At 36.8% G+C, this 230,686-nt stretch carries 194 protein-coding genes, 1 tRNA gene, 1 pseudogene and 1 riboswitch (2 of these 197 cut by a window edge); of the genes and pseudogenes, 108 read left to right on the top strand and 88 right to left on the bottom strand.

What is annotated here, in order from left to right:
* On the bottom strand, window positions 1-1,215 hold the 5' portion of the coding sequence (locus AC0L6O_RS14410; protein WP_473303318.1) for a sulfatase family protein. 270 nt of this gene lie to the left of the window's left edge; the window shows 1,215 of its 1,485 coding nt (coding positions 1-1,215); the start codon lies at window positions 1,213-1,215; its stop codon lies off the left edge, out of view.
* Between the two features lie 261 nt (window positions 1,216-1,476).
* Between AC0L6O_RS14410 and AC0L6O_RS14405 the strand changes: the two genes are divergently transcribed.
* Window positions 1,477-1,827 (top strand): DUF6970 domain-containing protein, encoded by a 351-nt coding sequence (locus tag AC0L6O_RS14405; protein WP_473303316.1) that lies wholly within the window; start codon window positions 1,477-1,479, stop codon window positions 1,825-1,827.
* 35 nt (window positions 1,828-1,862) lie between these two features.
* Here the strand turns inward: AC0L6O_RS14405 and uvrC are convergent, their stop codons facing one another.
* From uvrC to AC0L6O_RS14370, 7 genes are all read right to left on the bottom strand, one after another.
* On the bottom strand, window positions 1,863-3,677 hold the full coding sequence (gene uvrC, locus AC0L6O_RS14400; protein ID WP_473303314.1) for an excinuclease ABC subunit UvrC: 1,815 nt from the start codon (window positions 3,675-3,677) through the stop codon (window positions 1,863-1,865).
* A 2-nt stretch (window positions 3,678-3,679) separates the two neighbouring features.
* Window positions 3,680-4,822 carry a nucleotidyltransferase family protein gene (locus tag AC0L6O_RS14395; protein WP_473303313.1) on the bottom strand — a complete coding sequence of 381 codons (1,143 nt, stop codon included), beginning with the start codon at window positions 4,820-4,822 and terminating at the stop codon, window positions 3,680-3,682.
* Window positions 4,809-5,705: a serine kinase gene (locus tag AC0L6O_RS14390; RefSeq protein ID WP_473303312.1), complete on the bottom strand. Its 897-nt coding sequence runs from the start codon at window positions 5,703-5,705 to the stop codon at window positions 4,809-4,811. Before AC0L6O_RS14390 ends, AC0L6O_RS14395 begins: the two co-directional genes overlap by 14 nt.
* Window positions 5,706-5,719: 14 nt before the next feature.
* Window positions 5,720-6,136, bottom strand: a complete 417-nt coding sequence (locus AC0L6O_RS14385) for a lasso peptide biosynthesis B2 protein (protein ID WP_473303310.1) — start codon at window positions 6,134-6,136, stop codon at window positions 5,720-5,722.
* On the bottom strand, window positions 6,108-6,380 hold the full coding sequence (locus AC0L6O_RS14380) for a PqqD family protein (RefSeq protein WP_341224748.1): 273 nt from the start codon (window positions 6,378-6,380) through the stop codon (window positions 6,108-6,110). The genes AC0L6O_RS14385 and AC0L6O_RS14380 overlap by 29 nt, the downstream gene beginning before the upstream one ends.
* A 193-nt stretch (window positions 6,381-6,573) precedes the next feature.
* Window positions 6,574-7,356 (bottom strand): DUF3822 family protein, encoded by a 783-nt coding sequence (locus AC0L6O_RS14375; RefSeq protein WP_473303309.1) that lies wholly within the window; start codon window positions 7,354-7,356, stop codon window positions 6,574-6,576.
* A complete protein-coding gene (locus AC0L6O_RS14370; RefSeq protein ID WP_473303308.1) occupies window positions 7,349-7,798 on the bottom strand; it encodes an NUDIX domain-containing protein in 450 nt (149 codons plus the stop codon). The genes AC0L6O_RS14375 and AC0L6O_RS14370 overlap by 8 nt, the downstream gene beginning before the upstream one ends.
* Before the next feature lie 96 nt (window positions 7,799-7,894).
* Here AC0L6O_RS14370 and AC0L6O_RS14365 point away from each other — a divergent pair, with 96 nt between their 5' ends.
* Window positions 7,895-9,310: an ATP-dependent DNA helicase gene (locus AC0L6O_RS14365; RefSeq protein ID WP_473303306.1), complete on the top strand. Its 1,416-nt coding sequence runs from the start codon at window positions 7,895-7,897 to the stop codon at window positions 9,308-9,310.
* Here the strand turns inward: AC0L6O_RS14365 and AC0L6O_RS14360 are convergent.
* From AC0L6O_RS14360 to AC0L6O_RS14315, 10 genes and pseudogenes are all read right to left on the bottom strand, one after another.
* Window positions 9,307-9,837, bottom strand: coding sequence for a pentapeptide repeat-containing protein (locus tag AC0L6O_RS14360; RefSeq protein ID WP_473303304.1), 531 nt, complete (start codon window positions 9,835-9,837; stop codon window positions 9,307-9,309). The two genes, AC0L6O_RS14365 and AC0L6O_RS14360, sit on opposite strands and share 4 nt — an antisense overlap.
* Window positions 9,818-10,447: a hypothetical protein gene (locus tag AC0L6O_RS14355; protein ID WP_473303302.1), complete on the bottom strand. Its 630-nt coding sequence runs from the start codon at window positions 10,445-10,447 to the stop codon at window positions 9,818-9,820. The genes AC0L6O_RS14360 and AC0L6O_RS14355 overlap by 20 nt, the downstream gene beginning before the upstream one ends.
* A gap of 66 nt (window positions 10,448-10,513) precedes the next feature.
* Window positions 10,514-11,848: pseudogene (locus AC0L6O_RS14350) on the bottom strand (sugar porter family MFS transporter); the annotation flags it as partial.
* A 73-nt stretch (window positions 11,849-11,921) separates the two neighbouring features.
* Window positions 11,922-12,803 carry a S1 family peptidase gene (locus AC0L6O_RS14345; RefSeq protein WP_473303301.1) on the bottom strand — a complete coding sequence of 294 codons (882 nt, stop codon included), beginning with the start codon at window positions 12,801-12,803 and terminating at the stop codon, window positions 11,922-11,924.
* Between the two features lie 68 nt (window positions 12,804-12,871).
* Complete coding sequence (locus AC0L6O_RS14340; protein ID WP_473303299.1) at window positions 12,872-13,408, bottom strand: hypothetical protein; 537 nt, start codon at window positions 13,406-13,408, stop codon at window positions 12,872-12,874.
* The gene (locus AC0L6O_RS14335; protein WP_473303297.1) at window positions 13,405-13,941 is read right to left on the bottom strand and encodes a hypothetical protein; all 537 of its coding nucleotides are present in this window, start codon (window positions 13,939-13,941) and stop codon (window positions 13,405-13,407) included. The genes AC0L6O_RS14340 and AC0L6O_RS14335 overlap by 4 nt, the downstream gene beginning before the upstream one ends.
* On the bottom strand, window positions 13,938-16,625 hold the full coding sequence (locus tag AC0L6O_RS14330) for a TonB-dependent receptor (RefSeq protein WP_473303296.1): 2,688 nt from the start codon (window positions 16,623-16,625) through the stop codon (window positions 13,938-13,940). Before AC0L6O_RS14330 ends, AC0L6O_RS14335 begins: the two co-directional genes overlap by 4 nt.
* Before the next feature lie 6 nt (window positions 16,626-16,631).
* Window positions 16,632-17,420: a hypothetical protein gene (locus AC0L6O_RS14325; RefSeq protein WP_473303294.1), complete on the bottom strand. Its 789-nt coding sequence runs from the start codon at window positions 17,418-17,420 to the stop codon at window positions 16,632-16,634.
* A gap of 68 nt (window positions 17,421-17,488) precedes the next feature.
* The gene (locus tag AC0L6O_RS14320) at window positions 17,489-18,103 is read right to left on the bottom strand and encodes a hypothetical protein (RefSeq protein ID WP_473303293.1); all 615 of its coding nucleotides are present in this window, start codon (window positions 18,101-18,103) and stop codon (window positions 17,489-17,491) included.
* A 266-nt stretch (window positions 18,104-18,369) separates the two neighbouring features.
* Complete coding sequence (locus tag AC0L6O_RS14315; RefSeq protein WP_473303291.1) at window positions 18,370-18,564, bottom strand: YwbE family protein; 195 nt, start codon at window positions 18,562-18,564, stop codon at window positions 18,370-18,372.
* Window positions 18,565-18,798: 234 nt separating this feature from the next.
* On the opposite strand from AC0L6O_RS14315, the gene AC0L6O_RS14310 reads away from it, so the two are divergent.
* From AC0L6O_RS14310 to AC0L6O_RS14300, 3 genes are all read left to right on the top strand, one after another.
* A complete protein-coding gene (locus AC0L6O_RS14310; protein WP_473303289.1) occupies window positions 18,799-19,122 on the top strand; it encodes a DUF6660 family protein in 324 nt (107 codons plus the stop codon).
* 62 nt (window positions 19,123-19,184) lie between these two features.
* A complete protein-coding gene (locus AC0L6O_RS14305; RefSeq protein ID WP_473303287.1) occupies window positions 19,185-23,495 on the top strand; it encodes a CusA/CzcA family heavy metal efflux RND transporter in 4,311 nt (1,436 codons plus the stop codon).
* A 4-nt stretch (window positions 23,496-23,499) separates the two neighbouring features.
* The gene (locus AC0L6O_RS14300; protein WP_473303286.1) at window positions 23,500-24,693 is read left to right on the top strand and encodes an efflux RND transporter periplasmic adaptor subunit; all 1,194 of its coding nucleotides are present in this window, start codon (window positions 23,500-23,502) and stop codon (window positions 24,691-24,693) included.
* Window positions 24,694-24,780: 87 nt separating this feature from the next.
* On the opposite strand, the gene AC0L6O_RS14295 is transcribed toward AC0L6O_RS14300, so the two are convergent.
* Genes AC0L6O_RS14295 through AC0L6O_RS14260 form a run of 8 tightly spaced genes read right to left on the bottom strand, consistent with a single transcriptional unit; the run spans window position 24,781 to window position 34,281 of the window.
* The gene (locus AC0L6O_RS14295) at window positions 24,781-25,233 is read right to left on the bottom strand and encodes a DUF4920 domain-containing protein (protein ID WP_473303284.1); all 453 of its coding nucleotides are present in this window, start codon (window positions 25,231-25,233) and stop codon (window positions 24,781-24,783) included.
* A gap of 13 nt (window positions 25,234-25,246) precedes the next feature.
* Complete coding sequence (locus tag AC0L6O_RS14290) at window positions 25,247-25,660, bottom strand: DUF6157 family protein (protein WP_473303283.1); 414 nt, start codon at window positions 25,658-25,660, stop codon at window positions 25,247-25,249.
* Window positions 25,657-29,163 (bottom strand): gliding motility-associated C-terminal domain-containing protein, encoded by a 3,507-nt coding sequence (locus AC0L6O_RS14285; protein WP_473303282.1) that lies wholly within the window; start codon window positions 29,161-29,163, stop codon window positions 25,657-25,659. The genes AC0L6O_RS14290 and AC0L6O_RS14285 overlap by 4 nt, the downstream gene beginning before the upstream one ends.
* Entirely contained in the window at window positions 29,144-29,767 is a 624-nt protein-coding gene (locus tag AC0L6O_RS14280; protein WP_473303281.1) for an ABC transporter ATP-binding protein, read from the bottom strand. Before AC0L6O_RS14280 ends, AC0L6O_RS14285 begins: the two co-directional genes overlap by 20 nt.
* Before the next feature lie 6 nt (window positions 29,768-29,773).
* Window positions 29,774-30,568, bottom strand: coding sequence for an acyl-ACP--UDP-N-acetylglucosamine O-acyltransferase (lpxA, locus tag AC0L6O_RS14275; protein ID WP_473303279.1), 795 nt, complete (start codon window positions 30,566-30,568; stop codon window positions 29,774-29,776).
* A 9-nt stretch (window positions 30,569-30,577) separates the two neighbouring features.
* Window positions 30,578-31,972, bottom strand: coding sequence for a bifunctional UDP-3-O-[3-hydroxymyristoyl] N-acetylglucosamine deacetylase/3-hydroxyacyl-ACP dehydratase (locus AC0L6O_RS14270; RefSeq protein ID WP_473303278.1), 1,395 nt, complete (start codon window positions 31,970-31,972; stop codon window positions 30,578-30,580).
* Complete coding sequence (gene lpxD, locus AC0L6O_RS14265; protein WP_473303277.1) at window positions 31,973-33,001, bottom strand: UDP-3-O-(3-hydroxymyristoyl)glucosamine N-acyltransferase; 1,029 nt, start codon at window positions 32,999-33,001, stop codon at window positions 31,973-31,975.
* A 38-nt stretch (window positions 33,002-33,039) separates the two neighbouring features.
* Entirely contained in the window at window positions 33,040-34,281 is a 1,242-nt protein-coding gene (locus AC0L6O_RS14260) for an HD domain-containing protein (RefSeq protein ID WP_473303275.1), read from the bottom strand.
* Window positions 34,282-34,620: 339 nt separating this feature from the next.
* Between AC0L6O_RS14260 and AC0L6O_RS14255 the strand changes: the two genes are divergently transcribed.
* From AC0L6O_RS14255 to AC0L6O_RS14215, 9 genes are all read left to right on the top strand, one after another.
* Window positions 34,621-34,694, top strand: a tRNA-Ile gene (locus AC0L6O_RS14255).
* Between the two features lie 211 nt (window positions 34,695-34,905).
* A complete protein-coding gene (locus AC0L6O_RS14250; RefSeq protein WP_473303273.1) occupies window positions 34,906-35,820 on the top strand; it encodes a hypothetical protein in 915 nt (304 codons plus the stop codon).
* A gap of 128 nt (window positions 35,821-35,948) precedes the next feature.
* The gene (locus AC0L6O_RS14245; RefSeq protein ID WP_473303272.1) at window positions 35,949-36,245 is read left to right on the top strand and encodes a helix-turn-helix domain-containing protein; all 297 of its coding nucleotides are present in this window, start codon (window positions 35,949-35,951) and stop codon (window positions 36,243-36,245) included.
* Window positions 36,246-36,359: 114 nt separating this feature from the next.
* On the top strand, window positions 36,360-38,150 hold the full coding sequence (locus AC0L6O_RS14240; RefSeq protein WP_473303271.1) for a hypothetical protein: 1,791 nt from the start codon (window positions 36,360-36,362) through the stop codon (window positions 38,148-38,150).
* The gene (locus tag AC0L6O_RS14235) at window positions 38,134-38,403 is read left to right on the top strand and encodes a hypothetical protein (protein ID WP_473303270.1); all 270 of its coding nucleotides are present in this window, start codon (window positions 38,134-38,136) and stop codon (window positions 38,401-38,403) included. The genes AC0L6O_RS14240 and AC0L6O_RS14235 overlap by 17 nt, the downstream gene beginning before the upstream one ends.
* Entirely contained in the window at window positions 38,400-38,645 is a 246-nt protein-coding gene (locus AC0L6O_RS14230) for a hypothetical protein (RefSeq protein WP_473303268.1), read from the top strand. Before AC0L6O_RS14235 ends, AC0L6O_RS14230 begins: the two co-directional genes overlap by 4 nt.
* 303 nt (window positions 38,646-38,948) lie before the next feature.
* Window positions 38,949-39,071: a hypothetical protein gene (locus tag AC0L6O_RS14225; protein WP_473303267.1), complete on the top strand. Its 123-nt coding sequence runs from the start codon at window positions 38,949-38,951 to the stop codon at window positions 39,069-39,071.
* Between the two features lie 86 nt (window positions 39,072-39,157).
* Window positions 39,158-39,976 carry a hypothetical protein gene (locus tag AC0L6O_RS14220; protein WP_473303266.1) on the top strand — a complete coding sequence of 273 codons (819 nt, stop codon included), beginning with the start codon at window positions 39,158-39,160 and terminating at the stop codon, window positions 39,974-39,976.
* 114 nt (window positions 39,977-40,090) lie between these two features.
* Window positions 40,091-41,215 carry a hypothetical protein gene (locus tag AC0L6O_RS14215; protein ID WP_473303265.1) on the top strand — a complete coding sequence of 375 codons (1,125 nt, stop codon included), beginning with the start codon at window positions 40,091-40,093 and terminating at the stop codon, window positions 41,213-41,215.
* Window positions 41,216-41,292: 77 nt separating this feature from the next.
* On the opposite strand, the gene AC0L6O_RS14210 is transcribed toward AC0L6O_RS14215, so the two are convergent.
* Window positions 41,293-42,969, bottom strand: coding sequence for a hypothetical protein (locus AC0L6O_RS14210; protein WP_473303263.1), 1,677 nt, complete (start codon window positions 42,967-42,969; stop codon window positions 41,293-41,295).
* Window positions 42,970-43,598: 629 nt separating this feature from the next.
* On the opposite strand from AC0L6O_RS14210, the gene AC0L6O_RS14205 reads away from it, so the two are divergent.
* From AC0L6O_RS14205 to AC0L6O_RS14135, 15 genes are all read left to right on the top strand, one after another.
* On the top strand, window positions 43,599-48,545 hold the full coding sequence (locus AC0L6O_RS14205; protein WP_473303262.1) for a DEAD/DEAH box helicase: 4,947 nt from the start codon (window positions 43,599-43,601) through the stop codon (window positions 48,543-48,545).
* A 4-nt stretch (window positions 48,546-48,549) separates the two neighbouring features.
* Window positions 48,550-49,695, top strand: coding sequence for a hypothetical protein (locus AC0L6O_RS14200; protein WP_473303261.1), 1,146 nt, complete (start codon window positions 48,550-48,552; stop codon window positions 49,693-49,695).
* 92 nt (window positions 49,696-49,787) lie between these two features.
* Window positions 49,788-51,749, top strand: a complete 1,962-nt coding sequence (locus AC0L6O_RS14195; RefSeq protein ID WP_473303259.1) for a DUF2779 domain-containing protein — start codon at window positions 49,788-49,790, stop codon at window positions 51,747-51,749.
* Between the two features lie 13 nt (window positions 51,750-51,762).
* Window positions 51,763-52,461 carry a hypothetical protein gene (locus AC0L6O_RS14190; RefSeq protein WP_473303257.1) on the top strand — a complete coding sequence of 233 codons (699 nt, stop codon included), beginning with the start codon at window positions 51,763-51,765 and terminating at the stop codon, window positions 52,459-52,461.
* A 67-nt stretch (window positions 52,462-52,528) separates the two neighbouring features.
* A complete protein-coding gene (locus AC0L6O_RS14185) occupies window positions 52,529-54,928 on the top strand; it encodes an AAA domain-containing protein (protein WP_473303255.1) in 2,400 nt (799 codons plus the stop codon).
* A gap of 1 nt (window position 54,929) precedes the next feature.
* The gene (locus AC0L6O_RS14180; RefSeq protein WP_473303254.1) at window positions 54,930-57,044 is read left to right on the top strand and encodes an McrB family protein; all 2,115 of its coding nucleotides are present in this window, start codon (window positions 54,930-54,932) and stop codon (window positions 57,042-57,044) included.
* Window positions 57,041-58,354, top strand: coding sequence for an McrC family protein (locus AC0L6O_RS14175; RefSeq protein ID WP_473303253.1), 1,314 nt, complete (start codon window positions 57,041-57,043; stop codon window positions 58,352-58,354). The genes AC0L6O_RS14180 and AC0L6O_RS14175 overlap by 4 nt, the downstream gene beginning before the upstream one ends.
* Window positions 58,355-58,699: 345 nt before the next feature.
* Window positions 58,700-59,041, top strand: coding sequence for a hypothetical protein (locus AC0L6O_RS14170; RefSeq protein WP_473303251.1), 342 nt, complete (start codon window positions 58,700-58,702; stop codon window positions 59,039-59,041).
* Between the two features lie 253 nt (window positions 59,042-59,294).
* Window positions 59,295-59,762, top strand: a complete 468-nt coding sequence (locus tag AC0L6O_RS14165; RefSeq protein WP_473303250.1) for a hypothetical protein — start codon at window positions 59,295-59,297, stop codon at window positions 59,760-59,762.
* 5 nt (window positions 59,763-59,767) lie between these two features.
* Window positions 59,768-60,271 (top strand): hypothetical protein, encoded by a 504-nt coding sequence (locus AC0L6O_RS14160; protein ID WP_473303248.1) that lies wholly within the window; start codon window positions 59,768-59,770, stop codon window positions 60,269-60,271.
* Between the two features lie 82 nt (window positions 60,272-60,353).
* A complete protein-coding gene (locus tag AC0L6O_RS14155; RefSeq protein ID WP_473303246.1) occupies window positions 60,354-60,869 on the top strand; it encodes a hypothetical protein in 516 nt (171 codons plus the stop codon).
* Window positions 60,847-61,923, top strand: a complete 1,077-nt coding sequence (locus tag AC0L6O_RS14150) for a hypothetical protein (protein ID WP_473303244.1) — start codon at window positions 60,847-60,849, stop codon at window positions 61,921-61,923. The genes AC0L6O_RS14155 and AC0L6O_RS14150 overlap by 23 nt, the downstream gene beginning before the upstream one ends.
* Window positions 61,913-62,863, top strand: coding sequence for a radical SAM protein (locus AC0L6O_RS14145; RefSeq protein ID WP_473303243.1), 951 nt, complete (start codon window positions 61,913-61,915; stop codon window positions 62,861-62,863). The genes AC0L6O_RS14150 and AC0L6O_RS14145 overlap by 11 nt, the downstream gene beginning before the upstream one ends.
* Before the next feature lie 2 nt (window positions 62,864-62,865).
* Window positions 62,866-65,103 carry a glycosyltransferase family 4 protein gene (locus tag AC0L6O_RS14140; RefSeq protein WP_473303241.1) on the top strand — a complete coding sequence of 746 codons (2,238 nt, stop codon included), beginning with the start codon at window positions 62,866-62,868 and terminating at the stop codon, window positions 65,101-65,103.
* Window positions 65,104-65,137: 34 nt separating this feature from the next.
* Entirely contained in the window at window positions 65,138-65,761 is a 624-nt protein-coding gene (locus tag AC0L6O_RS14135; RefSeq protein WP_473303240.1) for a methyltransferase, read from the top strand.
* A gap of 123 nt (window positions 65,762-65,884) precedes the next feature.
* Here the strand turns inward: AC0L6O_RS14135 and AC0L6O_RS14130 are convergent, their stop codons facing one another.
* The 4 genes from AC0L6O_RS14130 to AC0L6O_RS14115 all read right to left on the bottom strand — a co-directional run bounded on the left by AC0L6O_RS14130 (window position 65,885) and on the right by AC0L6O_RS14115 (window position 68,451).
* Entirely contained in the window at window positions 65,885-66,430 is a 546-nt protein-coding gene (locus tag AC0L6O_RS14130; RefSeq protein ID WP_473303239.1) for an integrase core domain-containing protein, read from the bottom strand.
* Window positions 66,431-66,457: 27 nt separating this feature from the next.
* Window positions 66,458-66,652 carry a hypothetical protein gene (locus tag AC0L6O_RS14125; protein WP_473303237.1) on the bottom strand — a complete coding sequence of 65 codons (195 nt, stop codon included), beginning with the start codon at window positions 66,650-66,652 and terminating at the stop codon, window positions 66,458-66,460.
* Between the two features lie 119 nt (window positions 66,653-66,771).
* Entirely contained in the window at window positions 66,772-67,008 is a 237-nt protein-coding gene (locus AC0L6O_RS14120; RefSeq protein WP_473308527.1) for a transposase, read from the bottom strand.
* Window positions 67,009-67,221: 213 nt separating this feature from the next.
* Window positions 67,222-68,451, bottom strand: a complete 1,230-nt coding sequence (locus AC0L6O_RS14115; protein ID WP_473303236.1) for a tyrosine-type recombinase/integrase — start codon at window positions 68,449-68,451, stop codon at window positions 67,222-67,224.
* Between the two features lie 177 nt (window positions 68,452-68,628).
* On the opposite strand from AC0L6O_RS14115, the gene AC0L6O_RS14110 reads away from it, so the two are divergent.
* The gene (locus tag AC0L6O_RS14110) at window positions 68,629-68,976 is read left to right on the top strand and encodes a GIY-YIG nuclease family protein (protein ID WP_473303234.1); all 348 of its coding nucleotides are present in this window, start codon (window positions 68,629-68,631) and stop codon (window positions 68,974-68,976) included.
* Window positions 68,977-69,324: 348 nt separating this feature from the next.
* Here the strand turns inward: AC0L6O_RS14110 and AC0L6O_RS14105 are convergent, their stop codons facing one another.
* The 6 genes from AC0L6O_RS14105 to AC0L6O_RS14080 all read right to left on the bottom strand — a co-directional run bounded on the left by AC0L6O_RS14105 (window position 69,325) and on the right by AC0L6O_RS14080 (window position 79,397).
* Window positions 69,325-70,770, bottom strand: coding sequence for a carbon starvation CstA family protein (locus AC0L6O_RS14105; protein ID WP_473303232.1), 1,446 nt, complete (start codon window positions 70,768-70,770; stop codon window positions 69,325-69,327).
* Between the two features lie 274 nt (window positions 70,771-71,044).
* Entirely contained in the window at window positions 71,045-72,304 is a 1,260-nt protein-coding gene (locus AC0L6O_RS14100) for a polysaccharide pyruvyl transferase family protein (protein ID WP_473303230.1), read from the bottom strand.
* A gap of 127 nt (window positions 72,305-72,431) precedes the next feature.
* Window positions 72,432-74,132, bottom strand: a complete 1,701-nt coding sequence (locus AC0L6O_RS14095; protein ID WP_473303228.1) for a RagB/SusD family nutrient uptake outer membrane protein — start codon at window positions 74,130-74,132, stop codon at window positions 72,432-72,434.
* A 12-nt stretch (window positions 74,133-74,144) separates the two neighbouring features.
* Window positions 74,145-77,426: a SusC/RagA family TonB-linked outer membrane protein gene (locus tag AC0L6O_RS14090; RefSeq protein WP_473303227.1), complete on the bottom strand. Its 3,282-nt coding sequence runs from the start codon at window positions 77,424-77,426 to the stop codon at window positions 74,145-74,147.
* A gap of 177 nt (window positions 77,427-77,603) precedes the next feature.
* A complete protein-coding gene (locus tag AC0L6O_RS14085) occupies window positions 77,604-78,704 on the bottom strand; it encodes a FecR family protein (protein WP_473303225.1) in 1,101 nt (366 codons plus the stop codon).
* An 84-nt stretch (window positions 78,705-78,788) separates the two neighbouring features.
* A complete protein-coding gene (locus AC0L6O_RS14080) occupies window positions 78,789-79,397 on the bottom strand; it encodes an RNA polymerase sigma factor (protein WP_473303223.1) in 609 nt (202 codons plus the stop codon).
* An 853-nt stretch (window positions 79,398-80,250) separates the two neighbouring features.
* Here AC0L6O_RS14080 and AC0L6O_RS14075 point away from each other — a divergent pair.
* A complete protein-coding gene (locus AC0L6O_RS14075; RefSeq protein ID WP_473303221.1) occupies window positions 80,251-80,883 on the top strand; it encodes an SDR family oxidoreductase in 633 nt (210 codons plus the stop codon).
* Between the two features lie 63 nt (window positions 80,884-80,946).
* Window positions 80,947-82,686, top strand: a complete 1,740-nt coding sequence (locus AC0L6O_RS14070) for a thiamine pyrophosphate-dependent enzyme (protein ID WP_473303219.1) — start codon at window positions 80,947-80,949, stop codon at window positions 82,684-82,686.
* Between the two features lie 55 nt (window positions 82,687-82,741).
* Here the strand turns inward: AC0L6O_RS14070 and AC0L6O_RS14065 are convergent, their stop codons facing one another.
* From AC0L6O_RS14065 to AC0L6O_RS14055, 3 genes are all read right to left on the bottom strand, one after another.
* Window positions 82,742-83,134 carry a DUF302 domain-containing protein gene (locus AC0L6O_RS14065; protein WP_473303217.1) on the bottom strand — a complete coding sequence of 131 codons (393 nt, stop codon included), beginning with the start codon at window positions 83,132-83,134 and terminating at the stop codon, window positions 82,742-82,744.
* A gap of 12 nt (window positions 83,135-83,146) precedes the next feature.
* Complete coding sequence (locus AC0L6O_RS14060; RefSeq protein ID WP_473303215.1) at window positions 83,147-84,109, bottom strand: ROK family protein; 963 nt, start codon at window positions 84,107-84,109, stop codon at window positions 83,147-83,149.
* A 229-nt stretch (window positions 84,110-84,338) separates the two neighbouring features.
* Window positions 84,339-85,316 carry a hypothetical protein gene (locus AC0L6O_RS14055; RefSeq protein ID WP_473303213.1) on the bottom strand — a complete coding sequence of 326 codons (978 nt, stop codon included), beginning with the start codon at window positions 85,314-85,316 and terminating at the stop codon, window positions 84,339-84,341.
* Window positions 85,317-85,556: 240 nt separating this feature from the next.
* Between AC0L6O_RS14055 and mgtE the strand changes: the two genes are divergently transcribed.
* Window positions 85,557-86,903 (top strand): magnesium transporter, encoded by a 1,347-nt coding sequence (gene mgtE / locus AC0L6O_RS14050; RefSeq protein WP_473303212.1) that lies wholly within the window; start codon window positions 85,557-85,559, stop codon window positions 86,901-86,903.
* Window positions 86,904-86,913: 10 nt separating this feature from the next.
* A complete protein-coding gene (gene dtd / locus AC0L6O_RS14045) occupies window positions 86,914-87,366 on the top strand; it encodes a D-aminoacyl-tRNA deacylase (RefSeq protein WP_473303210.1) in 453 nt (150 codons plus the stop codon).
* Between the two features lie 3 nt (window positions 87,367-87,369).
* Here the strand turns inward: dtd and AC0L6O_RS14040 are convergent, their stop codons facing one another.
* The 3 genes from AC0L6O_RS14040 to AC0L6O_RS14030 all read right to left on the bottom strand — a co-directional run bounded on the left by AC0L6O_RS14040 (window position 87,370) and on the right by AC0L6O_RS14030 (window position 89,140).
* A complete protein-coding gene (locus tag AC0L6O_RS14040; RefSeq protein WP_341224809.1) occupies window positions 87,370-87,675 on the bottom strand; it encodes a rhodanese-like domain-containing protein in 306 nt (101 codons plus the stop codon).
* A 9-nt stretch (window positions 87,676-87,684) separates the two neighbouring features.
* Window positions 87,685-88,458 carry a PASTA domain-containing protein gene (locus AC0L6O_RS14035; protein ID WP_473303209.1) on the bottom strand — a complete coding sequence of 258 codons (774 nt, stop codon included), beginning with the start codon at window positions 88,456-88,458 and terminating at the stop codon, window positions 87,685-87,687.
* Window positions 88,459-88,537: 79 nt separating this feature from the next.
* Window positions 88,538-89,140, bottom strand: a complete 603-nt coding sequence (locus AC0L6O_RS14030; RefSeq protein WP_473303208.1) for a riboflavin synthase — start codon at window positions 89,138-89,140, stop codon at window positions 88,538-88,540.
* A 78-nt stretch (window positions 89,141-89,218) separates the two neighbouring features.
* Here AC0L6O_RS14030 and AC0L6O_RS14025 point away from each other — a divergent pair, with 78 nt between their 5' ends.
* Complete coding sequence (locus AC0L6O_RS14025) at window positions 89,219-89,812, top strand: DUF1684 domain-containing protein (protein ID WP_473303206.1); 594 nt, start codon at window positions 89,219-89,221, stop codon at window positions 89,810-89,812.
* Between the two features lie 19 nt (window positions 89,813-89,831).
* Window positions 89,832-90,623, top strand: coding sequence for an alpha/beta fold hydrolase (locus tag AC0L6O_RS14020; protein ID WP_473303204.1), 792 nt, complete (start codon window positions 89,832-89,834; stop codon window positions 90,621-90,623).
* A 36-nt stretch (window positions 90,624-90,659) separates the two neighbouring features.
* Here AC0L6O_RS14020 and AC0L6O_RS14015 read toward each other — a convergent pair whose 3' ends face one another.
* The gene (locus AC0L6O_RS14015; RefSeq protein WP_473303203.1) at window positions 90,660-91,112 is read right to left on the bottom strand and encodes an Lrp/AsnC family transcriptional regulator; all 453 of its coding nucleotides are present in this window, start codon (window positions 91,110-91,112) and stop codon (window positions 90,660-90,662) included.
* 199 nt (window positions 91,113-91,311) lie between these two features.
* Here AC0L6O_RS14015 and ald point away from each other — a divergent pair, with 199 nt between their 5' ends.
* Complete coding sequence (ald, locus tag AC0L6O_RS14010; protein WP_473303202.1) at window positions 91,312-92,394, top strand: alanine dehydrogenase; 1,083 nt, start codon at window positions 91,312-91,314, stop codon at window positions 92,392-92,394.
* Between the two features lie 175 nt (window positions 92,395-92,569).
* Window positions 92,570-93,853, top strand: coding sequence for a Gfo/Idh/MocA family protein (locus AC0L6O_RS14005; RefSeq protein ID WP_473303201.1), 1,284 nt, complete (start codon window positions 92,570-92,572; stop codon window positions 93,851-93,853).
* 121 nt (window positions 93,854-93,974) lie between these two features.
* Here AC0L6O_RS14005 and AC0L6O_RS14000 read toward each other — a convergent pair whose 3' ends face one another.
* Window positions 93,975-94,262, bottom strand: coding sequence for a hypothetical protein (locus tag AC0L6O_RS14000; RefSeq protein WP_473303199.1), 288 nt, complete (start codon window positions 94,260-94,262; stop codon window positions 93,975-93,977).
* A 115-nt stretch (window positions 94,263-94,377) separates the two neighbouring features.
* Window positions 94,378-94,917, bottom strand: a complete 540-nt coding sequence (gene hemJ, locus AC0L6O_RS13995; protein WP_473303197.1) for a protoporphyrinogen oxidase HemJ — start codon at window positions 94,915-94,917, stop codon at window positions 94,378-94,380.
* A gap of 68 nt (window positions 94,918-94,985) precedes the next feature.
* On the opposite strand from hemJ, the gene AC0L6O_RS13990 reads away from it, so the two are divergent.
* On the top strand, window positions 94,986-96,866 hold the full coding sequence (locus AC0L6O_RS13990; RefSeq protein WP_473303196.1) for an OmpA family protein: 1,881 nt from the start codon (window positions 94,986-94,988) through the stop codon (window positions 96,864-96,866).
* Window positions 96,867-97,040: 174 nt separating this feature from the next.
* Here the strand turns inward: AC0L6O_RS13990 and AC0L6O_RS13985 are convergent, their stop codons facing one another.
* The 6 genes from AC0L6O_RS13985 to AC0L6O_RS13960 form a co-directional block, all read right to left on the bottom strand.
* A complete protein-coding gene (locus AC0L6O_RS13985) occupies window positions 97,041-97,316 on the bottom strand; it encodes a Trm112 family protein (RefSeq protein ID WP_473303194.1) in 276 nt (91 codons plus the stop codon).
* Window position 97,317: 1 nt separating this feature from the next.
* On the bottom strand, window positions 97,318-97,941 hold the full coding sequence (locus AC0L6O_RS13980) for a thiamine phosphate synthase (protein ID WP_473303193.1): 624 nt from the start codon (window positions 97,939-97,941) through the stop codon (window positions 97,318-97,320).
* Complete coding sequence (locus tag AC0L6O_RS13975; protein WP_473303192.1) at window positions 97,938-98,993, bottom strand: AIR synthase family protein; 1,056 nt, start codon at window positions 98,991-98,993, stop codon at window positions 97,938-97,940. Before AC0L6O_RS13975 ends, AC0L6O_RS13980 begins: the two co-directional genes overlap by 4 nt.
* Before the next feature lie 4 nt (window positions 98,994-98,997).
* Complete coding sequence (locus tag AC0L6O_RS13970) at window positions 98,998-99,714, bottom strand: class I SAM-dependent methyltransferase (RefSeq protein ID WP_096192035.1); 717 nt, start codon at window positions 99,712-99,714, stop codon at window positions 98,998-99,000.
* Between the two features lie 68 nt (window positions 99,715-99,782).
* Window positions 99,783-99,878, bottom strand: a riboswitch (TPP riboswitch).
* Between the two features lie 54 nt (window positions 99,879-99,932).
* The gene (locus tag AC0L6O_RS13965) at window positions 99,933-101,162 is read right to left on the bottom strand and encodes a glucuronyl esterase domain-containing protein (protein WP_473303191.1); all 1,230 of its coding nucleotides are present in this window, start codon (window positions 101,160-101,162) and stop codon (window positions 99,933-99,935) included.
* Between the two features lie 577 nt (window positions 101,163-101,739).
* Window positions 101,740-102,768, bottom strand: coding sequence for an OmpA family protein (locus tag AC0L6O_RS13960; RefSeq protein ID WP_473303190.1), 1,029 nt, complete (start codon window positions 102,766-102,768; stop codon window positions 101,740-101,742).
* A gap of 333 nt (window positions 102,769-103,101) precedes the next feature.
* Between AC0L6O_RS13960 and AC0L6O_RS13955 the strand changes: the two genes are divergently transcribed.
* Together AC0L6O_RS13955 and AC0L6O_RS13950 are read left to right on the top strand one after the other, a co-directional pair.
* Window positions 103,102-103,707, top strand: coding sequence for a 3'-5' exonuclease (locus AC0L6O_RS13955; RefSeq protein WP_473303189.1), 606 nt, complete (start codon window positions 103,102-103,104; stop codon window positions 103,705-103,707).
* A 340-nt stretch (window positions 103,708-104,047) separates the two neighbouring features.
* Window positions 104,048-104,800 carry a YoaK family protein gene (locus tag AC0L6O_RS13950; RefSeq protein ID WP_473303187.1) on the top strand — a complete coding sequence of 251 codons (753 nt, stop codon included), beginning with the start codon at window positions 104,048-104,050 and terminating at the stop codon, window positions 104,798-104,800.
* A 125-nt stretch (window positions 104,801-104,925) separates the two neighbouring features.
* Here AC0L6O_RS13950 and AC0L6O_RS13945 read toward each other — a convergent pair whose 3' ends face one another.
* From AC0L6O_RS13945 to AC0L6O_RS13935, 3 genes are read right to left on the bottom strand one after another with little or no spacing between them, the layout of a single operon-like run.
* Window positions 104,926-105,420: a hypothetical protein gene (locus tag AC0L6O_RS13945; RefSeq protein WP_473303185.1), complete on the bottom strand. Its 495-nt coding sequence runs from the start codon at window positions 105,418-105,420 to the stop codon at window positions 104,926-104,928.
* A gap of 31 nt (window positions 105,421-105,451) precedes the next feature.
* Complete coding sequence (locus AC0L6O_RS13940; RefSeq protein WP_473303184.1) at window positions 105,452-105,862, bottom strand: hypothetical protein; 411 nt, start codon at window positions 105,860-105,862, stop codon at window positions 105,452-105,454.
* Window positions 105,852-106,358, bottom strand: a complete 507-nt coding sequence (locus tag AC0L6O_RS13935; protein ID WP_473303182.1) for an RNA polymerase sigma factor — start codon at window positions 106,356-106,358, stop codon at window positions 105,852-105,854. The genes AC0L6O_RS13940 and AC0L6O_RS13935 overlap by 11 nt, the downstream gene beginning before the upstream one ends.
* 267 nt (window positions 106,359-106,625) lie before the next feature.
* Between AC0L6O_RS13935 and AC0L6O_RS13930 the strand changes: the two genes are divergently transcribed.
* A complete protein-coding gene (locus AC0L6O_RS13930) occupies window positions 106,626-108,293 on the top strand; it encodes a hypothetical protein (protein ID WP_473303180.1) in 1,668 nt (555 codons plus the stop codon).
* A 158-nt stretch (window positions 108,294-108,451) separates the two neighbouring features.
* Here the strand turns inward: AC0L6O_RS13930 and AC0L6O_RS13925 are convergent, their stop codons facing one another.
* The 8 genes from AC0L6O_RS13925 to AC0L6O_RS13890 all read right to left on the bottom strand — a co-directional run bounded on the left by AC0L6O_RS13925 (window position 108,452) and on the right by AC0L6O_RS13890 (window position 116,387).
* Window positions 108,452-108,820 (bottom strand): DUF1304 domain-containing protein, encoded by a 369-nt coding sequence (locus AC0L6O_RS13925; protein WP_473303179.1) that lies wholly within the window; start codon window positions 108,818-108,820, stop codon window positions 108,452-108,454.
* Window positions 108,821-108,875: 55 nt separating this feature from the next.
* Window positions 108,876-109,325: a DUF3592 domain-containing protein gene (locus AC0L6O_RS13920; RefSeq protein WP_473303178.1), complete on the bottom strand. Its 450-nt coding sequence runs from the start codon at window positions 109,323-109,325 to the stop codon at window positions 108,876-108,878.
* 220 nt (window positions 109,326-109,545) lie between these two features.
* Window positions 109,546-111,234 (bottom strand): LamG domain-containing protein, encoded by a 1,689-nt coding sequence (locus tag AC0L6O_RS13915; RefSeq protein ID WP_473303176.1) that lies wholly within the window; start codon window positions 111,232-111,234, stop codon window positions 109,546-109,548.
* Between the two features lie 380 nt (window positions 111,235-111,614).
* Window positions 111,615-112,724, bottom strand: a complete 1,110-nt coding sequence (locus tag AC0L6O_RS13910) for a DEAD/DEAH box helicase (RefSeq protein WP_473303175.1) — start codon at window positions 112,722-112,724, stop codon at window positions 111,615-111,617.
* 254 nt (window positions 112,725-112,978) lie between these two features.
* Window positions 112,979-113,350 (bottom strand): hypothetical protein, encoded by a 372-nt coding sequence (locus AC0L6O_RS13905; RefSeq protein WP_473303174.1) that lies wholly within the window; start codon window positions 113,348-113,350, stop codon window positions 112,979-112,981.
* A gap of 72 nt (window positions 113,351-113,422) precedes the next feature.
* Window positions 113,423-114,115, bottom strand: a complete 693-nt coding sequence (locus AC0L6O_RS13900) for an ABC transporter ATP-binding protein (protein WP_341224842.1) — start codon at window positions 114,113-114,115, stop codon at window positions 113,423-113,425.
* 2 nt (window positions 114,116-114,117) lie between these two features.
* Window positions 114,118-115,377 (bottom strand): ABC transporter permease, encoded by a 1,260-nt coding sequence (locus tag AC0L6O_RS13895; RefSeq protein WP_473303171.1) that lies wholly within the window; start codon window positions 115,375-115,377, stop codon window positions 114,118-114,120.
* Complete coding sequence (locus AC0L6O_RS13890) at window positions 115,374-116,387, bottom strand: efflux RND transporter periplasmic adaptor subunit (protein ID WP_473303169.1); 1,014 nt, start codon at window positions 116,385-116,387, stop codon at window positions 115,374-115,376. The genes AC0L6O_RS13895 and AC0L6O_RS13890 overlap by 4 nt, the downstream gene beginning before the upstream one ends.
* Before the next feature lie 570 nt (window positions 116,388-116,957).
* Between AC0L6O_RS13890 and trxB the strand changes: the two genes are divergently transcribed.
* Genes trxB through bshB1 form a run of 3 tightly spaced genes read left to right on the top strand, consistent with a single transcriptional unit; the run spans window position 116,958 to window position 119,896 of the window.
* The gene (trxB, locus tag AC0L6O_RS13885; protein ID WP_473303167.1) at window positions 116,958-117,893 is read left to right on the top strand and encodes a thioredoxin-disulfide reductase; all 936 of its coding nucleotides are present in this window, start codon (window positions 116,958-116,960) and stop codon (window positions 117,891-117,893) included.
* 6 nt (window positions 117,894-117,899) lie between these two features.
* The gene (locus AC0L6O_RS13880) at window positions 117,900-119,168 is read left to right on the top strand and encodes a peptidoglycan DD-metalloendopeptidase family protein (protein WP_473303165.1); all 1,269 of its coding nucleotides are present in this window, start codon (window positions 117,900-117,902) and stop codon (window positions 119,166-119,168) included.
* 2 nt (window positions 119,169-119,170) lie between these two features.
* Complete coding sequence (bshB1, locus tag AC0L6O_RS13875; RefSeq protein ID WP_473303163.1) at window positions 119,171-119,896, top strand: bacillithiol biosynthesis deacetylase BshB1; 726 nt, start codon at window positions 119,171-119,173, stop codon at window positions 119,894-119,896.
* Here the strand turns inward: bshB1 and AC0L6O_RS13870 are convergent, their stop codons facing one another.
* The 4 genes from AC0L6O_RS13870 to AC0L6O_RS13855 all read right to left on the bottom strand — a co-directional run bounded on the left by AC0L6O_RS13870 (window position 119,897) and on the right by AC0L6O_RS13855 (window position 126,508).
* On the bottom strand, window positions 119,897-120,655 hold the full coding sequence (locus tag AC0L6O_RS13870; RefSeq protein WP_473303161.1) for a glycosyltransferase family 2 protein: 759 nt from the start codon (window positions 120,653-120,655) through the stop codon (window positions 119,897-119,899).
* Entirely contained in the window at window positions 120,655-122,934 is a 2,280-nt protein-coding gene (locus AC0L6O_RS13865; protein WP_473303159.1) for an NADP-dependent malic enzyme, read from the bottom strand. The genes AC0L6O_RS13870 and AC0L6O_RS13865 overlap by 1 nt, the downstream gene beginning before the upstream one ends.
* Window positions 122,935-123,157: 223 nt before the next feature.
* The gene (locus AC0L6O_RS13860; RefSeq protein WP_473303158.1) at window positions 123,158-124,882 is read right to left on the bottom strand and encodes an FAD/NAD(P)-binding protein; all 1,725 of its coding nucleotides are present in this window, start codon (window positions 124,880-124,882) and stop codon (window positions 123,158-123,160) included.
* Window positions 124,883-124,993: 111 nt separating this feature from the next.
* Window positions 124,994-126,508, bottom strand: a complete 1,515-nt coding sequence (locus tag AC0L6O_RS13855; RefSeq protein WP_473303156.1) for a BCCT family transporter — start codon at window positions 126,506-126,508, stop codon at window positions 124,994-124,996.
* Window positions 126,509-127,147: 639 nt separating this feature from the next.
* Here AC0L6O_RS13855 and AC0L6O_RS13850 point away from each other — a divergent pair.
* Window positions 127,148-127,447: an RNA recognition motif domain-containing protein gene (locus AC0L6O_RS13850; protein WP_111370490.1), complete on the top strand. Its 300-nt coding sequence runs from the start codon at window positions 127,148-127,150 to the stop codon at window positions 127,445-127,447.
* A 58-nt stretch (window positions 127,448-127,505) separates the two neighbouring features.
* On the opposite strand, the gene AC0L6O_RS13845 is transcribed toward AC0L6O_RS13850, so the two are convergent.
* From AC0L6O_RS13845 to AC0L6O_RS13835, 3 genes are all read right to left on the bottom strand, one after another.
* Complete coding sequence (locus AC0L6O_RS13845) at window positions 127,506-128,039, bottom strand: dihydrofolate reductase family protein (RefSeq protein WP_473303155.1); 534 nt, start codon at window positions 128,037-128,039, stop codon at window positions 127,506-127,508.
* Between the two features lie 160 nt (window positions 128,040-128,199).
* Window positions 128,200-128,664 carry a GtrA family protein gene (locus AC0L6O_RS13840; RefSeq protein ID WP_473303153.1) on the bottom strand — a complete coding sequence of 155 codons (465 nt, stop codon included), beginning with the start codon at window positions 128,662-128,664 and terminating at the stop codon, window positions 128,200-128,202.
* 131 nt (window positions 128,665-128,795) lie between these two features.
* Window positions 128,796-130,451, bottom strand: a complete 1,656-nt coding sequence (locus AC0L6O_RS13835) for an FAD-dependent oxidoreductase (protein WP_473303151.1) — start codon at window positions 130,449-130,451, stop codon at window positions 128,796-128,798.
* Window positions 130,452-130,584: 133 nt separating this feature from the next.
* Between AC0L6O_RS13835 and AC0L6O_RS13830 the strand changes: the two genes are divergently transcribed.
* Entirely contained in the window at window positions 130,585-131,178 is a 594-nt protein-coding gene (locus AC0L6O_RS13830) for a 2OG-Fe(II) oxygenase (protein WP_473303150.1), read from the top strand.
* A gap of 16 nt (window positions 131,179-131,194) precedes the next feature.
* Here AC0L6O_RS13830 and AC0L6O_RS13825 read toward each other — a convergent pair whose 3' ends face one another.
* From AC0L6O_RS13825 to AC0L6O_RS13805, 5 genes are all read right to left on the bottom strand, one after another.
* Complete coding sequence (locus AC0L6O_RS13825) at window positions 131,195-131,587, bottom strand: hypothetical protein (protein WP_473303148.1); 393 nt, start codon at window positions 131,585-131,587, stop codon at window positions 131,195-131,197.
* A 21-nt stretch (window positions 131,588-131,608) separates the two neighbouring features.
* A complete protein-coding gene (locus AC0L6O_RS13820; protein ID WP_473303146.1) occupies window positions 131,609-132,595 on the bottom strand; it encodes a glycosyltransferase in 987 nt (328 codons plus the stop codon).
* Window positions 132,596-132,662: 67 nt separating this feature from the next.
* Window positions 132,663-133,241 (bottom strand): DUF975 family protein, encoded by a 579-nt coding sequence (locus tag AC0L6O_RS13815; protein WP_473303144.1) that lies wholly within the window; start codon window positions 133,239-133,241, stop codon window positions 132,663-132,665.
* Between the two features lie 11 nt (window positions 133,242-133,252).
* Window positions 133,253-133,735 (bottom strand): hypothetical protein, encoded by a 483-nt coding sequence (locus AC0L6O_RS13810; RefSeq protein WP_473303142.1) that lies wholly within the window; start codon window positions 133,733-133,735, stop codon window positions 133,253-133,255.
* 247 nt (window positions 133,736-133,982) lie between these two features.
* Entirely contained in the window at window positions 133,983-134,396 is a 414-nt protein-coding gene (locus AC0L6O_RS13805) for an RrF2 family transcriptional regulator (protein ID WP_473303140.1), read from the bottom strand.
* A gap of 117 nt (window positions 134,397-134,513) precedes the next feature.
* On the opposite strand from AC0L6O_RS13805, the gene AC0L6O_RS13800 reads away from it, so the two are divergent.
* The 5 genes from AC0L6O_RS13800 (at window position 134,514) to AC0L6O_RS13780 (ending at window position 140,851) form a co-directional block, all read left to right on the top strand.
* On the top strand, window positions 134,514-135,722 hold the full coding sequence (locus AC0L6O_RS13800) for an RsmB/NOP family class I SAM-dependent RNA methyltransferase (protein WP_473303138.1): 1,209 nt from the start codon (window positions 134,514-134,516) through the stop codon (window positions 135,720-135,722).
* A 449-nt stretch (window positions 135,723-136,171) separates the two neighbouring features.
* Complete coding sequence (locus tag AC0L6O_RS13795) at window positions 136,172-136,699, top strand: hypothetical protein (RefSeq protein WP_473303136.1); 528 nt, start codon at window positions 136,172-136,174, stop codon at window positions 136,697-136,699.
* A 287-nt stretch (window positions 136,700-136,986) separates the two neighbouring features.
* The gene (locus AC0L6O_RS13790) at window positions 136,987-138,357 is read left to right on the top strand and encodes a Gfo/Idh/MocA family oxidoreductase (protein ID WP_473303135.1); all 1,371 of its coding nucleotides are present in this window, start codon (window positions 136,987-136,989) and stop codon (window positions 138,355-138,357) included.
* A gap of 179 nt (window positions 138,358-138,536) precedes the next feature.
* The gene (locus AC0L6O_RS13785; protein ID WP_473303133.1) at window positions 138,537-139,910 is read left to right on the top strand and encodes a Gfo/Idh/MocA family oxidoreductase; all 1,374 of its coding nucleotides are present in this window, start codon (window positions 138,537-138,539) and stop codon (window positions 139,908-139,910) included.
* An 89-nt stretch (window positions 139,911-139,999) separates the two neighbouring features.
* Complete coding sequence (locus AC0L6O_RS13780) at window positions 140,000-140,851, top strand: alpha/beta hydrolase (protein WP_473303132.1); 852 nt, start codon at window positions 140,000-140,002, stop codon at window positions 140,849-140,851.
* 2 nt (window positions 140,852-140,853) lie between these two features.
* On the opposite strand, the gene AC0L6O_RS13775 is transcribed toward AC0L6O_RS13780, so the two are convergent.
* Window positions 140,854-141,774: a hypothetical protein gene (locus AC0L6O_RS13775; protein ID WP_473303131.1), complete on the bottom strand. Its 921-nt coding sequence runs from the start codon at window positions 141,772-141,774 to the stop codon at window positions 140,854-140,856.
* Window positions 141,775-141,825: 51 nt separating this feature from the next.
* Here AC0L6O_RS13775 and AC0L6O_RS13770 point away from each other — a divergent pair, with 51 nt between their 5' ends.
* The 8 genes from AC0L6O_RS13770 (at window position 141,826) to AC0L6O_RS13735 (ending at window position 150,370) form a co-directional block, all read left to right on the top strand.
* Window positions 141,826-142,074, top strand: coding sequence for a hypothetical protein (locus AC0L6O_RS13770; RefSeq protein ID WP_473303130.1), 249 nt, complete (start codon window positions 141,826-141,828; stop codon window positions 142,072-142,074).
* A gap of 11 nt (window positions 142,075-142,085) precedes the next feature.
* On the top strand, window positions 142,086-142,670 hold the full coding sequence (locus AC0L6O_RS13765; RefSeq protein WP_473303128.1) for a DUF4202 domain-containing protein: 585 nt from the start codon (window positions 142,086-142,088) through the stop codon (window positions 142,668-142,670).
* A gap of 158 nt (window positions 142,671-142,828) precedes the next feature.
* Window positions 142,829-145,609 carry a PQQ-dependent sugar dehydrogenase gene (locus AC0L6O_RS13760; protein ID WP_473303127.1) on the top strand — a complete coding sequence of 927 codons (2,781 nt, stop codon included), beginning with the start codon at window positions 142,829-142,831 and terminating at the stop codon, window positions 145,607-145,609.
* Window positions 145,610-145,860: 251 nt separating this feature from the next.
* Window positions 145,861-146,703: a hypothetical protein gene (locus AC0L6O_RS13755; protein WP_473303125.1), complete on the top strand. Its 843-nt coding sequence runs from the start codon at window positions 145,861-145,863 to the stop codon at window positions 146,701-146,703.
* A gap of 205 nt (window positions 146,704-146,908) precedes the next feature.
* Entirely contained in the window at window positions 146,909-147,127 is a 219-nt protein-coding gene (locus AC0L6O_RS13750; protein WP_473303124.1) for a hypothetical protein, read from the top strand.
* 298 nt (window positions 147,128-147,425) lie between these two features.
* Window positions 147,426-148,259, top strand: a complete 834-nt coding sequence (locus tag AC0L6O_RS13745) for a hypothetical protein (RefSeq protein WP_473303123.1) — start codon at window positions 147,426-147,428, stop codon at window positions 148,257-148,259.
* 286 nt (window positions 148,260-148,545) lie between these two features.
* On the top strand, window positions 148,546-149,370 hold the full coding sequence (locus tag AC0L6O_RS13740; protein WP_473303122.1) for a hypothetical protein: 825 nt from the start codon (window positions 148,546-148,548) through the stop codon (window positions 149,368-149,370).
* A 154-nt stretch (window positions 149,371-149,524) separates the two neighbouring features.
* Window positions 149,525-150,370, top strand: a complete 846-nt coding sequence (locus tag AC0L6O_RS13735; RefSeq protein ID WP_473303120.1) for a hypothetical protein — start codon at window positions 149,525-149,527, stop codon at window positions 150,368-150,370.
* 5 nt (window positions 150,371-150,375) lie between these two features.
* Here AC0L6O_RS13735 and rlmN read toward each other — a convergent pair whose 3' ends face one another.
* Window positions 150,376-151,419, bottom strand: a complete 1,044-nt coding sequence (gene rlmN / locus AC0L6O_RS13730) for a dual-specificity RNA methyltransferase RlmN (protein ID WP_473303119.1) — start codon at window positions 151,417-151,419, stop codon at window positions 150,376-150,378.
* A 117-nt stretch (window positions 151,420-151,536) separates the two neighbouring features.
* On the opposite strand from rlmN, the gene AC0L6O_RS13725 reads away from it, so the two are divergent.
* Genes AC0L6O_RS13725 through AC0L6O_RS13715 form a run of 3 tightly spaced genes read left to right on the top strand, consistent with a single transcriptional unit; the run spans window position 151,537 to window position 154,371 of the window.
* Complete coding sequence (locus AC0L6O_RS13725; RefSeq protein WP_473303117.1) at window positions 151,537-152,820, top strand: aspartyl protease family protein; 1,284 nt, start codon at window positions 151,537-151,539, stop codon at window positions 152,818-152,820.
* A gap of 55 nt (window positions 152,821-152,875) precedes the next feature.
* Window positions 152,876-153,742 (top strand): DNA/RNA non-specific endonuclease, encoded by an 867-nt coding sequence (locus tag AC0L6O_RS13720; protein ID WP_473303115.1) that lies wholly within the window; start codon window positions 152,876-152,878, stop codon window positions 153,740-153,742.
* Complete coding sequence (locus AC0L6O_RS13715; protein ID WP_473303113.1) at window positions 153,742-154,371, top strand: class I SAM-dependent methyltransferase; 630 nt, start codon at window positions 153,742-153,744, stop codon at window positions 154,369-154,371. The genes AC0L6O_RS13720 and AC0L6O_RS13715 overlap by 1 nt, the downstream gene beginning before the upstream one ends.
* Window positions 154,372-154,495: 124 nt before the next feature.
* On the opposite strand, the gene AC0L6O_RS13710 is transcribed toward AC0L6O_RS13715, so the two are convergent.
* The gene (locus AC0L6O_RS13710; RefSeq protein WP_473303112.1) at window positions 154,496-156,670 is read right to left on the bottom strand and encodes an FdhF/YdeP family oxidoreductase; all 2,175 of its coding nucleotides are present in this window, start codon (window positions 156,668-156,670) and stop codon (window positions 154,496-154,498) included.
* A 113-nt stretch (window positions 156,671-156,783) separates the two neighbouring features.
* Here AC0L6O_RS13710 and AC0L6O_RS13705 point away from each other — a divergent pair, with 113 nt between their 5' ends.
* Together AC0L6O_RS13705 and gpmI are read left to right on the top strand one after the other, a co-directional pair.
* Window positions 156,784-158,022 carry a M16 family metallopeptidase gene (locus AC0L6O_RS13705; RefSeq protein ID WP_473303111.1) on the top strand — a complete coding sequence of 413 codons (1,239 nt, stop codon included), beginning with the start codon at window positions 156,784-156,786 and terminating at the stop codon, window positions 158,020-158,022.
* 69 nt (window positions 158,023-158,091) lie between these two features.
* Window positions 158,092-159,627: a 2,3-bisphosphoglycerate-independent phosphoglycerate mutase gene (gene gpmI / locus AC0L6O_RS13700; RefSeq protein WP_473303110.1), complete on the top strand. Its 1,536-nt coding sequence runs from the start codon at window positions 158,092-158,094 to the stop codon at window positions 159,625-159,627.
* 330 nt (window positions 159,628-159,957) lie between these two features.
* Here gpmI and AC0L6O_RS13695 read toward each other — a convergent pair whose 3' ends face one another.
* From AC0L6O_RS13695 to AC0L6O_RS13680, 4 genes are all read right to left on the bottom strand, one after another.
* Window positions 159,958-160,896 carry a nuclear transport factor 2-like protein gene (locus AC0L6O_RS13695; RefSeq protein WP_473303108.1) on the bottom strand — a complete coding sequence of 313 codons (939 nt, stop codon included), beginning with the start codon at window positions 160,894-160,896 and terminating at the stop codon, window positions 159,958-159,960.
* Window positions 160,897-161,128: 232 nt separating this feature from the next.
* Window positions 161,129-162,811: a glycoside hydrolase family 28 protein gene (locus tag AC0L6O_RS13690; RefSeq protein WP_473303107.1), complete on the bottom strand. Its 1,683-nt coding sequence runs from the start codon at window positions 162,809-162,811 to the stop codon at window positions 161,129-161,131.
* Window positions 162,812-162,877: 66 nt separating this feature from the next.
* Window positions 162,878-164,962 (bottom strand): aceric acid hydrolase, encoded by a 2,085-nt coding sequence (locus AC0L6O_RS13685; RefSeq protein WP_473303105.1) that lies wholly within the window; start codon window positions 164,960-164,962, stop codon window positions 162,878-162,880.
* 53 nt (window positions 164,963-165,015) lie between these two features.
* Window positions 165,016-166,326 carry a nucleoside hydrolase-like domain-containing protein gene (locus tag AC0L6O_RS13680; protein ID WP_473303103.1) on the bottom strand — a complete coding sequence of 437 codons (1,311 nt, stop codon included), beginning with the start codon at window positions 166,324-166,326 and terminating at the stop codon, window positions 165,016-165,018.
* A gap of 409 nt (window positions 166,327-166,735) precedes the next feature.
* Between AC0L6O_RS13680 and AC0L6O_RS13675 the strand changes: the two genes are divergently transcribed.
* The 29 genes from AC0L6O_RS13675 to AC0L6O_RS13535 all read left to right on the top strand — a co-directional run bounded on the left by AC0L6O_RS13675 (window position 166,736) and on the right by AC0L6O_RS13535 (window position 207,102).
* Window positions 166,736-168,079: a DUF1593 domain-containing protein gene (locus AC0L6O_RS13675; RefSeq protein ID WP_473303101.1), complete on the top strand. Its 1,344-nt coding sequence runs from the start codon at window positions 166,736-166,738 to the stop codon at window positions 168,077-168,079.
* A 1-nt stretch (window position 168,080) separates the two neighbouring features.
* Window positions 168,081-168,929: an alpha/beta fold hydrolase gene (locus tag AC0L6O_RS13670; protein WP_473303099.1), complete on the top strand. Its 849-nt coding sequence runs from the start codon at window positions 168,081-168,083 to the stop codon at window positions 168,927-168,929.
* Window positions 168,930-168,945: 16 nt separating this feature from the next.
* On the top strand, window positions 168,946-170,463 hold the full coding sequence (locus AC0L6O_RS13665; protein ID WP_473303097.1) for a glycoside hydrolase family 140 protein: 1,518 nt from the start codon (window positions 168,946-168,948) through the stop codon (window positions 170,461-170,463).
* Window positions 170,464-170,470: 7 nt separating this feature from the next.
* Window positions 170,471-171,148 (top strand): response regulator transcription factor, encoded by a 678-nt coding sequence (locus AC0L6O_RS13660; RefSeq protein ID WP_473303095.1) that lies wholly within the window; start codon window positions 170,471-170,473, stop codon window positions 171,146-171,148.
* Window positions 171,145-172,416 (top strand): PorY family sensor histidine kinase, encoded by a 1,272-nt coding sequence (porY, locus tag AC0L6O_RS13655; protein ID WP_473303094.1) that lies wholly within the window; start codon window positions 171,145-171,147, stop codon window positions 172,414-172,416. The genes AC0L6O_RS13660 and porY overlap by 4 nt, the downstream gene beginning before the upstream one ends.
* Window positions 172,417-172,538: 122 nt before the next feature.
* A complete protein-coding gene (locus AC0L6O_RS13650) occupies window positions 172,539-173,354 on the top strand; it encodes a PepSY-like domain-containing protein (protein ID WP_473303093.1) in 816 nt (271 codons plus the stop codon).
* A 1-nt stretch (window position 173,355) separates the two neighbouring features.
* The gene (locus AC0L6O_RS13645; protein ID WP_473303092.1) at window positions 173,356-174,627 is read left to right on the top strand and encodes a hypothetical protein; all 1,272 of its coding nucleotides are present in this window, start codon (window positions 173,356-173,358) and stop codon (window positions 174,625-174,627) included.
* Between the two features lie 29 nt (window positions 174,628-174,656).
* The gene (locus AC0L6O_RS13640; RefSeq protein ID WP_473303090.1) at window positions 174,657-176,003 is read left to right on the top strand and encodes a pectate lyase family protein; all 1,347 of its coding nucleotides are present in this window, start codon (window positions 174,657-174,659) and stop codon (window positions 176,001-176,003) included.
* A 40-nt stretch (window positions 176,004-176,043) separates the two neighbouring features.
* Window positions 176,044-176,886: an aldo/keto reductase gene (locus tag AC0L6O_RS13635; RefSeq protein WP_473303088.1), complete on the top strand. Its 843-nt coding sequence runs from the start codon at window positions 176,044-176,046 to the stop codon at window positions 176,884-176,886.
* A 27-nt stretch (window positions 176,887-176,913) separates the two neighbouring features.
* The gene (locus tag AC0L6O_RS13630; protein ID WP_473303086.1) at window positions 176,914-178,341 is read left to right on the top strand and encodes a pectate lyase family protein; all 1,428 of its coding nucleotides are present in this window, start codon (window positions 176,914-176,916) and stop codon (window positions 178,339-178,341) included.
* On the top strand, window positions 178,341-179,735 hold the full coding sequence (locus tag AC0L6O_RS13625) for a pectate lyase (RefSeq protein WP_473303084.1): 1,395 nt from the start codon (window positions 178,341-178,343) through the stop codon (window positions 179,733-179,735). Before AC0L6O_RS13630 ends, AC0L6O_RS13625 begins: the two co-directional genes overlap by 1 nt.
* An 86-nt stretch (window positions 179,736-179,821) precedes the next feature.
* Window positions 179,822-181,264, top strand: a complete 1,443-nt coding sequence (locus AC0L6O_RS13620; protein WP_473303082.1) for a nucleoside hydrolase-like domain-containing protein — start codon at window positions 179,822-179,824, stop codon at window positions 181,262-181,264.
* Between the two features lie 673 nt (window positions 181,265-181,937).
* Window positions 181,938-185,117, top strand: coding sequence for a SusC/RagA family TonB-linked outer membrane protein (locus AC0L6O_RS13615; protein ID WP_473303081.1), 3,180 nt, complete (start codon window positions 181,938-181,940; stop codon window positions 185,115-185,117).
* A gap of 22 nt (window positions 185,118-185,139) precedes the next feature.
* Window positions 185,140-186,705 carry a RagB/SusD family nutrient uptake outer membrane protein gene (locus AC0L6O_RS13610; protein ID WP_473303079.1) on the top strand — a complete coding sequence of 522 codons (1,566 nt, stop codon included), beginning with the start codon at window positions 185,140-185,142 and terminating at the stop codon, window positions 186,703-186,705.
* 178 nt (window positions 186,706-186,883) lie between these two features.
* Window positions 186,884-188,443 carry an FG-GAP repeat domain-containing protein gene (locus tag AC0L6O_RS13605; RefSeq protein WP_473303077.1) on the top strand — a complete coding sequence of 520 codons (1,560 nt, stop codon included), beginning with the start codon at window positions 186,884-186,886 and terminating at the stop codon, window positions 188,441-188,443.
* A gap of 124 nt (window positions 188,444-188,567) precedes the next feature.
* Entirely contained in the window at window positions 188,568-190,019 is a 1,452-nt protein-coding gene (locus AC0L6O_RS13600) for a DUF1593 domain-containing protein (protein ID WP_473303075.1), read from the top strand.
* 470 nt (window positions 190,020-190,489) lie between these two features.
* The gene (locus AC0L6O_RS13595) at window positions 190,490-193,495 is read left to right on the top strand and encodes a SusC/RagA family TonB-linked outer membrane protein (protein WP_473303074.1); all 3,006 of its coding nucleotides are present in this window, start codon (window positions 190,490-190,492) and stop codon (window positions 193,493-193,495) included.
* A gap of 18 nt (window positions 193,496-193,513) precedes the next feature.
* Window positions 193,514-195,136 carry a RagB/SusD family nutrient uptake outer membrane protein gene (locus tag AC0L6O_RS13590; protein WP_473303072.1) on the top strand — a complete coding sequence of 541 codons (1,623 nt, stop codon included), beginning with the start codon at window positions 193,514-193,516 and terminating at the stop codon, window positions 195,134-195,136.
* A gap of 377 nt (window positions 195,137-195,513) precedes the next feature.
* A complete protein-coding gene (locus AC0L6O_RS13585) occupies window positions 195,514-196,284 on the top strand; it encodes a DeoR/GlpR family DNA-binding transcription regulator (protein ID WP_473308525.1) in 771 nt (256 codons plus the stop codon).
* 29 nt (window positions 196,285-196,313) lie between these two features.
* Complete coding sequence (locus tag AC0L6O_RS13580) at window positions 196,314-197,708, top strand: L-fucose/L-arabinose isomerase family protein (protein WP_473303071.1); 1,395 nt, start codon at window positions 196,314-196,316, stop codon at window positions 197,706-197,708.
* Between the two features lie 56 nt (window positions 197,709-197,764).
* Window positions 197,765-198,163, top strand: a complete 399-nt coding sequence (locus AC0L6O_RS13575; RefSeq protein ID WP_473303070.1) for a GxxExxY protein — start codon at window positions 197,765-197,767, stop codon at window positions 198,161-198,163.
* A gap of 57 nt (window positions 198,164-198,220) precedes the next feature.
* Window positions 198,221-199,033 (top strand): transketolase, encoded by an 813-nt coding sequence (locus AC0L6O_RS13570; RefSeq protein ID WP_473303068.1) that lies wholly within the window; start codon window positions 198,221-198,223, stop codon window positions 199,031-199,033.
* Between the two features lie 4 nt (window positions 199,034-199,037).
* A complete protein-coding gene (locus AC0L6O_RS13565) occupies window positions 199,038-200,006 on the top strand; it encodes a transketolase family protein (RefSeq protein WP_473303067.1) in 969 nt (322 codons plus the stop codon).
* Between the two features lie 18 nt (window positions 200,007-200,024).
* Window positions 200,025-201,452 (top strand): DUF1593 domain-containing protein, encoded by a 1,428-nt coding sequence (locus AC0L6O_RS13560; RefSeq protein ID WP_473303065.1) that lies wholly within the window; start codon window positions 200,025-200,027, stop codon window positions 201,450-201,452.
* Between the two features lie 46 nt (window positions 201,453-201,498).
* Window positions 201,499-202,419: a substrate-binding domain-containing protein gene (locus AC0L6O_RS13555; protein ID WP_473303064.1), complete on the top strand. Its 921-nt coding sequence runs from the start codon at window positions 201,499-201,501 to the stop codon at window positions 202,417-202,419.
* Window positions 202,420-202,422: 3 nt separating this feature from the next.
* A complete protein-coding gene (locus tag AC0L6O_RS13550) occupies window positions 202,423-203,031 on the top strand; it encodes a DUF2291 family protein (RefSeq protein WP_473303062.1) in 609 nt (202 codons plus the stop codon).
* Window positions 203,032-204,516, top strand: a complete 1,485-nt coding sequence (locus AC0L6O_RS13545; protein WP_473303060.1) for a sugar ABC transporter ATP-binding protein — start codon at window positions 203,032-203,034, stop codon at window positions 204,514-204,516. It abuts the gene before it with no gap.
* Window positions 204,513-205,475: an ABC transporter permease gene (locus tag AC0L6O_RS13540; RefSeq protein ID WP_473303058.1), complete on the top strand. Its 963-nt coding sequence runs from the start codon at window positions 204,513-204,515 to the stop codon at window positions 205,473-205,475. The genes AC0L6O_RS13545 and AC0L6O_RS13540 overlap by 4 nt, the downstream gene beginning before the upstream one ends.
* A 91-nt stretch (window positions 205,476-205,566) precedes the next feature.
* Window positions 205,567-207,102, top strand: a complete 1,536-nt coding sequence (locus tag AC0L6O_RS13535; protein ID WP_473303057.1) for an FGGY family carbohydrate kinase — start codon at window positions 205,567-205,569, stop codon at window positions 207,100-207,102.
* Here the strand turns inward: AC0L6O_RS13535 and AC0L6O_RS13530 are convergent.
* Window positions 207,092-207,973, bottom strand: a complete 882-nt coding sequence (locus AC0L6O_RS13530; protein ID WP_473303055.1) for an AraC family transcriptional regulator — start codon at window positions 207,971-207,973, stop codon at window positions 207,092-207,094. The genes AC0L6O_RS13535 and AC0L6O_RS13530 overlap by 11 nt on opposite strands.
* A gap of 148 nt (window positions 207,974-208,121) precedes the next feature.
* On the opposite strand from AC0L6O_RS13530, the gene AC0L6O_RS13525 reads away from it, so the two are divergent.
* From AC0L6O_RS13525 to AC0L6O_RS13515, 3 genes are all read left to right on the top strand, one after another.
* Window positions 208,122-211,721, top strand: coding sequence for a family 78 glycoside hydrolase catalytic domain (locus AC0L6O_RS13525; RefSeq protein WP_473303053.1), 3,600 nt, complete (start codon window positions 208,122-208,124; stop codon window positions 211,719-211,721).
* 35 nt (window positions 211,722-211,756) lie between these two features.
* Window positions 211,757-213,874 carry a bifunctional aldolase/short-chain dehydrogenase gene (locus AC0L6O_RS13520; RefSeq protein WP_473303051.1) on the top strand — a complete coding sequence of 706 codons (2,118 nt, stop codon included), beginning with the start codon at window positions 211,757-211,759 and terminating at the stop codon, window positions 213,872-213,874.
* 205 nt (window positions 213,875-214,079) lie between these two features.
* Window positions 214,080-215,354, top strand: a complete 1,275-nt coding sequence (locus tag AC0L6O_RS13515; RefSeq protein ID WP_473303050.1) for a sugar isomerase — start codon at window positions 214,080-214,082, stop codon at window positions 215,352-215,354.
* 162 nt (window positions 215,355-215,516) lie between these two features.
* Here AC0L6O_RS13515 and AC0L6O_RS13510 read toward each other — a convergent pair whose 3' ends face one another.
* Complete coding sequence (locus tag AC0L6O_RS13510) at window positions 215,517-216,668, bottom strand: FAD-dependent oxidoreductase (RefSeq protein ID WP_473303048.1); 1,152 nt, start codon at window positions 216,666-216,668, stop codon at window positions 215,517-215,519.
* A gap of 121 nt (window positions 216,669-216,789) precedes the next feature.
* Between AC0L6O_RS13510 and AC0L6O_RS13505 the strand changes: the two genes are divergently transcribed.
* The 5 genes from AC0L6O_RS13505 (at window position 216,790) to AC0L6O_RS13485 (ending at window position 220,483) form a co-directional block, all read left to right on the top strand.
* On the top strand, window positions 216,790-217,293 hold the full coding sequence (locus AC0L6O_RS13505; protein WP_473303046.1) for a Rid family hydrolase: 504 nt from the start codon (window positions 216,790-216,792) through the stop codon (window positions 217,291-217,293).
* A gap of 86 nt (window positions 217,294-217,379) precedes the next feature.
* Window positions 217,380-219,032, top strand: coding sequence for a DNA repair protein RecN (recN, locus tag AC0L6O_RS13500; protein WP_473303045.1), 1,653 nt, complete (start codon window positions 217,380-217,382; stop codon window positions 219,030-219,032).
* An 11-nt stretch (window positions 219,033-219,043) separates the two neighbouring features.
* Window positions 219,044-219,460, top strand: a complete 417-nt coding sequence (locus AC0L6O_RS13495; RefSeq protein ID WP_473303043.1) for a hypothetical protein — start codon at window positions 219,044-219,046, stop codon at window positions 219,458-219,460.
* The gene (locus AC0L6O_RS13490; protein WP_473303041.1) at window positions 219,453-220,079 is read left to right on the top strand and encodes an SCO family protein; all 627 of its coding nucleotides are present in this window, start codon (window positions 219,453-219,455) and stop codon (window positions 220,077-220,079) included. Before AC0L6O_RS13495 ends, AC0L6O_RS13490 begins: the two co-directional genes overlap by 8 nt.
* Entirely contained in the window at window positions 220,076-220,483 is a 408-nt protein-coding gene (locus tag AC0L6O_RS13485; RefSeq protein ID WP_473303039.1) for a c-type cytochrome, read from the top strand. The genes AC0L6O_RS13490 and AC0L6O_RS13485 overlap by 4 nt, the downstream gene beginning before the upstream one ends.
* Before the next feature lie 33 nt (window positions 220,484-220,516).
* Here the strand turns inward: AC0L6O_RS13485 and lptC are convergent, their stop codons facing one another.
* The 4 genes from lptC to AC0L6O_RS13465 form a co-directional block, all read right to left on the bottom strand.
* The gene (lptC, locus tag AC0L6O_RS13480) at window positions 220,517-221,083 is read right to left on the bottom strand and encodes an LPS export ABC transporter periplasmic protein LptC (protein WP_473303037.1); all 567 of its coding nucleotides are present in this window, start codon (window positions 221,081-221,083) and stop codon (window positions 220,517-220,519) included.
* Complete coding sequence (locus AC0L6O_RS13475) at window positions 221,083-222,378, bottom strand: hypothetical protein (protein ID WP_473303036.1); 1,296 nt, start codon at window positions 222,376-222,378, stop codon at window positions 221,083-221,085. Before AC0L6O_RS13475 ends, lptC begins: the two co-directional genes overlap by 1 nt.
* Entirely contained in the window at window positions 222,350-223,081 is a 732-nt protein-coding gene (locus tag AC0L6O_RS13470) for a type III pantothenate kinase (RefSeq protein ID WP_473303034.1), read from the bottom strand. The genes AC0L6O_RS13475 and AC0L6O_RS13470 overlap by 29 nt, the downstream gene beginning before the upstream one ends.
* Window positions 223,082-223,160: 79 nt before the next feature.
* On the bottom strand, window positions 223,161-224,384 hold the full coding sequence (locus AC0L6O_RS13465) for an MFS transporter (protein ID WP_473303033.1): 1,224 nt from the start codon (window positions 224,382-224,384) through the stop codon (window positions 223,161-223,163).
* Between the two features lie 313 nt (window positions 224,385-224,697).
* Between AC0L6O_RS13465 and AC0L6O_RS13460 the strand changes: the two genes are divergently transcribed.
* The 6 genes from AC0L6O_RS13460 to AC0L6O_RS13435 all read left to right on the top strand — a co-directional run.
* Window positions 224,698-225,906, top strand: coding sequence for a Gfo/Idh/MocA family protein (locus AC0L6O_RS13460; RefSeq protein ID WP_473303031.1), 1,209 nt, complete (start codon window positions 224,698-224,700; stop codon window positions 225,904-225,906).
* A gap of 29 nt (window positions 225,907-225,935) precedes the next feature.
* Complete coding sequence (locus AC0L6O_RS13455) at window positions 225,936-226,421, top strand: GNAT family N-acetyltransferase (RefSeq protein ID WP_473303030.1); 486 nt, start codon at window positions 225,936-225,938, stop codon at window positions 226,419-226,421.
* A 33-nt stretch (window positions 226,422-226,454) separates the two neighbouring features.
* Window positions 226,455-227,600: a Gfo/Idh/MocA family protein gene (locus AC0L6O_RS13450; protein WP_473303029.1), complete on the top strand. Its 1,146-nt coding sequence runs from the start codon at window positions 226,455-226,457 to the stop codon at window positions 227,598-227,600.
* A gap of 44 nt (window positions 227,601-227,644) precedes the next feature.
* A complete protein-coding gene (locus AC0L6O_RS13445; RefSeq protein WP_473303027.1) occupies window positions 227,645-228,700 on the top strand; it encodes a sugar phosphate isomerase/epimerase family protein in 1,056 nt (351 codons plus the stop codon).
* 478 nt (window positions 228,701-229,178) lie between these two features.
* Window positions 229,179-229,517 (top strand): P-II family nitrogen regulator, encoded by a 339-nt coding sequence (locus AC0L6O_RS13440; RefSeq protein WP_341224932.1) that lies wholly within the window; start codon window positions 229,179-229,181, stop codon window positions 229,515-229,517.
* Between the two features lie 430 nt (window positions 229,518-229,947).
* On the top strand, window positions 229,948-230,686 hold the 5' portion of the coding sequence (locus tag AC0L6O_RS13435; protein ID WP_473303026.1) for an ammonium transporter. It continues 482 nt past the right edge of the window; 739 of the gene's 1,221 nt are visible here — the first part of the coding sequence; it begins with the start codon at window positions 229,948-229,950; the stop codon falls past the right edge of the window.

Raw genomic sequence — 230,686 nt, 5'->3', positions numbered from 1 at the left:
AGCTAAAGGAATTAGACTATTAAACTCTACAAAGTCAGAGTTTTGTACGCCAGCTACTTCTAATGCAGACGCCATGATGTCTTGTAAGAAAACGTCTTGGTCAAGTGATGCTCCTTTAGGTATTGATGGTCCTTTGACCAATAAAGGTACCCTCATACTATGGTCGTACATGTTTTGTTTCCCCATAAGTCCATGGCTTCCTATTGCTAAGCCGTGGTCTGCCGTGAAAAAGACATAAGTATTTTCATCTAATCCTTTGGTTTTTAGCTCAGAAAGTATGCCGCCTATTTGCTCATCAAGGTGTGTTATGAGGGCGTAGTACTCTCTTAAATGGGTTTTTATTGCTAATTCCGTTCTAGGGAATGGAGCTAGAGCTTCGTCTCTTAATTTATAGCCAAGGCCAATTTCCTCATGAAAGTCATAGTCGGTTCTGAAGTTTTCAGGCAGTTCAATATCCTCTACAGGATACATGTCAAGGTATTTTTGTGGCGACTGGCGTGGGTCATGCGGAGCATTGAAGGCAAGGTACATAAAGAAAGGATTATCTTTCTTAGAAGCTTTCTCAATGAAACTTAGTGCATCATCTTTTAATACTTCTGACCAGTGTTTTCCCCCTTCCCAAAAACCACTTCTTCCTTTATCTGTTGGGTTCCATGATGTGTCGGTAGCACTTAAAGGGCGGTTATAGCCTGCAGGCATAATGGCAGGATATTTAGCATCACCTTCTTTATACTCTTTCATTAGCTGAGGATGATTTGCGGCATCGTTTGGCATTCCTGGTCTAATGTGTAGGGTATTTTGAAAAATATCATCGGCAGGAACATCAACATGCCATTTACCAGTCATATAAGTGTCATAACCGGCACTTTCCATTAGTTTTGGCCATGTGTTAGCTATTGAAAGGGAGTCTTTAGCATGCCATTTTTTTCTATTTTGATTTGCATTCCAAACCGACATGCCTGATATCAGCATTGACCGCGAAGCGGTACAAACAGCACCACTCCAGGAGCCCATATTATAGGCATGAGTAAATGAAGTTCCTTCAGAATAAAGTTGGTCAATGTTCGGCGTCTTAACTTGATGATTGCCTAAAGCACCAATGGCCTTATATGTTTGGTCGTCTGTAAATATTAGAACAACGTTTGGTTTCTTTTCTTTTTGACAAGAACCAAAGAGGAGGGCTAAGCTCAATAGTTTTAGTATAGGGTATTTCATGTAATAGGTTTTATGTGTTTTAAAAATAGTGATAAGTTTTTCCTGAACAATTAGAAGAGCGTGTAGAACCTATTTTATGGCATAAAGTTGCCAGAATAATACCAGAGCGTGATGAGTGTCAAAGCAAAGGCATAGCTTGTGAGGTGGATTTGAGCAATAAGAAAAGATGTGGAATCTAGTTTTCTTTTGATACCTATTTTTAAAATTCAACCAACCTATTTGTGGGAGAATTCATTTTAAAGACATAAGTTTTAGTGAAATATGAAAAAGTACCTATTGCTATTGCCTTTACTGGCGTTTGGCTGCGAAAAACTGACGGTTGAAGATGAAGTTATCACAGACCCACTTATGAGTAGCTGCTTATCTGAGAAAGTAGAGAATTTCTCAAAAGACCAAAGCTGTGAGAGCAATGTGAGTATTAAGTCTTATGAATTTCAAGGGGAGTTTGTAATTGTTTTTGACCCAGGAAACTGCGGTGCTGATATGGCAGCAGAGGTTTTTGATATAGACTGTGAGCGTATTGGTCTCTTGGGAGGAATAACTGGTAATACGGAAATTAATGGAGAAGAATTTTCAAATGCCGTTTTTAAGGAAACGGTTTGGGAGAAATAGTGCAATAAGTTGCCAAGTTTTCTTGGTATCTCATTCTATGAATCTTTCTCAAAGAAATCTCTAATTCTTCGGGTCTTATCTTTTCCTACTAGCGTAATTAGCTCTTCTTCTGTAGCTTTTCTTAAGTTTGAAATGCTTTTGAAATGATTAAGAACCTTGGTGGCTGTAGGTTTTCCTATGCCTTCAATAGATTCTAAGCTGCTATTAATAAAAGCTTTACTTCTTCTGTTTCTATGATGTGTGATACTGAAACGGTGAGCTTCGTCTCTACAGCGTTGAATTAACTTAAGCGATTCTGACTTTTTGTCAATATAGAGGGGCAAGCTGTCTTCTGGGAAGTAAATTTCTTCCAACCTTTTCGCAATACCAACTATTGGGATTTTTCCATAAATGCCCAAATCTTTAAGTGCAGAAACTGAAGCTGAAAGTTGACCTTTTCCGCCATCAATAACTATAAGGTTTGGCAAGTCTTCCTTCTCTTCCAGCAGTCTTTTATACCTTCTGTAAACCACCTCACGCATGGTACCGAAATCATCAGGTCCTACTATGGTTTTAGGAATATAATGACGGTATTCTTTTGTGCTAGGTTGCCCATTCCTGAATAGTACCATGGCCGATACAGGGTTAGTGCCTTGAATATTAGAGTTATCAAAACACTCAATATGCCTAGGAAGCTCTTTAAGCTGTAAGTCTTGTTTTAGCTTTATTAAAACTCGGTCACGCCTGTTAGTAGCTCCACTTTTGGCAATAGCCTCTCTTTCGGCTTTTTCGTGACGATAATACATCACGTTTCTTAAGCCCATCTTAATAAGCTTCTTTTTGTCGCCAATTTTAGGGACAACTACTTCAGCCTTAAGGTCGGTGTCAACTTCTATATTACTGAAAATCTCTTTGGCTTGACTGTCATATTTAAGCCGTATTTCAAACATGACTTTCTCTAAAACTTCATCATCGGGCTCTTCTAGCTTTTTCTTTACCTCTAAAGTTTGAGTTTGGATAATGGTTCCATTACTTATTTTTAGATAACAGATATAGGACGCATCGGCATCCGACTGAATCACAAAAACGTCAGCATCTTTTATAGACGGATTTACCACTGTAGCTTTAGCCTGATAGTTACTCAGAAAATCTTGTTTTTGTTTGTATTCATGAGCTTTTTCGAACTCTTGATTCACAGCAGCCTCTTGCATTTTTCTTAGAAAATACTCTTTAGCGGGAGCAAGGTTACCTTTAAGGATGTTATGAATTTGGTCTATCTCATGCATGTAATCAGCCTCTGCCTGTAAGTCTTCGCAAGGACCAAGGCAGTTGCCAATATGGTATTCTAAACAGAGCTTATACTTTCTGGCAGCTACGTTTTCTTTTGACAGATTATACTTGCAGGTTCTTATGGTGTAAAGCTGGGTAAACATGTCTAAAAGAGCATGCATGGCTTTTACATTAACGTAAGGCCCGTACATTTTTCCGCGTTGTTTATCTTCTATTCGTCTCGTTTTAATGAGTCTTGGAAAGCGTTCGCGGGTGACACAAATATAAGGATACGTTTTATCGTCTTTTAGTAAGATATTGAACTTTGGCTGAAGTTCCTTTATCATGTTATTCTCTAATAAAAGAGCTTCCCATTCTGAAAGCACTACGGTGTATTCTAACTTTCGGATAGTTAAAACGAGCCTTTTTGTTTTTCTATCTGCACTGTCAAAATTGTAGAAATAGCTACTTATTCTATTTTTGAGATTTTTGGCTTTGCCAACATAAATTATGGTGTCGTTTTCATCAAAGTACTTATAAATCCCTGGCTCATTAGGTAATAGCGGAATTCTAGTCTTATAATCAAATTTGATGTTTGCCATACTTACTTAATACCAAAAGTTTTCTTAATAAGATAAGAGAAAACCTTGCTTAAAAAGTTCAAAAAGTGGAAACGTTCTGGGAAGTATAGATAACGTTTAGGCTCAATTGGGTTTGGTTTGGTATAGGTTTGATAGATGTTTTTAAAGTACACCCATTTGTTGAAGCCTGAATCTTGAGATAACAATAAAATTTGTTCGTAATGAAGCCTCGGAAGTGTGGTTGCCCAAGTTTTGCCTATGTTCCAATATCTTATGGTTTTGGGATATGCTTTATATTCGTAATCTATTAAGAGTTCTTTAATGTACGGGGGGAGCTCTACATTCAGTTTGTTAGATATAAGGAAAAAGCCATTCAAAAAGACTGTAGACATTTTTGTTTGACATGCTATTGTATATGCTTTGGGCCAGTCAAAATTGTCTCCATATTTCTCGAGAAATGCTGCCAAATCAATTAAGTGTTTTAATCTTAACCAGAATTCTTTGGCTCCATGATGATTTACTAATGTCCAGAAAATTTGTTCCGTATCTGTTTCTAGGCTTTGAATGAAATCAACAGGGAGCTTGTAGGGTAAAAAACTATGATGAATGTCCCAATGGAGGTCTACATGGAGATTTTTTTTTATTAAGGGAGTTTCACATTGTTCGGGTGCCTTCTCAAAAAGACTAATATAGTCTTCAATACTGCTAAAAATTTGAGGTATACTGAAAGTATAGCCATCAGTCCAAAGCAATACCAAGGCTGAGGGAAGTTGTTCTTTATTGACAAGTATATCCATATCTCCAGCTTCCCTGAGCCCTGTGGTGTAAAGAGCTTTTTGATAAGCCACTCCCTTAAAAGAAATCATAGGAATAGAAGCTTTTTGAAAGACTGATTCTAACCTTTTAAGTTCCAAAGAGTTACTTAAATGAGATACTGCTTGAGCAGTAGAGAATATCTCAAGATTTTTCAGGAGCTTATTTGGTACTTCAATCTTGGAGTCTTTAAGTATATCATAAACAATAGGTCGAATTGCATGAAACTCAAGTGCTTTCTCAAACTTTTTCCAATTGACTTTTGAAAACAGTGCTTGGTCAAGTTCCTTTTCGGTATGAAAATAGACATTAATGATGTTTAGAAATGCTGCAACTTCATTACTTAGCTTCATACTCACTTGTCATGTTTTGAACAAAAGTACCCAATGCGTCAAAGCCATTTGGCCTGTTGAATTTCACTATTTTACTGGTAAGAGAAAGTTTAACAGCAGATTTGAAATGATTTGCATGAACAAGACCTCTTAATATTTGATGCGGTAGAGGAAAATGTTTTAGTAGTTCAATGGGAACATTTAGCATATTGAGAGGCTCTGAGTTTTCCTCTAAAGTAAGAATGTTAATACTTTTTAATTCGCAGGGTTTGGTAGGGAAACTGTCAAAGTCTTGAGAGATTAAGTATTTTTTATTCCCCTCAAAAGATGGTCGGAGTAGAGAGGGCTCTACATTTAAACCTTCTACCGTGTTGTCCCATATTTTAAACTGTGGAAAGGCAGGAATAAGCATAGGCCTGTCTTTTTCTAAGTCAATAGCTACCAAATCATCTGTTAGAATAGTTTGGTTAATTTTCCAAAAAGCAGCTGCAGTTGTTGATTTACCGGCTCCTGGTTCTCCCACAAAAACATGTGCCTGTTTACCAATTAAAACAGCACTGCCATGAAGTAGGAATATATTTCTTTGAAGTAATAGAATTCCAATGGCTTCGCTAAGAAGGAACAATTTTAAAGTTTGTTGGTCGTCGCCTAAATCCTGGTAAAGAAGTTCCTTTCCTGCACTAATTTGACACCTTACTATGCCCTCCCAGTTAAGTATTACGGTTTTATCTTTAAATGCAATAGAAGCCTGAACTCCTTTTCTAAAAACATTAGTGAATTCAAAATCTTCTTCGGGAATAACAGCTTTCTTTATGGTAACATTAGCACTTTCGCTGCTAGGCTGAAGCATGTCAGAAAAGTCAATATCAGCGTTTATGTTTAGTCCAAAAGCTAAATAATTCAATTTTGTTACGGTTTTTATTCCCAAATCCAGAGTGGCAGGTAATCAAAGTTAGGAATTTCTCCAATAAGAAACTCACCTTTTCGCTCTACCCATGCATGAGCATCTAAATTTGTGGTGGAGCTTGGTTGAATACCTATAATTAATTTACTGTCTTGAAATTGTTTCTTAAAGCACAATGCTTGAGGTAAACAACTGAATGTTTGAGGTCGGATAGTAGCGAAACGTTTTATTGCTAATTTGTAAATTTCTTCTGAAAATATGGTTTTTGGATTGCTACTGATAGTTTTGTAGTAGTTTTTGAAACTTTGGAATTTGAGAACCCTTAAGGCTACGGTAATACGCAGCATATTCCAAGCTGCATGATATAAAGCCCTTTTCTCTTCTGATGGAAGTGCGACCAGTTTATTTAACTTCTTCCACAAGTCCTTCATTAATTAGGTCATCTAAAAGGGTATTTAAATCGGAACTACATTCTTCTTTAGCTACATCAAAGTTCTCTAAGACTTCACTAATTAATAGTTCTTTGCTGGCTTCTTTCTCTTCTAAGATTTTCCAAACGAAGGTACCTACTTCATTTAAGGAGTAATAGCTTCCTTTTTCATGATTAAGGATAACAGACTCTCCTGATAAAGAAGTGGAGACTTGTTTTTCTGTTAGCTTATATGTTTTATTCATTTAGTGTTTTTGCTTAAGATTCGCAGTTTATAACTCCCTTTGTTATCAAATATGGTAAAAGAACGTATAAGGTCAAACCCTTTACTAAAAAAAAGAAAAAACCAGCCCAACCTAGCTTTTTGAGAGACATAAACCATTTCTTGTTTTCTATATTTTTAAACATATTGTATTTTCAGAATTTACTGAAAGTTGACTATGAGTTGAAAATTATGAAATATCTAAATTCTGCTATTTGAGAAAATTCTGCTGAAAGCCTAATGTTAGGTGTTAATAGAGCCTTTTTAGCGTGATTTATTTCGTTTGTTAATTGATTAAATTCTGTGGCATATTCCGTTATTTCACCTATTAAAAGTACATTTTGATGTAGCCTACTTTTATCTATTTTTTTCCAATCTATTGCATAATAGCAATTTAATTGGGGTGTATTGTATGTCAAATGACAGCCTTTGCCATCAAAAAGTAAATAAGTTTCTTGCTCATCACCCAATGGAAGAAGGCTTTCCGCTAGTTTAATAGTGATTTTCTTTTCACTGTAAAATTTAAAAAGGAAATCAAGTTGTTCTTTATTAGCTTGAAATATAATTGAGTTTTGGTCAGTTCTGGCATAAAGAATACTCGAACCTTTTTCAGGCGTTCCATAAAGCGTTTCCCAAACTTGACTTGCCAGGTCGGCATCTATTTCACCAGGTACCACAGTTTTCTTGGTAGAGTGTAGAATGACCTTTATAGTCTTCCAAAATCTAGCTGCTAGATAAGGGTGTTCGTTAAAAATGGATTTAATAAATTCATTTTGGGTTTGATTTACTGGGTACTGAAAATCTTCTAAACTAATGAAGGTGCCTTCAGCCTTAATAGCAAACCTGAAATAGGTAGCTCCAATTTCAATACAGAGGTCATACTGTTCTATATTTTCTATCGAAAACTTCTCAGGTTTTATGAGCAAAACTGGTTCTATATATCCTATGTCTTCAATCAAAATTCAAATACTTTAAAAGGAAATTTGGTTTGCAATCCTTGTCTAAATTTTCAAAGTCGCTTCTACTAAACCAGCTTAATTGGCTCAAAACCAAAATTTCTTCTGGGTCATGACCTAGTTCAGCATTTCCTGTGATTTTTTCTACTTCAAAGTAGTACTCAATGGCATGTAATGGAGATACAATGTATTGATTCAAATATAAGAGTTTTTTGACTTTTATTTTTAAACCAGTTTCTTCCTGAAATTCACGTTTGAGGCCTGAAATTAGGCTTTCTCCTTTTTCTAATCCGCCGCCAGGTACATTCCAAAAATAGTCTTTTTTGCCTATTCCGTCATGCTTTAGCATTAAAATTTTACCGTCCTGAATTATAACGCCACAGGTTCGTACTCTTATCTTATTTCCGTAGTGTTGATGGACTTGCTCTTTGATATTTGAGGGCATTTAGTCTTAACTTTTGCTCAAAATTAGCGTATTTCGTGCCTACATCAATGAGCAAATGTCAATAAAGAGGCACTAGGCTTTAATTAAGAAACGCTTATGGCTGAAGAAATACCAAAACCGTCGGAATTACTACAAAAGAAATTTAAGTTTGAACCTACCCAAGGACAGTTAAGACTGTTTGAATTAATGGATACTTTCTTGGTGGAGGAAGATAAAGATCGGTCAATTTTTGTACTAAGAGGCTATGCAGGTACGGGTAAAACTACCTTTCTTAGTTCTTTAATGAAGGTTTTACCAAAATTTGGATGGAAGTCGATATTGATGGCTCCTACGGGTAGGGCGGCTAAAGTAATGGCAAGCTACTCTAAACGCCAAGCTCAAACTATTCACAAGAAAATATACAAACAGAAAGAGGATTCTTATACTGGAAATTTTGCTTTTGAGTTGCAAAAAAACAATGCCGAAGGAGTCCTTTATATTGTAGATGAGGCATCTATGATAGGTGATAAGCGTGAGTTTGGAAAAGACAGCTTATTGAGTGATTTAATAAAGTATGTTTTTGATGGAGCTGGAAATAAATTGCTCCTGATTGGTGACGAGGCTCAGTTGCCACCTATTGGTATGGAGTACAGCCCGGCATTGAACGCCGAGCATCTTGAAAATCAATATTTTGCTGATGTGATGGGAGTCTCTTTGACCGAGGTTACGAGGCAGCAGGAGGGCTCTGGTATTTTGGTGAATGCCACTAAAATTAGAGAAAATATTGGAGAGCAAAATCCATCTATGAAATTTGAAACTAAGGCTTTCAAAGATATTTTCAGGATGACTAGTGAGCGTATTGAAGATGGATTGCGATACGCTTATGAAAAGTATGGGCAGCAGAATACTATTGTTATTACACGGTCAAATAAAAACGCGGTTCAGTATAATCAGTACATCAGAAATAGAATTCATGGCTACGAAAGTGAGTTAGAGAATGGTGATATGCTAATGGTGGTTAGAAATAATTATACTGTTTTAGGCGAAGAGTCAGAAGCTGGTTTTATAGCAAACGGAGAGTTTGCGGAAGTAAAACGTTTAGTTAGGGAGGAAGAAATGCATGGTTTTAGATTTCAGCATGTTACATTACAGTTGGTAGATTACCCTAACGACCCTGAGTTTGACACCATGATACTTTTAGACACATTAAACTCTAATTCGCCTACACTCAGTAGAGAAGAAAATAAAGAGCTTTATGAGTCTGTTCTCAAAGATTATTACTGGGTAAAAACCAAAAAAGAAAGGTCTGAGCTATTAGCTGCAGACCCTTATTTAAATGCTCTTCAAGTAAAATATGCCTACGCTTTAACTTGTCATAAATCTCAGGGTGGTCAGTGGGATGCGGTCTTTGTAGACCAAGGTTATATTCCTAATAACCAGATTGACTCAGATTATCTTAGATGGCTTTATACCGGACTTACTCGTGGTGTAAAGGAGGTTTTCTTAGTGAATTTTAATGGAATGTTTTACTAGGATATTTTTAACTGAAATTGCGATAAAAAACTCAAAACATCTGGGTAAGAGAATTTAGCACCTTTTACTTTGTTTTGAGTGAGTTCAAAGTAATAGTTGCTAGCGGTCTTAAAGTCGGCTTGACGTAGGTCACATTTAGTAAATGTAGTGCCAGAAAGTTCCGTATCTTTGAAAGATACTTTCTGCAGGTCACAAGTCTCAAAATCACATTCTTTAACCGCACAAGATTTAAAACTAATGTTTTGAAGCTTTTGGTTTCGGAAACTGCAGACTTGTAAAACACTTTTGTCAAAATGCATTTCTGTTAAGAATATACTCAAAGAAGAAAAATCAACGCCAGTAAATTTACAATCGATAAATAAGACATTCTGAAGCTTGGTCCCGTAAAAATTTACATTGGTGAATTTGCATGAGCGAAAAACACAATCTTCAAAATTAGAATCTAGGATTTGGGTTCTGTCAAATTCTAATTTTTCAAATTCTTCTTCTTCAAAAGTTCTCTGCGTACTATTCCTGAAACGTTCCATCTCTTAAGTTAAAAGTAAATGTTTGCTTATTTTCTTCAATGATTTTATCGCCCATCTCTTCCATTTCTATTTGTTTCTGCTTCAAAGAAATATGAATTTGGTTCTCTTCCTGTTTAGACTCTAAAATAGACTCAAAAGCCATAGGAGGGTCTGCTACAGTATAATTTGAGCCAATTTGAATAGTTCTTTTTAAGGTATTCTTTTCGAAAAAAGAAACAAAAACGTCAATGCCATGGTAATAAGGACAGGCCTCATAAGAACTATATTTTATGAGCCATAGTTCAGCTTTTTGTATTGAATTTAGCGGGATTTTCTTAAGCAGATATGCCTCAGCGTTTTGCAAAAATCCAATGTCCATTTTTGTTAAATAATCTTCATAAAGACCATTCCTTTTTAATGAATCTATTCTCAAGAATTCAGGAATGACCTTATAAAAATGTCCATTAATCTTAAGAGGGATTAATTTTGAAGAAAGAAATTCTACAGTTTCTCCTGATAATCCTGATTCAAATTCAAGCTGCTCGGAAAGCTCATGAAGTAAAACAGAATCTATCTTCGGAATAGCATTTGATACAGGTTCTTCGTTTTCAATCTCATTTTTTTCTAACATCTTGTTTTCTGAATAACAAGATGTTAGACATAGACCAACTAACAGTGTGAGCAGCCCTTTCAATGCTTACTTTTTTACTAGTTTCTTTTGCAATTCCTCTAAAGAAATACCTTTGGTTTCAGGCATCATTTTCCAAACAAAGAGAAGCTGTAATATCATCATGAAAGTGAAAATAAAGAACACAGCTGATGCTCCAATACTCCCGAATAAAAATGGAATCATGGAAGGTATGGCTGCCGCCAAAATCCAGTGAACACTACTTCCAAAAGCTTGTCCATCTGCTCTCAAATGGTTAGGGAAAATTTCCGCAATAAATACCCAAATAACGGTTCCTTGACCAATACCATGAGCGGCAATGAAAAGGAAAAAGAATATAGGAATAGAAAGTCCTTGCCAACCTTGCATAAAGGCTATGGCAACTAAAGAAAGGGAAATAATATAGCCAAAAGAACCCCAATACATGAGTTGTCTTCTACCTGATTTATCAATAAGGGATAAACCAAGGTAAGTGAAAATAATATTGACAACACCTATTCCTACACTGCTTAAAAGTGCTGAATCTTCACCTAAACCAGCTAATTCAAAAATTCTTGGGGCAAAGTATAAGAAGGCGTTAATACCAGAGAACTGATTGAAAAAAGCCATCAGGAAGGCCAGTATTAATGGGAAACGGTATTTTGAACCATAAATGCTTTCCGATTTTGAAGACGAAGCCATGTCGTCTTTTATAGCTTTTATTTGTGCTGTGGTTTCTTCTTCAGTTAAAGTGACTCTAAGTATCTCTGCGGCTGCGGCCTCATCATTTTTATGGCTAATTAGCCATCTAGGGCTCTTTGGGACACCAAAAACTAAAAGAGAATAAATAAGAGCGGGAACTGCTTCTATACCTATCATCCATCGCCATGCTTCATGCTCAATGCCGCTAAGTAGGAAGTTTGATAAGTAGGCCACCATGATTCCAAAAACGATATTGAACTGGTAAAGAGCAACCAGTTTTCCTCTTTTCTTTGCAGGTGCTATTTCTGCAATATAGGTTGGGGCTGCTACGGTAGAAGCTCCTACTCCTAAACCACCAATTAGTCTAAAAGCTGCAAATACCCAAGGGTCTGTAGCAAAAGCTGAGCCTAAAGCGGAGACTAAAAAAAAGACTCCGATAAGAATCAATGTCTGTTTTCTACCTAGTTTTTCAGTAGGAATGCCACCAAAGATGGCTCCTATTACGGTTCCCCACAGTGCTGATGAGATAATTACAAAGCCATGAAAAATGTCTCCTTTGTTCCAAAGTTCTTGTAAAGATTGGTCGGCTCCAGAAATTACTACGGTGTCAAAACCAAAAAGGAAACCAGCCATGGCCACGGTTATGGACCAGTAAAAGAGTTTGTTAGAATTCATTATTGATAGAAGTAGGGTTAAAAAATTAGACTCTCACAAATAGGAGAGAGGTTTTTAATAGCACTAATATAGTATTTAAACCTTAATCAGCTTCCAGAAAACTCACCTTATGTAGACGAAGGAAGTCTTTTATGACATTGACATGAACGCATTCTCCTAAATGAAGAAAAGAATAATTGTTTACCAATTTGTCTTCTCCATCTACTTGGATGGGCTTGTTTTCGAGGTCAAAACCAAGGTGCAAATGTTTGGTACGAGACTGCATGCCGTAAATTGTCCCGTTTTGGTCAAATAAAGGGCCACCGCTTTGCCCTCTAAGGCCAGGTGTGCTGAGTTCAATACCTGCTATTTCGCCCTTATTATCTCCTATAAAACGGGTTACCATGCCATCAATAGGAAATTGGGGGGACTTACTAACGCCTTTCTTTGTCCACTCTATTTCATCCTTTGTTTTATTAAATCTGAAATTTGAAAATTCAGGAAAGGGGTAGCCTAAGCGGCAAAGGCTTTTGCCCTGCTTTATATCTTCAGATGTTTTTTTGAAAACAGGGAATGTGTTTACGTTGAGCTTTGAAAAACCATTGAACTTCAAAATGGCTAAGTCGTGCTCTGAATGAGTATGAATGGTTAAGTTTTGAATGTTATCCGCACAATTGATAAACTTGGTTTTGAAATCAATCAGGCTTTTGGTGTGGTAACCAAATTTCTTTTGAAGTTCGTTTTGAAGGCCTCTTGAGGTAGGGCTTTGAGCTAGTTCGCCCTTGTACTTTTTATAGGTTTGATTTACATTATTGGCATTTATCAAAACATCTGCCACATGTTTGCAGGTAAGTGCATAGCCCTCATCATTCACAAAAAATAAGGTAGCAGCACCAGGGATAATTTTATCAGAACCATAGTTTCTTACAATGGTATGCAGGGCTCTAGTAAATCCAGAAGCAGTTTCTATGGCATTAATGAACATAGGAAATGTGTTTATATTTTTGGGAATATAAGTAGTTCAAATTCAAATGTTGTTAAAAGAGTGTTTTCTTAAAGACCGATGAAAGTATAAAGCACTTCGGTCGAATAAGTTTTAGTCGGAATTAAGACGCTTAAGCCACTTATTTTATATTGAATAGGGACATCTTGGTAACTTGCTGAGCCAGTAAAAAAAGTTGTAGGAGCTAGGGTGACATTTTGGTAGTTTTGGCCTCCATTTATACTAGCTGAGGCCAGCGTGATATTGACAATCCCTACCTTTTGAATTATAGCCGTACCTGTACCGTCACCAGAACGTCTAACAGATAATTTTAAATCATTATGCCAGTTAGCAATGGAAGTCATACTTACGTTAACACGCCAATTAAACAGAGGTACTATTCCTCCAAGCAAAGGGCTAGCGTCTATCTCACTTTGAGCAACATCGCTTTCAATACTATAACCAGTAGCATAGTCAGTGCCTGCTTCGGTCACTACACTAGCATCAATAATTGGAACCCAGTCATTTCCAGTTACTGTAATCTGAGCTTCTGTATTGAAAAATGCTACATTTAAGAAGGAAATTAGTAGGAATTTAACTTTCTTCATAGGTTTTCAATTATAGTAAAAGTGATACCTATATTTTCTGAATTGCTAGATTTTAATGAGGCCATATTGGTTACTTCTAGTTTATAATCAATTGCATGTCCAGCCTCAGAGCCAGTGCCTGTAAAGGATGAACCAATATTTGAAATTATGTCAACCTGGCCAGTCTCTGGAATTTCAATTTCTCCTGAACCAGTTCCTAATGCCCCACTTCCTGTGCTACTATTATATACCACTAAGTAGAATTTTGTGCCGGCGGGAATGGTTCCATAAGTTTTTTCGGCAGTTATTTTTCTAGTAGCAAGTAGTGGTAAAGCTGAAGTATAAATTATTCTTTTGGCCGTAGGTAGTACTTTGGATAAATTCATAGTACCAGCCTCACCAGGTAGGTCAAGGCTGAGGGTAACATCAGAATTATCTGGCTCTATTCGTATAAGGGCTATTTCAGGTAATGCAAATTGCCCTGAAAATTGACCTTGGGTAAATCCAATATTCTGATTTAACAGAAATAGGTATATAATTATTAACTTTTTCATATTTCTGAAAGCAATATTGTCCCTTCTTGGAATCGAATTTTCTTCTTTTTTTCAGCCAATTGAAATGTGTAGGCCGCATCTTCTCCAATTTTTACAGCTACGGTGGATGTATGATTTTTAATGCTAAAGTTTCGGCTTATCTGTTTTGAGATAATCCTTATCGCATATTCTTCTTCTTTGAGGCGAGCAAAATGAAAGTTACCTTTTGCGTCTGTTGTAGTAAGTTTTGAGAAATGGTCGTTATAAAGTTCAATGAGGACATTTTCTAGGTTTATTTTTTTTGTGCTGTTCTCGTCTTTAAGGACAATAGAACCAGATAATTGACCTGTTTTAATTGACTTCATCACTAGTCTTTTGGTAGTGTCTGGAAGTACCTCTACTATTAAAGGCCACTTGGTGTCAATGGTGTTACTTAAACCCATTGATGATTTATCTAGAGCTAGGTTATACAGCCCAGCTACTACATCATTTAATTTGAATTCACCATTTCTATCTGTAACTACTTTCTGACCATTAAAATTAAATACTACACCTTCTTTTCTATCTCCATGAATTTGTCCTATCAGACTTCCTAATCCTTTCTTTTTTGAGATTGGCGTATTTAGCCGAATTGTATATTTGGCTGATACTAGAAGGTTTTTATTAAAATTGAAGGCTGAGTTTAAACTGTAAATTCCCGTTATAGCTAGCGATTGATTTTTAAAGTTAAATTTTAGCCTTGCATTAAGTAAATCTCGACTAGTGTATAATTCTTCCAAATTGTAATTATTCCTATAATTTAATCGGAAGTTAATGTAGTTTCTAAAGTTATAGGACACATTACCACCATAATAAATATATTGACTTTCATTATTAGAGCTCGTTTGATACTTGGTAGTACTTAAATATTCAGCAAATCCTCCAATGGTCAAGGTGTTTTTTAAATTATAGTCAAGACTTAAGCTACCTCTGTACAGTGCGTCGTAAATTTTGCTGTCATCAGTGGTCAATAGTTGGTTTTGAGTCTCTCCTATGTCACCATCAAAACGCAGGTTTAAATTTTTAATATTGCTTTTATATCGTAGTCTTATTATCTGTTCTTTAAAGTGGTAAGACTTTAAATTTTGTCTGTCTTCTCGTTCTGTTATTATACCAAAGAGGTTTACGCTATTATTTTTATTAATGCTATAAGAAATTAAGGCAATGTTATTATCAGAATAGGGTGACGTAGTAAATAATATGCTATCTAAGCTAGGGTTGGTTTGATTAATAGACTTGGTGAAAGAGATTCCCAGTTTTTTTGAAAATTGGTAGTTTATGGCATTGGATGTTAAGTAACCGTCATTGTAAAAACCATAATATTTTTTTTCAGCTCTTATAAATGTAGAGCTAAGTACAAGTCTGTTCAGCCTTAAGTATCCTGAATTTTGGAAACCATAAGAAAGGTTACCCGCAGTTACAGAAATGCTACCTTCGGTATCTAATGTGAAGTTTTCCTTTACTATCTGGCTCTTAAGGTTATAAAAATCTGTATTTAAGTTTTCATTAAAGTATATGTGTTCTTTTCTTAAAAAGAGAGCACTCAGGTTGTAAGCAGGATTAAACTCTCTTTTTAACGCTAATCCATATTCTTTTTTAGTACTGGCGTAAAAGCGGGGTTCTAGATAAAAGGTTTTTAGTTCTGTTTTACCAAATTTTTGGGATACATTAATTCCTCTTCCAAATCTTGAATTCTCTGTTAGTAATGAGAGGTTAAAAGATTGGTCACCAAGTTGAATTTTGAATTTATCATTATTATAACTCACATAATATTGGTCTGTTAGTCCATAGCTCGTTAGCTTATAATTGTTAGGTCCTCGTGCAATGAATTCAAGTCGATGCTTTCGTTTTTGGTCTAGAAATCCGTTTCCATTTATATCATAAGACATTTGACCAAATTTCTTAGACGAGGTGGAAAACTGATTATAAAGAATACTCGCTGTTATGGGGAATCTTAAAAAAGGGTCATTCCTTTTGTTGGTATTTATAAGGTAAGGAACACTAAAGGATGAGGTCTTTGGAATTGGATTTTGACCTAGATAAGCACTTAGGTCAAAGGATAGGTATTTAAGGCCATTTGTAGAAACGGGCAAAGTATTGGAAACTAAAACAGTTTTGCTTTCACCTACGCCCAATTTGAAATTTCTCTCTCCTTGGATATCACCGCTTCGGCTTTTTAGCCATATTGTTTCCTGAGTGTTACCATTGTTTTTTAAGACGTAAGATATACCTTTCTTTATAGCTGCATCTACGTATTCAGGTTTGTTTACAGTGAAGATTTCAACATTTGAATATTTCAACAGTTTTAAGGATGCCTTAGTACTAGCTATAATTGTGCTTTTGTCTAATAAATAAATGCCAAATTCGTAAATAGCACTCTCGGCAGTATCATCATTTTGTAGAGCAAAAAAGAATTGATTATCAACACCTTCGGTCAAAGATGTTGGGTTTGATTTAGTGATAATTTTAAAACCAGGCGGAACATCAATTTTTATAGAAACATTATTATAGTCTTTTGCAACATCCGTGATTTTTACGAAAAACACCTTTTTAGTAAAATTTTCTATTTCTGCAATTTTATTGTTTCCATTTAATACATGGATCTTTTGTCCCAATACTGGAACATTCAAAAGAAATAGGAGTAATATTTTAAGTTGTGTTTTCAATTAGAATTATAGTTCTAAATCAAGATTGACGCCAATAGCTTCGTCTTCAAATTCTGCGAATAATACCGCCTTGTAATTCCCCTTAGGTAAACTGTTCAGATCTATGCTTACCGTTTGGCAATTTCTTGGGTAAACATTTCTAGGTGAAATATTGACCTTTTTTGCTTCATTTCCATTTTCATCAAAAACCTGCAACTCCATTTTTGGGAAAACTAAAAAGTCTCCATCGTTGCTCAAAGTAACCTTTACTACTCTATTCTGATTTTCATCTTTCCCAAGTTTTATATTAGTGAATTTTAATCCATTTGAGTTACTAATTCCCACGTTTCCAATAATTTGAATGGCGTACCTTATTTTAGAGCCAATCTCAAGCCCAGGTGTTTTTTTATCAATGGCAATAGGCTCTTCCACTTCCACCATGATTAGTGACCACAATGAGCCGGCCTGTACATTTTTTTTAGAAACGTCTATTTCATAAATGATTTCATATTCTTGATGAGCATCCAGAGTAATGTCTCTATTATCCACTTTTATGTAAGGGTATAGCGAACCAAAGTTTTCACCTGGTTCTGTATAATTAACAGTTCCAGTACACTCTATTGATAAATCATTAAAATAGATTTTAACACGCTGTACTTTATTACCAGTATTAGCTATGATAATAGAGCCTTTTTGTATGCCCGTACTATTAATATAATGTAAATGTGTAAGACCATTTTTTATAATTACCGCTGCTTCACTGTATGTAAGTGTTAGAAGTAGAAATGCAGCTATTAGGAAAAGTTGTTTTTTCATAAGACTATTAGGAAAAAATAAACCTTCTTTCTTTGTAGCTACTTAGAAAGAAGGCTCAATTGGAATAATTAAAGAATAGTATCGTCAGATAATGTATAAGTTACTACAACGGTTTCCGTTCCATATCTCAAAGCAGCGTAGGTACTACCCGTTTTTTGAGTAGCAGTGTAAGTAAGTTGATGTCCTTTGTCTACACCATCATCTGTATATGCTGAGCCAATTCCCGTAATCAAGTTTTGGTCTAGTAGAGAAAGCGTGACACCACCACTTACAGGCGTTCCTAAAGTTCCATCTCCAGTGTTACATGCTCCAGCTGTTACCTTAAGATCTGCTGGAAAAGTAGCAAGAGCGGCAGATGCTTTTACTGTTACTTTTCGGGAAGTGGTTAAAAAGCTACCCACATTTTCCAAATCTGCAACTTCGCCTACAATAGAAGAATAATTTAACCATACCTCATCATTACTGATACTGCTAAAGTCCAAGGCGTCTCCGGCAGAGGTGGGAGAGCTAGGAGAAAGAGAAATATCCGTGCTTACATTTCTTTCTAAACTTAGAAGGGCTACTTCTGGAATTACAAAACCCACGTTATGACTCGCTATATCTGAGTCTGCCTGGGCAAATGCTTTTTGGCTAACAGTGCCAAGGAGCATTATAGATAGTGCTGATAATAGTGTCTTTTTCATTTTTATATTTTTTTAGATTCGAAATATAGACTACTAAATCAGGTACAATTTATATGCCCAATCAGCTTTCAATTGGGGGATTTGAAGAATTTCGTATTTTCATAAGTACTTTATTTACAGGGTATTGTGTACGTATATTAGTAAAGGTTCGTCTACGGAAAGTGCTAGATGATAGACAGAATTCAGGTACTAATGAGTGTTTTCGCTATACAAACGTGGTATATTTATTGTATATACGAAGGTTTAATTGGTTTTATGCCAAAATATCATGAATATACCTTCTTAACCCTACCCACTTCACCAGTTTCTAGCAATACTTTTATACCATGTGTGTGTTTAGGGGCTTTTGTTAGAAGTCTTTCTACAAAACCAGTTGTGAGTTCGCCGGTTCTTTGATGGTGTTTTTGAACTATATCTACTTCGCTTCCAACAGTTATATTGCTTCTTATTTGACCTTCCATTAGTTTTTTGTTGAGGTAGGAGTACCTACTTTGATAAGTTTAAACTCGTTTATTTACTCAAAAGTAATAATCTTAAAACACCCAGTGCCATGGTTTTTATTAAAAATAAGGGTCTGGATTTAGAAAATTATGTAGCTCTATGATAAATGACTTAGTAAGACTAATTCTAATTTATAAATCAAAATGGCTTTGCAAACCTGTTGCAAAGTTTTTTAATTTACTTTTACTGCATAAATGAGGCTAACCACTTTCATATTGTCTATTTCGGTGCTTTTAATGGCTATTATGCCATGCGGAGACGACTTTCTACTATCTGTAAAAGGTAATGTGGAAGGAGCTAGGCTAGTGGACAGAACACATCAACATCAGGATGGTGAAGAAGATGATTGTAGTCCTTTTTGTCTTTGTCAATGCTGCGGCTCTTCATTTGCCTTTGATTTAAGTTTGGTGCCCCATAAGCTTTGGGAGTTTACCACGTATTCTTATAGCTTTCATTATTCTTTTAATTACACCGGCGATTTCTCTGTTGGTGTTTGGCATCCGCCGACCCAGTCCTAAAGTATCATGGGCTCACTACGCCCAAACATTTCTTTTTAGGATTTTTATAATTAATCACATTTATGTTCGATAAGATAATTGCTTATTCGGTTCAGAATAAGTTTGTAATAGGGCTGTTTATGCTTGCCCTGAGTGTTTGGGGTGTTTACTCCATTCGCCAAATCCCCATTGATGCCGTACCAGACATCACTAATAATCAGGTGATGATTATTACCACTTCGCCTACTTTGGCTACACAAGAGGTGGAACAGTTTATAACCACACCTATAGAGCTGTCGCTCCAAAATCTTCAAAACACAGAAGAAATTCGGTCAATCTCAAGATTCGGATTATCTGTTATTACCGTGGTTTTTGAAGAAGATTATGACATCTATTTGGCCAGACAGTTAGTAGGGGAGAGTATAAAAGAGGCTCAGCAAAACATTCCAGAAAGTCTTGGTACACCAGAATTAGCACCTATTTCTACTGGTTTAGGAGAAATATATCAATATGTGGTCATACCTGAACCTGGTTTTGAAGAGAAGTATTCGCTATCAGAGTTACGTAGTATTCAAGATTGGATAGTGAAAAGGCAACTTTCAGGTATTCCTGGTGTGGCGGAGATAAACTCGGCCGGAGGTTTTTTGAAACAGTATGAAGTAGCCGTAAACCCTAACCTTTTAAAGGCCATGGGCATTAATATTTCTGATGTTTTTAAAGCTTTAGAAAGCAGTAATGAAAACACAGGAGGAGGTTATATTGAGAAAAATCAAAGTACTTATTATATCCGTACTAATGGTGTCGCAGGCTCTTTGGACGATATAGCCAACATAGTGCTGTCTGAAAAGAATCACATACCCATTTTGATAAAAGATGTAGCCAAAGTTCAGTTTGGCAAAGCACTTAGGTATGGTGCTATGGTAAGAGATGGCGAAGAAGTGGTGGGAGGAAAAGTGATGATGTTTAAAGGGGCAAATGCTGCCGAAGTAACAGAACTTGTCAAAGAGCGTGTACTTCAAATTCAAAAGTCGCTGCCTGAAGGAGTAATCATAGAACCTTATTTGGTTAGGGATAAATTGGTGAGTACCGCCATCGGAACTGTAGAGAAAAACCTGATTGAAGGTGGTTTGATAGTCATCTTTATCTTGGTCATTTTATTAGGAAACTGGCGAGCTGGGCTTATTGTAGCGTCTGTTATTCCTTTTGCCATGCTTTTCGCTATTTCCATGATGAATTTGCTGGGCATCTCTGCCAATTTGATGAGTTTAGGAGCCATTGATTTTGGTTTGATAGTAGATGGGGCGGTTATTATTGTGGAGTCCATTGTCCATCGTTTGCACGTTGGTTTTGGGAATAAGCGACTCACCCAAGCTCAGATGGATAGTGAGGTAATATCTTCTTCTCAGAAAATAAGAAGCTCAGCCGCCTTTGGCGAAATCATTATTCTAATGGTTTACATACCTATTTTGGCTTTAGTGGGTATAGAGGGTAAAATGTTTAAACCTATGGCACAGGCCGTCATGCTGGCCATTACAGGAGCATTAATACTTTCACTAACCTATGTGCCTATGATGTCGGCACTTTTTCTGAGTAAACAAGTAAGTACCAAAAGAACACTGGCAGATAGAATTATAGATTTCTTTCAAAAGCTATATGCTCCAATTTTAGATTTAGCATTACGTTTCAAAACGCTCTTCGTTGGCTTCACTGTAGTCTTGTTTTTAGGAAGTTTGTTTATGTTCTCTAGAATGGGTGGAGAGTTTATTCCAACATTAGAAGAAGGTGATTTAGCTCTTCAACAAATTTTACCACCAGGTAGCTCATTGACACAGAGCGTTGAAACCGCTAAAATTATTCAGTCAAAATTATTGACGGAATTCCCAGAAATAGAAGATGTGGTGCTGACCATTGGCTCTTCAGAAATACCCACGGACCCAATGCCCGTGGAAGTGGGAGATTATACGCTTGTGATGAAACCAAAATCGGAATGGACGTCGGCTAGTAGTAGGAAAGAAATGTTTGAGAAAATTGACGCTTCATTGATGGATATTCCGGGTGTAGCCTACGAGTATTCACAGCCTATTCAGCTTCGTTTTAATGAACTCATGACTGGTACCAAGGCCGATATTGCGATAAAACTCTTTGGAGATGACCTGGATGTGCTTTACAGCAATGCCAAGGAAGCAGAAAAACTTATTACGAATTTAGAAGGAGTAGGAACAGTCAATGTGGAACAAACGGTGGGTATGCCGCAAATAATTATAGATTATGATTATGCTAAAATGGCACAGTATGGTCTCACTATTAAAAACGTAAATCAGGTTATTAGGACTGCTTTTGCAGGAGAAAAGGCAGGTGTGATATATGAAGGCGAAAAAAGGTTTGACTTAGTGTTAAGGTTTGACCAAGAAAACAGAACGGGTATAGAAGACGTTTTGAATCTCTTTATCACACTAGATAATGGAAATCAAATACCGTTAAGTGCTGTAGCGGGTATCTCGTTGAAAGATTCACCGATGCAAATTTCCAGAGAAAACACGAATAGAAGAATTGTGATTGGCGTAAATGTAGGTGACACCGATGTAGAAACACTAGTTGGCAGGATTCAAAGCAGTTTAGATGCCAATTTGAAATTGCCGTCAGGCTATTATTTTACTTATGGAGGGCAGTTTGAAAACCTAAAAGAGGCTAATGCCAGACTTGCGGTAGCTTTGCCTTTGGCTCTAGCCATGATTTTTGTTCTCTTGTATTTTACGTTTGGTTCCATGGCTCAGGCGGGGTTGATTTTTACGGCTATTCCCCTGTCGGCTATTGGTGGCGTATGGGCCTTGCAGTTAAGAGGTTTGCCTTTTAGTATTTCTGCAGGCATTGGCTTTATTGCTCTTTTTGGTGTGGCGGTACTTAACGGAATAGTGCTGTTAGGTTACTTTAATCAGCTTAAAAAAGAAGGTATGACCAACGTTTTAGACAGAATCATAGAAGGTACTAAAGTAAGGCTAAGACCAGTTTTGATGACTGCTGCGGTTGCGTCTTTTGGTTTTTTGCCTATGGCAATTTCTACTTCTGGCGGTGCTGAAGTGCAGCGTCCTTTAGCCACGGTGGTTATTGGTGGCTTAATTACGGCAACTTTCTTAACCCTGATTATTTTGCCAATTCTCTACTTCTGGTTAGAGAAATGGAATGATAAAAAACTAAAGGTTTCACCTTCAAAATTGACAATGGTTCTTGTTTTGTTTTTGGGTACTTCTTTGGCCAGTATGGCTCAAAAAAGAGAAGTAGACTTAGAAGCAGCTATCAATATGGTTATTCAAAATCATCCAGAAATACGAGCGGCAAATTTGGCCATAGAGCAGGGTAAGTCTTTGCAGCATTTGAAGTATAATCCTGGTAATACAGATTTTAACTTTCAGGCAGATGCCATCAATGAAAAGGCTTTTGGTCAGCAAGTGAATCAGTTGGTGCTGAAGCAAAACTTTCAGAACCCAAGTGTATTTAAAGCAAATAATAAACTGTACGATGAACTGGCCGCTCAAGACGTTTTGAATAAAGAGCTCACCCTAGCTTCTTTAAAAAGAAATGTGCGTGTGCTTTTTTACCAAATTCAGTTTAAAAAGAACCTGCTTGGTCTTTATGACAACCAAATAAGAATTTATGAAGCCTATCAAAAAGTAGCTAATGCAAGGTTAGAGGCTGGTGCATCAAATCCTATGGAGTCTTTAAATTTAAAGGCAAAAAGTGCAGAGTATACTTTACTTCAAAATCAGACAGTGTTAGAAATTGAAAATTTGGAAAAGGCCTTACAGCTTCAGTTAAACAGCGAAGAATCAATAAGGACTATTACAGAGAATGAGGTTTTGACATACAGCACTTTTGACTTAGAAAGTATTCCAAGACTTCAAATTAGGAAACAGGAAGCTTTGATAGTGGAAACGCAAACCGACTTGTTAAAGTCAAGTTTGAAACCTGATTTTCATGTAGGTTATGCGGTACAAAACTATTTTCAGGGCGGATGGCTGAGTGGGGCACAGGCAGGAATTAGTTTGCCAATTTTTAACTCGGCTACCAAGAAGAAAATTGAAGCGAATAAGATAGCTGTCAAACGTGCCGAACAGCATGTCTCAAGTGAAACTCTCAAATTACAAATAGAAATAAATGCTGCTCAGCGAGCTATTCAAGTGTACGAAAAGGGAAGGGCTTTCTATAAAGAACAGTTAGAAACGCTCAATCCAGAAATGATTAGGGTGACCCAATTAAACTATGAAGCTGGCGAGCTTCCATATTTAGAACTTTTGAATACGCTGCAAGTTTCTGCAAACACCCAAAAGGCTTACTTAGAGCAAATTTGGGCTTTAAATCAGGCGGTTGCCAATTATCAATACCTTACAAATCAATAAGAAAATGACGAACTATATAAAATATTTATTGCTGGCTAGTGGTGCTATTTTGACTGCTTGCAGCACAGAAAAAAAAGAGACAGAAACGGAAGGTTTAAACACCGAACTTGAAAAAGTTTCGGAGCCTGTGCAGCATGGTATTGCCTTAACCGCCATTCAGATGAAAACCATCGGTTTGGAAACTGGCGGACTTACTAGTATGAAAGTAAACGGTTTTGTGAAAGCATCGGGTATGCTTGGTTTACCGCCAAATGCTTATTCGTCTGTTACGGCGAAAGCGGCTGGAATTATCAAAGGGAATAATAAATACGTGGAGGGAAATTACCTAAAGAAAGGGGTGGTGATAGCTTATATAGAGAATCCAGATTTTATTATCAAACAGCAGGAATACCTAGAAGCTAAGGCTCAGCTAAAACTTAAAGAGCAGGAAAAAGAAAGGCAGCAGTCTCTCTTTGATGCCGCAGCAGGTGTCACTAAAACCTTAGAAAATGCTGAAGCCGAAAGAGCTGTTTTAGAAGCTAAGTTTATGAGTTTAGGGAAACAGCTATCCTATTTGGGTATTCCTGTAGAAAAACTCACGCCAAGTAGCATCAGTCAAAGAATACCACTGATAGCTCCAATGAGTGGCTATATCACTAAGATTAACATGCATAATGGCATGTATGCCGATGCCACAGCTTCATTAATGGAAATAGTGGCAGACGACCACCTTCATCTTGAATTAGACGTTTTTGAAAAGGATATAGCTTCTATAAAAGTAGGGCAGGAGATAAGCTATTATGTACCTGCCATAGGAAATAAGAAGTATGAAGGTGAGGTGAGCGTGATAGGAAAAGAGTTTGACCAAGAAACTAAAACCGTGCGTGTTCATGGCCATTTACATGGAGATAAGCCGCCATTTTTAAAAGACCTTTTTATCAATGCTAAAATCTGGCTAAATGATATGACGGTAGAAGTGCTACCAGAAGAAGCGGTTTTAAAAGAAGGTAATGAGTCTTTTATTTATCTGGTAGCATCCAGAAATGAGGAAGGCAAGGCCGAGTTTAAAAGGTTCTCTGTGGTTCCCGGTGCTGTAAATGAAGGAAGTATAGCGGTGAGTTTTATAGAACCACTGCCAGAAAATGCCGAGATAGTTACTAAGGGAGCTTACTATGTGCTAGCTCAGTCTAAAGCTGGTGAAATAGGGGATGAGCATTAGCGGAACTGGTACGAAATAACTAGGCAAAGAAAAGAGACCGTCGATGTGGCGGTCTCTTTCTTTTAAATGCTATTTCAGGAATAAGTTTTAATTCACCTTAGGAACTAGAACACCGTCCGCCACAAAAGTCAGGGCTATTTCTGGTTCTGTAATAGCCATAATCTCAGCCTTAGTTTTGCCTGCATCAGCAGCGTAATGTCTTAGCTCAGAAACCGAAGTTTCTGTAACTTCTGGCTTACCTTTAAACACCACTTTAGTGCCTGCTAGGTTTTTTGGTACAAAGAACCCGTAGTCTTTAAAAGTCACACGCATGGTTTCTCCATTTTCTAGATTTACGGTCATCCAGCAGCCTTTCGCTTGACAAACTGCGTTTACTTCACCTTCCACTTCTAAGTTGGCTGTATTTGACAAGTCAAGCTTTTTTAAGGCCACAGCTTCCGTAGGCGATGTTTTAACAAATGCCTCTCCGTATGTTTTAAAGTCCTGAGCGAAAACGCTCAATGAACTACAAAATGCTATTACTAGTACTAATTTTCTCATATCTATTTAATTTTTACGCCCTTTTAGAACGCATTGCTTTTTTCTTTATTACTGAATCATTGTTTACAAAATCTTGGTATTTTTTTGAGCCTTTTTCAAAGAGGGCAATTTTACCTTCTTCATTGCTATGAAGTCCCCATCCATACCTTTTGGTCAATGGCGAAGCCCGAAAACAAGGCTGACCTTTTGAAAAGAAAACCAGTTTTTGCTCTTCTTGTTCGCCTTTGGGTATTTCTTTTCTTAAGGCATGAATGGCGTAAAAAACTTGGTCAGAGGTATATTTATACGGGTTATCATAAACCATGTCAAACTGTAAACTAGCTACAGATTTCTTATTTCCCTTTAAAGGAGGAATCTCAGAAGTATCCGTAGGGCAGTCCTCTGCTATTTCTATGAATGTGTTATAATAGTTTGTTGAATGTATCATTTAAAAACTTCTATCCAGCCTTTGCATAATTCGCCATTTGGCAGTTTCAATTCATAAAAATAGGTGCCCGTTGCTACGTCTGCTCCCCAAGAATTGTCATAGCTGGCATTTTCATAATCTAATTTACCCCATCTATTATAAACATTCAAACTTGCATTAGGAATTGCAATCACAAATGTATCATTTTTACCATCTCCATTTGGGGAAATAGCATTAGGAATCAAGTCTGCATTTTCAGGAATATTGAGTTCTTTTTGAATCTGTAATGCACAGCCAATTTCATTGGTGGCCTTTAATTTTATCATATAAGTGCCGGCATTTGCAAAAGTATATGCTACTGGAGCGAATGCATTTAAGCTATCTTCATTATCCAAGTTCCAAACAAAATTACTTGCTTGAGGTGATTTATTATCGAAAATTAAATCAAAGCTTTGGTCGCAATGGTAATCTAAAAGATAATCAAAATCAGGAGCGAAGCTTTGGTCAACTTTTAATGTCACGGCATTAGTCAACTCACAGCCATCTGGATAAAAAGCTTTGACTGTATAAGTGCTGCTTTCATTTGGCTGAACTAAAATAACGCTGTCTCTTATTTCTCCTATGTCTGGGTGACTCCAAGTAAAATGGTCTGCAAATCCCTTTGCCCATATTTTGGTTTCTTTACCAGTACAAACTTCTAAATCAGGAGCTACCTGAAAATCACTTTTGTCTTCTACTATTAAATCCACCGTTTTACGCACGGTACATTGCTCATTTGTAATTTCTACTTCAAACGTTGTAGTCTCAGAAACAGTGGCAATGGGTGAGGCGGAATTACTGTTTTCTAGAAACTCACTGGGCGACCATGAATAGCTTTCACCACCACTGGCAAATATCTGGTTGATTGAGAGTGGACATACGGTGGTATCTGCACTAATTCCTGTTTCATAATAAATCACTTTAATTTCACGAATAAGAGAATCGGAAGTAGCACAGCTGACTCTGTTAAATGCTTCTAGTTTGATTTCATAAACACCCCCTTCTTCAAAAACGTGTTTCTCATTTTCAATTCGAGAGAGCACCTCACCATTAATAGACCATTGATAGGTCAAGGCTCCTTTACTATTATTGCGGAGGTCAATTTCTGTTCCTGCACAAACTACATCAGGATTAATATTAGTACCATCCACTATGTCAAAAACGGCAGCTAAGTCGTCTATATCAAACTTAAATGCTGCCATGTTGCAATTGGAATTATTGTGATTTTTTTCAAATCCATTATCGGTCGGAAAACCGACGAATCCTTCATTTCTAGTTCTACAAACGCAGGCAGAGTGATAAATTACACCATTTTTGTCAAACCTGCAGGTTCCGCCATCTAGGTGGTCACCTCTTTCATCAAAAGGGTTTTCAGGTCCATCAGAGCCAAAGTACGTAGCATATAGCAAAGACTTAGCATTTGCTTCAAAAATGGCAAAGTAGTAATTGCTGCCAGTGGTTTCTTTTCGATATGCTCTGGAACTAACAGGTAAGCCAAAAGTAGTACTCTCTTGATTATAGCCATTATTTGAATTGACTACACCTCCCCAACCAGCCAAATACATGTTTCCACAGTCATTGACTAGGAAAGCTGTTGGCACTAAATCAACATTTCCTATTCCCCTTCCCGAACCAAAAACGGTAGAGAAGCGAGTTTTGGATAAAGAAGGATTTAAACTATGAATGAATTGACCACTTTCTGGATTTCTGTAAACTGTACCTTCAATAGGATATGCTCCTTCGGTTAAGCCAAAAATATAAACATTGCCCTCATTGTCTAGATCAAGAAGATTGCCCACCTCTTCTTCTTCCGTGCCTAAATAGGTCAACTCTGTGAGTGCTTTGTTTTTATAAAGAGCCACAAAAGCATCTGCCTTACCACTTAAGTCAGAGTTGAGAGCATTGGGTGTTCCTCCCAAATCTTCACTAAGAGTAGTACCTAAAACGTACACCTCTTTTTCTTTATTTACCCTTATGGCATAGGCAGCATCGTAGGCACTTCCACCTATATAGGTACTCCATTTTAAATCAGAAACCTCTCTGTTTAGCTGAAAAACGACTCCATCATGTAATGAAGACAAACTTGTTTGTGAAAAAGCCATAGGGAAATCTGCGGAAGTAGTTATAGAAGCTACATAAATATCGTCAGCCTCATCCACATAAACTTCTCCCCGAAACTCGTCGCCATAATTTCTTATTGACAATTCCCTGTTATCATGTATGCCATCATTTGAGCTTCCGCCCATATAGGTACTGCCTACCATTTTAGAACCGTCGGAACTTAAAACGGAGACAAAAAGGTCTGTACCATAAATAAAGCCAATTCCTGTAGTTATGGGGCTGCCATTGAGGCCTGTTCCGCCTTTAAACTCTTTTTGCACGGCATCTGGTGAAACCGGAAAGTCAGGGGAGGAGGTAGTTCCAAAAATCACGAGTTCTCCTTTAGAATTACATATCAAACTGTGGGGTACCTCAGACTGTTCTCCACCAAAAAAAGTGGAATACAGTAATTCGGAGCCGTCAGAGCTGTATTTCATAATGACCATATCTGTAGAACGAATCACGCCAATAGCACTGGTAGCACCCCCTAAAACTGGCTGAATGGCATTGTCCGTTACAGCGAAGTTAGCTCCAAAAACGGTTCCACCAGCGTATAGATTTCCTTCGTCATCAAAAGTTGCAGTATGACTCCAGTTGTCAGCAAAAGAACCGCTGTAGGTAGAAAAGACTAGTTCTGGGTCAATAATCAAGTCCTTCGTTTTGTCATACTCACCAAGGTCAAAGGAAATTTCAGTTTGGTTTAAAACAAACTTTGCGTCTACGGCTACTCTGGTGTTTGCTTTTTCTTGAAATGTAAAAGGTTGAAATTCTTTGAATGCATTGACGCTAGTTTTTAATTTCAATTCTCCGTTCTCAATACTTATGTCGTTTTGCCCTGAATATTCCATGTTAATATCATCAGGGTTGCCATTGGGATGAACTACATATTCGTATTTCAAAGCTGTTCCAATTCCATAAAGTCTAAAATCAATGTTTGGGTAAATATTTCTTAGCCACACTTCATTAAACGCTTGGGCATTTGAAACCCATTTTGAAGGGGCATTTCCGTAATAATAATTGAACTTTTGAGAAACGGGATTTGTAACCTCAGCTCGAGCTGACTTATTGGTATTGTTTAAAACTAGAGAAACTCGCTGAACCTCTATTTTTTCAATAGCTTTTTTTAGGTTGTGGGTATTGGTACCTGCAAAGTGCATGGAGGCAAGCTGCTCAGTATTGTAGAATATGTATTCTAAGCCGCTGTTTTTGACAAAAAGAAAGCCACCGGGTATGCTTGCTTTAAATAATATGTCGGAGTGCCATTGACCCTTATTTTCAATAAAGATATATTGACCGGAAGGTTTATTAGAATAAGAGGCAAAGGAGAAAATAAAGAGAATACAGAATAAAAGGGTAGTTTTTAAATTAATTAACCTTATAATCATTGACCGCCAAAATTTCATCACAAAACCCGTACTCTCTGTCATCATTTGAGGAAATAATAACCAATTTAGTTGGTTCTAGTTTAGAAACCATAGTTAAATACCATTGAATACCTTGTTCGTCAAGATTAGTAGTAGGCTCATCCAAAAAAATGGCATCAGATTCAGAACAAAAAGCTAATCCGAGCTTTAATCGCTGTTTCATGCCTGAAGAGAATTGCTTAATAAGCTTGTGGGCTTCTTTTTCCATGTAGATTAAGCCAAGAAAGTCTTCTTTGCTCAATCCACTTTTGAAAGGTTTGAACTTGATATGAAAGTCTATTGCTTCAGAAAGTGTGTATTCTTCTATTAATTCAATGTAAGGGGCAGTGATGTAAACATGCCTATAAACAGTGTCTTCTGCGATAACTTCACCATTTATTTGGTAATGAATCTTACCTAAATTAGAAGGGACAAGTCCTGATGTAACCTGTAGTAAGGTAGATTTGCCAGAACCGTTAAAGCCGGTTACGGCATACTTTTTACCACCTTTAAAAGTAAAGCTCAGGTTCTTGAAAATCCATTCATTGCTAAACTTCTTTCCAATATTTTCAAGCTTGATATCCACTGCTATTTACTTATCGTCTGATTTAAGATTACCATTTTTAATGATACCTCTCTCAGAACTTTTAAGGAAAAACAGTATTTCATCACGCTCTGGCGTAGCATCCATTTCTAGTTCTATAGCTCTTCTGGCATCCGCCATGTTTAAGCCTTTTAAGAATAGAAAACGATAAATTTCCTGAATCTCAGCAATTTTCTCGTTGCTGTAATTTCTTCTTCTAAGACCTATGGAGTTTACTCCACCAAAACCTAAAGGTTCTCTGGCAGCCTTAATGAAAGGAGGAACGTCTTTTCTTACCAGTGAGCCTCCAGCTATCATGGCATGAGCTCCTATTTTGACAAATTGATGCACCGCAGTGGTACCACCAATAAAAACAAAATCTTCGATAGTAATATGACCAGCAAGCTGAACACTGTTAGCCAATATTACATTATCTCCAATGATACAATCATGGGCAATATGTACATAAGCCATCACCAAGCAGTTTTTGCCCACTACGGTTTTGTATTTATCTACTGTACCTCTATTAATGGTAACACATTCTCTAATAGTGGAGTTATCTCCAATCTCAACAGTTGTGTATTCTCCTTGAAACTTTAGGTCTTGTGGAACGGCTGAAATAACGGCTCCTGGAAAAATTTTGCAATTTTTACCAATTCGAGCACCTTCCATAATAGTAACGTTTGGTCCTATCCAAGTTCCCTCTTCAATTACAACGTCCTTAGAAATTGATGTGAATGGTTCTATAACTACGTTTTGAGCTATTTTTGCTTCAGGATGAACATAAGCCAGTGGCTGATTCATATATATTCTCTAATCGTTTTTTTTCTTAACTAACCTTGCCGTCATCTGAACACTGCACACCAGATTACTGCCTACCCAAGCTTCTCCTTGCATCTTTGCCACGCCCATTCTAATAGGCATTAGCAACGAACATCGAATGACTAACGCATCTCCTGGCAAAACATTTCTAAAAAACCTACATTTATCAATCCCTACTAAGTAAGGCCAATAGGCTTCAGGTTCTCCAGTCGATGTTAAAACCAATACGCCACCAGTTTGAGCGATAGCTTCTACTTGTAATACACCAGGCATTACAGGGTTTTCAGGAAAATGTCCCATAAACTGCGGCTCGTTCATGGTTATATTTTTAACTCCTACTACTGTGCTACCATCTAGACTCATTATTTTGTCAACTAGTTGGAAAGGGTACCTATGTGGTAACAATTTCGCTATACCGTTAACATCAAAAACAGGCTCAGCATCAACATCAAAAGTTGGTGGTGCTTTTGCAGCATCTGCTATAACTTTGGTGATTTTCTTAGCCAAAGCTACATTAGAAGCATGTCCAGGTCTTGCTGCTAGAATATGAGCTTTTAGTGGTCTTCCGACTAACACTAAATCACCTATTAAATCTAACAATTTATGTCTTGCTGGCTCATTATTGAATTTAAGAGGTTGATCATTCACAATGCCAGACTTACCAATGGTAAGTTTATTTTTACCTAGCATTTTTGCCAATTCAGCTACTCGCTCTTCACTAACCTCGTCTTCAGCTATTAAAATGGCATTATTAATATCGCCACCTTTTATTAAACCTGCGTTATATAGTGCTTCTAACTCATGAACGAACACAAAAGTTCTACATGAGGCAATATGTTCTTTAAAATTTCCTATCTCATGTAGCTGAGCATGCTGAGAGTTAAGCACTTTAGAATTATAATCTACCATGACAGTAAGCTTATAATCGTCTAAAGGAAGTGCTGCTAATTCTACAGAATGGTCTGGGTTGTTTAATTGAACAGCCTCCGTTATGGTGAAATAGTTTCTAAGGGCATTTTGCTCTACTAAACCAGCTTTTTCCAAAAGTTCTACAAAAGGCATAGCACTTCCATCCATTATAGGGATTTCTGGGCCGTCTAGTTTGATAAGAATATTATCTACTTGTAGGCCACCTATAGCTGCCAAAACATGCTCGGTGGTTTGAACCTTAGCCCCGTCTTTTTCTAAGACTGTTCCTCTTGCAGTGTCAACCACATACTCTACTAAAGCAGGTACTTTAGGGCTGTTTTCAATATCAATCCTTTGAAATACAATACCTTCATTTATTCCAGCAGGACAAAGGGTTAGCGTAACCACCTCTCCTGAATGAAGACCTACTCCTTTAACAGAAACTTCGCTACCAATGGTAGATTGTTTAGTATTCATTTAATTATTGTTTTGCTTTTCTAAGTCGCTAATACGTTTATCAAATTCTGGTAACTTTCTAAAAAATACCAATGAACGTTGATGTTGTCTTAAATCCATAAATGGTGTTCCGTTTAGAGATAAATTTTCTTTCACCACATTTCTGTTTATTCCAGATTGTGCTCCAATTTTAGTGCCATTAGCCACTTGTACGTGGCCTGCAAATCCTACTTGCCCGCCTATCACACAATTGTCTCCTATTTTTGTAGAACCAGCTATGCCTGTTTGTGAAGCTATTACTGTATTCCTTCCTATGGTAACATTATGACCAACTTGAACTAAATTATCAATTTTGGAACCATTACCTATTAAAGTACTTCCTATGGTAGCTCTGTCAATAGAGGTATTTGCCCCTATAGATACGTTATCACCCAAAACTACATTTCCAGTTTGGGGAACGTTTTTATATGTTCCATCTTTTTGCGGAGCAAAACCAAAACCATCGCAGCCTATTATAGCACCGCCATGTATAGTTGTATTGTCTCCAATGACAGTATCGGCAAAGATTTTTACACCTGCATATAAAATGCAATTTTTACCAATGGTCACATTGTCATCAATGAATACTTGAGGGTATATAACCGTTCCTTCTCCAATTTTGACATGTTCAGAAACTTGGGAAAAGTTTCCTAAATAAATATCTTTTGAAAGTTCAGCAGTTGGGTCTACAAAGGCAAGTTCTGAAATACCTACTTTGCTTTTTTTAGTTAGTTTCTCATACTCGCTTAACAAAGTAGCAAATGAACTGTAAGGGTCTTTAACTTTAATTAAAGATGAATTTATTGACTCTTTGGCTACGAATGAATCAGCAACAATAACTGCTGAAGAATCTGTTTTATAGATAAATGGTTCGTATTTGGGGTTCCCTAGGAACGATATCCCACCCTTTTGGCCTTCTTCAATTTTGTAAAACTGGTCAATCTCCAAACTATCATCTCCCTCTACTTCTCCTCCTATTAGTTGGGCTATTTGACGCACCGTGAATTTCATATTAGCTTCTTTTTTATGGCCACCTTTTATGATAAGCGTTAAAAATGCAAATATACATCTTTGGACCAACATAGGTAGTGTTTTTTGACGATCTTCCCTAAAGCCTTGATAGTCGGTAAATCGGAAGCCTCCACTATATCCTGAACTTCTCCTGATTTTTTTAAAATATTGATTTTACTATTTTCTAAAACATAGCCAGCATTACTAATGCTGCCAACATGAAAGAAGTATTTTAAGTCTTTAGGATTAACACCATTCTCTAAAAGGTGTTCCTTTACCTTGTTAATTTCTTTGTCAGAAGGACTTTCGTCCGACAATCTGATTTTATAGAGTTTTCTATTTAAAAAGGATTGTGCTAAAAATGAAAGTACCTTGTCTTCATGGTTTACCCACGTTTTTATGCAATAGAGAATGTCGGTATCGTCTATTTTTAAGAAACTTTCTAAAGTCTCTTTTTCTTCCATGAAAGCAGCCAGTCCTATTTTACGACTTAAAAACTTTTCTAAATCTTTAGGGCAATCGACCTGAATTCCTTCACCCTTTAACTCTCTGGCTCGCTCTAAGGCTTTTATTAAAATCACCTCGCCGCTTATTGCTGTTTTGTGAAGGTAAACCTGCCAATACATGGTTCTTCTAGCGTTTAGGAAGGTTTCAACGCTTAAAAGTCCTTTTTCTTCCACGACCAAACTTTCTTCATGAATGTCTAGCATTTTAATAATACGGTCTACACCTATACTTCCTTCTGCCACGCCAGTGAAAAAGCTATCTCGATTAATATAATCAAGGCGATCCATATCAAGCTGGCTAGAAATTAACTGATTGAAAAACTTCCTATGGTAGGTGTTTTTGAACATTTCGATAGCTAAATTTAGCTTTCCACCGAAGGCTATATTTAACTTCTCCATAATCATTTCTGTAATTTTCTCATGATTTACACCTTCCAAAAGTGTATACTCTAATACATGAGAAAAGGGGCCGTGACCAATGTCATGGAGTAAAATGGCTATTTGTGCGGCCTCACGCTCCACCTCCATGATGAGGTTTCCTTTAGCCTCAAGGCTATTTAGTACTTGTCCCATGAGGTGCATAGCACCAATGGCATGCTGAAACCGCGAATGAAGAGCTCCTGGGTAAACAAAGTCTGTTAAACCTAATTGCTTTACTCTACGGAGTCTTTGAAAGTAAGGGTGCTCTATTAAATCATAAACGAGTTCGCTAGGCAATGTCACAAAGCCGTAAACGGGGTCGTTTAGTATTTTTCTTTTGTTTTGTATGTACATATTCCAATTGCAAAAGTAGGCAATGCCACAGTGAAAAAATATGAGATTTATTCAAAAGAACATTAAAGAATCAAGAAGATAAAAAGGATAAGGCTTAAAAATGAAATACTTATGTGTTAAATGGTGATTTATTTTAATAATCTATTGGATAAGCTTTGCTATAAAAAATAAATCCTTTTACATTTGCACTCGCTTTAGGAAAACAAAACCTGTTTTTGGCTAATTTCAAAGATAGGGGAGTTGTTTAAAAGCATGGCCTATAGCTCACAACGCGGTTGCCGGTTGATTAGAGCATCTGACTTCCTTAAAAAGAATCAGTTTGGTTTTGTTTAAAATAAAGGGCCTATAGCTCAGTTGGTTAGAGCACCTGACTCATAATCAGGTGGTCCATGGTTCGAATCCATGTGGGCCCACTTAATACTCAAGGAGTTACAGAAATGTAACTCCTTTTTTTATGTTCACTTGCATACAATTTGCATACAATTGTTCGCTAACTAACTTCTATTCCTCGTACAAATCAAAAGGTTATTCGAGTTTTAATAATGGACTAAACTGAATGATTTGAGAGAATTATTAAAAGTTGAAAAGCTTTCGAAAAGAACAACTCCACTTAAAAGCACTAGCATGAATTATCAATTAAAAATTGAACAGGAAACACGGGACGCCATATCTCATTTTGAAAGAGTAAATCGTGTAACATTCCCCATGAGACATTTTGACGAGGCCGCAGAATTTGTGGGTACTTTAGACAGGTGGTCATCATTAAGTGATGTGAAGATTCGTGCATCGCAAAAACTAGGATATCCGCACCCTAAAAGTCTAGATGCGAACTTTCCAAAAGTAATTGAAGATATTTTCAGTGTAAACTATGAAGATGAAGGGTTAGCAAGGAAGGACCTTCTTAACGAAGTACTTTGGTTTATTCATGATAATGCAAGAATTAAAGAAACCTTAAAGAAGCTTCCAAGTCAAGACTCAGACACTAATCAAGAAAGAAAAATTAGATTAATGCTTGCCCTAACTACAAAATTTAAAGGAATTCGAAGGAATGTCATAGAACATCCTTCCTATTTAGAAGATAAATTTTCTGATGAATTTCTGCAAAAGAAATTAATACATCTAGATTACCTAATAGAAATCGAAAGCTTTGTCAATGCTCAGCCTTTAAATATAGCTTTAAAGGTACTTAACACTATGGTATTTAAATCTAAAATGGGCATTGATAAAAAGAAAGCAGAAAAGTTATTCCTGTACTTTCGAAAACAAAATCATTTAACCTATGATGTAGATTTAGGGGACTTTCTAATGGCTTTTGGATTTGAAAAGATGAATTCTGATTTTAATAAGATTGAATGGAAACAGCCTACTTATTTGGCAGTATTTATCAGGGCATATTGTAAAAATACTAAGATTTGGAATGATTTAGCCCCCCTTTTCTACTGTTCCCCAAATATGGCTAAACTTGCCAGCGAGAGTATTGACAAAAAACTATATGAAAATTTTTTAAATGACATTCGACTTGAACTATTAACAGAATAGTGGATAGTTATTACATATCTACAACTATCTAGCAAAACACATTTTCCTATACTACACCTTTGTAAGGTAATTACACTCGAAAGAGGCCACCGGTGGTTCATTTATTAATCTTTAAACAAAAGATCGTGATGAACGAAAACCAAAAAACAATTCTTGATTTGCTTAAAGAGCAATCAGCAAAGATTGAGAAGATTGAGCTATTTAGCTTGATTTCACAAAAGTCTGTCCTTACTATGGAAGAAATGTGCCTATATACAGGCCTTTCTAAATCCTATGCTTACAAATTAACGAGTAAGCGACTAATCCCCCATTCTAACCCTAGCGGAAAATGTCTCTATTTTTCTAAACCAGAAATAGAAGAATGGCTGCTTCGAAATCCCGTAAAAACTATTTCTCAAATCCAAAAGGGGATGACCGCTCTTTAAGCGGCATCGGGCAAGAATCGTGGTTTACCTTATTGGTTTATCTTAACGTCGATTCTAGCTGAATAAGGATTCGACATCAATAAAAGGTTTAAGAAATTTAGAATTATTGAAAGAATGAGTACTAGAATTACCCAAACAGGATTATTCGGAACAGAGAAAACTATCGCAGCTCAAAGAAAGACAGCGGCAGAAGAAAATGTACCGGAGAAAACATACGAAGATGCCACAGATTCCGCAATAAGAGAGTTAGGCACTTTCGAGACCACAGTCAAGTTTAAAGTTAAAAGCATTACCCAAGTAGATATTTATCGCAGGAATGGCCATAGACCCTTGTCTAACCCAAATTCTATAGATAATCTGCTTCATCAGAATGACGGAGAAAACGCATACAACGGATATTTGTCTCCAGCTACTAAAAGAAACTTAGAGCAAATGCTTCAAGTATGGCTCACAGCCATTGAAATGAACATTGACTTGAAAAATCAAAAAAGACAAGTGGACGAAAACGAGGTTTTACCAACCTTCGTAACGCTATCACTTCCTTCCTATCAAGTTCATGGAGATAACGAGATAAAAGCTCACATGCTTCATCCATTTATTGACTGGTTAAAGATGTCAGCCGATGATTATTACAAAAGAGGTGGTTTAAGAGGACAGCAGAAAGGTTTTGGAATTAAAGGTTATTTCTGGAGAGCAGAGACACAAAAAAACGGAAACATCCATTTTCACATTTTGGTAGACCGTTTTGTCCCTTGGGAAAGAATTCGTCAAAAGTGGAATGAGATAGTGGAAAAACATGGTTACATAACTAGATATAGGTATTTCAATGAAAACTTGCACAAAAATGGCTTTACTTTTAATAAGGCAACTTTTAAGGAAGACAAAGCTAACCTTATCAAGATAGTCCAAAAGGTACAGAAGACGAGAGAATTGCCAACTAAATGCCATCCTGTCTTCAAATCATATCTAGAGGTTGTAGTAAAGACTGGAAAGACATTAAGTAAAAAGATGATTAATGCCGCTGCTAAAGAAAAACAGTTTAAAGCCTATGAAAAAGGTGTAGCATGTGGATGGACAGACCCAAACACCACAGACATACATAGTGTTCAAAATTTGGAATCTGTAGCCGCTTACGTGGTTAAATACGTTACAAAGAAACCAACGGAGCTACCTGTCATGGATAATCAAGAGGTGAAGTACAATGAAGACTTTAGAAGAGACTGCATTAGTACTTATGAGTACCGTGTAAACGAGCTTACTGGCGAAGAAGAGAAAGTTGAGGTTGATTTACAGTTCTATAATCCTGCCTTTGAAGAGCGTCGAATTAACGGACGTTTATGGGGGTGTGCCGATGTGTTAAGAGGAATGAAACTTGAAGAAAAACAAGAAGTAAATGAAGGTGAAAACGGTTTTAGGTTTGTGTATGAAGACTTGCCTCAAGAAGAAAAGCCGATAGAATTTGTGTCATTGCCTGGTCAGGAAGAAGAGCGTGCCCAAGAACCAGTACTTCGTATCAAGAAAACCTTCTTCCAGCTTAAATATTTCACCAAAATAGTAGCTGAAAGCTTAGTTATCGCTCCGTCTGACCGCGACCAGTCACCTATTTACACCGACAAGGAGGTAGTATGTCAAATGACTCGAAACTACTTAGACCTTGTAATAGGCAGAGTAGGTCAAAAAGTGGTGGACTCATGTAGTTTGCGAGTGGGGCCTTCTTTTGAGCGTATGAATGGGAAGATTATTCCACTGAATCCTGAGAAATTTGGTTTTAAATCAAGAGAAGAAGGGAAGACCGCACATGTACCTCATGCTAAAATAATGAAAAGGTTTGCCCCAGACCTTTATAAAGAATATTTCAACTATCACAACCACATTTTTAATTGTATCTATGGAAAAGCAGCATAATAACAACGACCCATTTCAATATCCAGGTTTATGGGATGATTCAGAAAACTTGGATTTAGTCTACAACTTCACTGAAAAAGTATCGAAAGGAGTAATACAACCTAAAATTGAAAAATCAAATTTAGGTGCAGAAACTCATTATTTATTTTTTAAGTCAAACCCTAATATTAAACTAAATGATTTCTTGCCAAAATGGATTGAAGCATGTTCAAAAGCTGGTCTAAAAGAGCTAGTAATCAAATTACAACCGTGAGCGAACCTAAATCTAAAAAGATAAGCTTTAGAGTTTCAGAGGAGCTTTTTACCGCCTTAAAACTTGAAGCCGAAGAGGAAAAGCTTACACTCTCTAAACGGATAATAAAAATCCTTGAAAATAGACCACAAAAGGAGAAAGAGAAAACGCCAGATAACACAAAATGGACAACAGTATTAATTTCTATTTCCTTAGTTCTATTCTTTTATATTTTCATTAAAGCCCGAAGAGCATTGGTATAAACCTTTGCTCTTTTATTCTCCTCAATAGATGTCTCTTATCAACATTTGGGTCATGTCTGACAAATACTTCTATTTACAGAAACGAATATGCGTTTCTCTACATAGCCGTTTCTCTAAAGAAACGGCTCACAGCTAAAGAAACGGCAGAAACGGTCTCCGTTTCACTGTTCGTTTCTCCGCCGTTTCTCTGTCGTTTCTCCGCCGTTTCTTTGTTCGTTTCTTAGAGAAACGACATTTGTTTTTTCAAGAAACGCTTAATAAAGACGATTTCCGAAATGCTTGTCGGACATTCATAATAAGATAATGAAAGCTTTAAGGGTTGACTTGGTATGTCATCCTGACATTCTTGAAAAGCACTACCATCGAGAATTAAAAGGTGGCGTAGATTCAAATAAACTACATTCAGAAGAGATAAGAGCCTATTAATTTTAGCCTGCATAGAAAAAGGGTATTTTTCACGTGGTTTATGCTTTTCATGTAAGCTAGTTTTACTCCAACCAAAGCATATAGCCATGAAAAATTTATTATTCGTTCTAATGTTTATTTTCAGTTTAAGCTCCATGGCTCAGGATTCAATTGAGTGGAAGGATGACGAAGTACAAACTATTGTTGATGAAGAAAAGTCCAAAGACGATTTAGCTGAAGAAATAGAAAAACTAGTGATAGATACAGTCCTTAATTTGAAGACTGAAGAAAAAAACTCAGAAATTAGAGATAGAACCAAAATACCGAATGAAGATTTTGAAAGGCCATTCAATTTCTTTGCCGCAGCAGGAGCTGGATTGCGATTTGGTAATATCACGGATGTTGCAATATCTCCAGTAGATTATTCTGTTCAATTTGAGCATGTGTCACACCTTCAAACAAGGTTTTCAATGGGGCTGGTTTGGAATCCTCTTCAAAATAACTCTGAAGAAAACACAAAACAATTTTTCAACAAGCTTGATTTATTTGAGGAAAATAAGCTTTTGAATGAAGAATCTATAGAAGCAGCTAGAAGAGATTTTGCTGTTGCTTTGCTAGTTAACATAGCCGACCTTTCATTTTCATCAAGTACAGTTAATTCATCTTCTCCAATAGATGTTGGATTTGGTTTAGGATATAGAAACGATAAGTTTTTAATTCTAGGTACTATTGAATTTACACCTATGAGAGCACCAAGAAGATACTTTGTCGAGGAATATAAAGGTAAAAACCTTCCTCTAAAGTTATTTGGTGCAGAAGAGCCAGCTAGAAGTATAAGCAGTGATGAAAATTCTCTTTTTCATAGCAAAATATATGCAGCTATTGGTTTAAAAATCGCCTATTCTTTTACTGCCGATAAAGAATGAGAATACTTCCAAAAGAATATATAAAGTATTCATTTAAAGACCAATAAGTGCCTTTTGTACATACGGGTTGCCATTTGTTTAGAAAAAAATATGAAAGTCTAAAATGTTGTATTTATGAAAAAGTTATTGTGTTTAATAATACTTATATCTGGCAATCTATTTAGTCAGGAATACCTTCATGAAATGATAAATAGCAACGTAAATACTGAAAAGCCTATTTCGTATATAGGACTAGTAAATAATTTCAATTCTTTAGTCGATAATAGAATTCTACCTCTTCAAGACGGTGAGGGTGCAAGTGGATATGTAATTGAGCCAAATGTAACTTTTAGGTATGCATTACTTTCGAAAAGGAAAACGGGTAATGACAAACGTGATAGAAGAATAACTCCATTTTTCGGCTATAGTAGGGTCTATTTAGATTATTCTTTTCACACTAGAGTAGTTAAAGGAGAATCTAGCCCTATTTTACCACCAACTAATAGGTTTGGTATTGGATATGAAAAAAACTTTGGACTTCGAGAAGGAGGGGAAAAAGTCAACTTTTCATTATTTAGCTTTAAAGAGGATTTGATTTCAAATCATAAAATAGATACTACCGCCACATATTCCTTTTTTAAATTTGATTTGCATTGGCATCATTTTTCTAATGGTCAAGGACCTGGTACCTATATCCGAGATGATTTGCCTGGCTCACTAAATCGAAACAATTATCTTACTGGTGATTTTTCAACTAACTTCTGGCGAGTTGGATTTAGCCATCATTATTATTTGCCCGACTTGTTTCATCATGGACTAGTGGTGAGTTTTCAAAAAGAAACTGGGGATGATTTTGGTTTTTTGTCTTTTAGGAAAGAACAGGAGAGCCGATATGGAAGGAATAGGATAAATTTAACATCTATTTCAAGCATTGCAATTCCACATAAAAATGAGGACGATTTCCACCTTTTCAATCAAGTAGATATTAGGCTTGAAATGTCCACTATTTTGGACGGAAATAATAAACTAGTTGAATTTCCCTATGAGAAAAAGTTTCGAACTAATTTTCACTTCTTTGCCCAAGTTCCTATTGCACCAGCTCCAACTTTTAGTATCCTATTTCACTATTATAGAGGGAGAGATTATCTAAATGTAAGATATGATGACCCCATCAGTGCATTCCAGCTAGGTCTTAGTATTGAAGTATTTAGAAACTCTTTGAGGTTTGGAGATGATGAGTCTATTCTAGCACCTCTATGAACTACAAAGCTTACAATGAACTTATTAAACTATTAGATAGCTTTTAATTGAGTTTATATACTCGTTATCTAAAAAAATTATTTAATTAACGAAAAAATAGTTTTACGAATGCGTTTCTGTTCATCAGGATCTTTCAACACCTCACTTATTTTACTTTCATTTTCAAATGCTATCGTCGTTAAATATCTATAGTTCCTTACAATATTTGGGATTAAATATAAGTAGGAGTTATTCACTAAAATAACAACTTTCTTTCTGAGGCCAATGGCGGCTCCTAATTCTGGCCAACAACTACTAAAATGATGCGTTTTATTAGAAAAATTTAGAGAGCAAGGTTTAGGTAGAATTAGTACGAAAATATCACTCAGAGAGATTGCTTCTTCCGTTTCAATATATTTATCAGCGTCTAAATATGCGTTTTTAAAGGACTGCAAAGAATCATAATTCTGACAGGCCAAAAAGCCATCGGTTAAATGGTAAATTTCCTTAAAACAATCTTTAACTTCAATTGCTATTTCCCTATTAGTAGAATATTCCTGATTGTTATCATTTGATGTTAGTGGGATTGAGATAAAGAACTCATAATCGTTCATTCTATGAAAGTGAGTGAATTTATCTTTCAGGATATCATAATTTTCTAAAAGAGAGTCAATCTGAGAGTCGAACCTTTTTGTCGGTGGTTTAATATATGCTTGTCCCCGATTGCGGAGTAATTTCAAAGCGATGGAATGTTTCTCGGGTATTTTTTTTAATTCCAATATTTTTTTCCTTGAACTTTCATGTCGCTTAGAAGAATAAAGACTGTTATCTGGTTGCGGTTTTTTATAAAGAATGCAGCCATTTTTTTTAATAAAATCGTCATCCCCACTTATTGAGTTATCAATTACTAAAAATGTCCCAGCGTAGATAGAATTGGTTCTAAGCTTCCCATAAACCCCAAAAAAGTAATCCTGTAAATTTCCTTTCCCTAGATAACCGAGTAAATGAAAAACTAGCGACTTACTTATTACTTTAGAACTCTCCTTTCCTCTCTTTTTTTCTAACAAGTTTGAAGTTCTGATATAGTAATTATCATCCTTGAAGCCAATTGAATAACCTGCTGTATAGGTAAATTCATCTCCACTTTGATAATTAAAGTTTTTTATAGTGACCTCACCATGAGAACTAAATTCATTAGAAGTTTTGAATTCGATTAAACAACGTTTTAATCCGTAGCGATAGGTAATGAGATGAATATCTTTAGGTTTACCCTTATCCTCCCAAAAAACGTAAAATGACCAAGACTTTGAAATAAGTAAAGTTTGAATTTCTTTATTAACGGATGGATTTATTCCATCGAAACCTTTTGATTTAGAAAAGTAGTGCTTGCCATTAGTTATATAATACTTAGGAAATAGCGATGTGAAAATTAACTTGATAGTAGTATTATATCGAAAAGGTTCGCTTTCCCCGTCTGGCCTATTCCTTCTTGCAACTTGGCTTAGAGCGTCACGTCTTGATAGAAATGCCTCTTTATAAAGGTTCTCAGAAAGAAAAACTATTTCTTTAGCACTATAATGGTCTTCGTAAGGACTAATGTAACTTGGCTGTAATTTTAAAGAGTTAGGAATTAAATTCTTTTCTTTTATTATGTCAATTACCTTTAATTCTGATAATTGGTCGGGGAACATTTCTTTTAGGTAACAGCAAATAACTAATCGTATAAATTCGTGGTATAGCGTATAGCTGTGGAATGTAAACTCTTTGGGGTTCATTTGAAGAAATTATTAGTGAATAGTTCTCATAGTTTTGCTAAGATTTTACTGAAATCTTAGCAAAATCATTAAAAAAGAGTAAATATAAAAGCAAAAATTAAACATTTTCAAGAATTATTTGGCTATAGCTAAGAATATTTCTTGATCCTCTGGGAAAGAATCCGATAAAAGATCCTGTGAATTGTCCGAAATATAATGTATGTTATTTATACTTTTATTGACATAAAAACGAGTGTAAGGCCTAGTGTGCAGAACTTTGTATTGAACAAACAAAGTAATGCATATGGAAAATATAATAATCTATCTATCAGGTCATGAGCCGCTGATGATTTTAACAGAAATAGGCTCTGAATTAGTTAAGCATATAATCTTTCATAGAATTATTGTCTACTTAGGATACTTTTTTATTCGAAAAAATAATGGCAAGAAAGAACCTTAAGGAACTTTTTAAGATGACTTGGAAATAAATGAAATGTTCTCCTTAGCTGTGTTTATTAATGAACAGGTTCCTTATGAGGTTTTTTAGAATGAGGTGTAGTCATAATTTAGGAAACAGAATACAATGTTAGTCTGATATCTATTTACCCAATATTTATATCTTTACAGATATCTGAATTTAATCCTATCAAATGTTATCTAATCCATTCCAAAAAGTCTTAACCAAATACAGAGCAGATTCCACCTCAGAACGTAACAAAGGAGACCGCTTTGAGAATCTAATTCAAGCCTATTTACAAACTGACCCTAAGTACGCTTTTCAACTAGTTAATGTTTGGTTATGGAATGATTTTCCGTTTAAAGACGATTTTGGTGGAAAGGATACTGGAATTGACTTAGTAGCCAAAACAGATAATGACGACTATTGGGCTATACAGTGTAAATGTTATCAAGAATCTGCTATTATTGGCAAACCTGAAGTAGATACTTTTCTTTCAACCTCCGGTAAAAAGTTTGAAAATGAGAAGGGAGAACTAATAGGTTTCTCTAATCGTTTTTGGGTTTCTACAACCAATAATTGGGGTACAAATGCGGAAGAGACTATACGCAATCAAGAACCTGCTGTTACACGAATTAATTTAACCGATTTAGAAGAAGCAGCAGTAGACTGGGATAAGCTTAATCAGGGCATTTATGGCGAAGAGGCTAAGGCTAAGAAGTTCCCACCTAGGAAACATCAGAAAAAGGCTATTGAGCTGACTCATGAGCACTTTAAAACAGCTGACCGTGGTAAGCTTATTATGGCTTGTGGTACGGGTAAAACTTTTACATCTCTAAAAATTGCGGAAAATGAAACTGAAGGGAAAGGGCTAATTCTTTTCCTAGTACCTTCCATAGCTCTTTTAGGTCAGACACTTCGTGAATGGTACGCCCAAGCAGATGAAAAACTCAATGCCATATGCATCTGTTCCGATTCAGAAGTCAGTAAAAAGAAAACAAAGAATGAAGATTCAGATGGTTTTAGTACTATAGATTTGGCATTACCAGCATCTACTAAGGTTTTTGAGAATGTAAAACAGCTAAAACATTTCTTTGAGCAAGAATCTAATGGCATGACTGTGGTCTTTTCCACTTATCAGTCCATCGAAGTTATAGCCAAAACTCAGAAAGCACTTTTAGAGCAATTTCCAGAGAAAGGAGTCTTTGATTTGATTATATGTGATGAGGCTCATCGTACCACTGGGGTAACGCTGTCAGGTGATGATGAATCTGCTTTTGTTAAGGTTCATGACAATTCTTTTATAAAAGCCCGTAAAAGGCTTTATATGACTGCAACCCCAAGGCTTTTTGATGATAATACCAAGTCAAAAGCGGCATCAAGAGAGGCTGAACTATGTTCTATGGACGATGTGGCTTTATACGGAGAAGAAATGTACCGTATTGGATTTGGCGAAGCTGTAGAAGATGGTCTTTTAACTGATTATAAAGTCCTTATTTTGACTTTGAGCGATATGGATGTGCCACCAGCCGTTCAAAAGATGATAGCTGATGGGAGCAATGAAATAACTTCGGACGATATGTCGAAGTTGATTGGTTGTATAAACGCTTTGTCTAAAAAATTAGTGGGCGACAATGAGATTATAAAAGTAAGTGACCCAAATCCTATGAAAAGGGCTGTGGCTTTTTGCAGAACAATTGATGACTCAAAATCTATAACAGGAACCTTTAATAATACCTCAGATGTCTATGTAAATTCATTAAACCCAAAAGACCAAGAGGCTATGGTTAGCATGAATTCTCAGCACATAGATGGAACTATGTCTGCCCCAAAACGTGATGAACTTATTTCTTGGCTGAAAAATGCAGATGAAAGCACAGATGAATGTAGAGTCTTAACCAATGTACGATGTTTAAGCGAAGGGGTTGATGTACCTTCTTTAGATGCCGTGCTTTTCCTATCAGCAAGAAACTCACAAGTTGATGTTGTACAGTCCGTTGGGCGTGTCATGCGAAAATCGCCTGGTAAAAACTATGGCTATATTATCATTCCTGTAATCATTCCTTCTGATGTTAAACCAGAACATGCACTCGATGATAATGACAGGTATAAGGTAGTTTGGAGTGTTTTAAATGCACTTAGGGCACATGATGATAGGTTTAATGCCACTATTAATAAAATTGACCTTAATAAAAAAAGACCGAATCAGATTATTGTAGGAAGACCGGATGTTAATCATGATGGTCAATCAGCTAACAGTCCAAATAATCTAACCAAGGAAGATTATGAAGCTGCTACCAAGCAAATAAACCAGCAATTAGCCATTCAGTTTGAGCAATTACAAGGAGTAGTATTTGCTAAAATGGTGGAAAAGGTAGGCGATAGAGGCTATTGGGAGCAATGGGCAAAAGACGTCGCTAAAATAGCTGAAAGACAGATAGCTAGAATTATACGCCTTATAGAGGTGGATGAAGACCATAAGAAGGCATTTGAGAAATTCTTGGTGGGATTACAGAAAAACCTTAACCCAAGTATTAATGAATCTCAAGCCATAGAAATGTTGGCTCAGCACATAATTACTAAGCCAATCTTTGAAGCCTTATTTGAGGGTTATTCTTTTATAAAAAACAATCCAGTTTCTTCGGCCATGCAGACGATGCTCGAGCTATTGGAAGAAGAGCAAACCATTGAAGAAGAATCTGAAACACTACAGCGTTTTTACGACTCAGTAAGAAAGCGAGCCGCTGGAATTGACAATGCAGAGGGCAAGCAAAGAATTATAATTGAGTTATATGACAAATTCTTTGCTACAGCTTTTCCTAAAATGGTCCAGCAGTTAGGAATCGTTTATACTCCTATTGAAGTGGTAGATTTTATCATTCATTCAGTAAACGATATTCTTATCAAGGAATTTGGCAGAACCATATCGGATGAAAATATACATATCCTTGACCCATTCACGGGTACAGGTACTTTTATCACTCGTTTATTGCAAAGTGGTTTAATCAATAAAGATGATTTACTCCGCAAATACACTAATGAAATCCACTGTAATGAAATAGTCTTATTGGCTTATTACATAGCAGCTGTGAATATTGAGAATGCCTTCCATGACCTTTTAGAAGAGGATGCCGAATACAAGTCGTTTGAAGGAATCTGTCTAACTGATACTTTCCAACTAGGAGAAACAAAAGAGGGTGAAGAACTTTTTTCTGAAATGTTTCCACAAAATTCAAAACGAGTACAAGAACAACAGAATGCTCCCTTACGTATAATTATGGGGAATCCACCTTATTCTATAGGTCAAAAGTCCGCTAATGACAACGCTGCGAATCAATCCTATCCAATCTTGGATGGTAAAATATCTGATACCTATGCAAAGTTATCCAACGCTGGTCTAAGCAAGTCTTTGTATGACGCTTACATAAAATCTTTTAGATGGAGCACTGACCGTTTAGATAAGAATGGCGGGATTATTTGCTTTGTTTCTAATGGTGCATGGTTGGATGGTAATAGTACTGATGGTTTTAGACTATCCTTAGAAAAAGAATTTAGCTCAATTTATGTTTTCAATTTAAGAGGGAACCAAAGAACTAGTGGTGAGTTAAGTAGAAAAGAAGGCGGTAAAATATTTGGAAGTGGTTCGAGGACACCTATTTCTATTACTCTACTAGTAAAGAATCCAAAAGTAAAAGGAGAAAAAGCGACTATTCATTACCATGATATTGGAGACTATTTAGACCAAAAAGAAAAGCTTAAAATTATTGATTCGTACAAATCCTTTGTAAACGACAAATTAAAACTTAGAACTCTTAAACCAAACGATCAAGGAGATTGGATCAATAAACGCAATGAAGCTTTTGATAACTTCATCTCGTTAGAACCTGCCAAGAAGTTTAGGCAAAATACTCAATCTTTTTTTAATACCTATGCAGTCGGTGTTGCAACGGCGAGGGATGCATGGGTTTATAACTACTCAAGAATAAAAATAGTGAAGAATATTTCTCAGTCGATAAACTTTTATAACCAGCAAGTAGATTCTTTTGCAAGCATAAAACAATCTAATCCTGAAGTTAAAGTTGAAGATTTTATAGATAATGATTCTAATAAAATTAGTTGGTCAAGAGCACTTAGAAATAATGTTGGTAAGGGAACTCATTTTGAATTCAATGATAATTATTTAAAAGTTGGTATGTATCGGCCATTTATGAGACAGGCCTTCTATTTTGATAGAAATCTTATAGAAAGCCCTGGACTAAATTCAATGTTCTTTCCTTCTAATATTTATCCCAATGTTGTGATAAGTTTGACAGGTGCTGGTAACCTCGGTTTTTCACATTTTATTTCATCAGAGATTCCCGACTACTGCCTTTCTAAAACAGGTAATGGTGGATGTCAGACATTTCCATTGTATTATTACGAAAAGCGTGAACAGAAAACCCCTGGACTCTTTGACTCTAAGGGAGATAACGAATATGTTCGTAGAGATGGAGTTAGCGATTTTATCCTAGATAGTGTCTTAAGAACCTATGGATTAGCCTCAAAAGGTTCTAGTTTAGGTAAAGAAGATATATTCTATTATGTATACGGTTTCCTTCATGGCCTCGAATACAGAGAGACTTTTGCCAATGATTTAAAGAAGATGCTACCTCGTTTGCCTTTGGTAGAGGATGTAAGAGACTTTTGGAAATTTAGTAAAGCCGGTCGTCAATTAGCTGATTTGCACCTTAATTATGAAAGTATACAGCCATATAAGGACGCTGATGTGACAGGTGATGATGGAACGTCATATAAGGTTACAAAAATGCGTTTTGGAAAGAAGGAGGGTGAAGTAAAAGGCAAAAAGAAGAACGTGGATGACAAGTCTGTCATTTACTACAACAATAAGATAACTGTCGCTAATATACCTGAAAAGGCATACGAATATCAGGTTAACGGGAAATCTGCCATCGAGTGGATTATGGAGCGATACCAAGTCAAAATTGATAAAAAGAGCGGCATCAAAAATGACCCTAATGATTGGTCAGAAGAAGTAGGTAATCCTAGATATATTTTAGACTTACTTCTTAGTATTATAAATGTTAGCGTGCAGACTGTGGACATTGTTAATAGTTTGCCTAAAATTGAGTTTGAATCCTGAAATTATGGAAGAAAAAGAAATTCAAAAATTAACTGTCTGGAATTGGTTTTCAATCCTTTGCATTTTTGTAGCTGTAATTTTAGTCATTTTTTCATTTTTTGCACCTTCATATCTTGTTGATCCAGCGAAAGATATTCGTTATGATTTTTCGCAGACAGGCCAAATTGGTGACACAATAGGTGGAATAATGAACCCATTTATTGCCCTCGCAGGTGTTATTATTACTTTTCTTGCTTTTTGGATTCAGTTCAAGGCAAATAGGTTACAATATTTGCAAAATGTAAAAAACCGCAAGGATGATGAAGAATTAAGAAGAGCTGAAGCTGATAAATACTTGAAAGATAATTTAAGGCTTGTTCATTTTGACTTAAAAGAGATTATTAGAGATGTTAAAACTAACTCAGGTTTACTAAAAAAATATTACGAGATAGAGCGTTCAAAACCAGTACAAACTAATATTCTTAGACGTACCCCTAATAGTGGGAATATTGACAAGATTTTAAAGATGAATAGGTTAGCGGTTTTTAACTCCTTTCAGAAATTTATTTCGCATGATTCGGGGACTGTATTTGGTAGATATCAAAACTCCATGGAATATGTGTCTTCAATGTTTAAAAATCTATATTCCGTTCAAGACAATCATGGTTCAAAAAGGTATAAAGAGGTAAAGAAAATAAATTCGGTATGTAAAAATGCTCTTGATTTAGCTAGTGAAATTCTTGATAATACCACCAGCCAGCCTGTTTCTGTTGAGGTGAAAAATCTACTTGATAAACTTATTGTAGAATATTATGAAGTTATTGACGAACATAAGGACAAAAAAGGCAATTTGACTAGTCAACCGGACCTAATAAAGATTTCCGAAAATGCGTTATTTAATTTTTTGAAGACTTCTAGAGAAATAAAAGAAAAAAGTCCCAATAAGTATGACAATAGATTATCAAAAATTGAAAATATAATTAGTAAAACTCGTAAACAAATATGGGTAGTAAAACAAGATAGTCTGTCAATAGCCAAAGATGTTGAGGATCAATATGAATTATTGGTTAATGGTATCAGGAATGATGAGGATGGAAGTAAAAGCCAGAAGAGCATAATTGAACTATTAGAATCAGTTGAAAAGGAAATTAGAATTGCATTGGATGAATAGATTCAAAAAAATCAATAAGAAATTAAAGCCTATGCATCAAAATAAATAGAGTTTTATATAGATTTTAGAATATTGTAAGTATAATTTTAGCCATGAAATTACTAACTAAATCCCGCTTTAAACTAGGTTTAGAATGCCCAAATAAAAATTTTTATACTAAGAAGTCAGAATACGCTAATACTAAAAACGAGGACACTTTTCTATTGGCTCTGGCTCAAGGTGGCTTTCAGGTAGAAGAATATGCTAGGATGCATTATCCAGATGGCGTGTTGATAGAGGAAGATTCTGAGGCCTATGATTATGAAGAACTCTGGCTAAAAACTCAAGAACTGCTTGAGCAAGAAAATGTAATTATTTATGAGGCAGCTTTTAAGTATAATAACCTATTTATCCGAGTTGATATCTTGAAAAAGACAGGCAAACACATAGAGTTAATCGAAGTTAAAGCAAAGTCTTGCAACGGAACTAATGAAGCTTTCCTAAAAGCTAATGGTGATTTGATTTCCAAATGGGAACCGTACTTATTTGATGTTGCATTTCAGAAATATGTTATGCAGTTGTGTTACCCAAATTTCATAATTGATTCCAATTTGTTCTTAACTGACAAAACCAAGCAAGCATCAATAAATGGCTTAAACCAAATGTTTAGGATTACCAAAACAGAAGGTAATCGGACTGGGATAAGAAAGCTAGTAGAGAACTTTTCAGATACTGGAGATTCTATTTTGATAAAAGTCCTACTTACAGACATAGTAGAAAATATCATAAACGGTAGGCACTTATGCTTGGATGATAAAACTTTTGAAGAAGCAGTTCAATTACTCTCATATAACTATGAGAATGATATTTTTAGCCAGTGGCCTATTTCATCAACATGTAAAAAGTGCGAATTCAAAGCCAATGTCCTAGCAAAGAGTAATGGTTTAAAATCTGGTTTTGAAGAGTGTTTTACAAAAGTTGAAGGATGGACAGCTAAAGAGTTTGAAAGACCTAATATCTTAGACATTTGGGATTTGAGAGACAAAATACTCTTTACCGAGAACTTGCTTTTTAAAGACCAGTTAGACGAGCAGACACTCAAGCTTAAAGAAGAACCTGATAAGATTACTCGTACTTATAGACAATGGTTACAAATACAAAAGGAGTTGAATTCGGATAGCAGTTATGAGGTTTTTAATGATGAATTGAAGAACCAGATAGATTCATTGATATACCCGCTTCATTTTATTGACTTTGAGACATCAACAGTAGCTTTACCTTTTACAGTAGGCCAAAGACCGTATGAACAAATAGCATTTCAGTTCTCACATCACGTTTATTATGAAGACGGAAAAATTGAACATAAAGACCAGTATATCAATGCTGAAAAAGGAGTGTTTCCAAACTTTGATTTCGTAAGGAAACTAAAGGCCGCTTTATGTACTGATGACGGCTCTATTTTTCGATACAGTAATCATGAAAATACAGTACTAAATCAAATAAGAGTTCAATTAATCGATTCTTCATTAGATGATAAACTAGAACTGATTGAATTTATAGAGAGTATTACTCACCCTACTGGTAAAGTTAGTGCTCCTTGGAAGTCTGGACCAAGAGATATGATCGACCTATGGGTTTGGATAAAGAACTACTATTACAATCCTCTTACAAAAGGCTCAAATTCAATTAAAAGCTATTTACCTGCTTCACTAGAAACAAGTAGCTTTCTGAAAGAAAAATACTCCCAACCAATATCGGAGATAGAAGTATCAAGTTTAAATCTTCCTTTAAATCATAGGTGGCTTGAATTTGATGAAGATAAACCAATAGATCCATACAAGAGTCTCCCACCTGTCTTTCAAGAGTGGTCTGGCGAAGATTTAGATACTACACTATCTGAGATTGAAGACATTGCAGATGGAGGTGCTGCTCTAATTGCTTATGCGAAGTTACAATATACTGATATGTCAAATGAGGAGTCAGAAGCTATACAAAATGCATTATATAAGTATTGTGAATTAGATACCCTTGCAATGGTAATGATATTTGAACATCTGAAAGAGATAGTAGATTAACAAAGAGCTAAATATGAAAAGTATTTCTGATTTGCTGGAGTATCTCGACTTTACCTCTCAAAAGCCATTATTGTTTATTCATTATCTGTGTAATATGAGTTTTGGCTACATGTTTTATACTTCTGTTTTCAATGGAGTAGTAGTAATCCCAGATAGCATAGATTTAAAAACAATATTTGACTTTTTTGAAAGCCGCCAGTTCATAATTCCGATAATACTGTATTTTCTTTTTTGGCTATTGTTTTCTGCTCTTCTGCCATCTATTCTAGGTTTAATTTCTAGAGGTAGCTTTGAATTTTGGTATCAAAAGAAATTTCATATGAATTTCCATGAAAGCCTAGAAAAGGCGAGCTATAAGGATATACAAAAAATGATTTCAACCCTAAATAACATTCTTAAAAGAATAGGTAAACAAGAAGTTGATGATGTTCAATTAACGGAAATGGTGAATGAAGCAGCTCCAGAAAGTATGGAAAATAGAAATGATGCCTTTGAATCAAACATTTTAGTTTTGACCCTTATTGTGCAGATATTTTTTCTATACCTTTTTAGCGATATTCATTTCTTTAAAAGCGTATGGATTGGCATTTTAATGATGTTCTTTTTTCAGTTTCTCTTAGTTCGAATAGTTTTCACTCTTTTTCTGAACAGGATATATGATGTTATTAGGACATATGCCAGTAAAAAAGTAGATAAACCGTCCAATCAGTAAGGCATTGCTGGTATCTGGACATATATAGAATTTCAAAAAGACCACTTATAAAAACTTATCAAACTCTATGGAATTAGACGAAATTACACAACTCGCCTTAATTGGTTCGAAACAATACTTAAGTTTCCTTGAAAAAAAGAATAAAGGAATTCAAGAAGTTCGAGTTAACTCAATAAAAGCTGCAGGAGACACAAAAGACAACTTTATACTTAATCTTTCAGCTAAGTTATTTGATACGGAGACACTAGAGTTTAAACTAATAAGAACTGGCCAAATCTATAGGAACGAGAGTATTAAGGTTGTTGAATACGATGCTGATAAAAGGAATTTAGTCATAAAGCCAATTCCAACATTATTGTCAAAGTTTCATTCTTTAAATAAGGAGGATATATTAGTTATTTCCAACTTGAGGTTTCTAGTCCAAAGGGTAATTGATTTCTATAAAATTAAAGGAGATAATTTAAAGCTTCCTATTGCGAAATCCGATTTGTTACACGAAGATGCTACCAACTTCCTCCCTGGGATTCCAGAACCTGACGAACATCAAAGAAATGCTCTTAAAGTAATTTTTGAAAATTCTTTTTCATATATCTGGGGGGCACCTGGGACTGGAAAAACCCAATACGTATTGTCCTATGCCTTGTTGGCCTATGTAAGGAAAAAGCAAAAGGTAATAATTTTAGCACCCACTAATAATGCCATTGAGCAGGTTTTAAAAGGCGTTATCAATATGACCGATAAAGCTGGTATTTCAAGGGAAAAGATTTTAAGACTGGGAACTCCAACCTCAGAATTTGCTGAAAAATATCCTGAAGTATGTGAAGAGAAAGGTATTCAGAAAAAGATAAAAGGAATTGAGAAACAAATTGTACTAGCTAAAAAAATCAAAACTTATAACGAGGATTGTAGACAGTTGGAAAACTTTAAGTCTGCAGTTGCTTCTCTAGATTCTATCCTAATCAATAAAGATAAATGTAAAGAGTTAGAAACAATTATAGAGATTAATGAAGAGAAATTAGATGATACCCGTCATACCATTAATATTCTAAAGGGCCATATTAGTACTTTAGAGCGGGATAAAAGAAACTTGGTAGAGCAAAAAAATGGCCTTTTCCGAAAAATTTCAAGAATATTTGAATCAAAGAATGACCCATTAGAAGAAGAGATACAAAATCTGTTTAAGAAACTAAAAGTGGCTTCAACAGAATTATTAGGGCTCAGAGATGAGGAGAAGGCTAAAAAATCTCAGATAATTTTACTTAAGGATGATGTGAAAAAATATAGTGCTCTAAATGTTTCGATTATTAATGATGCTAAGAAAAGACTGAAGCATGATGAGATATTGAAGGAGATGTCGAAGAAGCTTCGTGATTCTAATGTAATAAAGCTAAAGAGCGACCTTTTGGGAAGGGTGAATGAAATGAGTAATAACATCGCAATTACTTCGGCCTTGAGCCAAGACTATCAAAATGCAAACCCTGACGAAATTATAAAAGAATTAAATGAGCAGAAAGAAGATATTGAATCTAGAGGCACTAAGTTTAGGTTACAAAATACGTTGATAACAGCTTGTACATTAGATTATTACATTGGAGTGTATAAAGAAGAGCAGAACAGTTTAGATGCCTCACATATTTTTTTAGATGAGGCAGGTTACGCTAATATAGCGAAGACATTGCCACTTTTTATTAATGATGTGCCTATAACTTTTTTAGGTGATCACAAGCAGTTGCCTCCAGTAAGTGAAATTAATGACGGTGATATCAGGAATAAGCCTGAAGACTATGGAGATTCATTCATTTGGTCTCAAACATGTATTTATTTGGAATCTCTTTTTGAAAAAAATAAGCAAGAAACACAAGAAATATATCTTAAAGGTCATGAGTATAGTGGGCAAACTATGGTCAAAACAAATCTAAAGTATACGCATAGGTTTGGGGCTAATCTCAGTAAAATACTTGAGACTCATGTTTATTCAGATGGGTTTGAATCAAGAAGTCAAAATGGTAATACAACAATAAGCTTTATTCAGGCCAAGAGTAGTAATACTGATACCAGAAGGACTTCTTTAAATGAAGCTTATTTAATACGAGAGTTCGTGTCTAAATTAAAAAGTGAGCAAGTAAATCCGGAGTATACCATATTGACACCTTACACAAAGCAACGAAGTAAACTAGGGGAGGTGATGCCTAACGAAAGGGGAGATTTAAATATATTGACGGTTCATGGGTCTCAAGGAAGAGAATGGGATACTGTAATTTTAAGTGTGGCTGACCCATTTTCTGACAAATGGTTTACTGATTCTAAAAATAACATTTCCCGTGGTCTAAATCTCATAAACACAGCTGTAAGTAGGGCTAAAAAGAACCTTGTAATCGTCTGTGACCCTAGCTGGTGTCATGGCGAAAGGCAATTACTTTCAGATTTAATAAAAGAAGGTCAGGAAATAAGATTAACCCTATTGTAATATGGAAATAACCTTTAACACTTTTGAAAGATTCGTTTTTGATAAGTTATATTTCAACTACAAAACAAATGGCACTCCCTTTCTCTCACGAAAAAGCTGGGGTCTGAAAAACTTCAACCGTTATTTTCAAGGATCAGAAAATTCAAAATATTTCGGTTATTCATATTGGGAACAAAACTATCAAATTAGAGTCCCTTTTAACCCAGCTAGTTTCATTTTTACTATTAATTCTCCAACTGAGATTTATTTCGGATTTCAACATTACTTGGATTATAAAGGAGATGTAAAAGTTGTAGAAGATTTAGAATTGTTTAAAACAGCTTTTTTAGCGACTGTTAAAGCAAAACTTACAGGGGATTTTAAAATTAAGCAATCTAAAAAAGCATCTGTTCAAAAATACTTTACTGTTGATTGCATTACAGCTTTCGATTCACTCGAACAACTTTGGACAAGTTTCTCAAAATTCGAAGATTTGATAAAGACAAATTTTAACGAAACCTTAAGGACAACAGAGGCGAATTTCAAGAACCTTGAAATTCGCCAAGTTAAAAATAAAGAATGTGAGTATTGTATTGAAGGAATTAAAAAGAATACTGAGTTTTTCAGGTTAACGAATTTAAAGCCTGATATATCTAATTTTCACGACATGGATGACAAAATGAAAAACTTGAATAAAATTCTTTACGGTCCTCCTGGTACAGGTAAAACATATAATACTATAAATATTGCATTAGAGGCTTTAGAAGAAGATTTGAGCAACTTGACTCGAGACCAAGTAAATGACCTCTTTGAAAAGAAAATAGAAGCTGGTCGAATTGTATTTACCACTTTCCATCAAAGCATGAGTTATGAAGACTTTATTGAAGGGATAAAACCTATAGAACCATCTCAGGAAGGTGATCCTGTTATTTACCGCGTGGTAGATGGTATTTTTAAAATGCTATGTATTGAAGCCTCTTTTTCATTAGCCAAAGAGGAAGAGTCTGTTGCTACTGAAAATGTACTCGACTTTTCATTAGCCTTTGACAACTTCGTTCAGGAGATTGAAGAAAACTTAGCCTCAGAAGAAACGATTGAATTGGCCACGAAAAATGGTGGTAAAGTGGTTGTGGATGGTATCTCACAACAAGGTAATATCATTATTAAACATCCGGGTAAGGACAATACCTATCCTGTTTCTAAACAGAGACTTTCAAAGCTTCATGCTGCATTTTCCGATTTAGCAGATATAAACAATATTGACCAAGAATTCAGGTCAATAATAGGTGGAAGTAATTCCACTGCAAATTGGTCGGTACTAAACGCTATTAGAAAGAATAACTTAGTATCTAAAGAAGTACCAAAAGAGATTAGAAAATATTCTTGGGATGATAAAGTGCAAGTTGTTAAGTCCTTGAAAAAGGAAGACTACAAGAGAAAGATTGGAGAGCCTTACGTGCTTATTGTTGATGAAATAAACCGAGGTAATGTATCGCAAATATTCGGAGAATTAATCACCTTAATCGAAGAAGACAAGCGATTGGGTAATCCAGAAGCGATTCGGGTACAATTGCCATATAGCAAAGATTGGTTTGGAGTGCCTCCAAATGTTTATATTATAGGAACAATGAATACCGCAGACCGAAGTGTTGAGGCATTAGATATGGCACTCAGAAGAAGATTCAGCTTTACTGAAATGCCTCCAAAACCAGAATTAATAAGAACAGAAGGTAAAGCAGAAAACGGTATGGTTGATGGTATTGAACTATCAGCTCTTTTAGAAAATATCAATAAACGAATTGAGAAGTTACTAGACAAAGACCACATGATAGGTCATAGTTACTTCCTATCTGTAGAAGGTTTAAAGGGCTTGAAAGCGGCTTTCCAAAATAAGATAGTTCCTTTACTACAAGAATATTTTTTTGGTGATTACGGTAAAATCGGATTGGTTATCGGATCCAAATTCTTTGACATCAAAGACAATTATTTAGACGAAGACTTCTTTGCTCCATTTGAAGACTATGATAGCAGTCCTTTGGTTGAAAGAAAAGTTTATCACCTTAAAAACATACAAGAAATGAGTGATGAGCTATTTGTAGAAGCATTGAATAACCTACAACGCAAAACAACTAATTGAACAAGGGGAAAAAACATATCACGGTATTTGAACACGAGAGCCTTCGCACAGACCGAGGTGAGCAAAGACTTACTGATGAGCAATTAAAAACCTTGCAGTTGTTCTATGGAGAAATTGGCGTTCCTTACTATTCCTTGATACATCATGGAGTTCGCTTCAATGAGTTCGTTGGAGTTATTCAAGTTGGTAAAACGGTTATTGAAGTACTACCTAAAGCTGACAGGGCTAATTCTTCTGATGAAGAAGTGAAGAAATCTTGGAGAAATGTGCTTATTTCCATGCTACATGTAGTAGGAATGTTTGATATCCATGCTTCTAGTAACAGTAATTTAAGTTTACGCTCTAATTCTATCCTTGAACTTTACTTTGAACTTTTTATTAAAGAAGTTGAGTATTTGTTTCATAGAGGATTGGTGAAAAAATACCGAAAAACGGAAGGTAATAAAACAGCTTTAAAAGGGAGTATTCAATTTGCCAAACATATTAGTCAAAACTTGGTACATCAAGAGCGATTTTATGTAAGGCATAGTGCATACAACAAAGAGCATGATCTTCATGCTATTCTTTACAAAGCCTTGAAGTTATTGAGCTATATAAATACCAATGTGCAATTGAATAGCAGACTAGGTGCTTTATTACTTGATTTCCCTGAAATGTACGATATCAAAATAACTGAATCAGTTTTTGATAAAATAGTATTTGACCGTAAAACGGAATTATACAGAAATGCACTGGAAATAGCCAAGCTCATTCTTCTGAATTATCACCCGGATCTGAACCGAGGGGCTAATAATGTATTGGCGTTGATGTTTGACATGAATGTACTATGGGAGAAGTTTGTTTATGTGAGTTTACGAAAAGACAAAGCAAATATCACCAGTATTGCAGCTCAAAACGTAAAGAATTTTTGGAAACCGATATCTGGATACACCAGTAAAATGAAGCCCGACATTGTCCTGAATAAAGGAAAGGAAGATTGTGTTGTATTAGATACCAAATGGAAAAGCTTAAATGGGTATAATCCAGCATCCGAAGATTTAAGACAAATGTTTGTGTACATGAAATACTATGGGGCAAAGAAAGTAGCTCTAGTATATCCTGGAACAGAAAATAGAAACCAATCTGGACAATATTATGATCATATCTCTAATGATTCAAAGGGCTTGAGCAATGAGGAATGCAGCGTTATCTCTATTGGAGTTGTAAAGGATGTTAAGGTATGGCAGAAAACAATTTGTGAAAATATCAATGCATGGAAGGAAAATAAAAATGTAATACATCAAAGAGATTTGAATGCAGCAGAGAAGTAAGGCTTCGGTTTATATTATATTTTGTTAAGCTCAAAACCTCACTATTGCTAATCAGGATACTTTAAAGGGGGAAGAAGTTATGATAATTGTAACGTTTGATACGGTATCTTTTATTTACTTCTTCCACTCCATCCTCTTCTAGGTCAAATTTAAATGAACTCCATCCAAAATGTTAGTGAAGCATTTCTTTCAGCTTTTTCTATTCCTATCGTTTGCTGTTTGATTTTAAGGAAGGCTACAATATTTAAGCTGTTAGGCCTTATGGAAAATTACAAGTACAAGTAATGGTTAAGTTCTTAGCATTTTTTGCATAGGACCTTTTTGAGCTTCAGTTTTGCAATAAAAATGGCAAAACAGACTCCAATAACAATTAGTGTTTACTATACCGTTTTTGATTCTATGGGGCCGAAAAAAGCCATCAAGTATTTCGAGAATTGTGTACTGGTAAAGGGCAAGGTAGCTCAAAAGATTGGAGATAGATTTAAACCGCTAATGTTCCATGCTAGGGGCGAAAAAGAAAATGAGTTAATATGTATACTGCTTAAAAGTTGTGGCTCACTTAATAGAGATAATTATCATCACTTTTTACCCTATATGCTAAGTCTAGATTCAAATAAAGGCTCTTTCATAGTGACTATTTTGGAGCCAGCTGACTATGCAATAATTAAGGGGATGAAGTGTAGTTAGCATATGAGGAATTGGTTCTTGTTTAAAGGTAAATCTGCTCAATAGGTGTGTTATATTAGCTATAATGTTTTATCAGATATAGGCAAAGCTAAAATGACCGAATAATAAATAAACCATTTATTTTCTCGGTGGTATTTGATGCTCTCAATGAATTGGAATAACTTCCATTCTCAAACTTATAAAGTCCACAAGGTTAGTAACCTTTACTTTAATAATTGAGAGCCTGAAATTTACCAACCCTATAAAACTGATTATGGATCACATCTATGGCCTAACTGTTCAAGGCATTCAATCCTACATTTTTGATACAAATAATCTTCGTGAAATAATTGGAGCAAGTGAAATAGTAGAGGCTGTATGTACGGATTGGTTTACAGATTTTTTAATCCTAAATGGTTTAAATGATGGAATTCATATTCAAAATGCAGCAGGCAATATTAAGTATCTGACAACCGAAAAAACTGCTAAATTAATATATAGAGATTTTGGTGAATTAATTAATAAAAAGGCACCCGGACTCCCTTTTAGTCAGGCAGTTGTAAAAGGAATGGATCTGAAAGAGTTGGATAAACGCTTAAGTGCACAGCGAAACCAGCCTTTAAATTACTTTGACTCAGGGCATATGGGGCGTTTCCTTGCTAGAACTACTGGTGATATGGCCGTTAAAATGGAAACATCTGCTGTAAGACCTGAGGTGTTGGGATTATATAAAAAAAAATGACGAAAATGAATGTAAAAAAAACTACAATAATTTTATCAATAGTAATATTCATTCTATGGTTAGCAAATTGGTTTGTTGCTCCATTTCTTATTACAGACGCAACCATTAGAGGCCAGTTTGGTGACCAATTTGGCTTTATAAATTCATTATTTTCTGGTTTTGGTTTGGCAGGAGTTGTTTATTCGATTTATTTGCAAATCAACGAAAATAGAGAAGTAAACAAAATCCTTATTCATAGAGATTTTCAAAAAGAGTTACATCAAATATTTCATAGGTTTGAGAATAGCTTTAAAACAACAGGCTGGATTCCTGACCAAAAAGAAGACAGGTTAGTTTCTTCATATTGGTATCTTGTATTAGATTGTTGGTTTGTTTGCAACAAACAAGGCGACAAATCATTAAAAAGTCTTTGGAGTGATTATTATATTCACGGTGCAGAAGCAATGCTAAAAATACCTGCATTTAGAAAAAATTTTGTTTTGAAATTAGAAAAAAACATTCGTTTCTAGGAAATGGAGAAGATTTCAAAATTGAAATAATGAAGTTGTTAGTAAAATTAGATTCAGAAGACAAAGCCTTACATATACCATTATGATTTATATAGAACCAAGCCAAAGCAAGCTGGGTATTAAAATAAATACCTTAGAAGTATACGCAAATACAAAAGGTGTATTGCAAGTTGCATTTAGATATAATCCATCTGACCTAAGCAAAATGGCAAATGGTATGCAGGTGCAACATGAAAACATTTTAGAAAACCAGTTTAGGGGCAATCATTATCACTACCCAGACTTTGCAGGCGAAGAGTTTTTTTTACTAAAAGGCTACGCCTTACTTATAACTTGCGACGTGAACTCTGAAAATTTTGAGCTTTATTTATTGAAAGAAAGAGTATCCTATTTTATTCCGGCATTCGTAGCACATAAGGTTATAAATATTGGCAGTAAATTCGGTAGTAAAGAAGATGTTGAATTTATCATATCGAAACATTATAATCATTCTATAGAAAGCTTACAAACTCCTTTTGAAATTTTTCATAAAGATTTGGAGGCAGCAATTGATAAATTAATAACCAAGTCTAAAAATGAAAAATTACAATCCAATTAATGCAAATACTCTATTGTTTGAATGTTTGGAATTGGAGGAATTCCAAACATTAAGAAATTTTTGTCTTAACAATACTAAGTCAATATCAGCAACAGACGTAATAATTGGCGATTCGAATTATAGTATTTCGGTTAGATTACTTACTAACTATCCTCATTTAAAAGAATTTTGGAAGCTAAATTTTAAAAGTAGCGAATCAAATTCTACTCCACAGGGTGGAGAGATAATATTTTTTGAAAATCACAATAATGACAGCATTTTAAAAAAATATGACTTTGAACAGTACAGGTATTACAATAAAGATTTAAACTCAATAATTTCATTAAACAATGATTTTTATGGAAATGTAAAAATCTCGTACCGTGCAATTTGTGCTAACGCACTCATCAAAAAAGATATTTTAACTTTACATAGTGGCTGTCTTCGTATTCAAAATAAAAATATTGCCCTTACAGGTGATTCAGGTGCAGGTAAATCTACTTTATTTGATTTACTTGATAAATATTTTGATGGTATATTAATTTGGGAAGACTTTGGTTTTATTAATTCTACTAATTCTCAAATAATTGTACCTAATGAAATATTTAACCAGCTTAATCATAGAACAGTAAAATCAATGTTTCCTTCATTTGAAGAAAATTCAGAAATATTTTATTCGGAATTTTATGAAAAGGACAATCCTTTTTATAATCAAAGGAGGCTAATGGTAGATTTTTCCGAATACAGAAAAACAATACAAAATACACCAATCAATTTTTCAATTGTTTTAGACGCATTAATAATTATCACAAACGATATTGATTTACCATTTAGCATAAAACGAGTTTCACCAGATGAAGCGATTAAAATATTCTCGAAATTAAATTTTAGTAAAGCACACCAAGCAAATATTAGATATGCAAATGGTTCTTTAATATTAAGCGAAGAACAAAATGAAATTTACTATCAAGCTTTTTTAGCACTGTTTAAAGTAATCAAAAATTTGATAATTTTAAATAATGTTTACACCCCCATCAATCCTAACGAAATTATTGATTTGATAAATGAGAATTAAAGAAATAAGTCATATTGACAATTCCCAAGTGTTTTATGAAATACATTGGCTGATTACGAGAAGATGCTCTTTTTCTTGCTCTTATTGTCCTCCACACAGGCATAACCCCAAATCATTTCAAGCAACCAATTATTCGTTATTACAAGCATTATTAAAATTAGAAAGCATAGTTCCTAACGAGAATATAAGATTAAACCTTACAGGAGGCGAACCAACTATACACCCTAATTTTCAAGAATTCATTGCCAATGCAATTAAACTTGAAAAGGTAAAATCAATTCGTATAGTTACCAATCTATCAAGTAATCAAAAAAAATATTCCAATCTTGCAAATGAAGCCAACAATAGTGATACAAAATTTTATTTAGTAGCTTCTTTTCATTGGGAAAGTGCTTCACCCCAAAGATTTATAAATAATTTGAAAGTGCTTTTAGATTCTAAGGTAGAAGTACAGGTGAAAATTATGCTTGATGAAAAAGGCAGTGAAAAAATATTAAGTGTTTTATCTAGTTTAAAGGAATTAAATGCAAAAAATAAAAATATAGCAGTTGCAGTTCAAAGAATTCGTAATACAAAAAATTTAGAAATTGATTTAATAGATTTTGAAACAAAATATTTTGATCAAGTTAATAATTGGGGCGATTTAAGAGAATTTATTTTAGAAACAGACAATAATGAAGTAGTTAAAAAGAAAATTTCAAATATTGATTTGATAATTAAAAATAAACTTAATTCTTTTTATAATTGGACTTGTTTTACAGGAGCAAATACACTTTTCATTGACAATGATGGTCGTGTATATTCAGCCTTATGCAAACCAGACTTAGGTAGTATTGGGAATATTTTCGACACTACACTTTTTCAAATTCCTCAATCCGTTTTATGTCCTCATAAATTATGTGAGTGTGGTTCTACCGTGAGAATTCCCAAAATTAAATAATCATGAAGATTTGCATAGTAAAAAGTAAAAGGGTTCCACATGACCTCTTAACGCCATCAGACGGAGGTAGTATAAATTTTATTGAAATTTTAAAAGCTATTGAGAATAATAGTAAATATTTTATTACAGTTATTACAAGAAATGAAAATGATAACTTCTCATTTCTTGAAACTACAATTAGAAATATTAAGGTTGTATTTCTACCTTTCAATTATTCAAGCAGTAACGATGTAATGATTAGAGATTATGAAGAAGGAGTTTCATTTACAAATTCTCTAAGTGAATATTTATCAATCAACTCTTTTGATATATTACATACGCATCATTGGACATCAGGCATAGGCTTACAAAACATTAAATCGCATTGGGTACATACGCCTCATTTACTTGCTTTTGCGAAATTTAAATATGTTGATTTTGTTTGCCCTGATTACATTCTAGAACAAGAACAGATTTTATTAAATAGTTGTACTAAAATAATTGCCCTAAGTTGTGCAGAGAAGAATGATATTATTGAAAAATATAAAATTGAAACGAAAAAAATTATTGTAATTCCAAATGGAGTAAACGAAATATTTTTTAATACACAACTCAATGCAAATATTGCTTCGAACAAATTTATAATTTCAACAGTTGCAAGAATAACTAAACAAAAACGGTTAGACATAATAATTCAAGCAATAAGAAATCTAATTGATTCAGGGTTTAATGTAAATCTAAAAATAATTGGAGGAGATTATTATGACGATACTTATTTTAGATTTATTCAAGAACAAATTCAAAAATATAAAGTTGAAAATAATATTGAAATAATTGGTTTTATTTCCCAAGAAGAAATTAACTCAATTTATCAAAATTCAACAATCTATGTTCAATCTTCATATTACGAAAGTCAAGGAATTGCTATTATCGAAGCAATGGCAACAGGTTTGCCAATAGTTACAACACACCAAGACGCCTTGAATGAATATTTTGTAAATGGTGAAAATGGTTATTTCTATAATGGCGAAAATGTACAAGAGCTTACAAACAAATTGGAAACACTATTATTAAATGAAGATTTAAGAAATAAAATTTCAAATCAAAACATAAAAAAAACTACATTTTTTAAGTGGGCAACTACGATTAGCAAAACATTAATGGTATTGAATCCCAATGAAAAAAAATACAGAAATAATGAATTGCTAAAATTAGCTTATAAAATTGGCGGAGAAGTAAGCAAATCTAACAATACAAAAAATGTTGCAATTGCTGGTAGTATTGCAAAAGGCAATTCTTGGTCTGGTAGCGATATTGATTTTTTATGTATTGGTGATACCGACAAAAAGGAGGAATTTTATTCTTATTCAAATATAAATGTCAATATTCACTATATAAATAACTTAAAAGCAAATGCTATTCTAAATTCTGAAAGCATCGCTAATCAAACTGAATTACTTTTTGAAAATTATTTGAGTGAATATTTTTGGAAGGCAATACCACTTTATGAATCAGATTCATTGATAAGTTCTATTATTAATTTAAACGAATCATCAAGGCAGACAGAAGAAGTTAAAGCGATTTTAATAAAAAAGTATATAAACCAAGCAAACACATATCTTGAAAAATCCAAGGAGTTAATAATTGAAAAGTATTTCATTCAAGCTACAATTGAATTACGAAGTGCTATTTTGTTTTTAGTTATTGCTTTTAAAATTAAAAAGAATTGGATAGTGCAGGGGTCTAAAAAAAGACCTGAGCAATTTATAAAACTTTGTGAAAATCAAAATGATTTCAATTTTTATGATTTCTTCATAAACTCAAATAAATTAAATATTGACATCTCTCAAATTTTGAAGTTTACAAATATTAGACAAGAACTTCGTATTCAATATATCGACATACTATTAAAAGACTTGGAGGCAGAAACCAGCAATACGGCAAAGAGAGTTTTTATTGAAAATGAAATAAAACATAACGAAAATTTAGATAATTATTACCTACAAAATTTATACAATGGTTATGAAATTGGTGCTATTTACCACATAAGACAAATTTCCAGTTTCAAAACTCTTCTAAATAAAGTTCATTACATAAAATCCGATAATCAAGAACCAATAGTTGACAAAATAATTGGCACAATAGATAAAATTTTATTTGAGAAATGGATTGATGTAATGGGTTTGTCAAATGTTAAAAAAGAACTAAAAAATACAATTCCAATCATTGAGAATTACATTGAAAAATATGCAGAATTATAGTCTTGAAAGTCCTGTTACGAAAATTTTGACAAATATGTTATCAGTGGTAAATGGTGAACTTTTCAAATATCAAGATATAGAAATTGAAAATAACAATAATGTTTTTTCGCCAGAATTTACAAATTGTTCAATATTTTTTGCGAAGAATTTAAAAGCAAAAGACAATGCAAATTGTATTGAAATGGGTGTCGGGTCAGCATTCAATATAATCTATTTATCAAAAAAATATAATAACTTAAATTTATTTGGATGCGACATAAATTCAACTGCTGTAGAACTTTCAAAAAAGAATTTAGATAGAAACGGGGTAACAAATTATTCTATATTTAAGAGCAATTTATTTGAAAGCGTTCCAAATATTTTATTTGACTTTATCTATTTCAATCCGCCGTTAATTTTTCAGCAACCTGACACTATTCTTCAAAAATCAATATTTGACAAAAATGGTGAAACCATAACTGAGTTTATCAAACAATGTAAAAAATTCACTCATCCTAAAAGTAAAATATATATCTTATATACCACAAAAAATAAAAACTTCATTGAAACCTTAATTAATGAAAATGAAATGACCTTCAAAATCATTGCTAAAAACAATGTCTCTTATGAAACTTATAATGTTTACGAGGTTAGAAGCACTTTGAACAAATCGAAGTAAAAAAAAACATACAACACACAGCTATATGCCAGCCCGCCTATCGGCAGGTCCGATCGCATAGCTTCGTTGTTGCCAGAAATACGGACTAAACAACCTGTAGCCTTCCCTTTTTTCAGACAGAGTTTAAATTAACAAATAATCTTTTAATCTTCCTTTTTCCTCGGGAGCTAGCTCCCGAGGAACTCGATTTCTAAATTGGCATGGAGCTCTCCCATCCAATGATTTATGTGGATGATTGTTGTTATGGTCTTGACGCCACTTTTCTGATAAAATTCTTAAATGCTGATAATCTTCAAACCAATACGCATCTAGAATATCTTCTCTAAAAAATCTATTAAACCTCTCAATATATCCATTTTGCATAGGCTTGCCTGGCTGGATGTACTGAATCGTTATTTGCTTTTGCTTGCACCAGTTTTTAAATGAGTGAGCAATGAATTCAGGTCCGTTATCACATCTGATTATTTTTGGGAGACCTATTTCTTCCTCTAGTTGACTTAAAACTCTTATAACTCTAAAGGCGGGAAAACTGACACCCGCTCCAATTGCCAAAGCCTCGCGATTACAATCGTCAATGACGTTAAAAACACGAACTCTTCTTCCGTCAAATAGTGAGTCACTCATAAAGTCCATGCTCCACGTTTGATTTAGGCTAATTGGTTGTACCAACGGCTGTTTTGTTCGTGTAGGAAGCCTTTACTTACGTTTTCTACGCAATCCTAGTTTCATTGCTCGATATACCCTTAAAACTCGTTTTCTGTTCCATTTTAAGCCCTGCTGCCAAATCCTACCAAAGTATTCATCAAAACCTCTGGTTGGATGTGATTCAGCTAATTGATTGAGTTTTTCAATTACCTCTGAATCATCTTTCTTGCTTCGATAGTACCACATTGAACGGTGAAGTTTTATCACCTTACAGCTTCTTTCGATACTGATTTTATAGTGAGTTCTCAGATAAGTTACTATCTCTTTTTTAGCAGAGAGCTCTACCACTTTTTTGCGATAACATCCTATAGCATAACATTATCTAAACTTAAATCAGCATACATCTGCTTCAACTTCCGATTCTCCTCTTCTAGCTCTTTGAGCCTTTTGAATTGACTGGCTTCCATCCCTGCATATTTCTTTCGCCAATTGTAAAATGTAGCTTTATTAATCCCCAATTCTCTGCTGATTTCTTCAGCAGAACGGCCATTCTGATTTTCTTTGATGGCCTTTACCATTTGACTTTCCGTAAACTTTTTTATTTCATATCAGTTTAAATTTAGTTACTTTTTCTATTTTTAAACTGTCTGGTTTTTAGGGAAGGCTACATTTTTAGGGAAGGCTACACTTGCTTCGGACTAAATACGGACTAAAATGCAAATAAAAAACCTCAACTACTTAGTAATAAGTTGTTTGAGGTCTTATCTCGAGGAGCTGCAGGGATTTGAAGTTATTCAAGAAGATGTACCAAACTTTTAAAAATCCAGCAACATATTCTGATACTTCTGCTTCACATCATCCTCAAAGCTGTCTAAATAATTCTCAGTGGTGCGTAGGTCTTTATGCCCAAGGCTCTCTGATATTAATTCCATCGGGGCACCAGACCTTTTAAGAACCGTAGCAAAGGTATGTCTTGCTGAATAGGTCGTTAGTTTTAAATCAAACTTAAGCTCTATTCCTATCCTTTTCATATGCAAATTTGTAGTTTTCACGAATTGACGAATCTTTTTAAACTCCTCTTCCGCTCCATCACCAATATTTAAAACACCAAAAATAAACTCGGCCTGATTCTTAGATGGTATACCCCATTTATTAATAATTTCCTCTATTTTGGGAATAAGCATAACCGTTATTGGCTTTGTACTTTGCTTGGTGGTTCTAGCAGTCTTCGCCCGTACAAAAGTTATCTTATTTGAATCTAAATCATGCCATTTAAGCCGTGCTATATCTTTCATGTTAGCCCCGTTACATAAATAACTAAACAACCACATGCCTATAGCCTTTTCTTCATCCATGCTTGTGGTTTCGAAATCAACTATCCTTTTGACTTCTGCTAATTTCAAAGCTTTTTTAATATTTTGCCCAGCTGGTATTACATATCTTCGTTTTGTAAAAGGATAACCTTCCTTAGTAACTACTCCCTCTTCAATTGCATTGTTAAAGATTGCCCGAAGACTACGAAGATAAATACCAACGGTTGTGATACTTTTCCCGTTTTCTAACATCCAGTTTTCATAGTTATGAAGCCATTCTGAATCAATATTCGAAAATGGCAAGTACTTGCTTCTTTTCGAATTAAAGAAAGTACGAATGCTTCTATAGGCACATTGATAACTCTCAGCTGTATTAATTCTTTTTTGACTTCTAAGCTGTTCTATATAAGTTTCAAAAAAATGGAAAACATCTTGTTGGTTTGAAGGCTTACTGTTAAATTTCTTTTCAAAAATTTTAATGTCGAATGAGTCCATTCCAGCAAGAACTTTATTTGCTTTTTGCTCAAAAAGTCTAAAGTTTAATTGAAGTTCCTTAATTCTTCCTCGTGGCTTTTCGGACAGAGTTTTCTCCCAATCCTCTTCAGTAAGCGATATGTTAATCGGGTAAAGTTTCTGTTTTCTATTATAGGTCAATCGAAGCTTTACGGCATATGTCAAATCTTGTTTCCGAAACCTTTTGTCTAGAATAACCTGAGTAACTATATTGTGCATCTTGTGTTTGGGTTAAATATCATTTGCATACCATTTGCATACATTTTGATATGTAAAGCTATAAACAAAAGAAACAATCAGAAAATAAATTTACATAAAACATTGATAATAAGAAGAAAAGAAAATAAAAGGATAACAAAGGAAAGTAAATAAATATGACTCATAATCAGGTGGTCCATGGTTCGAATCCATGTGGGCCCACAAAACCTCAACTATTTACGGTTGAGGTTTTTTTATGCCTTTTTTATAGTTTTATTTTCAATGGATATTTGCTGTTACATCTTGTTTTCGCCTAAACTTAAAAGGTTCTACACCGGTGCCTGCCAAGAAAATCTCATAGAAAGAATTATGAAACATAATGAACACACATATGGAAAAGACAAATACACTTCAGCAACTAACGACTGGGAACTGTTTTTAAAGATAGATGTAACGAATTACGCCCACGCCATTAGATTAGAGAGAAAAATAAAAACCCGAAAAACTCAAAATATATTCGTAATCTGGCTAAATATAATGAGCTGATAGATAGAATTAAACTTGAAACTAGATAGTACTTGACTCTCCCGATACCTATCGGGACAGGTGGTCCATGGTTCGAATCCATGTGGTGAACGAATAAAAAAATGGACAACATCTGCATACTTTCGTTTCAAAGAAGTAAATTTTTTTATTCCGGAGCTATTCAGGTGTTTTTGAATAATTATATAAAGTGATATACAGGACGAGACATCACTCAAAAGGCTTTAGTGATTTTGCCTCAAGAGTACATAGTTTATTCTTTTGGTCGTTTTTTTTTACCACGAACAGTCGTTCGTTTTATTTTTTAACTACAATTAGATTAAGGAAGTTAGCGTAATTATAATTTATTATTTAACCATTCCTCCCATCACTAGATTCCTTTATTTTTTTGCTGGAAACCACAAACCAAACCAATACAAGCAAGGTAAAAACTGCAGCAACGGTGAAGGCCAGGGAAGAATCCAGCGAAAACCCCTCAGGAGCTATTAAGATATAAGAGGAACACACCGCTGTCATAAATACTGCTGGAATTAGAGCCACCCAATAGTTCTTAGAGCTTTTGACTAGGTAAACTGTAATGGTCCAGAGCACAATGGTTGCTAAAGTTTGATTACTCCATGCAAAATATCGCCATATAATTCCGAACTCAATTTGAGTTAAGGCAACTGCTACTGCAAATAAGGGAAGACTTAATAAGAGCCTTTTTGAGAATTTGATTTGAGAAACATTAAACACATCAGCAATGATAAGTCTTGCTGAGCGGAAGGCGGTGTCTCCTGATGTTATAGGAGCTGCAACAATGCCTAATAAGGCCAAAACTCCACCAAATGAACCAAGCATCTGTAAAGAGATTTCGTTCGCAGCCCAAGCTGCATTGTTTCCATTTAAAGCCATCGCCCCATTCAATTCCTCTACCGAACCAAAGAAGGTCATAGATACGGCTGCCCAAATTAAGGCAACTATCCCCTCCGTTATCATGGTTCCTGCAAAAATCACTTTACCCGATTTTTCATTTCCCATGCAGCGTGCCATGAGAGGAGACTGTGTTGAATGAAATCCAGAAATAGCTCCACAGGCAATGGTCACAAAGAGTATCGGAAATATTGGCGTTTCAGCTGGCTTAGAGCTCATATTTCTAAGGTTGTCATATGTTAGCTCAGGAATATGGTAATCACCAACGAGTAATACGCCTAACAAACCCACCGCCATTAAAAGCATAGCTACACCAAAAACTGGGTAAACCTTACTAATAACCTTATCAATAGGCAGTAAAGTGGATAAGAAATAATAAACCAAAATAATAGCGACCCAGCCCCAGATTGACAGGAAACCATCCGTCATACCATCTAATATTTTTGCAGGACCAACCAAAAATACGGTTCCAACAAATATTAACAACAATACAGTGAAGACTCTCATGAGCTGTTGGGTATTTCTTCCTAAGTAAATTCCAACAACCTCACTTATACTTTTTCCTCCGTGCCTTAGCGATAGCATTCCTGAAAAATAGTCATGCACAGCCCCAGCAAAGATACTTCCGAAAACAATCCAGAGGAAAGCTACGGGACCAAACATAGCTCCTGATATAGCTCCAAAAATGGGACCTAAGCCAGCTATATTTAAAAACTGAATCAAAAACACTTTCCAGTTTGGTAAAACCACAAAGTCGACTCCATCGGCAAGGCTGCTGCCAGGTGTTTCATTGTTTTCATTGACACCAAAGATTCTTTCCAGCATATTGCCGTAAAGAAAATAGCCTAAAATTAGTACTGCTATAGATATTAAGAAGCTTAACATGAGGGTTGAATATATTTAAAATTAATTAGCTAATAGACAAACAGTTTTCTTGCCACAGACTCCATGGCACAAAAAATTAACATCTTGGCTAAGGGAAACAAGTAAAACTCAAGAATTCCTATGCTGGCTGCTGCAAGCAAAACCTCTACTAAGGTAGGCTGAACTGTTCAAAATTAGCTGTGATTATCTAAAAGAAGCTCAAGCCTAAAGCAAAGTTTCTTTCAATACTTCTTTTTAACAAAGTTACATGCTAAGCTCTAGCTTAAGCATTACTTCAGGCTAGCTTTTCTATTTCAGATTCTAATAGTTTTAAGTTTTCTTTTTGATAACTTTCTACTACCATTTTAGCCTTCAAAGCTTTGGCTTTGGCTTCTTCATTATTTTGAGCAATAGCTAAAACTGCAGGTACAATACCAGCGACTTCAGCCTCATTATCCATATCAAAAAGCCAGTCACCCAAACCTATGTCTCGCCACATTATTCCTTTGCTTGTTTGCTGTTCCCATCTGCAGACTATGGCAGGAATGCCCATTCCAATACACATGATAGGGGAGTGCTGCTCATTCCCAAATATCCCAGCAGATTGTGCGTAAGTACTCAATGCTTCATCAGTTAGCCAATATTTATTACGCCAGACTACATTTTTTTTAATGTTTTCTGGAAGGGGATCGTAAAGCATTTCTTTCCCAATAGCCACCTGAGTTTCATCTTCAGGAACAATCAAAACTTTCATTTCTGTTTGCTCTACCAAAGCTATTATGGCCTTTCTTAATTGCAGATGGTCGTGCTCTTTATTTGCTTGGTTTACGGCGTCTCTTTCCTCATCAAGGGCTTTGTTTTTAGATGGAATTAACCAATATGGTGTATATCGATATTTAGGAATCACGCACATAAATTTACCTTTTTCTAAACCATGACTTGACAAAAAGGCATCCGCGGCTTCGTCATTCTTAACATCAGCAGCAAAGGCTCCATCTGGGCCAAAAGACATGACTTTAGAACTGACTCCAATTTCCTTAGCATATCCTAAAGAAAATGAGTCTCTAAACAAGACAAATTCTGCATTGCTTAGCAGAATGTTAACCTTTGGAGACATGTTTCCTTCATTATAAGTAATGCCGAATACTCCGTAAGGTTTCCCCGTTTTTTCTGCCCAATCTTCCACATCATTAGCCACTACCAAATAAGGACCAGAGCCATGTAAGAAGAAATCACACTCTTTATAAGCTCTTTCTAGCGAAACCTCATCTTCTCGTGTAAAAATTTCCAAGCCAGGAAAACGATTTAAGAGCATTTCTTTTACACCATTACCTACATCACTTGCCCATAATCTGACCTCTACATCTGGGAGGTGTTTTTCTAGCAAAGCCAATACACCAGGAGTGTGTCCGATGTCGCCGATGTTGACAGTTTGCCAAGATGAACGAAGCAAAATCCTTTTCTTAGCCTTATCATCAAAAGTACAGGCATTAATCCCTAATATTAAACCAATTATGGAGGGCGTTTGTATTATAAAATCTCTACGTGTTTGCATATTTTTTTATTTCATACAAGGCTTAAAAGTTGATTAGGCATTGATGGTTAAATACATCTTTTTTCAAAGACGGAATTGCCAAAGAAGACCTTCAACTTTTAAGCTATTTGTATTATTAAGGATTAATTTAGTATCCAGGGTTTTGCTCTAGTGCCGCTCCTGTATTTGCGTCAATTACTTTTTGAGGAATTGGCCAAAACCTGTTAAAATCCTGAATGGTTTCGCCTGAAGACGGACCATTTGGTACTGAAGGAGCTGAATTGTATTTTCTAACCCTATCCACCAACCTGCCCATGCGGATAAGCGTACGCAGGCGTGGCTCTTCTACTATTAATTCACGTGTACGCTCATCTAAAATAAAGTCTTCGGTAACATCTGAACTACTTATTTGTGAAGCTTCGGCTCTCGCTCTTACCACATTGATATCTTTGGCAGCATTGGCTAAATCACCTTTTCTGAAATAAGCTTCAGCACGGAGTAAATAGGTTTCTGCCACCCTCATTCTGCTAAAATCTTTTGATGTGTTCCCTGAAAGTATATTTCCATTCATTGCAGGGCCTTCAATTTTTCTAAAATATGGATAATATTGTCTTAAAGTATCAACGGTAATATCGGTTAATGTCCCATCAGATTTAGTAACATACAGCTTTTGATTAGCACCAATTTTTGTTAGCACGGGTTTTCCATAGTATTCGGTATCTGCTGGATTATTATAATAAAACGTACGTCTGATATTGAAGGAGGAGTTTCTCATATCTTCAGGATCTAGGGCCCACACTTCATACTTGGCATAGTTTGTAGGTGAGTTAACACCAATACCTCTTCCCAAGCTATCTGAAGACTGATTGATAACTTCGTTTGGCGTTTGAAGCCTATCGTATTCCGGTGCCCAGTAGCGAATACTATTATTGGCAGTTTTGACCGAAAATCCACCACCTAAAGTGGTACTTTCAAATTGCCAAGCCCAAAGTACTTCTTTGTTGCCTGAGGATCTATTGATTTGTCCAGCAGCAAAAACATCAGAGAAAACGTCGCCTGGGCTATTTGCCGCAGGTCCAAAACGGTTTGTCATAATCTCATAATCACCGGCTTCTTTGCTAATAACCTTACTAGCAGCATTTATAGATTTGTCATAATAAGAAGCATCACTAGTTTCCATTCCTAAAGAAATATAAACCTCACTTAAAAGGTGAAAAGCAGCGGCTCGTGGTATTCTTCCATCGTTTACTTCTGTAGGTAAAAGTGACACAGCAGCTTCTAAATCTTTAGCTGAGAAACCAAGAACCTCCGCTCTTGAATTACGTATAAAATCAAATTTAGGCTCTGTAATTCTGTCTTCTACAATGGGTACATCCCCATAAATGTTGGCAAGAAAATTATAGGTATATGCTCTAAAAAACAAAGCTTGGCCTTTGATGTTATCTCTTGTTTCGTTGGAAATACTTATATCTGGATTATCTATGTTTTCCAGAATTAGATTTGAGCGGACTATCATTTGCTTATATGCCCAATCCCAATAAACTATGGTAGCATTTAAGTTTGAATTCAACAAACTATAGTCCTTATTTCCTCTTGAATCATTACGTCCCCATTGCGTTTGGTCTGTACCTACTGTCATATACTCAAAGATGTCAGAAGCAATAATGTGCTCATTTCTAGCACCCTCGTAAAGAGCTACCACTGCCGCATCAAATCCGGCCTCATTGGTCAATAAGTTTTCTGGGCTAAACCTGTCTAAGGGCACTTCTTTGAGGAAGTCGTCTTCACAGGCTGTGGTAAAAAGTAAACAAAGTATAAAAATCGTTAATCTATTAATTATATTTTTCATGCTTATTCTTTTTTAAAATGAGACATTAATACCTCCTACAAAGGTTTTTAATAAAGGGCCGTTCTCGTATGGGTTTCTTCTACCTCCACCAAATTCAGGGTCCCATCCTTCCCATTTTGTCCAGGTATGTAGGTTTTTTCCACTTGCGTACACCTGTAAGCTTGAAATCTTCAGCTTGCTGATCCATTCTTCAGGTATGTTATATGACAATGATACATCTTGCAGTCTCATAAAGCTTCTCTCTTGATAAAAACCATATGCCAGAGGGTTGCGATAATTTATTCTTGGATGTGTATCAATCGGGTTTGACGAAGTCCAGTATGGCGTGTTCAAGAAGTTAGCTTGGTCAAAAAAGTTTGACCCAGGATTAGTCAGTGTGTTAGAACTATATCCACCTTCTCTAATATTTAATGCCACAGAAAGACTGAAGTTTTTGTAGTTGAAAATATTAGTAATACCCATATTAAACTTAGCCTGATCATCATTAATTACCATTCTATCATCAGGGGTGATTTTACCATCAGGTTCTCCATTTGGGCCGCTAATGTCTTTAAATTTAATATCCCCCATCTGAGCTCCTGGTATTAATGATAAGTCGTCACCTTCTTGGAATATTTCATCAAAAACGTAATCAAAGTTAGAGCCAAGAGGATAGCCAATAAACCATCCACTTGCGATGTCGTCATCCTCTATCCCGTCTAAGTCAATATCTCTACCTGTAAGCTTGAGAATCTTATTTCGATTAAGAGAAAAGGCTAAATTAGTATTCCAAGTAAAGCTTCCCCTTTGGATATTGAGTGTTTTTAAATCAAGCTCAAAACCTGTATTCTTTGTTTCTCCTATGTTTCTTAGAAATTTCTCAAAACCATTGGTGTTAGGAATAGTCTGATTAAGAAGTAGGTTGTAGGTATTTGATGAATAAAAGTTTAGCGAGGCACTTACTCTTTCTGATAAGGCTTCTATATCCACTCCAAGGTTGAAACTTTCTGTAGTTTCCCATCCCAGATTTGGATTTGCCAATGTAGTAGTGCTTAGGCCTATAGATGTGGCCGAACCATCTCCAAATACATAATTATTTTGGCCTACTTGGCTTAAAGAAGAGTATTCACGCACACCTCTGTTTCCATTTCTCCCCCATGAAGCTCTAAGTTTAAGGAAATCAATTAGTCCTACATTATTGAAAAAGGGTTCATCACTTATATTCCAACTAACCGCTGCCGCAGGAAACGTACCATACTTTTTACCTTCACCAAAAGCCGAGTAGCCATCTCTACGCATACTTAATGTTAAGAAATACTTACTGGCTATATTATATCCAAGCCTAGCCATATTTGAAATTTGCCTGTTTTGCGAAGCATTGGCATTAATCACAAATCCTTCTCCAATCTCCAAAGCATTATAGCCTAAGGCATCATTAAAGATGTTTCTACTAGATAAAAAAGATAGTTGATTATTCAATTCATAAACCCCATATAGTAATGTCAAATCAAGATTATGATTCTCGGCTATTTTTTGTTTGTATTTGACAATGTTCTCAAGGGTGAAATTTTGACTTTCGCCATGCTGTTTTGACCCAGAACCTAGTCTATTTAAAGGTTGATAAGATGGAGTGTAATTAAATACCTTTGAATGGGTACGGGTGTATCCTACATTCATTTTGTATGATAAACCTTGCCATATACTAATATCGGCGTAGGCATTAGAAAATAGAATGTTTGCTATAGATTTATTGTCATCTAAGAGTGTTCCCAAAAGAGGATTTGACACCAACCCCCAGTTTTGAGGAAGTGGATTAGGAGATACACCATCTTCTAAAAACAGACTAGCATAAGGACTCAGGTATGAGGTGCTTTCTAAAGTAGCTCTCACTCCAGAATTATCTTTTGAAGAAAAACCAGAATTAATGCCAATTTTCAGCCAATCTGTAGCTTGAACTCCCAGGTTTAATCTACTAGATAATCTAGAGAAATTGTCTCCTTTGACGGGTGATTTTGAGCCAGTTAAAGCTCCTGAGAAAAAGTAGTTTACTTTATCGGTTTTTCCAGACACGCTTAGCTGGTAATTAGACATTGGTGCAGCCTGTTTAATTTCATCAAAAGGATTAATGCTTCTTCCAGCCGCAATATTTGCCAATTCAATTACGGAAAAGGGTAAGGAACCACCTTCTGCAATTTCGGCATCTTTACGTGCCGCCAAATACTGTTCAGGACTCAAATAATTTGGTAAATATGCATAATCTGAGGCACCCATGTAAGTGTTTAATGAGAATTTAGGCTTCCCAGATTTCCCTTTTTTCGTGGTGATTTCTATGACACCATTAGCTGCCAAGGAGCCGTAAATAGCCGTAGAACTAGCGTCTTTTAAAATATCAATAGATTCAATGTCATTCGGATTAATATCTGATAAGCTTCCTCCAGCATATATAATCCCATCTAAAATTATTAGAGGAGCCGTACTAGCAGAGATAGAGTTAATCCCTCTGATTCTAATACTTCCTGCTTCCCCTGGTCTTCCGTTATCTATTACTTGAACTCCGGCAGTGGTACCTCTCAAAATCTGGGAAGCATTGGTATTAGGTTGTAGTCTTGTATCTTCAATGTTTACACTTGATACAGCACCTGTTAAGTCTTTCTTTTTCGCAGTACCATATCCTACTACCACCACTTCTTCCAGAGCTTGTGTGTCAAGCTCTAGATTTACATTTATTTGTGATTGATTACCCACGGTAATTTCTTGGGCTAAATATCCCACAAAGCTAAAAACAAGTATAGAGCTTTTGGTGGGTACATTAAGGGTAAAACTTCCATCAATGTTTGTAGTGGTTCCGTTTGTGGTACCTTTTACTACTATACTAACTCCTGGTAAAGTTTCTCCATTATTATCTTTTACCGTACCAGATACAGTTTGTAAGATTTTTTCAGGAAGCGTATAATTATTGACGCCAAAGGAGGTGTTGGGTTTAGCTCCCCCCGTTGATATTTTGCGTAGTACAATGCGGTTACTTATCAGGACAAAAGAAACCCCCAAAGGTTTTAGTGTTTTAGTAAGTACAGAAGAAAGGGTTTCATCTTCAGCCCTAAGATTGATTCTTTTATTCAATTCGGACATTCTCGAATTATAAGAGAACTTAACATCGGTCTTTTCTTCAATTTCATGCAAAGCATCAGAAAGTGTTGCCTCTTTTAGGGTGATTGTCACTTTTCTGTCTAACATATCTTGCCCATTAACACTGGTGGCCCAAGTGGAGCTAGTGAAGAGCAATGTTAGAAATAATTGTATTAGGGTTGATTTCACGATCCGAAAGATTAATCGTTGATTAATAAAGGTAATTTTCATACTTTTGATTGGTTTTGGTAAATACTTTTACTGGTTTTACATAAGGCTAAATCGTTAAAATCCAGTGCAATGGATTTCAACAGGAAGGGGCGTCGCGTTTGCGACGCTTTTTTTTATTTCATAGGCATATTTATTTCAATTACAGCCATTAGACTTTATAATTATTTCGTTATTATTTAGTTCAAATCGAGTGTTGTTTCCTAAGCTTTCGCAAATGATATTGAGCTTTTCTGTTAAAGGTTGGTCGCTCAAAGAGCTAGTTAAATAGCAATTCTTCAGCATGCTTTTAGGGTACTTAATTTCCACGGAATAGGCCTTTTCTATTGTTTCAAAAATCTGCGAGACGGGTACATCTTCAAACTCAAAGCTTAGGTTTTCAATTTTCTCTGATTCCTTTTCTATTGGTTTTAGGGTCAAATCTAAAGTTTGAACATTCCCAAACGCCACTTTCTTTCTGTTATAGATAATACTTTCGTTTGGTAATAAATCTATAGGGAGCATTGGTTTCTTAGAAATGGTCTCGTTTTGGCTTACATGAACTTTCCCTGTTTTAACCAATACTTCCACATTAGCATCACCTTCATAAGCCTTCACACGAAAGCTTGTTCCTAAAACTGTAGTCACTAACTCATTGGCGTATACGAGGAACGGTTTTGAGGGGTCTTTCTTAATTTCAAAAAACGCCTCTCCGCTTAGAAAAACTTTTCTAACATTTCCGCTATTCTTTTTAGGGTAGCTGAGCTTACTTTTAGGTTGGAGCAATACAGAGCTTCCATCTGAAAGGGAAATCACCTGAGGTTCAGGACTATTATTAGTTTGTTCTATTAAGCCTTCATTATCTTTTTCAACTAATTTCTCATAGTTGACCGCTAAATTGCTTTTTTGATTCAAATCATAGAGGAAGTATAAGGAAAAGGAAACTAATAAAACTGCTGCTGCTCTAAACCAGCCCTTCGTCCAAAATGCATTTGTTTTTTGAGCATTTATTTCATGTAATAATATCTTGTTTCTAGTTTCGGCCAAAGATGCTTGTATTTCTTCATGGCTTATTTTAAGTTCATCTACCCCTAAAGCAATTAAGAACAGGCGTGCCTCTTCTACGAGTTTAGCTCGCTTAGGACTTTCTAGGCACCACTCTTCCCAGTTCTGAATATCGTCTTGATTTAATATCCATCGCCTGAAAGAAGAATCTTCTAAAAAGTCTTCAATTTTATTATAGTTATCTCTTTTCTGCATTCAAATTATCTATTCCTTTCAAATACATAAAGGACAGACATTTGAGCTGATACTCACTTTTGTGTAAATATTTTTAGAAAAAACTTAAATATTGCCCGAAATCAGAAGAAGTAGAAGTGAAAAATCAGTTCCCCACTGGCTTTTGATATGAACTACTGCTCTGTGGATAAGATTGTTAACCGACTGATAGTTAACTTCAAGTATTTCTGAAATCTGTTGTGGATTAAGGCCCTGGAAATACCTAAGATAGATAGCCTCTTTTTGTCGAGCTGGCAGTTTATTTAAGATTTCATTTAATTTTGAAGCCTGAGCTAGCTGTTGCTCATCAGCAATAATCTTGTATTCAATAGTAAAGTCTAAAGCAAACTCAATGTTGTCGGTATTAGTACTTTTAAAGAAAATGCGGTCTCGCTCTAATTTTCGAGCTAACCTCTTCCGAGCGGCACTTAATAGATAAGCTTTCACCGGAACTGTACTTTGTAGTTTTTTGCGGTAAATCCATACATCCATAAATACGTCTTGAACACAATCTTGTGCCATAGACTTATCTTTAACAAAGGAATGTACATAGTTTACCAGTGTCTTGTTATAAAGCTCAAATAGTTCAGAAAAGGCAGATTCGCTGCCATTTATCATTTCTAACCATAAGGTTAAATCGGTGTCTAACTTGTATTTATTTATTATTTCTTTCAAGGTATTGATTGACTTTCTTCTAAACTATCTGCCGCAATATATAAACTTAATCAAATATGTTTATTTAATGGCTCTTTTGAAATATTCTTATATGAAAGCAAATTCTTCTTTCTAGTCAATGATAAAATGAACTTCTGCTTGGCTTTAATTAGCGGTAATTTTGGTAGGGGGTATAACCACATATTTGATAGATTTCTTATACTTTTTAAGTGGTTAGGGTAAGTTATGTGTAATAGATTATCAAGTGATTGTAGTAAGCTGGGATAAGGAAGCCCGTTACTAATTTGGTCGTGGAAAAGTTTAAACGCTTAGTACTTGAAAGTGAAGCTAACTTTTTATTCCACTTTTCAGATGTTTAAGATGTTTGCTTCTCTGAATTTTCCTGTGACTATTATTCTACGGTCTAAAAGTTTGTGGAGTAGGCTATTTTTTATTCTTCATATCGGTGTTGCGGTACTTTGTTCGTTATAAGAGTGTTGTGCTTTCTCAGATTTATGAATTTCATATATGGTTTGAAAGCAATTGATGAATAGATTCTACACTGGTCAAATTTTAACTACTAAAGTTAATGCTCTGAAACTTAAAGATTTTAGTTCTCTGTTAAGCTAAGTTTCTCTCGCTTTAAGTGTTGATTGTTAGGTGTTTGAACTTCTTTTTGTCCTTAGAGAAAATGCTGTAAATAATTGTTAGTTTTCATTTTCTCTTTTTAAACAAAGTAATTAAAAAGCTTTTTGATAAGGAACAGTCTTTTAGGCCTCTATATGAAAACGAGTAGGTGCCAATAGCAGAGGGAATAAGGCTAATCGTCTAGAATTGAAATAATAAATATTGAAACTAAATAAACTGAAAAAGCATGAATAATTTAAAGAATGTATTAGTAGCAGGTGCCAATGGTAGCACTGGGAGAAGTATTGTCAACTTATTGAAAAACTCAGATACTTATCAGCCTGTGGCCATGGTAAGAAAACAAGACCAAAAAGACTATTTTGAAAATCAAGGTGTAAAGGCGGTACTTGCTGATTTAGAGAATGATTTGAATCACGCTTTAATAAACGTAGATAAAGTGGTTTTTGCCGCAGGCTCAAAAGGAGGGAATGTGATTGCTGTAGATCAGGAAGGAGCCAAAAAACTAACAGATGCCGCCAAGCAGGCAGGTGTTCAAAAATTTGTGATGTTGAGCTCGATGGGAGCGGACAATCCTGAGCAAAGCGATAACCTTCAAGAGTATTTAAAAGCCAAGCAAAATGCAGATGCCCATTTGCTAAAAAGTGGGCTGAATTATAGCATTGTAAGACCAGGTCAATTGACAAACGGCGATGCTACAGGCAAAATTCAACTAGACGAAAAAATAAAAACTAGAGGAAGTATTTCAAGAGAAGATGTGGCTGAAACATTAGTGGAAGCCTTAGATGGAGATGTGAGACAAAACCAGATTTTTGAAATTATAAGTGGAGATGTTCCGATAGCAAAGGCGGTCCGTTCTTGATGAAATATAGAAAGGTCAATAAATCCATTTTTGCACAATAAATAAATTAAACATAAGCAAGTCATGTCAAAAAACGTATCCGATAAAATAGTAGAAATGCTGGTAGAAGCAGGGGTTAAGAGAGTTTATGCCGTAACTGGCGACAGTCTTAATCCAGTTAATGACGCCGTTAGAAGAGACGGCAGACTCCAATGGATACATGTGAGGCATGAGGAAGCTGGTGCTTATGCTGCATCCATGGAAGCAGAGTTAAATGGTATAGGATGCTGTATGGGAAGTAGCGGACCAGGCCATGTTCATCTAGTAAATGGGCTATATGATGCCAATAAAGCAGGGAATCCTGTCATTGCCATAGCTTCCACCATCCACACGGAAAAAATGGGACTAGAAAATTTTCAAGAGACAAAACCTGAACTGTTGTTTCAAGATTGTTCTAAATATGTTTTTCAAGCCAATACGCCAAAACAAGCCATAAATGGGATACAAACTGCCATTCAACACGCAATTAGTAAAAAAGGTGTGGCTGTTCTCGGGCTTCCTGGTGATGTAGCTGCAGCAGACTTAGAAGATGTGCATTCGGCTAATAATATTTTTTATACAGAGCCAAGAATTACGCCAAGCAAAGAAAACCTGCTAGAGCTGGCAAACATTATCAATGCCAATGAAAAAGTGATGCTGTTCTGCGGACACGGATGTCGTGATGCGGTAGATGAAGTTATGCAATTGGCAGGCTTACTCAAATCTCCTTTAGGCTATAGTTTTAGAGGAAAAATCTTCTTTGAACGTACTGGAAATCCTTATGCAGTTGGCTTAAATGGACTTTTGGGTAACAAATCAGGTTTTGAAGCTATGCATGAAGCAGATGTTTTGCTGATGTTGGGTACCGATTTCCCTTACAGTGAGTTTCTGCCCGAAAAATGCAAGATTATTCAGATAGACACCAAACCTGAGCGGTTAGGGCGTAGGGCTAAAGTAGATTTTGGCTACTGTGGTGATATTAAATCAACACTTCAAGAGTTGATACCGATGGTTGTGACAAAAACTTCTACCGAATTCCTGGACAAAATGCGTTCGCTACATCAAGAAATTGAAACTATATATGATGGTTATGTAGAAGAGAAGGGGGCAGAAAAGCATATTCACCCCGAATATGTTGCCCATGTGGTAGATAAACTAGCGTCCGACGATGCCATATTTACAGTAGACACGGGGATGAGTGCCGTGTGGGCAGCTCGATATTTAAAAGCGGGTAGAAATCGTTATTTGACTGGTTCTTTCAATCATGGTTCCATGGCGAATGCTATGCCTATGGCCATAGGAGCAGGACTTTCGTACCCAAAGCGGCAGGTGATAGCCTTCTGTGGCGATGGTGGTATTTCCATGCTTTTGGGAGATTTAATGACTATTAGTCAATATCAAATTCCAGTTAAAATTATCATTTTTAATAATCGCTCGCTAGGTATGGTAAAACTAGAGATGAGGGTGGAAGGTTATATGGACTGGCAAACAGATATGGTAAATCCTGATTTTGTAAAATTGGCAGAATCCATGAACATAGCAGCATGGGAGGCTAAGGAGTCCAAAGATGTAGAAGCAGCTATCTTAAATGGGCTAAACCATGATGGACCTGCTATTATCAATATTTTCACAGACCCAAATGCATTGGCAATGCCTCCTACCTTGAATTTTGAACAGATAAAAGGTTTTGCGAAATCCATGACCAAACTAATGGTGAATGGCAAATTTGCCGAAATAGTAGATACTACCAAGAGTGAGTTAAAGTACCTAAAGGAAATATTATAAAATAAGAGATGGCAGCGGCTTGAAACGGCTGTCATCTCTTTAAGGCACTTTCGCTCTATTTCAGGTTTTCAATAACTGTTTTTAGCTTTGATTGAACTTCTTCTGCTAGGGCAGCCAAAGTTTCATTTTCTACGCTGCTCATAGATGCCATTGGGTCTATAGCCGAAACCTCAACTTCCCCATTTTCATGCTCCTCCACAATGATATTACATGGTAGAAAAAGTCCGATTTTATCTTCGGCTAATAGTGCTTTGTGAGCAAAACTTGGATTGCAAGCTCCTAAGATTTTATACTTTTTGAAATCTACATCAATCTTGTTCTTCAAGGTTGCTTGTAGGTCAATTTCATTTAAGATACCAAAACCTTCCTTTTTTAGTTCTGAAGTAATAGCCGCAATGGCTTCATCAAAACTCTTCCCTTCTAAAACTTTACTAAAGCAATAATTCATAATTCTTTAAATTTAATATTCATCTGTATGATTTTCCCAAATCAAAGAAGCAGCACCTGCAATAGCAGCAGTTTTGCCCTCCATACCAGAGCTTAATAATTTCACTTTTCCTTTATAGACCTCTAGTAAATGTTCCTCAAAATAAGTGTGTAGTGGGTCTAATATCCATTTACCGCTATTGACAAGTCCTCCCAGTAAAAAGAAGGCCTCAGGTTGGGTAAAGGCGGTGAAATTGGCCAGGGCAATACCCAGAATTTTGGCGGTATAATCAAAGGCTTTCAAAGCTATTGGGTCACCTTCTTCAGCTGCTTTGGTAATGTCTTCACCATGTAAATCGTTATAAGCAATTGACCTGAACCTGCTTTCGTCTATGTATTTGCTTTGCATGTACATAATGGTTCGCTTTAAGCCTGTGGCAGAAACATAGGCTTCTAAGCCACCTTTAACACCTAGGCCAGTAATCCGTCCATCTCCCAAGGTCATATCAATGTGACCTAATTCTCCTGCGAAACCATCAAAGCCGTCTATCAATTTGCCATTTGCCACTATACCAGAGCCAAATCCTGTACCGAGTGTTATCACAATGAAATCTGACATGCCTTTAGCATTTCCAAAGAGCATTTCGCCCAATGCCGCCACACTGGCATCATTCATGATTCTCATGGGCATGGGCATACGTTCATTTAGTTTTTTTAAAATGGGTACCGTGCCTTTCCATACTAAATTGGAGGCATTTTCTATTGTCCCATTTTTGCTGGATGCATTTGGTGCACCTATGCCGCAACCCAAGATTTTTGCGAAATTAAATTTATCTTTAAGTTCTTCTACTGTAGAGACTATTTTGTCCAAATAATCATCAATGTCGGGGTATTCTTTTGTTCTGAAAAAAGTGTCTTCCAAACATTTTCCTTCTTTATCTACTAAGCCTATTTTAGTTTTAGTACCGCCAATATCTATTCCTATAACTAATTCCATGATGTTGTTTTTATCTTTCACTTAAATTTTAAAACCATCCTTATGCAAATTGTCTAGCATGCTGTTTGGTATGGGAAACTCTTCTACAAAAGCCTCTGCTTTAGTTTTGGCAACCACCTTAATATCTTATCGCCAAATACATTCTTCGCGAAAAGTAGTTCCACCTCAAATATTGCTTATCAAAAAATCATTCCGATTTTAAGTATTTCCGGTGTATAGAATGGGTACATTAATCTCTACCAGATTCTTTGGTATTACTCCTGGGCTGGGGCGTAGTCTTTGCTGGTTCTCTAGTACTTGGAGTGCTTGTTGGTTTTCTAGTGCTTGGTGTGCTTGTTGGTTGTCTTGTACTTGGCGTGTTTGTAGGCTGTCTCGTACTTGGAGTAGGATTTGCGGTAGGTCTTGAACTTCTATCAGTATTACTTGTCCTATCTCGGGGAACAGCTTTTTCTGATGTTCTGGTATTACTTGTATTTCTTTTAAGTTCTAAGTCTTGTTTATTGCCTGTTACCCTATTTCTGGTTTCGAACGTTTGCGTTGGCTTTTTAGAAACATAATCATTTCTTCTGTTGTCTCTAATTAATGGAGTAACGCTAGTGCTTCGTCTCTCAGGAACATACTTGTAGGTGTTATTTTCATTTCTATAAACATGTACATGTGTTATGTATTGATGCACAGGGTATGGTCTCCAGTAGTTATAATAACTTGGGTAGTAGCCATAATAGTAAGGAGACTGCCATGTTACATAAGATGGTCCCCAAAAAGAATTAAAAATTAAAGGGGAATGATAATAAAGAGGCTGTATGATATAATTTGGGCCATAAAAATACGGATGACCTATAAACTGAACTTGTGGCTTATTATAGGTGTCTTTTTCCACGTCAATGGTGGCTACATCTTGAAATAAATCATTGCCAAGTACTGCTTGAATACCAACGATATGTATGCCTCTTTCCACTGATTCTATCACACGTAGGTAATCTACATATCCATCCTCATTTAAATCCAGATTAGATATTTTAGATTTAGGGTCGTTCAGTCGATACTCAAAATCTTCTAAATCTCTGGACTCTCCAAATATGGAAGCTACAGCTTCTAAGTCTAGATTGTCGCTAATGTCATAATTTGTGGGTACTACAGCTACTGGCTTCTGAGCCATGCATCCTGCCAACAGAATGATTAGGAATGGGAATGCTAACTTTTTCATTTTCAAATAGTTAAATTATAATTGCAATTTGTCAGTAATCTTGGATAAACACTATGATATGGGCGAGTAAAGTAATATGAGTATAATCATAATAAGCCAATAAATTGTCTTTTTTTAACGCTATTTACTTCATTTTAAATAAAAACTTACAATGCCTTTTTTAGTTTACTTTTTGATAAAGCCAACAAGCATTCTTTACAGTCTCCTTTTATTACCTTTGTGCAAAATCGGCGAACTAATATGAACTTTGAATTAACTAACGAATTCGTAGACAACATTAAGGCCGGCATTGAAAGTAAGTCTGAGGTATTTATCAAAGATGAATTATCTGAGCTTTTTCCTGCCGATATAGCCTCCATTCTTTATGAATTGAGTGGGGAAGAGGCTCATTATGTCATGCAGTATCTGGATACGGAGAAAGGTGCTGATGTACTTTCCAGTATAGATTCAGATGACAGGAAAAGGTTTGTTGCCGAGCAATTTACTATTGAAGAAATAGCCACCTATGTCAATCTATTTGACTCTGATGATGCTGTGGATTTTTTGAATGAACAATCTATCGAAGTTAGGGAAAAGGTAATTGCACTTTTAGAAGACAGAGAGCATGCTCGATTTATATTAGATTTGCTTCACTATCCAGAAGATGTAGCGGGTGGTTTGATGCAGAAAGAGCTTATTAAAGTCTATGAAACACAGAACGTTTCTGAGTGTATAGAAGAAATAAGAAATCAGTTAGAATCGGTAGATAAAGTTTACGCGGTTTATGTGGTAGACGAAGATAATTGCCTGAAAGGAATTGTCTCTTTAAAGGATATTGTTCTTGCCAGAAAAAATACCAAAATAGGTAATTTGGTTAAAGAAGATATAGTTTCTGTGGATACTACATTACCAGGAGAAGAAGTTGCAGAACTTATGCAGCGTTATGACTTGGAGGCTCTTCCTGTAGTAAATGCCATTGGCCGTTTGTTAGGAAGAATCACCATTGATGACGTGGTCGATTTTATTACAGAAAGAGCAGAAGAAGATTTCCAAGCAGTAACGGGTATTACAGGCGAGGTAGAAGAAGATGATACGGTTTGGAAGCTTGCTAAATCTAGATTGCCTTGGTTGGTGGTTGGTGTTTTAGGTAGCCTTATGGCGGCCACGGTTATAAAAGGATTTGAATCACAGTTGGCTAGAGTTACGGCTTTGGCTTTGTTTATACCTATTATGGGTTCTACCGGCGGAAATGTTGGTATTCAGACCTCTTCTTTAATTGTTCAGAGTCTTGCCGAAAAATCTGCAATGAGCCTTACTTTACTTGAAAGATTGCTCAAGATAGCTCAGGTGGCCTTAATTAATGGCTTTGTAATCGGGATTCTGGCTGGTGTCTACCTTTTTGTGATTGGAGAGTCACAGTTGTTTTTAGTGGTGTGTTTGGCCCTGTTCGCTGTTGTTTTCTTAGCTTCTTTTATGGGTACCGTTACCCCATTAATGCTTGATAAACTCGGGATAAACCCTGCAGTGGCATCAGGACCTTTTATCACTACTGCCAATGATTTGGTAGGAATTGGAACATACTTTTTAATAGCCAACTGGCTTTTGTAGATATTTAGAGATGATTGCAGTAGTCCAACGAGTTTCCGAAGCATCCGTTAAAATTGATGATAACATAAAAGGTGAAATTGGCCTTGGTTTTATGGTGCTTTTAGGTGTGTCACATGATGACCAGGAAGAAGATGTCGAATGGATTTGTAAGAAAATTATTGGACTTAGGATTTTCTCTGATGCCGATGATAAACTGAATCTCGATATTAAACAGGCTGGGGGAGATGTGCTTTTGATAAGCCAATTTAGCCTTCAGGCTTCTACCAAAAAAGGAAACAGACCTTCTTTTATAAATGCAGCTAGGCCAGAGAAAGCCATTCCGCTTTATGAAAAAGTATTAAGTTTATTGAGCTTTGGCTTAGGAAAAGAGGTGCCCTCTGGAGAATTTGGGGCAGATATGAAAGTAAGTCTAGTAAACGATGGCCCAATGACCATCGTTCTAGACAGTAAAGATAAGAAGTAGCTTTTAAAGCTCTCTGTAGGCTAATATGCCGCCTAATACATTATGCACATTTTCAAAACCTTCCATTTCTAGGTATTGTTTTGCTCTGCCGCTTCTAGCACCACTTCTGCAGTGAATATAAATGTGCTCACCTTTAATTGATTCCAATTCATCAATTCTGTGTGGCAACTCGCCTAAAGGAATAAGTTTTGCACCTAAATTGTCTTCCTCGTATTCGTCAGTATTTCTAACATCGTAAAAATTGAAAGATTCTCCTGATTCTATGAGAGCTTTTAGCTCCTCTACGCTTATGTCGTTATTATCGTCCATGATATATTTTTAATTTAAATCTTGTCCAGAGTCTCCAGCTAACCAAATGTTTACAGCATCACCCGTTCTTAGGTTTACGCCCGCATTTGGTCTTTGACGCACTACCGTACCGTCTGGTAAGTCGCTAGAGTTATCGTATAAAATGCTTCCTATATTTAATGAAGAGCCGTTTATTAAAATATCTGCTTCATCGTATGATAAACCTGTCAATTCCGGAACACTAACGGTAGTGTTTCCGTAACCATCTCCCACCACTAAGGTGATTTTAGTTCCTTTTCTTATGGTGCTGCCTACGGCCAATTCTTTTCCGTCTTGCTTTAATTTAAGAACGGTGTTTTTTTCAATAGCTGGAATAAACTCCGTAGCAGTTAATAAAAAGCCGATGCTAGAAAGTAGGTTTTTAGCGGAGTTTTCGCTTCGACCTATTACGTTTGGTACCTGAATTTTAGGAGCCTTGTCTGAAACTACGGTTAAAAATATTTTTCTACCATCTTTTACACCAGAGTTCTCTTTAGGGTATTGAGAAAAAACAGTGAGTGGCTTCAAGCCATTTACATAAGTAGAGTCCGAAATTTCATAGGTCAAATTACGAGCATCTAAAACATCTTCTGTTTCCTGTAAGGTCAAACCCTTTAGATTAGGTACCTCTATTTCCTCATTATGGTTGGTAGTCCATGGAAGGTATAGAAAGAAGAACGCGAAAAAGAGTACAAGACCGGCAGTGACAATGATACCTAAATGTATCATGATGTCGGTTTTAGAACCCGTGCTAAGCTTTGGCATATAACTGATTTAGTTTCAAAACAAAATAATGGCTTTTGAGTTCAAATAACAAGCCTATCTTTTGTTTAACGATATTTTTTTAAGAAAGTGTATTGGCGGTTTTACTTAAGATTTTCTGCATGTATTTACCCAAAATGTCAAATTCTAAGTTCACAGAGTCTCCAACGTTCAGTTTACCCAAATTGGTATGGTTCCATGTATATGGTATCAAAGCTACAGAGAATGAATTATCAGTAGAGTTAAAAACTGTTAAACTAACACCATTTATACAGATAGAGCCTTTTTCCACGGTAATATTTCCTGATGTTTCATCATAAGAAAATGTAAGAATATAACTGCCGTCTTTATTCTCAACAGAAACCAGTTTTCCTGTTTGGTCCACATGGCCTTGAACTATGTGCCCATCAAAACGACCATTGGCCGCTAGGCATCTTTCTAAATTAAGGGTAGCTCCAACTTTGAGCTCACCTAGGTTGGTTTTAACTAAAGTTTCTTCAATAGCCGTAACCTCATAAAAGCTACCTTCCGTTTTTTCAACGGTCAAACATACACCATTATGAGAAACACTTTGGTCTACTTTTAACTCTGTGGCAACCTCGCTTTCCAGCTTAAAAGTCTTATTACTGCCTTGCTGACTAATACTTACAAGCTTTGCTTGATTCTCAACTATTCCTGTGAACATAATTTTGATAAATACTAACGATATGAAAACGCAAATTAAAAAGGTATAATGCGTAATTTTGCCCAAAAGTTTAGAATTATGTTTAAAAACAAATATGTGAAGTGGGTAATAGGTGTGATTTTCGTTTCGGCGGCTATCTATTCTTTGACCATGAATCAGCAAGATTTTGCTTCAGAAACACTTGCGAGCCGTGAGGCTTACAAAAATAATATGCTCAAAATGGAGCAATCGCCTGTAGCTGAAATCTCAAATTTCAATGACTTTAGGTACTTTGACCCAAAAGAAAAGTGGAAGATGTTTGTAGACTTTGAGTCGAGCCCATCAGAAGAAACTTTCCCTATGGTAATGACGGACCAGAGTATTTCTCCTATTAAAATGGCTGGTTACGCTATTTTTACAATTGAAGACAAAGAATACCGTTTGATGTTATTTGATGAAGGAGAGCATTATTTGTTACCTTTTACAGACGGGACCAATGGTGATGAAACCTACGGTGGAGGTAGATACATTAATGTAGAGAAAACGAGTAACAATAAGTTAATGATTGACTTCAACGAAGCTCATAACTTTTACTGTGTTTACAATATGAGTTTTGTGTGCCCTGTGCCACCATCAGAAAACGATGTAGAAGCAAGGATAGACGCTGGTGAGAAAATACTTTTCTTGAAGTAAACTTACGGAAGTCCATTTTATGAAAAGTTTTGCTGCAGTTTTTATCTTTCTTTTAAGTTCAATTACTGTTTTATGCCAAACGCCTAGCAAAGCTGAGTCTGTTTTAGTCAATGGCAAAAAACTGTACTATGAAGTTTATGGGAAGGGGCAGCCTTTAGTTCTGTTGCATGGTTACACGCAATCTTCCAAATCATGGAAAGCCTATGTCAAAGAATATGAAAAGGAATATGAAGTCTACTTAATTGATTTAACCGGTCACGGAAAGTCTGAGCCTTTTAAAGAAGACTTGTCTATAAAGTCCGTAGCTCAAGACTTAAACGGCTTAATTCAATATTTGAAATTAGATAAAATCAAAGCCATAGGTTTTAGTTTTGGTGGCGATGTTCTTTATCAGCTGGCTTTATTAAATCCATCGCTCATAGAATCTATGATTACCATAGGTGCAGTAGGAACATGGACTATCAATGACTTTCCGGAATATTTAGAAGCATTTAAATTTGAGAATCGAGCTGAATTTCCTTGGCTAAAAACATCCCATGAAGGAGATGAACAAGTAAAAGGCATGATGCAGCAGTTTAAAAACTATTCCGTTGAGTTAAGTGATGAAGAACTGCAAAAAATACAGCCTGAAGTTTTAATCATGATAGGCGATGATGATGAAGGCATGGATTTGGAAGAAGTGGTTCGTGTTAAAAATAATCTACCAAAATCTGACCTTTGGATATTGCCCAATGTATCTCATGGAGCACATGAAGGCGAAACTAAGGCTGAGTTTATACTAAAGTCAAAAGCTTTTCTCTCAAAAAAGTAAAGCCTCCTTACTAATTTCAATACGTGATTAATACTATCAAAGAGGAATCTCCGTAGTATTTTTAACCTCCGACATGACGAAATAACTATTTATCAAAGACACGCCGGGTATAATAGAAAGCTTTAACTGGTGAAACTTATGATAGGTTTCCATGTCTGGTACTATAATTTTCAAAAGATAGTCGAAGCCCCCTGAAACGAAATGACATTCCACCACTTCAGGTAATTTGGCTATGGCCTCATCAAACTTTTTTGATATATCTAAGGTCTGCGTTATCATGGTAACCTGATTAAAAACAGTAAGCGAGGTACCTACCTTTTTCCTATTTAGAATGGTGACATACTTATCAATGACACCACTATTTTCCATTCTTTTTATTCGGTCAAAAACTGGAGTTTGTGTAAGGTTTATTTCCTCTGCAATCTCCTTGTAAGTCATTTGAGCATTTTTTTGGAGAAGCTTTAAGATTTTTATGTCGGTATTGTCCATATAAGGTCAGAAAAAACATCTGTTTTGATATTGAAAAATGATTTTGTAAAGAATAATACTCTTCAAAAGGTCTTACAAAAATAAAAATATTCTTAAATGTGTCAATAATGTAAAAAATAATTCTTCACTCTTATCTTTGTGGCACAATTACACTTCATCATATAATTACCAATTAACTACGCGAAAGTAGAAACCAAATATGTTAATAGGAGTTCCGGCAGAAATAAAGAATAATGAGAATAGAGTAGCCATAACTCCGGCTGGTGTTGTTGAACTTGTAAAGTTCGGTCATAAAGTTCTTATTCAATCTAATGCGGGCTCAGGAAGTGGTTTTGAAGACAAAGAATATATTTCTGTTGGAGCTGAAATAGTTCCTACTATTGAGGACGTTTACGCCAAGGCGGAAATGATTCTGAAAGTAAAAGAGCCAATTGCTCAGGAGTATGATTTAGTTAGAGAAGGTCAATTAGTATTCACTTATTTCCATTTTGCAAGTTCAGAGCCTTTAACCAAAGCCATGCTTAAAAGTAAGGCGGTTTGTTTGGCTTATGAAACAGTGGAAAGTTCAGACGGTTCTTTGCCTTTGTTAATTCCGATGTCGGAGGTAGCAGGAAGAATGTCTATTCAGGAGGGTGCCAAATACTTAGAGAAACCATTAAAAGGTAAAGGGATTTTACTAGGTGGTGTTCCTGGAACGCCAAGAGGAAAAGTATTGGTTTTAGGTGGTGGTATAGTAGGTACACAAGCAGCTAAAATGGCAGCAGGCTTAGGAGCCAATGTTATCATTATGGATATCAGTCTTAAAAGATTGAGATACTTAGCAGACATAATGCCTGCCAATGTTACCACCATGATGTCTAACCAACATAATATAGAATTAGCGATTAAAGAGGCCGATTTGATAGTAGGAGCCGTATTAATTCCTGGAGCTAAAGCACCTCGTCTTATTAAAAGAGAAATGCTTAAGAAAATGAGACCAGGAACGGTACTGGTAGATGTGGCTGTGGACCAAGGCGGTTGTATTGAAACATGTACACCTACCACACATGAAGACCCCACTTTTATTATTGACGATATAGTACACTACTGCGTAGCAAATATGCCAGGAGCAGTACCATATACATCTACTTTGGCTTTGACAAACGCCACATTGCCTTATGTTTTAGAATTGGCGAACAAAGGCTGGCAAAAAGCTACGGAAGAAAACCTTGAATTAAAGAAAGGTTTAAATATTGTCAACGGAGAAATAGTACATAAAGGCGTAGCGGAAGCTTTCGCTTGATTTATATAAGATTTTAGATTTCCTTAAACTGTTATGATAATGTATACCCCAGAGTTTTCTGGGGTTTTACTTTTTTAGGGCTACTTCGTCTACTGTTTCGGGGTTTTTCTCCTAGCTTAATTGCTCCGCTTGTTATTTGTTTTAAATTTATAGAGAACACTAACAACCCTATACCATGACACTAATACCTTCAAGAAGAAGCTTTATCAAGAAAGCGGCTATATCGGCTTTTGCCTTTCACTACATTCCAGACCTGATAGGTAAACCTTCGGCTAGCGATAAAGTTAGAGTAGCTCACATTGGAGTAAATGGCATGGGAACAAATCATTTGAACTGGTTTACCAAACTCCCTGAGGTGCAAACTGTGGCTCTCTGTGATGTGGATAGCAATCATTTGGCAAAAGCGAAAAATGTTCTTTTAGGACATAAACCAAATCAAAAAGTAGATACCTATGACGACTTCCGAAGAATTTTAGACAGAAAAGATATTGATGCTATTACCTGTGCTACGCCAGACCATTGGCATGCTCAAATAGCCATTATGGCGTTTCAAGCAGGAAAAGATGTGTATGGCGAAAAACCACTTTCTTATACGGTAAAAGAAGGTCAAATGATGTTGGCATCTATGAATGCTAATAAGAAGGTGTTTCAGTTAGGTAATCAAATTCATGCTGGCGATAATTACCACCGTGTGGTAGAATTAATTCAGGGTGGTGCCATAGGCAAAGTAAAGAAAGTAAGGCTGTGGAAAGCAGGCGAGCCACCTGTGATAGAGAATGCATCTTATCAAAAAGTACCATCTGAGCTCAATTGGGATATGTGGCAAGGACCAGCCCCTGAAAGAGACTATTTCCCAGAAAGGTGTCATTTTACCTATCGCTATTTTATGGATTACTCTGGCGGTGTTTTCCAAGACTTTTGGTGTCACATTGCGGATATAGTGTGGTGGAGTATTTCGCCCGAAAAACTTAAATCTATTGATGCCAAAGGCATAGTAAGTCCAGGGGTGGGAGATACACCTTTAGAAATCAGCATTGATTATAAATTTAAAGGACTAGATATTCAATGGACTTCTAAAGCTCCTGATGTACCAGGTGCTGCAGGAAAGCATATTGGGGCCTATTTTGAGGGAACTAAAGGAACTCTTTTATGTGACTATGGCAGCAAAGAAATTAGACTGGATGGTACCGTTTTAAAAGACATTGATAGTATTCCTATAACATTAGAGCGTTCTCCAGGGCATCAGCAAAATTTCATAGATTCTGTGAAAAACAGAGTGCAGCCAGAGTCAAATTTGGCCTATGCTAGAGAAATGACTTTGCCAATGCACCTAGGCCTTATTTCATGGAAATTAGGTCGTCCATTAAAATGGGATTACAAAAAGGAACTGTTTAAAGGAGATACCGAAGCCAATGCACTACTTTTTAGGGAATATCGCACAGCTTATAATTGGATTTAAATTATGAATGATAATACTACCAGAGAGGTATAAGCTGAATAGAAGTCCGCCCTGAATTTTGGCAAATGCCTTCTAAGAGATTATTTGAACAGTTCTTAGCTAAGAAAGTGGCGGATTCTGGTTATTTATATTCCTCTACCAGTTGTTCCCATTCTTGGTCTAAACTAATGGTTGGGTAGGGGAGATTTAACTGACGGTACCACCAGCCTGCATTAAAACGGTCTCCCTCTTTTCTGTGGAGGTAGGCGTGAATTCTATCGTAATCACGCTGCCCTTCTTTCTTTTGAGCGAGTTCGTGAGCTCTTTCCCAGTTGCCCTTGTAATCTTGCCACAGGCTTTTTTGCATGTCGGTGCTGAGTTCGTTTTCTGAGCTTATGTTTTTGAAGCGTTCTAGGTAGCTGTCTTTCATGATATTTATATTTAATGACGGTTTAATAAGTCCTTAAAAGTCCCAGAGAGGCGAAATGTTAGTGAACCCATTACAAAAAATAGTTCTGAGCTTTAACCATTTAAGGCACTTTTGATTATTTGTTTCTGCTCTTTTTGTAAGCTTTAGCTATTAAAAACAGCAAAAAGCCAAAGGCCATAACGCCGCCAAAAAGGTAAAGGAAGTTTAAAACATCTTTAACCACAGCCAGTAGCACTATGGAAATTAAAAAGAGGGTTGGTAATTCGTTTAATAATCTAAACTGAAAAGAGCTGTACGTCTTAAGGCCTTGTTCTTGCTTTTTGATGATGCTTTTGCAGTAAAGATGATAGCCAGTAAGTAGAACTAATAAAACGAGTTTTACTTTTATCCAGTTTTGGTTTAAAATAGCAGGATTAGTAGCCAGCATTAATAAGCCAAAAGTCCAGGTGAACATCATGGCGGGGTTGCAAATGATTTTATAAACTCGCCAAGACATTTGCGTAAATTGAGTTTTCCAGTCTTGTCTTAAATGTTCTGGTTTTTCGTCCGCCTCGGTGTGATAAACAAAGATGCGAACAAGGTAAAACATACCTGCAAACCAAGAAACGAAACCTATTATGTGGAAGGCCTTAAAATATTGATAGTACTCCATCATGCTGCGGTATGGTGTTTGCGTTTTGAAAATAAAAACAAAATTAAAGCGTTAGATTCGAATAGACCCATATGAAACTAAAAATTACGCTATTTCTTTTAATTTTTGTCGCTTGCATTGCTACAAATGCACAAGATAAAAAGGCTTTGAACTTCTTTGAGAAAGGAGAAGAGGCTTTTCTTAAACGTGACAACGCCACTGCCCGTGATTTTTTCTTAAGGGCAATAGAGCGATATCCTGATTATGTTTTGGCCTATTATAAACTGGGTCAAATAGCTTACTCTTCAAGAGACTTAGGCAATGCTAAAACCTATTTTGAAAAGCTATTAGCTTTAGAACCAGAAAACAAAAGTTATGTTTTGGCGTACACGTTTCTAGGTTCGGAGGCATTGAAAGTAAATCAATATGAAAAGGCAAAGGAGTATTTGACTGTGGCTTTGGAAAAAACTAGAGAAGGTACTCCGGCTTATATGCAGTTAGAAAAGCAAATACTCAACTGTACTTATGCTTTAGAGATTTTAGAAAAGCCGTTAGTGATAGAAGCCTCTCGCATGCCAGCAGTTTTAAACTTTAAAGACATGCAGTATTTTCCGGTGTTTACGGCAGATGGTGCTGCCATTTACTATACTGCCAGAACTAAGGATGCGGATGAAGATATTTACATCTCCTATAAGAAAGAAGGTGTTTGGTCAAAACCAGAAGGAATTTCTGATATGATAAATACCGACTTTAATGAAGGTACTTGCACCATATCTGCCGATGGTAAAACCATGGTATTTACCAGTTGTGATGGGCGTGAAAGCCTTGGTAGTTGCGACCTCTTTATTACTCGTTTAGGTGAAAACGGTTGGTCGGTGCCACAAAATATGGGTCCTAATGTTAATTCGCCGTTTTGGGACTCGCAGGCTTCATTGTCTTCTGATGGGAAGGTTATTGTTTTTTCGTCAGACCGGTATGGAGGAGTGGGAGAAAAAGACCTTTATGTAAGTACGCTTGGGGAGATGAATGAGTGGGGGAAAGCTAGAAACTTAGGAAAAGTGGTGAATACGCCGAAAGATGAAATATCACCGTTTTTACATGCTAATGGGAAAAGCCTGTTTTTTGCTTCTCAAGGGCATTCTGGTTTGGGTGGTTTTGACTTGTTTTTAAGCAACAAAATAGAAAACACCATGACCGAGCCGCTAAACCTTGGTTACCCTATTAATGATGGTTCTGACCAATTTGCTTTGGTTATTTCTGCCGATGGCAAACAAGCTTTTTATACCAAAGAAGAAGGAGAAAAGGTCAATATGTTTCAGTTTGACCTGCCAAAAGAGTTAAAAGAGAAGTTTGACCCTACTTTTTACCTGAAAGGACACGTGTTCGATTCAGAGAGTGGTGATGTTTTAGGAGCGTCGATAAAGCTAATAAACCTCAATACCAAAGAGGTGGTTTCTTCTTTTGTGGCTGACGCAAAAACTGGGGAGTATTTGGCGGTTCTTCCTTTTTCTGGCAATTACGGTTTATATGTAGAGCATCCTTCTTACTTTTTCAAAAGCCTTTCTTTTAGTTTCAATTCAGAGGCAAAAAAGAATAATAAAGAGCTAGAAATAGGCTTAGATAAAATAGACAAAGAGAAAATTGAAGTACTAAGTAATATCTATTTTGATGAAGCCAAATGGGATTTGAAGCCTGAGTCACTAGTGGAATTAAGCAAACTTTCAGAACTCATCTGGAAAAATCCGTCATTGAAAGTAGAAATATCAGGTCATACAGATGATGTGGGTACAGCAGAAAGCAATCAAGAACTTTCTCAAAAAAGAGCTCAAGCCGTGGTAGATTATCTCATAAGCGAGGGTTTAAGCAAAGATAATGTAACGGCAAAAGGTTACGGAGAATCTAAACCACGAGCCAGCAATAAAGACGAAGCTGGCAGAAGCCAAAACAGAAGGATAGAGTTGAGGTTTTATTGAGTAATTGGCTTGCTTTAGGTTTTAATTAGGTAGATGATGAATTATATGGAGGGTCATGACGGGAACGCAACCGCTCCGCTCGACCTGACATTCAAAGTTGCGTTTTTGATATTGCAATATTAAGTATTCTGTCAGTTCGAACGGAGACGAGAACAGTCCCTTTATCTACCTAAACTATCCCTCAGCACTCACCAATCTAAAATTCTCAATTGATTTTCCTTTTAGCTCATTTGCCCATCTGTCTAGCACAGGTTGTTCTAGTTTGAATTCTCTGTATTCGTCTGGGCTCATGATGGGGATGCCTTTGATGATAGGGTATAAGCGATTACAGCTATTGCACACAAAAAAACCTTCCAAAACGTTTTCGTCCAAATCCTTTGTAATTTCTGTTAGGGTAAGGTCTGCCTTATCAAAAGGACAGCATAATTTCTTTATAGTTTCAGGTCTCATTTTACTTACTATTTAATTTTTCTTGATATTTTTTTATGGCTAGGTCTGGTGTATCGGAACTCATTACACCCGATACCACCGCTACGCCGTTGTATTTTAAGTCACTTAGTTTATCCATGTTTTCAGGCTTTATTCCGCCCGCTAAAAATATGGCTGCTGAGAATGTTTTTGACGCCTCGCGAATGGTTTCAAATTCCACCAAATCACAGCTATTTGCTGTGGTAGAAGGAAATATGGAGCAAAAGGATATATAATCTAGTTTGTTTTCATTTGCCCACCGAATCCATTCCAAATCATTATTACAGGTCAATCCACTTAAAAAGGGCTGACCTATTTTGGCTTTTAGCTCGCTATAGTTTTCTGGTATTTCATCAAAATGAACTCCATCTGCCGAAGTATTTTGGAGCAATTTCCATCGGTTATTTATAAAAACAGGCACGTGCTTAGCATGACATAGCTCACATACTTTGTCTATGAGGTTTGTGCTGTTTTGTCCTTCTTTAAAATTATCCCAAACCTGCACGGCTGCTAGCTTTTCTTTTAAGGCAGCGTTTAGTTTGCTAAGCAAAAGGCTTTCTTCCATAGAAGGGTCTATCACCAAGTAAATGCCAGATTTTATGCTCATTTCCATCCAGAATTTATGGCTTTGAAAAATGCCGCCCAGTATGGGTCATCTTCCTGATAAATCACATCATTGGCTTGCTCGTTTTCTATCATTTTGATGCCTTGCTCTTTCTCAACAATTTCACCTACTTCGGTGCACTTGATATCGGCTACAGCCAAACGATTGATAACATTCTCCACGGCTTCTTTTTTGCAGGTAATTATCATAGCACCAGCACCTATGCAGTTTCTTGGGTCTAGGTCAAATAATTGACACACTTCCTTTTGAATAGTACCAATGGGCAACTTTTCATTATAGATTTTGGCACCGTTATTTGAAGCCATTGCCAACTCATAAATTGCCCCCATTACACCACCTTCCGTTACATCATGCATGGCGGTAATATCTTTATGCTCATGATTTTTGCCCACGGCAGTAAGAGCATCTTCTAGCGACGAGGTATGATAAAAAGTAGCACTCGCTTCTTGTTGCAGTTCGTTTCCTAGCTTGTTTTTGACTGTTTCCGGAAAACACATGGCTAGTATAGCTGCCGACGAAATAGCACAAGTTTTAGTCACCAAAATAGCGTCACCTGGTTTTGCATATTTAGAAACCAGCATTTGGTCTTTTGGAGCTACGCTTATAAACGTGCCGCCACCTGCTATGGTAGAGTTTTGTCCTTCTATAAAACCTGTGTGACCACCTGTTATGGCAATGCCAATTTTGGAACAAAATCCATGTACATAATCCCAGTAAACTTGAAAGTCGGCCTTAGAAAACGTGGATGGAAGATTTAAAACAAACTGACCATACATAGGAGCAAAGCCCGTGGTGGCCATATCATTTGCCATCAGCTGAACAGAAAGCCATGCCGACTCTTCCAAACCTAAACTTGGAATAAGCGAAAGTGGGTCGCTGGTCATGGCCATTGCCATTCCTCCAGGCAAATCTACCAAAGATACATCTACGCCAAATTGAGGCCCTACGGCTACTTCTGGTCTTTTATGCCCACATTTTTGACTGATAAACTGTTCGAAAATATGACTGTCAATTTTGCCTAATTTCTCGCTCATGGTGTCAGTCGTTTAGTTTAACGTATAAGCCGAAAAAGTCGCCTAAAGGTAAATTCCATTGCTGTACAGGAAACCAGTTTGGCAAGCCAGTGCAGGTCCATTCTATAGAATAATCTCTGCCTTCAAGTGCCTCTTCTATAATTTTGGTAAGCATGGCAGGCGAGTAAAAAGTGGCGGTCAAGTAAAAAGGGTTTAATCCGAAAACCTCCTGCACTCTTCTACGCACCACTTTAGTGGAGTTTCTGTTCATCATGCCCATGGCTATGCCGCATTTAGCCACGCGAGCCGCTTCTCTAATCACCTTTACAGGGTCTTTGTAGTACTCAAAAGTGGTAATGAAAGCCAATGAGTCAAAGGTATTGTCTTTGAAAGGCATGTGATGCGAATCTGCCATGACTAAGTCTCCGTCAAACAAATGCACCGCTTGTGATAGCATCAAAGGAGAAATGTCTCCACCGGTGGCTTCAATTCCTATGTTTTTCCACCATCTGGTAAAACGTGCCGTACCACAGCCAAACTCTAGCAAGGTTTTTACGCGTTTGTCTTTAGAAACCAGCTGCTCCATGACCTTCTTTTGCCATACTTCGGCACGCTTGTAACGGCCTTCGTACCACTGCTCGTAGGTGTCGGTGTGTTCTCTGTTAAAAAACCACTCAGGTCGGTTTTGCCAGTTTTGGTCTTGCTGCGGAATAAGTACCCCTTGTCTTTTTTCTATTTCCATTTTATGATTTGTTTAAAAACAAAAACTCCACTGAATGGGGTATACCAAAACAGTGGAGCATAAAATGTAATATCTTAAGCTTGCATCCCTCCGTTGGCATTATCCATATCAGGTTTCGGGTATTATCTCAGCTTGGCATTTGCCAGGCACCCCGTGCGTTATTGCTACGCAAATATAGCATAAAATGGGTAGCTCAAAGAAAAGAATAGAGCAATTGCCTATTTTAGATGCTTATCAGCAAAATCTAAGTAATTAGCCCAATCTATAGGCATAACTTCGTGTTTTCCACTTCTGTTATGGTAGCCTAACGGGCCTATTTGTTGGCTTTTATTTAATGCAGGCGACGTTTCAGGGATTTTATCAAAACCATAGGCCTGATAAAGTTTAGAAGCATGATATAAACTTAAGTATTGGCCGCGTGGATCGGCCCACTGGTCATCTTTTGCACTTGCTACGTATAATGGTCTAGGTGCTATTAAAGCCAGTAGCTGATGCTGGTCAATAGGTAAAGCGGCTTCATTGCTATTATAATCTTTAAATTTAGCGGTAAACCAATGAGGGAAACGAGTGTTTATTACTTCTACTGTTTCGCCATATTCACGTTTAGAAAGAGCCGCTCCACCACAGCCAGATTCGTTTGAAATAGTCATTTTAAAGCGTGGGTCTTGGGCAGATGCCCAAAGTGCTGCTTTGCCTAATCTTGAATGGCCAAAAACAGCTACATTCTTTGCGTCCACGTCATTATCTGTTTCTAGGTAATCCATGGCTTTAGAGAATCCTACCGCCCATGCTCCTATAGTTGCCATGGAAGTTTCGCCAAGAATACTGTGAAGTCCATTTTTAAAACTGTCGTCAAAATCAGGGTCTAGGTCACCGCAATAGATATTTGCTAGTCCGTAACCTCTGTCAATGATTTTTTCAATAGGCCATCTGTAGGCACGCACACCTCTAGACGTTTCTGTGGCTTTGTTGTTTTCAATGAAAAAGGCTTCCTTATTTGGGACCCAGTTTTCTGAAATAGAAATGCCCGAATCTGTAGACAGAGTATGATTGCCATAGAAGTTCAGACCAAGAAAAACGGGAGCTTTACTAACTGCTTTAGGGGTAAAAAGCATAATAGAAAAGGAATGTTGTTTTCCATTTCTTTCCATAGTACAGACTATTTCCTTTCTGATGGCTTTTCCGTTTAGGGCTTCATTGTCTTGATTAGTTATTTTAAAACTCGTTTTTACACCTTCTAAATCTGTTTTTCCGTAAACTTCGGATTCAAAAAGACTCAAAGTTTCTGCACGTCTTTTGCTTTCCCAGTCGTTCACAGTTTTTCCATCTTCTAAAATAGCAGGGAGTTTATAAACAGGAACTTTGGCTTCGTCATAATTAGTTGCTTGCTGTGCCATAATAGGGGTGATTAAGAAAATGCTTATAAAAGCAATGAATAGGTTTTTCATGGGTTGTTTTCTATAGAAATGATTGAGTGTTTAAATTTAAGAAAAATGTGGTAGCAGGATTTGAAATTAGTGGATTTTCTGAGGGTGGGTTTAAGGACTAAAAGTTTTTACGGTGTAATACAGTAATACGAGGTTCTCGGCTTCGCTCGAATTGACAATAGGGTCGTTTGTTTAAGGATGTTCTATTGCCATCGTCAGTTCAATCGACAGTCGCCGCCTGTCGACAGGCTGGGAGAACTGTCTTACAAGGGTGATTTAGTCGAGTCTCCATTGGACACTCTATTACCAGGAATAGAGTATAGCGATATTTGAAGAAGTGTAAGGAGGTTCTCGTCTACGCTCGAACTGACAATAATAGTGTTGATTTTAAGTTCATTACATTCGCTTACTGTCAGTTCGAGCGACAGTCCCTGCCAGACGGCAGACTGGGAGAACAGTCATTTAAGGGCAATTCCTAGAGATTTTTAAGTCCAATGGTCTCTAACGGAGATTCTGTTAAAGGAAAAGCAAGAATGCTCATAAAACTGATTTAGTCTTATGAGCATTCTTTTTAGTAGAGTTTTAAAAAGTAGCTTTTCTACTTCAACACTATTTCAACACGTCTATTTAAGGCTCTTCCTTCTTCTGTGTTATTTATGGCAAGTGGAGATAATTGACCCACACCATGAGAGGATATTTGCGAAGTACTGATGCCATACTTGTTAGTCAAAGCAGACGCCACAGCTTTTGCCCTTTTTTCAGATAGAACTTGATTTGTGGCTAGTGAGCCTACATTATCTGTATGACCTACTATATAATACTTTTGACTAGTATTGGCTTTTAAGTACTCAGAAAGAGTTTCAATGATGGCGTAAGACTCTTGGGTAAGGTTATCACTGCCAAAATCAAATAATATGTTGTGAAAGACCTCTTTTCCTTCGTTTTTTATTTTTTCTTCAATTGAAGCTGCCGAAACTTGACCTGTTTCCATATCCTCTTTTTCCACTATGATGGCTTGCACAAAAATATTATCGGACAGACCTTCCCAAGAGGTTCTGTTGTAATGGATGAAAAGTCCTAGGGTGTAAATACTACCATCTCGCTTGCCTTTAGCTACAAAAAAAGCATTGTCAGAATCTACATTTTTAGCCTGACTAGATAAAGAGAATCTAAAGTAACTTTTAGGTTTAATGAACTCATATTCGTTGATAACTCTTTGTTCCCCAAATATCGGATAGACCGTTTGAATCTTGTAAGAACCTGAAATATTTTTTCTGCCAAATGCGGAATGGATAATTTCAAAATCTGCATTTTTCAAAGCTTGTTCATAGTTTCTTTGAACCTCTAAGACGGTAGCTCTTTGGCTGTTTTCTATCCCATAAATAATGCTTGTAACTTTCCCTTCTTCAGTGAGTTCTTTAGGTGCACCGTTATTTGATGTAATTTTAGAAATAGGAAAAGTGACCGAGTTAAATTTGGTTTCATCATAAGCTACTATGCAGCTGTTTTTATACTTTTCTAGTAGAGGGTGATTGACAGAGCCAGTTACATCTGGGCAAATGGTGCGTTCCTGTGAAACGGCAATGAAAGAAATTAGTGTGAATAGTAATGATAGTGTTTTTCTCATTAGGTGTATTTAAAGTTTTATGTATTTATTGATGTATCCAATATGCAATATAAATGCGAAACATAATAGGAGTGCCTGTTTAACGAAATGTTAAAATGTGACCGTTTAATAATGTACTAGTTTTGCAAAGCTATAAAGATTTGACAGTTTCCTTTATATGAAAGTAGGGACTCTTAGTCCTGTCAGTTCGAGTGATTTGAGAACAGTCTAAACAAGGCTAACTCCGAAGAATTCCTAATTATCGACTAAGCGGTGGTGTTTTTTTGGGTTCAAAACTAGTAGGTTGCAGAGGCAAAGGAATAGATGCTAACACTCCACTATAAACAAGGTGAAATGGATTTTATAACAATAGATTTTGAGACTGCAACAGAACAAAGAGATAGCCCTTGTGAAATAGGACTAACCTTCGTTGAAAATTTTCAAATTGTGGATAGTAAATCATGGCTAATCAAACCGTTATATGAAGAATTTAATTCTTTCAATATTTCAATTCATGGAATTAGACCAAGAGATGTTGCTGATAAACCAGAATTTGATGTGCTATGGAACGAAATAAAACCCTTGATTGAGAATAAGTTCCTTATTGCTCATAATGCAGGTTTCGACTTTAGTGTTTTAAGAAAAACGCTTGAAGCATATAATTTGCCTTTTCCTGAATTGGAATACTCATGTAGTTATATTTTTTCTAAAAAGGTTTGGTTCGGCTTGCCACGGTATGATTTAAAAACCTTGTGCAATCATAATGGCATTTCATTTAATCACCACAGAGCAGAAGCAGATAGCAGAGCAACTGCCGAACTTGCGATAAAAGCTTTTAAGAAAAGTGGAGTTACTTCTAAAGATGACTTTCCTGAAAAGCTGAGAACTCAAATTGGAAAATTATACATTGGGGGTTATAAACCCTCTGGAACGAAAAAGACATATAGGGCAAAAGTTTAAATTAGTAGGTGGTGGAGAGGAGCTATATAGTATCCCTTATGGAAAAAGGCCGCATTTACAGGAAAAGTATTATCAATAGTTGGTTTGAGAAGCTCTACAAATAATTGCAGATATTCCTCAAGTCTCCGCTAGGAACTGTCGGTTATGACGAAATAAATAAAAATAGCTCTTAATACCCCTTAACAGACAGATACTTTAATGACTTCACTCTTAAAAGTAAGTGCTCTTGCCTAGCCTTTAGGCTCGTTTTTTATTTAGTATTATTCCTCCTTCCATTTTATGTATACTTGCAGTGCAAAGCCAATTTGAGCGGTTTTGAAAGCAAAAAAATGAATAGAGCATGTTTAGACATCAAGGCCGTAGCCGGACTTTAAAACATAATCTGCGAATTGCTATAGTCTTGTCTTTTGTAGCAGGTATTGTCAATGTTACTGGCTTCTTGGCTTTTAAGCAGTTAACTACCAATGTGACAGGTCATTTTGCCTTATTTATAAATGACGTAGCCGATTTGGATTTTTGGAAAGGCACCATCTACTTTTTGTATATTTTTTCCTTTCTGTTGGGGTCTTTTTTGTCCAGTTTTCTTATTGAAAAGTATCGTGAGAATAAAAAACTCAATGTATTTTTTCTTCCTACCATCATTGAGTGTTTGATTTTAACATCAATAGGGCTTACCAGCAATTTTATAGAAATAGAACATCCCAATATAATAGTTTGCCTACTGCTCTTTGTGATGGGGCTTCAGAATTCTTTTGTTACCAAAATTTCTAATGCAGTAGTAAGAACTACCCATTTAACCGGCCTTTTTACCGATTTGGGTATTGATATTTCTCAATTATTCTTTTCAAAAAAACAGGCGGTAAGAGAAAAACTTAAGGAAAATATCAAACTGCGGGTTTATATTATTTCATTCTTTTTTGCCGGAGGATTGATAGGAGGACTTTTATATTCTAGATACAATTTGAAATTAAACACTTTGGTTTTTGGTGCAGTAATTTTAATGCTGAGCTTATTCTATGACGATTTAAGGTATAGATTAATAAAAACCAGTAGAAAGTATAAGGAAAAACATCACATGAAGCCGTTTTCGTGATTGATATAAAATTCGATAGAACATTAATCTGAACTGGTAGCATAAAAAAAACGAGGTCAAAAAGACCTCGTTCCTTATAGCTTTTACTGAATATGTATTGAACATCCTTTTTAAAGGAAATACTACTACTTATTACCTGATTTAGTCTTTACTATAATCACGCCATTGGGTGCATTGTATTTATCTAAAGCAGCTTTGTCTTTTAGTACATCTATGCTGGCAATATTGTCTGGATCTACTTTTTTCAATGCAGTTTTATCAGCCTTTTTCCCATCGATAATTATCATAGGGTCTGCCTTATCAAAACTCAGTTTCACATCTTTTGAATCCTTTACCCTGATTTTGACTTCATGATCAGGACTTGCTTTTTTTGTTTTAATAAAAATCACACCATTCGGGGCATTATATTCGTCTAAAGCCTTTTTGCCTTTAACCACATTAACAGATTCTATTTTGCTTTGGTCTAATAGGTCTATAATGTCATGGTCGTACTTTTTGCCGTCTATGTAAATATCAGGTTTGGGACCATCTTTCACTTCCACTTTCAAATTGGAATCTTGTGCTAAAGCAGTGGTCAATGTGAAACTAAAAAGGCAAAGGGCTAAGAGTAACTTTTTCATAATTGTATTATTAATTGATTGTAAATTCTGCTTATTCAGGGTTGTTGTAAATGATTACTAATTCGTCTTCGTAAATAATATTCTTTTTAGAAGGCATAATTTCAGGTTCTGAGAGCATGGCTAAGGCCTCTTTCAGTGTAGCTTCTTTCTCTTCATAAGCTAGCTTTTCTTGTCTAGCATTATTGATAAAGAAAACGGCCAAGACCAATATAGAAGCTGCCGCAGCAAACATTCCTATTCTAAATTGTATTCTTTTCTTAGAAATAGAGGCCCATATTTGCTCTTTCAATACTGGCGTAGGTTCCTTCTTTTTTTGCTTAGCGTATTGAAACCATGCAGACATTTCGGTGTCAACATTAGATGCGTTCTCTATGAGAAATTGCTCTTCTTCCAAAGTGGATTCTCCTGCCTTATATTTTTCTATTAACTTTTCAATGTCCATAATCTTCCATTTTTTTTAGGCTTGCTGCTACCTCTTTTCTAGCTCGTGAAAGCAGTACACGCACATGCTCTACTTTAAGTTCTGTAGCTTCCGCAATCTCCTTAAACTCTAAACCATCAATATCACGCATGGTCATGATGTCTCTTTGCTGCTCAGGCAGCTGCTTTAGTATTTTTTCTACAATGTTTGTAAGCTCATTCCATTCAAACTCTTCTTGACCAGTGGCGGCTTCTAAATTATTAAGTTCTAAATCTGACGACACTAATTTTGGTCCTTTTCGCTTTAAAATGTCAAGGCAATAATTCCGAGCGGTCATAAAAACAAAACCAGTAAGGTTAGGGTGATTTTCAATTTGCTTACGCTTGTCCCAGAGTTTAATCATAATCTCTTGGGTGGCATCTTGAGCGGTGGTGCTATTTCCTAGCAGCCTATTTACCATCGGAAATATCCGTTCTGATAATGAAAGTACCCTATTTTTAAAATCGTTTGTTTTCATCTTATACTTACATAACGAGAATCGGATTTTGGCATAACAGGAAAGTACAATTTTATTTATAAAGAGTGAATTTACTGTTTGCCGCTAGGTATTGGCTTTGCTTGGGCAGGTAGTCGCGGCCGAATATTGACAAAATATCCCGCTCAAGTCGAGACTTATATCCCTGATATCTAAAGAGGTGGTATTCTAGTCGCAGATACTTTCAAATTCTGCCTTAAAATCCCCAACTTGTAGGACTTTCAATCATTCCTTAACTATTCCAAATTGATGAATCTTCGCCTAAATAAACTCCTTGTTTTGTTTTGCTTACTTGGCTGTGTCTTGGTTTCACAAGCCCAGACTCTTAATGCTTGGCACGAAACGGTCATAATTACCTCACAAAAAGGTGTTACCGAAGTGAGCACCAATAAAAAAGGCAAATTATATTTAAACGTTTCACCAAAGGATGTGCGAAAATTTAAAGCACTAGGAACAGTGCAATACAGTGATTTTGGAGCCAAAGGCGACGGTAAAACCGACGACATCAATGCTATTGCTGCTACGCATGCCTTTGCTAACCAAGAAGGACTTTTGGTAAAAGCAGACCAAGGTGCCACGTATTACATTAGCGGCGTTAAGCTAACTGCAATTATACAAACGGACACTGATTTTGGTACGGCAAAATTTATCATTGACGATACGGATGTGGAAGACCGTAACACGGCTGTTTTTAAGGTGAGTTCAAATCTTAAGCCATTGAAATTAAATGGCATTAGTTCATTAAAAAGAAACCAATCAAAAATAGATGTCTCATTGCCACAAAGCTGTCTTATTACAGTTAATAACGCTCATGTGAAGCATTATATACGCTATGGTTTAAACCAAAATAACGGTGCAGACCAAACGGATATCTTTCTGGTAGACAAAAATGGAAATGTAGATATGGACGCTCCCATTATTTGGGATTTTGACAAAATTACAGAAATGACGGCTATGCCAATAAACGATAAAACCTTAAACATCACGGGAGGTCACTTCATTACAATTGCAAATAATGAGGAATCGAAATACAATTATTACGCTCGAAATATATCAATAAAACGCTCTAATGTAGTGGTTGATGGTTTGGAGCATCGAGTGAGAGGTGAAGGAGAACATGGAGCACCATATAACGGATTTATCTCGATTACCGACTGCTGTTTTGTCACGGTTAAAAACACCATTTTGACAGGGCATAAGACATTTAGCACCATTGGCACGGCAGGAAAACCAGTAACCATGGGGACGTATGACATCTTGATAGGTCGAGCACTTAATGTTACATTTTTAAATTGCAGCCAGACAAATGACATTAACGACCGCACCTATTGGGGAATTATGGGTTCTAATTATTGTAAAAACTTACTATTCGATAATTGTATTTTTTCGCGTTTTGATGCACATAAGGGCGTAGCCAACGCCACCATCAGAAACTCTACCCTTGGGCATATGGGAATTAACGCGATTGGTAGCGGAACTTTCACGGTGGAAAACAGCACGATTCAAGGCTGGAGTCTTATAAACCTACGCTCTGATTATGGGAGTACTTGGCAAGGTGAGTTAATTCTTCGCGATTGCATATTCAAACCGAGAGAAGGCACAGGAAACAATATCAGTCTGATAGGAGGTTATTATTCTGGGCAGCATGATTTTGGGTATACTTGTTACATGCCAGAAAAGATAACCATTGAAAATCTTAAAATAGACGACTCAGACGCCTCATCAGATTATAATGGACCAGCCATTTTTACAAACTTCAATAAAGACATGAATGACGAAAGCTACAAACAGGCTTTTCCATATGTCATCACCAAAAAAGTAACTCTAAAAAATATTACCACCACAAGTGGCAAAGCTTTGAGAGTGAGTGATAATGAGTTTATGTTTAAGGATGTGGTGGTGGAGAGCAATAAGTAGGATAACCAATTAAGTCAAAGTCAATTTGCGAAAACAATGTAACTATATTGACATGATATATTTATCAGTATAAAATAAGCCGAACTCCGGTTAAGCTTTTGATAACATTATCTTAAAGCCTGAATTGATGCAGCCGAGCTAATCCTTGAGATTATCAATTACATACCAAAAATCACAAAAGCTAAAGCGATTAAAGCTGGACAGGCCTGAACAAAAAATATCTTTTTGCTCGCCGTTAATGCTCCAAAAATGCCTGCAACAGCCACACAGCCTAAAAAGAAAATAGCCACATTCTTTGACCATTCTGGATCTTGAATAAATAAGGACCAAATAAGACCTGCCACTAAAAAGCCATTATAAAGACCTTGATTAGCTGCCATGCCTTTGGTAGGTTTAAACATTTCTGGTTCCATAGCCTCTTTAAATGTTTCCTTGCCTTTAGTTTCCCAGGCAAACATCTCCATCCAAAGAATGTAAATATGCTCCACAGCCACTATTCCGATTAATACTTTTGCAATTATTTCCATTGAGTTTATTATTTGTATTCCTCTTTTTGACCCAAAGGTTCAAAATATAAAATCTTTAGTTCTCCGTTTTTAATTGAGCTATTCTCTTAAAACCCAACTTGAAAATAAAAACACCCAACCCAATCAATATAAGAGCCCATGTATAACTCCCTTTATCCATATCCGAATGGCTATTAATGATGGCTTCTTCAGGTTTCTCCGGATTAACCAGAATCTCTACCTCCTCACCCAACTTATATTCTCTAAACTTAAAAGATGGCTTGTACTCAAAGGTTTTTCCTTCCCACTTATATTCTAGTGTATAATGATATGAATTATCTGAGCTCTTTCCGCCTTCAGAAAAATCAGTAACTACACTTTTGACAGAAATACCGTTTTCTTTCAAATGGGAGGCAGTACTACTTTTATCAAATTTGTAATAACCAAAACCGAGTCCCACACATATTAGGACAATACCAACGCCAAAAATAAATGCTGGCGAAGCCATTTCTGCAGGTTTTTCCATACAATTATTACGTTTAGAACTTTTAGCGAAAAACGTAAATTTAAAGAAAGGAAAGACAAAACCTACAAACAAACGTTCCCTTATGTTATCACCAAGAAAGTAACTCTAAAAAATGTTACCACCACAAGTGGCAAAGCTTTGAGAGTGAGAGATAGTGTTTATGGGTGTTTTGATAGAGGGGAATACGGCAGAGTTCGGGATACTCTGCTAGGAAGGAAATTTATAAGTTATTTAATAAGACAACTTCCGAATCTGACAGTACCTTATTGTAAAAACTCAAATCATCAATAAAACCTTTGTAATAAAGGTCCGCTAAGTATTGATATACAACACCTTTTCCTACAGTTATATCCAAACCAAAATCTATTGGCATAACGCTAAATTGGCAGGTATTAGTAAGAGCACCATCTATATATACCTTTTTTTCTTTCAATCCTGCACTATATGTTAAAACCAAATGGTGCCATATTTCGCGTGCGGGTGCATTGAAAACTTTATATGAGCATTGATCTACTGAGTTTCCAGTTGTCCACACGAAATTATTGATGTTATTCTGATTAGTACTAAAGTGAACAGAATAGTCTAGACTTCCTGATTCTCCATATCCTTTATGAACGAGGTGTGCTGCTATGGAATTAGAATTTAAATTACTTTGAGTTTGGTCAGCTTTATACCATACAGAAATCGAAAATTCTTTTGTTTGATTGCTACCTAAGCTTAATTCAGGTTTATGAGGTATTATGATTTGTGAGTTGATACCATTAAAATAAAAACAAGAGTTTGGCAAGTTCTTCCTATCTGTTTCACTTACTACATTAAAAGAGGTTGCGTCAAAGTTGTTTTGTGAATAATCCTCTGCATTCCCATCAAATTTATATCCCGCTATTAACTTATTGTTATTGAAGTTAATAGTTACAATATACTCTCTGGTTTCTCCATTTTCTGCACGTACAACATATGTTACTGGTAGCGAAAAATCCTGTACGGCGGTGGCTAATGGAGAAATTGTTGCTCCAGGAGGAAGCTGAATAGAAGGAATCCCAACAGCAAAATCAGAAACGGAGCTCCCCGTTATCGAGTTTTGAGAAGAATTTACGTTGAGTTTACTCTCCATAAAAGTAAAACTTAGAACCTCGTTTTCGGCACTCAAATTATCACAGTCTTCAATCTCAGCTAAAAAATAATCATGATTTGAATTAAAGCCAGGAATTAGATTAATTACTCTATTTGCTTTAAATGTAACATTTGAATTTAGAATAGTTTGAGAGGAGGTAATACTGTCTTTAGCCCAATAGACTGAATTGTCAGTAATATCTTGTGAAGAATTAAAGAGTGCTGGACATACATAGTTGTATTCCACATCTCCAACAAATGGTTGCTTCAGTTCAATGTTTGTGGGAGTGTTACTGAAGTTAGTAATTAATAAAACGAGGTATTGACCAGCAGTTACATTTACTAGATTTATTTCGGGATCTATGCTGGAATAATCACAAGCTATTGGCAAGTTTTGAATGGCCGCACAAATATTATCCAAATTATCCGAGATTCCCCCCCAAACTGAAGCATCTAAATCTGTGTTATTAGAGCTATGAATATTTAGGTTTAAATCTCCACTAGATTTAACTTTTATGATTACCCAGGTTTGATTGTTATAGGAGGCAAGGCAACCAAAATTAGTATTTAATGGCAGTTGGAAACATAAATTGTCGTTTATGGGAGCTTCTAAAATTAGTTCTTTCGAATTAGATATGAATTCTGATTTATCTAAATAAAGTCCGCATAAATCCTTACAACTAGTATTCGAACTAATTATTTTTGATGGTTGCTTTTTATTTTTTTGAGAAAAACCAAATTGAGGAATGATAATAATCAGTGTCAGTAAATAAACAATAGTTAAAGTGCGGTTCATTAAAGTCATGGATTTAATCTAGAAAAGAAAGTCTAATTTGGTCTTAAAAAGAAATCAAATTTAATTTTTAAATAGGAAGTTGGCAATATTTAAAATGTAAAAAAAAGGTTTTTAGATAGATGGACTTGGCATTTATGGCTAAATTCCTTCTTGACCATTTAATAGACATAGAAAAAGTACCATAATCACGCTTTTTATCAGAAAATGTTGTAGTTTCTTAGCAGGCATTTCTCAGTTAAGAAATCTGACTTTAAAGATGTTTACTGACTGTTCTCGTCTTCGCTCGAACTGACACTTCTAGTGTATATTTTTTTACGTCAGTTCGAGCGATAGCGGCAGGCGACCCTGTCGAGAACCTCTATTTCCTACTGAATCAAGCCTTAAATCTTAATAAAATTAACCTTCAAAGTCTTCTCTATTTGGTTGATGACTTTCATTTCGTATTTATCTACAAAACAGATGGATATCCCTCTTTTTCCTGCTCTGGCTGTTCTACCACTTCTGTGGGTATACGCTTCTATTTGTTCTGGTAATTGATAATGAATCACAAAGGCCACGTCTTCTACATCAACTCCACGGGCAGAAATATCGGTTGCTACCAAGACTTTGATTCTGCCTTTGATAAAAGCTCTCATTACTTTATCTCTGTCACGCTGACCTAGGTCTCCATGAAGTGCATCTGCCGAAATGTGTTTACCCATAAGTTTACGTGCTACCACTTCCGTATCTGCTCTGGTTCTGCAAAACACAATGCCTTTAGCAGCCCCTTGAGATTTCAAAAACTCATATACGTAGTCAAACTTTTGACTCTGTTCACAGATAAAAAACTGGTGTTCAATTTTAGTATTGATCTCCACATTTTTACTAACCGAAATTCGGTGTAAGCCTGGGTTCATAAATCTTGTAATAAGACTTTGCAAAGCCACAGGAATAGTAGCCGAAAATAGCCATTTTGCAGAGCTTCTATGAATAGTGTCCATCACTCTTTCTAGCTCATCTTTAAAGCCCATGCTTAGCATTTCATCGGCTTCATCTAGGACTATTGTCTTAACTTCGCTTAAATCTATAGCACCTCTGTTTATTAAATCTAGCAATCTACCAGGTGTGGCCACTACTATTTGAGTAGGACGTTTTAGGTTTGCTATTTGTATCTCTATCTTTTCACCACCATAAATAGCCTCTGTGAATACTTTTGGGCCGTATTTTGTCAATTTGAACAATTGCTTGGCAATTTGTTGACATAACTCTCTTGTTGGAGCTAAAACCAAACCTTGAATATGTTTTTTATCCTCCGATACGAGGTGTAAAAGCGGCAAACCGAATGCAATAGTTTTTCCGGTTCCGGTAGGAGCTTGACCTATTAAATCTCCTTTATTTGCCAATAAATAAGGAATTGCCTTTTGTTGTATCTCTGACGGTTTTTGGATTTTCAAATCGCCCAAAGCCTTGATAAATGACGCAGCAACCCCCAATTGTTTAAAACTCTCCACTTCCAATGTATTTTTTTGAAACGCAAAGGTAGTTATAAACGGGTGTATTGTCAGTACTTGCTTTCCGACTCCTATTTTTTATCATAAGAGGTGAAGGATTTGCTTTAAGTATGCTTTAAATCAGCTGTTTATTTTTTTAGGGCTGTGCTTTAAAGACTTATGGCTATGAAAAAGAGTGTTCTGTTTTCTAGTGAGTTACTTATATTAATTCTTTCCGTTACCAGAATTCCCGAAATTGACAATTGGAAATAGAGCTAAGCTTCAAAATGTTTTTTTACCAAAGCAATCTTTTGATTGTCTGTCATTTTATCTGCCGCTAATACATCAATTTTAATCTCCCTAAAATGTAAATCCTTGTTGAGGTAATTGTGAAGTTCTACCTTAGCATTGGTAGGGCCAAAAAGAAGTACATGATTATATTTCAATATCTCAGCCGAAATTTCTTTGTAAAAAGCACCTAGCATTTGTTGCCTTTTATTGTGCATGAGATTCTCACTTTTTTGTTTGGCTTCATCTTGCATCTCAAAATCAAATTCCGAGTTGATGATTTTTATTTCTTCTTTTAAATTGATTAAATGTGCCGCGGAATGGTCCATCCAGATGCCTAAAATTTTTCTCGTATTCATTGTATTATTTGTTTAATTCAAAGTAAAAATGACGTCTTATCTTAATTTTAGTTCTGTGGACGGGCCTCAGTGCTAGTCACTAGGGGTTTTGATGACTCTACCGTCTTCCATGGTAATTATTCTGTGGGTGTTTGCCGCAAAATCAGGGTCGTGGGTTACTATCAATAAAGACTGCTGATACTCTTCTGCCAGTTCTTTGAAAATGTCAAAAACCACATCGCCATTCTTTTTATCTAAATTACCGGTGGGTTCATCGCCCATAATAATTAGAGGTTCGTTTATAAGTGCTCGTGCTATAGCTACTCGCTGCTTTTGCCCTCCGCTTATTTGGTTTGGGTATTTTAAAGCTTCTTTTTCTATTCCTAAAATTCTCAATTTTTCATAAGCATGATGCTCCACTTCTTTTGGTGTCAGTTTGCCTAGTTTTAAACCTGGTAGCATTACATTTTGAAGGTTATTAAATTCACTAAGTAAATAATGAAACTGGAAAACAAAACCTATCTTTTCATTTCTAACTTTTGCTAACTCTTCATCAATTTTGTTTGTCATAGAAACCCCATCCAAAAATAACTCGCCTTCATAGCTAGTATCCATAGTAGATAAGATATAAAGCAAGGTAGATTTCCCGCATCCAGACTTCCCCATGACAGACACAAATTCCCCTGCACGGATAGCAAAACTAACATCATTAAGTACCTGCACGGTAATAGGATCATGAAATGACTTACAAATATCTACAGCTTCTATTATTTTCTTTTTCTCCATGTTTATTTACCTCTTATAATATCCACAGGGTCTACTTTACTTGCTTTTTTAGACGGAAAGTAACCCGCCAAATAGGTGGTAATGATAGAAAATGCCGCACCTATTACATAAAACATTGGATTATAGTTGATTGGGTAGGTTTTGACCGCAGGCATAGAGGCGTTGTTAAAAGGAATAATACCAATCAATGCTGAAAAACCTAAACCAAAAATCAAGCCCAGTATACCACCCACTAAGCCAATGGTTAGAGCAATAGTTAAGAAAATGGCATTGACATCTTTCCCAGAAAAACCAGTTGCCTTCAGTATCGCAATAGAATCCATTTTCTCATATATCATCATGTTCAAGATATTGAAAATACCAAAACCTGAAACAATGAGTAAGGTAATACCCACGGCGTAAGAAATAAGTGTTCGTACGGAGCTTCCTGTTTCAAATTGGGCATTGGCAGTTTGTATATCAATGGCTTCTGTATCAAATAGCTCATGGTATCTTTTTGCCAATGCAGGAGCCATGGCTATATCCTTTATCTTGACTTGAATATCCGTAACGTAGCTGGCTGGTTTACCAAGCATCTTCTGCGTGGTGGCCAGTGTGGTATAGCTTTGAACTTTATCGAGCTCATCCATTCCAGATTGAAAAAAGCCAACCACTTTTAAAGTGAAACGTGTGCCATTGCTTGTGGTAATTTGAATATTATCACCCAGCTGAGCTAGCATTTTGTCGGCGGCACCTTTTCCTAAAATGATACTGTTAGGTGTATTTTTAAGGTCAATAGTTTGCCCTTCTACCACGTAATCTTTAAAACTGAAAAGCCTACTTTCTTCTTCTACATCTATTCCGTTTATAACACCAGTAAGGTTAATGTCTCCTATATTATAAAAAACAGGCATGGTAGTTTTAGGAGCTACGCCACGTACGTTTTGGTCATTTTTCAATGCCTTAATGATGGCATCACTATTCCGAATATCTAAAAGCTCATTTTTTGGCTTTATATGTCGTACAAAATGATAGGACTCAGGAAACTCGCTAGAGCGGGCTATCGGTTGTGTTTTAGAAGGCAAAATTTCATTATATAGCCTTACATGTGGTGTACGGTTTAAAATTAGACTATCTAGCAAATCATTTAAACCACCCATAAAACTTAGCAATGCAATAAACATGGCAATACTGAAGGTTACTCCAAAAGCGGCTACCATGGTTTGTTTTAGGCGTGCTAGTAGCAAAGCCAATGAAATCTCGGTGATGAGTTTTAGTTTCATTGCTCAGGAAGAACGAGTTCTTCGTTTAGACCTATTCCTGATAATATTTCTACCATCTGATAGTCTTTCAGACCCGTTTTTACGGTTACCTTTTCACCAGATTTATTTACCACGGTAGAATCGTTTAGTAGATAATTTCTTGGGATTAGCAGAGCATCTTTTTTGGTGCTAATCACCACATTGGCCTCAAAAGAAATATTAGGATAAAGTACAGCAGGTGCTTTTACAAATTCAGCTTCGATGGTAAAAGTTTTACTCTGCAAATTCATGATGGGGTTAATCTTAGAAACCACCGCATTAAAAACAGAATCTTGATAGCTATTTAACACCACTAGTACAGGCATCCCTAATTTGACCGTTACTATGTCATATTCATCAATTTGCATCTCTAATACATACTTTTCGCCATCACCTATAACAGCAAATGGAACCTGCGGACTTAAAAATTCTCCTTTTTCTATGTTTAGCTGATATACTCTACCTTTTACTTTACTCTTAACTAAGTAGTCGCTATTACTTTTATTACTTATTAAAAGGTTGTTTTGGGCTTGTTTAGAAAGGTACTTTAATTGCCTATCTAGTTCGCCGAGTTTTTCCTGTGCAGATTTGAAGTTGGCCTTAGCACTCTTATAGGCCAGTTCTTTTTGTTCCAGGGTTACTTTACTACCTATGTTTTGTTTCCACAGGTTCTTTTGCCTTTCCAGATTAATGGAGTCACTCTTCATTTGACTTTCGGTCAAATTGACGTAAGATTTTGCCTCCTCTAATTTTCCACGATTAATATTTAATGCATTAAATTCATTTGTTAGTCGTAGGTTTTCTGTTCTCAATTTTTGAGTCTCATCCAAAATAGATAGTAAAGGCGAACCGATTTCTACTTCAGCACCTTCATCTACAAAAACATCATTGACAATGCCGCTTACGGTAGCATAAGCTTGGTACTGATTTTTACTTTTTAAAACGCCCGATGCGTAAACTGACTCAGTAATATCTTGAGTTACGGGCTTCATAGTTTCTTGGTCAGATTGGCAAGCCGCCAAAAGAATGAATAGAAACAGTGACGAGTATGTTGCGTTATTCTGCAAAGACTAATTCTTTAATGTGATTATGGAAGATAGTCATTTAAACTATGATTGCATGATATCTTGCAGGCTTAAAGAAGCTTCTTTGATTATAATCATATTTCTCTCGATTATTTTATGACCAAACGTAGTCTTTAAGCTGCCGACCTGAAATTTCAATGAGCCTATCTAGTTTCGAGCAATGACCGTATTAAACTGTAAACGAAATGACTTCTACAATCCAGTTGTTGTCAAAATAGCATTGTTTTATTTAACCTAACGTAATATTCAATAGCTCATAATAGTGTACAGTTAATCAAACTTTCCTTTCAAACCTCAGCATCTGCAGATTTCTCATTTCTATTAATAATTATTAACATTCTTAGTAAATTATAACAAGTCTTTTAGACCTACTTTTGTATCTGTAATTGGCTTGTTATTCCTTATATATTTGGCGAACTTTGCGGCCAAATGGACTGTTGAGAATTAGTAAAACCGTCAATTACTAAAAATAAGAGAATGACTGAAGAAAACGTAGAAGTTTTGATATTGGGCTCAGGCCCTGCAGGATATACTGCCGCTATTTATGCTGGAAGAGCTGGACTTAGGCCTGTTATGTATCAGGGTGGGCAGCCTGGTGGACAATTAACCATCACAAATGATGTAGAAAACTACCCAGGTTATCCTGATGGAGTTCAAGGTCCTGCTATGATGGAGGAGTTTAGAAAACAAGCAGAAAGATTTGGTTTAGATAATCGCTATGGTATGGCTACTTCGGTAGATTTCACTACGCCATTAGCTCACAAAGTAATTATAGACGAAAATAAAGTAATTATAGCCAAAGCTGTGATTATAGCTACGGGTGCATCTGCCAAGTGGTTAGGTTTAGAGTCTGAAGATAGATTAAACGGAAGTGGTGTTTCTGCTTGTGCTGTTTGTGATGGTTTCTTTTATAGAGGTCATGAAGTAGTGGTAGTAGGAGCAGGAGATACAGCTTGTGAAGAAGCACATTATCTTTCTAAGCTTTGTAAGAAAGTTACCATGCTGGTAAGACGTGACGAATTTAGAGCTTCTACCATTATGCAACAGAGAGTGGAGAATACAGAGAACATTGAGGTATTGTTTAATACGTCAACTGTAGAGGTGCTTGGAGAAAAAGAAGTAGAAGGAGTTAAAGTAATTAATAATAAGACCAAGGAAGAATCTGTTATTACTGCAACAGGATTTTTTGTGGCCATCGGACATAAACCAAACACTGATATTTTCAAAGGTTGGTTAAATCTGGATGAAACTGGCTATATTAATGCTGAGAAAGGTACATCTAAAACCAATATTGAAGGAGTTTTTGCTTCCGGAGATGCCATGGATAAGATTTACCGCCAAGCAGTAACAGCTGCGGGTACTGGCTGTATGGCCGCTTTAGATGCTGAAAGATATTTAGCCGCTCACGAATAAAATACTATGTTAAGAAGTTTTTTAGTTTTGGTTCTTCTGTGTGCTGTGCAAGTTTCCTTTGCTCAGAGAGAGCGTGGAAAAGTAATTAAAGCACCCAAGATTTTTCAGAAGAAAATGGAGACTACGGAAACTCCATCTAATGAGTCTCAAACTCAAGACTTGAATAATACTTTTCAAGACGAGGTGGATTTCCAGTTTGAAGAAGAACCAAAACTAAGATTCTCTAATTCTTTTGAAAAGAAAGAAACAGAATTTAAAGCTCCTTCTAACTATCCTGGTTCAGAGTCGCTTGGTGGTGGCATGGTGGAAATTGAGCCAATAAAAAAGCTCAACGAAAACATTCACGAAGACCCAAATACATTGGATGAGGGTGAACTGATGATTGTGGAAATTGAAGACGGTGCTAGGTTTCCAGGAACCGACGAAATGGTTAAAATAGCCAGTTATTTCTCTATATGGGATAATACTTATGTCAATCCTTACGGTATAAATCCAAGAGAGTTCAATGACGTTATTCCTATCAAACTTTATGATTTGACCAAAGGCAGATATTGGGCTCCGCCTTTAGATGCATGTCCTGTAACGTCTCATTTTAAGTTTAGATGGGGAAGATGGCACAGAGGTACAGATATTGACCTTGAAACAGGCGATCCTGTATATGCGGCTTTTGATGGTGTCATAAGAATTTCATCATACAGAGGTGCTTTAGGAAGAGCTGTAGTAATTCGTCATTACAATGGTTTGGAGACTGTTTACGGTCACATGTCAAAACTTAATTTCCCTGTAAATACGGTAGTAAAAGCAGGCGATGAAATTGGTAGAGGAGGTAATACAGGAAGAAGTTCTGGTTCTCACCTTCACTTTGAAACACGTTACGAAGGGACACCTTTTGACGCGGGCAATATCTTTGATTTTCAAAGAGAAAATACACAGATAAGAATGCAGGAGTTTTTGATGACTGCAAAAATGTATAATTACCTGAGAGGAGGTTCGCCAAGAGTGGCTTTGGGTGATGTGGATGCATCACAACATGAAGAAGAGCTAGACCCAACTATGGAAGTAGAAGGTGATGTAGGTGCAGACGACTTTGAAGATGATTTTGAAGAAGAAATTCCTGCCGAGGTAGTTCAGAAAGTGTGGTACCGAGTAAAGCCAGGTGATAACCTGACCAAAATTGCACGTAACTTTAATGTAACTGTTTCTGAAATCTGTAGTCTGAACAAGATTAGCTCCTACAAAAAACTATATGTAGGTATCAGGTTAAGAGTAAAATAATTATGGCTGTAAAATTAGATATTTTGGTGATGGCTGTTCACCCAGACGACGCCGAACTGGGTTGTAGCGGAACCATTGCAAAGCACATTTCTATGGGCTATAAAGTAGGTATCGTTGATTTTACACGGGGAGAGCTTGGAACAAGAGGTTCTGCTGAAATTAGAGATGAAGAAGCTGCGGCATCAGCCAAAGTGATGGGTTTGGCTGCTAGAGAAAACCTTGGTTTTAGAGATGGTTTCTTTAAAAACGACGAAGAGCACCAGGTGAAGTTAATGCAGGTTATTCGTAAGTATCAGCCAGAAATTGTTTTAGCAAATGGCATTGAAGATAGGCATCCGGACCATGGTAGGTCATCTGCATTGGCAGTAGATGCGTGTTTTTATGCAGGACTAAGAATGGTGCCTACTTTTAATGAAGATGGCTCACCGCAAAAAGAATGGCGTCCAAAGCATCTTTACCATTATATTCAGGATAGGTATATTGAGCCTAATTTTGTCATTGATATCACTGATTTTTGGGATGTGAAAGATAAAGCGATAAGAGCTTTTGGGAGTCAATTTTATGACCCAAATAGTGCGGACCCGCAGAGTTATATTTCGTCTCCTGACTTTTTAAATTTTGTAGAAGCTCGTGCCAGAGAAATGGGGCACAAAATAGGAGTGAGATATGGCGAGGGTTTTACTTCGTATCAAACCCAAGGCGTTTCGGACTTAATGAAGTTATCCTAGCTACCAATATTTACCTTTATTGGTCCATATTTTTTTCAAGCCTCTTAGTAAAATTATCAAGTGATTAAATAGGGTAGGAACTAATCCAAAATGTTCTTTCAAGACTATAAATCTATCTTTCAAAGATTTTTCAAGCTGCTGATTAGAAACACCACCTTCTAAATAATTAGATAGAGGCTCATCTAAAAACACTTGTTTTTTAGATGCTTTAAAGCTTTTAATTTCCCAGTCTACATCAGCACTAAGATTATTCATAATATAAGCAGGAGCAATGCTTTTATGCACCAACAGCGCCTGGTGGCACACCAACATGCCAAAGCGTAAGTCTTTCCAGTTTATATCAGTTTTTAGCTTATGAGGAGTTAGCTCCGACCGTAGTCCTCTAGCTATTCCATCATCATTTACAAAAAGTGCATCGCCATAAACTAAGTCGGTTTCAGCAGTTACTTTAGAAAATATGTTTGATAAGGTTTTACTAGTTGCTATTTCGTCACCCGCGTTCATAAACCAAACAAAGTCTCCGCTGGCTAAGCGGAGACCTTTATTCATGGCATCATAAATGCCTTCATCCTTTTCAGATAAAAACGTATCAATGTGCTGCGAGTATTGCTCGCAAATAGCCTTGGTTTTGTCTTTAGAATTTCCATCTACTATAATGTACTCAAAATCGGTAAAGGTTTGACTAATAACACTCTTAATGGTGCGTTCTAAAACCTTTTCTGCATTATACGTTATAGTAATGATAGAAACCTTCGGCATTATTCACTTCTTTGAGCATCTACCACGGCTAAAGAAACCATGTTAACTATTTCTCTAACGCTAGCACCCATCTGCAAAATCTTAACAGGTTTTTTAAGCCCCATCACTATTGGTCCTATTTTCTCAATATCTGCAATTTCTTTTACCATGTTATAGGCAATGTTAGCTGAAGATAAATTAGGGAAAATGAAAGTGTTTGCACTTCCATCAGCCAAATCACTAAACGGATGGTTGGTTTTTAGCAACTCATGGTCAAAGGCCAAGTGAGCTTGCATTTCACCATCAACAATCCAGTCTGGGTATTTTTTCTTAAGTTCTGCCACGGCAGCTCTCATACGCATAGGAGCGGGCCCTTCGGCCACGGAGCCAAAGTTAGAGTATGTTAAGAAAGCTATTCTTGGGGTGATATTAAACTTGCGTACCTCTTCGGCAGCTAGTTCTGCTATTTCTACTAATTCTTCTACCGATGGGTCAAAATTAATGGTGGTATCTGCCAAAAATAAAGGACCAAAACGGCTCATAAGAATGTACATTCCAGATACTTTTCTAAGCCCAGGACGCTTTCCAATAATTTGAATAGCAGGTCTGATAGTTTCTGGATAGTTTCTTGTTTGACCACCTATCATAGCATCAGCAGCACCATTTTTAACCATCATGGCTCCAAAATAGCTACGACGTTTCATGATGCCATGAGCTTCATCATGCGTAAATCCTTTTCTTTTTCTTAGCTCGTAAAACTGATTTCCGTAATCGTCAAGAGTTTTAGGGTTGGCTTGAGATGGGTCTAATATTTCTACACCATCTAGGTCTAAACTATTACTCTCTATAATTTCACAAATTGTCTTTTTGTTTCCAAGAAGTATTGGAATAGCCAAGCCCTCGTTCACCACTTCTTGAGCAGCTTTTAGTACGTTAATATTCTCAGCATCTGCAAAAACTACTCTTTTCGGGTTCTGCTTAGCTTTATTGTGAATGATTTTCAAAAGACTGTTGTCTTGACCAAGCCTTTTTGAAAGCTGTAATTCATATTCATCCCAGTCTGTAATTGGGCTTTTAGCCACCCCAGAATCCATAGCGGCTTTTGCTACGGCAGGAGCTACCGAAGTAAGCAAACGTGGGTCTACCGGTTTTGGAATTATATAATCTTTTCCAAAAGTCAGGTTATCCGTTCCGTAAGCAAGGTTCACCATTTCTGGTACCTGTTTCTTTGCCAAATCAGCTAGTGCATGAACAGCGGCTAGTTTCATGGCCTCATTAATTTCACTCGATTTTACGTCTAAAGCTCCTCTGAAAATATAAGGAAAACCTAGTACGTTATTAACTTGGTTAGGATAATCTGACCTACCTGTGGCCATGATGATATCTTGTCTTACGCTAGTGGCATCTTCATAAGTAATTTCTGGGTCAGGATTTGCCATGGCAAAAACTATGCAATCCTTAGCCATTGTTTTGACCATCTCCTTTTTCAATGTTCCACCTCGTGATAAACCAATGAATACATCGGCACCATCTACGGCCTGGCTCAAAGTAGTTTCAGGAGCCATATTATCATTGACAAAGTCTGCTTTTTTACCAGAAAGGTTATCCCTTTCTGGGTGAATAAGTCCTTTGCTATCAAACATAAAAACATTCTTTTTTTTTGCTCCTAAAGAGACGTAAAGTTTGCTACATGAAATAGCGGAAGCACCAGCTCCATTCACAATGATTTTGACTTTTTCAATGTCTTTACCCACTATTTCTAAGGCATTTATCAAAGCAGCAGCAGAGATGATTGCCGTTCCATGCTGGTCATCATGCATCACAGGAATATTTAATTCCTTTTTAAGTCTTTCTTCTATTTCAAAGCAAGCTGGAGCAGAAATGTCTTCCAAATTGACCCCACCAAAAGTAGGCTCCATGATTTTGACAGTTCTAACAAACTCGTCTACATCGGTAGTATTTAACTCAATGTCAAAAACATCGATATCCGCATATATTTTGAATAAAAGACCTTTGCCTTCCATTACAGGTTTACTAGCTTCTGGGCCAATATCGCCTAAGCCTAAAACCGCAGTTCCATTACTGATTACCGCTACTAAATTGCCTTTGGCAGTATATTTATAAACGTCGTCTTTATTCTCTGCAATAGCCAAACACGGTACTGCTACACCTGGTGAATATGCGAGCGAGAGGTCTCTTTGGTTGGCGTATTCCTTTGTAGGTATAACTTCAATTTTACCCGGTCTGCCTTTCGAATGATATAAAAGAGCTTCTTTGTTTAAGTTTTGATTTTTGTCCATTTCTTACAAAAGATGAATTTGGCAGCAATTTAGACATTCAAATCTCCTTTTCTCAATAGAGTATTAAAAAATGATTCAATTCTCATTGTATGAGATTGAAACGGGTAATTGATAGGAGTACTTTTTCAAAAGCGAACGCCCTATAATTTGAAAATAATTGCTCAAAATATACAAGGATGTTAATCTTAAACAAATGATTATGATAAGCTTAGTTATCAGTTATTTACCTAAATATAGTGGCGGCCTCTTTAGCCCATTTTTTGGGTCTTTCGCCAAAACACTCCGCAATGGCATCTACCCCAATGATAGTTCCTTTTGCCAAACGACCGAGTAAAGCAATTGGAACATTATTGTTGGCATTTGCTGATTTTACATACCCATTTTCAAAGGTGTCTACTCCTAAATCATCATGCACTGCTTCTATCAAATCGTTAGAAAGAAGTTTCTCTACAATTGGAGCATTAACAGATTCAATTTTTGGAGGGTCTAAAACAGAATCTATCATGATATTGGCTATTTGTGAACTTTCTTTTGACTTGATTTGCCATCCTTCTGGACTCAGTTCAAACGAAGGATTATTTGCCATTTCCAAGTTCATTACTCCAGCATTAACCAGAGCTATCATCTGTTGTATACTCTCCACAGGAGGGCCGTAAGAGTATCGTTTAGTACTTTCATCTAGCGTAATGATATCTGCAAAAACCTTTATAGAGCATTCGTTAAACGAAAGTTGGCTGTAAATGGATGGTTGACAAAATCGCCAAACTTGGCCAATGCAATAGTCTAAACTTATCGCTGATTTTCCGGTAGCCATGTCTACAAAATCTTGCATCATTTTGACCGTAGGCTGTTTTTGAGAAAGTAGGGCGGGGTGCTCTGTTTTTTGGTCAAGCAGCCATTGCTTAATTAGATATTCGGTTTGATTTAAACTTAGCTCTTCTGTTAAATAAGCATTTGTAAGTTTATGATAGACAGCTGCGGCAATGGAGGAAAAAGCCTCAATCAAAAACAGTGTATTTTCTGCACTTCTCTGAGTTTTCTTGTTACCTATTTTACTTTCAAATACAGATAAATTTTCCTCAGAAGGTTTAAACCACTCATCTATTACTCCGTTAAGGGGTTTTGGAGCGGGTGGTAAGCCATCTAATGAAAAAGGAATTAGCATACCCTTGATATCATGAGAGCTTTTGTAGTGGCATGCTCTCGTTTTTTTATCATCTATAATGAAATGGCCAAACTTCTCGCTAATACCTCTGACTACATCTATCATAGCTAAACCGAAGCCACGAATACCAATTTTGCTTTTAGAAGTAAGAAGAGAACCATTTAAATAATCATAGATAGGGTAGGGTGTTTTGTAAAGCTTGAGCGTAGAATTATATGATGCAAAATGGTACCAGTCTTGTATCTGTTTACCAAGTTTTGTGGGCTGATGCCCAATGGTGAGAAGTACCTCGTTTACATTGTCATAAGAATTCTTATTGGTGCGAATGCAAATTTCCCCATTGTCTTTGACTTCTATATCTTCTGCTTTTTCTGTCAATAAACTTACTTTTCCTGCCTTTAAAAGTGGTGAAGAAATTGACTGAAAGCGTTCACTTAAATATTGACCAATTTTTGCCCTTGGCGGATAATAGTCAGGTTTTTCAAGAGAGATTTCTTCATAGTCTTCGTTTATCCAGTTGTGAAATGAAGGGAAAGAGGGAATCTCAATAGTTGCTAATTTTATGGTCTTCCGCATCTCTAGCGATAAGACTCTTTCTGATACGTTCATCCAGTTAGACTTAGCTTGCTTCAGATCATAAACCTGTCCATTTCCGAAATTACCAGTTTCTTCAAAAAGCAAAATATGGATATCAGATAAGTCATGCAGTGCTTTTATGAAATTTTCTAAAGCATAAAGACCTCTTGGTCCAATACCAATAATTCCTAAAACTTTGGTGTGCATAATTAGCTCTTGATTATATAGTTTTTACAATGTTTTATTTACTGAAAATACGTATTTCAAGCAAGAAAGATGCAGGTACTAAAAAACAATTGGAACTATATAATAGGAAGCTTATGGTTTGCTATAAATCAACATTTTTAAAAGGCCTAAAGCCGCTATGATAATTAGAAACATAGAAGGGAAACCGCCCAGCACAGATAAAATTCGGATACCATCTATTCCGGCATATGTTAGCATAATGTAAGAAACAGTACCAATAAGTACTCCCCAAATTACTTTTATCCAGATGGCAGCCTCTGGGCTGGTAGGGTGAATGTCTTTTGAACTAAGAGCACTCATGGCCGATACATTAGAATCTGCAGCAGTAATAAATGCAATAAAGAGCATGGCGAGAGCAAACAGGCTCATTACTCTGCCGTAAGGTAGTTTAGAAAACATAGCATACATGGCATTCCCTTCCCCAAATTCGGTCATGTAATTAAATAGCTCTCCGTTTCCTAGAATATCAAAATGGAGGGTAGTACCTCCAAAAATACTCATCCAGATAATGGCGAATATGGAAGGGAAGAGAAGATTGAAGTTGATAAAATCTCTAACAGTATAACCCAGTGCCAACCTGCCAAGGAACAGGGAAGTAATAGGTGCCCAGGCATACCAGTTTGCTAAATAATAGATGGTCCAGTTGTCGTACCATTCTTTTTGAATACCTGATTTAATATTAAGGCTTCTTGGTAAAAAATTGATTAGATAATCTTTTGTACCACTTAAGGCAGCACTAATTATTTCCTTAGAAGGTCCAAGAATAAAAACTAAAACTGCCAGTCCTATAAAAATACTAATGTTAATATTGGAGAAAAATCTAATGCCTTTTGTCAATCCTGTGGCCGACGAAATAATGAAGGTACATACTATTACCACGCATACTGCGAGCATAAGATTTGAAGAGCTGCTAATACCGAAATTAGTTTCTAAACCGCCCATAATAGCTAGCAAGCCTCCACCTAAAGAAGCCGACATGCCCAATATGAGAGCGTACAGGCAAATGATATCAGCTATGTCACCAAACTTTCCATGAGATTTTTCTTTCAATAATGGATACATCATACTTCCTATACTGAATGGCTGTTTGAGATTATAATAGGCATATGCAAATGTTAGGCCTGCTACAGTGTAAATTCCATAAGGAGTAAAGCTCCAATGCATAAATAAAGTTGACATAGAAAAGGCTGCGGCCTCTTTGGAGCCTATAGGCAAGTTTAAACCATCTGTATGACTGTTTAAATGGTAAAGTGGCTCAGCACATGCCCAAAAGATTAAAGCAGACGCTGTGGTGGTGCAAATGGCAATAGCAAACCAAGTCCATTTAGTCAAAGTGGGTTTAGCGTCTTTACCTCCAAACCTAGTTTTACCCAAAGGCGAGAAGTATACGGCTAAAATTAATATCAAAAAGAGGAAGCTACTCCAAGTAAAAAGCCAGCCAAAATGTACCAAAATCCAAGAGTTGGCACTTTTAACCATGAAAAGAAACTCTTCGGGTGCATAAATGCCGTAAGCCACCGTAAGGACTAGAACAATTAAAGGAGGGAAAAAGACGGGTTTGTTTAGGCTTTTTTTGTTCAATTTCATCTGATTCCAAGTTCCAAAAACTTATTGGGAATACAAACATTAGGCTCTTCATGTTCTTTGGGGTAAGTGGTTAAGTTACCTTCAGGCCAGTAGTATTTTCTTACTTTTTATATAAGCTAGAAATCAAAAGCTTTCCATAGAATAAAAGTCAAAGAGGGAATAGAGCTTGAGAGGTACCTCACAAGTTTAACTTTTGTATAAGAGTAAGCACCCCGCATAATTCAAGCTTAAGTATTTTTTCCAACTATTTAATGGCTCAAATTTTGCGGAAATTGTAGAATTCAAAGATTTTGACTTTCCGAGTATTGAACGAACAGCAGTATTCAAAAGAATGTCTTGATGGTAAAAGGCTGAAAAAACTTGTGGAATTTCAAAAGTTTCATTGAAAATTGAAAAAAAAGTAAAAAAAAGTAAAAATAATTTTAAGTCTTTTTTTTTGGGAAAAGTGGCTTCTATTCTCTTGAATGAGCCTTTTTGCGTTTTTTTAGTCGATTGTTTGTATAATTTGGTAATGATTTCTTAAAATTACCTTTATGATTCTGAACTAATAATGAGATAATTAGTTCTACATTTGTATTCGGCTCGTTAATCAACACTGATTAAGCGAGACCAATTTTTTAATTTTTTTAATATTTTTTTATGAACATTTTTGTAGCAAAATTAAACTACGATACTCAAGAGGCTGACTTAGAAAGCTCTTTTGCTGAATTCGGTGCTGTAGATTCAGCTAAGATTATCATGGACAAGTTCACTGGCCGTTCGAAAGGATTCGGTTTTGTGGAAATGCCTAACGACGACGAAGCTCAAAACGCTATCAACGCGTTGAACGACACCGAAATGGACGGTCGTACTATCGTAGTGAAGAAAGCTGAACCAAGAGAAAGCAGAGACAGCCGTGGCGGTGGAAACCGTGGTGGTGGTTTCAACAGTAGATATTAATATATATCGTGTGTAATCACAGAAAAGCTCCTGCATTTGCAGGAGCTTTTTTTATGCCCTAGTATTTGATGTTATAAGACATTATTTGAAGACCATGCTCATAAAGCTTCGATTCTATTAATTCTAGACAGACTTGCTTCTTAGATTCTCCAAAAAGTCTGGTACCTTCTCCCATTAAAAAAGGATTTAGTTTGATTTTAATTTGGTCAATCAATTCATGCTCTAGCAGCCATTCGGCAAAAGTGCCTCCTCCACATAAGTAAATAGCTGTTCCTTCTTCTTTTTTAAGTTCTTTTATTTTATGAATGTCTCTTTCAGATATTTCTACTCCTTCAGCAGTGTTTTCAAACTTTAAGGTTTCTGAAAAAATTACATGTTTCATGTGTTCGTAAGCCTTTTGTCCCGGTTTTAAACCGTATTTGTAGCCAAACTCATAGGTTTTTCTGCCCATTATGACGGTGTCATAATTATTTAGGTCTTTTAGATATTGTGTGACGCCATTTCCTTCGGCTTTAAATTGGCTAATGTCATCATTTATGCCTGAGATGTAGCCATCTAAAGACATAGCCACATAGTAAACTATATTTCTCATTCTTGTACGTATATTAAATTTGGTAATGGTCAAAACTGGATTGTTTTGACTTTTTAATTAGAGCGATGTAGCGTGCTTTTTATATTACCATTTTCGGTCAGATTTGAGAATACTTTGATTCTAATGTCAATTTAGAGAAAAATGACACAATTAAAAAGCTTTATGCGAAGGTGAACTTCTTGTGAGCTAGGTAGTTGAATATAAAACTAAAGCCCATGCCTGCAAAATGGCTAAAGGTACCTATAGGGCTAAATTCAGTTTTAGTAAAGGGAATATGAGCAGTTAATTCTCCAAACATTTCTGTTAAACTCCATAAGGTAAACTCCGCACCTTTTACCGTAATAATATAGGAGAAAACTAGGGTGAGTAGGTATTTTAAGATTTCACTTTTAGTATTACCAGATTCTTTGGCTCCAAAAGCCATGTTTTTTGAAAGGAAAAAACCAACGGGTATTGCCGCTAAATATCCCCAAGAAACGCCGGTATTAAAAGGTAGACCTAAATAACGAATACAAATAATGGTACCAACCACATATTGCACCACCACGCCGCAGGTAGCTGCAAAAAAGTAAGCTATAAAAGTTTTCCTCCTTTTTAAGATTTGGTAAGCCGAGAATTTTGACAAAAGATGAATTTAAGAGGTTAAAATAGATGGCTGAAGTATTCTGAACTAACAATAATACTATAAAAAATTTTATTAGCCCAAGATGTAAAAGGCCTTGGGCTAATATTATGCTAGATTTTCATGTTTCGGCTTTAATGTCCTCCTGAATATTCTAAAATTTGACCTTCTTTCTCCAATTCAGTTTTAAGGCTTTCGTAAGAGATTTCTTTTAAATCAACACCTTTGTCTAATGCTAAACCTGCTAAAGTAGCTGCACTTTGTCCTAGAATCATGAAAACAGGTTCCATTCTTATAGAGCCAAAAGCAATGTGCGAGCTTGATACAGCTACAGGTACCAGAAGGTTAGAGCACTCGCCATTTTTAGGAAGTATACTGCCTAGATCAATGCGATAAGGCTTTTCTGGGTGAACTCCTATATCTCCTTCATTTTGAACATAACCATCTTCTGTTACATATCTCTGAATGTTATGTGAATCCATGGTGTAAGAGCCCATTCCTATTGACCTGTTAACCGCTTTCTTTCCTTGAATTTCGTTTTCGGTCATTACGTAGTCGCCTACCATTCTTCTAGCTTCACGTACATAGATTTGATATGGCCAGTTTCCATTATCTGCAAATTCGTCTTTGGCGTAGCCCCATTTAGCCATTTCTGTTTGTACATCTTCTGGGACCCTTGGGTCGTTAGCTATGAAATAAAGCAGCCCTTTTTGATAAGTTTCATGCTCTTTGATGATTTCCTGTCTTCTTTCATAAGAGGCTTCAGGGTAATCGTAATTCATTCCAATATTATCTGTACTGAATGGCCCGTGATTATTAACATCAGTTTTATGATTAGGGATAGGGTCATACTTATTAAAGGTCTCTCTCCATCCAGAATCAAAAACACGTAGCAAAAGCTCGTATTGAGTAGAGTCGTAGCCAACTGGCTTTGTAAACGGAATGCGGTTGTTCACATCTTGAGTCAAGCACATTCTAAAGCAGTATGCTTGTAGTTTATTGTCGGCTTCGCCGCGTATGCCTGGGTTTTCAGCAGAAATTCTTGGTAACAAGCCACTCGTAGGGTCGTTCGCTATTTTGTAAGGACTTATTTTTCTGTCGCCAAAATGGTGACCATGATGAAGAACGCCCACCTGAATACCATTCCATGTTTCGTTATACTGGCTGTTTGCTTCTCTACCTACCGTATAACTGACTCCTGCGGCCGCCATAAGGTCTCCTTCATAAGTTACATCAATAAACATTTTTCCTTCATAGGTTTGACCATCTAAGGTGGTAATTGATTTTATTTTACCGTCTTCCATGTTTACCGCATCTAGCCATTGGTCTCGGTATACTTTTAGGTCATAATCTTTGATATAATCTTCAAAAACTTTTTCTGCTATGCTAGGCTCAAAAATCCACATGGTCTTGTTAGCACCATCTATTGCGGGCGTTCCTTGTCCCACGTTTCCATAATCCTCTTTATTTTGGTGTTTCCAAGTCTCTGGTTTTTGATAATAATCGTAAATACGTTGATAGAAATCTCTGGCTAAGCCGCCAATGATTTCTTTGTTTCCGGTGTCTGTAAAGCCTAAGCCCGAAGAAGTCATTCCGCCTAAATGTTTATCTGGAGAGACTATAATGGCTGTTTTACCCATTTTTACTACCTGCACGGCAGAGGAAAGTGCGGCGGAGGTTCCGCCATAAATAATGACATCAGCCTTTTGCGTGTTACTTTGCTCTCCTTGGCAGGCAGCCATTAGAAAGAGTGATGTTAGGAGAAATAAGGTCTTGAAATTTGTTTTCATTTTTATAATGGTTGAATATTGATTTGAAAAGCAAAGAAAATAATTGCTTCCAGCTCTAAATATAATTGAAATAAAAAGATATAACTTGCCCCACTTTCGGTTATATGCCGAGTAGGGTTCAATATCATGTTATTTGGAAACATCCTTTGAGGGGCTTATTGACAGCTTTATGGTTAATAAAGTTGGGCTTTTTGAAAATTTCTTGAGTACAGTCTTATCAGACAATCTTAAGAATAATTTGTTATCGCTCTATGCTGAAAGGCATATGAAGGCCGCAGGCATTGGCAGCCTCCAAAATCTACAATTAAATAAGGAAATCAGAAGTGATATGATTTACTGGTTAGACAGAAATCATAATAACGAGCATGAAAATAGCTTCTTTGATTTCATGGATGCTTTTATAAAGTATTTAAATGAAACCTGTTATGCAGGAATTACCTCTTATGAGTTTCATTATGCTTTGTATGAAAAAGGCAGCTTTTACAAACGTCATTTTGACCAGTTTAACGGGAATAATGCCAGAGCATATTCCATGATTATGTATTTAAATGACGACTGGCAAGAAGGAGATGGGGGAGAGCTTTGTGTATATCACACTGGCAGTCCTCAAAACATTGCACCCTTAAACGGTAGATGTGTTTTCTTTAAGAGTGATGAAATTGACCATGAGGTCTTAGTCAATCAAAAGAATAGAATGAGTGTGACGGGTTGGCTAAAAGTTGGCTAATTGTTATAGCTCTTACTTAAATTTCCATTTCCCATGTTCCTAATGGTGAAAACAGGAAATCTATGGGCGTGTCGATATCATAAAGGTATTGATGAGAACGTGTTTCTTTGGTACAAAATGGATGTATTAATGCAAGCATTTTTACATAGCTATCTAGTGTCAAATCACAGTAGAATGTTTGCTCATTGTTGGTTCTGACACCCTCATCCTCATAAGAAAGTCTTAATAAAAGATTGCAGTTTTTCCTATCAATGAAAGGAAGGGTAGCCAAATCAAGTACTTGGAGGTCGTCAATCACTACTTTCTTCAAAGCTCTAGCAAACTCTAAAGCTTGCTTGCTATCAAAGTCGTACAGGCGAACTAGTTTTTCGCCGAAGTTATTAATCTCTGGAAGGTAATCTAAAATCATATGTTCTCTAAAAAGTGCAATTTAGTAATCTCTTCCTTTCCAAATGGTTTTTGAAGGCCAAAGAAATACTACAAACTGTAAAAACCATGAAATGGGCATGTATAATGCAAATAGCGGAACGTATTTCAAATAACCTTTTAAATCTAGCTTCTTCTCAATGTACCAGATTTGAACAAAATGGAATAGCAAGAGGTAAAGGATAATATAGAAAGCAAACTGAATTTTAAGAAAAAGTAGTAAGAGGATTATTGGAAACAATAAAATCTGAATCATGGCAGTAAATAGCAAAGAACTTCCACTTTCAAAACCTCCCTTTAACCACCTTTTTCTTTGCTCAAAGAAGCGTTCTGGTGGTTTGGTGTATGCCAAGACATCTTTTGTGAAAGCTTGTTTAAAGTCAAAGCCAGCATCTAAGATAGCTTTGTATATGGCAAAATCTTCTACAATGGAAAAGCCTATTTTTTCATAACCTCCTACCTCCCAATAGGCTTCTTTGCTCACAGCCATGTTATTTCCCATGCCTGTAGAGGCTATCTTGTTTTTAGAAAGTACATGCATGATGTGCAAGGCGGAGAGCCACTCCATGCCCTGAAAGGCTGACCAGATACTGTCTTGGTTTAAAGTTGTCAAGCCTACCACCACACCGACTTTTGATGTGAAGTGTTTTAAGATTCCCTGTATCCAATCTGGAGGTAGGGCAATGTCTGCATCTGTAAAGAAGTAGAATTGACCTGTGGCCTGTTTAGCTAGTTGTTCTAGCACTCTCGCTTTTCCTTTTAGCTGCTCACTCTCTTTTTTAGGTTCTAGGTGAATAACTTTTACATAAGAATTTTGACTTGCAAATTCTTCAAGTATTTCCGCTGTATTATCCGTGGAAGCGTCATTTCCAAAAATGACTTCTAGCTTATCTTTATCATAGCTGAGCTCAGAAATTGAGCGTAGCAGGGTAGGAAGGTTAGTTTCCTCATTTCTTGCCGCTATTAAAATGCTGACGTTTGCTAGGCTCATTTGGCAAAAATAAGAATACTATGTATATAAAAAATGCCCTCTTAAAAGAGAGCATTTTTTGAAGAGCTTACAATTCTTTCATTTTGAGTTTATCGTAAAATAGTGCCATGGAATTATAAATTATGGGCAATGCATAAAAAATACCCACCACTAAAGCTAAAATTCCAAGAATGGCCATTCCCATATGAATTAAGGATAATAGAAAATATTTCATTTTATAACCATCCATCATCTCCCAGCTTTTTTTCATGGCATCTACACCAGAAATGTTATCATCGTCTGCCATAATAAAGAAGGTTTGGGAAAGTCCCATAGCCATTATTATCCCAGGGATTACAAGAAGAATGAACCCGATAGCAACTACCACAAGGGTTAAAATGAAGGCAACAGTAGATTGCAGGTAGTTTCTAAATCCGTCAAAAAGATTTTCTATTCCTGAATTTTGACCACGAACTATCTTTTGGAAAAACATGGCGAGGCCTAAATTAAGTGGCCCACCGATTACTATGCTAAGAAAAGAAAGGTTGTCATCTAACCTATTAGGCAAGCTGGTTAGAAGTGAAAAAATTATAACTAGCCCTATTGCTGGCAACCATTTGCCTTCCAGTAGGTCTCTCGATTTACTAATAATGTCTACGTTTTTCATGAGCTATTTTTTTATCTTAAATGTTTAACATTAACGCCATATAGAATACAGAATAGGATTCCGATGAATGCTGCTCCACCGCCAGCCATGGCTCCCATCATTCCTTCATAAATCATGATTGGGGCTACTATGGCTACTATTGTTCCAAATATGTAAAGCCAGAAACCCTTCTTATCTAAACCCCACATAAGAATAGCTCCTATAAGTGTAAGAATAGCTGAAATTCCATTTGCTAGAGCTATGTTTTTTACATTTTCTACGGTGAGACCGTCGGTTACAGAGCCCATGATTTTTTGAAAAATATTGGCCTCTTCTTCGGAGTCTAATTCATCTTCAATATTGTCCATCACTTCCTCTAGAGCTTCATTACCTACACCTACAGCTACTTCAGCATTTTGGTAATTAGAAAATGAACTGAAAATGGAGGAACCACTACCAATAAACGTCAGTATGCACAAGACGGTAAGAAAAGTAGGTCGTAAAGATTGATTCATTAGCTTTTTTTGTTTGGTTTAACGTGGTCAAGATTACCATTTTTATGCTAGGTTTCAAAACCTTCAAACCGCTTATTAGTCAAGCGGTTCTTTATTAATATAAATGGTTTTATGCTTTTGTTTGTTTCTATTGTCTGAAAAATGAGCTCTTTTAAGCATTTTAAGGCACTTTTTGCTGATTTTAGCAGAGATATCTTATACTAATGTGAATTTAGAGCTTAGTGTCATTTCTCTTTTTCAAGGTGAACTAACCAATTAAATCGGCAAGGGTAGTTTTTTCATATACCGCCAAATTGGCATCTCGCACTTGACCTAAAATAGGACGTAGTTTACATTCTTCTTCGGTGGTACAGTCTTCGCATTGCCCATAAAAATTAAGAGAAACACATAGTAGTGGTGCTATAGGACCGTCAATAATTCTTAAAACTTTGGCAAAGGTTATTTCTGAAGGAGGAATTCTTAATAAGTAGCCGCCGCCTTTTCCTTTTTGACTTTGCAAAAGGCCATTATTTCTTAATTCTAATAGAATAGCCTCCAAAAATTTTTTTGGAATGTTTTCAGCCTCGGCAATCTCAGAGATGAGTGTTGGTTTCTTTACCTCAAATTTTGTTCCTAGGTGTTTCAGGGCTTTTAGGGCATATTTCGCCTTTTTCGAAATCATATCTTATTTAAGGGGTTTGGACAAAAATAAACTATTTTTTGCTAAAGCAGGGTTACTTAACCAGTATTGTCTGCTAGCATACGTACCTTTGTGTTTTTTAAGCTTCATAATTATTATATGCAAAGAATTCACCGTCCCCTAGTAGAAGGCGTCATCCAAAATTTGATGGCCATTTTTAATCAAAATCAAAAGGCAGATAAAGTGGTGGAACTGTCTTTAAAAGAGAACAAAAAATGGGGGGCAAGAGACAGACGTTTCGTGGCCGAAAACACCTATGAGGTTATTAGATGGTGGCGTTTACTGAAATTTTGTTCAGAAATAGATCAAAGAGTTATAAAGGAAGAAAGCCTTTTCTGGGAAATGTTAGGTACTTGGTTTGTATTAAGTGGTCTTGATTTACCTGAGTGGGAAGAGTTTTCTACTTTAAAGCCAGAAGCCATTCTTGCTAAGAAAGAAGAAGCTATTGAAATAAGAAAAATTAGAGAGTCAATTCCAGACTGGATTGATGAAATAGGAGAAGCCGAAGTAGAAGATTGGGAAAAAGAGTTGGCAGCCTTAAATGAGCCTACGAATGTTTATTTGAGAGTGAACACTTTAGTAACTAATAAAAAGGAGCTACTAGCAAGCCTTAAAAAAGAGGGTGTAGAGCTAGAAGAAGTAGAAGGAATACCAACTGCTCTTAGACTTCTAAAAAGAAGAAACTTAAAGGCTTTGAAGCCTTATAATAAAGGGCATTTTGAGATTCAAGATGCTGGAAGCCAGCTTATTTCTGATTACTTGGAGGTTTCGCCTGGTATGAAAGTGATAGACGCCTGTGCAGGTGCAGGTGGAAAGAGCCTTCACATGGCTACTTTGATGCAAAATAAAGGAGATTTGATATCAATGGATATTAAAGCACCTAAGCTTCAAGAGCTAGAAAAAAGAGCTTTCAGAAATAAGATTAGCATCATAAGAACGGAACTGGTCAAAACTGATAATATCAAGAAAAGAGCAAAGTCTGCAGACCGTGTTTTACTTGATGTTCCTTGCTCTGGTTTAGGTGTTTTAAAAAGAAACCCTGATGCCAAATGGAAGCTGAAAGAAGATTTTCTTGAAGAAATCAAAGAGGTTCAAGAAAGCATTTTGAGGAATTATGCTGAAATGACCAAAGTAGGAGGTAAGTTGGTTTATGCCACTTGCAGCATGCTGAAATCAGAAAACGAAGACCAAGTAGCCAGATTCTTAGCCAATACCTCAGATTTTGAGTTAGAAAAAGAAACTAGAATCTCACCAGCTAAAACGGGTTTTGATGGTTTTTATATGGCATTGATTAAGAGAGTGTCATAGTCTAAACCACGATTTGTTTGATTTTTGATTCCACAATGTGGAATCAATGCTGATTCTAATTGTCTTTACTATTATTGGGATTGAATTGTTTAAGTGTTAATTAGACCTTTCAGTTAGAAAATGGGTAAGATAATGGGAACATGAATCACACGACGTATGAATACTCAGATAAGACAGCAAAAATAATAGGTTCTGCTATGAAGGTGCATTCAGCACTATGAAACGGTTTCCAAGAGGTAATTTATCAGCGAGCTCTGGCAATTGAGCTGGAGATTGAAAAAGTTCCTTTCAACTTCGGAGAAAAAAGTTTAAAATTAAACGTTTAGTAAATAAGAAATTTAAGCCATCAGTTAAAATAACCTAAGTCTGTTCAATCACAAGAATCAGGGTTTAGACAGATGGCTAGGTTTTTGCTCCGATGTATCCGTTAGGAAACAAACGAGTGAAATATGAATAGAAAATTACTTAAGGGCCAATTTTTTGGTCTTTCTTTAGTCATTGGATTATCGTCCTTTGCATATTTAAAATCAGACAAAGATGGTGTTCTAAAAGCCAACGAGTTGTCTTATTCCAATACCAAAATTGAATTGAATTTTGGCGGCTTAGAGGAGCTTATTAGTATTGATGATGATTTGTTTAGGACAGATATTTATTTGTCCGATGTTAATCTCAACGATGCTACCATTAATTCAAAGGAGCAGATTGTGATGGTGCTGAAAAACTACATGGTGTCTAAAGGGTTTGAAAACGGGACTTATGATGTTTCGTCTGAATTTACCCCCGGAGACTCTAATGTGGTGATAGAACTTATGGCTCTTGACGGCAAACTTACAGATGTAGAGGTCGTTTCAGGAAAGGTGGCCTACAAAGGGAAGTACCCGCGAATAGAGTTGGAAGTTGACCTTAAGTTGTCAAATGGTGAAAACCTTTCAGGAAGTTATTCCAAAGAAATGGAATCTTTCAGATACTTCTTTTGATTGTGTAAGTTTATTTTGACAACTGGTTTGAACGGTTCGCCGCTGCGATTAGTTTTTGCCCAAACAAAAAGTAAGACCCGTCCGGCAAGGACAGCGAAGGAACTGTTTAATCAAAGGAATGGAATCTTTCAGATACTTCTTTTAAAAACTATTCTCAAAAGAACTATAGCCTCAATGTTTCGGCATTGGGGCTTTTTCTATGCTAAAAGCATGTTTTCCTCTTCTTTGAATAAAAATAATGCGAGTTTTAATGTAATATTGGAAGAGAGAAACCCTAAGAAATAGATATGGACATAAACAACCTAGATAGAAGAGACTTTATAAAAGGTTCGGCAGCTACGCTGGCTTTGACTTCACTTTCAGCAAAAGGATTTGCAAATACACTGGATACAAAAAAACAATACAAAGTAGGTTTGATAGGTTCTGGGTGGTACGGGAAGTCAGACTTGTTCAGGCTAATTCAGGTAGCTAATGTGGATGTGGTAGCCTTATGTGATGTAGATACAAAAATGCTGGCAGAGGCCATTGACTTAGTTAGTAAAAGATTAAAGTCGGGTAAAAAGCCAAAAGGTTATGCCGACTACCGTCAAATGTTGAAAGAAAACAAGTTTGATATAGTACTTATAGGTTCACCTGACCATTGGCATGCTTTGCAGTGCATTGATGCTATAAAAGCAGGTGCTCATGTTTTTGTTCAAAAACCCATTAGTGTGGATGTAATAGAGGGCGAAGCCATGGTGGCCGCTGCCCGAAAATATAATAAAGTGGTACAAGTGGGTACCCAGAGAAGAAGCACACCATTTTTAAAGCAAGCCAAAGAAGATATAGTAGAAAAAGGTCTTTTGGGTAAGATATCTCATGCAGAAATATGCTGCTATTACCCAATGAGAAATGGCAGTAATCCAGATTTACAGCCTATTCCGTCAAATTTAGATTATGAAATGTGGACGGGACCAGCACCATTAAGACCTTACGATGGCTTACCACATAGAAGGTGGTGGAGAGCCTTTATGGAATACGGAAACGGTGTGGTTGGCGATATGTGCGTACACATGCTAGATGCTGTCAGATGGACTATGGACTTAGGCTGGCCAAATAAGATTAGCTCACAAGGTGGTATTTACGTTCAAAAGAATGCCAAGTCAAATATCACAGATACACAGTCGGCAGTTTTTGAATATGATGAATTAAATATAGTGTGGCAACACAGAACTTGGGGTAAAGCTGCGGACCCTAAATACCCTTGGTCTTATAAGCTATATGGTGATAAGGGCACGCTGGAAGCCAGTACGCACATGTATGATTTTACGCCAATAGGTGAGGGAGAAGCAATTCATGTAAATGTGGAAATTGACAGGGTTAATTATCCAGAAGATTTAAAAGAAGACAGCATTGAGCTTAACGCGGCACCAGCCATGAGAGGTCATATGTTAGACTTTTTGGCTGCTATTGAAAATAATAGTAGACCAGTAGCAGATATAGAACAAGGGCATATTTCTACCGCTTCTTGTATTTTGGCTAACCTATCTTGTGAATTAGGAAGACCATTGGTTTATGACCCAAAAACTAGGCAAGTTGTGGGTGATGCAGAGGCTACACAGCTGCTCATGAGAGAATATAGAGCACCTTATGTACACCCTCATCCAGCTAGCGTTTAGTATAATTTTGATTTTTTGATTAACGCCAAATCCTTATGGGTTTGGCGTTTTTTATTTAAAAGTATTTGCTAGGCAAAAAAAGGTGTTTCCTCTTTTGAATCACACCTTAACGTCTTTTAATGCTATTTGAACTAGAAAAATTTATAACTTGATAATCAAATACCCTATCAATTATACCAATGAAAGATTTCAACCTAAATAGAAGAACGTTTATAAAAGGCACAGCTGCAGCCTCTTTGGCCATGTCGGCTACTGGTGTTAATGCGATGAGCTCTAAAAAAGCAGCACCAAAATATAATGTAGCATTAATAGGAACTGGATGGTATGGTACTTCAGATTTGCTCCATTTGATTCAGGTAGCAGATGTGGAAGTGGTTTCTTTATGTGATGTGGATACTGAGCAGTTAGATAAAGCCGCCACTCGAGTAAGCCAAAGGCAAAAATCGGGAAAAAGACCAAAGCTTTACAGCGATTATAAAAAGATGCTTAAAGAGCAAAAGCTCGATGTGGTGCTTATTGGTTCTCCAGACCATTGGCATGCTTTACAAGCTATTGATACTATCAAGGCTGGTGCTCATGTTTACCTGCAAAAGCCAATTTCTGTTGATGTAATTGAAGGAGAAGCAATTTTGGCGGCAGCCAGGAAGTATGATAGAGTGGTGCAGGTTGGTACACAACGAAGAAGTACACCTTTTTTAAGGGAGGCAAAAGAAGAAATTGTAGATAAGGGCTTATTAGGAAAGATTTCTCATGTGGAGGTTTGCTGTTATTACCATATGAGAAACGGCTCAAATCCACCTTTGCAAGATGTTCCGGCACATTTAGATTATGATATGTGGACTGGCCCAGCACCTTTAAGACCGTATGATGGTTCTCCGCATATTAGATGGTGGCGTGCTTTTAATGAGTATGGAAATGGCATAATGGGCGATATGTGCGTGCACATGCTAGATGCCGCAAGATGGACCTTGGATTTAGGTTGGCCAAAAAAAATAAGCTCTCAGGGTGGTATTTATGTTCAGAAAGATGCGAAATCTAATATTTCTGATACCCAATCGGCGGTTTTTGAATATGACGAACTTAATGTGGTTTGGCAACATAGAACTTGGGGACAAGCTGCAGACCTCGAGTATCCATGGTCTTATATTTTTTATGGAGACAAAGGTACTTTGAAGTGTAGTACTAAAATGTACGATTTTACACCAGTAGGGGACGGTGAAGCTATTCATGGTGAGCCTAAGATAGATGGCAAAACCTATCCTGAAGATTTGAAAGAAGAGAAAATCGAGATTCATGCGGCTAACGCCAATAGGGCACACATGCGAAACTTCTTAGATGCTATTGAGAATGGTGGAAGACCGGTGGCAGATATAGAACAAGGGCATATTTCTACAGCCGCTTGTATTTTGGCAAATATATCTATGGAGTTAGGTGGAAGACCATTGGTTTATGACCCTAAAAAAAGAATAGTAGTGGGCGATAAAGAAGCCACGGCACTGCTTCAAAGGCCTTACAGGAAGGGTTATACACATCCGCATCCTGACAAAGTTTAATCCTTAAATAACCCTTTTTTTATCGCTCTGGAATTTTTCAGGGCGATTTTTTTATAACTTGAATTCAATAATTTTTATAACAACCCTCCATGAAATATTTATTAAGCCTTATTCTTCTTTTTCCTTTTAGCCTTTCGGCTCAATATAAATTAGGACCTGACTCTCAGAAACAAGATGGTGTGCCTCAAGGGAAGGTGACAAAATATACTTGGCATAGCCCTTCTTATGATAATTATAGAGAATACCATGTTTATGTACCTGCCCAGTATGATGCATCAAAACCTGCTGCACTGATGATTTTTCAAGACGGTCATTCCTATGTGGATAATGAAGGTGGTTGGCGTGTGCCGATAGTTTTTGACAATCTGATTCATAAAAAAGAAATGCCTGTGACTATTGGCTTGTTTATTACGCCCGGTCATAATACAGAAGATTTGCCGGAAAATAGGTTTAGAAGCTCTAATAGAGCAAATGAATACGATGAAATGGACGACCGATATGTGTCAATGCTATTAGACGAGTTGATTCCTGAGTTAAAGAAAACCTTGAACATCTCAGATGATAGAAAAATGCATGCCATTTGTGGATTAAGTTCAGGGGCTATTTGTGCTTGGACAGCCGCATGGCAAAGAACTGATGTTTTTCATAAAGTGCTTAGTCACTATGGGAGTTTTACCAACATTCGAGGCGGAGATAGGTATCCCGGTCTAATCAGAAAATCAGCGAAGAAAGACATCAAAATATTTATGCAAGATGGCAGTACAGATTTGAATAATATTCACGGAAACTGGTATTTGGCTAACCTTCAAATGGAATCAGCCTTAGAATATAAAGGCTATGAGGTAAAGACGGAATGGGGCACTGGTGGGCATACTTCAGACCATGGAGGGGCTATTTTACCCATGTCTTTAAAATGGCTTTGGAGTGATGTTATGGAGTGAAATTACCAGTAAGTTTTAACAATTTCTACCAAATACTTCTTTTTCCCTCTCTTTAAAGTTTGCCTTTCTAATTTATTACCAAAGTATTCAAACTCAATGGATTCTAATAGTCTCTTTTTGCCCGATATTCTATTCGTAAGGTAGGTGTCTTCTTTAATTTTCTGGTTATTATCATTTAAAACAAATCTGTATTCTACTTCCCCAATTAACCTTTTTCTGGTTGAATTTGATTGAATGGCTTTTGATGTAATGAAGCCAGTATTTCCACTAATCCCGTATTCAGATGTTGTCATACCATTTTTATATTCATGTTCGGTGTATCTATTGATAATATTACCCGAAGTATCTAAAGCGATATTTTGGATTTCTTGTGTACCATCTACATAATCGTATTGATATTTTACGGTTGCTTTGGTTGAATCAAGAAGCACTCGAGAAGGCGAAATTCGGATTTTATCAAATGTCGGAGTGATTTCTATTGAAGGTATTTCTTCGATTGGATATTTAGTTTTTCCTTTTTTTGCCAATTCAAATCTGTAATGCTCATGATAAGTCTTATCGGTGGTAGAATCTCTGTGGTAGTATATTATGGTACCATCAGGCTTACCTTCTTTTCTCAAAAAAGTGATTGTTCTTTCATTTTTTATTCTAGCATTATATCGAGTTGTGATACTAGAGTTTTTCAAGTTGTCAAAGCTATATGTGGTTAAATGGTTGTTGCCTAAGTGAAAAACGCCAACGTCATTTTCCCAATCTAAAGTTCGTAGTCCCTTTTCATTATAATAAACCGCCTTAAAAACTTTACCCTTATAATAATACCGTTCGCTTTTTAGTGTTTTTAAGGAGTCTTGGCCTTGGCAGAAATAAAAAGAGCTAAAGCACAAAAAGAAGAAAGAAAGTGTTCGGAAGTTTGATATGGGCATTGCATGGTTTATAATTGCTATCTAAAGTATTCAAAAAATATTTCATTCTAAATGCCTTCCAAAGAATTCATAGAAGTAACTGTCAAAAATCATCAAATACTGCATGGTTTTGATGAAAACAACCAAGAGGTTATAGAAACAGTGGAGGTAGCAGCTGCTGCCAAGAAGCTTATCAAAATTGATAGAATATTGTCAATAAGCGAGAAGTTTATACTGACATCGTATGCCTATGATAGAATTATCTATTGGGAATATGAGGAGACTTACAACGATTTAAAAGCAATGCTTTCAAGCAAATAATACTATAAAAAATGAGAGACTTATCACCAGCCTTTGCGGCATTTGACGCCTATAATAATCAAGACCCAAACCAAGAAAGCATTGGGAATCAAAAGCTAAGTAAGGAAACCCTTTATGGCCTTAGAATGAGTATTTGGCTAAATAGATATGATTCTAATGCCCCAGACCAAGTGAAATTAGCTGCCAGAAGTCAGCACATAGGTCGCTGGGAAATGGCTAGAGATAGTTTCCCAATGGACAGGACTGGTTACTTGAAATGGAGAAGTCAATTGGCTATTCACCATGCAAAAACCGCTGGAGAGATTTTGACTAATCTTGGTTATGAAGAGGAATTGATTGACAAAGTCAAATTCTTACTTCAAAAGAAGCAGTTGCGACAAAATGAAGAAACTCAGTTGCTAGAAGATGTTATTTTCTTGGTTTTTGTGGAACACTATTTAGAAGCTTTTGCTGCAAAGCATACCGACGAAAAAGTAATTGACATCATAGCCAAGACTTTGAAAAAAGTAACCGCTAGAGCTATTGAGACTTCTGGAAGTATTTCAGTTTCTGAAAGAATGGGAAGGTTAATTGGTGAAGCAGCTAAAACCTTATAAGAGCAATTTTTTTATTACGTTTTCTAGTAGAAATAGGACTATCTATGGCATTTTGCCATTAAAAGGTCGTCTAATAGGAGGAATACATCTAAAAGCTGCATACCTGTTTCCACATAATCTTACATTTGATTTCTAAAATTTACCAAATTACACCTATTATGAAATATATTTTCTCGGCATTAGCTTTTATGCTGATGCTGAATGCTTGTACCAGTTCTAGTACAGACGACCCTAATCAAAAACCAGAAGACAATAGATTTACAGAGGTAGAGTTAGCCCGTGGCTTAGATGAGCCTATGGAAATGACGTTTTTGCCTGACAATAAAATTCTAATTGTAGAAAGAAAGGGCGGTTTAAAACTCGTCAATGAGGATACCAAAGAAACAACTTCTGCCGGATGGATAGAAGTGAACACTAAATACACCAATAAAGAAGGTAAGGTAAGAGAGGCTGAGGAAGGTTTGATGGGTGTGGTGGTAGACCCAAATTTTAAAGACAATAATTGGGTTTATCTCTATTATGCAGACCCAGAAACACCAAAGCACGTTTTAGCGAGGTATGAGTTTGTGGATGATTACTTAGTGGATGAATCAAAGAAAGTAATTTTGGAAGTTCCGACGCAGCGTGAAGAGTGTTGCCATACCGGTGGAGGTATGACTTGGGATGCTCAAGGGAATCTGTTTTTGACCGTAGGTAATAACACTGTAAACCCAAGAAGCGGTGCCTCAAACCTAAATGAAGCTCCAGGTCATGAAAACGAAGACGACCAAAGAGCACCGGGAAATTCAAATGATTTAAGAGGGAAAATATTAAGAATTCATCCAGAAGCAGATGGAACGTATAGCATTCCAGAGGGGAATCTTTTTCCAGTAGGAATGGAGAAAACGCGTCCTGAAATATATACCATGGGGCATAGAAACCCATGGAGACCTACGCTAGATAGCAAAACTGGTTATTTATACTGGGGAGAAGTAGGACCTGATGCCAGCAAAGATTCTATTTGGGGACCAATGGGTTATGATGAGTTTAACCAAGCTAAAAAAGCAGGTTACTATGGCTGGCCTTATTTGATAGGAAATAACCGACCATATAATAGATACAACTCGAAAGATGGTACTTACGGCGAGCCGTTTGACCCAAATAACTTAGTCAATGAGTCGGTCAATAATACAGGAATTAGAGAATTGCCAGAGGCTGTTCCTGCTTTCTTGTATTATCCATATGGGCCATCACCAGAGTTTCCTTTAATGGGAACTGCAGGTAGAAGTGCTACAGGTGGGCCAGTGTTTAGACAAGCTGATTTTAAGAATGCTGCAAGACCTTGGCCAGCTTACTATGAAGGTAAATGGCTAATTACAGAGTTTATGAGAGGCTGGATAATAGCTGTTACTATGGACGAAAACGGTGATTATGTGTCCATGGAAAAAGTATTGCCAGAAAAAAACTTTAGTGGAGCCATGGATATGGATTTTGGTCCAAATGGTGATTTATATGTTTTGGAATATGGAACAGCATGGTTTAAAGGGAACGACAATTCTAGGTTAGTAAAACTGGAATATAATGCAGGGAACAGAAAGCCTGTGGTGGCAGCGAGCTCTGATGTTAGTTCGGGTAAAATACCGTTAACCGTCAATTTTTCTGCCGAAGGAACTACAGATTATGATAGCAATGATGAAGGAAAACTATCTTATGACTGGAAAATAAGTAAAGATGGTATGGAAGTAGGGACAGTAAGTGGCGAAACTGCGAGCTATACTTTTGAAGAGAGTGGTGATTATGATGTAGAATTAACAGTAACGGATTCTGAAAAGGCTACTAACAGTACTTCTTTTTCTATTACCGCAGGTAATGAAGCACCTGCTATTTCTTTAAGTCTAGATAAGGAAAATAAGACATTCTATTATGGTGAAAAAGAACTGCCTTTTGAGGTAAAAGTAACAGATGCTGAAGATGGAAGTACTGAAAATGGTATTTCTGCTGATGAAGTAGCAGTAACTTTTGATTATGTGCCAGCGGGCTACGACCCAATAGAGATGGCAGCAAATCATGCTACGGCTGATGCTATGGCATCTTTTGCAGTAGGTAAGAATTTGATAGAAGAAAGTGACTGTATTTCATGTCACCAGTTTGATGCCAAATCTATAGGGCCAAGTTATAAAGCGGTGAGCGAGCGTTATCCTAACAATAAGAAGAACAGGGTGCTTTTGGTAGATAAAGTTATTAATGGCGGAAGTGGCGTATGGGGAGAGCACGGAATGAGTGCCCATCCTGACCTTAGTAAGGCTGATGCGAGCAGAATGGTAGACTTTATACTTTCAATGTCTTCTACAGGCGGAACACCATCCTTAGGTTTGAGTGGTGTGGTAAAACCTATGAAACCAGATTACGAGTTTGAAGAAGGTAGTTTTGTTTTAAGAGCTGCGTATAAAGATAAAGGAGGCACTGGAGTGAAACCTTTATTGACCGAGAAGGTGGTGGTCTTAAGAAGTCCAGATATGCAGCCTCATGCGGCAGATTATAAAAAGAGTGTTGATATTCTTACCGCTTCTTGGAACGCTTTCTTTGCCTTGGGTGACAAATCTCATATTGGGTATAAAAACATTGACCTTTCAGGTATTAAAAATATCACAGTTTATATTCAAAACTCTGATAGGTCAGGAACGCTTGGAGGAACAGTAGAACTACATTTAGATTCGCCTGATGGCCCTGTAATTAGTTCATCAGATGAAATTCCTACCAACTCACCAAGTGGCCCAAGAAGACCACCAGCAGGAGTGAGTATGAAAGACTGGAGAAGGCAAAACAGCTCTAAAGCTATACTGGATGTACCAGCTGATGTAGCTGGTTTCCATGATGTGTATTTAGTCTTTAGAAATGCTAATGCTTCATCCACGGAATATTTAATGAAGTTAGACGAAGTTTCGTTTTCTAATAAATAGAAGTAATAATCTACAACTATAATTAGCCCCGCACCTGTATACGCAGTGTGGGGCTTTTGTATATATAATGTTTGGGTTTAACTATTTGTATAATAGGTTTTAAGTAGATGTGTCCGTTAAATAGCATTAAAAGATAATAAGTGTAATAATAATTAGGATGTAATTGTCGACCTGTTATATTTGGCTTAGATAATAGTCTATAATGTATATTTTTTCTTGAAATAGTTACACTTAAGACCTTTTACAGTACAATGAAATCCAATATTAAGATAGCTTTTTGTACAGATTTCTCCGAAAACGCAAGGGTGGCTTTTGAGTCCTTGATGTTTAACTCTTGGAGTTTTAATATGGATATTGACGTCATTCATTTAGTTGAAAACAATTATCAGGAATCGCTGGATAAGATAAACGCATTCGAAGTAGAGCTTCAGCATTCTTTATATAATATATCAGAAGGCAAGATTCACATGTTCCAGAAGAATGATATGGATGGTCTTTTAAATCACTTAAATACTACAGGATATTTTGGGGTGGTAGTAGGACTTCAAGGAAATAGCAAAGGGGAAAGGTTGGGTAGTTTTATCCGAACTCTTTTTACAGATCTTAATTGTAATCTTACTGTGGTACCTATGGCACACGAAGTTAAGATTGAAAACAGGGTTATGATGGCCGTAGAGCTCAAAAATATTCGTTTTCTCTATATGTTGCTCAAGGCTCAAGTTTATTTGAAATTTAATTTTTCTAAACTAACTATTATAGTAAAAGCGGCAGAAGAACAAAGCCCTCTTCAGGAAAAAGAAATTGAGGATAAAATAAAAAGTATTTTCCCTGACTTGAACCGGGAGGTGATTATACATGGACCAAGTGATTCCAATAGTGCTCTTCTTGAAAAGATTTCGAGCAAGTATTTCGACTATGGTTTTGTTTTTAAGGGTGATTATTTTGACAATTTAATTTTTAAATTATTTGAAAGTAGTCCAGATATGTCAAAAATTCAGGAAAAGGTAGTCAGGAGCGTTATTTCTGAAAGCGATATAGAATTGGCTAAAAATGATTCTCAATTACTAAAGAAAATAGAACTAAGAGATTTTTAAAGCCAATTGTCAAAATCTTAGCTATTAACCGAGTGATTTATAGCATAATACTTATCTGTCTCAAAGTTGATTTTGTTTAACCCATTCTGCACTAGTTTTAAAATCCTTATTACCGCTTGCTAAAAACTTATCTTATTTTCTAGATATGCCTGTTTAGTCTTAGTATTATTGCGTTTCAGGCTTCCCAATAGAGCTTTCTCATTATATGGTCAAAATAGGACATTGTACAGATTTTTCTAAAAATGCTGAAAAAGCACTGGAAGCTGTTTTGTTTAACTTCTGGAGTTTTGATGTTACTGTTGATCTTATTCATTTAGTGGAAGGGGATTATAAGGAGGCTCAAACTAAATTAGAATTGTATAAGCAGGAGCTTATAAATTGTCATGGAGTAAGAATGAATTTTAAAACTTACGGCCCGAATTGACTATTATTTCCTGAGAAAGGAAAATTGAATTTTAGATTTAAGGAGGGTTGTCTTTAGCAAGAAGATGGCAGAGCTATTTATTTTGCAATTTTTTATGATATTTATTTGCCTTAAAATAGATTTGGTTTAACTATGTTTTTCTAGGTGTTTAGTCAGTGAGTCCGTTTGTTAAACTATCTAATATTTTTATATGATTCTCCTCTTTTTTATAGTGCTGTTGTAGCTAGTTTTTACTAAATTAAGAGTGTAAAGGAATAGTTGTTTTTTACAATTTATAGACTGCCTACTTATAAACATAATGGTTAGAATAGCACACTGCACCGATTTTTCTGAAAATGCCAAAAAGGCTCTAGATACTATATTATTTAATTTTTGGAGTTTTGATATTTCTATTGATATTCTACATTTAGTGGAGGATAACTACGAGGAGGCTGAAGAAAACTTACTGCTTTATAAAAAAGAGCTATCCTATAGTTTAAGAAGTTCGGTAACTCTAAATACTTATTTATATAGGAAAGAGCAAAAGACGGATATGCTAGAGAAGCTCAATACAGGAGCCTATTTTACCACGGTAGTAGGCTTGGATGGTATTCGAAAAAAAGTAGGTATGGGTGGTTTTCTTAAAGAGTTATATCAATCTTACTTGGGTACCATGACCATTATTCCTTTTTTGCATGAGATAAAGATTGAAAATAGATGTTTGACAGCAGTTGAGTTTGACAATCTTGAAGCCCTATATAACCTGGTTAAAATAAATGATTTTATGAGCTTTCAGTTTACTAAACTGAGTGTCTTAATTAGGGTTAAAGAAGCTCTTTCTGAGGATAAGCTTAAAGAAGTTACTTTGCTAATAAAGAAGATGTCACCTTCTATACAAATTGAATTGTTGGTTTGTAATCATCAAGATAGTGCTAAATCTATTCTCGGATTAGTTGCTCAGAAAAAGCTTGACTATTGCTTTTTAATGAAAGGGGACTTTTTTGATAACCTAGTTTATGACTTGATTAACAATAAGAAACAGGAAAATACCTTTCGCGAGAGTTTAATCAGAATTAATACTACTTCGGATGAAATTCTCAAGATAAAGCAGGATGAAAATTCCGTACAGAGGCTTAGTTTAAAATTTGAATAAGAAGCTTGGCCTTTAAAGTATTTCCAGAAAAGGATCTAAAATGGATGAATTTCCACACCATTTTAACTAAAAAAACTCTTTACCCACGTTTTAATCTAATACTAATTTGACTTGGAATGTTTTTTTATAAACGACTGTGTATTAGTCTTTAAAGGAGTGTGTCCGCTTGCTAAGTACTTTCTGCATTTTTAGGTAGGTGTTTTTACTCTAAGTATTTTTGAGATTGGTGTTGACTACATCCTTGGTGTATTTCAATAATCTTTTTTTACAGCTTACTAATAAAAGAATGGTTAAAATAGCTCATTGCACAGATTTCTCTGAGAATGCAAAAAAGGCTCTTGATGGAATGTTGTTCAATTTTTGGAGTTTTGATGTCGCCATTGATATTCTACATCTTGCGGAGGATGATTATGGTAAATCTTTAGCAAAGTTAAATTTGCTTGAAAAGGAACTCCGTACAATTCATGGAACAAGGTTCATTTTTAACACATTCCTTTTTAAGGAAAATCAAAGAGATTCTTTGATAAAACAGCTTAACTCACATAAATACTTTGGACTGCTTGTAGGCCTAGATGGAGCTAGAAGAAAGGCTGGAATTGGAAGTTTTCTTCAAACCCTTTATGACTCTTATTTGGGTAATTTGACCATTGTGCCGCTTATTCATGAAATAAAAATAGAAAATAAAGTTTTGGTGGCTTTAGCTTATGAAAATGTGGAAGCTCTAAGTACTTTGGTTATGGTCAGTGATTACATGAATTTTCATTTTTCTAAACTGACAGTTTTAATAAAGTGTGAAGAAGCCTTAAATGAAAAAGAAGTTAAAGCTATTAGTGACATTTTAGCAAGCTTATTACCTGCTGCTAAATATGAATTGTTAATTCAGAATTCAGTGAATGTTAACAACTCTCTTTTGAATTTACTAAAAGCAGAGAATTTAGATTATTGTGTATTATTTAAAGACGACTTTTTTGATAAATATGTTTATAACCTTTTAAAGGCTAAACCTGCAGAAAGTGACTTTAGTCAACGCATGGCGAGGATAAGTTTCTGTAAAGAAAAATTAAAGGAGGATGTGAATTCTGTGGCACGGCTAACTTTAAGAGAGAAGTAATGAATAGACAAAATTGGGTATAGTTGAATTTTTATAACATCTAATTGTATCCGTTTAGTAATTAATCAAGCATTAAGAAAAAAACGAACCTTAAGAACCAACTTGGACTTTTTATTGCTAAAGGTTTTACTCCTAAAATCCAATACATAAAATTATGAAATCGAATATAAGAGTCTCTTTCTGTACGGATTTTTCTGATACGGCAAATGCTGCGTTAGAGATGATTCTTTTCAATGCTTGGAACTTTAATATTGATATTTATATCATCCATTTATTGGAAGATTTATCATATAAAGAAGCTAAACAAAAACTGGATGATCTTCGTACCGACTTAAAACACAGAATATGTGGTAGTAGGGAAGTGAATGTTAGAATTTTTGAGAAGGGGCATAAGCTTGAGTTAATAACACATCTTAATGAATCATATTATTTTCTAAATGTTGTTGGTTTAGATGGTCAAGGACAAACTGATGGTCAAGGTAGTTTTTTGAAATTGCTCTACCAATATGTAAAAGGTGGTTTACTGGTAGTACCAAAAAATCATGAAGTAAGTATTGAAAATAAATTGATGATAGCCTTAGAGTATAAAAATATCGAACGAATTCATTATTTGATGAAGGTTCGTTCTTTTTTATATTTCACTTTCTCAAAGTTGAATATTCTAATCAGAGTTTCTGATGAAGAGAGCCTTGAAGCCAAAGAACAAACTACCGAAGTTATAGAAGACCTTTTTCCGGGCTTAGAGTGCGAGATTCTTTTTCAAAATCCAAAAGATTGTACGGAATCAATGAGGCGTTTGTTTAAAGAAAAAAAACTTAACTACACCGTAGTATTTAAAGGCGATTATTTTGACAATCATTTTATAGATTTTATGAATAAAAGAACTAAGTGCATTCAGCCTAAAGAAATGCTTATAAGGGTTTGTACAGCAAAACGTATCATTTCTGCAATAAAAGAAAATCAGGAAGGAGTAATAAAAATGGAGTTAAGAGAGCTTTAGAGAAATTACTTCTCTTTAATGGCTAATTGACCACAAGCTGCATCAATGTCTTTACCACGGCTTCTTCTAACATTAACCGTTACACCACGCTTTTCTAAGAAATCGGCAAATTTATCAATAGCTTCAGGATCGGCGTTTTGATAATTGGCTTCCGCTATAGGGTTATATTCTATGATATTCACCTTAGAAGGTACTCTTTTTACAAAATCAAGTAATTCCTGAGCATCTTCCAGTTTATCATTAAAACCATGGAAAATAATGTACTCTAAGGTTATCTGATTGCCCGTTTTTTGATAAAAATAGTTAAGGGCATCTCTAAGATTTGCCAATGAGTTACTCTCATTAATAGGCATTATCTGATTACGCTTTTCATCATTAGCCGCGTGAAGTGAAAGTGCTAGGTTAAACTTGACTTCATCGTCACCCAGTTTTTTTATCATTTTTGCTATACCAGCGGTAGAAACCGTAATTCTTTTTGGTGACCAGTTTAAGCCATCAGGAGCTGTCAATCTTTCAATAGAACCTAATGTGCCCGCATAATTTAAAAGTGGCTCTCCCATGCCCATATAAACCACATTGGTAAGTGGGGCTTGGTAGTTATCTTCTGCTTGTTTTTTAATTAAAACTACTTGGTCGTAAATTTCAGCAGCAGTAAGGTTTCGCTCTCTGTTCATATAGCCAGTAGCACAAAACTTGCAGCTTAATGAGCAGCCAACTTGTGAAGAAACACAAGCGGTCATTCTTTTTGGTGTTGGAATTAAAACTCCCTCTACCAAATGACCATCAAATAGTTTAAAACCCGATTTTATAGTACGGTCAGAGCTAAACTGAGAGCTGTCTGTTACCACAGGGTTTATGACAAAATGTTCTTTCAGTTTATCTCTTAGACCAATTGAAAGGTTTGACATTTCTTCAAAACTTATGGCAGATTTTTGCCATAGCCATTCCCAAACCTGATTGGCTCTAAATTTCTTTTCGCCTTCGGCTAAAAACCAATCTGTTAGTTTGATTTTGCTTAAACCTCTTATGTCAATTTTCTTGTCTCCCATTCCGCTACAAAATTCCGCATTTCCACTTGATTTACCTACGCTTTCGGTATTTTTGGGTTAGATAGTTCTTAACTATATGCAACTAAAGGTCTATATTGTTGTACTTATAATTACCTAATGAAAAAGCTAACTTCCATAACAGCCCTAATGCTGACTAACATTCTAATGGTGTTTTCTGTAAACACTATGGGACAGTTTTGGAAAAAAAAGAGCAAAAAAGTAGAGAATTATGGCTTCCATATCAATGGCGGAAAAAAGTTTTATTCACTGCCATTCAAGGTTTACTCAAATCTTATCGTAGTACCAGTAGTATTAGATGAATCTGATACACTTAACTTTATTTTGGACACAGGTGTAAGCTCTATTTTTATTACAGAACCCGCTGTAGCAGAAAAATTAGGTTTAGAATATGTGAGAGAAGTGGCTATAAGTGGAGCAGGAGAGGGTAAATCACTTTTAGCCATGGTTTCTATAGACCATGACTTCAGGCTTGGGAAAATCACGGGTTACCGTCAAAATGTGGTGGTGTTGAGTGAAGATATTTTGAATTTATCAGAATTTATGGGTGTGCCTATTCATGGCATATTTGGTCATTCTTTGTTTGAGAATTTTATAGTTACTATAGACTATAACAATTTGGTTTTGACCGTAAGGCAAACAGAGAGTTTTAAGTACAAAAAGAAATACGGTCAAAAATATCCTATTGTGGTGACGCAGTCAAAGCCTTATACAGATGCCATAAGAATAACTGAAGGAGGAAAACCTGAAAGAAATATTAGACTTGTGATTGACACGGGTGCTGGTCACGCTTTACTGCTAAATTCTGAAGAAGGGAATATTGCACTGCCTGAAAAGGTTATCAGAGCCAATTTGGGGAGAGGCTTAAATGGTGAAATTTTTGGTGATATTGGTAGAGTGCCAAAGGTGTCTATTGGCAAAAATGACTTATATGAGGTTTTAGCATCCTTTCCGGATTCTTTAGCCTTTAGTATGAAGTTTCCACCTTCAGATGATAATCGTCAAGGTAGTATTGGTGGTGAATTTTTAAGGCGTTTTAAGGTGACCTTAAATTATAATGATGGCTATATGGCTCTAAAGCCTATAAGGAGGAGAATGAAAGAGCCCTTTGAGCACGACATGAGCGGACTTGACATTCGGGCTAAAAAAGATAATTTAAAAAGGCTTTTTGTGATAGACGTGATAAAGGGTTCTCCTGGTGATTTAGCAGGTTTAAAAGCAAATGATGAGATTATATTTGTGAACGACGACCATGTAGATAAATTGACTGTAGCAGACATTTACCGTCTTTTTTCTAAAAAGGTGGGCAAATCAATAGATATTTTTTACAGAAGAAATGGCGTATTAACTTTTACTACATTTGAATTAAAAAGAGCTATTTGACTGGTCTATCTAATCAATCTTTCCTGATATTTGCCATAAGTACTAAAACTTAAGTATGGCTTACAGAAAATCTTTTTGGCGTAGGTATATGGGCTCTTTTTGGGTCTTTGTATTTATGTTGCTTGCAATTTATCTCCTAAATCATCCTGGTTTATTAAATAAGGCCTTGTCTAAGTTCGGTTTGGCAAAGGAAAGGTCGGTAGCAGTAAGTGAAACTCTCAATGCTACCTATTCGGACTTTATGTTGCCTGAGCCCAGCACCTATGGAGAATGGATAGAAAAGCCTAATTTCTTACTCTATTATGATGAAGACATCATGCAGGCAAGGTTTACGCTGCACAGGTTGGAGGGAGGATTTACTAGAGGAGAAGCGAGCCGCTACGGAATAAGATTTGACGACCAAGAAGTTTTAGCTTCGCAAACAGCAGCTTATTACGACTATTCGGGCTCTGGATATGATAGAGGGCATTTGGTGCCTGCTGGTGATTTTAAATGCTGTCAAGCCAATATGGAAGAAACCTTTTCTATGTCTAATATTGCTCCGTTTGATTCCGTGCTTAATAGGTATGCTTGGAACGAATTGGAGATAAAGACAAGAAGCTTGGCAAGAAAATATGGTACTATTTACGTGATAACTGGGCCTGTGTTTGAGCATAGATTTCTATACATAGGAAAGCAAAATGATGTGAGTGTACCTACCCACTTTTTCAAAATCCTTTTTAGGCTCTCCAAAGATGCTTCTAAACCTCAAAATATGGTGGCTTATCTTATGCCGAATGAAGCCCTTTATCACTTTGAGGAGAAAAAAATGAAAGTCAGTATTGACAAATTAGAAGAGCTCACTAAGCTTGATTTTTTTGAAAAGCTACCAGATGATTTAGAGCATAAATTTGAAGCGGCTACACAAATAGGAAACTGGTAATGGCGTACATTCCAGCTCTCAAATATCATTTTCTTACTCCCATTTATGATTGGTTTATAAAGCTCAGTGTTCCTGAGAAAGAGGTCAAATCTAGAGCCATAGATTTAGCTAAAATTAATGCAGATGATAAAGTGTTAGATTTTGGCTGTGGTACGGCTACGCTATGTCAACAATTATTGGCAAAACATAAGGTGGCAGCAGTGGTGGGTTTAGATGTAGACCCAGGTATTTTGGAGATAGCTAAAAAGAAAAGTATACCGGGTTTGACTTTAAAAGCTTTTGATGGGGAAACCATTCCTTTTCAAGACCAATATTTTGACAAAGTGATTTCATCATGGGTTTTTCATCATCTAACTACAGCAGAAAAGTTAAATGCCTTCAAAGAATTGAAAAGAGTACTAAAACCTGACGGAATTTTTATTCTAGCAGATTGGGGCAAAGCTTCTAATCCAGTCCAAAGAATCTTGTTCTTTATACTTCAAGTTTTCGATAATTTCCAAACCACGTCTGCCAATGTTAATGGTGAAATTAGAAGTTATTTGGAAGAAGCGGGTTTTCAAAACATAGAAGAATGTGGCCATAGAAATACACTTTTAGGCACGCTTCGTTATTGGAAAATAAGCCATTAAAATGTGTGTCGATGAAGCTCCGTAGGAGCGAAACATCGGTAGCGAGGGATGAAATTGCTCGTGTCAACATGGAGTTAGTTATCAGTTTGGCGAGGTTTTGGCGTCTTGCCAAAATCATGACAAACTAAACAGCCTCTAACCAAATTTCGGTATTCTTAAAAGAGGGAGTCAAACTTCTACCATCTGTCTCAGACGAAACCAAAAAGTTGGTTTCAGGGTAAAAGCCCAAAACACAGCCTTTGGCAATGTCAAATTCCACAATTTCAAAATTGTCAATCTGCCCTGTTTTGCTTTTAGCATTTACTCGTTGTCCATTTTTAAAGCCTTTTTCTACGATGTCTTCCGTATTCATAAGCAGTACATCTCGGTGCTTTGTGCCACGCCATGCATCATGCTCTTCGTATACTATGGAGTTAAACTGCCCCTCGCTTCTTACCGACATTAAGGATAAAGCATCTTTTGCTCTATCTAAATCGGGTAGGGGATTAAAAATGAATTGGGCTTTGCCCGAAGGGGTGCTAAACTCAGGTGTGTGGAAAGTTCTACCCGAAATTTGAAACTCTTCTTTAGTAGCGTCAATATCATTTAGTTTTTCAAAACCTGGAATCACAGCTGCTATAGTTTTTCTAACTGCTTCATGGCTTTTGAAGGCCTTGAAATCAACTTTGCTATCGCCTAAAACACGGCTTCCTATTTCGGCAATAATGTCAACTTCTGAGCGGAGGTTTGAAATACGGTCAATACCGCCATCGCTCATACGCACATAATTAAACATAGACTCCTGCGTGGTCTTTTGCTTTTCTTCATCACGAACCAGTACAGGAAGTATCAGACATTCCTCATCCACGGCTTTTATATGTCCTTCGTTTAAAGTGGTGTTTACAAAAACTTTAAAAGGGATTTTATTTAAGGCTTGGTCGGCAAAGTTCAGGTTGGGATTAGAGGAATAAAGGTTACCACCAAGCAAGAAGGCCATGTCTACATTTCCTTTGTCTGCTTCATCCATGCATTTCATGGTATCCCAGCCTGCAGTGGTAGGCAGTTTTACATTCAAATGCTTTTCAATGCTCTCAAATACCTTTTCTTTCAAGGCTGGTGTTACACCCATAGAGCCTATTCCTTGTACATTAGAATGCCCTCTTAGCGGTAATAAACCAGCTTCTTTTCTGCCCACCATGCCGCGTAGCATAGCTAAATTGACAATAGCTTCTACATTTTCAGAACCGTGCTTATGATGTGTAATGCCCATAGCCCAAGAGAAAATTACGTTTTCAGCTTTGACATAAACATCAGCAATCGTTCTAATTTCATCGGCACTTAGTCCTGCACTTTTTTCTATATCCTGCCAAGTAAGTTTTTCTATACTGTTTTTAAATGTTTCAAAACCTTCGGTGTGATTCTTAATGAAATCAGCATTCAGTTTGTTTTCTTCTATAAGTACTTTGCCTATACCATAAAGTACCGCCATGTCGCCACCAATTTTTGGTTGCAAATAATGTGAGGCAATATCAGAACCCGTACTTAAAATGGACCTTACGTCAGACGGAATAGAAAAATTGACCAAACCTGGCTCTTTAGCAGGGTTGAGCACCACTACGTTACCACCACGCCTTCTTACATGTAATAATTCTGTCAAAAAGCGAGGATGGTTTGAAGCAGGGTTTGCTCCAATCACAAAGACTAAATCTGCTTTTTTGATATCATGTACCTGAATGGTGGCTGTACCTGTGCCTAAAGTACTTTTCATGCCCACACCACTGGCCTGATGGCAGTAGTAAGAGCAGTTGTTTACATTGTTGGTTCCATAAATTCTGGCAAAAAGATGAAGCAGAAATGCGGCTTCATTGCTACTTCTTCCAGAACTATAAAAGAAAGTATTGTTTGGAGCGGTAGCTTTAAACTTGTCGGCTATTTTAGAAAGTGCTTCCTCCCAAGTGATGGCTTTATAGTGGCTTTCTCCTTTTAATTTTAGTAGCGGATGCTGTAATCTGCCCAGCATTTCTAATTCTCTTGGTCTTAGTTTGCGGAGCTGTCCTATACTATTCTCTTCCCAGAAATTGGCAGGAATAGCGGCTTGAATGTCGGTTAATTGAGCTTGAAGACTTTTTTTGCAAATTTCTATTTTGTCATTGGCTTCGTTTACCATGCCGCCTTTTTGACCTCCCATGCCGTAAGCACAAGTTTTGCAAGTGTTTTTAGAAGTGATGGTTTTGGCTACACTTCCTAGTCCAGCTTCTTTAATGACATGGAACGAATAAAAAATGGACTTCCAGCCGCCCACATAAGATTTTGTCTTCAATAGGTTTTCTTTTGATAATTTGAAGGTAAAAAAATAGTATGATTTTAGCGTAAATAATCTCTCAAATCTTCAAATAGCCTTATTTTTGCCACGCATTAAGCAAAACCGAATTAATGATTTCGTACCAACATTTCGCCTTAAAAAATGGGCTTCAAGTATATCTGCATGAAGATAAAACTACGCCCATAGCAGCATTTAATATTGTATATGACGTAGGCTCTAGAGATGAGGACGAAAGCCGTACGGGCTTTGCCCATTTGTTTGAGCATTTGATGTTTGGCGGGTCAAAAAACATTCCCAGTTATGACGAGCCACTTCAAAAAGTAGGAGGAGAAAACAACGCATTTACATCGCCAGATATTACTAATTATTACATCACCTTGCCGGTTTCAAATATTGAAACGGCTTTCTGGTTAGAGTCAGACCGAATGCTGAGTCTTTCTTTTGACCCCAAAGTACTGGAAGTACAGCGTAAGGTGGTTATTGAAGAGTTTAAACAGCGTTATTTGAGTCAACCTTATGGTGATGTTTGGTTAAAAATGAGGCCTTTAGCTTATAAAAATCATCCATATAAATGGGCAACAATAGGCAAAGAAATCAAACATATAGAAGATGCTACCATGGAAGACGTGAAGGATTTTTTCTTTACGCATTACAGACCAAATAATGCTACCTTAGTGGTGGCGGGAAACATCTCCCTAGAAGAGGTGAAAAAGCTAAGCGAAAAATGGTTTGGTGATATTCCGGCAGGACCAAAAAAGGAAAGGAAACTACCTGTAGAGCCTGTTCAGACAGAAGCCAGATTTTTAGAGACCGAAGCCAAAGTGCCTTTAAATGCACTTTATAAGGCGTATCATATGCCAGGTAGGTATCATGAAGATTTCCATAAAGCAGATTTAATAAGCGATGTCTTAGGTAGAGGGAAGTCATCGAGACTTTATAAAGAACTGGTAAAAGAGCAAGGGCTATTTAATAACATTAATGCTTACATTTCTTCCTCTTTAGACCCCGGTTTATTAATGATAAGCGGGAATTTAAATGAAGGAATAAGTATAGAAAAAGGGAATGAAGCTGTCGAAAAGATTGTTCTTAAATTGACAGAGGAACTTATGGAAGAAACAGAGCTAGAAAAGGTGAAAAACCAAGCGGAAGCTTCCCTCCAATTTTCTGAAGTAGAATTGCTCACTAGAGCCATGAATTTGGCCTTTGCTGCAAATTACGGTGACCCAGAGTTGTGTAATAAAGATGCAGAGAAGTTGGCAGCTATTACGCCTGAAAATTTTCAGGAAATGGCTAAAAAAGTACTTAGGCCAGAAAACTGTAGCACCATGTTTTACAGAGCTGTCAATTAAGAAGAAATAAGTGCTGTTTAACACGCAGCAAATAGAAATAAGAAGTAGAAACACTAAACATATAAAGACGTGAATAAGAAAGTAGCATTAATCATATTAGACGGATGGGGAATTCCTAAAGTAGGAGAAGAGTGGCGTTCTGCCATTGAAAAGGCAAATGTTCCTTATTTTAACCATTTAATGAGCACTTATCCTCACAGTACATTAGAGGCTTCTGGAAGAGCGGTAGGTTTGCCTAACGGTCAAATGGGAAACTCTGAAGTGGGTCACATGAATTTAGGAGCTGGAAGAGTGGTTTTTCAGCAATTAGAAAAAATTAATGTAGAGATAGAAGAAGGCAGACTGGCAAATGAGCCTGTTCTTAAAAATGCTTTTGACTATGCTAAGAAGAACAATAAAAAGGTACACTTTATAGGTCTAGTGTCTGATGGTGGTGTGCATTCTCATATTGAGCATTTAAAGGGTCTTACTAAAATTGCGTCAGAAGCAGGTTGTAAAGATGTTTTTGTACATGGCTTTTTAGACGGAAGAGATACAGACCCTAAATCAGGGAAAGATTTTGTTTCAGATTTACAGCTACATTTGGCTAAGCATGGTGGTAAAATAGCTTCTCTTACAGGAAGGTATTATGCCATGGATAGAGATAAAAGATGGGACAGAGTAAAGCTTACTTATGATGCCATGGTTAAAGGTGATGGTGAGTATAAAGTTTCAAACGGTGGTTTACTTTCTGTGATTCAAGATGCCTATGACGCTGGTGTTACAGACGAATTTATGAAACCAATAGTGGTGGAGCAATACGATAAACCTGTGGCTGTAATAGAGGAAGGGGACGTGGTAATGTGCTTTAATTTCAGAACCGACCGTGGACGTGAAATTACCATGGCTCTTACGCAAGAAGCATTCCCAGAGCAAGATATGCATCCTTTAAAACTGAAGTATTTAACCATGACTAACTATGATGCTACATATAAAAACGTAGAGGTTATTTATGAAAAGGATAATTTGGTAAATACCATGGGTGAGGTCTTGGAAGCTGCTGGTAAAAAGCAAGTTAGGGTAGCAGAAACAGAGAAGTATCCTCACGTAACGTTCTTCTTCTCAGGTGGTCGTGAGAAAGAATTTATAGGCGAAAGTAGAATTATGGCTCAGTCGCCAAAAGAAGTAGCTACCTATGATTTGAAACCAGAAATGGCAGCTGCCGATATTAGAGATGGTATTATACCAGAACTTAAAAAGGGTGAAGTTGATTTTGTGTGTTTAAATTTTGCCAATCCAGACATGGTAGGGCATACGGGAGATTTTGACGCTGTAGTTAAAGCTGTAGAAACGGTAGATGCTTGTTTGAAAGATGTGGTAGAAGCTGGATTGCCAAACGGATATTCTTTTATCATAATAGCAGACCACGGAAACGCAGATTACATGCTAAACGACGATAAGTCTGTAAACACAGCTCACTCTTTAAACCTAGTTCCGTTTATAGTGGTAGACCCGGAATATAAAGGTCAGCCTAAGGACGGAAAGCTAGGAGACGTAGCACCAACCATCCTTAAAATGATGGATGTAGCTATCCCTGCCGAAATGACGGGTAATGTTTTAGTTTAAAAAAAACTGTGTTGTACAATATAAAAAAGGAGTCGGAAGGCTCCTTTTTTTATTTTCCTAGGAAGAATGTTTGACCACGCTTTGGTCTTTGTATTCAAAGTTACTCGGCTTTAAAAATGAGCTCAGAGAGGTTAGAAAATATTAGAATAAATAGATTGAAAGGAGAGATGCCGACCACAGCATGGTCAAAGGCTAATATCGGCGTTTTATGGCTTCTGAGTTGCTTCTTTGACGCATTCAAATTTATTTATTCATGTAGATTGAACTGTTTTTGAAAAAGAAAAAGACCTTCAGCGTAGTACCGAAGGCCTTCTAAGTTGTGACTAGGTCTTACTTAAACAATGCACCATTGTAGTAAACAATGGTATGCCCTATTTTACCTTCTTTATTTACATTATGCTGGTAATGAAAGGGAACGGTAATTTCCTTTTTATCAGATTTTCTTATGACGTGAAAATCCCACCAAGAGTATAACACCCCAGTACCTCCCATTTCATATTCCATATAGTCAGGGTAACCAATTTGCTCTATTTGTACTATCTCAAAAACCTCTAGGAATTTCTTGTTATTCTCCTTTAATTCATCAATCGTAATTGGCTCATCTGAAGGGTTATTTATGTCAGTATAAGTGGCATTTTCGTCAAAAAAGCTATAATACTTATCTATATCTAAATATTCAGCCGCTGCCATCATTAACCTTAGAGAATTGATGTTTTCATGCTGGTTATAAATGATTCCGTTTTTCCTTTCACTATATCCTCTTCTAATTTCGTTTCCAAATTCCGGGTTAATATAATTTGCTACCCTTCTAATCTTGTTGTCTTTTGTAAGCGAAAATGAACGATGTACGTACATATCAGCTTTAACACCTGTTTTCTTATGTACTCCTTTTAGAATATCCCAGCTATCTACAGTTACGGCATTATTGTCACTTGGGTCTTTAGTATATTCAAAGGCATCTGGATAAGAGCCTTCGGCTGATTCAATAGAAAAATAGTTAAGTCCTTCAAACCAAATTCTGGCGGTTTGTAGAAAGTTTGATTTACTTTCACCTTTATCAAAACGACTAGAAGTTACTGGATTGTAGGCTCTAAAGTCATCTGTCATGAGTTTAGCCATGGCGGTGGTATCTCCTTTAACTAAAGCTTTGGTGAAAGCATCTACTACTCCTAGTGCTGGGTGCTCGATATAAATAGTTCCGTTTACTTTTTTTTGGCTAAAGCCTACAAAAGGCAATAGCATCAATAGACATATAGTTATTTTTTTCATGATTATTAGGTCTATGTTTATAGTGCTGACTAGCACGGGTTTAGTTAAAAAGTAAACCCAATTACCAATTATGTTGGGGTGCATGCAACCGATCTTATCCCAATGACCCTAAATAGTGTCCGAAGCCCTATAAATATTGTCCGAATGAAAATAGCTATTCACAAAAAAAGGTGACTAGAGCATGGATTAGCTCTAATCACCTTTTAAGATTTATTCAGAATGATAATAACTCTTAGTTTATCTTAACAGCATCTTTTGATACGCTTTCACCTACAGCAGTATGCTTATTGAAGTCAACCGTAGCCGACGAATTTAAGATTATAGCTTCACTAGCAGAACCATTTATTCTAACAGCCTCAGCAGATTTTGAACCAAAATCAATGTCTGTTAGGGTTAAGTCTTTTGTATTTAAAACATCAAAGACAATGTCATTTTTGATGTTCAATTTGGCATTTGTAACCCTAACGCCGTTGGCGTCAATAATTGAAAAACCATTTTGAGCTTCAGCCATAAGGTTTGTGATTTCTACATTCTCTAGGTTCATTTCTGGAAGCCCCTGAAGGAAAACGGCTTGCTTAGCACCATTTACTGTCACGTCTTTGATGACAATATTCTTAAATTGTGGTGTTTCTTCTGTTACCGGAATGCTTTCAGACGTAGCCTGAGCACCACCTTCTGCCAATGTCTCAGAAATAGACTTTCCGCCATAGTAAAGATTAAAAGAGATAGCATTGGTAGGAATATCAGTCATTCTAATATCTCTGATATAGATATTTTCTACTACACCACCACGGCCACGCGTACTTTTAAAACGAAGTCCAACGTCTGTACCCATAAAAGTACAGTTAGAAACGTGCATATTTTTTACACCGCTAGACATCTCAGAACCTACCGTTACGCCACCATGACCATGATACACAATGTTGTTTCTGATTATCAAATTCTCACATGGTACACCTCGGTCTCTACCGTCTTTGTCTTTACCAGACTTAATACAGATGGCGTCATCACCTACATCAAAGCTAGAGTTTTCTACGATGACGTTTTTACACGACTCCACATCAATACCGTCTCCGTTTTGAGAATACCAAGGGTTACGCACCGTAACATTTCTAACAATTAGGTCTTCTACCATTAGTGGGTGTAGATTCCATGCAGGAGAGTTTTGAAAAACTGGGCCATCAAGCATAACTCTTTTACTGTTTTGAATACTCACCATCACTGGTCTCAGGAAATCACGAATGGCTAAGAAATCTTCTTTGGTATGTAAGTCATGACGTACGTTTTGGTCTGCATTATTGGCTCCCAGCATAAACTGCTCAGAAGGAGACCAAAGGTTCTTTTTGTCGTTTAAGACACCGCCGCTAGCTACTAGTTTTTTCCATGCAGACTCTGTCAGCTTTCCTTTCTTTACAGAACGCCATGCTTCTCCAGAACCATCCCAAACGCCAGAGCCCGTAAAAGCTACATCTTCTAAATTTTTGCCATAAATAGGAGAAAGACAACGCCAAGTGTTTAAGCCCTCAAAGCTAGTTTCTATAATAGGATAGAGGTCTTTATTGGTAGAAAACCTGATTAAAGCACCAGCTTCTGCATGCATTTCAAGTTTGCTTTTCAATATGATAGGACCAGTTAGCCAGATACCGGCAGGAATAATAACTTTCCCTCCACCTTTTTCTGTAACTGCAGCAATGGCGTCTTCAAAAGCTTTGGTATTGTCAACCAGACCGCCACTAACAGCACCGAAGTCCGTAATATTTACAGAGTTTGATGGAATTACAGGCTCATTAACCAGAGCCATTTCAAATTCAATATCCTCATAAAAACCAGAGGTTGATTTGTTACTTTGTTCTGTGCAGCTAGCTAGTAAAAAGGTGAAAGCTGATAGGAATACTAAAAAATGTTTTTTTGTCATTATAATTTAGAAAGGTTAAGGTGTATTGGTTAAATAAATATGTTTACACGCTATAAAAGTCTGAAATTATCTGCCCAATGGCAACCATACCGCCATGTCTGCCTCTTCTCTATTGGCCCAAGCGTAATACGGTATCAAACGTATTTGTGCAGTATTACTCTTCGAATTAAGCGGTTTGTAAAGGTCGTTTTTCCAATTGTTCTGCGTTGTGTTGGCTGTACCTACAAGACTAACAATTTCGCTGTTTGAGATTTTCATTTTCTCAGGACTTAAAGCAATGTTTGACGGAATAATGATGTCAGCAAGGTTTTGACCTTTCTTCAAATCATTTGCTTCTAGGCAATAAACCAAAGGTCCACGCTTTACCACCACTTGGTTTCTGGTTTCTTCCACCATTGGGTTGGCTTCAATTAGCTGTACAGGCATATCCATCACAAATTTGATTTGGTCACCCTTTTTCCATTTTTGACTTACAGTTAGGTAAGAACTTGAGGTAGCGTTAGTTTGTACTTTTTGACCGTTTACATAAACGGAAGCATTATTACACCAGTCAGGTACTCTGAAATTTAGCTGTTTTTCATCAGAAGGAGCTGCTGTAATACTGATGTTAACATCACCATCCCAAGGGTAGTTTGTAGTTTGAGTCAATTGAATTTCCTCTTCGCCTAGTTTAGTATGTACATCACTACTGCTATACATGTTAAACCAGATTCCATCTGCGTTTTTGCTATATAGGTAACTTCCTATTTCAGCTATAGTTCTGATAGTATTTGGCGGGCAGCAGTTAGATTTTGAGATATAATCTTGACGTACATTTGGCCATCTTAAATTGAACGGTAATCCCTTAGTATTGCTCAGTGGATTGGTATAAAAGAAACCTTTACCATCTAAGTTTACACCAGACAAAACGCTATTATAAAGTGTAGTCTCCATCAAATTGGCATACTTGGCTTCTGCCGTTGTTTGAAACATTCTCCAGTTCCATAATGCACTACCAATATTGGCACAGGTTTCATTATGAGCACCTGCATTTGGCAACTCATATTCTCTTCCAAAGGCCTGATGCACTTGCTGAATGTCGTTTTGTTTATAGGTGGTACCGTTTGGCGAAACGCCGTCATAAAGAGCTCCTGCTCCACCTGTGATGTATAATTTAGTAGAAGTCATATTGTCCCAGATTTTATCTAGAGCATCTTTCAATGTTTTGTCACCTGTTTCTGCATAAACGTCTGCCACACCTGCATACAAGTATGTAGCTCTCACGGCATGTCCTTCCGCTTTTGTTTGGTCTCTAAACGGAATTCTATCTTGATTATGGTCAGTACCATTCTCTAGCATACTTCTGATGTCAATCAGCTGTTTTGATAGTTCCAAATAGCGAGGGTCTTTGGTGGTACGGTACATTTCTACCACTCCCATATAATGAGAAGGGCAAATAGCGTTTCCGGCTAATTTTTCAGGGAATTTCTGACAAAAGTTATACAGGTAGTCGGCTGCGTTTTTAGCCAAATCTAATAAATCTGTTTTTCCGGTGGCTTTATAATGAGCACAAGCGGCTGTCATTAAATGCCCCATGTTATAGGTTTCAAAATCTAATCGCTCACGAAACTCTTGAGCTTTTTCAGGATGATTTTTAAGGTCAATCATAACAGGAGTATGGATGTAACCATCTTCTCTTTGTGATGCTTTAAAAAGGGGTATTACTTCGTCAATCATGCGTGTGAATTTCTCGTCTTTGGTAACTGCATAGGCCATACTAGCCGCTTCTACCATTTTATAGAAATCGCCGTCATGAAAAGGAGCACCTTTGTGTTTACCTTCTTTTACACCAGCCGCCACTTCAAAATTTCTTAAGGCTCCACTTCTTTCTGGATCACTATAAATGCCCCACATTTCAGGAATCATAGTTTCTGTACAGGTTTCTAGCCTTTCAGCCCAAAAGCCACTGTTTAGTTTTACTTCGTCAATGCCCAATGCTTGAAGTTTTACATAAGGGCTTTCAGAGGTATTAACCAAACTCTTATTAGACGTAAGGTTATCCGCATTTAAAGAAGAGGATTGTTGAGATTGCTGAACGGGTTCCTTTTTTTCTGTTTCACTACAGGAAACAGAGATAATACCTAGGAGGAGTAATAAAGGGACTTTCTTCATGTTAAAATTTTCAATTAATTGGGTTGAAATGATTGTTTATTAAATGCTGTAGCTTAGTTTATCCAGGCCCATCTTTTGGCCCAGTCCATTAAGTATTCCTTTCTATATTTTGAGATAGTTTTAGCTCCTTGCTGGTCTTTAAGAAAGAGCTCAGGGGTTGATACATCTCCGTACCATTGGTTGCCTAAAATATAGTCGTCTTTGTTAGGTTTGCCCGGCCACGGGATGGTGCTCACATACTGGCCTTTTAAACCATCCAGTTCTTTTATGGCACTATGTGTTTCATAAGAACCTACTTCGGGCTTTTTGGAAGAGTAACGAACGGTATAAACGCCATTGCCAAGATAATAGCCTAGCCAAACTTGATTTTGAATGTTTGCTGTGAAGCAAGAAGAATCTTGTGGAATGTCTAATTCTGGGCCTTTAAAACGCCATTCTAATATAGCATAAGCACTTACGGTGTCTTTAGTAGTAGTGTTTCCTTGGAAAATGTAGCGAGCACTTCTGTCAATTTTCTCAAATTTTCCACCCCAACTGTCGGTGGTTGGGTCATTTGCATCGCCATTCATTAGGTAGGCTAAAGATGGCGTGTCACCCATTTTGATATGTCCTTTATAATGATTGATAAAGTTATCTGCCATAGCTCCATGTCCTTTTATGAAGTTGTTATAGTAGGCTGCCCCACTCATATTTTTAGGAGCGTTTTCGTCTTCCATAAACCAGCCTCTGTATGTGGCATTGGCTTCTATCATGTATAGGTTTGGGTGATTATCTGCTATATAGGCATAAGCATTAGAGCTCCATTTTTTATTTGGCCCGCCAATCCAGTAAACCCTAATCTTTTCAGTGATTTCAGGTGCATCATGCAGGGCTTGAGCCACATCTTCAATTCCGCCCCAAACTAAGACCCATAATGGTTGGTCAGATTCTCTTTTTGCACATTCAATAATCCAGTCAGAACCTTCGCTTGCTTTGGTATAACCTTTAAAAGGAGCCTCTAGTTTTGAGCCTTGTTTGCAAATAGCTCTTAAAGCTTCAGGCTCTGTTAAGTCTGGAGCATGCTTTTTTAATTGACCTAAATCTTTGGCGTAAAGGTCTATAATCATTTCAATGTCTGCCTTTGTACCATTGCCAAAGGGAGAGGAGATAAGTCCTTCTAGCTGGAACTGGTCGGCATACATAAAAGCGTGAATCATAGACTGAAAATCGTCGGGGTCAGTGCCGCCTATGTCAGAACTTATGATAACTCTGGGCTTCTCGCTAATGTTTTCGGAGCCTTTACATTGAATAAAAGCCATTGCCATAAAAACCAAAGTGGCGTATGACAAAAGCCTTTTTAATGCTTTTGAAGCTGTATTTCTCATTATAGGGTTAAAGTATTATTGTAGAGAATTAACTCTTATTGATACAAATATAAGCTAAAAGGAAAATAAACGAAATAAAAAGAAATAAAACGAAAGCAAATTTGTGGATAATTGAAGAGATGGGTCTATTTTTGTCTTGGTAAGATTTAAATATATATTCAATTAGTATAATTAAACAAAGGTTGAAATTGTGTTAACCCTTACAAATCCCCTTGATTTATCAATTCTGTAGCTGCTTTGATATACTGTAAGGATTGGTGCTAAAAGTGTTTTTGATTGATATTAAATTATATAGGATAGAGATTTAACGTTTTTAGATTGAAATATGAGCTTAATTAGGTTTTCAAAGAATTGGTTTTTTGCTTTTTGTTTTCTTTTCCAATTAAATGCTGCTTTCTCGCAAAGTGACATGAGTCGGGAAAGAACGAGGGTTATTGTCACCTCAGATGGCGAAATTGATGACGAATGCTCTTTTGTTCGTTTTTTGCTTTATACAAATGAATGGGATGTGGAGGCTATAGTTACTTCAAGTTCGCAGTATCACTGGCAAGGGCATAAATGGGCAGGAGATGACTGGGCTTTTCCATATTTAGAGGCGTATGCAGCGGTGTATCCTAATTTATTAAAGCATGATAACCGATATCCTACTCCCGATTACTTAAAAGCGAGAACGCTACTTGGCAATGTGGAGTCGGAAGGAGAAATGGAAAAAAGGACAGCAGGTGCCGAGCTCATTACCAAAGTACTTTTAGACGAATCTGATAATAGACCTATTTGGCTACAAGCTTGGGGCGGAACCAATACCATTGCCCGTGCTTTAAAAACTATTGAAGAAGAACATCCTGCAAAGATGGCGTATGTGGCAAATAAAATCAGACTTTACCTCATCTGGGAGCAAGATGAGACTTATCAAAATTACATAAAACCACACTGGGGAAAGTATAATATCTTAACCATCAATTCCGACCAGTTTATAGCTTATTTCTATAACTGGAAACAGTTTTTACCAAAAGAGCAGCAGGAGTATTTAATGGGTGCATGGATGAAGCCAAACATTTTGGAAGGGCATGGAGCCTTATGCTCGCTTTATAAAGCACATGATAATGGAGACTTTAGGTCAGAAGGTGATTCGCCGGCTTTTCTACATACCATTCCTACAGGTTTAAGAAGTTTAGAGTCTCCGGACTTTGGTGGCTGGGGCGGTAGATACATTAATATAAGAGCCAATACTTGGACAGATAAGGTGGACGAGCCAGGTTATACGTACCCTGAAGGGCGATGGTGGACTAAGAACGCTTGGGGAAGAAATCGTATGAAACTAGAGATTCCAAACGATACACTTTTGACAAATTACATGAAACCCATATGGCAATGGATAGGAGCTATTCAAAACGATTTTGCTGCTAGAGCAGATTGGAGTGTGAAGTCTTATTATGAGGCTAATCATCCTCCTGTGGTGGTGCTTAAGAATGAATTAGACATTGAAGCCAAGGCAGGTGATGCTGTTAAACTAAGTGCAAAAGGCACCTCAGACCCTGATAAAGATAAATTGACCTATAAGTGGTGGCAGTATAATGATGCAGGAAGCTATCAAGGGAATGTCACCATCAAAAAATCATCAAAGAAAAGTACCTCACTGCTAATTCCAGTAAACGCAAAGCCTGGTGACACCATACATGTGATTTGTGAAGTGAATGATAATGGAACACCTAGTTTAACGAGATATCAAAGAGTGGTTATTACAGTAAAATAGTATGAAGTTTAAATTAATAATACTATCTATTTTATGTGCCTTTCCTTTGATAGGTTTAGCTCAAGTCCTGTTACCCAGTCACAGTGATGTGATTTATGGGAAAGCAGGAGAGCAAGAACTTCTTTTAGATGTTTATCAGCCAGATAAGAAAGGCTTACATCCTGTAGCTATTTATGTACATGGCGGAGGTTGGACAGGTGGAGATAAGGCAAACGCAAGTGATGCCCCTGCTTTAGAAATACTTCATGAAACAGATTTTGTATCCTTCTCCATTAATTATCGTTTAGCTCCTGAAAATCGTTGGCCAGCGTGCCAAGAAGATGTGCAAACGGCCATCAGGTGGGTAAAGAAAAATGCTGGAACGTATAATGGAGAAGCTTCCCGTATAGTGCTTATTGGTTATTCGGCAGGGGGGCATTTGGCTACGTATGCCGCCACGGTAGTAGATGAAAGCATTGCGGTGCAAGCTGTCATTGGTTTTGCTCCTTTGACAGATTTTGTGCAGGAGCTTCCTATGCGGGGTAATATTTTGGGAAGAGCCCAGCGTGGTTTATTAAACAGACCAACAGAAATTACCGCGGAGTCTTTAGGTATGCTGAAGGCTCTTTCGCCAGTAAATCATATAAGAGCAGGTTTGCCGCCGTTTCTATTAGTTCATGGAGATACCGATAAATCAGTGCCTTATGAGCAGTCGCTTATATTCAGGAATAAGCTCTTGGCCAATGGCGTGTCTTGCGAATTATTGACAATTCCAGGAGCTCCTCATCGCCTTACAGATTGGAAACAGTTTTCGCCAGATTATGACAAAGAAATAATCAATTGGCTCAATAAAATATTTAATGATAATTAACCAAATAGAGATAGCTATGATACGTAAAATCAAGGTCAGTTCAGGAAGCAGATATCGTCAAATGAAAATTTCATTTTTTGTATTCTTGTTATTCGTCTCAATTTTTGTCAATGCTCAGTCGCCATGGGAAACACATGGTAAACTAGAAGTAGCTGCCAATGGGCATTATGTCCAACATAAAGATGGAAATCCATTTTTGTGGGTAGCAGATACGGGTTGGGGCTTGTTTCAGCAATTAACAAGAGAAGAAGTAGACCAGTATTTAGATAAGCGTCAGAAACAAGGATTCACCGTTATCCAGTCTGTGGTATTTTGGTACCCTCATGGTGGTGGAATAGAGAGTGGACCGCATAATGCAGCAAATGCTTATGGACACAAACCCTTTAATGGTGGCGATGATGCACCAGATACGTCAAGGCCTTTGACAGTAAGTGGTGGAAGCCCTGAAGCTCCAAACGACTATTGGGACCATGTGGATTATATAGTAAATGCCATTAAGAAACGAAACATGTATTTGGCATTATTGCCTTGCTGGGGAAGGGCTTATGTTACAGAACAGTTTAATGGCTCGCACCAAGAGTTTAATGAAACTGAAGCTAGAAGTTATGGTAACTTTTTAGGGAAACGCTATAAAACACAACCACACATTTTATGGGTAATAGGTGGCGATGCTAAAGCTCAAGTGAGGTCTTATGATACACACCATATTTTTCAGGAGTTTGACACACGCAGTATTTTTAGAGCCATGGCAGAAGGCATTGGAAATGGTGTAACGGGTCAAAACCTCTCTTGGAACAAAGCAAACCCAGCTTGGAAAGATGTTTTCATAACCTATCATCCTGATGGCGATGCCACGTTTAATTCCTCTAATTGGTTTCAACAAGACGAGTGGCTTACCGCAAACGGCGTGGAGGTTTGGAAAGTGGTAGATGAAGTTTATCAAATGATGGTAAACGATTATCAAAGAAATGACCCCGCTAAGCCAAGCCTGTTTTTAGAAGGTTCTTATGAATACGGCTCCTATAATCATGATTGTGGCTGGGTGACGCCTGTTAGGGTTAGAAGACAGTTTTACCATACATTTTTTGGTGGCGGAGCAGGTCATACCTACGGTGCAGGGCCTATTTGGTCTATGAGAGGAAATGAGGGCGACTATAACTGTGGCTACACTTGGCAGCAGGCCTTAGACTTTCCAGGAGCGGTTCAGTTAGCACAAATTGGAAAAGAGTTTTTACGTGACCATAAATGGAACGAGTGGATACCGAATGGAGCTGTTATAAAGAGACTGGGGGAGGGCGAAAGCTTGAAAACAGCGGTTACCACCGAATCTGGTGATATGGCTTTGGTGTATTATCCAAATAACTCTGCAACGGAGGTTAATAACATTTTGGGCAAAGAAACTACCGCCTATTGGTTTTACCCTAGAAATGGTGAGATAAAGGTTGTTCCAAGTTTTGAAGTAGGCGAAACTAAAGATATGCTGCCACCAAGTTCATGGGAAGATGCTATCTTAGTACTTAAAGCAATTGATTAAAAGCAGTATGAAAATTCTTGTAGTTGAAGACGAACCAGAGATGCAAAAACTGCTGTCACAATTCTTGCAAGACGAGAATTATGTGGTGGAGGTGGTAGCTGATTATCTTACAGGAATGGATAAGATTTCTGCCTATGACTATGATTGTATTTTACTTGACATTACGCTTCCAGGTGGTAGCGGGCTTGATTTGCTACGCGAGTTAAAAAGCTTGGATAAGGCAGATAGCGTAATAATTATTTCGGCTAAGGACTCTATTGAAGATAAAGTGCGAGGCTTAGACCTTGGGGCAGACGATTATTTAACTAAGCCTTTTCATATCACAGAGTTAAATGCTAGAATAAAGTCTGTTATTAGACGAAGAAAGACCGATGGGAAAAACTTGCTCATCATGGAAAATGTCAAAATCAATATAGAGGAGCGGTTGGCTTTGGTGGACGAAGTACCAATGGAACTTAACAGAAAGGAGTTTGATATTCTCGTGTTTTTTGGAATGAATAAGTCACGGATTGTGAGTAAATCAGCCATCGCAGAAAACATTTGGGGTGACTATATTGACCAGTCCAACGATTTTGATTTTATCTATTCTCAAATAAAAAACTTACGCAAAAAACTACGAGAACATAAGGTCAATTTTGACATCAATGCAGTATACGGAATGGGGTACAAACTAACAGTGAAATGAAACTGATAAACCATACTCTGTGGATACTTTCTCTTATACTTTTTGCCACCGTAGGGCTATGGGCTTTTTTGTTTTATTCTCAACTATTAAAGCAGGTCAAAACCACCATAGATGAAGGGCTGTCAAATCATAAAATAGCCATTATTGATAAGCTAAAAGATGATGCCGAAATACCGAATCAAGATAGTTTTCAAGACAAAAGTTACAGCATAAAAAATGTAGATGAAGATTATGCTCTACAAATTATAGACAGCTACAAAGATACCTTGATGTACTCGAGTCTTAAGAAAAGCTCTTACCAAGCTAGAATGTTAACCACCGCTTTTGTTTCGCCCAAGGGCAAATTTTATGAAATGAAAGTAGTCTCCCATGAAATTGACAAAGGAAATCTAATAAAGAAAATCATCACCTCTTTGTTGCTCTTGTTCCTGTTTTTGGCAATTAGCATATTTTTGGTCAACAGGTTTGTGCTAAAAAACACATGGAAGCCTTTTTATGAAATCTTGAATTACCTGAATGATTTCAGATTCGATAAAGGGACAGAAAGAGAATTGGAGAAGACCAATATTCAGGAGTTTTCATTGCTAAATCACTCTGTTCAAAACCTACTTAATAAGAATGTCGAGATATTTAAAAGTCAAAAGGAGTTTATAGAAAATGCCTCTCACGAATTTCAAACACCACTGGCCATAGGTATAAACAAACTGGAACTGATGGCAGAGGACAAAGGCTTGAGTGAAGAGCAGACACTTAAAATAGGTCAAATTATAGATTCTTTTCAAAGGCTTTCTGGTTTAAATAAATCCTTACTGCTGCTTTCTAAAATTGAAAACAAACAGTTTATTTCTACCGAAGAAGTAAGTTTTGATGCCATAATTGAAAGAATTATTGAAGATTTTTCAGACTATTCTAGTTTTCAAGAAATCAAAATAACCTATCTAAAAGAGGAAGATTTTGTATTTACGATGAATAAGAATTTGGCGGAAACATTGGTATTAAACCTGATAAAAAACGCCATCATTCATAACCATAAAGAAGGCGAAATAGTAATTCGACTGAAAGCCTCTTTTTTAACAGTTGAAAACTCCAGTGACTTGCCTAAGATAGCTGACGATAAGATATTTAAACGTTTTAGTAAAAGCTCCAAGAATAATAAATCCACTGGTTTGGGGCTTTCTATTGTCAAAGCAATTGCAGATGTTTCTGGACTTGAGGTTTCCTATTCTTTTGAGGGAAAGCATGTTTTTAAACTAGGGAGGAAAGTCTAATATTCTTGCTTGATTTATTATAGTCATAGGTCCTTCATTTAGCTATTCCAGATTCTTTCCAGATTTCTTCCTAATTGTTTCCCAATTCGTATTATTCCTTTGTGTCAAATTTAAGATTTAACATGAATCGAATCATCGGAATATTGATTTTGACACTCCTCACAAAAGTTGCTTTTGGGCAAAGCATTAGTCAAAGCAAAGTGCCAGCTGTGGTGCTGAATGCTTTCCAGTTAAAATATCCTAACGCGGAAGATATTAAATGGAAAAAGCACAAAGACAAATACGAAATTGACTTTAAAGTAAATAGCAAATCTCACGAGCTTAAGATGGACTATAAAGGGAGTGTTTCTGAGCACTCACAAGATTTATACTTGAGTGAAATACCTAAAGATGTATTGGGAATAATAAGAGAAAAGGCTCCGTTTTTTGATTTGCATGATGCAGACTTATATGAGAAAGGTGGGAAAATAACCTATGTAACCAAAGTTAGAATTGATGGTAGTTATAGTTATTTCTGGGTTAATGAAAAAGCCGAATTACAGAAGTATAGAAGGGAACTGAAAGATAGTGAGATTCCTGACTCTATCATGAAAATGATAAAGAGCGATTATGGTAGCCTTGATATCACACGAGCCAAATATGTGGAAGAAAGAGGGAATATAAATTACATCATTGGCGGAAATATTAATGGCAAAGACAATGCTTTTTGGTTTGATACTAAATACAAATTCTTAAGACATAAGCAAGACCTTAGAGATACTGAAATACCAGCGACCATTCTTAAAGTAGTGGCTTCAGATTATAAAGATTTCGACATTAAGGATGCCGATAAGATTCAAACCAAAAATGATATTACTTACATTCTTAGATTGCAAAAATCAAAGGATAGAGTTTATGTGACTTTTGATAAATCTGGTAAAATCTTAGAAGTTAATTAAGATGGGTTTTAAACTAAATACATACTTGGTGTTGCTTTTGAGCTTGGTTTCCAGCATTGCATATTCGCAAAATGTCAGTCTAGAAAAGATAGATGATGGGCTTTTAACCGATTCTGTAAATTCTAAAATCAAAATATACCTAGACTGTGATGACTGTAATGCTTCTTTCTTCAGAAGAAATTTAGTGTACTCAGATTTTGTAAGAGATACTAAATTAGCCGACGTTCATATTTTTGTTACGGAACAAAGAACCGCTGCCAATGGAACGGAGTATGGTTTTAATTTTATTGGTCAAAATGAGTACGACGACATTCAGTATAAACTAAAAACGGTTTCTCCTCAAGACGAAACCGATTTGCTGAAATGGGGAAGGTTACTCAAAATAGTAGATGCAGGCTTACTGCCATTTTTATCAAGAACTTCTGATTTCTCTGGAGTTAGAATTGAGCATGATGCAGTTATTGCTCCTAAAATAAGCTTTCAAGACCCATGGGACTTTTGGGTTTTTAGATTGAATTTTGGTACCAATTTTAGTGGAGAAAAAAGCAAGGAAGAGTATTCGTTAAACACTTCTTTAAGAGCCGATAGAATCACAGATATTTACAAGTTTAAGTCGGAGTTAGCCTATGACTTAGATAAGGAGATTTATAATGATGATGGAGAAGTATTTACCAGTGCAAAAGAAGAGTCTGAGTTTAATGCTAGGTTAATATATTCCCTAAATTCTAGATGGTCTGTAGGTGTTTTTGGTAAGCTTTATTCTTCTACTTATCTGAATTTGAATAAGGCTTTTAATCTAGGACCTGCTATTGAATATAACATTTTTCCGTGGGATAGGTCTGATAGCAAGGTTTTTACGGTTTCTTATATTATTAGACCAAATTATTATAGCTACAATCAAGAAACCCTTTTTGGTCAAATAGAAGAGTGGCGGACTACAGAAGCCCTCAAAGTATCTTTACTACTTAGGCAGCCTTGGGGTGCCATAGAAAACACTATTGAAGGTTCTCATTTCTTTCACGATTTTACAAAGAACAGATTATCGCTGGAATCAGAAACTTCGGTAAGAGTATTAAAAGGTTTGTTCTTTTTTATGGAAGTAGAGACTGATTTAATCCATGACCAGCTTTACCTGCCAGCTGGTAATATTACAAGAGAGGATGTGCTGCTGCAGCAGAATAAACTGGCTACCAATTTTGAGATGTCTGGTAAGCTTGGTGTGCGATATACTTTTGGTTCAAATTTTAACAATATTGTTAATCAGCGTTTGTGATAATCGCCTGATTTAAATTTAAATACATTATGAAAAAATACATATTAAATACGGTTCTCTTTGTGCTAACCATATCTACAAGTATGGCTCAGCAATTGGCTTTTCCTACCGCTGAAGGTTTTGGAGCTTATGCAAAAGGTGGGCGTGGAGGTAGGGTGATTTACGTGACCAACCTTCAAGATAGTGGGGAAGGGAGCTTACGATGGGCAGTGGAGCAAGAAGGACCAAGAACAGTAGTTTTTGCTCTTTCAGGCACGATAGAACTTAAAAAGAGATTGGATATTAAAAACCCCTTTATAACCATTGCTGGTCAAACAGCTCCGGGAGATGGCATTTGTTTAAAAGGTGAATCCGTCAAGGTTTTGACGCACGATGTAATTCTGAGGTATTTACGTGTTCGTTTGGGCGATGGTAAATTTGGAGAAGGCGGTAGCAATCAAGGGAAAGATGGCATTGATATTTCTGTAGGTGAAAACATAATTGTAGACCATTGTTCTGCCAGCTGGAGTTTAGATGAGGTTTTGTCGTCTTCCACTCGTAACCCTACTTTGACCAATGTCACCGTGCAGTGGTGCTTTATTACCGAAGGTTTAAATGTAGATAATCATGGTTATGGCTCTTTGATTCGTGGTACTGGTGGAGCTAAATACAGTTTTTTACATAATTTATATGCTCATAATCACGGTAGAAATCCACGTCCAGGTAATTATAATTCTAACCCGCACGATAAAGACCCAGAAGGTTTATTTCTAGATTTTAGAAATAATGTGATGTATAACTGGGGAGGCTCGCATGCGGGCTATAATGCCGATGAAGTAAGTGTAACACGTTTAAACTATATCGGTAATTACCTTATTCCGGGAGTGAATTCAAAAGATAATGGCATCGCTTATTCTACAGGTTCGCCTTATAATCAAGCTTTTTTTGATGGGAATTATTACAATGACAAGATGCCAAAAAATCAATGGGATTTGGTGAAATATAAAGAAAGTTGGACTGCTCAAAACATTCAAGATTATAAACAAGATAAGGCTTTTGATGTGGTGCATACGCAAACAGATAATGCTAAAATAGCTTATCAAAAAGTCCTTGAAAATGGAGGTGCAAATTTGCCAAAACGAGATGCCGTAGACTTAAGAATTGTCAACGATGTCAAAACCAGAAGCGGAAAAATCATAGCAAGTCAGGAAGATGTAGGAGGATGGCCAACATTAAAAAGCCAGAAAGCTCCTACAGATAAAGACAAAGACGGAATGCCAGACTCATGGGAAACTAAATATGGTTTAAACCCTACTAATGCTACGGATGGAAACTTCATTGGAGCCGATGGCTTTACAAATCTGGAGAAGTATTTAAACAATTTTGAAACGGAATAGAAAACCCAAAAGAAATAATAAAACTCAAAGACAATTTGGTATGAAAAATAGCATGATTGGTAGTATTACGGATTTTGCCGTATTGAATAATGGAATTAGAATGCCTTGGCTAGGTCTAGGTGTATATCAAGCAGAAGATGGACCAGAAGTAGAAAATGCAGTGAAATATGCCTTAGAAGTAGGTTATAGAAGCATTGATACCGCATCTGTTTATGGAAATGAAATAGGAGTAGGGAAAGCTATAAGAGAAAGCGGGATTCCAAGAGAAGAGATTTTTGTGACCACCAAAGTATGGAACGAAGACCAACGTCAAAAAAGGACATTAGCTGCCTTTGAAGAAAGCTTAGAACGACTGGGTTTAGACTACGTCGATTTATATTTAGTGCACTGGCCAGTGAAAGGTTTTTACAAAGAAACTTGGAAAGAAATGGAAAAAATATTGGCTAGTGGCGGTGCAAAGGCAATAGGCGTTAGTAATTTTTTAGTCAATGACTTGAAAGATATTTTGGCAGATTGTAAGGTAGTGCCTGCGGTCAATCAAATGGAGTGTCATCCATATTTACTTCAGCCAGAATTATTAGCTTTCTGTAAAGCGAACGACATCAGAATGGAGGCATGGAGTCCTTTAATGCAGGGTAATATTGTGTCGGTTCCTTTGCTTAAAGTGTTGGCCACAAAGTATAAAAAAACGCCTGCACAAATAAGCCTAAGATGGAATTTACAGCACGGTATTGTCACTATTCCTAAGTCTGTAACTCCCAGTAGAATAAAGCAAAATTCAGAGATTTTTGACTTTGAAATATCTTCTCATGATATGTTGGCTTTGGATGCTTTAGATACGGGAAAACGTTTTGGCCCAGACCCAGCAAATTTTAGTTTTTAATTTAAGAGTTTGATTAACAATAAGATAATGAAAAAAATAATATTAACGGTTTTAGCTACAGTAGCTGTTTTCACGGCTTGCTGGTCACAGCAGCTAGCGTTTCCTACAGCAGAAGGCTACGGAAAATTCACGAAAGGTGGTCGTGGTGGTGTTGTTTATGAAGTAACTAATTTAAATGATAGCGGAGCAGGAAGTCTAAGGGCAGCGGTAGAGGCCAAAGGTCCTAGAACCGTGGTTTTTAAAGTTTCAGGAACTATTACACTTGAAAGTGATTTGCGAATTAAAAACCCATATATAACCATTGCTGGTCAAACCGCACCCGGAGATGGTATTTGCCTTAGAAAGTACCCGCTAATGATCAATGCGGATGAAGTTATTATTCGCTATATCCGAGTAAGATTTGGAGACGAAGCTCAAAAAGATGCCGATGCAGTTTCTAGCAGGTATGTAAAAAATCTCATTTTAGACCATGTTTCGGCCAGTTGGAGTATTGACGAAGTTATGTCTATTTATCATGGTGAGTACACTACAGTACAATGGTGCATAATTTCTGAAAGTATGTTTGATTCTAACCACCCTACTAAAGGCAATCATGGATTTGGTGGTATTTGGGGTTCTAACTACAGTACATACCATCATAACCTAATTGCAAATAACTCTAACCGAAATATCCGTTTTGCATCAGGATGCGGAAATGTAGACTACCGAAACAACGTGATTTACAATTGGGGATTTGAGTCTACTTATGGTGCAGAATCTATGCAAAAAGGTAACGATAAATTTAATTTTGCTAACATAAATGTAGTTGCCAATTATTATAAACCAGGTCCAGCAACCCAACCAGGTAGATTAACCTCTCAAATTGCTGCTCCATGGTCACGTAACGGAAATAGCGATTATGGTAAGTGGTATATCGCAGATAATGAAATGGTAGGAAGTAAGGAGGTAACCACTGACAATTGGAAAGGCGTATCCCCTTCATTAACTGCAATTAAAGGTGTGCAAGAAAGTAACCCTGAAAATATGGCAGCTATTCCTAGTTTAAAACTACATAAACCATGGGCAGCCATGGCAATAAATCAGGAATCTGCTAAAGAGGCTTTTAATTCTGTCCTTGAAAAAGCAGGAGCTAGTTTGCCAAAAAGAGATGCTGTTGATACTCGTATTATAAATGAAGCTCGAACCGGTCTTGCCACTTTTGAAGGTTCTTCTTATGAGAATTTTTATGAAGTTCCTGATAAATCAAAGAAATGTGGAATTATAGATTCTCAAAATGATGTGGGCGGCTGGCCAGAATTAAAAAGCACAGCAGCACCACTAGATACAGACCATGACGGAATGCCAGATGCATGGGAAGACCAGAATAAATTGAACAAAAAAGACCCAAAAGATAACAGTAAAGTAGGCTCAGATGGATATACCATGCTTGAGAAATACTTAAACAGCATTAAATAATGAAAAAATACATTTTAACCCTGTTTGCTTTAGCTCTAGTATTTAGCTATGCAAATGCTCAACAACTTGCGTTCCCATCTGCAGAAGGATACGGCAAATATGCAAAAGGTGGTCGTGGCGGTGTAGTTTACGAAGTAACTAATTTGAACGATAGTGGAAAAGGAAGTTTAAGAGAAGCGGTGGAGGCAGAAGGTGCCAGAACAGTAGTTTTTAGAATTTCAGGTACCATTGACCTTCAAAGTGCTTTGAGAATTAAAAATCCTTATATCACCATAGCTGGTCAAACAGCCCCAGGTGATGGAATTTGCCTGAAAAGGCATCCACTAATTATAGAAGCCGACCATGTTATTTTAAGATACTTAAGAGTTAGGCTCGGAAATGAATCAGGAGATGATGCCGATGCGGTTTCAAGCAGGTACACTAAAAACATCATTTTAGACCATATTTCGGCTAGTTGGAGTGTAGACGAAACCATGTCAATTTACCATTGCGATAGCATTACAGTGCAGTGGTGCATAGTTTCAGAGAGTATGTTTAATTCAAATCACGTCAAAGGTTCTCATGGTTTTGGAGGAATTTGGGGTGCTAACTTTAGCAGTTATCACCACAACCTACTAGCACATCATGGCAGCCGAAACCCTAGAATGGCTTCAGGGTCTGGCTATACAGACTATAGAAATAATGTGGTGTATAATTGGGGCTATAATAGCTGCTATGGCGGTGAAAACCAGCAAGTTGGTAACGATAAGTTTAATTTTTCAAAATTCAATATCGTAGCCAATTACTACAAACCAGGCCCGGCAACTAGTCCTGGAGAAACATCTTCACGTTTGGTGGCTCCATCTAATAGAAAGCTTACTTCTGATTTTGGAAAATGGTATGTAGCTGGCAATGTGATAGAAGGAAACAAAAAAGTCACTGCAAATAACTGGGATGGAGGAGTGCAGCCATCTGGCGGAGCAGAAAACCTGAAGTATGTAAAAATGGAGGAAGCTTGGGCGGCTATGCCGATTAAGCAACAGGCTGCCGAAGATGCTTATAAACTAGTCTTAGAAAATGCAGGGGCAATTTACCCCAAAAGAGATATAATTGACAGCAGGATTGCCAATGAAGTTAAAGGAGGCTTTGCTAGCTTTGAAGGGACTTCTTATAAAAAGAATAAGAGGCTTAAAGATATGTCCGTAAATTCTGGAATTATAGATACACAATTAGATGCGGGAGGTTGGCCTATTTTAAAATCAACTCCTGCTCCTCTTGATTCAGACCATGACGGTATGCCTGACGACTGGGAAATTGCAAATAAATTGGATAAGAACAATCCAGAAGATAGAAACTTGATGGCTAGAGACGGTTATACAATGTTAGAAAAGTATCTGTACAGCAGAGAAAATTGAGTTTTTAAAAAAAAATGGAAAGAGGAAGTTAGTAAATAAGAAAGAGAAATTTATAGCTCACTTTTAACCATAATTTAAAATAATAAATGAAAAGTAATCTTTTGTTAGCAAAGAAAAGTAGGTGGATTTCAGTATTTGCAATTGCCTTACTGTTATCAACTATGAGCTTGTATGCCCAAGAAAAGCCTAGGTTGTTTGTGCTTACCGATATAGGTGGTGACCCAGACGACCAAATGTCTATGGTGCGGTTAATGACTTATTCAAACCAACTAGATATTGAAGGTTTGGTGGCTACCGAAGTTAAGAAAGCGGTGAATCCAGATAGAATCCATCAGATAATAGATGCCTACGGTGAAGTTAGAGACAATCTGGAATTACACGAGCCCGGTTTCCCAACATCGGAATATTTAAAGAAAATTATTTCAAAAGGTATTCCAGTAGGAGGCATGGCTGGAGTGGGCGAGGGTAAAGACTCTGAAGGGTCGGAGCTGTTAATAAAGGCCACAGATAGTAATGATGCAAGACCCCTGTGGGTTAATGTTTGGGGCGGACCAAGTGTACTTGCTCAGGCTCTTTATAAGGTTCGTGCTACCCGTTCAAAGGCTGAACTAGCAAAGTTTGTGGCTAAACTACGTGTATATGCCATTTCAGACCAAGACGATAGTGGTCCATGGATTCGTGCTGAGTTTCCAGAGCTCTTTTATATAGTGACACCAGGGGCAAATGCAGGTGGAGGTTTTCATCACGGTTCATGGATAGGTATAGGTGGCGACAAGTTTCATGGTCGTTTTGGAGGTGCAGATTTTGAATTGGTTACTAATGAATGGCTTGAGCGTAATATCCGTCAAAAAGGGCCTCTTGGAAAAATGTACCCTCATTGGGAGTTTATGATGGAAGGCGATACACCAGCATTTTTATATTTGGTGAATAATGGATTAAATAGCCCTGATAATCCAAACTGGGGCGGTTGGGGTGGCCGTTATGAGTTATATACACCAAAAACCGAAAAGTGGTTTTATCAACCAGAAACGCATCCAATCTGGACAAATGCGGACGATGAAGTCTTAGGGAATGATGGTCAATGGCACGAAACCAATCAGGCAACAATATGGAGATGGCGTGAAGCTTTTCAAAATGATTTTTCTTCTCGTATGGATTGGACCATTAAGCCATTCGATAAAGCGAACCATCCACCCGTAGTGAAACTAGCAACGCCAAAATACATTAAGGCTAAAAAAGGTGAGCGAGTAGATTTAAGTGCCGTGGGCACTACAGACCCAGATGGTGATTTGCTTTCTTATGAGTGGTTTTGTTATGAAGAAGCTGGTACACGTGGAATGTCAAATTCACGTTCGGGTGTAAAGCATGATATTATTGGTTGTGATAAAGAAGAAGCTTGGCTTTTTGTTAAAAGTAGTCGTGTGATGCCTCCTGGTACAGGTACTATGCATATTATTCTTGCGATAACAGATAATGGCTTGCCACGCCTGACTCGCTATGAGAGAGTAATTATTGATGTAGTGGAGTAAAATTAGCTAAAGGAGTGAAAGGTATAGTATGCCCTAATTGATTTAAATAGTAGCTTCCAGATTAAGCATATTTCCCAGGAAGACAATGCTTAATCTGGAAGTAAACTCGGCTCTGTTATGATTTTTCTGAAACGAGCCTTTTGTTAGAGTAACAGCGTAATTGACAAATTTAAAGTTGGTTAGTTTTATAAACTACGCTTAATACCAATTAGGTTTTAGGCGGCTGTGCTTTGTGGGGAATTAAAGTGTTAACATCAAATTTGTGGAGGTTTCCTCCGTGCAAACCAAACAACTTCGGCTCATTAGTATTTGATTTTTTATCATTGAATAAAAGCTCAATTTTTAATCCCAAAATAATCTGTTTTTTTAGCTTACGTATTGCCAGCACTTTAGAGCTAAAGTTTCTTGTCTGTTCTAGCATTATTTTGATGGAAATAGATGGAATTTGATTAATTAATAAATTTTAATAAATGAATAAACACTTTCGGGAACGTTTCCGAAAGCAGTTGTGGTGTAAAAGAAAAAAAAAGAAAGAAAATATCTATGTTTAAAATTGTATTCTAATGTTGTGAAATATAGATTCATCCTTCATTATCCACTTTTCTGTTAGAAAAATTACATTTTTCAGATAGATCAATGGAGGTAAATTTTTCACTTTTTTAAATAATATTTTATGCCTAAATATCTACAAAACTATTCCCAAGGGGTAGGAAAATTGCCTAAACTAAGATGGTATATTTTTACTCTGGTGATTTCATTTATTTTTTCGATTAATTCCTTTGCACAGTCCAGTGTAACTGGAAAGATTTCGATGTCGAACGGCGACGGACTGCCGGGTGCTTCAGTGGTAGTAGAGGGTACTTCAAGTGGTACTACCTCTGATGAAAATGGAAATTTCAATTTGACGCTTCCAAGCGGAGCTTCTAACCTTATTTTTAGTTTTATTGGTTATGTAAACCAGACAATTCCACTAAATGGTAAATCTATTATCAATGTTACCCTAATTGAAGATGATTCTCAGTTAGAAGAGGTTGTGGTAGTAGGTTATGGTACACAAAGAAAGAGTGATTTAACTGGTTCTGTCTCTTCTGTCTCAGCTGAAGAGCTCACAGCGTCACCTATTACCTCAATGGAGCAAGGGCTTCAAGGTAGAGTGGCTGGGGTTAATATAACCAGTAACTCAGGTGCACCAGGAGGTGGAGTAAGTGTTAAAATTAGAGGTACTACTTCTATTTTGAACGGAAACGAACCTTTATATGTAATTGATGGATTTCCTATTACAGGACAATCGCAGTTTAGTACTAATGCTGGTCGTGGCTATGATAGTAGTACTGGTTCAGACTATACAGTTAATCAAAACCCTTTATCGTCCTTAAATCCTTCTGATATTGAATCAATAGAAGTGTTAAAAGATGCTTCAGCTGCCGCAATTTATGGAGTGAGAGGGGCGAATGGTGTAATCTTAATTACAACAAAAAGAGGTAAGTCTGGGAAAGCATCTATTTCCTATAATGGCTACACAGGTATACAATCGCTTTCTGATAAAATAGAGATGATGGGTGCTGCGGATTATCAAAAAATATATAATGATGCTGCCGCAAACAGCCCAACACCTGACCCAGTAGTTTTTACAGATGCTCCTGCTAATGATATCGATTGGCAAAATTTAATTTTCAGAAAAGCTTTAATCCAAAATCACCAATTAAGTGTAAGTGGTGGTTCTGATAAAACTAAGTACAATGTTTCTGGAAGTTATTTCAATCAAAATGGTATTATCAAAGGTTCTGACTTTTCTAGGTATTCTCTTAGAGCAAACACAGATATTAGTGCTACAGAGAAGTTTAAAATTGGAACTTCAATTAATATTTCAAGGTCTATAAATAATGCAGCAGAAACAGAAGGTGAAGCTACAAATAGTATAACGGCCACAGCCCTTCAAATGTCTCCAATCTTGTCAATTTATCAGCCTGATGGTACTTATTCAAGTAATAGATTTTTACCAGCCGCAGTGCCAGATGCTCAAGGTTCAAGGAATCCTGTTGCTTTTATTAATGAATTTTCTGACCAAAGTGTAAATACTAGAGTATTGGGCTCTTTGTTTGGCGAGTACGCTATCATGGAGAATTTGAAATTAAAAATTAGTGTTGGTGCAGATTTAGAAAACAGAAACAGACATGTATACAGAACTTCTTTGTTTGACAATATAAACCCTCTGAATTCTGCCGATGTAAGTTCCGTAGATAGAACTTCTCTTCTGAATGAAAATACATTAAATTATAGTAAAAGCTTCGGAAAGCACGGGCTTCAGGTGTTAGCTGGTTACACTATCCAAAAAGAAACAGAAGAATATAGGTCAATTGGTGGCCGTGGTTTTGCCACAGATATTACAGGAGCATATGATTTAGGAGCTGGGTCAGTTACACCATCTGTAAATTCACTTTATGCAGACTTTAGTATTCTTTCTACACTAGGAAGAGTTAATTATAACTTTGATGACAGGTTCTTATTAACAGTAACAGGTCGTAGAGATGGTTCTTCAAAATTTGCCGATGGCAATAAATACGCATTCTTCCCTTCTGTAGGTGGTGCTTGGAGAATTTCTAACGAAAGCTTTTTACAAGGCTCTAGCTTATTCTCGAACTTAAAATTAAGAGCTGGATGGGGACAAGTTGGTAATCAAGAATTGCCAACATACAGGTCATTAGCCTTATTACAGTCAGACCCTTATAACTTTGGAGATGGTACTATAGTAAACGGATTCTCTCCTCTACGTGTGGCTGTGCCAGGTTTAACTTGGGAAATAACAAGCCAAACCAATATTGGAATAGACGCGTCTATTTTACAAGGTAGATTTAATGCAACACTCGATTACTATGTTAAGAAAACCAAAGACTTGTTACTTGAAGTAAACTTACCTGAGACTTCCGGTATCCTTGACCCTTCTGTTCAAAACTTAGGAGAAATGGAAAACATTGGCTGGGAACTAGCAATGGATGGTACATTGATTAGAGCGGATGATTTTAGATGGAAGCTTGGTTTCAATGTTTCGCATAATAAAAACACCATTACTTCATTAGGTAAACCATCTGAGGTAGGTACTGGAGACCAATCTTATGAAATTGCACAACCAACTTTTGCTGGCTCTACACCAAGGTCATATGTTACAGTAGGACAGTCGGTTGGGGTCTTTTATGGTTACAAAACCGATGGACTTTATAGAAGTCAGGCGGAAGCTGATGCAGGACAAGAATTACAGCCAGGTGTTTTGCCAGGGATGATTAGATATGAAGATGTAAACGGCGATGGAGTTCTTAATAGCTCAGACAGAACCGTCATTGGTAATCCTCATCCTGATTTTATATATGGTATGAATACTAGCTTTGATTATAAGAATTTTCAGTTAAGGTTATTTGCTCAAGGTCAGCAAGGCGGTGAGGTTTATAACTCTATGAGGAGGTTTAATTCATCAGTAACAAGAGGTCAAAATGTAGTGGCTGAAGTTGCAGATTATTGGTCACCGCAAAATACAGATGCTGTTTGGCCTACGCCAATACAAACTTCTCCCACTGTTGGAGGTACAGGGAACATGGGTGAGTCAGATTTCTTTATTGAAGATGCTAGTTATTTAAGAATGAGGGAGATAACCTTATCTTATAATTTCCCTACAAACTTTTTAGGCAAGTTAGGAGGCTCTATTTATGTAACAGGTCAAAACATGTTTACGCTAACTAAATATACCGGTTACAACCCTGATACCAATGGCCGTGCTAATGTAAGAGGTTCATTCGGTTGGGATATCAGTACTTATCCTTTGGCTAAGACTACTTTAATAGGTCTGAAGTTAGACTTCTAATTCAAAAAAAATATTACGAGATATGAAAAATTTAAAATATTTATTATTGTTTTCCATAGCCGTTTTTACAATCGGCTGTGAAGATTTTCTTGATGAAGTTCCAAAGGACTCCATCTCTCCGGTTAATTTTTATAAAACTAGTCAAGACGCATTATCTGCTGTAAATGGGGCTTATGCCGCACTTAGAGTAAACGATTATTATTCTAGGTATTGGATGACGTCTAGTAGTCTAGCTTCAGACGGCACCTATTCTAGATTGGGAACTACCAGCGACCGTGGCGTTATCATACATCTAAGTGATGTGGGTATGGTAACTAGTAATAGGTACAATATTTCTATTTGGAGAGCAGTTTGGCAAGCAGTAAATAGAGCTAATGCTGTTTTAGATAATGTACCAAATATTGAAATGGATGAAACGCTTAAAGCAAGAGTACTAGGTGAAGCTAAATTTTTACGAGCATTAACTTATTTTAATATGGTAAGAAGATGGGGCGGTGTACCACTTCTTTTAAATGAAACTAATACATCTGAAATTAGTGAACTTCAAGTTTCAAGAAATAGTGCTGACGAAGTATATGCTCAAATTCAAAAAGATTTAAGTGAAGCAATAACGGTTTTGCCTAATATTAGTTCTTACGGTGGTAATGATATTGGGCGTGCATCAAAAGAAGCGGCTCAAGGATTATTAGCTAAAGTACAGCTCTATCTTAAAGACTGGAATAATGCAAAAACAAATGCTTTAGCAGTTATTAGCTCTCCGTCAAATTTAGACCTAATGCCAGACCCAAAAGACAACTGGTGGACAGGAAGTGGTAATGTTGATAATAATGTTGAGAGTATTTTTGAGGTACAGTACAATGGAGTTAGCCCACAAGGACATCAGCTTGGTAACAATTTTGAGCCTAATTCTTCTGGATATGGTCCTGGTCAGTGGGGTACTATCATTGGCTCTCTTTGGTGGTATAATCAGTTTGATGAAAAGGACAAAAGAAAAGAAGCAACATGGTTAACGGAATATCCAGACCCAAGTGCAGATACATTAATTCAATGGCAAGAATTTCGTTACCCAGCTCCTCATGTAAATAAGTACAGAGACCCACTAAATAAGGTTGGTGATGGAATGGCCTATAACATAAAGGTGTTACGTTTTGCTGATGTATTATTAACAGCTGCCGAAGCCATTAATGAAAGCGAAGGTCCAGGAAGTGCATATCAATATGTGAATAGGGTAAGACAGAGGGCTGGTTTAGGTGATTTGGCAGGACTATCAAAAGAGCAGCTCAGAGATTCTATTTATTTAGAGTTTAGAAAAGAGCTTTGTTTTGAAGGTCAGGATTACGAAGAACTGGTAAGGCAGGGTAATTTATTGAAGAATAAAACGGCCTATACTACGTATACAATTCCAAAAATGTATGACGATAATGGGAATATTATTACGCCATCTGAGTCCTTGATTTCGAACATAAAATTGAGACAGCCTGCTGCGAATAACTATGAGTTAAATGATTGGAATAATATTTTCCCTTTACCTCAAACAGCATTAGATAGGAATCCTAACTTAACACAAAACCCAGGGTATCCTCAATAGTTTACTTTTGGCTTTACTTAGAATTTAGAGGATGTTTGATAATTCAAACATCCTCTTTTTCTTGAAAAAATGTAGTAATATTAATATGAAGTTTACTTCATAAGTTTGTTAAGGTTTATTTTTAGTCAATGCGTATTCAAGCCATGAGGCTTGTATTTTAGTCAGATTATCATAAAAAATGCAATTACAATTAGTCAAATATTTTTTAATAGTTTCAGCTCTTTTAGCGTCTTGCAGCTCAAGCGAAAGTGAAAAAGGAGAGGGGAACCATGAAATGAATATGTCTGGTGAAGAATTGTCAAAAACATACTGTGCAAGCTGTCATGTTTATACAGAACCGGGGTTACTAGATAAGAACACATGGAAATATGGCGTTTTACCTCAGATGGGGCATTTGTTAGGTATTTATGAAAATCAAACAAGAAGTAGTCTCATTGAACAAGGTCAAGAGGTGGTGCAGCAAAACATTTTCCCAACTAAGCCAGTTTTGAATAATGAAGAATGGGAAGCAATTAAGAAGTTCTATCAAGATAATGCACCTGATAAATTAGACATTCCTACTAAGGAAATTGGAAATGGAATTAAAGGGCTTAAAGTTATAATACCAGATTTCCATGTGGCTCCGCCCATGGTTACTGCCATAAAGTATAACAAAGAACTAAATGAAGTTTATGTGGCAGACACAAAATCAGAGTTTAGTGCCATTAATATTTTAGATAAAAATTTAAACTCCATAAGTACATTAGCATTGCCATCGCCAATATCACACATTAGTTACAAAGCTGATACTATTATTGCCACATTAATGGGAAGTTTTACTCCCACCGATATTGCAAGCGGAAGCTTAATTAAAATATTCAAAAGACCTGGAGAAAAGGAGTATAAAGGTTTTAAATCTGTATTAAAAGGACTTCAAAGACCTGTTCAGTCAACCTTGGTTGATGTGAATAATGATGGGTTAGAAGATGTTATTGTTTGCGAATTTGGGAATCATACAGGAAAATTAAGTTTGCACATAAAACAAAAGAACGGACAGTATAAGCAGCAAATATTATCCGCAGACCCAGGAGCGACCGCTATAGAAATAACTGACTTAAATAAAGATGGTTTAAAAGATATAGTAGTATTAATGTCTCAGGGAAAAGAGCGAATTGATATTTATTACAATTTGGGTGAAGGGGAGTTTAGTCTTAAAACAGTATTGAAATTTCCACCATCGTATGGTTCAACTTCGTTTTCCATGCTTGATTGGAATAAAGATGGTTTTGATGATATCGTTTATGTTAATGGAGATAACGCTGATTTTTCAAGGTTTTTGAAACCTTATCATGGCTTACGCATTTACTTAAATGATGGGAAAGATAATTTTAGTGAAGCCTTTTTTCAACATCAAAATGGAGCCTATAAAGCTATTGTTCAGGATTTTGATAAAGATGGAGATTTGGATATCTCACTCATATCTTACTTTCCTGATTTAACGAATTCGCCTACGGAAGGCTTTATTTTTATGGAAAATCAAGGTGAAAAAGAAGCATTTAAATTTGATATAAAGAGTTTTAATCAAGCGGCTCATGGTAGATGGTTGGTAATGGAAGCTGTAGACTTGGAACAGAATAATGGTCAAAGTCTTTTGTTAGGCTCTTTTGTTAGTATGGCCATAAATGGAGACAATGCAGGGAAAGTAGCCCAAAGCTTTGCTCAAAAATCTCCAACCTTGATGTTGTTAAATTTCGAATGAAATTTACGGTACCAAACACCTGAAGTTTAAATCAATTAAAAGGTTACCCAGGTAGCACTTTTCCTCAAAAGTGAATGTCACAAAAAAAATCTCTCGATAAAAGCGTAAATACAAACCAAAAAAAATGAAAAGAAAATCTTATCAAACAGTTAAGCTATTGACCGTTTTGGCACTACTATTTGGGTCAACCCTTAGTTTCTCGCAAAAAAAGCAAGAACAAAAAACAAGGGTGATCATAACTTCAGATGGCGAAATTGATGACGAATGCTCCTTAGTTCGTTTTCTTCTTTATGGCAATGAATGGGACATTGAAGGAATTGTAACTTCTAGTTCGCAGTATCACTGGCATGGCCATAAATGGGCAGGCGATGACTGGATAGACCCTAGCTTAGAAGCTTATGCCGCGGTTTATCCAAATTTAATGAAGCATGATAGCAATTATCCTAGTCCTCAATATTTAGCAGACCATACTTTCCTTGGCAATGTAGAAACAGAAGGAGAGATGGAACTCATCACAGATGGTTCGCAACATATAGTCAAAGTTTTATTAGATGAGTCTGATAATAGACCTATTTGGTTACAGGCTTGGGGAGGAACAAATACCATTGCTCGTGCTTTAAAAACGATAGAAGAAGAGCATCCTGAGAAAATGCAGTATGTGGCCAATAAAATGCGTTTCTTCTTTATTTGGGAGCAGGACAAAACCTATCAAGAATACATTCGCCCGCACTGGGGTAAGTATAATATAATGACCATTATATCTGACCAGTTTGAAGCCATAGCCTATCGTTGGAAAATAGCACAACCAGAAAAAATGCACCAATATTATGATGGAACATGGATGAAAGAAAACATTTTGAACAATCACGGTCCACTTACGGCATCATACAAGTCTCATACAGGCGATAAAGAAGGTTTTGTAGATGGTGATTTTAGATCAGAAGGAGATTCTCCAGCGTTCATGCATACCATACTTACGGGTTTAGGAAACCTAGACAATCCTGACTGGGGTGGTTGGGGAGGTCGTTATGTCAAAGTCAGGGAGAATACCTGGTTAGACCCAGTGCCAGATAAATCATATGAATATCCAAAAGGAAGATGGTACGGTAGCAACGGATGGGGTAGAAGTAGTTTAAGAGAAGGTTCAAATGCCACAGCCGAACAGCGAAGTGAGTACTTTAAACCTATTTGGCGATGGTCTGATGCTTTTCAAAATGATTTTGCTGCTCGTGCAGACTGGTGTGTTAAACCTTTTGCAGAAGCTAATCATCCTCCTGTAGTCAAACTGAAAAGTGCTAATTATCTAAAAGCTAAAGCTGGTGCAAAAATCAAACTAAGTGCTAAAGGAACCTCCGACCCAGATGGTGACGTGCTTTCTTATACATGGTGGCAATATAAAGAAGCCGACTCTTATGAAGGCGAGGTTGAAATTTTAAATAATGCAAAACAAGTAGCTTTTGTAAGTGTTCCTTCTGATGTTAAAAGAGGTCAAACTATACATTTAGTTTGTGAAGTAAAGGATAATGGTATGCCACAGCTTACAAGATATCAACGAATAGTGATTGAGGTAGAGTAAAACATTTTAGTTCTTAAGTCATTTTTTAATTAGAAACACATGTAGTTTTTAGAAAGCTCCCATTTTGAGAGCTTTCTTTTTTTTTATAAAAGCTGTAGCTTATTGAATAATCGGAGTTTCAAGAAGTACTTTAAGTAAAAAAAGCTCATTTAACTTAGAAATCGTTAATTCAAGTAAATCAAGTGCTCTTTTGAGTGTTTTTCTTTTGTTTATTATTGCTTTCGAAATCGCTAGAATCTTAGCATAAGTATACTGATTTTAGGGGTTTGTAGTAAAGGTTATATAAAAAAGATAGTAAAAGAAAATAAGTGAAAAATATGCAAGATGTAATTGTCATAATTGTCAATATATTCATATAAATTTGTACTATAATTTGCAGTGAAAGTACTATTCGATACTTATCGAAAGTAAACTAACGGCAAACCAAATACTTTAATTTATAATTATTCACCTTTAACTATTTAAGATTTATGGCAAAAGCTGTATTCAATCATGCCTACTATAAAAGGCTGATGAGGATTCGATGGGGCGTTGCGGTATCATTAATGATTTTTACATCATTATCTGCTGTGGCTCAATCAAAAATAACAGGAAAAGTAAGCATCGATAACGGTGAGGCTCTTCCAGGTGCATCTGTTGTAGTGGAAGGTACCTCTAATGGTACTACTACAAATTCGGACGGGATTTTTTCGCTTTCGGTTCCTAGCGGAGCAGAAAATCTAGTCTTTAGTTTTATTGGTTATGAGACTCAAACTGTTGCTATTGGTGGTAAATCTACCATCAATGTAATGTTGACCGAAGACTCTGCTGAGTTGTCTGAGATTGTGGTCATTGGTTATGGAACTGTTCGTAAGCGTGATTTAACAGGAGCGGTAACTTCTATCAAAAGTGAAGATATCAGACAAGTGCCAGCTCAAAACCCATTGGAGTCTATACAAGGTAAAGTGGCTGGTGTAGATATTACACGTAGTAATGGTTCTGCATCTTCTGGAATTAATATTACCATTCGTGGAAATAGATCTATTGGGGCAGGAAATGGTCCTTTATTTATTGTAGATGGTATCCAAACAGGAAGTATTGATAATATCAATCCTAATGACATAGAGTCTATGGAATTCCTTAAAGATGCCTCTTCTACAGCTATTTACGGATGGCAAGGAGCTAATGGTATTGTCATTGTGACTACCAAAAAAGGTTCTTCAGGAAAAGCTAGAGTTTCATTTAATACTTATTATGGAACGTCAAAAGTTTCTAGATATCCATCTGTTTTAGATGGTCCTGGCTATGTGGCACTTAAAAGAGAGGCGAATAGAACGGTGGGTAACTGGAGCTCTCCTGCTGATGATGCTTCTATTTTTAATGGACAAGAGTTGGAAGCTATTCAAAATAATGATTGGATAGATTATCAAAAAGAGCTTTTGAGAAATGGTACGCAACAAAATTACAACTTAGGTGTAAATGCAGGTAACGATAAAACTAAGGTGTTTTTCTCTTTAGATTATTTCAATGAGAAAGGTATTCTTCGATTTGATGAGTCAAAAAGGTATTCTTTGAGAGCTAATGTTGACCAAACTATTAATAAGTGGGTTAAAGTAGGTGTTCAGAGTCAGGTAACTACTAGAGATGAGTCTTACAGAAGAGACCCGCTTAATATGGCTAATAAGATTATTCCATTAGGTACTATTTACGATAGTAATGGGGAGTTTATCACATTTCCATTAAGTGGTTCTTCTATCAGTCCATTGGCAGATGAGCAGCCGGATGTATTCTCTAATACTGGTAAGAAAACAAACATCTTGGCTAATGCATACCTAGAAGTGAAGCCATTAAAAGACCTGACTTTCAGATCTAACTTTGGTGCGAATGTTGGCTTTTCGAGAATAGGTTTGTTTGAGGCTTCTAATAGTATTAGTAGAAATGGTGGGAATAGCTATGCAGCTATGAATTCATCAAACAGCAGATTTATTAACTGGGATAATATCTTGACTTTCAGTAAGGATATTAACGACCACGCCTTTACGTTAACTGCTTTGAGTAGTTACGTTGAAAACTTATCTGACAATGTTTCAGCTTCAGGTCAGTCTCAATTATTGCCAGCTCAGCTGTATTACGCATTAGGTAATGCACCTAGTAATATTGCTATAAGCAGTGAATTTGAAAAATGGAATGTTCTTTCTTTTGCTGGTCGTTTAAACTATAACTACAAAAGCAAATACTTATTAACACTTACAAACCGTGCTGATGGTGCTTCTAGGTTATCTGCGGGTAATAAGTGGGCATTCTTCCCGTCTGTAGCGGTAGCTTGGCAGGTAGGAGATGAAGACTTTATGGATAACCAAAATTTATTCTCTGACTTAAAAGTTAGATTAAGTTATGGTGTAGCAGGTAACTCTGGTATTTCTCCTTATGGAACACAAAGTACGCTTACAAGAGTGCCGATGGCTTTTGGTGAAACTAGTGCACAGGGTTTTACATTCTCACCTTTATTGGGTAATACAGAAGCAGGATGGGAGCTGTCAAAAACTAAAAACTTAGGTTTTGATATGGGTTTCCTTAAAAATAGATTAACAGCTTCTATTGATATTTATGATACGCGTACTTCTGATTTGCTATTGCCAAGAGGTTTGCCTCCTACCACAGGTGTGAAAACTGTTTATCAAAATATTGGTAAAACAAGAAATAATGGAGTTGAGATTGCTATTAATTCAATGAATGTTAGGTCAAAAGATTTTACATGGAATAGCACTTTGACTTTTACGCATAATAAGGAGCGTATTGAGTCACTTGTGACTGATGGTGTAGACGATATTGGAAATGGATGGTTTTTAGGACAGCCTATTAGCGTATTCTATGACTATGAGAAAATAGGTATTTGGCAAACGTCTGAAGCAGACGAAGCTGCTAAGTTTGGGCAAGAGCCTGGTGATATCAGAGTTAAAGACCAAAACGGTGATGGTCAGATAGATGCTTTAAATGATAGATTGGTATTAGCTGGTCAAAACAGGCCTGACTGGTATGGTGGTTTGAATAACAAATTCAGTTACAAAGGTTTTGACTTAAGTGTTTACTTGTTCGCTCGTTGGGGGCAAACTATTAGCCCATCTTTCTTAGGTAGATATGATCGTCAGTCTAACTTGAGCAACAGTACTACAGTTATTGACTACTGGACACCAGAAAACCCTACAAATGAGTATCCGCGTCCTAATGCTAACGTATCAGGTGCTTCTACCTTATACTGGAGTACTTTAGGATATGTAGATGGTTCATATTTAAGAATAAGAAACCTTTCATTAGGTTATACATTTCCTTTACAGGAGAAATCATTCTTCAATAGCTTAAGAGTGTATGGAACGGCTACTAATCCGGTTACTTGGACTAAGAGTTCGAAGCTAGATGAGTACGATCCAGAAAGAGGTGGCGGAGAAAGCAGCCCAATGTTGAAAAATGTAGTATTCGGACTTAACGTCGGATTTTAATTCTAAAAATTTATTAAGATGAAAAAAACATTAATTCTATTTCTTTCAGTTGTAGCTAGCTCCTGTTCAGATTTACTTACTGAATATAACCCTTCAGGGCTAACAGCTGAAGCCGTGTACTCTACCCCAGAGGGTTTTGAGTCGCTAGTTAATGCCGCTTATGGCTATCAGAGATGGTGGTATGGTAAAGAAGAGGCGTATAATATATCAGAAACTGGTACAGACCTTTGGACCAGTGCAGCAGGTGATGTGTATACTGACCTTACGCAGTATGTTAACCTTCAAGCTACCAATAGGCCACTAGATAATGAGTGGACAGCTTTATATGCTGGCGTAAACTTATGTAATGCAGGTATTAATCAAATTGAGAATGTTGAATTTGCACCTACAGTAAAAGCTCAAAGAGAGGCAGAACTTCGCTTTTTAAGAGCCTTTTATTACTGGCATATTGTAGAAACTTGGGGTGGTGTACACTTTACACTAGAAGAGACGAAAGGTATTGCAACTACTGCAAACAAAACACCGGTAGATACTTTTTATGCTCAAATTTTCGAAGATTTGAATTTTGCTACGCAAAATTTAGCAAGTACTACATCTGACTATGGTAGAGTTACTAAGCCAGCGGCTATGTCGTTTTTGGCTAGAATGTACCTAACTAGAGGTATGAATGCTGAAGCCAGTGCTATGGCTAAGGAGGTTATAAACGGTGGTTTTGGCTTTGAGTTGCAGTCTGATTATAAGTCACTGTGGGATATGAGCAACAATCAGAATAAAGAGATTGTTTATGCTGTTAATTATTCTTCTAATTTAACATTGAATGATAAGTATAGCTCGTCTACCAACGTTACTGGCCACGGTAGAGGAAGTAATAATGGTCACCTACACTTCTTGATGAAGTATGATAACCTTCCTGGTTTAACTAGAGCTATTGAGTACGGAAGACCATTTAATAGATACATGCCTACTCGTTTTCTTTTAGACCTTTATGGTGAAGGAGATTCGCGTTATGAAGGTACTTTCATGGAGCTTTGGACTGCTAACTCTGGAACTAGACCAGCAGGTATGAACCTTGGAGATACAGCGGTGGTAGCTACTAGAGCTACTTTTACAAAACCAGCTGGAGCGAATTATCAAGTATATAACAGAAATGATATTTACAATGAAGATGGTACTGTGAAAGATAAACTGCGTTATCCAACATTGATAAAGCATATGGATGATTCAAGAGCTAGTTTCAATGAAGCTGAAAGTGCGAGAGATGCTTATGTGATTCGTTTTGCTGAATTGTATTTGATAGCTGCGGAGGCAGAAATGAAACTTGGAAACTTACAAGCTGCAGCAGATTTTGTTAATGTGGTTAGAACTAGAGCAGCTAGACCAGGTATGGAAGATGCTATGAAAGTAGAAGCTGCAGATATGACCTTAGATTTTATATTGGACGAGCGAGGTAGAGAATTTGCTGGTGAGCAGTTACGTTGGTTTGACCTGAAAAGAACAGGTAAATTGGTGGAGCGTGTTAAAAAATATAACCCAAATTCTGTAGGTATTCAGGCATTTCATATGACGAGGCCGGTTCCTCAAAATCAATTAGATGCAGTAACAAATCGTGATGAGTTTACTCAGAACGAAGGTTACCAATAAGCTTATTAAGTTTTAGTGTATTTGTGTAAATTTTAAAGGGAGGAGATGTGGCTTAGCCATGTTTCTTCCTTTTTTTTATGGACTATTTATAAATTACAAAAGGGCATCTTTTTGTGGCTATTTACCAATGGGCTACTAATTATTTATTTTGTTTTTGGTTTGATGTTTTTATGTTTATTCAATAAATAGGACTATCTGGGATTGGTTTTATTTGATAAAATGCTACATTTCGGTACAAGAGATGTTGTGCGAATTAAGGTAATTCTTTATATATTTTCGTTTACTTTCTTTTGTTTTCGTTTTTTATTGTAAATTTGTTCAAATAGAAAGTGAATAGGTGCTAATAGTACATGTTCGTAGCTTTCGAAAATGTAATTATGTTACCAAACCAGCGTAGAGAAAAAATACTAGAACTGTTAAAGGAAGATGGTTCTGCAAAAGTGGTAGACCTTGCACGTCTATTTAAAGTTACAGAAGTGACTATCAGGCAGGATTTAGAAAAGTTAGAAGCCGAAGATTTGATTGTCAAAGAACACGGCGGAGCTTATATAAAAAATGTAGAAGACCAGGTCAAAAGCTTCTCCCTTGTTCATCAAGAAAATTTAGACAAAAAAGAAGTCATTGGTAAAAAGTGCTTAGAGTTTATTGAGAGTGGCGATATTATAATTTTAGACTCAGGAAGTACCACTACAGAGATAGCAAAAAAGATTAAAAGCTCTGGTTTGAAAAACTTAACGGTAATAACCAATGCCTTAAACATTGCTCTGCTGTTAGGTACGGAAACGGATATTGAAGTAATCATGACTGGAGGGGAGTTTAAGCCACCAACGCTTTCATTAACGGGGCAAAAAGCAGCCGATTTCTTCAAAGGTTTGAATGTTCAGAAGTTGTTTTTGGCCACGGCCGGAATCTCTTTGAAAGCAGGATTAACCTATCCAAGTATTAGTGATTTAGTGGTGAAAAAAGCGATGATAGATGCGGCTGAAACCACTTATTTGGTGGCAGATAGTACTAAAGTAGGTAAAAGTGCTCTGGCTAGTTTGGGAGCTTTAAGTTTGATAGACTATATTATTACGGACTCAAATATTGACAATAAATACCTCTCGGTTTTTAAAGACAATGAGATTGAAATGATTTTAGCAGGATAAGAAAATTTATATTATAAATAATAAAGAGAATGACCTTAGGTGTTATAATTGGCAACAGAGATTTTTTTCCAGATAGTCTCGTAGAAAAAGCAAGAGTAGAAATTATTGAGGTTTTTGATAAGCTTAATTTAAAACCTGTTTTACTCGATACAGCCGAAACTAAACTAGGCGGTGTAGAAACTTATCAAGAGGCCATGAAGTGTGCCGAATTGTTCAAAGCTCACCGAGAAGAAATTTCAGGGGTATTAGTTTTGTTGCCAAATTTTGGAGATGAAAAAGGAGTAGCTGATACTTTGAAGCTTGCTGGCCTTAATGTTCCAGTTTTGATTCAAGCTTATCCAGATGACTTAAGCAAGATGAACGTGGTCAATAGACGTGATTCTTGGTGCGGCAAAATCTCCGTTTGTAATAACCTTTACCAGTATGGTATCAAATACTCATTGACTTCGCAGCATGTGAGTTTGCCATCTTCAGATATCTTCCAGCAAGACTTAAAAGATTTTGTAGCGGTTTGTCGAGTAACACAAGGATTGAAAAGTGTGCGTATAGGGGCTATTGGAGCTCGTCCGGGAGCTTTTAATACGGTTCGTTATTCTGAGAAGATTCTTCAACGAAATGGTATTACCGTTACCACTTTTGACCTGTCTGAAATTTTGGGCAGAGCCAATAAAATGACTGGCGATGATGCTAAAGTCAAACAACACATTGAAAGCATTAATGCTTACGCTCCAATAGGGAAAACGCCAAACGAGGCAATGATTCAAATTGCGAAGCTAGATGTAGTATTAAAAGAGGTCATGGAAGAATACGCTTTGGATGCCACGGCTATTCAATGTTGGACTTCGCTACAGCAAAACTATGGCTGTAACGTATGTACTAGCATGAGTATCATGTCTGAAAACATGCTTCCAAGTGCCTGTGAGGTAGATGTTACTGGAACATTGAGCATGTACGCCATGCAGTTGGCTTCTGGCTCACCAAGTGCATTGGTAGACTGGAATAACAATTATGCAGAAGACGAAAATAAGTGTGTTTTATTTCACTGTGGAAACTGGGCGAAATCCTTTATTCCAGATATTCAGATGAGCACAGCACCTATTTTAGGTACCACAGTAGGAGTGGAGAATACGTATGGAGCACTCGATGGTCGTACGCCAGCTATGCCACTTACCTATGGTAGAATAAGTACTGACGACCCAAATGGTATTATCAAAGCATACATCGGAGAAGGAGAATTAACAGATGACCCTTTAAAAACTTTTGGAAATAGAGCTGTAGCTCAAATACCTAATTTGCAAGATTTGATGAAGTGTATCTGTAAAAATGGTTTTGAACATCACGTAGTAATGAACGCATCTAAAACAGGTGCAATCCTAGAAGAAGCCCTTGAAAATTACATGGGTTGGGATGTTTATAAGCATTAAATATTGAGTGGTGCTATGGGACGCGGATTTCGCAGATTTTAGAACGCAGATTTTTTATGGTAGAAGAAGGTAAACATAAGGAACTTACAGAATTGATTATAAAAGCCTTTTATACTGTTTATAATGAATTAGGGTATGGTTTTTTAGAAAAGGTCTATCAAAACTCTCTTTTTCTAGAATTGAGAGGGATGGGGCTCGGGGTCGAAGCTCAAAAGAAAACCAAAGTTTTTTACAAAGGATTTGAAGTGGGTGATTATTATCCAGATTTAATAGTTGATGGCTCTGTAATTCTAGAATTGAAGGCAGCTGAATGTATTGTTGATGAATTTGAAAATCAAATCCTTAATTATTTAAGAGCAACTGATATTGAAGTTGGTTTACTTTTAAATTTTGGTAAAAAGCCAGAAATCCGAAGAAAGGTTTTTGATAACGAGTTAAAAAAGAAATCTGTGTAGATCTGTGCTGCAAAGCATCTGTGAAATCAGTGTCCAGAAATCGAAAGAAATTAAAAAATGACAACACAAGAGTTAAAGCAAAAATCTAAAGAGTACCGTCAAAAGGTACTTAAATATATATACAATGCGAAAGCAGGTCACACAGGTGGTAGCTTAAGTATTATCGACATTCTTAATGTTCTTTATAACAATGTAATGAATGTTAGTCCTGAGAATTTTAAATCTAAGGATAGAGATAGGTTTGTACAAAGTAAAGGACATTCGGTAGAGGCTTTGTATGTGGTTTTGGCAGATAAGGGCTTTTATCCTGAAGAAGATTTATTGACCCTTTGTCAATATAACTCACCTTATATTGGTCACCCAACCAACAGCATAAATGGTATGGAGCAAAATACGGGGGGCTTAGGTCATGGTTTGTCGATTTGCTCTGGAATGGCTTTAGCAGCAAAAAAGGATAAATCGGCTGTTAAAGTCTTTACAGTCTTAGGTGATGGCGAAATGGCAGAAGGTTCAAACTGGGAAGCGTTTATGTTTGCTGCTCATAATAAGCTAGATAACCTCTGTGCTATATTGGACTATAATAAATTACAGATTACAGGGCCAAACGCCGATGTGGTAGGTTTAGAGCCTCTTGATAAAAAACTGGAAGCTTTCGGTTGGGCTGTGAAACATGTAGATGGTCATGATTTAGAGGAACTGTCAGAAACTTTGAACAGTCTGCCTTTTGAAGAAGGAAAGCCTTCTTTTGTAATAGCTCATACGGTAAAAGGAAAAGGCATAAGTTATATGGAAAACACTGTCAAATGGCATCATGGAGTGCCATCTGAAGAACAATATGATTTAGCACAGCGTGAACTTGAATTAATTTAAAGCAATGGAAACGGTTATAGCAAGCAAAAAAGCCAATCAAGTGGTGTTTTCTGAAACACTAGAAGCATTGGCGGAGCATGATAAGGATATTTTAATAGTTACTAGCGACTCAAGAGGTTCTGGTAAGTTGGTGCCTTTTGCTCAAAAGTATCCAGACCAAGTAGTTGAAGTAGGTATTGCAGAGCAAAACTTAGTAGGTGTAGCTGCAGGTTTAGCAAGTATGGGCAAAAAAGCCTTTGCTGTTTCGCCATCTTGTTTTTTGACCGCAAGGAGTCTTGAGCAAATCAAAAACGACGTTTGCTATTCCGATAATCCGGTAAAACTGGTGGGTATAAGTGCAGGAGTAAGTTATGGAGCTTTGGGAACCACCCATCATAGTTTACATGATTTTGCGGTGCTTAGGGCTATAAATAATATTACCATTGTGGCTCCTGCGGATAATTTAGAAGCCGAAGCTTTGGTAAGAAAAGCAGTGGAGATGGATTCGCCTATTTACTTGCGATTTGGCAAGAAAAACATGCCAGAAAACCTCAAAGATGATGTTCTGGGTAATGCGAATGAGTTTGAAATTGGTAAAGGAAGAGTGCTTAGAGAAGGTGCAGATTTGACATTTATAGCAAATGGAGAAACAGTTTTGCCTTGTAAAGCTGCCGCTCAAATTCTAAGTGAAAAGCATGGTATAAGCTGTAAAGTGGTGAGTATGCATACCATTAAACCTTTGGATGCCGAATTAATTTTTGAAATAGCCGAAGCCGGTCAACCTATCATCACCGCAGAAGAGCATTCCATAAATGGTGGACTGGGAGAATCTGTAGCCTCTTTACTCATGCAAAATGGGTTCTCTAATCCATTTAAAATTGTAGGATTGCCAGATGACCATACGGTTTCAGGTTCTCAGGTAGAGATTTTTGACCATTACGGTATTTCGGCAAAAGGATTGACAGAAACAGCCCTAGATTTAATAAAAAAGTGATTTAACCCTATTGAAATTATGAGAAAATACCTTTTGTTAGCCTTCTTTTCTATGTTCTTAAGTACCCTTTTTGGGCAATCTTTAGAGAAGAACAGAGTGATAATTTTGACCGACATAGAAGCCGACCCAGATGACTCGCAGTCATTGATTCGCCTCTTTTTATATGCCAATCAAATTGATTTAAAAGGTATTGTGGCCACTACATCTTGTTGGCAAACTAAAAACATCCATCCTGAGTCTATTCATAAGCTTATTGATGCCTACGCCAAAGTTCAGCCAAATCTTCTAAAGCATGAGGCTGGCTATCCAAGTGCAGATTTTATGAGAGGCTTGGTGAAAGATGGTTTACCAAAATACGGTATGGAGGGAGTAGGAGAAGGTATGGACTCAGAAGGTTCAGACTTGATTATAAAAATTTTAGAAGAAGATGACGACCGTCCCCTTTGGATATCTACATGGGGAGGCGTAAATACTTTAGCCCAGTCTTTACATAAAATCGAAAAAACTAAAAGTGCGAAAGAAGCTAAAAGACTGATTTCGAAAATCAGAGTCTATACCATATCAGACCAAGACGATAGCGGAATTTGGATTAGAAATAACTTTCCAGATGTATTTTACATCGTAAGTCCAGGAGATAATTATGGAGATGCGACTTGGACGGGTATCAATACTTTTGTAAAAGGAATTGACAACTCAGAAATCAGTAATGAATGGATTGCGGAGAATATACAACAAAACCACGGTCCTTTAGGGGCTGAGTACCCTGATGTAGCTTGGGGAGTAGAAGGCGATACGCCAGCATTTCTTTCTTTAATTCCAAATGGTCTTAATAATGCAGAACGTCCAGAATGGGGAGCATGGGGTGGGCGTTATGAACTTTACAAGCCTGATTTTTCAAAAACAAAAGAAGGAGGTTCTATAGTTACTATTTCGCCAGAAACTAGACCAATATGGACTAACGCGAATGATGCTTTTACTCCTTATGTAGCTAAAGAATACGGACGTGCTGTAAAGCCAGATACCATAGCTTTTGATAATTATAAAGCTACTTTATGGCGTTGGAGAGACGAGTTCCAAAATGATTTTGCTGCCAGATTAGATTGGACTTTTATGTCTTATGAAGAAGCAAATCACCCTCCAGTTCCTGTTTTAATGCACCCTGAAAGATTTACAGTCAATTCTGGGCAAATGATTAACTTAGATGCTTATGACAGCACAGACCCTGATGGTGATAACTTGAGCTTTCTTTGGTTTCATTATCCTGAGGCTGGTTCATATAAGAAATTAGTGAAAACTGGTGGAGCGGAAAATATTCACAAATTTAGTGTACTAGCTCCAGATGTAGATAAAGAAGAAACTTTGCATTTTATATTGAAATTGACAGATAAGGGAGAACCTGCTTTGTCTAGATATAAGAGAATTATTGTGACTGTATTGCCCAAATAACCCTTGGGCTTTAATTTCTCTTTTGTGAGAGAAAACCTATTGAAATATGAAAATAAAAACACTCTTAATGGCATTACTATGTGCCATGATGCTGGCAGCTTGTCGGGGAGATAAGGAAGCTGAAAAGCCTAAAATTGCTGTGGTTATTTCTACCTTAAATAATCCTTGGTTTGTGGTTTTAGCTGAAGCTGCAGCAAAAAACGCTACGGAATTAGGCTATGAAGCTAAGATTTTTGATTCGCAGAATAATCCTTCTACAGAGTCGGATAATTTTGAAAATTTAATTTCATCAGGTTTTGACGCCATCCTTTTTAATCCAACCGATGCGGATGGCTCGATTGTCAATATCTTAAAAGCGAAAACAGCTGGTATTCCAGTTTTCTGCATGGATAGAGAGGTAAATTCAGACGATGCTGCTACCTGTCAAATACTGTCCGATAACTATTCTGGCTGTGTAGATGTGGGAATTGAGTTTGTGAAAGCTTTGAACGAGAAAGGTACTTATGTGGAAATATTAGGCTTGGTAGGTGATAATAATACGTGGGCTCGTTCGGGTGGTTTTCATTCGGTGGTTGATAAATTTCCGGGTTTGAAAATGGTGGCCCAACAGACAGCCGACTTTGATAGAAATAAAGCCATGGAGGTTTTAGAAACCGTGATGCAAGCTAATCCAGACATTGATGCTGTTTTCTGTGGGAATGACGCTATGGCCTTAGGTGCTTATCAAGCTCTACTTTCAGCAGGAAAAGCGGATAAAGTTAAGGTTTTCGGTTTTGATGGAGCGGGAGAGGTGATTGAGAAAATAAAAGAAGGAAAAATAGTGGCTACGGGCTTACAGCATCCCTTAGTGATGGCAGAGACTGCCGCCAAATTTGCGGATGAGTTTATAAAAGGAAGAACAGTTTTTCCGCAAAGAGTACCCGTGGAAGTTAACCTAATAAATGCATCAAACGCTGCTCAATTTTAAGGTATGAATAAGAATATCAAATACGGCATAGGTTTAGTGCTGCTCCTTTTTCTTGCATATAACTCGGTTTACTTCACCGATTTAGACAAGATGAAAAGTGAAGACGCCGACACCATAGATTTCAACGCAAAGGCTACTCAGCTTTACGAGGGCATCATTGCTGAAAACACAGCAACAGATTTAAATACCTTGAAGGAGGCTTTAAGTACGCAGTCTGATTCTGCTTTTGCAAATTACGGTAACCGTCTTGGAATTGGCGAATCGGCCTATTTTATGGTCAATGTGGCCGGAAAAGTGCAAAGTATCAATGATGGGGAGATTTTGATTCAGACAGAAGCAGGAGAGTCTATTACAGTGCAAACCAAATTCATTTTTGGAAATGCTATTAGGGATGCCTCTGGCTTGGTGGCTTTGACAGATTATAAAACCAATGCCGATTTTAATAAGCTTTCGGAGGCTCTAAATACAATTATTAGAGAAGAGAAATTGCCAAAGGCTGTTCAAAAAATTAACGTAGGCGAGGTTATTAAAGTAGAAGGAGCATTGAAGTTGACCAAAGGTCAGCCACTAAATACACAATTAGAAATATTACCAGTTTTGATAGAGAAATAGATGTTAAAAGCTATAAACATATCGAAACAATTTCCTGGTGTAAAAGCCCTTGACAATGTCTGTTTAGACTTTCATGAAGGTAAGGTAAATGCCATTTTAGGAGAGAATGGAGCGGGTAAGTCAACCCTATTGAAAATACTTTCTGGCGTTTATACGCAGTTTGAAGGTGATATTCAGTTGAAAGGCGACTCTGTTAGGTTTGGAAGCGTAAGAGAAGCTCAAGACGCTGGTATTGCCATCATTCATCAAGAATTAAACCTGATTCCGCATTTAAGTATTACGGAGAATCTCTTTTTAGGAAGAGAAATTAGCAACGATTTTGGCATTCTGAATTCAAGTAAAATGAATGAGGAGACCAAAGCCGTTTTGAAAAGGCTTGATTTAGATGTTTCTCCAAACACACTTGTCAATAAACTTAAAATTGGCGAACAGCAATTGGTAGAAATAGCTAAAGCTTTACTCACTAATGCCGAGTATATTTTCATGGATGAGCCTACTTCGGCTCTGAGCGATAGAGAAATTGAAAACCTGCACAGGATAATTGGTAACCTTAAAAAAGAGAACAAAACCATCGTTTATATTTCTCATAAGATGGACGAGCTCTTCAGAATAGCTGATTACTTCACGGTACTGCGAGATGGCTGTACCATAAGTGCGGGTGAAATGGCGTCTTCTACAGAAGAGCAGCTTGTGCGTGACATGGTGGGGCGTGATGTCAATATTGTGGCAAAAGAGAATATTATCAGTTCGGAAGAGGTGATAATGAAGCTAGAAAGTCTCTTTCTAAAGCACCCAACACTAAAAGGGCAATATCTGCTTTCCGATGTTTCTTTTGAGCTTCGCAAAGGAGAAATACTTGGTTTTTTTGGGCTAATGGGTGCAGGGCGTACAGAGTTACTAGAAACTATTTTTGGTTTGAACGCAGGAAAAAGCACTTATACTTTAAGCGTAGATGGTGCTAATACGGTGGTCAAATCGCCCAAAGATGCCATCGCAAAGGGTATTGCTTTTGTGACGGAAGACAGAAAAAAGGAGGGCCTAGTTTTAGGAATGGACATTTCTGAAAACATTAGTTTGACCCAATTGGCTGGCTTTGATTTATTAAACGCCGTTTCGGAAAGTGGTATAGCAAAGCGTTTCATTAAAAGTCTTAAAATTAAGACACCTTCAGAAAAAGAGAAATGTCAAAATCTAAGCGGCGGAAACCAGCAAAAAGTGGTTTTAGCCAAATGGATGGTAACAAATCCTAAGATTTTATTTTTAGATGAACCTACCAGAGGTATTGATATCAATGCTAAAAAAGAGATTTACGATTTAATAAAAGAGATGGCAAAAACGGGCTTAAGCGTTGTTTTAGTCTCCTCAGAAATTCCCGAAATATTGACCCTTTCAGATAGAATATTAGTGATGGCGGATGGCAAAATCAATGCAGCGTTTTCTGCAAGTGAAGCCACCGAAGACCTACTTCTTAAAGCTGCTATATGAACAAAGAACTATTAAAAAAATCACAATCGCTTATAGGACTATTCATCCTTTGTTTGGTGATAAGCATCCTTTCAGATAAGTTTTTAACAGGTACAAACCTCTGGAATGTACTTCGTCAAATATCTGTAAATGTCTGTATATCTGTAGGTATGACGCTCGTTATACTCATGGCAGGTATTGATTTATCGGTCGGTTCCATCTTGGCATTTTCTTCTGTGATATGTGCTGGCTTGTTGAAATATGGCGTAGCCCTAGAGCCTTTTGGCGTGCATATGGGTTTTACCGTTTTAGGAGCAGTTTTGGCTGCCTTGGTAGTAGGAACGGTCTTTGGACTCCTTAACGGATGGTTTATAACCAAGTTTTCCGTACCTCCATTTGTGGCTACACTTGCCATGCTAACCATAGCCAGAGGAGCTACCATGCTTTACTCTAAAGGCATCCCGATTTCTAATTTGGGTCCTAGTTTTGAGTTTATCGGTTCAGGTTGGCTTTTAGGCATTCCAGTACCCGTTTGGATTTCTGTGATTGTGGTGGTGTTAATGATTTTCATTACAAAAAAGACAAGTTTCGGAAGACATATTTATGCCATAGGTGGAAATGAAAAAGCAGCTTTCCTTTCAGGAATCAATGTCAATTCAGTTAAACTTAAAGTATATGGTTTAGCGGGTACTATGGCGGCCATTGGAGGTATTTTGGTTACTTCAAGGTTAAACTCGGCACAGCCAAACGCCGGTATGAGTTATGAACTAGATTCTATTGCGGCGGTAGTAATAGGAGGTACATCACTTTCTGGTGGCGTAGGTTCCGTAACTGGAACAGTCATTGGTGCTATCATTATTGGTGTTTTGAATAATGGATTGGTCTTATTAAACGTGTCTCCTTTTTGGCAACAAGTGGTGAAAGGTTTAGTGATACTGCTAGCCGTAATCATTGATAACGCTAATAAGAAGAAGGATTAATTACTAAAAGAAAATCCGTGTAAATCCGTGCTGGAACATCTGTGTGATCCGTGTTCTATAAGCGAGTTAAAAGAAAAAAGAAATTAAGAAAATGAAATACGTCCTAGCTATAGACCAAGGAACCAGCAGCACCAAAAGCATCATTTTTGATGAAAATTCGGAGCTGATAGCCAAAGGTTTTGCTGAATTAGAAACACGCTATTTTGGAGAAGGTTTTGTGGAACAAACGCCAGATGCCATTTTTCAAAATGTGCTTGATTCGGTGGGCGATTGTCTAGCTAATTTCAAAAATCAAGGATTAGAGGTTACAGATATACTTTCGGCAGGTATAAGTAATCAAAGAGAAACTTTTGTACTGTGGGATAAAGCTGGAAAGGCTTTGAGTCCTGCGGTGGTTTGGTCTTGTAAACGTTCGGTTCAAATTTGTCAGGAATTAATTGAAAAAGGTCAAGAAGACCTCATTAAAGAGAAAACGGGTTTAATTATTGACCCATATTTTTCTGCCACAAAACTACTTTGGTTACTAAAAGATGATGAAAAGCTAAAGGCCAGGGTAGAAGCAGGTGAAGTCTATTTTGGTACGGTAGACTGTTGGTTGCTCTATAAAATGACCGATGGAGCATCCTTTAAAACAGATTACACCAACGCTTCCAGAACACTACTTTATAATATCCATGACCTAACATGGGATAACGAAATCTTAAAACTCTGGGGATTAGAAAATCTTAAGCTGCCAGAAGTATGTGCATCTTCATCTGATTTTGGAAATTGGTGTCTCACATTGGATACGGATGACACGGATTCTGCGAAGCACGGATTAGCACAGATTAAATCTGCGTCTCATAAAATTAAGCTACCAATCACGGCTATGATTGGCGACTCTCACGCAGCCGCATTCGGTGAAGGTTGTTTTGAAAAAGGTACGGCAAAAGCTACTTTAGGAACAGGATGTTCTATCATGATGAACATTGGCGATAAACCCGTGAAATCTGCCTACGGTATGCTTACGACCATTTGTTGGAGTACAGAAAACAAGGTTCAATATGCCTTAGAAGGTGCTATTGTGGCTTGTGGTTCTTCCATAGAGTGGCTTAAAAACGAGTTGAATTTATTTGACTGTGTAGCTGAAACAGAGGCCATGGCAAAAGCCTTGGAAGATAATGGTGGCGTGTATCTTATTCCTGCTTTTAGCGGTTTAGGAGCACCTCATTGGCAAATGGACAGAAAAGCTTCCATTCATGGAATGACCTTTGGCTCATCTAAAAATCATATTGTGAGAGCGGCTTTGGAGAGTATTCCATATCAAATAAAAGATGTGGTGGCTGCCATGGAGGAAGATATTCAAGCCAAATTGAAGTTTCTTGCGGTAAATGGTGGTTTAACTAAAAACCAGTTTGTACTAAACTTCTTGACCGATTTACTTGGTATTCCTTTAGAGATTCAAAAAATAGCCGACATTTCAGCCTTGGGTGCTGCATATCTTTCAGGATTGAAAAGCGGCGTTTATAAAGATATTGAGCAGCTTAAAGACTTCTGTGAAAAGAGTAAGAATAGGGTGGAACCTGATTTAGGAAACGGTCTGGTGAAAACTTCTTATCAAAAATGGCAAGAGTTGATTAAATCTTAGTTTTACGCAGTTGAGAAGGGTTATATCCCATCTTTTGCTTAAAAATTCTGGAGAAGTAGGACTCTGATTCAAAACCAGAATTATAAGCTATTTCAGAAAGGGTCAGGCTAGAGTCCAAAATCTGTTGCTCTGCCTTTCTGATTTTTAGCATCAATTGATATTGGTTTGGTGATGTGCCTGTTAGTTCCTTAAAGTTCTTTCTAAACCAGATGTAACTCACATTTCGTTTAGCTGCTAGTTCCTGTAAATCAATGTTCTGATTCCACTTTTCGTGAATTTCTTCTAGTATTTCTTCTATCAGGTTTTCCTTTTTAGACTTCTTTTCTTTGGTCATTAAGGCAGATGCATAAACTATTCCGAGCAACTGAATCAATAGAAAAGAAGAGAATTTCCTGTAAGAATCATCCTTACTTTCGGTAGCCGCTCTTAGCTTAGAGATGGTGTCAGTAAACTCTGTATTGAAACCAATTTTTATAATCGGATTTTGTGGACTAAAGCACTCTTGTTGAAGCAAGTAATTGACATAATTTCCTGAAAAACCTATCCAGTATTCTTCCCAACCCGTATTCACATTGGGTTTGTAGCGGTGCCACACACCAGGATAAAGCAAAATAACCGTTCCTGCCGATATTTCTTGTGGCTTTAATCCATTAGCCTCAAAGTAGCCACTTCCGTTAGGAATGTATAGCATTTGATACTCTTCCAAACTTCGCCCTTTTTCCCATTCAAAATAGTAAGAGTCAGGGTGCTTTAAATCAGGATAATGAACATTTTTAGGATGGACATGGTGGCCCATGTTTAAAATACTAATGCCTAATTCACTTTCAGTGTCGTTTGAGCTGGTATCAAAGTATTTTCTAAATGCTTGCATATCAAAAAGTATAAGACATTTATCAAAATAGATAATATTTCTATCTCAAAAGTACTATTACTTTGTATTATACCTAGTTTTACGATATAAGTTCTTCTGTGAAATTTATCAAAATGATAAATAATGCACGTTTTCAACCCGAAATAATATGAAAAATTTAGTTCTAGGCCTTTTAGTGTTCTGCTACATCTTAGTGGGCTGTAACCAAAATACCACCATTAGTAACCTGAAAACGGAGTATCAAACCACTCCTTTAGGTATGGATATCAAAAAGCCACGTTTTAGCTGGCAAATGGAGGTGGTTAATAATGCAAAAGGACTACACCAAGAGGCTTATCAAATAATAGTTACCAACGAAAAAGGAAATACGGTTTGGGATACAGAAAAAGTAGATTCTGACATTTCTTATGGCATTGCCTATGCCGGAAGCCCTTTAGAGCCTACCACCAAGTATGATTGGCAATTAACCGTCTGGAATAATAAAGGAGAAGAAATTAGTAGTTTCTCATGGTTTGAAACGGGCTTGATGAATCCTGACATTTCGGCTTGGGATGGAGCCAAATGGATAGGCGGTGGCGATGAAGATTTAGTTTTTTATCCGCACTATTTATCGGTTTTTAAGTTTGAGTATGATATTCAGCTGGATGCTGAAAGTAAATCTACCAAAGCCGCTTTTCTTTTTGGAGGAAATGATAGTAGATTGACCAATGCTAATTTGAACCTGATGGGCATGGCAAATGCCAAAAACGAATCCTATGTTGCTTTTGAGTTAGATATTTCTGACTTAGAAAAGTCATCTAGAGGAACGGCGAAATTGAATATTTATAGAGCTGGTTATACCAAAACAGATTCTACCAATATACCGCTTAAGACTTTAGAAATTCCGCGAAAACTTATCAATCAATCCAATAAATACGCAAAACACACCATTTCTGCGGAGTGTAACTTTGGCCTGTTTGTGATTTACCTTGACGGGAATAATAAGGAGAATATTTTAGGAGAAAAAGATGGGCCAGCCACTTCTATATATGATTTTGCTGGTATTAATCTTAATCCACTAGGTAGCGGGAATAATTACATCAGCTTCCCGATGTTGGCAGATATTGGCTTTAAAGTTGACGAAGGCCAAAAAGCTACTTTTTCAGAGGTAGAGGTGAAAAATTTTAGACTGCCGTCCAATACCCTTTTTAAAGAAAACTTGTCAACCAAAGAAAGCATTTTTAAAAGTGAGAATATCACCATAGAAAATGGCAACTATGTGGTTAATGGAGGTGAAGTTATTTTGGCGGACCCAGGTCAAAATGGAGCTCCTATGCTCAGAACAGGCTTTGATTTAGAAAAAAAGGAAATCGCCAAAGCAAGACTTTACGTGACAGCGAGAGGTATTTATGAAATGTACCTAAACGGTCAAAAAGTAAGCAATGACTATTTTAACCCAGGACTTACGCAGTACAACAAAACCCAAATGTATCAAACCTATGACTTGACACAGAAATTAAATTCTGGTCAAACAAACGTCTTAGGAGCATGGCTTAGTGAAGGTTGGTGGTCGGGAAATATTACTTATTCTGGTGAAAACTGGAATTACTTTGGCGACCGCCAATCTTTATTATCTAAACTAGTGGTGACTTACAAAGATGGCACGCAGCAAACGGTAGTTTCTAGTCCAGAATCTTGGCAGTTTTTTAATGAAGGCCCTGTAGTCTATGGTTCATTTTTCCAAGGAGAGGTTTATGATGCTACTAAAGAAACGGCTGTGGAAGGTTGGTCTACTGGTGAATATGATAGTTCAAACTGGAAAGCTGCTGTAGAAGTACCTTTAGATGGAACAGCTTACCAAGAAGATTTTGCTGACTTTTTTGGGAACCAATACAGCTTAAATTATGACAATCAGCAGTTGGTAGGGCAATTAGGAGATAATGCCAGCATAGTGAAAATGATGCCGGCTATAAGTGTGGAAGAGGTAAGGCCAAAAGTCTTTGTTTATGACATGGGTCAAAATATGGTGGGTTTTCCTCAAATAAACATGAAAGGCGGCACGGAAGGGCAGGTAGTTGCTATGCGATATTCGGAGGTAAAGTATCCAGATTTAAAAGAATATGAAGGAAACGAGGGTATGGTGATGATGGAAAACATCAGAGCAGCCTTAACACAAGATAAATACATACTAAAAGGAGGTAACGAAACCATTCAGCCTAGGTTTACTTTTCATGGCTATCGTTATCTTGAAATTACGGGTATAGATGCTGCCATTCCTGTAGCTGATGTAAAAGGCATGGTGATTAGTTCGGTAGATGAGCTGGCATCGTCTTATTCTACTTCAAATGAAAAAGTCAATAAGCTTTGGGAAAACATAACATGGTCTTTAAGAAGTAATTTCTTGTCAATTCCTACTGATACCCCTGCCAGAAACGAAAGAATGGGTTGGAGTGGCGACATCTCAGTATTTGCTAAAACAGCAACCTACCTTACAAATGCTGATTTGTTTTTAAGAAGACACTTGTTAAATATGCGTGATGTGCAGTTCGAGACAGGTCGTTTTACGGATGTAGCTCCTATGGGAGGTGGCTTTGGCGGAACACTTTGGGGAAGTGCTGGTATTGTGGTGGCATGGGAAACTTATCGTCAATATGGCGATATAGAGCTTTTGAAAGAGCATTATCCTGCCATGAAAAAGTACCTTGCTTTCTTAGAAACCAAAATCAACAGTCAAGGTATTTTAAATGAAGGGCCATTAGGAGATTGGCTAAGCCCAGAAGGAAACAAAAACGATAATACACTCTTTTGGATGTCATATTATGCCTATGATTTAGATATAGTGGCTAAAATGGCAAAGGCTTTAGGTCAAAACAAAGAGGCAGAGAAATATCAAAATAGAAGTGCACAAATTAAAGCCAAGTTTAACGAGGTTTATGTAGATGCAGAAACGCACAGAACAATTAGGTCAGGTGTAAAAACCATGTTTATAGGCCCGCCAAACGAAGCAGAGAAAGTTGGTAAGTTGGCTAAAGGTGATTTGATTGACACGCAAGCTTCTTACGCCATTCCTTTGGCTTTGGGTACTTTTAATGAAGCCAATAAGCCCTTCGCTGTTCAGTATTTGACGGAGTCTATTCAAAGAAAAAACATGGACGACCAAGGAAGGGAACTTCCTGAGTATTCGTTAATGACAGGTTTTATAGGTACGGCATCCATCATGGAAGCTTTGGCAGAAAACGAGAAAGACAAAGAAGCCTACGCATTGCTTCAGCAGGAGTCATATCCATCATGGTTATATTCTGTGGTAAATGGAGCCACTTCTATTTGGGAAAGATTAAACTCTTATACGGTAGAAGATGGTTTTGGCGGAAATAACAGCATGAACTCCTTTAATCATTACTCTTTTGGTTCGGTGGCAGCTTGGATGTATAATTACTCTTTAGGGATTCAGCGTGACCCAGAGGTGCCAGGCTTTAAAAGTTTTGTGCTGAAACCAACGCCAGACCCTAGTGGAAAAATGACTCATGCCAGTGGACACTATGATTCCGTTTATGGGAGAATTAAAAGTGCATGGGAGTTAGCCGACGGCAAATGGTATTACAAAGCCACTGTGCCACCAAACACTACCGCAAAACTATATTTACCAGCTAATACGGCAGAATTAATAACAGAGAGCGGACAAAATATTAGTAATCATACCAAAGAAGGTAAGTACATAGTAATTCCTTTGGAATCAGGAGACTACGCTTTTGAGATTACACAACATTAAGAAATAATAATACACGATATAAACCTGAAAATTCAATGTCAAAATTTAAACACGTCTCCTATTTATGGGACGAAGCAGAAGCCTCAAAAATTGAAAATGAGGTAGATTTATTCATTTACCGTTCTAACCTGCTTGGTGCAGACTTACGATTGACCAACTATGGCGGTGGCAATACCTCTGTTAAAGTAGTTGATAAAGACCCTTTAACTGGAGAAGATGTAGAGGTAATGTGGATTAAAGGCTCTGGTGGCGACATCGGAACCTTGAAAAAATCTGGCTGTGCTGCTTTGTACATGGAGCGTTTAAGAAATCTAGAAAACGTTTATAAAGGTATTGAGCAGGAAGACGAAATGGTGGCATTGTTTAATCATTGCATCTTCGATTTAGACTCAAAAGCCCCCTCTATTGATACACCTTTGCATGGCTTTTTGCCATTCAAACATATTGACCATTTGCATCCAGATGCGGCTATTGCTATTGCGGCAGCTAAAGATGGAGCAAAAATTACCGAAGAGCTTTTTGATGGTGAAATAGGATGGGTAGGCTGGCAAAGACCAGGTTTTGACTTAGGCCTTCAGCTGAGAGAGTGTTTAGAGACAGCTTTGGCAAAAGGAAAAGTATTGAAAGGAATCATGTTGGGTTCGCATGGTTTATTCACTTGGGGCGAAACGTCTTACGATAGTTATATCAACACTTTAGAAGTAGTAGAGAAATGTGCGGAGTACCTAGCCTCTAATTACGGAAAAGAAAGGCCAGTTTTTGGCGGTCAAAAAATAGAGAGTTTGGATGCGGTTTCTCGTAAAAATCAAGCAGCTGCAATAGCTCCAGTTTTACGTGGTTTTTGTTCAGAAAAGAATCCGATGCTTGGTCACTTTACAGATGTGCCTAATGTGTTGGAGTTTATAAATTCAAATGATTTGGAGCGACTGGCTCCAATGGGAACCTCGTGCCCAGACCACTTTTTGAGAACCAAAATATCTCCATTAGTGCTAGAGTTGGCTCCTGATGAAGACTTATCAGATTTGGCGGCTCTAAAAGCCAAATTGTTACCAGCTTTTGAGGCATACAGAAAAATGTATGCAGACTACTATGATACCTGCAAACATGATAATTCGCCAGCCATGCGAGATGCAAATCCGGTGGTGATTTTATATCCTGGTGTTGGAATGTTTACGTTTTCAAAAGACAAAAATACAGCAAGACTAGCGTCTGAATATTACATCAATGCGGTGAACGTGATGAAGGGAGCAGAAGCGGTTTCTGAGTATACCTCTTTACCTCGTCAAGAAGCTTTCGATATCGAGTATTGGTTATTGGAAGAAGCCAAGCTTCAAAGGAGACCTAAGCCAAAAGCATTGACAGGAAAAGTGGCTTTGGTAACGGGTTCTGGTGGAGGAATAGGAAAGGCTATCGCCCGAAAATTTGCTTCGGAAGGTGCTTGCGTGGTTATCTCTGATATTGATGAAGGTAGAATCAAGGATACTGTAGAACAGTTTATCAATGAGTTTGGTAAAGATGCTGTGGCAAGTACACTTTTAGATGTAACCAGCGAAGCCAGCAGTGACTTGGCATTAGATGCTACCGCTTTAGCTTTTGGTGGGGTTGATATTGTAGTTAATAATGCAGGAATAAGCATTTCAAAACCGATAGCAGAACATACGATAGCCGAATGGGACAGGCTATATGATATTTTAGTAAAGGGGCAGTTTATAGTTTCTAAAGCAGCTGTAGAAGTTTTAAGAAAGCAAGACATTGGTGGCGACATCGTGAATATTGTTTCTAAAAATGCGGTAGTGGCTGGGCCAAATAATGCAGGATATGGTTCTGCCAAAGCGGCTCAGGCTCATTTGACTAGATTATTAGCAGCGGAACTGGGACCTGATAAAATCAGAGTTAATACAGTTAACCCTGACGCAGTAATTTCAGACTCAAACATCTGGAAAGGTGGCTGGGGCGAAGGCAGAGCAAAAGCGTACGGAATCACCGTAGAAGAATTGCCAGCTTTCTATGCAAAAAGGACATTATTAAACGAGATTATTTTACCAGAAGATATAGCAAACGCCTGTTACATAGTAGTAGGAGGGATGCTAAATAAAAGCACCGGAAATTCCATCAATGTAGATGGCGGTGTGGCAATGGGTTTTTATAGATAATTAATAATAATCCTTATATCAGCCTTCGCTGTTTGAGCAAAGCAAAAATTAGAGTTTGTACATTTTAGACTTCTTGAATTTTTGATTTGGGAGTTACGAAGGGTGCTTGCTTTTTGGGTACTTTTTTCAGTAAAAAAGTATCGCCCGCCTGGCAAAGGCAGCGTAGAATTTGATTGAAGGGCAAAGGAAATTTATATCTAAAAAGATGAAATTAAATAAAGAAATAATAGGCAACCATAATGCTGATTTACTCAGCAAACACGAAGCAAAACTTCAGTTTACTGCCTCAGAGGTGGCAAATGCCGAAGCAATCATTGAAAAACTAATGGCGTTTCAAATCGCTATACCATCATGGGCACTTGGCACCGGTGGAACCCGATTTGGAAGATTTCCGGGAGGAGGGGAGCCACGCTCATTGGAAGAAAAAATTGAAGATGTAGGTTTATTACACAAACTAAATCAGTCGTCAGGAGCCATTTCACTGCATATTCCATGGGATATTCCAGAGAATTATCAGTCTATCAAAACATTGGCAGGAGAGCATGGTTTGGCATTTGATGCCGTAAACTCAAACACCTTTCAAGACCAAGCAGACCAAAAACATAGTTACAAATTTGGCTCGCTTCAGAATGTCAACAAGGCTATCAGAAAACAAGCGGTAGACCATAATATTGAAGTGATAAAACATGGTGTAGGATTAGGCTCAAAATCATTAACGGTTTGGCTTTCAGATGGTTCTTGTTTTCCCGGTCAACTGAACTTTAGAAAGGCTTATCAAAATACCCTAGAAAGTTTACAAGAGATATACGCCGCACTTCCGTCAGATTGGAAACTGTTTTTGGAGTATAAGTCTTACGAACCAAACTTCTATTCTACCACAGTGGCAGACTGGGGACAGTCGCTGTCTTATGTGCAGAAACTAGGTGATAAAGCCTCTACCTTGGTAGACTTAGGGCATCATTTACCAAATGCCAATATAGAGCAGATAGTTGGTTTACTATTGATGGAAGGCAAATTAGGCGGATTCCACTTTAACGACTCAAAATACGGAGACGATGATTTAACCGCAGGCTGTGTGAAGCCATATCAGCTGTTCTTGATTTTCAATGAATTGGTAGAAGGCATGGACGCTAGAGGTATGAATCATGCTAAAGATTTGGGTTGGATGATAGATGCATCACATAATGTAAAAGACCCATTAGAGGACTTGTTACAATCTGTAGAGGCGATTATGTTGGCTTATGCCCAAGCACTTTCGGTAGATAGAAAAGCATTAGAAAAAGCACAAGAAGAAAACGATGTAACAAAAGCCCAAGAGATTCTTCAAAACGCTTACAGAACAGATTTAAGAGCCTTGGTGGCGGAAGCAAGATTAAGAACCAACGGAGCTTTAAATCCAGTGGAGCTATTCAGAGCCACGGGTGTAAGAAATGAACTCATAAAAGAACGTGGAGCTGTTACGGTAGCCACAGGTCTTTAGTAGCTATTCGGTTTAAGGTTTAAAATCGGTCATTGATTAATTTCGGTGGCCGTTTTTTTATGATATTTCAAGGGGGTTTATTTTAAACAGAATAAGAGACTCTAGTTTCTTAGAATAAAATCTAGAGCGACACATAAGCTACAATATGCCGCTCCTAAAACATTAACCTTTCATTTCCTGCATTAAGTCAGAGAGCACATCTACCCACTTTTCGGTTAGTTCGCGGTTTGGCGTGGTATCCCAACTTTTTACTATGCCACTTCCTCCTAAATATATGCCATCTTTTCTGGTGATAAAGTAGGCTCCATCAGTTGCTAATTTATAGTTTACTTCGGTTTGTGGGACTAAGCAAGATAGTTGACCCGAAATAGGGTAAAGTTCATCGTCGTTAAAAATTGCTTTAGCACCTAGGCCCATGCAGTTTACCACTACTTTTTCTGATAAAGCATCTATATCTTCTAATGATTTTATGTCTTTTATCTCTAGTTTTCCGCCTCTAATAAGAAAGTTATTAAGGTGGAAATTTAAATAACTAGGAATATTGAAAATCATATTACTTCTTCTTCTTACGTAGTCCGCTTTAAAAGGGTGATCTTTTTGAGCCAATGTTTTCCACTCAGGGTTTAAGCCATCTAAATGAAACATTTCATGTCCGCCGCCAGTATTTGAGCCGTTAGGCTTTTGTTTTCTTACCACATATTCGTCTCCCCAGTCTATGATGTCGTTAAGGCCTAAGCTCATTTGCATTCTCTTAAACGAGAATTTACAAGCATCTTCCCAATTTGCTTTTATTTCAGGTGTAGCTTTCTCTGCTGAGCATACTCTGGAAGATGGAGACCAAGTTCCTGTAGCTAAGTTAGAGGTCACGTTTGGTGGTACGTCTTTGGCATATATGGTGACTTCGTAACCACTTTCTTGAAGGAGCGTGGCGGTGGCTATTCCTACCGTTCCGCAGCCTAAAAGAGCTACTTTTTTCTCATTCGTGGTTTTGACCAAATTACGGGCTTGATTTCCAGTTCCCCATGAAAGCGACCAACCACTTCCACCATGGCCATAGTTATGCACTATAATCTTATTGTTTAGCATTTCTTTTTCTACCCTTGGGCCCGATTCTCTAAATGGTCTTAGCCCAACGGTTTCTTTAATTATCCTGTCTTTTGATAATTTCAGTTTCGGAATGGTCTGATACCCTTTATTGATATAGAAGTTCTTGTCACCATAAAATTTTGGTCCTGTCACACAAGATGTCAAACCTTGGTTTCCTACCACTAAACCTGCCAACCCTGCTTTAAGAAAAAATGCTCTTCTCTTCATGCCTTTTATTTGCTTTTTTAATTACTGAATGCATGAAATTACCGTCAAATAGTAGTTATTCAAAAGGATATTTTACTAAGTTTGAGATGTAAAGCATTATAGTTTATAAAATTACAAAATAATGAAATTTAATATTGTTAAAGTGAAAAAGTACGGTATTTCTCTGTTGTTTTTGTCTTTCTTGGCAAATCAAGTTTCGGGGCAGTTGGCTATTTTAAAAGGACCAGAATGGTCTATTATTTCAAAGACTGCGGAGTTGCCTAAAGGCTCCTCTCTTTTTTATACTAGCGGTTTGACAGCCTCAGCACTTTCAGATTCTTTAGAAGACGGTAATTATGAAAAGTATGGAAATACAGAGGTGCAGTCTTTAAGTATTTTAGAAAAAATCAAAGTTACTTTAGAAGAAGAAGGCTTGAAGCTCTCTGATGTTTTTGCCATGAAAGTTTTTGTTTCGGCAGATTCTAAAACAGGCGAGTATGATTTTAAGGGATGGAATAATGCGTACAAGCAGTATTTCGGAACAGATGATAATCCTTCAAAACCAGTTAGAGCCACGGTTGGTGTGGCTACGCTTGTTAATCCTCATAAGTTTATTGAAATAGAGGTTATAGCCGCTAAGATTTAAAACTGTGCAAATTCTTCTAAAATAGGTGAATGGCTCTTTGCTAAGAAGACCTTCAATGACTAGCTTTGCAGCCAATAAAACTGCCCATGCTAGCTCATCTTTTAATAAAAAATTACGCACTCATTGAGCATCTGGAAATTTCTCCAGATGCCCAGCTGAACATTGTCACAGGAGAGACAGGTGCAGGTAAATCCATCATGCTCGGAGCCTTAGGCTTGTTGATGGGTAACCGAGCCGACGGAAAGGCTCTTTATAATCAAGAAAAAAAATGCTTTATAGAAGGTACCTTCAATATTGGTTCTTATCAATTAGAAGAACTCTTTGAAAAGGCAGATTTAGATTATGAAAACCCTTGCTTGATTAGGAGAGAAATAGCCCCTTCGGGTAAATCTAGAGCCTTTATCAATGACACTCCGGTAACCCTAGATGTTTTAAAGAAGCTTAGCGAACGTCTTTTAGATGTTCATTCTCAGCATGATTCTATTCTTTTAGGAGAGTCAGATTATCAATTAGATTTATTAGATGCCTTTGCCGAAAACGAGGCTCTGATAAAAAGCTACAAGGCAGATTATAAAGCTTACCGAGCTGCCAAAAAATCTTTAGATTATTTGTCACAGGAGGCTATTGAACTCAAAAAGGAGTTTGATTATAATAGTTTCTTGTTAGAAGAGCTAGCTGACGCCAATTTAAAGGAAGAAGAGCAAGATACGGCTCAAGAGCAATTAGATGTTTTAGAAAACGCGGAAGAGGTTAAGCTGAAACTTAATCAAGTGAGCACGCTTTTAAATCATCCAGAGCAGTCGCTTATTTCTGCTTTACAAGATGCTGCTGTACAGTTAAACCCAATAGTTAGGTATTCACAAGTTTATGAAGACTTAAAGAAGCGTCTTCAAAGTGTGCAGGTGGAGCTGGCTGATATAGCCGAGGAAGTAGAAAAGTATGAAGAAGATGTAGAGCATGACCCAGAGGCTATAGATAAGCTTAAGGGAAGGTTAGACTTAATTTTCAGGCTGCAGCAAAAACATGGTGTCAAGAGTATTTCAGAGCTGATTGAGATTAGAGAGTCATTAAGCTTAAAGGTGGAAGACGTTCTTAATTTTGATGATAAACTAAAAGTGCTGACGCAAAACTTAGAAAAGGCTGAAGCCAAAGTGCTTAAAACAGGTCAATCTTTATCTAAAAAGAGACTATCCCTAATTCCTGCTTTACAAAAAAGGGTAGTGGCTTTACTAAAAGAGTTAGGCATTCCTAATGCCGATTTCAAAATAGAAAATGAGGAACAACCTATAGACAAGAATGGTATCAACAAAGTCCAGTTTCTGTTTTCAGGAAATAAGGGTTTTGACCTGCAAGGTCTTAGAAAGGTAGCTTCTGGCGGAGAGTTCTCTAGATTAATGCTGTCGCTCAAATATATTTTGGCAGAAAAGACGGCTATGCCTACCATCATTTTTGATGAGATTGACACTGGTATCTCTGGGGAAGTAGCTATTAAAATGGGTGTGATGATGCGTCAAATGAGTCAAAACATGCAGGTAATGGCAATCACGCATTTACATCAAATAGCAGGCAAAGGAACTTCTCACTTTTTTGTGTACAAAAACGACACTGCTGCTAGAACAGTCAGTAGTATTAAGAAATTAGAAGAAAACGAGCGTATTCTAGAAATAGCTAAAATGATAGGAGGAGATAATCCTTCTGATAGCTCAATTCAGAGTGCTCTTGAATTATTACAATCATAAATTATACTCGAATGAAAAAAGTACTGTTTTGTCTTTCATTTTCTTGCCTTTTATTGGCCTGTGGTCCAAGCGAAGAAGATAAAAAAATAGAAGTGGTGTACGCTGAATTAATGGAAGGTCATGATGTGGTAATGCCTAAAAGTATGCAGCTACCCAAACTGAAAGCAGAAGTACTAAAATCTGTCAATGAATTACCAGAAGGAGATTCTTTGAAAACTGTGGCAATTGGTCTTGGAAAAGAACTAATAGACGCCAATGACGCCATGTATACCTGGATGGATGAATTTGGAGTGGCTATGAATGATGTAGAAGACAAAACGGAAAAGCTTAAATTATACGAAAGCTTGAACGCTGAAATTAAAGAAATTGGCGAAGCGACTAATCAAGCAATAGACACAGCGAATAAATTTTTGAAAGAGCATGAGTAAGAAAATATTGTTATTTGGTTTTGTATTGCTTAGCATGGTTTCATGTCAAATCAAAGAAGCTTCATTACCTGTTTTAGGTAGAACTACCTTGGACGAAAATGGCAAAGAAGTACCTCATGAAGTGCCTAGCTTTAGTTTCACTAATCAATATGGCGAAACTGTAACTAATGCCGACTTAGATGGCAAAGTATATGTGACAGACTTCTTTTTTACTTCATGTCCTACCATTTGCCCTGTCATGAAAAGTCAAATGCTCAGAGTTTATGAGCATTTTTTAGAAGACGAATCTTTGGCTATTTTGTCACATACTATTGACCCTTACCATGATTCTGTGACTGTTTTAGCAGATTATGCAGCTGCTCTTGGCGTTACGGGTAAGCAATGGCAATTTGTTACTGGCGACCAAGATGAAATTTATGAAATAGCTGAAAAGTCATACATGGTACCTGCCGCAGAAGATACACTTACTGCAATGGAAACCGGAGGCTTTGTACACTCTGGAGCCTTTATTTTGGTTGACAGAAAAAGGCATATAAGAGGTATTTATGATGGTACGGAAGAGAAACAAGTGAATCAATTAATAAAAGATATTGAGTTACTTTTAAAAGAAGAAGATTGAAGAAATTAGCTATTTACTGCTGTTTATTATTTGCCGTCATGGCCTGTACAGATTCCGATGAAATGGAATATGAGATATACTTGGTCAATGGTGAGAGCCTTTACAAACAAAACTGTGCAAACTGCCACGGTGAAAATGGCGAAGGGCTACGTAACTTGTATCCTCCTTTAAAAGATAATGAGCATCTAAAAAACACAGAACACGTTATCTGCATTATAAAGAATGGTGCTTCTGGAGAGGTTTCTGTAAATGGACAAGTTTATGACCAAGCCATGCCCGCAAATCCTAAATTATTTAATTTAGACATAGCTCAATTGGCTACATATCTGAATAAGGAATTTTTAGAGAGTGATGAAAAAGTTGAAGTCTCTGAAGTTTTAGAAGCTCTTAATAACTGCAAATAATTTAGTGTTCGCTCTTTCAAAAAGTGCTCTCGCTTAATTAAGAACTCTAGACTGACTGGTATCTGGCTGGGTAATTAAAGAATCTACTTTGAAGTATCCTGTGATGCCACCTATAAACTTATAATTACTAAAGTCTTGGTCAGACTCCATTCCGTTACCAATAAGCTGGTCGGTTGGAGTATTTACTTGCACTTTCTTATCCGTGTATATCTTCTTTGTCTTAGGGCTCCAAATCAGTTCATTGGTAGAAAGGCTCTGCTGTTCTTCTCTATTATAGAAGAAAACATTTCCCATGATTACATAATGGTCTTTGCTTTTTACAAAACGACCGCTGTCACCTCTTAATGAGCTATATTCTACAGCATCATCATTCAGAAAATTGACATAAATGGCTTTAGGATAGTTTTCGTCTTCATTCTGCATCTTTTCCTGCACCGCTGTCGACATTTTAACCACTACCTTGCCAGAATCCGAATAAGTCACCGCAAGGTCATTTACCGTCATGATAGGGCCCATATAGACAAAAGGCGTTTCAGGCTCCCCGTCTTCTTTACAAGATGCCAAGAATCCTAAAAGCAATAAGCCTAATAAAAAACGCATTAGTCAATTTTTGGCTTGATAAACCATGGGCTAAGTAAACTCATACTTGCAGAGAAGCGTACGTATTGCTCCTGTATAAGGTTGTTTGCTGTAGTTCCTCTTGTTCCTAAAGCTACACCAAGATTTACATAACTAGGATTTCTGAAGCCCATTGGTAATGATGCACCAAATGTGAATTTAGTATCCTTAACTTGTGTATTGTTGATATAGTATGGAGAGTTTCCAGTGGCAAAACCTACACGATAAAATACCTGATTCAAGTATTTTGTAGAAGATGAATTTGGTAACCACTCAATTCCAAATTTATATTCGCTGGTATTCGTTAGCACTGCTTCAGCTGTCTTGTCAAGAGCCGTATGGTTTGACCATTGTGTGGTATGATAATCTGCCGCGAAAACCCAGTGAAAAGGACTTTCTAAGCTAATACCAGCCCTAAATTGTGCAGGAGTAGATGCTGAGATACTATTGAAGCCCACGGTGTCTGGTAAACTAACTAAAACAGGTCCATTGCCTTGGTCAGAGTAGTTTCCGAAAGTTTTTAATAAATCACCTTTTAGGGTGGTAGATAACTCTGTAGAGCCACCCACATTAAGTCGCCACTTTTCAGATAACTTTCTCTGGTAAGCTAGTCCCAATTTTACAGAAGCTCCTTTAAGAGTATACCTTGATGTGTTTCTTAATTGGTTCGATGCCAAACCGAATAAGTAGCTACTACTATCCTTAGTGAAGGTTCCGAAGTTATATGCTCCTTCTACACCAATGTAAAAGTCATTTAAAACTCTAAATGAGTTTACATAAGAAACTCTTGAAATCCCACCCGTATTTGTATTCTCGTAGTTTACTACTTCATTGGTTGAGCCCACTATAGTTTCTTGGTATGAAGACTTATGGTCTACCATGCTATAGGGTCTTAAAGCCACTGCCATTGCCCAGTTAGGGGTAATAGGTGTAGTAAGAGATAGGTGAGTTAAATTCATTCCTAAATCATACTGTGTAGCAGTAGAAGAAGAAATGGTTCTAGAGTTGCCTCTTAGTCCTACATCAAAAGCTACATACTTAAGATTAGCAGCGTATCTGTTCTTAACTAAAAGAGCTGGGTTAATAAGGTTAACGTAGAAAGCGTTTGCAAAAGACGCCCCTGTACCACCCATCATATCTTGAGACGCCGAACTTGGGTCTGCTAGTTCGCCATAACCAAAAACGGAGTATGGGGTATTTCCTTGGCCTTGTGAGAAAGCGTATTGAAAAGATAAAATTAGAATGAGACTACTTAATAAAGTTTTTGTTCTCAGCATTATATATTAAAATTCTGTTTAACCCCTCAAGGACCAAATTTGAAGCCGCAAATGTCGGATAATTAATCTGACTTTCAAAAAAAACGGCGTCTCCTCCTCCTATTATAATTTTTAAGTCTTCTTTTTCTTGATATTTAGAAATAAGACCATTGATTTCTGCCGCCATTCCATTTACTACACCGCTTTGTATACAGCTTGCCGTAGAGGTGCCTATTAAGGCAGGAATACCATCTTCTTTAATCAACGGCAGCTTTTTAGTGAAAGTATGCAGTGCTTTAAACCGCATTCTTAAACCAGGCGAAATGATACCACCTTCAAACGTTCCGCTTTTGTTTAAGTAATCATATTTTATGGCGGTTCCCATTTCTACAATAAGGCAGTTTTCGTTCGGGAATTGATAAAAAGCACCCACTGCGGCGGCTATTCTATCATATCCTAGTGTTTTTGGCGTATCGTAACCATTTTTAATCGGCAGAGCTGTCTCTGGCGAAAGTATAAGCTTGGTGCTGAAATCTGAAAAAAGCTCATTTAATTCTGACATACTTTTAGTTACGGAGCAAATAATGATTTTTTCAGGATTAACTTTTTTTAAGCTTTTTAGAATGCCTTTAACATTTAATCCTCGCTCATAATTAGTGAGTTTAAGCCCTTCAAAAAAGGCTAGTTTACCAAAAGTGTTTCCGAGGTCTATTGCGGCGTTCATTGTTATTACGATGGTTTAGAAACAAAAGCACCCTCTCTTAGGAAGAAAGGGTGCTTTTAAAGAATTCAAATATAATTAATTAGGCAGCTACTTTATTACTGCTTTTTTGCCAGAAGAATAATATTGTAAATGCTACTATTAGTATAATTGGGAAGGTCATCATTGTAGTTAATGTGGCTTGTCCAGCTGCTAAATCAAGGTCTGTTCCTGTAAGACCAAGTGCACTTTGTTCTGCAATGTCACTGTCAATCCATCCGCCAATAATTGGTTGGAAAATAGCAGTAGAGAACATTCCTACACCACCAATGATAGACATGCCTAGTGCTCCACTTTTTGGTACTTTGTTAGCCACGAAACCAATCATTGTAGGCCAGAAGAAAGCAACACCTAATGCGAAGAAAATAGCAGCTACATAAGTCATTGAGCCAATTTGCGTACTGAATAGGTAAATTCCTAAGGTAGCTAACACCGCTCCACCAAGTAAAACACCTGTTTGACCAAGTAGCTTAGTTACAGGACCACCGAAGAATCTTAAGACAGCCATAAGACCTGCTGTAAGAGCAAGAATCAACATTGGCTTAGCTCCAGAGCTTTCCATGATTAAACCTGTCCATTTTTGTGGTCCAAATTCTGAAATAGCTGTTAAAGCCATACAAGCAAAGATGAAAAGGAATAATGGAGTCAGCATAGCTTTAAAGTTAGCTGAAAGTGAAGCTTGCTCACCTTTAGGCTCTGGGAATGCTTGACCTCTAAATAAGAAGAAATATATAAGTGCAGGAATTGGAATTAACCAAAATTGGCTTTGCCAAGATAATCCCATTGTGTTCATCAATTCAGAAATAAGAGCTCCTAAGAAAATTCCACCAGGAAACCACATATGAAAGCGGTTTAGCATTTTGTTTCTTGTGTCTCCCTCGTAAGTGTCTGCAATCATAGGATTACAAGCAGCTTCGGTACATCCACATCCAATACCCATAAGCAGGTTAGAGAAAAGAAGCATAGCGTAGCTAGCGTCTGTAACTACATAAACCGCATAAAGTGTAAGAGCAGCTCCTACAAAGTGACTAATAAAAGCAATTTGCATGATTTTTTTAGGCCCAATAGAGTGGTATATTAAACCACCAACTATCATGGCTATTGGAAAACCGAAAAACCAAAGAGAATTAATGTATCCTAAGTTTTCTGCTGTGTAACCAAGGTCTGTTCCTAGTTGCTTTAGCGTACCAGCACTAATACTGAAAGAAAATGCTGTAGTGATTAAGGCAAAACAGCTTGCCAAAAAGAGTTTCTTATCGTTTACCATTATAATAATTAGATTAGGGTTGAGATTATAAATAGATTAGGGTTGAATATTTAATTTGTAAAAATAGTTTTTTTGGTCATTCATCAAAAGATAAAAGGATATAATTGTGCAAATGAATTTGATAATAAAAATGCCCTTAAAAACTTTGGAAGCGTGATTTTGAGAAATTAAGATTGTAATAGCATAAAAATGTGGCGTTTAAATGAAATTGTATTTTAGACTTAAAAATTGGACTGTTTAATTTGACCTCTCTTTACGATTTTCCTTAAATTGCACTTCACTTTTATTAATTAAGAACCCTTAGTAAGGAATAATGAGTAGAAAAATAAAGATGGGAATGATAGGTGGCTCTTTGGAGGCATTTATTGGTGCAGTACATAGAAGAGGAGCTGCTTTAGATGGTGAGGTAGAATTAGTTTGTGGAGCTTTTAGCTCAAATCCAGAAAAATCAAAGGCAACAGGGGAGTCTCTTTATTTAGACCCAAGTCGCGTTTATGGCTCATATGAGGAGATGATTTTAAAGGAAAAAGAACTTCCAGTAGGGGAGCGAATGGATTTTGTGTCTATAGTGGTGCCTAATCATGTTCATTTTCCTGCGGCAAAGTTTGCTCTTGAAAATGGCTTTCCTGTTTTAATGGATAAGCCTGTCACATTAACTACGCAAGAAGCGAAAGACTTAAAGGTGATTTTAGACGAAACTGGTCTACTTTTCGCACTTACGCATAATTATACTGCTTACCCGATGGTGAAGGAGGCAAAACACTTAGTGAAAACGGGTGTAATAGGCGATATTAGAAAAGTTATTGTAGAGTATCCACAAGGCTGGCTATATAATCTAGTAGAAGGAACGGGAAATAAACAAGCTGACTGGCGTACGGACCCTGAAAGATGTGGTGCTGCTGGCGGTGTAGGAGATATAGGTACGCATGCAGAAAACCTTGCGGAATATATCACAGGTCTTGAGATTACAGAGTTATGTGCCGACTTAACCATTTTTGTAGAAGGAAGAAGGTTAGATGACGATGCTAATATCTTATTAAGGTTTAATAATGGAGCTAAAGGAGTGCTGCACAATTCTCAAATCTGTCATGGAGAAGAGAATGACCTTAATATTCGTATTTATGGCTCTAAAGGAGGTTTAAAGTGGAGTCAAATGGAGCCAAATACTTTAGAGCTTACCAATCAGGACACGGGTTCTAGAATTATTAGAACAGGAGTGGGGCAGCTTTCAGAACATGCTCAAGCTCATACGCGTCAGCCAGCAGGTCATCCTGAGGGTTACATTGAGACTTTTGCTAGTATTTATAGAAACTTCGCTATGGCTCTAAGAAATAGCTGGGGCGTAGCTGCTGATAAATCTGCTACTGGTGGTTTAGGTGGTGGTAAAGCCGATGGCTCTTACAACCCTGAAATTTATGATTTCCCAGGAATAGAAGATGGCTTAAGAGGTATGGGCTTTATTCAGACAGTAGTAAAATCGGCAAATGATGATACTACTAAGTGGACTAAATTCGAAATCTAATTGAGGATTAGTAAAGTTTAGAATAACGTATGGATATTGAAATAAGACAGGCGAGTCTTTCAGATTTACCTAAGATTAAGGATTTATTTGTCAATACAGTACAAGAATGTTGTTCTGAAGATTACGATGAACGCGAAATTGAGGTTTGGTGTGATGCTGTTAATCATGAAGAAAGGTGGGAGGATGCAATAAAAAAACAGTATTTTTTATTAGCCTGCCGTGATGAAGAATTGTTAGGTTTTACATCGTTAGAGAAAACGAATGTAGGGATTAAAGGATACCTAGATTTTATGTTTGTGCATGCAGAGCATCAAGGAAAGGGTATAGCTAAAAGACTTTTGAAGGAAGTAAAGACCAAGGCAAAGTCACTTGGTTTTAAGCTTATTGAAAGTGATGTCAGTATTACGGCCTTTGATTTTTTTGAAAGGAATGGCTTTTTTAAGCTTAGGAAGAATTTGAATACAAAAGATAATGGTGTTGATTTAATCAATTACCGAATGACCAAGATTTTATAAATCACAAATGGGCCTTTAGGCCTGAATTAAAACATGTCAAAAATAAAAGTAGGAGTAGTAGGAACAGGATTTATAGGGCCAGCTCATATTGAGGCTTTGAGAAGACTTCCTAATGTAGAGGTAGTAGCCTTGTGTGAGGTTAATCAAGAACTTGCAGACCAAAAAGCTGCAGAATTAGGTATTCCGGTAGGTTGCACATTTGAAAACCTACTTAAAATGGATGAGATACAGTGTATACATATCTGTACACCTAATTTCCTTCATTATTCGCAATCTAAGGCGGCGTTAGAAGCTGGTAAGCATGTGGTTTGTGAAAAACCATTGTCTAAAGACTTGCATGAAGCAAAAGAACTAGTGGAGATTGCTGAGAAATCAGGTTTGGTTAATGCCGTTCATTTCAATTTGAGATACTACCCAATGGTACGTCAAATGAAAGTGATGAGAGAGAAAGGTGAATTAGGAGAAGTTTTCTCTATCATAGGTTCTTACCTTCAAGATTGGTTATTCTTAGATACTGATTATAACTGGAGATTAGAGCCAGACAAGTCGGGTGATTCTAGAGCCATTGCTGATATTGGTTCTCATTTGATGGATATTATTGAGTATGTGACAGGATTGAAAACAGTAGAACTGCTGGCAGATTTCAATACTGTTCATGATATTAGAAAGAAACCGAAAAAAGCTATTGCTACATATTCTGGTGTAGAATTAGGGCCAGACGATTACGAAGATGTGGCTATCAATACAGAAGACCACGCCAATGTGTTACTTCGTTTTGATAACGGAAATGCTGGTAGTATTACAGTTTCTCAGGTTTCTGCGGGTCGTAAAAATCAATTGAAAGTAGAAATTTCTGGTTCAAAGAAAACTTTTGCCTTCAATTCTGAAAGACCAAACGAATTATGGATGGGCCATAGAGAGAAGGCTAATGAAGTATTGATGAAAGACCCTTCTTTAGTAGCAGATGGTGTGCAGAGTGTAGTTTCATTCCCTGGAGGTCATAATGAAGGTTTCCCTGATACATCTAAGCAGCTTTTTAAAGAAGTTTATGCGGCTATAGAAGAAGGTAAGCAACCTGAAAATCCAACATTCCCGACTTTTGCTGATGGCTACAGAGAGTTATTGGTATGTGAAAGAATTTTAGAAAGTCACAGGTCAAGAAGCTGGACGACGGTCTAAAACCGCTTTAAAACGAATTATAACATTAAAACAGAGAATAGATAATGAAAACGATAAAAGGACCTGCAGTTTTTTTAGCACAGTTTCTGGGAGACGACGCTCCCTTTAATTCTTTAGACGGTCTTGCCGATTATATGGGCGGTAAAGGGTACAAAGGTATTCAGTTACCAACTTGGGACCCAAGGGTTATTGATTTAGCTAAAGCAGCTGAATCAAAAACTTACTGTGATGAGCTAAAAGGTAAAATGAAAGATAAAGGACTTGAAATTACAGAACTGAGCACGCATTTGCAGAGTCAGTTGGTAGCTTCTCATCCTACTTATGATGCTATGTATGATGCTTTTGCTCCGGCAGAAGTTCATGGTAACGAGCCGGCAAGAAGAGCTTGGGCTATTCAGCAATGTAAATTAGGAGCTCAGGCTTCTAAGAATTTAGGTTTGACTTCTCACGTAGGTTTTTCAGGAGCTTTAGCTTGGCCTTTCTTATACCCATGGCCTCAGCGTCCTGCAGGTTTGATAGAGTCAGCTTTTAAAGAGTTAGCTGCTAGATGGAAGCCTATATTAGATACGTATGACGAGTGCGGTGTAGATTACTGTTACGAGTTACACCCAGGTGAAGATGTTCATGATGGAACTACTTTCGAAATGTTTTTAGAAGCTTTGGATGGTCACCCAAGAGCTAATATCAATTATGACCCTAGCCATTTCATTTTGCAGGCCCTAGATTATGTACAGTTCATTGATTTTTATCATGAAAGAATTAAGGCTTTCCATGTGAAAGATGCTGAGTTTAACCCTACAGGAAAACAGGGTGTGTACAGTGCTTACGCTGGCTGGGCTGATAGAGCCGGGCGTTTCCGTTCATTAGGAGATGGTCAAGTAGACTTTAAAGCTATTTTCAGTAAGCTGTCGCAATATGGTTATGACGGATGGGCTGTTTTAGAGTGGGAGTGCTGTATCAAAGACTCTGACCAAGGAGCTACCGAAGGAGCACCATTTATTCAGGAGCATATTATAGAGGTAGTGACTCGTGCATTTGATGATTTCGCTGCTACAGGTACTGATGAGGCCTTTAATCGTAAAATTTTAGGACTAGATTAAAAAAAATAATCTTTTAATTTCTGGTCAATTTTTGATATTTAAATTGGCATTTAAACAAAGCACTTTCTTATAGGAAGTGCTTTGTTGCATTATGCAAAGAAAAAGAATAACTATATAAACTTAAGGCGTTCTCAAATCTTTGGAAATATCGACTTTCCTAGTCACCTTTGGCGTATGAATAAAAAGAATATAATTCGGGAAAGAATCTAAATATTTGAGATATATTTTTCTTTGTTTTGAGAAGTTAGATTTAGCAGAATATAATTTGGCGATAGTTTGTGTTAACAAAACTGATAGAAAGTTTTTTTGGTCATCTTCGCTATTTCATAAATAATTGAATTATAGTTATTTATTATTGCATTTTTTATATCTTTTTCAAGACAAATTTAAATTTGCAAAAATGTTTTAATTCCCTTTGAATATTTTTTCTTTACATTTAAAACCAAAATATAATTTTACATTAAACTAAAAAGATAGGATGAAAAAAATCGAAGCCATAATTCGTAAGTCAAAGTTTTCTGAAGTTCGTGATGCTTTACATGCTGTAGAAGTTAACTTTTTCTCTTACTGGGATGTGACTGGTGTTGGAAATGAAAAGGAAGGACATATTTACAGAACTATCAGCTACAGTACTACGGATATTCAAAGAAGATATTTGTCTATAGTAGTTTCTGATGAGTTTTTAGATAGAACTATCGAGGCTATTACTAAGGCTGCATATACTGGAAACGTGGGTGATGGTAAAATCTTTATTTCTGAGATGCTAGAAACAGTAAGAATTCGTACTGGAGAAAAGGGAAATCCGGCTATTAACTAATATGCCATTTATCAAGAAATAGGAGAGCGACAATTGTCGCTCTTTTTTTTTGCCAAATTTTAAACCTTAAAACTTCATTTTCTTAGAATATTATAGTTTTTCGAAAAGTTTTTTTGATTTATTTACCCTATTTGATGATTTACAAGTTGTTGCTATATAGGTCTTTAAGGTCCATTCAAGCGTGGTGCTCAAGGAATAGTACAATTATTAATACTTAAAATAATGTAAATGTTATATCGAAAAAAATAGAATAAAATTTGGTCAATAATGATTTATGCCATATTATTGCATTCATAATTCGGTTTTAAGGTATTAAAGATGAAGTTCAATTTACATGTACTTAGTTCCAAAACATCTTTTATTACTACAAATCGAAAGCAAAAGGAGTATCTAAAAAATATTAACAATTAACTTAAACTGAATCACTTTTATGGATGGATTATTTACCGCCAATAATGTATGGATGATGGTCTGTACAGCCTTAGTGTTCTTCATGCACCTAGGGTTCTCATTTTTAGAAATTGGTCTTACTCGATCTAAAAATACTGTTAACATCTTATTTAAAAACGTCTTCATTATCTGCGTAGGTCTTTTACTTTACGCATTGTGCGGATTTAACTTAATGTATCCAGGGGAATTTAACGGCTACTTTGGATTTGCTGGATTTGGAATCCAACTTCCAGAGAACGGTCTGACGCCTGATTACGCTGACGGAGGATATACATATTGGACTGACTTCCTTTTCCAAGGAATGTTTGCTGCCACTGCTGCTACTATTGTATCTGGAGCTGTTGCTGAGCGTATTAAGCTTGGAAGTTTCATGATATTCACTATTATTTATGTTGGAATCGTTTATCCAATTGCTGGTTCTTGGCAGTGGGGTGGTGGTTTCTTAAGCGAAATGGGTTTTTATGACTTCGCTGGTTCTACTTTAGTTCACTCTGTAGGAGGTTGGGCTGCACTTGTAGCTATTTACTTATTAGGTTCTAGAATTGGTAAATTTGGAGAAGACGGTTCTTCTAAGCCTATTCCTGGTCATAGTTTACCTTTAGCTGCTGCTGGTGTACTTATCTTATGGTTAGGTTGGTTTGGTTTTAATGGAGGTTCTGTACTTTCTGCAGACCCAGCTGGAACTTCACTTACTTTAGTTACTACTTGTTTAGCTGCGG

The organism is Arcticibacterium sp. GJ41-1 (assembly GCF_055808875.1).
The sequence above is the reverse complement of the archived record's forward strand: the minus strand, read 5'-3'. Positions and strand labels throughout refer to the sequence as shown.

Excerpts from the sequence above, each read along its gene's own strand:
- AC0L6O_RS14405 (WP_473303316.1), top strand. The coding sequence starts at position 1,477 with ATGAAAAAGTACCTATTGCTATTGCCTTTACTGGCGTTTGGCTGCGAA.
- uvrC (WP_473303314.1), bottom strand. The coding sequence starts at position 3,677 with ATGGCAAACATCAAATTTGATTATAAGACTAGAATTCCGCTATTACCT.
- AC0L6O_RS14395 (WP_473303313.1), bottom strand. The coding sequence starts at position 4,822 with ATGAAGCTAAGTAATGAAGTTGCAGCATTTCTAAACATCATTAATGTC.
- AC0L6O_RS14385 (WP_473303310.1), bottom strand. The coding sequence starts at position 6,136 with ATGAAGGACTTGTGGAAGAAGTTAAATAAACTGGTCGCACTTCCATCA.
- AC0L6O_RS14380 (WP_341224748.1), bottom strand. The coding sequence starts at position 6,380 with ATGAATAAAACATATAAGCTAACAGAAAAACAAGTCTCCACTTCTTTA.
- AC0L6O_RS14370 (WP_473303308.1), bottom strand. The coding sequence starts at position 7,798 with ATGCCCTCAAATATCAAAGAGCAAGTCCATCAACACTACGGAAATAAG.
- AC0L6O_RS14365 (WP_473303306.1), top strand. The coding sequence starts at position 7,895 with ATGGCTGAAGAAATACCAAAACCGTCGGAATTACTACAAAAGAAATTT.
- AC0L6O_RS14360 (WP_473303304.1), bottom strand. The coding sequence starts at position 9,837 with ATGGAACGTTTCAGGAATAGTACGCAGAGAACTTTTGAAGAAGAAGAA.
- AC0L6O_RS14355 (WP_473303302.1), bottom strand. The coding sequence starts at position 10,447 with ATGTTAGAAAAAAATGAGATTGAAAACGAAGAACCTGTATCAAATGCT.
- AC0L6O_RS14345 (WP_473303301.1), bottom strand. The coding sequence starts at position 12,803 with ATGTTCATTAATGCCATAGAAACTGCTTCTGGATTTACTAGAGCCCTG.
- AC0L6O_RS14340 (WP_473303299.1), bottom strand. The coding sequence starts at position 13,408 with ATGAAGAAAGTTAAATTCCTACTAATTTCCTTCTTAAATGTAGCATTT.
- AC0L6O_RS14335 (WP_473303297.1), bottom strand. The coding sequence starts at position 13,941 with ATGAAAAAGTTAATAATTATATACCTATTTCTGTTAAATCAGAATATT.
- AC0L6O_RS14325 (WP_473303294.1), bottom strand. The coding sequence starts at position 17,420 with ATGAAAAAACAACTTTTCCTAATAGCTGCATTTCTACTTCTAACACTT.
- AC0L6O_RS14320 (WP_473303293.1), bottom strand. The coding sequence starts at position 18,103 with ATGAAAAAGACACTATTATCAGCACTATCTATAATGCTCCTTGGCACT.
- AC0L6O_RS14315 (WP_473303291.1), bottom strand. The coding sequence starts at position 18,564 with ATGGAAGGTCAAATAAGAAGCAATATAACTGTTGGAAGCGAAGTAGAT.
- AC0L6O_RS14310 (WP_473303289.1), top strand. The coding sequence starts at position 18,799 with ATGAGGCTAACCACTTTCATATTGTCTATTTCGGTGCTTTTAATGGCT.
- AC0L6O_RS14305 (WP_473303287.1), top strand. The coding sequence starts at position 19,185 with ATGTTCGATAAGATAATTGCTTATTCGGTTCAGAATAAGTTTGTAATA.
- AC0L6O_RS14300 (WP_473303286.1), top strand. The coding sequence starts at position 23,500 with ATGACGAACTATATAAAATATTTATTGCTGGCTAGTGGTGCTATTTTG.
- AC0L6O_RS14295 (WP_473303284.1), bottom strand. The coding sequence starts at position 25,233 with ATGAGAAAATTAGTACTAGTAATAGCATTTTGTAGTTCATTGAGCGTT.
- AC0L6O_RS14290 (WP_473303283.1), bottom strand. The coding sequence starts at position 25,660 with ATGATACATTCAACAAACTATTATAACACATTCATAGAAATAGCAGAG.
- AC0L6O_RS14285 (WP_473303282.1), bottom strand. The coding sequence starts at position 29,163 with ATGATTATAAGGTTAATTAATTTAAAAACTACCCTTTTATTCTGTATT.
- lpxA (WP_473303279.1), bottom strand. The coding sequence starts at position 30,568 with ATGAATCAGCCACTGGCTTATGTTCATCCTGAAGCAAAAATAGCTCAA.
- AC0L6O_RS14270 (WP_473303278.1), bottom strand. The coding sequence starts at position 31,972 with ATGAATACTAAACAATCTACCATTGGTAGCGAAGTTTCTGTTAAAGGA.
- lpxD (WP_473303277.1), bottom strand. The coding sequence starts at position 33,001 with ATGAAATTCACGGTGCGTCAAATAGCCCAACTAATAGGAGGAGAAGTA.
- AC0L6O_RS14260 (WP_473303275.1), bottom strand. The coding sequence starts at position 34,281 with ATGTACATACAAAACAAAAGAAAAATACTAAACGACCCCGTTTACGGC.
- AC0L6O_RS14250 (WP_473303273.1), top strand. The coding sequence starts at position 34,906 with ATGAATTATCAATTAAAAATTGAACAGGAAACACGGGACGCCATATCT.
- AC0L6O_RS14245 (WP_473303272.1), top strand. The coding sequence starts at position 35,949 with ATGAACGAAAACCAAAAAACAATTCTTGATTTGCTTAAAGAGCAATCA.
- AC0L6O_RS14240 (WP_473303271.1), top strand. The coding sequence starts at position 36,360 with ATGAGTACTAGAATTACCCAAACAGGATTATTCGGAACAGAGAAAACT.
- AC0L6O_RS14235 (WP_473303270.1), top strand. The coding sequence starts at position 38,134 with ATGGAAAAGCAGCATAATAACAACGACCCATTTCAATATCCAGGTTTA.
- AC0L6O_RS14225 (WP_473303267.1), top strand. The coding sequence starts at position 38,949 with ATGAAAGCTTTAAGGGTTGACTTGGTATGTCATCCTGACATTCTTGAA.
- AC0L6O_RS14220 (WP_473303266.1), top strand. The coding sequence starts at position 39,158 with ATGAAAAATTTATTATTCGTTCTAATGTTTATTTTCAGTTTAAGCTCC.
- AC0L6O_RS14215 (WP_473303265.1), top strand. The coding sequence starts at position 40,091 with ATGAAAAAGTTATTGTGTTTAATAATACTTATATCTGGCAATCTATTT.
- AC0L6O_RS14210 (WP_473303263.1), bottom strand. The coding sequence starts at position 42,969 with ATGAACCCCAAAGAGTTTACATTCCACAGCTATACGCTATACCACGAA.
- AC0L6O_RS14205 (WP_473303262.1), top strand. The coding sequence starts at position 43,599 with ATGTTATCTAATCCATTCCAAAAAGTCTTAACCAAATACAGAGCAGAT.
- AC0L6O_RS14200 (WP_473303261.1), top strand. The coding sequence starts at position 48,550 with ATGGAAGAAAAAGAAATTCAAAAATTAACTGTCTGGAATTGGTTTTCA.
- AC0L6O_RS14195 (WP_473303259.1), top strand. The coding sequence starts at position 49,788 with ATGAAATTACTAACTAAATCCCGCTTTAAACTAGGTTTAGAATGCCCA.
- AC0L6O_RS14190 (WP_473303257.1), top strand. The coding sequence starts at position 51,763 with ATGAAAAGTATTTCTGATTTGCTGGAGTATCTCGACTTTACCTCTCAA.
- AC0L6O_RS14185 (WP_473303255.1), top strand. The coding sequence starts at position 52,529 with ATGGAATTAGACGAAATTACACAACTCGCCTTAATTGGTTCGAAACAA.
- AC0L6O_RS14180 (WP_473303254.1), top strand. The coding sequence starts at position 54,930 with ATGGAAATAACCTTTAACACTTTTGAAAGATTCGTTTTTGATAAGTTA.
- AC0L6O_RS14170 (WP_473303251.1), top strand. The coding sequence starts at position 58,700 with ATGGCAAAACAGACTCCAATAACAATTAGTGTTTACTATACCGTTTTT.
- AC0L6O_RS14165 (WP_473303250.1), top strand. The coding sequence starts at position 59,295 with ATGGATCACATCTATGGCCTAACTGTTCAAGGCATTCAATCCTACATT.
- AC0L6O_RS14160 (WP_473303248.1), top strand. The coding sequence starts at position 59,768 with ATGAATGTAAAAAAAACTACAATAATTTTATCAATAGTAATATTCATT.
- AC0L6O_RS14155 (WP_473303246.1), top strand. The coding sequence starts at position 60,354 with ATGATTTATATAGAACCAAGCCAAAGCAAGCTGGGTATTAAAATAAAT.
- AC0L6O_RS14150 (WP_473303244.1), top strand. The coding sequence starts at position 60,847 with ATGAAAAATTACAATCCAATTAATGCAAATACTCTATTGTTTGAATGT.
- AC0L6O_RS14145 (WP_473303243.1), top strand. The coding sequence starts at position 61,913 with ATGAGAATTAAAGAAATAAGTCATATTGACAATTCCCAAGTGTTTTAT.
- AC0L6O_RS14140 (WP_473303241.1), top strand. The coding sequence starts at position 62,866 with ATGAAGATTTGCATAGTAAAAAGTAAAAGGGTTCCACATGACCTCTTA.
- AC0L6O_RS14135 (WP_473303240.1), top strand. The coding sequence starts at position 65,138 with ATGTTATCAGTGGTAAATGGTGAACTTTTCAAATATCAAGATATAGAA.
- AC0L6O_RS14125 (WP_473303237.1), bottom strand. The coding sequence starts at position 66,652 with ATGTGGTACTATCGAAGCAAGAAAGATGATTCAGAGGTAATTGAAAAA.
- AC0L6O_RS14115 (WP_473303236.1), bottom strand. The coding sequence starts at position 68,451 with ATGCACAATATAGTTACTCAGGTTATTCTAGACAAAAGGTTTCGGAAA.
- AC0L6O_RS14110 (WP_473303234.1), top strand. The coding sequence starts at position 68,629 with ATGGTTCGAATCCATGTGGGCCCACAAAACCTCAACTATTTACGGTTG.
- AC0L6O_RS14105 (WP_473303232.1), bottom strand. The coding sequence starts at position 70,770 with ATGTTAAGCTTCTTAATATCTATAGCAGTACTAATTTTAGGCTATTTT.
- AC0L6O_RS14100 (WP_473303230.1), bottom strand. The coding sequence starts at position 72,304 with ATGCAAACACGTAGAGATTTTATAATACAAACGCCCTCCATAATTGGT.
- AC0L6O_RS14095 (WP_473303228.1), bottom strand. The coding sequence starts at position 74,132 with ATGAAAAATATAATTAATAGATTAACGATTTTTATACTTTGTTTACTT.
- AC0L6O_RS14085 (WP_473303225.1), bottom strand. The coding sequence starts at position 78,704 with ATGCAGAAAAGAGATAACTATAATAAAATTGAAGACTTTTTAGAAGAT.
- AC0L6O_RS14075 (WP_473303221.1), top strand. The coding sequence starts at position 80,251 with ATGAATAATTTAAAGAATGTATTAGTAGCAGGTGCCAATGGTAGCACT.
- AC0L6O_RS14070 (WP_473303219.1), top strand. The coding sequence starts at position 80,947 with ATGTCAAAAAACGTATCCGATAAAATAGTAGAAATGCTGGTAGAAGCA.
- AC0L6O_RS14065 (WP_473303217.1), bottom strand. The coding sequence starts at position 83,134 with ATGAATTATTGCTTTAGTAAAGTTTTAGAAGGGAAGAGTTTTGATGAA.
- AC0L6O_RS14060 (WP_473303215.1), bottom strand. The coding sequence starts at position 84,109 with ATGGAATTAGTTATAGGAATAGATATTGGCGGTACTAAAACTAAAATA.
- AC0L6O_RS14055 (WP_473303213.1), bottom strand. The coding sequence starts at position 85,316 with ATGAAAAAGTTAGCATTCCCATTCCTAATCATTCTGTTGGCAGGATGC.
- mgtE (WP_473303212.1), top strand. The coding sequence starts at position 85,557 with ATGAACTTTGAATTAACTAACGAATTCGTAGACAACATTAAGGCCGGC.
- dtd (WP_473303210.1), top strand. The coding sequence starts at position 86,914 with ATGATTGCAGTAGTCCAACGAGTTTCCGAAGCATCCGTTAAAATTGAT.
- AC0L6O_RS14040 (WP_341224809.1), bottom strand. The coding sequence starts at position 87,675 with ATGGACGATAATAACGACATAAGCGTAGAGGAGCTAAAAGCTCTCATA.
- AC0L6O_RS14035 (WP_473303209.1), bottom strand. The coding sequence starts at position 88,458 with ATGCCAAAGCTTAGCACGGGTTCTAAAACCGACATCATGATACATTTA.
- AC0L6O_RS14030 (WP_473303208.1), bottom strand. The coding sequence starts at position 89,140 with ATGTTCACAGGAATAGTTGAGAATCAAGCAAAGCTTGTAAGTATTAGT.
- AC0L6O_RS14025 (WP_473303206.1), top strand. The coding sequence starts at position 89,219 with ATGTTTAAAAACAAATATGTGAAGTGGGTAATAGGTGTGATTTTCGTT.
- AC0L6O_RS14020 (WP_473303204.1), top strand. The coding sequence starts at position 89,832 with ATGAAAAGTTTTGCTGCAGTTTTTATCTTTCTTTTAAGTTCAATTACT.
- AC0L6O_RS14015 (WP_473303203.1), bottom strand. The coding sequence starts at position 91,112 with ATGGACAATACCGACATAAAAATCTTAAAGCTTCTCCAAAAAAATGCT.
- ald (WP_473303202.1), top strand. The coding sequence starts at position 91,312 with ATGTTAATAGGAGTTCCGGCAGAAATAAAGAATAATGAGAATAGAGTA.
- AC0L6O_RS14005 (WP_473303201.1), top strand. The coding sequence starts at position 92,570 with ATGACACTAATACCTTCAAGAAGAAGCTTTATCAAGAAAGCGGCTATA.
- AC0L6O_RS14000 (WP_473303199.1), bottom strand. The coding sequence starts at position 94,262 with ATGAAAGACAGCTACCTAGAACGCTTCAAAAACATAAGCTCAGAAAAC.
- hemJ (WP_473303197.1), bottom strand. The coding sequence starts at position 94,917 with ATGATGGAGTACTATCAATATTTTAAGGCCTTCCACATAATAGGTTTC.
- AC0L6O_RS13990 (WP_473303196.1), top strand. The coding sequence starts at position 94,986 with ATGAAACTAAAAATTACGCTATTTCTTTTAATTTTTGTCGCTTGCATT.
- AC0L6O_RS13985 (WP_473303194.1), bottom strand. The coding sequence starts at position 97,316 with ATGAGACCTGAAACTATAAAGAAATTATGCTGTCCTTTTGATAAGGCA.
- AC0L6O_RS13980 (WP_473303193.1), bottom strand. The coding sequence starts at position 97,941 with ATGAGCATAAAATCTGGCATTTACTTGGTGATAGACCCTTCTATGGAA.
- AC0L6O_RS13975 (WP_473303192.1), bottom strand. The coding sequence starts at position 98,993 with ATGAGCGAGAAATTAGGCAAAATTGACAGTCATATTTTCGAACAGTTT.
- AC0L6O_RS13970 (WP_096192035.1), bottom strand. The coding sequence starts at position 99,714 with ATGGAAATAGAAAAAAGACAAGGGGTACTTATTCCGCAGCAAGACCAA.
- AC0L6O_RS13965 (WP_473303191.1), bottom strand. The coding sequence starts at position 101,162 with ATGAAAAACCTATTCATTGCTTTTATAAGCATTTTCTTAATCACCCCT.
- AC0L6O_RS13960 (WP_473303190.1), bottom strand. The coding sequence starts at position 102,768 with ATGAGAAAAACACTATCATTACTATTCACACTAATTTCTTTCATTGCC.
- AC0L6O_RS13955 (WP_473303189.1), top strand. The coding sequence starts at position 103,102 with ATGGATTTTATAACAATAGATTTTGAGACTGCAACAGAACAAAGAGAT.
- AC0L6O_RS13950 (WP_473303187.1), top strand. The coding sequence starts at position 104,048 with ATGTTTAGACATCAAGGCCGTAGCCGGACTTTAAAACATAATCTGCGA.
- AC0L6O_RS13945 (WP_473303185.1), bottom strand. The coding sequence starts at position 105,420 with ATGAAAAAGTTACTCTTAGCCCTTTGCCTTTTTAGTTTCACATTGACC.
- AC0L6O_RS13940 (WP_473303184.1), bottom strand. The coding sequence starts at position 105,862 with ATGGACATTGAAAAGTTAATAGAAAAATATAAGGCAGGAGAATCCACT.
- AC0L6O_RS13935 (WP_473303182.1), bottom strand. The coding sequence starts at position 106,358 with ATGAAAACAAACGATTTTAAAAATAGGGTACTTTCATTATCAGAACGG.
- AC0L6O_RS13930 (WP_473303180.1), top strand. The coding sequence starts at position 106,626 with ATGAATCTTCGCCTAAATAAACTCCTTGTTTTGTTTTGCTTACTTGGC.
- AC0L6O_RS13925 (WP_473303179.1), bottom strand. The coding sequence starts at position 108,820 with ATGGAAATAATTGCAAAAGTATTAATCGGAATAGTGGCTGTGGAGCAT.
- AC0L6O_RS13920 (WP_473303178.1), bottom strand. The coding sequence starts at position 109,325 with ATGGAAAAACCTGCAGAAATGGCTTCGCCAGCATTTATTTTTGGCGTT.
- AC0L6O_RS13915 (WP_473303176.1), bottom strand. The coding sequence starts at position 111,234 with ATGAACCGCACTTTAACTATTGTTTATTTACTGACACTGATTATTATC.
- AC0L6O_RS13905 (WP_473303174.1), bottom strand. The coding sequence starts at position 113,350 with ATGAATACGAGAAAAATTTTAGGCATCTGGATGGACCATTCCGCGGCA.
- AC0L6O_RS13900 (WP_341224842.1), bottom strand. The coding sequence starts at position 114,115 with ATGGAGAAAAAGAAAATAATAGAAGCTGTAGATATTTGTAAGTCATTT.
- AC0L6O_RS13895 (WP_473303171.1), bottom strand. The coding sequence starts at position 115,377 with ATGAAACTAAAACTCATCACCGAGATTTCATTGGCTTTGCTACTAGCA.
- AC0L6O_RS13890 (WP_473303169.1), bottom strand. The coding sequence starts at position 116,387 with ATGAAGCCCGTAACTCAAGATATTACTGAGTCAGTTTACGCATCGGGC.
- trxB (WP_473303167.1), top strand. The coding sequence starts at position 116,958 with ATGACTGAAGAAAACGTAGAAGTTTTGATATTGGGCTCAGGCCCTGCA.
- AC0L6O_RS13880 (WP_473303165.1), top strand. The coding sequence starts at position 117,900 with ATGTTAAGAAGTTTTTTAGTTTTGGTTCTTCTGTGTGCTGTGCAAGTT.
- bshB1 (WP_473303163.1), top strand. The coding sequence starts at position 119,171 with ATGGCTGTAAAATTAGATATTTTGGTGATGGCTGTTCACCCAGACGAC.
- AC0L6O_RS13870 (WP_473303161.1), bottom strand. The coding sequence starts at position 120,655 with ATGCCGAAGGTTTCTATCATTACTATAACGTATAATGCAGAAAAGGTT.
- AC0L6O_RS13865 (WP_473303159.1), bottom strand. The coding sequence starts at position 122,934 with ATGGACAAAAATCAAAACTTAAACAAAGAAGCTCTTTTATATCATTCG.
- AC0L6O_RS13860 (WP_473303158.1), bottom strand. The coding sequence starts at position 124,882 with ATGCACACCAAAGTTTTAGGAATTATTGGTATTGGACCAAGAGGTCTT.
- AC0L6O_RS13855 (WP_473303156.1), bottom strand. The coding sequence starts at position 126,508 with ATGAAATTGAACAAAAAAAGCCTAAACAAACCCGTCTTTTTCCCTCCT.
- AC0L6O_RS13850 (WP_111370490.1), top strand. The coding sequence starts at position 127,148 with ATGAACATTTTTGTAGCAAAATTAAACTACGATACTCAAGAGGCTGAC.
- AC0L6O_RS13845 (WP_473303155.1), bottom strand. The coding sequence starts at position 128,039 with ATGAGAAATATAGTTTACTATGTGGCTATGTCTTTAGATGGCTACATC.
- AC0L6O_RS13835 (WP_473303151.1), bottom strand. The coding sequence starts at position 130,451 with ATGAAAACAAATTTCAAGACCTTATTTCTCCTAACATCACTCTTTCTA.
- AC0L6O_RS13825 (WP_473303148.1), bottom strand. The coding sequence starts at position 131,587 with ATGATTTTAGATTACCTTCCAGAGATTAATAACTTCGGCGAAAAACTA.
- AC0L6O_RS13820 (WP_473303146.1), bottom strand. The coding sequence starts at position 132,595 with ATGAGCCTAGCAAACGTCAGCATTTTAATAGCGGCAAGAAATGAGGAA.
- AC0L6O_RS13815 (WP_473303144.1), bottom strand. The coding sequence starts at position 133,241 with ATGAAAAACGTAGACATTATTAGTAAATCGAGAGACCTACTGGAAGGC.
- AC0L6O_RS13810 (WP_473303142.1), bottom strand. The coding sequence starts at position 133,735 with ATGAATCAATCTTTACGACCTACTTTTCTTACCGTCTTGTGCATACTG.
- AC0L6O_RS13805 (WP_473303140.1), bottom strand. The coding sequence starts at position 134,396 with ATGATTTCGAAAAAGGCGAAATATGCCCTAAAAGCCCTGAAACACCTA.
- AC0L6O_RS13800 (WP_473303138.1), top strand. The coding sequence starts at position 134,514 with ATGCAAAGAATTCACCGTCCCCTAGTAGAAGGCGTCATCCAAAATTTG.
- AC0L6O_RS13795 (WP_473303136.1), top strand. The coding sequence starts at position 136,172 with ATGAATAGAAAATTACTTAAGGGCCAATTTTTTGGTCTTTCTTTAGTC.
- AC0L6O_RS13790 (WP_473303135.1), top strand. The coding sequence starts at position 136,987 with ATGGACATAAACAACCTAGATAGAAGAGACTTTATAAAAGGTTCGGCA.
- AC0L6O_RS13785 (WP_473303133.1), top strand. The coding sequence starts at position 138,537 with ATGAAAGATTTCAACCTAAATAGAAGAACGTTTATAAAAGGCACAGCT.
- AC0L6O_RS13780 (WP_473303132.1), top strand. The coding sequence starts at position 140,000 with ATGAAATATTTATTAAGCCTTATTCTTCTTTTTCCTTTTAGCCTTTCG.
- AC0L6O_RS13775 (WP_473303131.1), bottom strand. The coding sequence starts at position 141,774 with ATGCCCATATCAAACTTCCGAACACTTTCTTTCTTCTTTTTGTGCTTT.
- AC0L6O_RS13770 (WP_473303130.1), top strand. The coding sequence starts at position 141,826 with ATGCCTTCCAAAGAATTCATAGAAGTAACTGTCAAAAATCATCAAATA.
- AC0L6O_RS13765 (WP_473303128.1), top strand. The coding sequence starts at position 142,086 with ATGAGAGACTTATCACCAGCCTTTGCGGCATTTGACGCCTATAATAAT.
- AC0L6O_RS13760 (WP_473303127.1), top strand. The coding sequence starts at position 142,829 with ATGAAATATATTTTCTCGGCATTAGCTTTTATGCTGATGCTGAATGCT.
- AC0L6O_RS13755 (WP_473303125.1), top strand. The coding sequence starts at position 145,861 with ATGAAATCCAATATTAAGATAGCTTTTTGTACAGATTTCTCCGAAAAC.
- AC0L6O_RS13750 (WP_473303124.1), top strand. The coding sequence starts at position 146,909 with ATGGTCAAAATAGGACATTGTACAGATTTTTCTAAAAATGCTGAAAAA.
- AC0L6O_RS13745 (WP_473303123.1), top strand. The coding sequence starts at position 147,426 with ATGGTTAGAATAGCACACTGCACCGATTTTTCTGAAAATGCCAAAAAG.
- AC0L6O_RS13740 (WP_473303122.1), top strand. The coding sequence starts at position 148,546 with ATGGTTAAAATAGCTCATTGCACAGATTTCTCTGAGAATGCAAAAAAG.
- AC0L6O_RS13735 (WP_473303120.1), top strand. The coding sequence starts at position 149,525 with ATGAAATCGAATATAAGAGTCTCTTTCTGTACGGATTTTTCTGATACG.
- rlmN (WP_473303119.1), bottom strand. The coding sequence starts at position 151,419 with ATGGGAGACAAGAAAATTGACATAAGAGGTTTAAGCAAAATCAAACTA.
- AC0L6O_RS13725 (WP_473303117.1), top strand. The coding sequence starts at position 151,537 with ATGAAAAAGCTAACTTCCATAACAGCCCTAATGCTGACTAACATTCTA.
- AC0L6O_RS13720 (WP_473303115.1), top strand. The coding sequence starts at position 152,876 with ATGGCTTACAGAAAATCTTTTTGGCGTAGGTATATGGGCTCTTTTTGG.
- AC0L6O_RS13715 (WP_473303113.1), top strand. The coding sequence starts at position 153,742 with ATGGCGTACATTCCAGCTCTCAAATATCATTTTCTTACTCCCATTTAT.
- AC0L6O_RS13705 (WP_473303111.1), top strand. The coding sequence starts at position 156,784 with ATGATTTCGTACCAACATTTCGCCTTAAAAAATGGGCTTCAAGTATAT.
- AC0L6O_RS13695 (WP_473303108.1), bottom strand. The coding sequence starts at position 160,896 with ATGAAAAAAATAACTATATGTCTATTGATGCTATTGCCTTTTGTAGGC.
- AC0L6O_RS13690 (WP_473303107.1), bottom strand. The coding sequence starts at position 162,811 with ATGACAAAAAAACATTTTTTAGTATTCCTATCAGCTTTCACCTTTTTA.
- AC0L6O_RS13685 (WP_473303105.1), bottom strand. The coding sequence starts at position 164,962 with ATGAAGAAAGTCCCTTTATTACTCCTCCTAGGTATTATCTCTGTTTCC.
- AC0L6O_RS13680 (WP_473303103.1), bottom strand. The coding sequence starts at position 166,326 with ATGAGAAATACAGCTTCAAAAGCATTAAAAAGGCTTTTGTCATACGCC.
- AC0L6O_RS13675 (WP_473303101.1), top strand. The coding sequence starts at position 166,736 with ATGAGTCGGGAAAGAACGAGGGTTATTGTCACCTCAGATGGCGAAATT.
- AC0L6O_RS13670 (WP_473303099.1), top strand. The coding sequence starts at position 168,081 with ATGAAGTTTAAATTAATAATACTATCTATTTTATGTGCCTTTCCTTTG.
- AC0L6O_RS13665 (WP_473303097.1), top strand. The coding sequence starts at position 168,946 with ATGATACGTAAAATCAAGGTCAGTTCAGGAAGCAGATATCGTCAAATG.
- AC0L6O_RS13660 (WP_473303095.1), top strand. The coding sequence starts at position 170,471 with ATGAAAATTCTTGTAGTTGAAGACGAACCAGAGATGCAAAAACTGCTG.
- porY (WP_473303094.1), top strand. The coding sequence starts at position 171,145 with ATGAAACTGATAAACCATACTCTGTGGATACTTTCTCTTATACTTTTT.
- AC0L6O_RS13650 (WP_473303093.1), top strand. The coding sequence starts at position 172,539 with ATGAATCGAATCATCGGAATATTGATTTTGACACTCCTCACAAAAGTT.
- AC0L6O_RS13645 (WP_473303092.1), top strand. The coding sequence starts at position 173,356 with ATGGGTTTTAAACTAAATACATACTTGGTGTTGCTTTTGAGCTTGGTT.
- AC0L6O_RS13640 (WP_473303090.1), top strand. The coding sequence starts at position 174,657 with ATGAAAAAATACATATTAAATACGGTTCTCTTTGTGCTAACCATATCT.
- AC0L6O_RS13635 (WP_473303088.1), top strand. The coding sequence starts at position 176,044 with ATGAAAAATAGCATGATTGGTAGTATTACGGATTTTGCCGTATTGAAT.
- AC0L6O_RS13630 (WP_473303086.1), top strand. The coding sequence starts at position 176,914 with ATGAAAAAAATAATATTAACGGTTTTAGCTACAGTAGCTGTTTTCACG.
- AC0L6O_RS13625 (WP_473303084.1), top strand. The coding sequence starts at position 178,341 with ATGAAAAAATACATTTTAACCCTGTTTGCTTTAGCTCTAGTATTTAGC.
- AC0L6O_RS13620 (WP_473303082.1), top strand. The coding sequence starts at position 179,822 with ATGAAAAGTAATCTTTTGTTAGCAAAGAAAAGTAGGTGGATTTCAGTA.
- AC0L6O_RS13615 (WP_473303081.1), top strand. The coding sequence starts at position 181,938 with ATGCCTAAATATCTACAAAACTATTCCCAAGGGGTAGGAAAATTGCCT.
- AC0L6O_RS13610 (WP_473303079.1), top strand. The coding sequence starts at position 185,140 with ATGAAAAATTTAAAATATTTATTATTGTTTTCCATAGCCGTTTTTACA.
- AC0L6O_RS13605 (WP_473303077.1), top strand. The coding sequence starts at position 186,884 with ATGCAATTACAATTAGTCAAATATTTTTTAATAGTTTCAGCTCTTTTA.
- AC0L6O_RS13600 (WP_473303075.1), top strand. The coding sequence starts at position 188,568 with ATGAAAAGAAAATCTTATCAAACAGTTAAGCTATTGACCGTTTTGGCA.
- AC0L6O_RS13595 (WP_473303074.1), top strand. The coding sequence starts at position 190,490 with ATGGCAAAAGCTGTATTCAATCATGCCTACTATAAAAGGCTGATGAGG.
- AC0L6O_RS13590 (WP_473303072.1), top strand. The coding sequence starts at position 193,514 with ATGAAAAAAACATTAATTCTATTTCTTTCAGTTGTAGCTAGCTCCTGT.
- AC0L6O_RS13585 (WP_473308525.1), top strand. The coding sequence starts at position 195,514 with ATGTTACCAAACCAGCGTAGAGAAAAAATACTAGAACTGTTAAAGGAA.
- AC0L6O_RS13580 (WP_473303071.1), top strand. The coding sequence starts at position 196,314 with ATGACCTTAGGTGTTATAATTGGCAACAGAGATTTTTTTCCAGATAGT.
- AC0L6O_RS13575 (WP_473303070.1), top strand. The coding sequence starts at position 197,765 with ATGGTAGAAGAAGGTAAACATAAGGAACTTACAGAATTGATTATAAAA.
- AC0L6O_RS13570 (WP_473303068.1), top strand. The coding sequence starts at position 198,221 with ATGACAACACAAGAGTTAAAGCAAAAATCTAAAGAGTACCGTCAAAAG.
- AC0L6O_RS13565 (WP_473303067.1), top strand. The coding sequence starts at position 199,038 with ATGGAAACGGTTATAGCAAGCAAAAAAGCCAATCAAGTGGTGTTTTCT.
- AC0L6O_RS13560 (WP_473303065.1), top strand. The coding sequence starts at position 200,025 with ATGAGAAAATACCTTTTGTTAGCCTTCTTTTCTATGTTCTTAAGTACC.
- AC0L6O_RS13555 (WP_473303064.1), top strand. The coding sequence starts at position 201,499 with ATGAAAATAAAAACACTCTTAATGGCATTACTATGTGCCATGATGCTG.
- AC0L6O_RS13550 (WP_473303062.1), top strand. The coding sequence starts at position 202,423 with ATGAATAAGAATATCAAATACGGCATAGGTTTAGTGCTGCTCCTTTTT.
- AC0L6O_RS13545 (WP_473303060.1), top strand. The coding sequence starts at position 203,032 with ATGTTAAAAGCTATAAACATATCGAAACAATTTCCTGGTGTAAAAGCC.
- AC0L6O_RS13540 (WP_473303058.1), top strand. The coding sequence starts at position 204,513 with ATGAACAAAGAACTATTAAAAAAATCACAATCGCTTATAGGACTATTC.
- AC0L6O_RS13535 (WP_473303057.1), top strand. The coding sequence starts at position 205,567 with ATGAAATACGTCCTAGCTATAGACCAAGGAACCAGCAGCACCAAAAGC.
- AC0L6O_RS13530 (WP_473303055.1), bottom strand. The coding sequence starts at position 207,973 with ATGCAAGCATTTAGAAAATACTTTGATACCAGCTCAAACGACACTGAA.
- AC0L6O_RS13525 (WP_473303053.1), top strand. The coding sequence starts at position 208,122 with ATGAAAAATTTAGTTCTAGGCCTTTTAGTGTTCTGCTACATCTTAGTG.
- AC0L6O_RS13520 (WP_473303051.1), top strand. The coding sequence starts at position 211,757 with ATGTCAAAATTTAAACACGTCTCCTATTTATGGGACGAAGCAGAAGCC.
- AC0L6O_RS13515 (WP_473303050.1), top strand. The coding sequence starts at position 214,080 with ATGAAATTAAATAAAGAAATAATAGGCAACCATAATGCTGATTTACTC.
- AC0L6O_RS13510 (WP_473303048.1), bottom strand. The coding sequence starts at position 216,668 with ATGAAGAGAAGAGCATTTTTTCTTAAAGCAGGGTTGGCAGGTTTAGTG.
- AC0L6O_RS13505 (WP_473303046.1), top strand. The coding sequence starts at position 216,790 with ATGAAATTTAATATTGTTAAAGTGAAAAAGTACGGTATTTCTCTGTTG.
- recN (WP_473303045.1), top strand. The coding sequence starts at position 217,380 with ATGCTAGCTCATCTTTTAATAAAAAATTACGCACTCATTGAGCATCTG.
- AC0L6O_RS13495 (WP_473303043.1), top strand. The coding sequence starts at position 219,044 with ATGAAAAAAGTACTGTTTTGTCTTTCATTTTCTTGCCTTTTATTGGCC.
- AC0L6O_RS13490 (WP_473303041.1), top strand. The coding sequence starts at position 219,453 with ATGAGTAAGAAAATATTGTTATTTGGTTTTGTATTGCTTAGCATGGTT.
- lptC (WP_473303037.1), bottom strand. The coding sequence starts at position 221,083 with ATGCGTTTTTTATTAGGCTTATTGCTTTTAGGATTCTTGGCATCTTGT.
- AC0L6O_RS13475 (WP_473303036.1), bottom strand. The coding sequence starts at position 222,378 with ATGCTGAGAACAAAAACTTTATTAAGTAGTCTCATTCTAATTTTATCT.
- AC0L6O_RS13470 (WP_473303034.1), bottom strand. The coding sequence starts at position 223,081 with ATGAACGCCGCAATAGACCTCGGAAACACTTTTGGTAAACTAGCCTTT.
- AC0L6O_RS13465 (WP_473303033.1), bottom strand. The coding sequence starts at position 224,384 with ATGGTAAACGATAAGAAACTCTTTTTGGCAAGCTGTTTTGCCTTAATC.
- AC0L6O_RS13460 (WP_473303031.1), top strand. The coding sequence starts at position 224,698 with ATGAGTAGAAAAATAAAGATGGGAATGATAGGTGGCTCTTTGGAGGCA.
- AC0L6O_RS13455 (WP_473303030.1), top strand. The coding sequence starts at position 225,936 with ATGGATATTGAAATAAGACAGGCGAGTCTTTCAGATTTACCTAAGATT.
- AC0L6O_RS13450 (WP_473303029.1), top strand. The coding sequence starts at position 226,455 with ATGTCAAAAATAAAAGTAGGAGTAGTAGGAACAGGATTTATAGGGCCA.
- AC0L6O_RS13445 (WP_473303027.1), top strand. The coding sequence starts at position 227,645 with ATGAAAACGATAAAAGGACCTGCAGTTTTTTTAGCACAGTTTCTGGGA.
- AC0L6O_RS13440 (WP_341224932.1), top strand. The coding sequence starts at position 229,179 with ATGAAAAAAATCGAAGCCATAATTCGTAAGTCAAAGTTTTCTGAAGTT.